The 223,199-nt window shown below is 61.6% G+C and carries 235 protein-coding genes and 4 tRNA genes (2 of these 239 running past the window's edge); 108 read left to right on the top strand and 131 right to left on the bottom strand.

The genetic code is table 11. The features are described 5' to 3' along the window. The 9 genes from cpaB to AC0L3E_RS01450 form a co-directional block, all read left to right on the top strand. Positions 1-140, top strand: partial view of a Flp pilus assembly protein CpaB gene (gene cpaB, locus AC0L3E_RS01490; protein WP_473604057.1) — the 3' end only. It extends 895 nt beyond the left edge of the window; the window shows 140 of its 1,035 coding nt (coding positions 896-1,035); its start codon lies beyond the left edge, outside the window; the stop codon is at positions 138-140. 51 nt (positions 141-191) lie between these two features. Beyond that, entirely contained in the window at positions 192-1,637 is a 1,446-nt protein-coding gene (locus AC0L3E_RS01485; RefSeq protein ID WP_473604055.1) for a type II and III secretion system protein family protein, read from the top strand. Next, positions 1,624-1,917: a hypothetical protein gene (locus tag AC0L3E_RS01480; RefSeq protein ID WP_473604054.1), complete on the top strand. Its 294-nt coding sequence runs from the start codon at positions 1,624-1,626 to the stop codon at positions 1,915-1,917. The genes AC0L3E_RS01485 and AC0L3E_RS01480 overlap by 14 nt, the downstream gene beginning before the upstream one ends. Positions 1,918-1,989: 72 nt before the next feature. Further along, complete coding sequence (locus AC0L3E_RS01475) at positions 1,990-3,510, top strand: TadE/TadG family type IV pilus assembly protein (RefSeq protein ID WP_473604053.1); 1,521 nt, start codon at positions 1,990-1,992, stop codon at positions 3,508-3,510. 7 nt (positions 3,511-3,517) lie between these two features. After that, positions 3,518-4,012, top strand: coding sequence for a TadE/TadG family type IV pilus assembly protein (locus AC0L3E_RS01470; protein ID WP_473604051.1), 495 nt, complete (start codon positions 3,518-3,520; stop codon positions 4,010-4,012). Positions 4,013-4,053: 41 nt separating this feature from the next. Next, on the top strand, positions 4,054-4,641 hold the full coding sequence (locus AC0L3E_RS01465) for a TadE family protein (RefSeq protein ID WP_473604050.1): 588 nt from the start codon (positions 4,054-4,056) through the stop codon (positions 4,639-4,641). Then, a complete protein-coding gene (locus AC0L3E_RS01460; RefSeq protein WP_473604049.1) occupies positions 4,638-5,801 on the top strand; it encodes a CpaE/TadZ family protein in 1,164 nt (387 codons plus the stop codon). The genes AC0L3E_RS01465 and AC0L3E_RS01460 overlap by 4 nt, the downstream gene beginning before the upstream one ends. After that, positions 5,785-6,375 carry a L,D-transpeptidase gene (locus AC0L3E_RS01455; protein ID WP_473604048.1) on the top strand — a complete coding sequence of 197 codons (591 nt, stop codon included), beginning with the start codon at positions 5,785-5,787 and terminating at the stop codon, positions 6,373-6,375. The genes AC0L3E_RS01460 and AC0L3E_RS01455 overlap by 17 nt, the downstream gene beginning before the upstream one ends. Beyond that, positions 6,372-6,959 carry a hypothetical protein gene (locus tag AC0L3E_RS01450; RefSeq protein ID WP_473604047.1) on the top strand — a complete coding sequence of 196 codons (588 nt, stop codon included), beginning with the start codon at positions 6,372-6,374 and terminating at the stop codon, positions 6,957-6,959. Before AC0L3E_RS01455 ends, AC0L3E_RS01450 begins: the two co-directional genes overlap by 4 nt. Before the next feature lie 11 nt (positions 6,960-6,970). Here AC0L3E_RS01450 and AC0L3E_RS01445 read toward each other — a convergent pair whose 3' ends face one another. The 6 genes from AC0L3E_RS01445 to AC0L3E_RS01420 form a co-directional block, all read right to left on the bottom strand. Continuing rightward, entirely contained in the window at positions 6,971-7,504 is a 534-nt protein-coding gene (locus AC0L3E_RS01445) for a hypothetical protein (protein ID WP_473604046.1), read from the bottom strand. 60 nt (positions 7,505-7,564) lie between these two features. Next, complete coding sequence (locus tag AC0L3E_RS01440) at positions 7,565-8,479, bottom strand: carbohydrate ABC transporter permease (protein WP_127811245.1); 915 nt, start codon at positions 8,477-8,479, stop codon at positions 7,565-7,567. A gap of 106 nt (positions 8,480-8,585) precedes the next feature. Further along, complete coding sequence (locus tag AC0L3E_RS01435; RefSeq protein WP_128307608.1) at positions 8,586-9,881, bottom strand: ABC transporter substrate-binding protein; 1,296 nt, start codon at positions 9,879-9,881, stop codon at positions 8,586-8,588. A gap of 95 nt (positions 9,882-9,976) precedes the next feature. Continuing rightward, positions 9,977-10,807, bottom strand: a complete 831-nt coding sequence (locus AC0L3E_RS01430) for a carbohydrate ABC transporter permease (protein ID WP_013530271.1) — start codon at positions 10,805-10,807, stop codon at positions 9,977-9,979. After that, positions 10,804-11,979, bottom strand: coding sequence for an ABC transporter ATP-binding protein (locus AC0L3E_RS01425; RefSeq protein WP_473604045.1), 1,176 nt, complete (start codon positions 11,977-11,979; stop codon positions 10,804-10,806). Before AC0L3E_RS01425 ends, AC0L3E_RS01430 begins: the two co-directional genes overlap by 4 nt. 174 nt (positions 11,980-12,153) lie before the next feature. Further along, on the bottom strand, positions 12,154-12,954 hold the full coding sequence (locus AC0L3E_RS01420) for an SDR family NAD(P)-dependent oxidoreductase (protein WP_128309507.1): 801 nt from the start codon (positions 12,952-12,954) through the stop codon (positions 12,154-12,156). Positions 12,955-13,119: 165 nt separating this feature from the next. Here AC0L3E_RS01420 and AC0L3E_RS01415 point away from each other — a divergent pair, with 165 nt between their 5' ends. From AC0L3E_RS01415 to AC0L3E_RS01390, 6 genes are all read left to right on the top strand, one after another. Further along, positions 13,120-13,980: a DeoR/GlpR family DNA-binding transcription regulator gene (locus AC0L3E_RS01415; RefSeq protein ID WP_473604043.1), complete on the top strand. Its 861-nt coding sequence runs from the start codon at positions 13,120-13,122 to the stop codon at positions 13,978-13,980. Positions 13,981-14,019: 39 nt separating this feature from the next. Continuing rightward, positions 14,020-14,820, top strand: a complete 801-nt coding sequence (locus AC0L3E_RS01410) for a BtpA/SgcQ family protein (protein WP_023809131.1) — start codon at positions 14,020-14,022, stop codon at positions 14,818-14,820. Positions 14,821-14,982: 162 nt separating this feature from the next. Beyond that, complete coding sequence (locus AC0L3E_RS01405; RefSeq protein WP_473604042.1) at positions 14,983-16,503, top strand: FGGY-family carbohydrate kinase; 1,521 nt, start codon at positions 14,983-14,985, stop codon at positions 16,501-16,503. Continuing rightward, positions 16,503-17,132, top strand: coding sequence for an HAD family hydrolase (locus AC0L3E_RS01400; RefSeq protein WP_473604041.1), 630 nt, complete (start codon positions 16,503-16,505; stop codon positions 17,130-17,132). The genes AC0L3E_RS01405 and AC0L3E_RS01400 overlap by 1 nt, the downstream gene beginning before the upstream one ends. Before the next feature lie 153 nt (positions 17,133-17,285). After that, complete coding sequence (locus AC0L3E_RS01395; RefSeq protein WP_127395308.1) at positions 17,286-18,272, top strand: tagatose kinase; 987 nt, start codon at positions 17,286-17,288, stop codon at positions 18,270-18,272. Then, positions 18,272-19,540 (top strand): D-tagatose-bisphosphate aldolase, class II, non-catalytic subunit, encoded by a 1,269-nt coding sequence (locus AC0L3E_RS01390; protein ID WP_128306777.1) that lies wholly within the window; start codon positions 18,272-18,274, stop codon positions 19,538-19,540. Before AC0L3E_RS01395 ends, AC0L3E_RS01390 begins: the two co-directional genes overlap by 1 nt. Before the next feature lie 57 nt (positions 19,541-19,597). Here AC0L3E_RS01390 and AC0L3E_RS01385 read toward each other — a convergent pair whose 3' ends face one another. The 3 genes from AC0L3E_RS01385 to AC0L3E_RS01375 all read right to left on the bottom strand — a co-directional run bounded on the left by AC0L3E_RS01385 (position 19,598) and on the right by AC0L3E_RS01375 (position 22,184). Beyond that, on the bottom strand, positions 19,598-20,944 hold the full coding sequence (locus tag AC0L3E_RS01385) for an NAD(P)/FAD-dependent oxidoreductase (RefSeq protein ID WP_473604360.1): 1,347 nt from the start codon (positions 20,942-20,944) through the stop codon (positions 19,598-19,600). Between the two features lie 334 nt (positions 20,945-21,278). Continuing rightward, positions 21,279-21,355 (bottom strand) — tRNA-His (locus AC0L3E_RS01380). A gap of 370 nt (positions 21,356-21,725) precedes the next feature. Then, entirely contained in the window at positions 21,726-22,184 is a 459-nt protein-coding gene (locus tag AC0L3E_RS01375) for a phasin (RefSeq protein ID WP_127327947.1), read from the bottom strand. 248 nt (positions 22,185-22,432) lie between these two features. Here AC0L3E_RS01375 and AC0L3E_RS01370 point away from each other — a divergent pair, with 248 nt between their 5' ends. Continuing rightward, positions 22,433-26,194 (top strand): PAS domain S-box protein, encoded by a 3,762-nt coding sequence (locus tag AC0L3E_RS01370; protein ID WP_473604359.1) that lies wholly within the window; start codon positions 22,433-22,435, stop codon positions 26,192-26,194. Positions 26,195-26,521: 327 nt separating this feature from the next. Here AC0L3E_RS01370 and AC0L3E_RS01365 read toward each other — a convergent pair whose 3' ends face one another. After that, on the bottom strand, positions 26,522-28,480 hold the full coding sequence (locus AC0L3E_RS01365) for an acetoacetate--CoA ligase (protein WP_473604040.1): 1,959 nt from the start codon (positions 28,478-28,480) through the stop codon (positions 26,522-26,524). Between the two features lie 254 nt (positions 28,481-28,734). On the opposite strand from AC0L3E_RS01365, the gene AC0L3E_RS01360 reads away from it, so the two are divergent. Then, a complete protein-coding gene (locus tag AC0L3E_RS01360) occupies positions 28,735-30,585 on the top strand; it encodes an AsmA family protein (protein ID WP_127327951.1) in 1,851 nt (616 codons plus the stop codon). 23 nt (positions 30,586-30,608) lie between these two features. On the opposite strand, the gene AC0L3E_RS01355 is transcribed toward AC0L3E_RS01360, so the two are convergent. The 6 genes from AC0L3E_RS01355 to AC0L3E_RS01330 form a co-directional block, all read right to left on the bottom strand. Then, entirely contained in the window at positions 30,609-31,427 is an 819-nt protein-coding gene (locus AC0L3E_RS01355; RefSeq protein ID WP_013530251.1) for an ABC transporter permease, read from the bottom strand. A gap of 4 nt (positions 31,428-31,431) precedes the next feature. Then, positions 31,432-32,406 carry an ABC transporter permease subunit gene (locus AC0L3E_RS01350; RefSeq protein ID WP_127272202.1) on the bottom strand — a complete coding sequence of 325 codons (975 nt, stop codon included), beginning with the start codon at positions 32,404-32,406 and terminating at the stop codon, positions 31,432-31,434. 8 nt (positions 32,407-32,414) lie between these two features. Further along, the gene (locus tag AC0L3E_RS01345) at positions 32,415-33,554 is read right to left on the bottom strand and encodes an ABC transporter ATP-binding protein (protein WP_127272201.1); all 1,140 of its coding nucleotides are present in this window, start codon (positions 33,552-33,554) and stop codon (positions 32,415-32,417) included. Positions 33,555-33,638: 84 nt separating this feature from the next. Then, positions 33,639-34,736, bottom strand: a complete 1,098-nt coding sequence (locus tag AC0L3E_RS01340) for a polyamine ABC transporter substrate-binding protein (protein WP_127268369.1) — start codon at positions 34,734-34,736, stop codon at positions 33,639-33,641. 340 nt (positions 34,737-35,076) lie between these two features. Next, entirely contained in the window at positions 35,077-36,012 is a 936-nt protein-coding gene (locus AC0L3E_RS01335; RefSeq protein ID WP_473604039.1) for a DMT family transporter, read from the bottom strand. Positions 36,013-36,162: 150 nt separating this feature from the next. Then, the gene (locus AC0L3E_RS01330; protein WP_473604038.1) at positions 36,163-37,605 is read right to left on the bottom strand and encodes a helix-turn-helix domain-containing protein; all 1,443 of its coding nucleotides are present in this window, start codon (positions 37,603-37,605) and stop codon (positions 36,163-36,165) included. Between the two features lie 228 nt (positions 37,606-37,833). On the opposite strand from AC0L3E_RS01330, the gene aceA reads away from it, so the two are divergent. The 3 genes from aceA (at position 37,834) to AC0L3E_RS01315 (ending at position 40,102) form a co-directional block, all read left to right on the top strand. After that, positions 37,834-39,123 (top strand): isocitrate lyase, encoded by a 1,290-nt coding sequence (gene aceA, locus AC0L3E_RS01325; protein WP_473604037.1) that lies wholly within the window; start codon positions 37,834-37,836, stop codon positions 39,121-39,123. A 53-nt stretch (positions 39,124-39,176) separates the two neighbouring features. After that, on the top strand, positions 39,177-39,419 hold the full coding sequence (locus tag AC0L3E_RS01320; protein WP_127268365.1) for an SMc00767 family acetate metabolism repressor: 243 nt from the start codon (positions 39,177-39,179) through the stop codon (positions 39,417-39,419). A gap of 278 nt (positions 39,420-39,697) precedes the next feature. Then, complete coding sequence (locus AC0L3E_RS01315; RefSeq protein WP_473604036.1) at positions 39,698-40,102, top strand: response regulator; 405 nt, start codon at positions 39,698-39,700, stop codon at positions 40,100-40,102. A gap of 69 nt (positions 40,103-40,171) precedes the next feature. On the opposite strand, the gene AC0L3E_RS01310 is transcribed toward AC0L3E_RS01315, so the two are convergent. Then, positions 40,172-40,885: an HAD family hydrolase gene (locus tag AC0L3E_RS01310; RefSeq protein ID WP_352584168.1), complete on the bottom strand. Its 714-nt coding sequence runs from the start codon at positions 40,883-40,885 to the stop codon at positions 40,172-40,174. A 164-nt stretch (positions 40,886-41,049) separates the two neighbouring features. Here AC0L3E_RS01310 and AC0L3E_RS01305 point away from each other — a divergent pair, with 164 nt between their 5' ends. The 3 genes from AC0L3E_RS01305 (at position 41,050) to AC0L3E_RS01295 (ending at position 44,980) form a co-directional block, all read left to right on the top strand. Then, positions 41,050-42,486 carry a glutamine synthetase family protein gene (locus tag AC0L3E_RS01305; RefSeq protein WP_027035719.1) on the top strand — a complete coding sequence of 479 codons (1,437 nt, stop codon included), beginning with the start codon at positions 41,050-41,052 and terminating at the stop codon, positions 42,484-42,486. A gap of 118 nt (positions 42,487-42,604) precedes the next feature. Continuing rightward, complete coding sequence (locus tag AC0L3E_RS01300; protein WP_473604035.1) at positions 42,605-43,891, top strand: NAD(P)/FAD-dependent oxidoreductase; 1,287 nt, start codon at positions 42,605-42,607, stop codon at positions 43,889-43,891. A 261-nt stretch (positions 43,892-44,152) separates the two neighbouring features. Then, positions 44,153-44,980 carry an SH3 domain-containing protein gene (locus tag AC0L3E_RS01295; RefSeq protein ID WP_473604034.1) on the top strand — a complete coding sequence of 276 codons (828 nt, stop codon included), beginning with the start codon at positions 44,153-44,155 and terminating at the stop codon, positions 44,978-44,980. A gap of 146 nt (positions 44,981-45,126) precedes the next feature. On the opposite strand, the gene AC0L3E_RS01290 is transcribed toward AC0L3E_RS01295, so the two are convergent. Next, complete coding sequence (locus tag AC0L3E_RS01290; protein WP_473604033.1) at positions 45,127-46,407, bottom strand: Mur ligase family protein; 1,281 nt, start codon at positions 46,405-46,407, stop codon at positions 45,127-45,129. Between the two features lie 140 nt (positions 46,408-46,547). Beyond that, on the bottom strand, positions 46,548-47,309 hold the full coding sequence (locus AC0L3E_RS01285) for an SDR family oxidoreductase (RefSeq protein ID WP_473604031.1): 762 nt from the start codon (positions 47,307-47,309) through the stop codon (positions 46,548-46,550). Positions 47,310-47,609: 300 nt separating this feature from the next. On the opposite strand from AC0L3E_RS01285, the gene zwf reads away from it, so the two are divergent. From zwf to edd, 3 genes are all read left to right on the top strand, one after another. Next, positions 47,610-49,079 (top strand): glucose-6-phosphate dehydrogenase, encoded by a 1,470-nt coding sequence (gene zwf / locus AC0L3E_RS01280; protein ID WP_473604030.1) that lies wholly within the window; start codon positions 47,610-47,612, stop codon positions 49,077-49,079. Further along, positions 49,061-49,777, top strand: coding sequence for a 6-phosphogluconolactonase (gene pgl / locus AC0L3E_RS01275; protein WP_473604029.1), 717 nt, complete (start codon positions 49,061-49,063; stop codon positions 49,775-49,777). The genes zwf and pgl overlap by 19 nt, the downstream gene beginning before the upstream one ends. 71 nt (positions 49,778-49,848) lie before the next feature. Further along, positions 49,849-51,672 carry a phosphogluconate dehydratase gene (edd, locus tag AC0L3E_RS01270; RefSeq protein ID WP_473604028.1) on the top strand — a complete coding sequence of 608 codons (1,824 nt, stop codon included), beginning with the start codon at positions 49,849-49,851 and terminating at the stop codon, positions 51,670-51,672. 68 nt (positions 51,673-51,740) lie between these two features. On the opposite strand, the gene AC0L3E_RS01265 is transcribed toward edd, so the two are convergent. The 4 genes from AC0L3E_RS01265 to AC0L3E_RS01250 form a co-directional block, all read right to left on the bottom strand. Further along, positions 51,741-53,399 carry a vWA domain-containing protein gene (locus AC0L3E_RS01265; RefSeq protein ID WP_292697007.1) on the bottom strand — a complete coding sequence of 553 codons (1,659 nt, stop codon included), beginning with the start codon at positions 53,397-53,399 and terminating at the stop codon, positions 51,741-51,743. A gap of 376 nt (positions 53,400-53,775) precedes the next feature. Further along, a complete protein-coding gene (locus AC0L3E_RS01260) occupies positions 53,776-54,774 on the bottom strand; it encodes a GlxA family transcriptional regulator (protein ID WP_164748958.1) in 999 nt (332 codons plus the stop codon). A 20-nt stretch (positions 54,775-54,794) separates the two neighbouring features. Further along, on the bottom strand, positions 54,795-55,694 hold the full coding sequence (gene folD, locus AC0L3E_RS01255; protein WP_127269251.1) for a bifunctional methylenetetrahydrofolate dehydrogenase/methenyltetrahydrofolate cyclohydrolase FolD: 900 nt from the start codon (positions 55,692-55,694) through the stop codon (positions 54,795-54,797). A gap of 180 nt (positions 55,695-55,874) precedes the next feature. Then, positions 55,875-58,415 (bottom strand): Wzz/FepE/Etk N-terminal domain-containing protein, encoded by a 2,541-nt coding sequence (locus AC0L3E_RS01250; protein WP_473604027.1) that lies wholly within the window; start codon positions 58,413-58,415, stop codon positions 55,875-55,877. Between the two features lie 199 nt (positions 58,416-58,614). Between AC0L3E_RS01250 and AC0L3E_RS01245 the strand changes: the two genes are divergently transcribed. After that, positions 58,615-59,910: a lipopolysaccharide biosynthesis protein gene (locus AC0L3E_RS01245; RefSeq protein ID WP_473604026.1), complete on the top strand. Its 1,296-nt coding sequence runs from the start codon at positions 58,615-58,617 to the stop codon at positions 59,908-59,910. Here AC0L3E_RS01245 and AC0L3E_RS01240 read toward each other — a convergent pair. From AC0L3E_RS01240 to AC0L3E_RS01230, 3 genes are read right to left on the bottom strand one after another with little or no spacing between them, the layout of a single operon-like run. Next, on the bottom strand, positions 59,907-60,830 hold the full coding sequence (locus tag AC0L3E_RS01240; protein ID WP_473604025.1) for a DUF6492 family protein: 924 nt from the start codon (positions 60,828-60,830) through the stop codon (positions 59,907-59,909). The genes AC0L3E_RS01245 and AC0L3E_RS01240 overlap by 4 nt on opposite strands. Beyond that, the gene (locus AC0L3E_RS01235) at positions 60,827-61,621 is read right to left on the bottom strand and encodes a WecB/TagA/CpsF family glycosyltransferase (protein WP_127807888.1); all 795 of its coding nucleotides are present in this window, start codon (positions 61,619-61,621) and stop codon (positions 60,827-60,829) included. Before AC0L3E_RS01235 ends, AC0L3E_RS01240 begins: the two co-directional genes overlap by 4 nt. Then, entirely contained in the window at positions 61,618-62,790 is a 1,173-nt protein-coding gene (locus tag AC0L3E_RS01230) for a glycosyltransferase family 4 protein (RefSeq protein WP_473604024.1), read from the bottom strand. Before AC0L3E_RS01230 ends, AC0L3E_RS01235 begins: the two co-directional genes overlap by 4 nt. A 172-nt stretch (positions 62,791-62,962) precedes the next feature. Here AC0L3E_RS01230 and AC0L3E_RS01225 point away from each other — a divergent pair, with 172 nt between their 5' ends. The 3 genes from AC0L3E_RS01225 to proC are packed head-to-tail and all read left to right on the top strand — an operon-like array spanning position 62,963 to position 66,140. Continuing rightward, positions 62,963-63,961 carry a glycosyltransferase family 2 protein gene (locus AC0L3E_RS01225; protein ID WP_473604023.1) on the top strand — a complete coding sequence of 333 codons (999 nt, stop codon included), beginning with the start codon at positions 62,963-62,965 and terminating at the stop codon, positions 63,959-63,961. Beyond that, positions 63,930-65,264 carry an O-antigen ligase family protein gene (locus AC0L3E_RS01220; protein ID WP_128308834.1) on the top strand — a complete coding sequence of 445 codons (1,335 nt, stop codon included), beginning with the start codon at positions 63,930-63,932 and terminating at the stop codon, positions 65,262-65,264. The genes AC0L3E_RS01225 and AC0L3E_RS01220 overlap by 32 nt, the downstream gene beginning before the upstream one ends. 60 nt (positions 65,265-65,324) lie before the next feature. Beyond that, positions 65,325-66,140, top strand: coding sequence for a pyrroline-5-carboxylate reductase (gene proC / locus AC0L3E_RS01215; RefSeq protein ID WP_473604022.1), 816 nt, complete (start codon positions 65,325-65,327; stop codon positions 66,138-66,140). Positions 66,141-66,512: 372 nt separating this feature from the next. On the opposite strand, the gene AC0L3E_RS01210 is transcribed toward proC, so the two are convergent. Beyond that, on the bottom strand, positions 66,513-66,767 hold the full coding sequence (locus AC0L3E_RS01210; RefSeq protein ID WP_127321718.1) for a type II toxin-antitoxin system VapB family antitoxin: 255 nt from the start codon (positions 66,765-66,767) through the stop codon (positions 66,513-66,515). 67 nt (positions 66,768-66,834) lie between these two features. Beyond that, the gene (locus tag AC0L3E_RS01205) at positions 66,835-68,148 is read right to left on the bottom strand and encodes an NAD(P)H-dependent oxidoreductase (RefSeq protein WP_473604021.1); all 1,314 of its coding nucleotides are present in this window, start codon (positions 68,146-68,148) and stop codon (positions 66,835-66,837) included. Between the two features lie 340 nt (positions 68,149-68,488). Between AC0L3E_RS01205 and AC0L3E_RS01200 the strand changes: the two genes are divergently transcribed. The 3 genes from AC0L3E_RS01200 to AC0L3E_RS01190 all read left to right on the top strand — a co-directional run bounded on the left by AC0L3E_RS01200 (position 68,489) and on the right by AC0L3E_RS01190 (position 70,736). Beyond that, a complete protein-coding gene (locus tag AC0L3E_RS01200) occupies positions 68,489-69,895 on the top strand; it encodes a PTS galactitol transporter subunit IIC (protein ID WP_027035737.1) in 1,407 nt (468 codons plus the stop codon). Positions 69,896-69,969: 74 nt separating this feature from the next. Further along, a complete protein-coding gene (locus AC0L3E_RS01195; RefSeq protein ID WP_256746015.1) occupies positions 69,970-70,431 on the top strand; it encodes a PTS sugar transporter subunit IIA in 462 nt (153 codons plus the stop codon). Between the two features lie 17 nt (positions 70,432-70,448). Then, entirely contained in the window at positions 70,449-70,736 is a 288-nt protein-coding gene (locus AC0L3E_RS01190; RefSeq protein WP_023809203.1) for a PTS sugar transporter subunit IIB, read from the top strand. Between the two features lie 33 nt (positions 70,737-70,769). Here the strand turns inward: AC0L3E_RS01190 and AC0L3E_RS01185 are convergent, their stop codons facing one another. Both AC0L3E_RS01185 and metH read right to left on the bottom strand, forming a co-directional pair. Continuing rightward, a complete protein-coding gene (locus AC0L3E_RS01185) occupies positions 70,770-72,164 on the bottom strand; it encodes a multicopper oxidase family protein (RefSeq protein ID WP_473604020.1) in 1,395 nt (464 codons plus the stop codon). Between the two features lie 103 nt (positions 72,165-72,267). Next, positions 72,268-76,077, bottom strand: coding sequence for a methionine synthase (metH, locus tag AC0L3E_RS01180; protein WP_473604019.1), 3,810 nt, complete (start codon positions 76,075-76,077; stop codon positions 72,268-72,270). Positions 76,078-76,371: 294 nt separating this feature from the next. On the opposite strand from metH, the gene AC0L3E_RS01175 reads away from it, so the two are divergent. Continuing rightward, positions 76,372-76,689 (top strand): HNH endonuclease, encoded by a 318-nt coding sequence (locus AC0L3E_RS01175; RefSeq protein WP_473604018.1) that lies wholly within the window; start codon positions 76,372-76,374, stop codon positions 76,687-76,689. A gap of 261 nt (positions 76,690-76,950) precedes the next feature. Further along, entirely contained in the window at positions 76,951-78,156 is a 1,206-nt protein-coding gene (locus AC0L3E_RS01170; protein WP_473604017.1) for a hypothetical protein, read from the top strand. A gap of 68 nt (positions 78,157-78,224) precedes the next feature. Here AC0L3E_RS01170 and AC0L3E_RS01165 read toward each other — a convergent pair whose 3' ends face one another. Continuing rightward, complete coding sequence (locus tag AC0L3E_RS01165) at positions 78,225-79,037, bottom strand: alpha/beta fold hydrolase (protein WP_473604016.1); 813 nt, start codon at positions 79,035-79,037, stop codon at positions 78,225-78,227. 192 nt (positions 79,038-79,229) lie between these two features. On the opposite strand from AC0L3E_RS01165, the gene AC0L3E_RS01160 reads away from it, so the two are divergent. Genes AC0L3E_RS01160 through AC0L3E_RS01140 form a run of 5 tightly spaced genes read left to right on the top strand, consistent with a single transcriptional unit; the run spans position 79,230 to position 83,853 of the window. Next, on the top strand, positions 79,230-80,483 hold the full coding sequence (locus tag AC0L3E_RS01160; protein ID WP_473604015.1) for an ABC transporter substrate-binding protein: 1,254 nt from the start codon (positions 79,230-79,232) through the stop codon (positions 80,481-80,483). A gap of 3 nt (positions 80,484-80,486) precedes the next feature. Next, the gene (locus AC0L3E_RS01155) at positions 80,487-81,224 is read left to right on the top strand and encodes an ABC transporter ATP-binding protein (RefSeq protein ID WP_292564214.1); all 738 of its coding nucleotides are present in this window, start codon (positions 80,487-80,489) and stop codon (positions 81,222-81,224) included. Continuing rightward, positions 81,221-81,934, top strand: coding sequence for an ABC transporter ATP-binding protein (locus tag AC0L3E_RS01150; protein WP_473604014.1), 714 nt, complete (start codon positions 81,221-81,223; stop codon positions 81,932-81,934). Before AC0L3E_RS01155 ends, AC0L3E_RS01150 begins: the two co-directional genes overlap by 4 nt. 12 nt (positions 81,935-81,946) lie before the next feature. Further along, positions 81,947-82,822, top strand: a complete 876-nt coding sequence (locus tag AC0L3E_RS01145) for a branched-chain amino acid ABC transporter permease (RefSeq protein WP_127321147.1) — start codon at positions 81,947-81,949, stop codon at positions 82,820-82,822. Further along, positions 82,819-83,853, top strand: a complete 1,035-nt coding sequence (locus AC0L3E_RS01140; protein ID WP_473604013.1) for a branched-chain amino acid ABC transporter permease — start codon at positions 82,819-82,821, stop codon at positions 83,851-83,853. Before AC0L3E_RS01145 ends, AC0L3E_RS01140 begins: the two co-directional genes overlap by 4 nt. A 24-nt stretch (positions 83,854-83,877) precedes the next feature. Here the strand turns inward: AC0L3E_RS01140 and AC0L3E_RS01135 are convergent, their stop codons facing one another. From AC0L3E_RS01135 to AC0L3E_RS01125, 3 genes are all read right to left on the bottom strand, one after another. Then, positions 83,878-85,194, bottom strand: coding sequence for a M20 family metallopeptidase (locus AC0L3E_RS01135; RefSeq protein WP_127321145.1), 1,317 nt, complete (start codon positions 85,192-85,194; stop codon positions 83,878-83,880). A 57-nt stretch (positions 85,195-85,251) separates the two neighbouring features. Then, positions 85,252-86,157 (bottom strand): MurR/RpiR family transcriptional regulator, encoded by a 906-nt coding sequence (locus AC0L3E_RS01130; RefSeq protein WP_473604358.1) that lies wholly within the window; start codon positions 86,155-86,157, stop codon positions 85,252-85,254. 170 nt (positions 86,158-86,327) lie between these two features. Further along, the gene (locus tag AC0L3E_RS01125; RefSeq protein ID WP_473604012.1) at positions 86,328-87,956 is read right to left on the bottom strand and encodes a peptidoglycan L,D-endopeptidase MepK; all 1,629 of its coding nucleotides are present in this window, start codon (positions 87,954-87,956) and stop codon (positions 86,328-86,330) included. Positions 87,957-88,681: 725 nt separating this feature from the next. Here AC0L3E_RS01125 and AC0L3E_RS01120 point away from each other — a divergent pair. The 5 genes from AC0L3E_RS01120 to AC0L3E_RS01100 all read left to right on the top strand — a co-directional run bounded on the left by AC0L3E_RS01120 (position 88,682) and on the right by AC0L3E_RS01100 (position 91,666). Further along, complete coding sequence (locus tag AC0L3E_RS01120; protein ID WP_473604011.1) at positions 88,682-89,713, top strand: C1 family peptidase; 1,032 nt, start codon at positions 88,682-88,684, stop codon at positions 89,711-89,713. 41 nt (positions 89,714-89,754) lie between these two features. Continuing rightward, positions 89,755-89,904 (top strand): hypothetical protein, encoded by a 150-nt coding sequence (locus tag AC0L3E_RS01115; RefSeq protein ID WP_473604010.1) that lies wholly within the window; start codon positions 89,755-89,757, stop codon positions 89,902-89,904. 99 nt (positions 89,905-90,003) lie between these two features. Beyond that, complete coding sequence (locus tag AC0L3E_RS01110) at positions 90,004-90,228, top strand: hypothetical protein (RefSeq protein ID WP_473604009.1); 225 nt, start codon at positions 90,004-90,006, stop codon at positions 90,226-90,228. A 476-nt stretch (positions 90,229-90,704) separates the two neighbouring features. Then, positions 90,705-91,148, top strand: a complete 444-nt coding sequence (locus AC0L3E_RS01105; protein ID WP_473604008.1) for a hypothetical protein — start codon at positions 90,705-90,707, stop codon at positions 91,146-91,148. Next, positions 91,145-91,666, top strand: coding sequence for a hypothetical protein (locus AC0L3E_RS01100; protein ID WP_473604007.1), 522 nt, complete (start codon positions 91,145-91,147; stop codon positions 91,664-91,666). Before AC0L3E_RS01105 ends, AC0L3E_RS01100 begins: the two co-directional genes overlap by 4 nt. 284 nt (positions 91,667-91,950) lie before the next feature. Here AC0L3E_RS01100 and htpG read toward each other — a convergent pair whose 3' ends face one another. Then, entirely contained in the window at positions 91,951-93,840 is a 1,890-nt protein-coding gene (gene htpG / locus AC0L3E_RS01095) for a molecular chaperone HtpG (RefSeq protein ID WP_473604006.1), read from the bottom strand. 556 nt (positions 93,841-94,396) lie between these two features. Between htpG and AC0L3E_RS01090 the strand changes: the two genes are divergently transcribed. Then, positions 94,397-94,561, top strand: a complete 165-nt coding sequence (locus AC0L3E_RS01090) for a hypothetical protein (RefSeq protein WP_473604005.1) — start codon at positions 94,397-94,399, stop codon at positions 94,559-94,561. Positions 94,562-94,634: 73 nt separating this feature from the next. On the opposite strand, the gene AC0L3E_RS01085 is transcribed toward AC0L3E_RS01090, so the two are convergent. From AC0L3E_RS01085 to AC0L3E_RS01070, 4 genes are all read right to left on the bottom strand, one after another. Next, complete coding sequence (locus AC0L3E_RS01085) at positions 94,635-95,384, bottom strand: excalibur calcium-binding domain-containing protein (RefSeq protein WP_473604004.1); 750 nt, start codon at positions 95,382-95,384, stop codon at positions 94,635-94,637. 216 nt (positions 95,385-95,600) lie between these two features. After that, a complete protein-coding gene (locus AC0L3E_RS01080; RefSeq protein WP_473604003.1) occupies positions 95,601-95,828 on the bottom strand; it encodes a KTSC domain-containing protein in 228 nt (75 codons plus the stop codon). Positions 95,829-95,855: 27 nt separating this feature from the next. Beyond that, entirely contained in the window at positions 95,856-96,032 is a 177-nt protein-coding gene (locus AC0L3E_RS01075; protein ID WP_473604002.1) for a hypothetical protein, read from the bottom strand. Between the two features lie 233 nt (positions 96,033-96,265). Further along, on the bottom strand, positions 96,266-96,454 hold the full coding sequence (locus AC0L3E_RS01070) for a DUF3606 domain-containing protein (protein ID WP_473604001.1): 189 nt from the start codon (positions 96,452-96,454) through the stop codon (positions 96,266-96,268). Positions 96,455-96,580: 126 nt separating this feature from the next. Between AC0L3E_RS01070 and AC0L3E_RS01065 the strand changes: the two genes are divergently transcribed. From AC0L3E_RS01065 to AC0L3E_RS01050, 4 genes are read left to right on the top strand one after another with little or no spacing between them, the layout of a single operon-like run. Next, positions 96,581-97,441 (top strand): ATP-dependent DNA ligase, encoded by an 861-nt coding sequence (locus AC0L3E_RS01065; protein WP_473604000.1) that lies wholly within the window; start codon positions 96,581-96,583, stop codon positions 97,439-97,441. 2 nt (positions 97,442-97,443) lie between these two features. Further along, complete coding sequence (locus AC0L3E_RS01060) at positions 97,444-97,653, top strand: hypothetical protein (RefSeq protein WP_473603999.1); 210 nt, start codon at positions 97,444-97,446, stop codon at positions 97,651-97,653. A gap of 14 nt (positions 97,654-97,667) precedes the next feature. Continuing rightward, the gene (locus tag AC0L3E_RS01055) at positions 97,668-97,904 is read left to right on the top strand and encodes a hypothetical protein (protein ID WP_473603998.1); all 237 of its coding nucleotides are present in this window, start codon (positions 97,668-97,670) and stop codon (positions 97,902-97,904) included. 23 nt (positions 97,905-97,927) lie between these two features. Then, positions 97,928-98,149, top strand: a complete 222-nt coding sequence (locus AC0L3E_RS01050) for a hypothetical protein (RefSeq protein WP_473603997.1) — start codon at positions 97,928-97,930, stop codon at positions 98,147-98,149. Positions 98,150-98,152: 3 nt separating this feature from the next. Here AC0L3E_RS01050 and AC0L3E_RS01045 read toward each other — a convergent pair whose 3' ends face one another. From AC0L3E_RS01045 to AC0L3E_RS01030, 4 genes are all read right to left on the bottom strand, one after another. Next, the gene (locus AC0L3E_RS01045; RefSeq protein ID WP_473603996.1) at positions 98,153-98,416 is read right to left on the bottom strand and encodes a hypothetical protein; all 264 of its coding nucleotides are present in this window, start codon (positions 98,414-98,416) and stop codon (positions 98,153-98,155) included. Positions 98,417-98,425: 9 nt separating this feature from the next. After that, positions 98,426-98,614, bottom strand: a complete 189-nt coding sequence (locus AC0L3E_RS01040; RefSeq protein ID WP_473603995.1) for a hypothetical protein — start codon at positions 98,612-98,614, stop codon at positions 98,426-98,428. After that, the gene (locus tag AC0L3E_RS01035) at positions 98,611-99,303 is read right to left on the bottom strand and encodes an SOS response-associated peptidase (protein WP_473603994.1); all 693 of its coding nucleotides are present in this window, start codon (positions 99,301-99,303) and stop codon (positions 98,611-98,613) included. The genes AC0L3E_RS01040 and AC0L3E_RS01035 overlap by 4 nt, the downstream gene beginning before the upstream one ends. A gap of 383 nt (positions 99,304-99,686) precedes the next feature. Next, a complete protein-coding gene (locus tag AC0L3E_RS01030; RefSeq protein WP_473603993.1) occupies positions 99,687-100,433 on the bottom strand; it encodes a hypothetical protein in 747 nt (248 codons plus the stop codon). 162 nt (positions 100,434-100,595) lie between these two features. Between AC0L3E_RS01030 and AC0L3E_RS01025 the strand changes: the two genes are divergently transcribed. The 4 genes from AC0L3E_RS01025 to AC0L3E_RS01010 all read left to right on the top strand — a co-directional run bounded on the left by AC0L3E_RS01025 (position 100,596) and on the right by AC0L3E_RS01010 (position 105,883). Next, positions 100,596-101,057: a hypothetical protein gene (locus AC0L3E_RS01025; protein ID WP_473603992.1), complete on the top strand. Its 462-nt coding sequence runs from the start codon at positions 100,596-100,598 to the stop codon at positions 101,055-101,057. A gap of 61 nt (positions 101,058-101,118) precedes the next feature. Then, complete coding sequence (locus AC0L3E_RS01020; protein ID WP_473603991.1) at positions 101,119-102,426, top strand: PAN domain-containing protein; 1,308 nt, start codon at positions 101,119-101,121, stop codon at positions 102,424-102,426. Between the two features lie 1,655 nt (positions 102,427-104,081). Next, the gene (locus tag AC0L3E_RS01015) at positions 104,082-104,480 is read left to right on the top strand and encodes a hypothetical protein (RefSeq protein ID WP_473603990.1); all 399 of its coding nucleotides are present in this window, start codon (positions 104,082-104,084) and stop codon (positions 104,478-104,480) included. Positions 104,481-104,665: 185 nt separating this feature from the next. Then, positions 104,666-105,883: a hypothetical protein gene (locus tag AC0L3E_RS01010; protein ID WP_473603989.1), complete on the top strand. Its 1,218-nt coding sequence runs from the start codon at positions 104,666-104,668 to the stop codon at positions 105,881-105,883. Positions 105,884-106,094: 211 nt separating this feature from the next. Here AC0L3E_RS01010 and AC0L3E_RS01005 read toward each other — a convergent pair whose 3' ends face one another. The 12 genes from AC0L3E_RS01005 to AC0L3E_RS00950 all read right to left on the bottom strand — a co-directional run bounded on the left by AC0L3E_RS01005 (position 106,095) and on the right by AC0L3E_RS00950 (position 120,460). After that, positions 106,095-108,785: a DEAD/DEAH box helicase gene (locus AC0L3E_RS01005; RefSeq protein ID WP_473603988.1), complete on the bottom strand. Its 2,691-nt coding sequence runs from the start codon at positions 108,783-108,785 to the stop codon at positions 106,095-106,097. 1 nt (position 108,786) lies between these two features. Beyond that, positions 108,787-110,460: a site-specific DNA-methyltransferase gene (locus AC0L3E_RS01000; protein WP_473603986.1), complete on the bottom strand. Its 1,674-nt coding sequence runs from the start codon at positions 110,458-110,460 to the stop codon at positions 108,787-108,789. 5 nt (positions 110,461-110,465) lie between these two features. Next, positions 110,466-111,614, bottom strand: coding sequence for a hypothetical protein (locus AC0L3E_RS00995; protein ID WP_473603985.1), 1,149 nt, complete (start codon positions 111,612-111,614; stop codon positions 110,466-110,468). 185 nt (positions 111,615-111,799) lie between these two features. Beyond that, entirely contained in the window at positions 111,800-114,529 is a 2,730-nt protein-coding gene (locus tag AC0L3E_RS00990) for an SNF2-related protein (protein ID WP_473603984.1), read from the bottom strand. A gap of 370 nt (positions 114,530-114,899) precedes the next feature. Continuing rightward, entirely contained in the window at positions 114,900-115,736 is an 837-nt protein-coding gene (locus AC0L3E_RS00985; protein ID WP_473603982.1) for an NYN domain-containing protein, read from the bottom strand. Continuing rightward, complete coding sequence (locus tag AC0L3E_RS00980) at positions 115,733-117,223, bottom strand: site-specific integrase (RefSeq protein WP_473603981.1); 1,491 nt, start codon at positions 117,221-117,223, stop codon at positions 115,733-115,735. The genes AC0L3E_RS00985 and AC0L3E_RS00980 overlap by 4 nt, the downstream gene beginning before the upstream one ends. Before the next feature lie 179 nt (positions 117,224-117,402). Next, a tRNA-Thr gene (locus tag AC0L3E_RS00975) sits at positions 117,403-117,477 on the bottom strand. A gap of 326 nt (positions 117,478-117,803) precedes the next feature. Next, positions 117,804-118,235, bottom strand: coding sequence for a hypothetical protein (locus AC0L3E_RS00970; protein WP_473603980.1), 432 nt, complete (start codon positions 118,233-118,235; stop codon positions 117,804-117,806). Between the two features lie 23 nt (positions 118,236-118,258). Beyond that, positions 118,259-118,471, bottom strand: coding sequence for a DUF768 domain-containing protein (locus AC0L3E_RS00965; RefSeq protein ID WP_473603979.1), 213 nt, complete (start codon positions 118,469-118,471; stop codon positions 118,259-118,261). A 15-nt stretch (positions 118,472-118,486) separates the two neighbouring features. Further along, entirely contained in the window at positions 118,487-119,233 is a 747-nt protein-coding gene (locus AC0L3E_RS00960; protein WP_473603978.1) for an SOS response-associated peptidase, read from the bottom strand. A gap of 96 nt (positions 119,234-119,329) precedes the next feature. After that, a complete protein-coding gene (locus AC0L3E_RS00955; protein ID WP_473603977.1) occupies positions 119,330-119,548 on the bottom strand; it encodes a hypothetical protein in 219 nt (72 codons plus the stop codon). Between the two features lie 24 nt (positions 119,549-119,572). Continuing rightward, complete coding sequence (locus tag AC0L3E_RS00950) at positions 119,573-120,460, bottom strand: ATP-dependent DNA ligase (protein ID WP_473603976.1); 888 nt, start codon at positions 120,458-120,460, stop codon at positions 119,573-119,575. Positions 120,461-120,545: 85 nt separating this feature from the next. On the opposite strand from AC0L3E_RS00950, the gene AC0L3E_RS00945 reads away from it, so the two are divergent. Next, the gene (locus AC0L3E_RS00945; RefSeq protein WP_473603974.1) at positions 120,546-120,755 is read left to right on the top strand and encodes a hypothetical protein; all 210 of its coding nucleotides are present in this window, start codon (positions 120,546-120,548) and stop codon (positions 120,753-120,755) included. Positions 120,756-121,147: 392 nt separating this feature from the next. On the opposite strand, the gene AC0L3E_RS00940 is transcribed toward AC0L3E_RS00945, so the two are convergent. The 3 genes from AC0L3E_RS00940 to AC0L3E_RS00930 all read right to left on the bottom strand — a co-directional run bounded on the left by AC0L3E_RS00940 (position 121,148) and on the right by AC0L3E_RS00930 (position 122,411). Further along, on the bottom strand, positions 121,148-121,345 hold the full coding sequence (locus tag AC0L3E_RS00940; RefSeq protein ID WP_473603973.1) for a hypothetical protein: 198 nt from the start codon (positions 121,343-121,345) through the stop codon (positions 121,148-121,150). 111 nt (positions 121,346-121,456) lie between these two features. Continuing rightward, the gene (locus AC0L3E_RS00935) at positions 121,457-121,645 is read right to left on the bottom strand and encodes a hypothetical protein (RefSeq protein WP_473603972.1); all 189 of its coding nucleotides are present in this window, start codon (positions 121,643-121,645) and stop codon (positions 121,457-121,459) included. Positions 121,646-122,186: 541 nt separating this feature from the next. After that, entirely contained in the window at positions 122,187-122,411 is a 225-nt protein-coding gene (locus AC0L3E_RS00930; protein WP_473603971.1) for a hypothetical protein, read from the bottom strand. A 261-nt stretch (positions 122,412-122,672) separates the two neighbouring features. On the opposite strand from AC0L3E_RS00930, the gene AC0L3E_RS00925 reads away from it, so the two are divergent. Continuing rightward, complete coding sequence (locus AC0L3E_RS00925; RefSeq protein WP_473603970.1) at positions 122,673-124,244, top strand: ATP-binding protein; 1,572 nt, start codon at positions 122,673-122,675, stop codon at positions 124,242-124,244. A 606-nt stretch (positions 124,245-124,850) separates the two neighbouring features. On the opposite strand, the gene AC0L3E_RS00920 is transcribed toward AC0L3E_RS00925, so the two are convergent. The 14 genes from AC0L3E_RS00920 to AC0L3E_RS00855 all read right to left on the bottom strand — a co-directional run bounded on the left by AC0L3E_RS00920 (position 124,851) and on the right by AC0L3E_RS00855 (position 135,391). Next, a complete protein-coding gene (locus AC0L3E_RS00920; RefSeq protein ID WP_473603969.1) occupies positions 124,851-125,207 on the bottom strand; it encodes a DUF1515 family protein in 357 nt (118 codons plus the stop codon). After that, positions 125,204-125,359 carry a hypothetical protein gene (locus AC0L3E_RS00915; protein WP_473603968.1) on the bottom strand — a complete coding sequence of 52 codons (156 nt, stop codon included), beginning with the start codon at positions 125,357-125,359 and terminating at the stop codon, positions 125,204-125,206. The genes AC0L3E_RS00920 and AC0L3E_RS00915 overlap by 4 nt, the downstream gene beginning before the upstream one ends. 37 nt (positions 125,360-125,396) lie before the next feature. After that, positions 125,397-125,873 carry a hypothetical protein gene (locus AC0L3E_RS00910; protein ID WP_473603967.1) on the bottom strand — a complete coding sequence of 159 codons (477 nt, stop codon included), beginning with the start codon at positions 125,871-125,873 and terminating at the stop codon, positions 125,397-125,399. Further along, the gene (locus tag AC0L3E_RS00905; RefSeq protein WP_473603966.1) at positions 125,870-126,211 is read right to left on the bottom strand and encodes a hypothetical protein; all 342 of its coding nucleotides are present in this window, start codon (positions 126,209-126,211) and stop codon (positions 125,870-125,872) included. Before AC0L3E_RS00905 ends, AC0L3E_RS00910 begins: the two co-directional genes overlap by 4 nt. 124 nt (positions 126,212-126,335) lie before the next feature. Then, positions 126,336-127,109 (bottom strand): lysozyme, encoded by a 774-nt coding sequence (locus AC0L3E_RS00900; RefSeq protein WP_473603965.1) that lies wholly within the window; start codon positions 127,107-127,109, stop codon positions 126,336-126,338. Positions 127,110-127,183: 74 nt separating this feature from the next. Continuing rightward, positions 127,184-127,603, bottom strand: a complete 420-nt coding sequence (locus tag AC0L3E_RS00895; protein WP_473603964.1) for a hypothetical protein — start codon at positions 127,601-127,603, stop codon at positions 127,184-127,186. Further along, positions 127,603-129,330, bottom strand: a complete 1,728-nt coding sequence (locus AC0L3E_RS00890) for a hypothetical protein (protein ID WP_473603963.1) — start codon at positions 129,328-129,330, stop codon at positions 127,603-127,605. The genes AC0L3E_RS00895 and AC0L3E_RS00890 overlap by 1 nt, the downstream gene beginning before the upstream one ends. 47 nt (positions 129,331-129,377) lie before the next feature. Next, a complete protein-coding gene (locus AC0L3E_RS00885) occupies positions 129,378-129,830 on the bottom strand; it encodes a hypothetical protein (RefSeq protein WP_473603962.1) in 453 nt (150 codons plus the stop codon). 9 nt (positions 129,831-129,839) lie between these two features. Further along, on the bottom strand, positions 129,840-131,315 hold the full coding sequence (locus AC0L3E_RS00880; RefSeq protein ID WP_473603961.1) for a hypothetical protein: 1,476 nt from the start codon (positions 131,313-131,315) through the stop codon (positions 129,840-129,842). 10 nt (positions 131,316-131,325) lie between these two features. Further along, a complete protein-coding gene (locus AC0L3E_RS00875) occupies positions 131,326-132,075 on the bottom strand; it encodes a DUF2612 domain-containing protein (protein ID WP_473603960.1) in 750 nt (249 codons plus the stop codon). A gap of 2 nt (positions 132,076-132,077) precedes the next feature. Next, the gene (locus tag AC0L3E_RS00870; protein WP_473603959.1) at positions 132,078-133,514 is read right to left on the bottom strand and encodes a baseplate J/gp47 family protein; all 1,437 of its coding nucleotides are present in this window, start codon (positions 133,512-133,514) and stop codon (positions 132,078-132,080) included. Positions 133,515-133,518: 4 nt separating this feature from the next. Next, positions 133,519-133,869: a contractile injection system sheath initiator gene (locus tag AC0L3E_RS00865; protein ID WP_473603958.1), complete on the bottom strand. Its 351-nt coding sequence runs from the start codon at positions 133,867-133,869 to the stop codon at positions 133,519-133,521. Next, complete coding sequence (locus AC0L3E_RS00860) at positions 133,869-134,531, bottom strand: hypothetical protein (RefSeq protein ID WP_473603957.1); 663 nt, start codon at positions 134,529-134,531, stop codon at positions 133,869-133,871. The genes AC0L3E_RS00865 and AC0L3E_RS00860 overlap by 1 nt, the downstream gene beginning before the upstream one ends. Next, entirely contained in the window at positions 134,528-135,391 is an 864-nt protein-coding gene (locus tag AC0L3E_RS00855; RefSeq protein ID WP_473603955.1) for a baseplate hub protein, read from the bottom strand. Before AC0L3E_RS00855 ends, AC0L3E_RS00860 begins: the two co-directional genes overlap by 4 nt. A gap of 34 nt (positions 135,392-135,425) precedes the next feature. Here AC0L3E_RS00855 and AC0L3E_RS00850 point away from each other — a divergent pair, with 34 nt between their 5' ends. After that, positions 135,426-135,668: a hypothetical protein gene (locus AC0L3E_RS00850; protein WP_473603954.1), complete on the top strand. Its 243-nt coding sequence runs from the start codon at positions 135,426-135,428 to the stop codon at positions 135,666-135,668. On the opposite strand, the gene AC0L3E_RS00845 is transcribed toward AC0L3E_RS00850, so the two are convergent. The 19 genes from AC0L3E_RS00845 to AC0L3E_RS00755 form a co-directional block, all read right to left on the bottom strand. Continuing rightward, positions 135,669-135,983: a phage baseplate plug family protein gene (locus AC0L3E_RS00845; protein ID WP_473603953.1), complete on the bottom strand. Its 315-nt coding sequence runs from the start codon at positions 135,981-135,983 to the stop codon at positions 135,669-135,671. Then, a complete protein-coding gene (locus AC0L3E_RS00840) occupies positions 135,983-136,558 on the bottom strand; it encodes a hypothetical protein (protein WP_473603952.1) in 576 nt (191 codons plus the stop codon). The genes AC0L3E_RS00845 and AC0L3E_RS00840 overlap by 1 nt, the downstream gene beginning before the upstream one ends. Next, positions 136,558-138,693: a phage tail tip lysozyme gene (locus AC0L3E_RS00835; RefSeq protein ID WP_473603951.1), complete on the bottom strand. Its 2,136-nt coding sequence runs from the start codon at positions 138,691-138,693 to the stop codon at positions 136,558-136,560. The genes AC0L3E_RS00840 and AC0L3E_RS00835 overlap by 1 nt, the downstream gene beginning before the upstream one ends. Positions 138,694-138,795: 102 nt before the next feature. Next, the gene (locus AC0L3E_RS00830; RefSeq protein WP_473603950.1) at positions 138,796-139,296 is read right to left on the bottom strand and encodes a hypothetical protein; all 501 of its coding nucleotides are present in this window, start codon (positions 139,294-139,296) and stop codon (positions 138,796-138,798) included. 8 nt (positions 139,297-139,304) lie between these two features. After that, a complete protein-coding gene (locus AC0L3E_RS00825) occupies positions 139,305-139,736 on the bottom strand; it encodes a phage tail fiber protein (RefSeq protein WP_224655066.1) in 432 nt (143 codons plus the stop codon). Positions 139,737-139,769: 33 nt separating this feature from the next. Next, positions 139,770-141,728 (bottom strand): DUF3383 domain-containing protein, encoded by a 1,959-nt coding sequence (locus AC0L3E_RS00820; RefSeq protein WP_473603949.1) that lies wholly within the window; start codon positions 141,726-141,728, stop codon positions 139,770-139,772. Positions 141,729-141,759: 31 nt separating this feature from the next. Continuing rightward, complete coding sequence (locus AC0L3E_RS00815) at positions 141,760-142,491, bottom strand: phage neck terminator protein (RefSeq protein WP_473603948.1); 732 nt, start codon at positions 142,489-142,491, stop codon at positions 141,760-141,762. Beyond that, a complete protein-coding gene (locus AC0L3E_RS00810; RefSeq protein ID WP_473603947.1) occupies positions 142,491-142,763 on the bottom strand; it encodes a hypothetical protein in 273 nt (90 codons plus the stop codon). The genes AC0L3E_RS00815 and AC0L3E_RS00810 overlap by 1 nt, the downstream gene beginning before the upstream one ends. After that, on the bottom strand, positions 142,763-143,158 hold the full coding sequence (locus tag AC0L3E_RS00805; RefSeq protein WP_473603946.1) for a hypothetical protein: 396 nt from the start codon (positions 143,156-143,158) through the stop codon (positions 142,763-142,765). Before AC0L3E_RS00805 ends, AC0L3E_RS00810 begins: the two co-directional genes overlap by 1 nt. A gap of 4 nt (positions 143,159-143,162) precedes the next feature. After that, positions 143,163-143,744 carry a hypothetical protein gene (locus tag AC0L3E_RS00800; protein ID WP_473603945.1) on the bottom strand — a complete coding sequence of 194 codons (582 nt, stop codon included), beginning with the start codon at positions 143,742-143,744 and terminating at the stop codon, positions 143,163-143,165. Between the two features lie 16 nt (positions 143,745-143,760). Then, on the bottom strand, positions 143,761-144,201 hold the full coding sequence (locus AC0L3E_RS00795) for a hypothetical protein (protein ID WP_473603944.1): 441 nt from the start codon (positions 144,199-144,201) through the stop codon (positions 143,761-143,763). A gap of 4 nt (positions 144,202-144,205) precedes the next feature. After that, positions 144,206-144,595, bottom strand: a complete 390-nt coding sequence (locus AC0L3E_RS00790) for a hypothetical protein (protein ID WP_473603943.1) — start codon at positions 144,593-144,595, stop codon at positions 144,206-144,208. Between the two features lie 10 nt (positions 144,596-144,605). Beyond that, positions 144,606-145,031 carry a DUF4054 domain-containing protein gene (locus AC0L3E_RS00785; RefSeq protein ID WP_473603942.1) on the bottom strand — a complete coding sequence of 142 codons (426 nt, stop codon included), beginning with the start codon at positions 145,029-145,031 and terminating at the stop codon, positions 144,606-144,608. A 26-nt stretch (positions 145,032-145,057) separates the two neighbouring features. Then, positions 145,058-145,495, bottom strand: a complete 438-nt coding sequence (locus AC0L3E_RS00780; protein WP_473603941.1) for a hypothetical protein — start codon at positions 145,493-145,495, stop codon at positions 145,058-145,060. A 28-nt stretch (positions 145,496-145,523) separates the two neighbouring features. Beyond that, positions 145,524-145,889: a hypothetical protein gene (locus tag AC0L3E_RS00775; RefSeq protein WP_473603940.1), complete on the bottom strand. Its 366-nt coding sequence runs from the start codon at positions 145,887-145,889 to the stop codon at positions 145,524-145,526. Positions 145,890-146,771: 882 nt separating this feature from the next. Further along, positions 146,772-146,848, bottom strand: a tRNA-Met gene (locus AC0L3E_RS00770). Between the two features lie 55 nt (positions 146,849-146,903). Continuing rightward, positions 146,904-147,998: a hypothetical protein gene (locus AC0L3E_RS00765; RefSeq protein WP_473603939.1), complete on the bottom strand. Its 1,095-nt coding sequence runs from the start codon at positions 147,996-147,998 to the stop codon at positions 146,904-146,906. A 71-nt stretch (positions 147,999-148,069) separates the two neighbouring features. Further along, on the bottom strand, positions 148,070-149,020 hold the full coding sequence (locus tag AC0L3E_RS00760; RefSeq protein WP_473603938.1) for a structural cement protein Gp24: 951 nt from the start codon (positions 149,018-149,020) through the stop codon (positions 148,070-148,072). A gap of 73 nt (positions 149,021-149,093) precedes the next feature. Next, positions 149,094-150,467, bottom strand: a complete 1,374-nt coding sequence (locus AC0L3E_RS00755; RefSeq protein WP_473603937.1) for a DUF2213 domain-containing protein — start codon at positions 150,465-150,467, stop codon at positions 149,094-149,096. 78 nt (positions 150,468-150,545) lie between these two features. Here AC0L3E_RS00755 and AC0L3E_RS00750 point away from each other — a divergent pair, with 78 nt between their 5' ends. Together AC0L3E_RS00750 and AC0L3E_RS00745 are read left to right on the top strand one after the other, a co-directional pair. Continuing rightward, positions 150,546-150,824, top strand: a complete 279-nt coding sequence (locus tag AC0L3E_RS00750; RefSeq protein WP_140663671.1) for a type II toxin-antitoxin system RelE/ParE family toxin — start codon at positions 150,546-150,548, stop codon at positions 150,822-150,824. Then, the gene (locus AC0L3E_RS00745; protein ID WP_473603936.1) at positions 150,824-151,135 is read left to right on the top strand and encodes a HigA family addiction module antitoxin; all 312 of its coding nucleotides are present in this window, start codon (positions 150,824-150,826) and stop codon (positions 151,133-151,135) included. Before AC0L3E_RS00750 ends, AC0L3E_RS00745 begins: the two co-directional genes overlap by 1 nt. Positions 151,136-151,724: 589 nt before the next feature. Here AC0L3E_RS00745 and AC0L3E_RS00740 read toward each other — a convergent pair. The 8 genes from AC0L3E_RS00740 to AC0L3E_RS00705 form a co-directional block, all read right to left on the bottom strand. After that, the gene (locus AC0L3E_RS00740) at positions 151,725-152,546 is read right to left on the bottom strand and encodes a phage head morphogenesis protein (RefSeq protein WP_473603935.1); all 822 of its coding nucleotides are present in this window, start codon (positions 152,544-152,546) and stop codon (positions 151,725-151,727) included. A gap of 258 nt (positions 152,547-152,804) precedes the next feature. Then, positions 152,805-154,385: a DUF1073 domain-containing protein gene (locus AC0L3E_RS00735; RefSeq protein ID WP_473603934.1), complete on the bottom strand. Its 1,581-nt coding sequence runs from the start codon at positions 154,383-154,385 to the stop codon at positions 152,805-152,807. Next, positions 154,382-155,875, bottom strand: coding sequence for a phage terminase large subunit (terL, locus tag AC0L3E_RS00730; protein ID WP_473603933.1), 1,494 nt, complete (start codon positions 155,873-155,875; stop codon positions 154,382-154,384). The genes AC0L3E_RS00735 and terL overlap by 4 nt, the downstream gene beginning before the upstream one ends. Before the next feature lie 3 nt (positions 155,876-155,878). Continuing rightward, positions 155,879-156,526 (bottom strand): helix-turn-helix domain-containing protein, encoded by a 648-nt coding sequence (locus AC0L3E_RS00725; protein ID WP_473603932.1) that lies wholly within the window; start codon positions 156,524-156,526, stop codon positions 155,879-155,881. After that, entirely contained in the window at positions 156,523-156,723 is a 201-nt protein-coding gene (locus tag AC0L3E_RS00720) for a hypothetical protein (protein WP_473603931.1), read from the bottom strand. The genes AC0L3E_RS00725 and AC0L3E_RS00720 overlap by 4 nt, the downstream gene beginning before the upstream one ends. A gap of 44 nt (positions 156,724-156,767) precedes the next feature. Further along, entirely contained in the window at positions 156,768-156,914 is a 147-nt protein-coding gene (locus tag AC0L3E_RS00715; protein WP_473603930.1) for a hypothetical protein, read from the bottom strand. Further along, positions 156,904-157,644: a ParB/RepB/Spo0J family partition protein gene (locus tag AC0L3E_RS00710; protein ID WP_473603929.1), complete on the bottom strand. Its 741-nt coding sequence runs from the start codon at positions 157,642-157,644 to the stop codon at positions 156,904-156,906. Before AC0L3E_RS00710 ends, AC0L3E_RS00715 begins: the two co-directional genes overlap by 11 nt. Next, positions 157,622-158,935, bottom strand: coding sequence for a putative antirestriction adenine methyltransferase (locus tag AC0L3E_RS00705; protein WP_473603928.1), 1,314 nt, complete (start codon positions 158,933-158,935; stop codon positions 157,622-157,624). The genes AC0L3E_RS00710 and AC0L3E_RS00705 overlap by 23 nt, the downstream gene beginning before the upstream one ends. Before the next feature lie 100 nt (positions 158,936-159,035). On the opposite strand from AC0L3E_RS00705, the gene AC0L3E_RS00700 reads away from it, so the two are divergent. From AC0L3E_RS00700 to AC0L3E_RS00675, 6 genes are all read left to right on the top strand, one after another. Further along, on the top strand, positions 159,036-159,284 hold the full coding sequence (locus AC0L3E_RS00700) for a hypothetical protein (RefSeq protein ID WP_473603927.1): 249 nt from the start codon (positions 159,036-159,038) through the stop codon (positions 159,282-159,284). A gap of 123 nt (positions 159,285-159,407) precedes the next feature. Further along, positions 159,408-159,635 carry a hypothetical protein gene (locus AC0L3E_RS00695; RefSeq protein ID WP_473603926.1) on the top strand — a complete coding sequence of 76 codons (228 nt, stop codon included), beginning with the start codon at positions 159,408-159,410 and terminating at the stop codon, positions 159,633-159,635. After that, complete coding sequence (locus AC0L3E_RS00690) at positions 159,635-159,895, top strand: hypothetical protein (RefSeq protein WP_473603925.1); 261 nt, start codon at positions 159,635-159,637, stop codon at positions 159,893-159,895. Before AC0L3E_RS00695 ends, AC0L3E_RS00690 begins: the two co-directional genes overlap by 1 nt. Continuing rightward, positions 159,892-160,146 (top strand): hypothetical protein, encoded by a 255-nt coding sequence (locus AC0L3E_RS00685; RefSeq protein WP_473603924.1) that lies wholly within the window; start codon positions 159,892-159,894, stop codon positions 160,144-160,146. Before AC0L3E_RS00690 ends, AC0L3E_RS00685 begins: the two co-directional genes overlap by 4 nt. Further along, the gene (locus AC0L3E_RS00680; protein ID WP_473603923.1) at positions 160,133-160,867 is read left to right on the top strand and encodes a DNA N-6-adenine-methyltransferase; all 735 of its coding nucleotides are present in this window, start codon (positions 160,133-160,135) and stop codon (positions 160,865-160,867) included. Before AC0L3E_RS00685 ends, AC0L3E_RS00680 begins: the two co-directional genes overlap by 14 nt. Then, complete coding sequence (locus AC0L3E_RS00675) at positions 160,867-161,718, top strand: hypothetical protein (protein ID WP_473603922.1); 852 nt, start codon at positions 160,867-160,869, stop codon at positions 161,716-161,718. Before AC0L3E_RS00680 ends, AC0L3E_RS00675 begins: the two co-directional genes overlap by 1 nt. A 594-nt stretch (positions 161,719-162,312) precedes the next feature. Here the strand turns inward: AC0L3E_RS00675 and AC0L3E_RS00670 are convergent. Together AC0L3E_RS00670 and AC0L3E_RS00665 are read right to left on the bottom strand one after the other, a co-directional pair. Continuing rightward, the gene (locus AC0L3E_RS00670; RefSeq protein ID WP_473603921.1) at positions 162,313-162,501 is read right to left on the bottom strand and encodes a hypothetical protein; all 189 of its coding nucleotides are present in this window, start codon (positions 162,499-162,501) and stop codon (positions 162,313-162,315) included. Between the two features lie 121 nt (positions 162,502-162,622). After that, a complete protein-coding gene (locus tag AC0L3E_RS00665; protein WP_473603920.1) occupies positions 162,623-162,832 on the bottom strand; it encodes a hypothetical protein in 210 nt (69 codons plus the stop codon). Between the two features lie 528 nt (positions 162,833-163,360). Here AC0L3E_RS00665 and AC0L3E_RS00660 point away from each other — a divergent pair. Both AC0L3E_RS00660 and AC0L3E_RS00655 read left to right on the top strand, forming a co-directional pair. Then, on the top strand, positions 163,361-163,582 hold the full coding sequence (locus AC0L3E_RS00660; protein ID WP_473603919.1) for a DUF768 domain-containing protein: 222 nt from the start codon (positions 163,361-163,363) through the stop codon (positions 163,580-163,582). After that, a complete protein-coding gene (locus tag AC0L3E_RS00655; RefSeq protein WP_473603918.1) occupies positions 163,579-163,803 on the top strand; it encodes a hypothetical protein in 225 nt (74 codons plus the stop codon). Before AC0L3E_RS00660 ends, AC0L3E_RS00655 begins: the two co-directional genes overlap by 4 nt. A 60-nt stretch (positions 163,804-163,863) precedes the next feature. Here AC0L3E_RS00655 and AC0L3E_RS00650 read toward each other — a convergent pair whose 3' ends face one another. Next, positions 163,864-164,220 carry a sunset domain-containing protein gene (locus AC0L3E_RS00650; protein ID WP_473603916.1) on the bottom strand — a complete coding sequence of 119 codons (357 nt, stop codon included), beginning with the start codon at positions 164,218-164,220 and terminating at the stop codon, positions 163,864-163,866. Positions 164,221-164,617: 397 nt separating this feature from the next. Between AC0L3E_RS00650 and AC0L3E_RS00645 the strand changes: the two genes are divergently transcribed. From AC0L3E_RS00645 to AC0L3E_RS00590, 12 genes are all read left to right on the top strand, one after another. After that, complete coding sequence (locus tag AC0L3E_RS00645; protein ID WP_473603915.1) at positions 164,618-164,758, top strand: hypothetical protein; 141 nt, start codon at positions 164,618-164,620, stop codon at positions 164,756-164,758. Then, positions 164,755-166,326: a DUF4942 domain-containing protein gene (locus tag AC0L3E_RS00640; RefSeq protein WP_473603914.1), complete on the top strand. Its 1,572-nt coding sequence runs from the start codon at positions 164,755-164,757 to the stop codon at positions 166,324-166,326. Before AC0L3E_RS00645 ends, AC0L3E_RS00640 begins: the two co-directional genes overlap by 4 nt. Before the next feature lie 207 nt (positions 166,327-166,533). Then, entirely contained in the window at positions 166,534-166,755 is a 222-nt protein-coding gene (locus AC0L3E_RS00635; protein ID WP_127381074.1) for a hypothetical protein, read from the top strand. Continuing rightward, positions 166,740-167,186, top strand: a complete 447-nt coding sequence (locus AC0L3E_RS00630) for a hypothetical protein (RefSeq protein ID WP_473603913.1) — start codon at positions 166,740-166,742, stop codon at positions 167,184-167,186. Before AC0L3E_RS00635 ends, AC0L3E_RS00630 begins: the two co-directional genes overlap by 16 nt. Before the next feature lie 106 nt (positions 167,187-167,292). Beyond that, the gene (locus tag AC0L3E_RS00625; protein WP_473603912.1) at positions 167,293-167,889 is read left to right on the top strand and encodes a DUF488 family protein, N3 subclade; all 597 of its coding nucleotides are present in this window, start codon (positions 167,293-167,295) and stop codon (positions 167,887-167,889) included. Between the two features lie 286 nt (positions 167,890-168,175). Then, complete coding sequence (locus AC0L3E_RS00620) at positions 168,176-168,388, top strand: hypothetical protein (protein WP_473603911.1); 213 nt, start codon at positions 168,176-168,178, stop codon at positions 168,386-168,388. A 27-nt stretch (positions 168,389-168,415) separates the two neighbouring features. Further along, a complete protein-coding gene (locus AC0L3E_RS00615) occupies positions 168,416-168,604 on the top strand; it encodes a hypothetical protein (RefSeq protein ID WP_127328696.1) in 189 nt (62 codons plus the stop codon). Beyond that, positions 168,601-168,924, top strand: a complete 324-nt coding sequence (locus AC0L3E_RS00610; protein WP_473603910.1) for a hypothetical protein — start codon at positions 168,601-168,603, stop codon at positions 168,922-168,924. Before AC0L3E_RS00615 ends, AC0L3E_RS00610 begins: the two co-directional genes overlap by 4 nt. Before the next feature lie 10 nt (positions 168,925-168,934). Further along, entirely contained in the window at positions 168,935-169,327 is a 393-nt protein-coding gene (locus AC0L3E_RS00605) for a hypothetical protein (RefSeq protein WP_473603909.1), read from the top strand. Then, a complete protein-coding gene (locus tag AC0L3E_RS00600) occupies positions 169,320-169,703 on the top strand; it encodes a hypothetical protein (RefSeq protein ID WP_473603908.1) in 384 nt (127 codons plus the stop codon). Before AC0L3E_RS00605 ends, AC0L3E_RS00600 begins: the two co-directional genes overlap by 8 nt. Further along, complete coding sequence (locus tag AC0L3E_RS00595) at positions 169,696-170,022, top strand: hypothetical protein (RefSeq protein WP_473603907.1); 327 nt, start codon at positions 169,696-169,698, stop codon at positions 170,020-170,022. The genes AC0L3E_RS00600 and AC0L3E_RS00595 overlap by 8 nt, the downstream gene beginning before the upstream one ends. Before the next feature lie 76 nt (positions 170,023-170,098). Further along, positions 170,099-170,953, top strand: a complete 855-nt coding sequence (locus AC0L3E_RS00590) for a ParB/RepB/Spo0J family partition protein (protein ID WP_473603906.1) — start codon at positions 170,099-170,101, stop codon at positions 170,951-170,953. 106 nt (positions 170,954-171,059) lie between these two features. Here the strand turns inward: AC0L3E_RS00590 and AC0L3E_RS00585 are convergent, their stop codons facing one another. The 12 genes from AC0L3E_RS00585 to AC0L3E_RS00530 all read right to left on the bottom strand — a co-directional run bounded on the left by AC0L3E_RS00585 (position 171,060) and on the right by AC0L3E_RS00530 (position 177,437). Further along, positions 171,060-171,338, bottom strand: coding sequence for a hypothetical protein (locus tag AC0L3E_RS00585; RefSeq protein WP_473603905.1), 279 nt, complete (start codon positions 171,336-171,338; stop codon positions 171,060-171,062). A gap of 2 nt (positions 171,339-171,340) precedes the next feature. Then, positions 171,341-171,616 (bottom strand): hypothetical protein, encoded by a 276-nt coding sequence (locus AC0L3E_RS00580; RefSeq protein WP_473603904.1) that lies wholly within the window; start codon positions 171,614-171,616, stop codon positions 171,341-171,343. After that, positions 171,613-172,323, bottom strand: a complete 711-nt coding sequence (locus AC0L3E_RS00575; protein ID WP_473603903.1) for a hypothetical protein — start codon at positions 172,321-172,323, stop codon at positions 171,613-171,615. The genes AC0L3E_RS00580 and AC0L3E_RS00575 overlap by 4 nt, the downstream gene beginning before the upstream one ends. Continuing rightward, positions 172,320-173,420 (bottom strand): SAM-dependent methyltransferase, encoded by a 1,101-nt coding sequence (locus AC0L3E_RS00570; protein ID WP_473603902.1) that lies wholly within the window; start codon positions 173,418-173,420, stop codon positions 172,320-172,322. The genes AC0L3E_RS00575 and AC0L3E_RS00570 overlap by 4 nt, the downstream gene beginning before the upstream one ends. Positions 173,421-173,423: 3 nt before the next feature. Continuing rightward, positions 173,424-173,783, bottom strand: coding sequence for a hypothetical protein (locus AC0L3E_RS00565; protein ID WP_473603901.1), 360 nt, complete (start codon positions 173,781-173,783; stop codon positions 173,424-173,426). A gap of 90 nt (positions 173,784-173,873) precedes the next feature. Then, a complete protein-coding gene (locus AC0L3E_RS00560) occupies positions 173,874-174,194 on the bottom strand; it encodes a hypothetical protein (protein WP_473603900.1) in 321 nt (106 codons plus the stop codon). Continuing rightward, on the bottom strand, positions 174,194-174,619 hold the full coding sequence (locus AC0L3E_RS00555) for a hypothetical protein (protein ID WP_473603899.1): 426 nt from the start codon (positions 174,617-174,619) through the stop codon (positions 174,194-174,196). Before AC0L3E_RS00555 ends, AC0L3E_RS00560 begins: the two co-directional genes overlap by 1 nt. Then, positions 174,609-175,301 carry a hypothetical protein gene (locus AC0L3E_RS00550; protein ID WP_473603898.1) on the bottom strand — a complete coding sequence of 231 codons (693 nt, stop codon included), beginning with the start codon at positions 175,299-175,301 and terminating at the stop codon, positions 174,609-174,611. Before AC0L3E_RS00550 ends, AC0L3E_RS00555 begins: the two co-directional genes overlap by 11 nt. Before the next feature lie 4 nt (positions 175,302-175,305). Beyond that, complete coding sequence (locus AC0L3E_RS00545; RefSeq protein WP_473603897.1) at positions 175,306-176,208, bottom strand: helix-turn-helix domain-containing protein; 903 nt, start codon at positions 176,206-176,208, stop codon at positions 175,306-175,308. A 138-nt stretch (positions 176,209-176,346) separates the two neighbouring features. Continuing rightward, positions 176,347-176,568 carry a hypothetical protein gene (locus AC0L3E_RS00540; protein WP_473603896.1) on the bottom strand — a complete coding sequence of 74 codons (222 nt, stop codon included), beginning with the start codon at positions 176,566-176,568 and terminating at the stop codon, positions 176,347-176,349. Between the two features lie 112 nt (positions 176,569-176,680). After that, a complete protein-coding gene (locus tag AC0L3E_RS00535) occupies positions 176,681-177,232 on the bottom strand; it encodes a hypothetical protein (protein ID WP_473603895.1) in 552 nt (183 codons plus the stop codon). Further along, entirely contained in the window at positions 177,201-177,437 is a 237-nt protein-coding gene (locus tag AC0L3E_RS00530; protein WP_473603894.1) for a helix-turn-helix domain-containing protein, read from the bottom strand. Before AC0L3E_RS00530 ends, AC0L3E_RS00535 begins: the two co-directional genes overlap by 32 nt. Before the next feature lie 93 nt (positions 177,438-177,530). Between AC0L3E_RS00530 and AC0L3E_RS00525 the strand changes: the two genes are divergently transcribed. The 6 genes from AC0L3E_RS00525 (at position 177,531) to AC0L3E_RS00500 (ending at position 181,627) form a co-directional block, all read left to right on the top strand. Continuing rightward, positions 177,531-178,127: a helix-turn-helix domain-containing protein gene (locus AC0L3E_RS00525; RefSeq protein WP_473603893.1), complete on the top strand. Its 597-nt coding sequence runs from the start codon at positions 177,531-177,533 to the stop codon at positions 178,125-178,127. 325 nt (positions 178,128-178,452) lie between these two features. Then, positions 178,453-179,577, top strand: a complete 1,125-nt coding sequence (locus tag AC0L3E_RS00520; protein WP_473603892.1) for a hypothetical protein — start codon at positions 178,453-178,455, stop codon at positions 179,575-179,577. Beyond that, entirely contained in the window at positions 179,574-179,885 is a 312-nt protein-coding gene (locus AC0L3E_RS00515) for a primosomal protein N' family DNA-binding protein (RefSeq protein ID WP_473603891.1), read from the top strand. Before AC0L3E_RS00520 ends, AC0L3E_RS00515 begins: the two co-directional genes overlap by 4 nt. 2 nt (positions 179,886-179,887) lie before the next feature. After that, on the top strand, positions 179,888-180,073 hold the full coding sequence (locus AC0L3E_RS00510) for a hypothetical protein (RefSeq protein ID WP_473603890.1): 186 nt from the start codon (positions 179,888-179,890) through the stop codon (positions 180,071-180,073). Continuing rightward, the gene (locus AC0L3E_RS00505) at positions 180,070-181,194 is read left to right on the top strand and encodes a hypothetical protein (protein WP_473603889.1); all 1,125 of its coding nucleotides are present in this window, start codon (positions 180,070-180,072) and stop codon (positions 181,192-181,194) included. The genes AC0L3E_RS00510 and AC0L3E_RS00505 overlap by 4 nt, the downstream gene beginning before the upstream one ends. Before the next feature lies 1 nt (position 181,195). Next, complete coding sequence (locus tag AC0L3E_RS00500; RefSeq protein ID WP_473603888.1) at positions 181,196-181,627, top strand: hypothetical protein; 432 nt, start codon at positions 181,196-181,198, stop codon at positions 181,625-181,627. Between the two features lie 178 nt (positions 181,628-181,805). On the opposite strand, the gene AC0L3E_RS00495 is transcribed toward AC0L3E_RS00500, so the two are convergent. The 3 genes from AC0L3E_RS00495 to AC0L3E_RS00485 form a co-directional block, all read right to left on the bottom strand. Further along, positions 181,806-185,765 (bottom strand): autotransporter outer membrane beta-barrel domain-containing protein, encoded by a 3,960-nt coding sequence (locus AC0L3E_RS00495; protein ID WP_473603887.1) that lies wholly within the window; start codon positions 185,763-185,765, stop codon positions 181,806-181,808. A gap of 238 nt (positions 185,766-186,003) precedes the next feature. Then, positions 186,004-187,002: a hypothetical protein gene (locus AC0L3E_RS00490; RefSeq protein WP_473603886.1), complete on the bottom strand. Its 999-nt coding sequence runs from the start codon at positions 187,000-187,002 to the stop codon at positions 186,004-186,006. A gap of 90 nt (positions 187,003-187,092) precedes the next feature. After that, positions 187,093-188,055 (bottom strand): helix-turn-helix domain-containing protein, encoded by a 963-nt coding sequence (locus tag AC0L3E_RS00485; RefSeq protein WP_473603885.1) that lies wholly within the window; start codon positions 188,053-188,055, stop codon positions 187,093-187,095. Between the two features lie 127 nt (positions 188,056-188,182). Here AC0L3E_RS00485 and AC0L3E_RS00480 point away from each other — a divergent pair, with 127 nt between their 5' ends. The 19 genes from AC0L3E_RS00480 (at position 188,183) to yacG (ending at position 199,242) form a co-directional block, all read left to right on the top strand. Next, the gene (locus AC0L3E_RS00480; protein WP_473603884.1) at positions 188,183-188,404 is read left to right on the top strand and encodes a hypothetical protein; all 222 of its coding nucleotides are present in this window, start codon (positions 188,183-188,185) and stop codon (positions 188,402-188,404) included. Then, positions 188,401-188,676, top strand: coding sequence for an ASCH domain-containing protein (locus AC0L3E_RS00475; RefSeq protein ID WP_473603882.1), 276 nt, complete (start codon positions 188,401-188,403; stop codon positions 188,674-188,676). Before AC0L3E_RS00480 ends, AC0L3E_RS00475 begins: the two co-directional genes overlap by 4 nt. Continuing rightward, positions 188,646-188,906: a hypothetical protein gene (locus tag AC0L3E_RS00470; protein ID WP_473603881.1), complete on the top strand. Its 261-nt coding sequence runs from the start codon at positions 188,646-188,648 to the stop codon at positions 188,904-188,906. Before AC0L3E_RS00475 ends, AC0L3E_RS00470 begins: the two co-directional genes overlap by 31 nt. 101 nt (positions 188,907-189,007) lie before the next feature. Continuing rightward, a complete protein-coding gene (locus tag AC0L3E_RS00465) occupies positions 189,008-189,343 on the top strand; it encodes a hypothetical protein (RefSeq protein ID WP_473603880.1) in 336 nt (111 codons plus the stop codon). Positions 189,344-189,376: 33 nt separating this feature from the next. Further along, entirely contained in the window at positions 189,377-190,195 is an 819-nt protein-coding gene (locus AC0L3E_RS00460; RefSeq protein WP_473603879.1) for a glycosyltransferase family 25 protein, read from the top strand. A gap of 79 nt (positions 190,196-190,274) precedes the next feature. Further along, positions 190,275-190,976 (top strand): hypothetical protein, encoded by a 702-nt coding sequence (locus tag AC0L3E_RS00455; RefSeq protein ID WP_473603878.1) that lies wholly within the window; start codon positions 190,275-190,277, stop codon positions 190,974-190,976. A 2-nt stretch (positions 190,977-190,978) separates the two neighbouring features. After that, positions 190,979-191,422: a Ros/MucR family transcriptional regulator gene (locus tag AC0L3E_RS00450; RefSeq protein ID WP_473603877.1), complete on the top strand. Its 444-nt coding sequence runs from the start codon at positions 190,979-190,981 to the stop codon at positions 191,420-191,422. A gap of 8 nt (positions 191,423-191,430) precedes the next feature. Next, positions 191,431-191,667 carry a hypothetical protein gene (locus AC0L3E_RS00445; protein ID WP_473603876.1) on the top strand — a complete coding sequence of 79 codons (237 nt, stop codon included), beginning with the start codon at positions 191,431-191,433 and terminating at the stop codon, positions 191,665-191,667. Then, complete coding sequence (locus AC0L3E_RS00440) at positions 191,657-191,953, top strand: hypothetical protein (RefSeq protein ID WP_473603875.1); 297 nt, start codon at positions 191,657-191,659, stop codon at positions 191,951-191,953. Before AC0L3E_RS00445 ends, AC0L3E_RS00440 begins: the two co-directional genes overlap by 11 nt. 196 nt (positions 191,954-192,149) lie before the next feature. Further along, on the top strand, positions 192,150-193,319 hold the full coding sequence (locus AC0L3E_RS00435; RefSeq protein ID WP_473603874.1) for a tyrosine-type recombinase/integrase: 1,170 nt from the start codon (positions 192,150-192,152) through the stop codon (positions 193,317-193,319). A gap of 248 nt (positions 193,320-193,567) precedes the next feature. Then, positions 193,568-193,762 carry a hypothetical protein gene (locus tag AC0L3E_RS00430; protein ID WP_127268678.1) on the top strand — a complete coding sequence of 65 codons (195 nt, stop codon included), beginning with the start codon at positions 193,568-193,570 and terminating at the stop codon, positions 193,760-193,762. A 146-nt stretch (positions 193,763-193,908) separates the two neighbouring features. Next, the gene (gene murA / locus AC0L3E_RS00425; RefSeq protein WP_473603873.1) at positions 193,909-195,201 is read left to right on the top strand and encodes a UDP-N-acetylglucosamine 1-carboxyvinyltransferase; all 1,293 of its coding nucleotides are present in this window, start codon (positions 193,909-193,911) and stop codon (positions 195,199-195,201) included. Positions 195,202-195,406: 205 nt separating this feature from the next. Further along, positions 195,407-195,841 carry a DUF2948 family protein gene (locus AC0L3E_RS00420; protein ID WP_127268680.1) on the top strand — a complete coding sequence of 145 codons (435 nt, stop codon included), beginning with the start codon at positions 195,407-195,409 and terminating at the stop codon, positions 195,839-195,841. 7 nt (positions 195,842-195,848) lie between these two features. Beyond that, entirely contained in the window at positions 195,849-197,141 is a 1,293-nt protein-coding gene (gene hisD, locus AC0L3E_RS00415; RefSeq protein WP_292564236.1) for a histidinol dehydrogenase, read from the top strand. Between the two features lie 6 nt (positions 197,142-197,147). Further along, positions 197,148-197,633, top strand: a complete 486-nt coding sequence (locus AC0L3E_RS00410; protein WP_127271901.1) for a UPF0262 family protein — start codon at positions 197,148-197,150, stop codon at positions 197,631-197,633. Next, on the top strand, positions 197,621-198,091 hold the full coding sequence (locus AC0L3E_RS00405; protein ID WP_081738604.1) for an arsenate-mycothiol transferase ArsC: 471 nt from the start codon (positions 197,621-197,623) through the stop codon (positions 198,089-198,091). Before AC0L3E_RS00410 ends, AC0L3E_RS00405 begins: the two co-directional genes overlap by 13 nt. Positions 198,092-198,178: 87 nt before the next feature. After that, on the top strand, positions 198,179-198,397 hold the full coding sequence (gene infA, locus AC0L3E_RS00400; RefSeq protein ID WP_006200926.1) for a translation initiation factor IF-1: 219 nt from the start codon (positions 198,179-198,181) through the stop codon (positions 198,395-198,397). A gap of 21 nt (positions 198,398-198,418) precedes the next feature. Then, on the top strand, positions 198,419-199,048 hold the full coding sequence (locus AC0L3E_RS00395; RefSeq protein WP_127319552.1) for a Maf-like protein: 630 nt from the start codon (positions 198,419-198,421) through the stop codon (positions 199,046-199,048). Continuing rightward, on the top strand, positions 199,045-199,242 hold the full coding sequence (yacG, locus tag AC0L3E_RS00390) for a DNA gyrase inhibitor YacG (RefSeq protein WP_127269085.1): 198 nt from the start codon (positions 199,045-199,047) through the stop codon (positions 199,240-199,242). The genes AC0L3E_RS00395 and yacG overlap by 4 nt, the downstream gene beginning before the upstream one ends. 15 nt (positions 199,243-199,257) lie before the next feature. Here yacG and melA (AC0L3E_RS00385) read toward each other — a convergent pair whose 3' ends face one another. From melA (AC0L3E_RS00385) to melA (AC0L3E_RS00360), 6 genes are all read right to left on the bottom strand, one after another. Further along, entirely contained in the window at positions 199,258-200,631 is a 1,374-nt protein-coding gene (melA, locus tag AC0L3E_RS00385; RefSeq protein WP_128309488.1) for an alpha-glucosidase/alpha-galactosidase, read from the bottom strand. 19 nt (positions 200,632-200,650) lie between these two features. Then, positions 200,651-202,318 carry an ABC transporter ATP-binding protein gene (locus tag AC0L3E_RS00380; protein WP_473603872.1) on the bottom strand — a complete coding sequence of 556 codons (1,668 nt, stop codon included), beginning with the start codon at positions 202,316-202,318 and terminating at the stop codon, positions 200,651-200,653. Between the two features lie 9 nt (positions 202,319-202,327). Continuing rightward, positions 202,328-203,467: an ABC transporter permease gene (locus AC0L3E_RS00375; protein WP_473603871.1), complete on the bottom strand. Its 1,140-nt coding sequence runs from the start codon at positions 203,465-203,467 to the stop codon at positions 202,328-202,330. A 1-nt stretch (position 203,468) separates the two neighbouring features. After that, positions 203,469-204,476 (bottom strand): ABC transporter permease, encoded by a 1,008-nt coding sequence (locus tag AC0L3E_RS00370; protein WP_473603870.1) that lies wholly within the window; start codon positions 204,474-204,476, stop codon positions 203,469-203,471. 111 nt (positions 204,477-204,587) lie between these two features. After that, positions 204,588-206,672 carry an ABC transporter substrate-binding protein gene (locus AC0L3E_RS00365; protein ID WP_473603869.1) on the bottom strand — a complete coding sequence of 695 codons (2,085 nt, stop codon included), beginning with the start codon at positions 206,670-206,672 and terminating at the stop codon, positions 204,588-204,590. A gap of 146 nt (positions 206,673-206,818) precedes the next feature. Next, positions 206,819-208,285 carry an alpha-galactosidase gene (melA, locus tag AC0L3E_RS00360; protein ID WP_473603868.1) on the bottom strand — a complete coding sequence of 489 codons (1,467 nt, stop codon included), beginning with the start codon at positions 208,283-208,285 and terminating at the stop codon, positions 206,819-206,821. Positions 208,286-208,532: 247 nt separating this feature from the next. Between melA (AC0L3E_RS00360) and AC0L3E_RS00355 the strand changes: the two genes are divergently transcribed. Then, the gene (locus tag AC0L3E_RS00355; RefSeq protein ID WP_473603867.1) at positions 208,533-209,408 is read left to right on the top strand and encodes a helix-turn-helix domain-containing protein; all 876 of its coding nucleotides are present in this window, start codon (positions 208,533-208,535) and stop codon (positions 209,406-209,408) included. A 27-nt stretch (positions 209,409-209,435) separates the two neighbouring features. Here AC0L3E_RS00355 and AC0L3E_RS00350 read toward each other — a convergent pair whose 3' ends face one another. The 5 genes from AC0L3E_RS00350 to AC0L3E_RS00330 all read right to left on the bottom strand — a co-directional run bounded on the left by AC0L3E_RS00350 (position 209,436) and on the right by AC0L3E_RS00330 (position 215,651). Beyond that, positions 209,436-211,463, bottom strand: a complete 2,028-nt coding sequence (locus AC0L3E_RS00350; RefSeq protein WP_473603866.1) for an aldo/keto reductase — start codon at positions 211,461-211,463, stop codon at positions 209,436-209,438. 35 nt (positions 211,464-211,498) lie between these two features. Beyond that, a complete protein-coding gene (locus AC0L3E_RS00345; protein ID WP_127807907.1) occupies positions 211,499-212,593 on the bottom strand; it encodes an ABC transporter ATP-binding protein in 1,095 nt (364 codons plus the stop codon). A gap of 8 nt (positions 212,594-212,601) precedes the next feature. Then, positions 212,602-213,438 carry a carbohydrate ABC transporter permease gene (locus AC0L3E_RS00340; RefSeq protein ID WP_127256867.1) on the bottom strand — a complete coding sequence of 279 codons (837 nt, stop codon included), beginning with the start codon at positions 213,436-213,438 and terminating at the stop codon, positions 212,602-212,604. Further along, the gene (locus AC0L3E_RS00335) at positions 213,435-214,295 is read right to left on the bottom strand and encodes a carbohydrate ABC transporter permease (protein ID WP_023809272.1); all 861 of its coding nucleotides are present in this window, start codon (positions 214,293-214,295) and stop codon (positions 213,435-213,437) included. Before AC0L3E_RS00335 ends, AC0L3E_RS00340 begins: the two co-directional genes overlap by 4 nt. Positions 214,296-214,379: 84 nt before the next feature. Further along, positions 214,380-215,651, bottom strand: coding sequence for an extracellular solute-binding protein (locus AC0L3E_RS00330; RefSeq protein WP_127330826.1), 1,272 nt, complete (start codon positions 215,649-215,651; stop codon positions 214,380-214,382). A gap of 85 nt (positions 215,652-215,736) precedes the next feature. Between AC0L3E_RS00330 and AC0L3E_RS00325 the strand changes: the two genes are divergently transcribed. From AC0L3E_RS00325 to AC0L3E_RS00315, 3 genes are all read left to right on the top strand, one after another. After that, positions 215,737-216,630 (top strand): helix-turn-helix domain-containing protein, encoded by an 894-nt coding sequence (locus AC0L3E_RS00325; protein WP_473603865.1) that lies wholly within the window; start codon positions 215,737-215,739, stop codon positions 216,628-216,630. Positions 216,631-216,949: 319 nt separating this feature from the next. Then, a tRNA-Phe gene (locus AC0L3E_RS00320) sits at positions 216,950-217,025 on the top strand. Positions 217,026-217,237: 212 nt separating this feature from the next. Continuing rightward, positions 217,238-218,443 (top strand): tyrosine-type recombinase/integrase, encoded by a 1,206-nt coding sequence (locus AC0L3E_RS00315; protein ID WP_473603864.1) that lies wholly within the window; start codon positions 217,238-217,240, stop codon positions 218,441-218,443. 359 nt (positions 218,444-218,802) lie between these two features. Here AC0L3E_RS00315 and AC0L3E_RS00310 read toward each other — a convergent pair whose 3' ends face one another. The 3 genes in view from AC0L3E_RS00310 to AC0L3E_RS00300 are tightly spaced (at most 15 nt apart) and all read right to left on the bottom strand, a layout consistent with a single transcriptional unit that may run on beyond the window. Next, positions 218,803-220,485: a UvrD-helicase domain-containing protein gene (locus AC0L3E_RS00310; RefSeq protein WP_473603863.1), complete on the bottom strand. Its 1,683-nt coding sequence runs from the start codon at positions 220,483-220,485 to the stop codon at positions 218,803-218,805. Continuing rightward, entirely contained in the window at positions 220,482-222,419 is a 1,938-nt protein-coding gene (locus AC0L3E_RS00305) for an ATP-dependent nuclease (RefSeq protein ID WP_473603862.1), read from the bottom strand. The genes AC0L3E_RS00310 and AC0L3E_RS00305 overlap by 4 nt, the downstream gene beginning before the upstream one ends. A 15-nt stretch (positions 222,420-222,434) precedes the next feature. Then, a protein-coding gene (locus AC0L3E_RS00300; protein ID WP_473603861.1) for a hypothetical protein crosses the window boundary here: on the bottom strand, positions 222,435-223,199 show its 3' end. The gene runs 930 nt beyond the window's last position; 765 of the gene's 1,695 nt are visible here — the last part of the coding sequence; its start codon lies beyond the right edge, outside the window — the gene reads right to left on this strand; its stop codon occupies positions 222,435-222,437.

The following is a 223,199-nucleotide window of genomic DNA, read 5'->3' as shown; positions in this document are numbered from 1 at the left end:
CTCCGGTCGTGGTGCCCGCACCGCAGCCGGTCGCCAAGGAAGAGGTCAAATACGTGCCCCCCGCGCCACCGGCGCGGGCAACGGTCGGCGTTTTTAGAGGTGTGAAGCTCGAGACATATGACGTGCCGCGACAGCAATAGCTAAGCGCGGCGAAACGGATGCTGCCATCAGCAGCGAGTGGGGAGACGGGGATGCGGGGTTCTTGGTTTGGGATAGCGACGGCCGCGTTGTCGTGTCTGGCGGCGCTGTTGCTGTCGAGCCTGGCGGCCGGTGCGGCCGACCGCTTCATCGACGTGTCGACCCCTGCCGTCCATCGTGTTTTCCTGCCGATGTCGCAATCGGTAACGATCCAGGTGAGTGCAAATCTGGGCGATATCGTCGTCGGCGACGAGAAGATCGCCGATGCCCAGCCGATGACGGACCGGACGCTCTATGTCATCGGCAAGGGCGCTGGCACCACCACGGTCAATCTGTTTTCCACCGACAAGCGCTCGCTAGGCGCCCTGCAGATCGAGGTCGGCGTCGATGTCAGCGACATGGCGCAGGCGATCCGCCAGGTGGCGCCGAAGTCGCGCATCGAAATCGGCTCGGTCAATGGCAGGGTGAGACTGGGCGGCCATGTCAAGGACGGCGCCACACTGGCGGCGATTATGGAAGTCGCGCAGCAATATGGCTCCGACGCTATCATCAATTCAGTCACTGTCGACGACAGTCAGCAGGTCAATCTGGAGGTGCGTGTGCTGGAAGCCAAGCGCAATGCCGGCCGCGATCTCGGCGTGTCGATCAGAAGCACCAACGGCAATGGCACAACCCGTACCGGTACCGGCGTTGCTGCCGTTGACGAGGACAATATCGTGCTCGGACCGGGCGGTCTGCTCAGTGGCCTGCTGTCGAACACCAATCCTTTCGCAGCGCTGATCACCCGCGTCATCGACAGCAACATCAAGGTCGACCTGATCATCGAAGCGCTGGAAGCCAAGGGCGTGGTGCGCACTCTGGCCGAGCCCAACCTGACCACACTTTCCGGCGAACCGGCCAGCTTCAATGCCGGCGGCGAGGTCCCGATCCGTAGTCTCAACAAGGATGGTGAGATCCAGATCGAGTACAAGCAATTCGGCGTCAATCTTCGGTTCACGCCAGTCGTGCTCGCCGACGACAAGATCCATATGAAACTGGCGCCGGAGGTCAGCGACCTGACCGGCTTTACCACCGCCGGCGACCCGATCTTCACCAACCGCAAATTGGATACCGTCGTCGAGTTGCGCGACGGCCAAAGCTTTGCTGTCGGCGGGCTTCTGTCCAGCAAAACCACCAAGCAGCAGGAGCAGGTGCCTTGGCTCGGCCAGGTGCCTGTCATCGGCACGCTGTTCAAGAATTCGAGCAGCCAGAAGGAAGAGACCGAACTGGTCGTCATCGTCACACCGCATATCGTGCGGCCGGTGAAGCCCGGCGAGCAGTTGGCGACACCATTCGACAAGACGCGGCCTGCCAACGATCCGGAATTCTTCGTGCTCGGCCAGCTTGAAGTGACCAAGGACATGGTCCGCAAATATGAACTGGGCGAAGGCGTCAGCGGCCCCTATGGCCACATGCTCGACTTCAAATCGAAGGACAAGATGCTCTATGTCAAGAAATAGCGCCTTGATCCTCATCCTGTGCGCCGGCGCACTGTCGGGCTGCGCCGCGGACTATCTGAACCACTACGATTCGGTGACCCTGGCTGCCGGCGACACGCAGAAATACAATTCGCTGCTGCAGACGGTCGACCCGCTCAATCCGAACTCAAGGAATACGAAGATCGAAGGCGACGGCGCCCGCGCCGCCGCCGTGGCCCAAGGCTACAAATATCCACCGCCACCGCCACCGCCGCCGGCCATCACGGTCAACGTGGGTGGGTCGGGCGTGACGACGCAGTGAACTGAACGGAAGGATGCGGAGGGCGCCGGGGCATGCGAGGGGCTCTGGCGCAGGAAAGCAGAGAGTAGGGTCATGTTGGGGACCATTCGAGCCTTCTGGAAAGATCAACGCGGCGTCGCGATGATCCTAGTGGCTATCATGCTGCCGGTTCTTATCGGCTTTGCTCTGCTGGCAATCGATATGAGCCGGGCCAACGGACTGCATAACGATCTGCAGAAGGGTGTCGATGCGCTTGCGCTTGCGACGGCTGCGGAACTCGATGGCAGAGCAGATTCGATCACGCGGGCCAACCTGGCAGCGACGACCCTGCTCACCAACAAGACCAAGTTTTCGACGGCGGGTGACCACACACTGGCACCGGCTGACATCACCATCAGGTATTTGACAGGAATCCCTGCCAGTGACAGCACGGGGTTGACGGCGACAGGCGTCGATGCCGATGGCGTGAACTGGGCTAGCACCGACCCCAAAGCCGTGTCGTTCTCCTTGGTAACCGTGAATCCATCCGTATTGGCGGCGGATGGCGCCGGTGCCTTCGAAGCGATCTTTCCGGCAAGCGTTGTCAGCGGCAACAATACCTTCGACATCAGACCGCAGGCTGTGGCCGGATTTGTCCAGTCGATCTGCGAAACGGTGCCAATCTTCATGTGTAATCCGTTCGAGACGAACGACCCGCTGACCAGCAAGACCATCCAGCAGGCGTTCGCGTCGGGGGACACCTACAGCCGCGAATTTCGCATTCTGAAAGTCGATAGCAACCCCGGCCCGGGCAACTTCGGCCTGATCGACAACAATCTGTCCTCGCTGCGGGACGCCATAGCGATGGGCACGTCAGGCACTTGTTACAACCGGTCCGCCCTCACCACCAAAACCGGCGTAACATTGGGACAGGTCAATGCGGGCCTGAACACGAGGTTCGATCTCTACAGCGGCTCGCTGAATAAAAACAACAAGGACTGGGCGTATCGGCCCGCCAGCAATGTTCGCAAGGGTCAGAAGACCGGCTGCAGTAAGTATGACCCTGTCACGGACAACTCGGCCCTTCCACTCCCGCCAGGTGACAGCTACGGCGTTGCTAAACCGGGAATGTCGCTTTCTATAGGCTCGCAGGGCTTTTGGACCAACTATTGGCTCATCAATCACGGCGGGGCATATCCCAACGTCCCCAGCTCCACCAACCCGACCGGCACGAAAACAGCGCCGGCTTCCAGATATGACGTCTATAAGTACGAGATCGCGAACGGGCTCGTCGGGGACAAATCCTTGGCGCCGACAAAGGAAAGCGGAACGCCGTCCTGCTACAAGGGCGACGCGCCGACGGCGGATCCTGACCGCCGACTACTCAATATGGCGATCGTCAACTGCATCGCGAACCAGGACAAAATCAACGGCCACGTCCAGCTCAGGCCAGACGGCTATGCGAGCGTATTCGTCAACACGCCGGTCCAGAAGCAGGACAACACCAAGGACGATGAGGACTCCACGGCGGCCGAGAAGCCTATCAGCCTTGAGATCGTCGACGTCGATGGAGGATTTGCTAACAATACCCTTGTAGACAAGGCATTTCGCAACGAAGCCCAGTTGTATCGGTAGAGTCGACATGACCAGCTTCGGCAAAATCATTGGGCGGTTCCAGGGCGACGAGAATGGCGCCGCTTTGGTGGAAGCTGCGATAACCATACCACTCGTCTTGCTGTTATCGGCCGGTGTGTTCGAGTTCTCCAACATCCTGAACACGCGCCTGCTTCTCGAAGCCGGCGTTGAGGATGCGGGTCGCTACATGGCACGATGCAGCAGTGACTGGGAGACCTGCAAGGGACGGGCTCAAAACCTTGCTGCCTATGGGACGATCACCAGCGGTACCGCCAGGGTGAGGGGATGGCTTCCAGCCACGGTTTTGATCACCAAGGCTTTGTCCACACCAGCGGTCGATGTGGCCACGGGCACACAGCTTTATCTTAGCAGCACGGCCAATGTCGATGTCGTGGACGTCAGCACGTCCTATTCTTATCCGGACGTTGGGTTCTGGTCGTATCTTGGTTTTGGAGCCCTAACCCTTAGCGTATCCCATCAGGAACGAGTCATTGGATGGTGACGGAGCGCACCAAGTTTTGGGCTAACCAGTCTGGAGCGGCAATGGTCGAAATGGCCATAGTGATGCCGCTGCTGCTGACGCTTCTGCTTGGCTTCGTCGATTTCGGCTATGCCTTTTACCAATGGAATGCAGGGAATAAAGCGGTGCAAGCCGGCGCAAGACTGGCGCAGATATCCACCCCTGTCGCCAGCGGGCTTCCACTTGAGACAATAACGCAGAGCGATGTCACCAAAATCGGTACCGCGGTGCCAGCGGGCACCTATAAATATATCTGCACGGCAAGCGCAACAGGTACCGCTTGCTGCAAGATCGGAACCAGCACTACTTGCGACCCCTCGATCGCGAGCCAGACCTCGTTCGATGCGATCTATGACGGCACTGCCAACCGTGCTGGAATGCATGACTTCCTGCCGATGCTGGCAAAATCCCAAGTTCAGATCGAATATGCCGCGTCCGGCTTGGGTTACTGGACCCGCCCTGGTGGACCTGTGCCGACCATCACTGTCAGCATCACCAACCATCCCTTCCAGTTCTTCTTCCTGGGCGGACTGCTCGGATTCGGAAACATCACCATGCCCTCCATGCTGAGCACGGTCACGGGCGAAGATTTGAAGAGCACCTTCCCATGAATGCCATCAACACCAAGGTTACGCCGACCAAGCGCAAGCAGGTGGCGCTGTTTTCGTCGGATCCGAGTTTCAAGCGCGATGTGGCGACGCGGCTCGATGCGCTGGCGATCTATGACGTCAGGGTTTCCGAGACGAGCGATTTCCTCAAGGGGCCGCCGGCCGACACACGGCCCGGCATCGTCATCCTCGATCTCGGCAATGGCGAATTGCTCGGCAGGCCCGGCATCGTCGAAGCGCGCGCGCTCTGGGCGAGCGTGCCGCTGATCGCGGTTTCCGACGAGCTGACCTCGGAGCAGACGCGCGTGCTGGTGCGCATGAACGCCTCGGACTGGCTGCACAAGCCGCTCGACGGCAAGGAGCTGCTCAATGCGGTAACCTTCCACGACACCGGCAACCAGGGAACGAAGAGCCGGATCATCACCTTCATCGGCGCCAGCGGCGGCGCCGGCGCCACGACGCTGGCGCTGTCGGCGGCCGAACATCTCGCCTCGAAATCGGCCGAGCGCGCGGCATCCACCTGTCTCGTCGACCTCGATTTCCAGAGCGCCAATTGCGGCGCCTATCTCAATTTGTTCAACCAGTTCGACCTCGCCGGCATCATCGGCCAGCCGGAGCGGCTCGATGTCGAGCTGATGGACGTCATCAAGCTGTCGCGCCCGTCCGGCCTCACCCTCTACGCATTCGAACGGCCGCAACTGCCCTTCGAGCCGCATGGCAGCGATTTCGTCTTCCGGCTGCTCGACCTCGTCGCCTACCGCTTCGACGACATCGTCATCGACCTGCCCAATCTGGAAACGCCCTGGCACAATTCCGTGCTGTCGACGAGCGACGAGATCTTCATCGTCTTCGAACTCAATGTCGCGTCGCTGCGGCAAGGCAAGCGGCTCTACAAGAAAATCCGCGAGCTGCGCGGCAATGCGGTCAGCATCACGCTGGTCGCCAACAAGCACAAGCGCAAATGGTTCGGGAACCATTTTTCGCGCAGCGAGCTCGAAAAGATCTTCAAGGCGCCGCACATCAAATCGGTCGCGCTTGACAACGCGCTTCTGACCGATGCGCTGAACAGGGCCATCCCGCCTTCCGAAGTGGATGGGCGGGCGCGCTTCAACAAGGATCTGAAGCGGATGTTCAAAGAGCGGCTCGATGACGCTGCCCGATAGATATCGGATCGCCCCGAAGCTCGCCGGCGCCTGCGCGCTCGGCGTGGCGCTGACGCTGTCCGTCCACGACTTGGCCCAGGCGCGATCGGCGCTTTCGGAGCGGCCGCCGCTGCCGGCGATGGGTCCCAGCCTGCGCAAGGCCGTTGCCTTCGCAACCGCCGAGCAGCCGGGCACGATCGTCATCCGCAAGGACGAGAAGGCGCTTTACCTGGTGACCCGCCAGGGCCAGGCGCTGCGCTACCAGATCAGCGTCGGGCGCGACGGGTTCGGCTGGACGGGCATCGTCAAGGTCGGGGCGAAGACCGAATGGCCGGAGTGGCGCCCGCCGCAGGAAATGCGCGCCCGCCAGCCGGAGCTGCCGAAAATGGTGCCCGCCGGCCCCTACAATCCGCTCGGCGCAAGGGCGCTCTACCTGTCGCGGGACGGGCGCGACACGCTCTACCGCATACACGGCACCAACGACCCGTCGGGTGTCGGCTTCGATGGGACGTCGGGCTGTTTTCGTCTCACCAACACGGATGTGATCGATCTTTTCGAACGCGTCGCGGTCGGCGCAAAGGTGGTGGTCCAATGACGATGATCAGCGAACCGGACATGCCGGCGATCGATATCGGAAACCAGGAACAGCGCGAACCGGTTGCCACCGAGAAATTCAGCAAGGCAAAGACGATCGGCGTCATCGTCGCCGGTGGCGCGCTTCTGATCACCGCGGTCAACATGGCGGCCGCGGTCTATCTCTATCGGGGCATGAGCGACCTGCGTTTCGTCGAGGCGCGGCTGGAGCAGCTCGGCGCGTTCGAGCAGCGGATCGCGGCCCGGCTCGACACGGTCAACAACGGTTTTCAGAGCCGGTTCGAGAAACTGGACAGCCAGTTGCAAGGCAGCTTCAACGAGATCGATGCCGGCATTGCCCGGCTGGGGCAGACTATGCCGGTCGCCGGCGGCGAGGGCATGCCAGGTGCGGAAGAACCGTCCGAATTCGCCACCAGCACGCTGGCGCAAGCACCCGAAGCGCTCGACGGCGAGAGCGAACCCGGCGTCATCGAAGCGCCCGCACCCAGGAGGAGAATCGCGTCGGCGTCGCCCCCTGCCCCAAGCTCCAACTACCAGCGCATCCAGCAGCCCGACGGCAAGGTCTATTACCGCCGGATCAACTAGACGCCATTGCTCTAGAGATCGCGCTGCAGCGCCAGGATGCGGATGGCCCGGACGGACCGCTCCCGCGCCTCAGTGAGGAAGGCGATGTGGCAGTAGGCACAGGCCACGATGCCAAAAAGCAGCACCAGGCTGTTCTTCAAGGTGAAATCGACGGCCAGCGAATACGGAAGACCCTTGGGCGACGTGAATTCGGCAATCGTGCTCGCCGTTTCCGAATGGCTGCCGACGGCGATCATCAGGCCAGCGAAAATCAAGGCAACATGGTTGGCGAGGAACGAGGATGCCGACCTTTTGGCGTGGCACGCCACCCAGCAGACGATCGCTGCCGCGGCAAGAATGACGGCGTCGATAACCATGGAGCCGCCCAGCCAGACATCGACCTGCTGCCAAAGCACCGTCGACAGTGGGCGCAGTTCAAGCCATAGCCACCATGCGGTGGGGCTGGCTGGATAGGTGCCCAGCAACAAGGTCGCCATGCGCTCCCCTGCCAGGACCGCCAGAATGAGAAACGGAAAGGCGAAAAGCAGAAGCGGCTTGCGTTTCATGTTCCCTCGACAATCTGCAAGCCAGGATAGGCCGTATAGATTGCTCAAGGCTTAACGGCCCTACTTCCGGCCCTCTCCCGATTGCGAGCGTTCGAGGACGGCAAAGAAGATCACGGTGAGCAGAAGGACGATCAGCAGCAGCACGAACGCGGCTGCCGCGCCTTCGTTGAGCGAAAGGCCGAGAAAGGCACGGCGATAGGCAAAGAAGCTCAGCACTTCGGTCGCGTTGCCCGGCCCGCCCTTGGTCAGGACATAGGGCAGATCGTAGGTCCGGAACTCGTTGATCAGCTGGATGATGATGGTGATCGCCGCGACCGGCCGCAGCATCGGCAGGGTGATGTAGAAGAATTGCTGCCAGCCGCGCGCGCCATCCACTTCAGCCGCCTCATAGGGATCTCGCGGCAAAGCGGCGAGCCCCGCGGCGAGGATCAGCACGACGAAGGACATTTGCTGCCAGATGTCGATCGCCGCCATCGTCCAGAGCGCCATGCCTGGCGTGCCTAGCCAGTCGAGGCGCGGCAGGCCGAACGTTTCCATCAGATGATTGGCGATGCCGAGATTGGGCTGGAGCAGCATGCGCCAGATCAGGGCGACGCTGATCGGCGACATCGCCATGGGAATGGTCAGAACCGCGAAATAGACCGGCTTCATCCGGACCGTCCGGTTGAGCATCAGGGCGATGCCGAGCCCGATCACGAATTCGCCGACAACCGTCACCGCCGAATAGCGCACGGTGAGCCAGAGCGCGTTCCAGAACAGATCATCGCCGATCATCGAGGCGAAATTCTTGAACCCGACAAGCGGCAGAAGCTGCGGCTTGATCAAGGTCATCGAGGAGATCGAGAGGATGCAGGCATAGGCCAGGGGAAAGCCCATCACGATCGCCAGCAGCAACAGGCCGGGCAAGGCAAAGGCCCAGCCGGTCCGCCACTCGCGGCCACGGGCAGCCAATCCTTTTTTGATCGCATTGTGCATCGTAGCCGAGCCTTGGTCGGTTGCTGATCTCGTCAAGATCCGGGGTCTGGACAAGATCCGGCGCGGCTGAGACCGCCGCGCCGGATCTCCTTGCCGAGCCGGACCGCTATTTGTCGAGGAGCCCCTGCAAGCCGTCGGAAGCCGCCTTCAGCGCCGCGTCCGATGTCGCCTGGCCGCCAGCCGCCAGCGAGAGCTGGGTACCGAGCAGATCCTCGTATTGCGCCGAATAGGTGAAGATCGGAAACGACTTGCCGGTCGCCACCACATCCTCGGCGGTCTTGTAGAAGGGATATTTCGCCAGCACCGCCGCATCGGCATAGACATCGCTGCGCACCGGCGCGTGGCCCTCGAGCGCGCGCTTCACCGAAACATCCTTGCTCTGCACCCACTGTATGAAGGTCCAGGCGGCTTCCTGCTCTTCCGGCGACGTGTTCTTGGGAATGCCCCAGCCCCAACCGCCGCTTTCGCCATGGCCACCCGGCATCACCGACAGGCCGACCTTGCCGGCGACCGTCGGACACTTCACGGCATCGTCCATCTGCGGCAGCATCCACCAATAGGTGACCATGCTGAAGGCCGAACCGCTGCACATCAGGCGCATGGTGTCATCGAGTGTCGCCGATATGGCACCCTGCTGGGCGCCATGCTGGATGTTGTCGACATACAGATCGAGCGCCTTCTTGGCCTCTGCCGTGTCGAGGCTCGCCTTGCCGTCGGCATTGAGATAGCTGCCGCCGGCGGAGAACAGGTAGTTGGAGAATTCCATGCTGTTGGGATCGCCGCGCTGGCCCTGCATCGCGGCTCCGGCGACGCCGGCATTGGCCTTCATGAATTTGGAAATCGCCACATAGTCTTCGAGCGTCGTCGGCAAAGCGAGTTCCTTGCCGGTTGCCGTCTTGTAGGCGGCCTTGAGCTTCTCGTCGCCGATCAGGTCCGTGCGGTAGAGGAGGCCCATCGAGTAGTTGTACATGGGCACCAGGAACAGCTGGTCCTTGGTCCGGCCGAGCAGGTCAAGCGTCGAGGGAATGAAGGGGCCTAGATCGTATTTGGATTTCTCGACGAAGGGTTTCAGATCGGCGAGCCAGCCGGCGGCCGGAAATTCGCCGGCCCACAGGAAGTCGACCTCGAGCACATTGTAGTAGCTCTGCGGCGCGGTCAGCTGGGACACCAGCTTGTCGTGCATGTCGGGATAGCCGATCTTCTCGAACTCGACCTTGATGCCGGTCTGCTTCTCGAATTCGGGCAACAGCGCTTCGATGATCTTGGTTTCCGGCACGTCCTCCATCAAGGCGTGCAAGGTGATGGGCTCAGCCGCCCTGGCCGGAAGCGATGCGCTGACAACCGCTGCCCCGCTCACGGCCGTCATCAGCATTTTGATCAAGGTCTGCTTGTTCCAAGTCATAACTCTCTACTCCTCTTTCCCTCTGGACGCGGCGGTGATCCCGCCACGATTTCATAACCGGCTAGCGAGCCATGTCGGCTCTCGGAGCGGCCGGCCTATTTCACGCTGCCGAACGTCAAGCCCTGGACGATGAAACGCTGGATGAAGCGGGAAGCCACGACCAGCGGCAGGATGGCAAGGACGACGCCGGCAGAGACCTTGGCGATCTGGACGCCGTTCGAGGTCTGCAACGCGGCGAGCGCAACCGGTATGGTCGCCGTCTTCGGCCCGCTCAAAACCAGGGCAAACAAAAACTCATTCCACGCCAGGATGAAGCCGAGGACGCCGGCGGCCGCGATACCGGGCATCGACACCGGCAGCACAATGCGCCAGAAGGCGCCCCAGGCGGTCGCGCCGTCGGTCATCGCCGCCCACTCCAGATCGACTGGAATGCCTTCGAAGAAGCCCATCAGGATCCAGGTCAGGAAAGGCAGGTTGAGCGCGGCATAGACGATGATCAGCCCGGTCAGCGAATTGCTGAGCTCCAGGCTTCGGAACAGCGTGAAGGTCGGCAGCACCAGCGCCACGGGCGGCAGCATTTGCGTCGCCAGAACGGCAAAACGCGCCCACCGACCGCCCGTACGGAAGCGGGCGAAGGCATAACCGGTGGTGGCGGCAAAAGGCAATGCGAGCAGAACCGAACCGAGCGCGACGATCAGGCTGTTGAGGTAGGACTGACCGAAGCGGCTCGACAGGAGCGCCGAATAATTGTCCGTCGTAAAGGCCGGCATCAGCTCGTTGCTGTAGGATAGCTGCTCGGGCACGAAGCTCGTCCGCAGCACCCAGAGCGGCGGCAGCAGCACGATGGCGCAAACGACAATCAGCCCGAAATGCAGGCCGAAGCGGCGACGAAAGGCCGGCCGCTCGTTTCTGTCCATGCTGGTCATCGAGTGGCCGCCATGAGGCTCGGCCGCGCGATCACCAGTTCGGTTTCGGGATCAAACAGGTGCATCGGCAGCGGGTCGATGTAGAGTTCGACGATCGAGCCGACGGGCGCCGTGAAATAACGGCTCAGGCGGGCGGCGATCTCCAACGGCTTGTCGCCTCCGGCGGGGTGGGCATCGTCCGTGCCGGTGGCCTGACCGGCAATCTGGCCGATCAGGACGTTCTCGGCGCCGAGAGCCTCGACGGCCACGACCCGTACGGCAATCTTCTGCCAGTCCGGCTTGTCTGGGCTTTCATGGAAATCCTCAGCCCGCACGCCCAGAATGACGCGGCGCCCGACACGCTCGCCATAAGCGTTGCGGTGGCGGGCGGGGACGGCAAGCACGGCACCACTATCGGTCAGGACGGAGAGCCCTTCGCCAGGTGCGGCCTGAAGCGTGGCCGGAATGAGGTTCATCGGCGGCGTCGCCAGGAAGCGCGCGACGAAGGTGTTGACCGGGTCGGCATAGACTTCAAGCGGCCGGCCGGCCTGGACCAGGCGACCATCGCGCATGATGCATATGCGATCGCCCATGGTCATGGCCTCGACCTGGTCGTGCGTGACATGGACGATGGTGCGACCGAGGCGTCGGTGCAGCTTGACGAGTTCGAGCCGCATCTCGGCACGCAGCTGCGCATCGAGGTTGGACAGCGGTTCGTCAAGCAGGAAGGCCTCCGGTTCGCGAACGATCGCCCGGCCGAGCGCGACACGCTGACGCTGGCCGCCCGAAAGCGCTGCCGGCTTGCGGCCGAGAAGATTCTGCAAACCGAGCAGGTTCGCGGCGTCGGCAATCTTGGCATCGATCACTGCGGCGTCGGTGCCGCGCATCTTCAGCCCGAAGGCCATGTTCTGCCGCACCGACATATGCGGATAGAGCGCGTAGCTCTGGAACACCACCGCGACGTTGCGGTCGCGCGGCGCGACATTGGCGACGCTCTTGCCACCGATGCGAAGATCGCCGGAGGAAATGCTCTCCAGGCCGGCAATCATCCGCAGCGTCGTCGACTTGCCGCATCCCGACGGGCCGAGAAAGATCACGAATTCACCATCGGGAATGGTGAGATCGACCTCATGCACCCCGTAATTGCCATTGCCGTAGAGCTTGGAAACGCGATCGAGCTCGATAGACGCCATAGACTTTCCTCATGAACCCGTCTGACCCGGCTGAACGCCGAAGGCCGAAGTCGAGCGAACGGTCATCTTAGAGAACAAAATGTAACATTGAAAGCCTACCTTCTGATCATATGTGTTCACTTTTTTGGTTGGCGCGTGCCAGCATCAGGATCCGGTTACAGCCGCCAAAAGCCGTCAGGTCATGTAGACGCCGCCGGTCACGTTGACGCCCTGGCCAGTCATGAAGCGGGCTTGATCCGAGCAGAGGAACACGACGACGTCGGCGACATCCTCCGGCAGTTCGAGCCGGCCGAGCGGCGTCTGCGCGATATAGTCGGCGACCACCCGTTCGGGCGTGACCTGCCGCAGATGCGCCTCCCATTCGACTTCGCGCGATTGCATGCCGGTCTTGACGAACCCCGGGCAGACGGCATTGACGCGGATTCCCTTGGGCGCGAGCTCGCGGGCAAAGGCCTGCGTCCAGCCGAGCACGGCGAACTTGGATGCCGAATAATGCGCCAGGAGCGGCGCACCGACCTTCGCGGCAAGCGAGGCGGTGTTGACGATGCAGCCCGTGCCTTGCTTGACAAAATGCCGTCCAGCGATCTGATTTGCGAGGAATACCCCGCGCGCATTGACCGAGAAGTTGAAGTCCCACTCCTCGTCGGTCAGATCGAGCGCGTGCTGCATGGTGGACACGCCGGCATTGGCAATCAGGATATCGCAGCCGCCTAGCGCTTCCAGCACAATGGCAAAGGCCGCCTCGACGGAATCGCGACGGCGAACATCGACCGTGACGGCGGCGGCACCGCCGCCAATCTCCTCGGCCGCCTTGCGCGCCGCGTCGGGATCCAGATCGCCGATCGCCACGGCGACACCCTGCCGCGTCAGGGCGGTCGCGATCGCGCGACCGATCCCCGCGCCGCCACCCGTCACAAAGGCACGCTTGCCCGCGAGTTCGGCAAGCACTGGAGGAATGACGGAGGCAGCCGGCATGATCGTAATCTCTCTGCTTGGTGGCGGAATGCGTTCTGTTGATATGGAGATGCATACCAATAAATTCGAACACTGCAAACATATTTTTGTTTGAAAATGTTTGATCATACGGTAGAGTTGAAGTAGCAGACCGCTTCGTCAGCGGCTTACCCACCGGATACATCGATGGCCGACGACACCGCCTCTCCTCTATCGTCCACGCATGGCGCACCGCGCGATGCCGACCGTCAGCGCCTTCTTGCGCACGATCGGCAGGCACGCATCCTGGCTTTGCTGCGCCGGACGGGGTCGCTCACCGTCGCTACGGCCGCGGCCGAACTTGCCGTTTCCGACATGACGATCCGCCGCGATCTCGTCGAACTGGAACGCGAGGGCAGGCTGGTGCGAATCCATGGCGGCGCGATCGAGGCGGACAACCCGCCGCTGGTCGCCATGGACAGTGAGGAGCCGAGTTTCGATTCGCGCTTGCGCCAGCGCCGTGACCCGAAGGCCGCGATTGCCGCCGCCGCGGCCGCCTTGGTTTCGGGATACCGCACGATCGCATTGGATGTCGGCACCACCACCTATCTGATGGCCGAGCACCTCAAGGACCTTCCGCACGCCAAGGTGTTCACCAACAGCCTCAGGATCGCGGCGGCGCTGAACGGCGGTGTGCCCGAAGTCTATGTTGCCGGCGGCCGCGTACGAGCCGACGAGATGTCGACCGGCGGACCCGCGGCCATCGCCCAGTTCGAGGCGCTGTGGTTCGACGTCGCCGTGATCGGCGTCTCCGGCATCACGGCGGACGGCCTCTTCGACTATTCCTTCGATGATACCGACATGAAGCGCGCCTATCTGAGACGCTCAGGCACCAAGATCGTGCTCTGCGATTCCGCCAAATTCCTGCGCATGTCGCTGGTGCGGATAGCGCCACTGTCGGACATCGACATCCTCATCACCGATGCCGAGCCGCCGGCCAAGATCGCCGCAGCGCTCGCCGCGGCCAAGGTCGACCTGCGCATCGCGCCGCCGCTGACGCGCGACTGAGGCGCAACATTTTCACTTTATCCCCAAGGAGACGACTCGATGGTATTTGAATTTTTCGGCGACAAGAAGAAGGCTGTCATCTCGATGGCACATATCGGTGCCCTGCCGGGAACGCCCCTCTATGATGCCGATGGCGGCCTCGACAAGCTGATCGATGGCGTGCTCTCCGACATCCGCAAGCTGCAGAGCGGCGGCGTCGATGCCATCATGTTCGGCAACGAGAACGACCGCCCCTATGTCTTCAAGGCGCCGCCCGAAGGCATTGCCGCCATGACCGCGATCGTCCAGGCGGTGAAACCCGAGCTGAAGGTGCCGTTTGGCGTCAATTATCTCTGGGACCCGACTGCCAGCGTCGCGATCGGGGCGGCCACCGGAGCCCGTTTCGTGCGCGAGATCTTCACCGGCCTGTTTGCTTCCGACATGGGCCTGTGGGAGCCCGATTGCGCCGCCGCCTCGCGCCTGCGGCACAATCTTGGCCGCGACGACATGAAGCTTCTCTTCAACATCAATGCAGAGTTCGCACACTCGCTCGACCAGCGTCCTATTGAATTGCGCGCCAAGAGCGCGGTGTTCTCGTCGATGGCCGACGCCATCCTCGTTTCCGGTCCGATCACTGGCCAGCCGGCCGACCAGTCCCACCTGCGCAGCGTCTGCGAGACGATCAAGGACGTGCCGGTCTTCGCCAACACCGGCGTGAACATCGACAATGTCCGCGATGTCCTTTCGCTGGCGAGCGGCGTCGTGATCGGGACCCATTTCAAGATCGATGGCAATACCTGGAACGCCGTCGACGGCGATCGGGTCAAGCGCTTCATGGACGTTGTCGCCACTTTGCGCTGAGGACGGCTTCCACGGCGATGCCGGCCATCGCGCCGGCTCGCGGTGATCATATCGATCGTTGCGGGCCGGCGTCCGGAATGATCGACTGGTATCGAGCAGCGGGACACGACGAGGCAGACAGGTTCGCCCGCCTGCCCTTCCCGGCATTTCAATGGATTCGACATGGCGTTCGTTCTCGGTCTCGATATCGGCACCACCTCGACGATGGGCATTCTGATCCGGCTTCCCGATCAGGTGCTGGGCCTCGCCTCGCGCCCCGTCACGCTGCATTCCGAGCATGCGGGCTGGGCCGAGGAAGATCCCGCGCAATGGTGGACCAATGTCCGCGACATCGTGCAGGAGTTGCTGAGGACCAGCGGCATCAAGGCCGAAGAGATCGTGGCGATCGGCACCACCGGCATGCTGCCGGCGGTCGTTCTTCTGGACGAGCAGGGCGAGGTGCTGCGACCGAGCATCCAGCAGAGCGACGGCCGCTGTGGCGCCGAAGTTGCCGAACTGCGGACCGAATGCGATGAGGCGGCTTTCATCGCCAAGGCCGGCAACGGCATCAACCAACAGCTGGTCACCGCAAAGCTGCGCTGGATAGAGCGTCACGAGCCGCAGGTGTTCAGCCGCATCGCCACCGTTTTCGGCTCCTATGACTATATCAACTGGCGCCTCACCGGTGAACGTGCGGTTGAGCAGAACTGGGCGCTGGAGGCCGGCTTCGTCGATGTTTCGACGCACCGGATCGACGACGACCTGGTGGCGCTCGCCCACATACCGCGCTCGGCCGTGCCACGAAAGATCGCCTCGCATGAGATCCTCGGTTCCGTCTCGGCGAAGACCGCGGATGAGACCGGCCTGATGGCGGGAACACCTGTCGTCGGGGGTGCGGCCGACATGATCGCTTCCGCGCTCGGCGCCGGAGTTGCCAAAGCAGGCGATGTCCTCCTGAAATTCGGCGGCTCGGTCGATATCCTGATCGCCACCGATCAGATCAAGCCAGATCCCCGCATGTATCTTGATTACCACCTGGTGCCGGGCCTGTTCATGCCCAATGGCTGTATGTCGACCGGCGGCTCGGGCCTCAACTGGTTCGTACGCAATTTCGCCGGCGGCGAGATGGCCACGGCACAGGCCGATGGTATTTCGGTACACCAGCGGCTCGATGCGCTGGCGGCAGAGCGTCCCGCCGGTGCCGACGGCCTCACCGTCCTGCCTTACTTCCTCGGCGAGAAGACGCCGATCCATGATCCAGCGGCTCGTGGCGTGATCGATGGGCTGACGCTGTCGCACGATATCGGCCATGTCTGGCGCGCTTTGCTCGAGGCCTATGCCTTCGCCATCGCGCATCATATCGAGGTGCTCAACGACATGGGCCACCGGACCGAGCGCTATCTCGCCTCCGACGGCGGCTCAAGCAGCAAGGTCTGGATGCAGATTGTCGCGGATGTCCTGCAAAAGCCGGTCCAACGCCTGACCGGGCACCCCGGCTCTTGTATCGGCGCTGCCTGGACGGCGGCGATCGGCGTCGGCCTGACCGACGACTGGTCGGGCGTTTCCGGTTTCGTCAGCTTCGCCGACCGGCTCGATCCCGACCCGCGCAAGGCTGACATCTACCGCGACGGCTATCGCCGCTATCGCGATCTTTATGCGCGCCTGTCGGCTCCTGGCGCGACCAGAGCGGGATCGTCATCGTGATGTATCGCGCCGTCGCCTGGGACATCGACGGAACGCTGATCGACAGCGAGCCGTTGCATCATCAATCCCTCCTCGCCGGCTGCCGCAACTGGAACGTCGATCTTGACGACCTGCCCGACCAAGCCTTTCGCGGCATCCATATGGGCGACGTCTGGACAATGCTGCGTCCGCGTCTCCCGGTCGGGCTCGACCAGGCGGAGTGGCTCGCCGCTATCAATGCCCACTACGTCGCGAACCGGGCGAACGCCGTCCCGATCCCCGAGGCGGTCGAGACGATCCGGGCCCTGGCTGACCGCGGCGTCCCGCAGGTCTGCGTCTCGAATTCCGGCCGGCAAGTCGTCAATGCCAATCTCGATGCGCTCGGCGTGCTCGACCATATGAGCCTCACAATCAGCCTCGACGACGTGTCGGCCGGCAAGCCCGACCCAACGCCCTATCGCGAGGCCTGCCGGCAGCTCGCCGTAGCTCCAGGGTCGGTGGTGGCCGTGGAAGACAGCCGCACCGGTACCAGGGCCGCACGGGCCGCCGGTCTGTTCGTGGTTGGCTATCTCCCCAGCGGCGTCCTGCTCGACGACGTCGATCTCAGTACCAACCGTCTGTCGTCGATCCTGGACCTGTTTCCCGGCTGAGGGTTTGCGCGTCGTTCCAAGTGTGCGCTTGACCATGCATGCAGGTTTGTAGCGTGATGGCAGCTGATCGATTCACATCGATCCGGTAGGAATCCTCTTGCGCCTCGGCGTCGTGAAACCGCGAACGACACCACACCCAGGATTGGACGCTTGATGAACGACCTCCCCCAAACACTTGCAGCGGACTCGCTCGGGCCAACCGTGACGATTGGAGAAATCCTGGTAGAGATCGTCGCGAGGCAGACGGGCACCGGCTTCCGGGAACCTATCGACCTCATTGGTCCCTTTCCGAGCGGCGCGCCCGCCATCTTCATCGATCAATGCGCACGTATGGGCGGAGCGGCCGCAATGGTGGGCGTGGTCGGCGACGACGATTTCGGCGTCGTCAACATGGAGCGCCTGAAGCGGGACGGCGTAGACACTTCAGCCATCGCTGTTTCCCCGGATTATCCGACGGGCAGCGCCTTTGTTCGCTACCGCACGGACGGAAGCCGCGATTTCGTCTACAACATCGCCAAATCCGCCGCCGCCCGACTGGAATGGAGCCCGCAGGTCGAGGCGCTGATCGCGCGTTGCGGGCATATCCATGTCATGGGAACGGTGTTCGCAAGTCCCGCAGCCTGGGCGATCACCGAACGCGCGATCCCGCTGATCAAGGCACGCGGCGGCACGATGTCGCTCGATCCGAACCTGCGCAAGGAATTGCTGGCGCACGGCCAGACCGAGGAGAAATTCGCCGGTCTGGTGGACGAAGCGGACCTGCTGCTGCCGTCGGGCAATGAATTGTTCCTGGCCGCCGGCACGGACGGGGAGGAACGCGCGATCGAGGCGCTGTTCAGACGAGGGGTCAAGGAGATCGCCGTGAAGCGCGGCGAACATGGCGCGTCAGCCCGTCAAAGCACCGGAGCCCGCGCCGATTGCCCCGGCCTCATCGTCGAGGAAACGGACCCCACCGGCGCCGGCGACTGTTTCGGGGGAGCCTATGTCGCATGCCGGCGGCTGGGGATGGCGCTGCAGACGGCGCTCGAATTCGCCAACGCGGCAGGGGCGCGCAACGTCACACGCCTCGGTCCCATGGAGGGAGCCGGCACGCCGGCCGAGCTGGAAGATTTCATGGCAAGAACGGCGAGAAGAAATTGATGCGTGTGGCGATCGAAGATTTGCCGGCCCTGCACAGGGACGGGAAGAAAATCGGGGTGACCTCGGTGTGCTCGGCGCACCCGCTGGTGCTGAAAGCCGCACTGCGCCACGGGCGGGAAACCGGCACCACCGTCCTGATCGAGGCGACGTGTAATCAGGTCAATCATCTGGGTGGTTATACGGGCATGACGCCGGCCGATTTCGCGGCGATGGTGGAAGCGCTCGCGGCAGCCGAGCAGTGCCCGCAAGAGCTGATCGTGCTTGGCGGGGATCATCTCGGCCCCAATCCCTGGAGAGACCGGCCCGCCGAGGAGGCGATGGCGCAGGCCGGGACGATGATCGATGCCTATGTCCGCGCCGGCTTCCGCAAGATCCACCTCGATGCCTCGATGGGCTGCGCGGGTGAACCGGCGGCGCTAGACGACCACACAGTGGCCGGGCGCGCGGCTAGGCTAGCAGGCGTCGCGGAGCAGGCGGCAGCGCAGAGCGGCGGGGCAAGCCCGGTTTACATCATCGGCACGGAAGTGCCGCCGCCCGGCGGCGCCGATCACACATTGGATGCGATCACCCCGACCAGTCCGGAGGCCGCTCGCCAGACACATGCCATTCATGCCCAGGCATTCCACACCGCCGGGCTTGAAAGCGCATTTTCCCGCGTCATCGGGCTTGTGGTGCAGCCGGGCGTGGAGTTCGGCAACCAGAATGTGATTTTCTACGATCGGGCAAAGGCCCGCGGCCTGGCGGCAACCCTCGACAGATTGCCGTCGCTCATTTTCGAAGCCCATTCGACGGACTATCAGGGTGAGAGGCCGCTGCGTGAACTCGTCGAGGACGGCTTCGCCGTCCTCAAGGTCGGACCCGAGCTGACCTTCAAGCTGCGCGAGGCGCTGTACGCGCTCGACCTGATCGCTTCCGACCTGGCGCCTGGCTATGGCGAGCGGCCGCTTTACCGCGCAATGGAAGAGCTGATGCAAGGCACCCCCAAGAATTGGGCAAGCCACTATCATGGAAGCGATGCCGACAAGCGGACGCTGCGCCACTACTCCTATTCCGATCGCATCCGATATTATTGGGCGATCCCGCAAGCCCGTGCCGCCTGCAACCGTCTTTTCGATACGTTGAAAGGCCGGAGGGTACCGGTGACGCTGTTTCTCCAGCACCTGCCTTCTGCAGTCACATGGGCTGGCCGCGCCTGCGACGGCGAGGAGATCGCGATCGGTCACGTCCGGCGGAGCATCGAGGCCTACGCCCGGGCATGCGGCACCTGAGATCCTCGTCCGGCACTTCAAGGCCAGAGCGGATGGCCTGGCGGGCGGCAGGAACGCTTACAGCGATGGCCCCAATCGGATCGGACTGCCGTCGCTGAAACGGGATTGACGGAACCTGTAGAGATTGTGCCCGGTCTCGTTGCCTTGGACGAGGTCGGACAGCACACGGCCAATGCCGGGTCCGATGCCGAAGCCGTGACCACTCATCCCGGTCGCTATGACGAGACCCGGGATCGCAGCGGCGCGATCGACGATGGGCACGACATCAGGCATCGCATCGATCATGCCCGCCCAGCTCGCCTTGATCGGCACAGTCGTGAACTGAGGGAAAAGCTCCCTGAACCCGCGGTCGATGGCGCGAAGCGCCGACGTCTCGGGAGCCGGATTGAGGACGCGCATCCGTTCGAAAGGGCTTTCTTCATCCGCGTTCCATCTGCGCGGCGTCGACCAGCCATCCGGGTATCCTCGCGGCGCGGCCGGCAGGTAGCGCGTGCCGAAGGGATTGGCCATCAGGGCGCTGAAATATTTGCCCGCATGGCGAAATGCGTCCGGCCCTATGTAGAGTTGGCTACTGCCTCCCGATGCGAGCGTATACCCGCCATCCTGCCTGCGCCGGAAAGCGATGCATTCATCCGCGGCGGCACCGGTGTGGATTTCCGGCATAGGTGCTGTCGCGGCGACGGTCGCCCTGACGCTGAGCTGCGGAATCGAGATGCCGTGGGCGCGCAGAAAGAGCGACGTCCACGCGCCGCTGGCGACGACGACGCTCGAGGTCGCGATGTGCCCTTTCTCGGTCCAGACGCCACTGATGCGTCCCGCGGAGATGTCGAGCATACGTGCCGCGCAATTCTCGATGATCGTCACACCTTCGCGGGCCGCCAGGCGAGCAAGCGCGGGCACCGCGACCCAAGGTTCCGCCCGCATGTCCGATGGGGTGATCATTGCCCCTTTGAACGGTCGCGACATGGCAGGGATCAGGCTTGCCAACTCACCTTGGTCGAGGAGACGCGTCTCGACGCCATGAGCCTGGGCAACCTCGAGAAACTTCGCGAAACCGGCCATCTCCTTGTCTGTCCGCGCAAGATAGGTAACGCCCGTCTGCTTCAGTCCTATGTCCTCGCCACATTCCTGCGCCAGTTGCCGCCAGAGGCGCTGCGCTTCGATGACGATCGGCAGTTCGTCGGCATCGCGGCCCTGCTGTCGGATCCAGCCCCAATTGCGCGAGGATTGCTCGGCGGCGATGCGGCCCTTTTCCAGCAGCGTCACCGAGACGTTCCGTCGCGCCAGGAACAGTGCCGTGCTCACGCCAATGACCCCGCCGCCGATGATCACGACGTCCGAAGTCTTCGGCAGGGGATGCTGGAACTGGATCGGGGTGGCTTCGGTGAAGGGGAAGATTGTCAAAGAGCACCGTCCTTCTTGGTATGCTGCGGCGACATCCGGTCCACGCTGGCAGCGAGATCTGGGCAGCGATATCTGGCCGCCGTGAAATGTCGATACCACGCGAGGAGATTGATCGTCAGCTAGTGCTTGCAGACAAGAACGGCGACAGATCGCGGGTCTGGAAGAGCCCTGGCCAATGAGTCCTGAAACCGCCGACAGGCCGGCCCAACTAGTCTGAACCTTGAGCGCGAAGGCCAGAATGCAATAGGTATCACAAAACCGCCAAAATGGCTTAAGGGCCAGAGCAATTCCGCAAAATCGTCCAACCAATCAATTACTTACAGGAAAAATCCGATGGTACCGTTGGCTGGGATCGAACCAGCGACCTCCGGATCCACAATCCGGCGCTCTAACCATCTGAGCTACAACGGCACGTTGCCTGAGCGGATCGAAACAGAAACTCATCCGCCCGCTCTGTCGTTCGGCGATGCGTCCTTACGGGCTTATGGATTCTAATTCAAGGCTTTTGGAAAGCAAAGGTCACTTCCCCACATCGACGCGGCATTTGCCTGGCAAGAAGGACCAGGCAAGGACCGGGCGCTGGACAAAGAAAAAGGCCGGCGGGAGGAGGTGCCGGCCTTTTCCTGTTACGAGCCAGCGGGAGGAGGTGCTGGCTGGTCACCCCGGGGAGCAGAGGGAGGAGGTTCCACTCACCGGGTATTCCTTGATGGCTGCTATCATACACCTGATCGTTTTTAAGAAAATGCGACCTTTTGTTGCATCTTCAGATCATGCGCAAATGTTAGGCAACCTTGATTTCCTTCATCGCCTTCTCGAAGGCGGTCTTGATCGGCTTGGAGACGTCCTCGGCCGCCTTGGAGGCAACGGCCTGGAAGTCCTTGGCCTGCTCGACGGTCGATTCGACGCGCTTGCGCAGGAAGGCGGTCTGCAGCTCGACGACTTCCGACAGCGACTTGGCGCCGATCAGGGCTTCGAGGTGGGAAAAGCCGGCCTCGGCATTGGCACGCAAAGCGGAGATGGTCTTGAGCGACAGGTCGTTGGAAACGGTCTTGGCGGTCTCGTAGGTCGACTCCAGAGCCTTCTGGGTCTCCTCGGCGCCGGTCTTCAGCTTGGCATAGGCCTCTTTCGACTGCTCAACGCCCTTTTCGGCGAAGGCGCGCATCTGGTCGGTGGCCTTGGAAGCGTCGAAGCTCGGGAATTCAACGTTTTCGATCGTCTCGGCGGTCTTGGTCCTGGACATTTTCCATCCTTTTCAGCGGCAGCGGCTTTGACAGAAAGCCGTCTCGTTCCTGTATGATGGCAATATAAAGGCAAATTTTGTGCATTGCAATATCTTTGTTGCAGTGCACCATAAATTTCTTTTGGGCCGTTAACCAAGAGCCCAGATTCCAGCCTTTGCACGTTCTGGCTTGTGGACCTTCGCGCCTCCGGCTTTTATTAACAAAGCGTTAACTGCAAAATCGCCGCTCCGTGAGGTCCGCCAAGCGCATGCCGTCCGAATATTCCTTCCTCGATGTCGCCGTGCTCGACGCGGTCCGCCAGCGCTTTGCGGCAGGCGACGCGATCGCGATCCTGTCGGCGGATCTGGAGCAGGTGATCTGGGCCAACGGGCCAGGAGCCGCGATGTTCGGTTATCCCGACATCGAGGCGATCATCGGCGCGTCGACGCAGTTGCCTGTGATCGCCAGGCGCCAGATCATGGCGACCAGCGGATTTCCCGAGATTGGCAGTGACCGCGCCATCATGGTGCGGCTGGCGACCGGCATGACCAGCCGCGCCGTCGGCTTCCTGGCCAGTGCGGTGACCATGCCGGACGCCGAAAAGGCGATCATGCTGGCAGTGCCAGCGGCTCAGACCGGGTCACGCAGTGCCAGCGAAATCGCCGCGCGCGCCATTAGCGGCCTCACAGAGGATGGTCATTTCATCGCCTTTGTCGATGCCGGGGGCAACGTCGAGGCGGCCTCGGAAGGATTTTCGGCACTGGGCATCCTGCCGGAGACGCTGGCGGCACTGGTCGCCGACGTCGCAGCCGAGAGCGACCGCATCGTCAAGCGCCTTGTCCCCGGCGGCACGGCCTCCTACCCGGCAGGGCTGGCAAGATTGACCGAGGAGCGGCATCTGCTGGTGGTGATCGACGAGGACCAGCTCGACGACACAGCCCCTGCGGGCGAACATCCTACGCAAACCATTGCCGAGACGGCACCTGCTGGCGACGCGGCTTCCCAGCCGGAACAGGGTCGCGAGGCACCGACCGACGAACCGAGCGCCTCGCAGCCGGCCGGCGACATCGCCGCATCGCAGCATGAGATCGCCGATGCGATCGGGCAGGCGCCGACGGCGGCCAACAGCGATCAGCCGGCAGCAGAGCGCATGCCCGCGCAGCACGACCATTGGTACTTCAACGCCGGCGAGGACGGAGGGGAACAGGCGCCGCGACCTGCCGCGTCCGGACCTGAAGCGCCTCAAGAGCCGGCCGCCTTGGAAGTCCAGTCCACGGCCACGCCGACGACCGTCTCGGCGATAGACCGCGCCGCAGCGCCGGTGCGCTTCGTCTGGCGCACCGATGCCGAAGGCAAGTTCAGCGCGCTGTCGCCGGAATTCGCCGACATCGTCGGCAAGCCGGCGGCCGACGTGATCGGCCGCCGCTTCAGGGATGTCGCCGCTACATTCGGCCTCGACCCCTCCGGCGAGATATCAGGGCTCCTCGAACGGCGCGATACCTGGTCCGGGCGCTCCGTGCTGTGGCCGGTCGTCGGCACCGATCTGAAGATACCGGTCGACCTGGCGGCGCTGCCTGTCTATGGCCGCAGCCGCGCCTTCGAGGGTTTCCGCGGCTTCGGCGTCGCCCGCGCCAGCGACGCGGTCGTCGATCCGGAGGCCATCGGCATGGCGCTGGTGCCCAATAGCCAGGCGCCGGCAACGCCGGAACCGCAAGTCATCCAACCCGCGCCCGAACAGCCGAACGCCGAAGAGCCCAAGACCGAGGACACGCAGGCATCGGATCCGTTCAAGGGCGAGGTGCCGGCGCTGACCATCGTGCCGAAACAGGAGCGGCGCTTTGCCGATAAGGTGATCCGGCTCGCCGAACATCGCCAGCCTGCCAACGACAAGGGCCTGTCGACCCTGGAACGCAGCGCGTTCCGCGAAATCGGCGAGCGGCTGAAGAAGGATAGCGCTCCGGTCGGGCCGCCAGAGACCGAGACTGTGGAGGCATCGGCAGCGGAGACCGAGGCTCCGGTCAATGCGTCCGACGACCCGATGCGCACCGACGGCATCCCTGCGTCAGGGCCAGAGAACGAACCGGTCGAGGCATCCGATGTCGATGCCGAAGACGAGCGGGATCTGGCACGGCTTGACGGTCACGCGGACGAAGCCCCTCGTGACGCCCGCTCGGGGGTGAATGTGACGGGCTCGTTGCTCGACTATGCCGGCCAAGATGACGAACGTGGCCCCGTGGCGGCGGAACCAGAGAACACAGCTGCCGTTTCGCCCGGCGAAGAGCCTGAAGCCACTGACGCGACACATGATGGCCTCGATGACGACAGCATGACGTCGGCGGATTTTCGCGATGCCGAAGACAATGAGGATTGGGCGCAGCCCGACGAGGAAGCCGCGTCGCCCGACGAGCAGACGGTTGGCGAGGAAACCGCAGGCGACTCTGCGGAAATACCCCTCGAGCGCCCTCGCCTGCAGGTTCCGCCGCTCAAGGCCGAAGGGTTCGTGCCGTCGGCGTTTTCCGCCGGAGATGAACACAAGGCTCCGGACACGTCGCTGCTCGGCAAGCTGCCCGTGCCGCTGCTCATCCATTCCGGGGACCGGTTGCACTATGCGAATGAGGAATTCCTCAGCCTGACGGGTTACGAGGCGCTTGACGATCTGGCGGATGCCGGCGGCCTCGGCGCGTTGTTTGCCGACCCCTATGCCGACGACGGCGTTTCCGACGGCACCGATCGCGCGCTGCGGCTGAAAACGCGTGACGGACAGGAATTCCCGATCGAGGCCATTTTGCGCTCGGTCCCCTGGCGCGACGGCAAGGCGCTGATGCTGGTCGTGCGACGCTCCGGCGAGGATGATGCGCCGGCGAGCCTGCATGTGGTTGGCGACGAGCAGACGCAGCCGGATATCTCCGAACTCAAGGCGCGCATCGCCGAGATGCGCACCATTATCGACACCGCCACCGACGGCGTCGTGTTGATCGGCCGTGACGGCACCATCCGATCGATTAGCCGGCCTGCGGAAGCGCTGTTCGGCTTCGACAGCGACGATGTGACCGGCAAGCCGTTCGCCTCGCTGTTTGCGATCGAAAGCCAGCGCGCGGCGCGCGACTATCTCAACGGACTGTCCGAGCCCGGCGTGGCGAGTGTCATGAACGACGGCCGCGAGGTGATCGGGCGCGAGTCGCAAGGCCGCTTCATTCCGCTGTTCATGACCATCGGTCGGCTGCCCAACGACAGCGGCTTCTGCGCCGTCGTTCGCGACATCACGCAGTGGAAGCGGGCCGAAGAGGACTTGACGCAGGCACGTGCGGTGGCCGAGCGCGCGTCCTCGCAGAAGACCGATTTCCTGGCCCGCATCAGCCACGAGATCCGCACCCCGCTCAATGCCATCATCGGTTTTTCGGAATTGATGGTCGACGAGAAGTTCGGACCTGTCGCCAACGACCGCTACCGCGACTATCTGCGCGATATCAACCGCTCGGGCAATCATGTGCTCGATCTGGTCAACGACCTGCTCGACATCTCCAAGATCGAGGCCGGCCAGCAGGAGATGGCCTATGAAGCGGTGTCGCTCAACGACACGCTGGCCGAGACGGTGGCGATGATGCAGCCGCAGGCCAACCGCGAACGGGTCATCATCCGCTCCAGCTTCGCTTCGCGGCTGCCGGAAGTGGTGGCCGACCTGCGCAGCGTGCGCCAGATCGCGCTCAACATCCTGTCGAATGCCATCCGTTACACCCAGGCCGGCGGCCAGGTGATCGTCTCGACCGCTTATGAGACGTCGGGCGACGTCGTCATGCGGGTGCGAGACACCGGCATCGGCATGAGCCATGCCGAGATCGAGCAGGCGCTGAAGCCGTTCAAGCAGATTAACGCGCTGAAGCGCGGACGCGGTGACGGTACCGGGCTTGGACTGCCGTTGACCAAAGCGATGGTGGAAGCCAACCGTGCCCGGTTCACCATCAATTCGACACCGGGCGAAGGCACTCTGGTCGAGGTCGCTTTTCCGTCGACCCGTGTGCTCGCGGAATAGATCAGCCCTCTCCGCGGTTCGGTCCCGATAAAAAGAAAAGGCGCCCAAAGGGCGCCTTAAGAGATGGGATTGCTGTCACAACGGGGGCTTGAGCGAATTCGGATCCTCGGGGCTGAGGAACGGGATTTCTCCCTCAAGTTACCTGCGACTATCGACGCCGGACCTTAACAACTCCTTACCGGAGTGCCGGAAAATTTACGAATGTGTACCACTCATGAAATCTAGGTAAATTCTAGCGAGATATTTCGTTAACCATGCCGGAAAGGCCTTTTTCATGCATGTCGTTGTCTCAAAACCGGACCACTTTTGAGCGACATGCAGTAGCAGCTACTCGGCCAGCTGCGGCAGGTTCTTGAACAGGTCGAGCGCTTCCGGGTTGGCGAGCGCTTCCTTGTTCTTGATGGCGCGGCCGTGCACCACGTCGCGCACCGCGAGTTCGGTGATCTTACCCGACTTGGTGCGGGGAATATCCGACACGGCAACGATCCTGGCCGGGACATGGCGGGGACTGGCGCCACTGCGGATCTTGGCGCGGATGCGTTTTTCCAGATTTTCGTCGAGCTGCGCGCCGGCGGCCAGGCGCACGAACAGTACGACGCGCACGTCGTTGTCGAAGTCCTGGCCGATGCACAGCGCTTCCAGAATCTCCGGCATCTGTTCGACCTGGTTGTAGATCTCCGCCGTGCCGATGCGCACGCCGCCCGGGTTGAGCGTGGCGTCGGAGCGGCCATGGATGATCAGGCCGCCATGCGCGGTCCATTCGGCGAAATCGCCGTGACACCAGACATTGTCGAAGCGCTCGAAATAGGCCGCCCGGTACTTCTTGCCCTCGGGGTCGTTCCAGAAGCCGATCGGCATCGCCGGAAAAGCCTTGGTGCAGACCAACTCGCCCTTCTCCTGCCGGACCGGCCTACCGTCATCGTCCCAGACATCGACCGCAAGGCCAAGGCCGGGTCCCTGGATCTCGCCGGTCCAGACAGGCTGCGTCGGCACGCCGAGCACGAAGCAGGAGACGATGTCGGTGCCGCCGGAGACCGAAGCCAGATGCACGTCCTTCTTGATGCCGTCATAAACGAAGCGGAAATCTTCCGGCGATAGCGGCGAGCCGGTGGAGGAGATTGCCCGCACAGTGGCCAGATCATGCGTGCGGATCGGCTTGAGGCCAGCCTTGCGCACGGAATCGATGAACTTGGCCGAGGTGCCGAGGAACGTCATCTTCTCGGCATCGGCGAAATCGAACAGCACACTGCCGTCGGGGTAGAAGGGCGAACCGTCATAGAGCAGCAACGTGGCCCCCGAAGCGAGCCCCGACACCAGCCAGTTCCACATCATCCAGCCGCAGGTGGTGAAGTAGAAGAAGCGGTCGCCATCGGTGAGACCGGCATGCAGCCGGTGTTCCTTGACATGCTGGATCAGCGTGCCGCCGGCCGAATGGGCGATGCATTTGGGAATGCCGGTCGTTCCCGACGAAAACAGGATGTAGAGCGGATGCGAAAACGGCAGCGGCTCGAAGGCAACGGGCTTGCCGACGAAGGGCGACAGCGCCTCTTCCAGCGCTACCGCCTTGTCGATGGTCCCGGCGACATCACTCGATGTGCCGAGATAATCGACGACCAGAATCTTGCGGACAGTGCCGAGCTTGGCCGCGACCGCGGCGATCTTGTCGGCGACTTCGATCGCCTTGCCATTGTACCAATAGCCATCCGGCGCGATGAAGACGACGGGCTCGATCTGGCCGAACCTGTCGAGCACGCCCTGCTCGCCGAAATCGGGAGAGCAGGACGACCAGACCGCGCCGATCGAGGCGGCGGCCAGCATGGCGGCGACGGTCTCCGGCATGTTGGGCATCATGGCGGCGATGCGGTCGCCCTTCTTCACCTTGAGCGACAGGAAAAGCTGCTGCAGCCGCGAGGTCAGCGCGTGCAACGCGTTCCAGGACAGCCGGCGCTCGACCTTGTCTTCGCCGCGAAACACGATTGCGTCGCCTGAGCCGGTCTTCTTCAGCAGATTCTCGGCGAAATTCAGTGTCGCATCGGGAAAGAAAGAAGCGCCGGGCATCTTGTCGCCGTCGACGAGCAGGTTATCGCCCTTGTCGCCGACGATGCCGCAGAAATCCCAGATCAGGCTCCAGAACCCCTCACGGTCCTCGACCGACCAGGCATGAAGCTGCGAATACGAGGAAAACGCTACGCCGGCTTTCACTCCGGCGGCCTTGGTGAAGGCGGTCAAGGGTGCTGCGTCAATCTGGTCTTGCGTCGGGGTCCAGAGCGGTTGTCCGGCAGCCATGATCGTTCCTCCACGGTCGCCATCGCTTATGCATATCGCAGCGCAGCAGAGCAAGATTTTGTTCGGCTGATGCGACCAGATGTGCGCAAATGCCATCGCCGGGCCATAAAGACTTGAAATGCCTCAGCCCTAAGTCGTAGTGACAACTTGAAGTCGTGGTGACGACTGGGGGTCGTGGTGACGACTGGGGTCGTGGTGACGACCGGGGTTACACCCGCCGGGCGATTTGTCGGAATGGAAGCATACGGGGCCATATGCCATCATCTATGATCCGGCGCGGAATATGGGCGATCGGCGCTGCCGTGATCGTCGTCGCGCTGGTCGTTGCCGCCCTGCCGCTGATTGCCTCCACCCGTATCGTGCGCGACCGCATCGCCTGGGAAATGAGCGCGTGGAGCGGCTTCCGGGTCGCCATCGACGGTTCGCCGCGCATCGAGGTCTGGCCGACATTCCGGGCAATCCTGACCGATGTGACGCTTTCACAATGGACCGACACCGAGGCGCCGCCTGTGGTCGAGGCAGAACGGGTCGAGGTCGACCTTTCCGCCATGGCGGCGCTGCGCGGCGACGTGGTGTTTTCGACGGCGCGGCTGGTGCGGCCGACGATCCGGGTCCAGCGCACGCCTGCCGGCCTTTTCCTGCCCGCTGTCCCCACCGGCGGGCGCATCACGCGTTCCATCGACACGGCGCGCGGCGTGGTCAATGCCGACCCCGCCAAGCCGGACCTCGACAAGCTGCCTACCGACACCTTCGGCACGGTCGAGTTTCGCGACGGCCGAATGGTAGCGTCCATCGGCGGCAAGGACGTCGAGATCCTGAGCAGTTTAAACGGTCAGGCGAATTGGGCGGCGATGAACAGCAATGCGACGCTGTCGGCAACAGGGATCTGGCGGGGCGAAAGCGTCGCGCTGGACGTCGCCTCGGCCAGACCACTTGTGCTGTTTGCCGGCGGCACGGCGCCGCTGACGCTGTCCTTCAAGGCGGCGCCCGCCACCTTCTCGTTCGACGGCACGGCCAGCATGTCTGAAAATACCTATTTCGACGGTCAGGCGAAGTTCTCGGCACCCTCGCTGCGGCGTGTCCTGGAATGGTCGCAGGCCGGCATCGCTCCGGGTGCGGCGATCGGCTCGGTCAGCATTTCGAGCAAGATCACCGCGACGGGCGGGCGCGTCAAGTTCGACAACACGGCAATTGCACTCGACAACAATCCGGGGATGGGTGCACTGGACCTCTCGCTTGGCGCACAACCTGTGATCTCCGGTACGCTCGCCTTCGACACGCTCGACCTCAGATCGTTTCTTTCGGCCTTCACCCCGCTGGTGCCGACCGGAGGGGCGGGACCCGGCGAAATCGACACAAGTTTCGCCGACAAGATCAATCTCGATCTGAGGCTGTCGGCAGCCCACGCCACGGCGGGACCTATCCAGCTCGCCGATGTCGCCGCCACCGCCCAGGTCAAGGATGGTCTGTCGGTATTCGACATCTCCGATGCCTCGGCCTTCGGCGGCAACATCCAGACCAGCCTTCGCTTCGATCGCAAGCCGGAGGGCTCGCAGGTCGAAATCCGCCTTCTGGCGTCCGACATCGACGGCGGTGCGTTCGGCACGGCGGCAGGGATGACGCGGCTGGTGCCGGTCGGCACGGGCACCGTCTCGGTGATCCTCAAGGGGCCGGGCAGAACCTGGGATTCCATCTTCGACAATGCCGACGGCTCGGTCTCGGCGACCTTCGGGCCGGGTGCGTTGAGCAAGCTCAACCTGCCGGCCTTCCTCAAACATACCGAACAGGGCGGCTTCTTCGCGCTCGACGACGTCTCCGACGGAACATTGCCGATCGACGGCGCCGAGATCAAGGCCACCATTTCGAAGGGCGTGGCGCGGATCGACAAGGCCGAGGCCAATTCAGCGAAGTACAAGATCTGGCTGTCCGGCATCGCGTCCTACGCCGGGCGCGGACTGGCCTTGTCCGGCGGCGTCATTCAGCCTGACCAGGCGGCAACGCAGGCCAACGGCCAGCAAGGTCCCAACCAGTCATCGTTCTTCGTCGGCGGAACCTGGAGCACGCCGTTCATTTCCCCGATCAGCCGCGGCGTTTCGGGGGAATAGGCCGCCACTGCGCCTCCTGTCTTTCACCCGCGCTGCGCCGCCTGCTCGTCGAGCTGGCGCTGCACCTCACGCCGCTTGTTGGCAAGCGAGGCGATGATGACGCCAATCGCCACGACAGCGATCAGGATGGTGCAGGCAGCGTTGATTTCCGGCGTCACGCCGAGGCGAACCTGGCTGTAGATCTTCATCGGCAGCGTCGTCGCGCCCGGCCCGGAGGTGAAGCTTGCGATGACCAGATCGTCGAGCGAAAGCGTGAAAGCCAGCATCCAGCCGGAGACGATCGCCGGCATGATGACCGGCAATGTGATCTGGAAGAAGGTCTTCACCGGCGTTGCGCCAAGATCCATCGCGGCTTCTTCCAGCGAGCGGTCGAAAGTCATGAGCCGCGACTGCACGACCACGGCGACGAAGCACATGGTCAGCGTGATGTGGGCGAGCGTCACGGTGAGGAAGCCGCGGTCGAGCCCGACGGCGACAAAGAGCAGCAGCAGCGACAGGCCGGTGATGACTTCCGGCATGACCAGCGGCGCAAAGACCATGCCGGAGAACAGCACCCTGCCCTTGAAGCGCGTGTAGCGGGTCAAGGTGAGTGCCGCCAGCGTGCCGAGAACGGTCGCTACCGTGGCCGAGATCAGGCCAACGCGCGCCGTCACCCAGGTCGCGTCCATGAGGCCCTGATTGTGGAACAGCGAGACGTACCATTTGGTCGAGAAACCGCCCCAGACCGTAACCAGTTTCGACTCGTTGAACGAGAAGACGATGAGCAGCACGATCGGCAGATAGAGAAAGGCAAAGCCAAGCACGATCGAAGTGATGTTGAAGCGGCTCCAGGTGGCGTTCATGAGGTCACCTGTCCATTTCCTGAGCGCGCGCCTGGGCCCGCTGGAAGAGCATGATCGGCACGATCAGCAGCAACAGCAGGATGACGGCAACGGCCGACGATACCGGCCAGTCGCGATTGGCGAAGAACTCGTTCCACAACGTCTTGCCGATCATCAGCGTCTGCGAGCCGCCGAGCAGATCGGGAATGACGAACTCGCCGACGGCCGGAATGAACACCAGCAGACAGCCGGCGATGACGCCGGGCAGCGACAGCGGGAAGGTGATCTTCCAGAACGCACTTGTCGGCGGACAGCCGAGATCCTTGGCTGCCTCGATCAGCGAATAGTCCATCTTCTCAAGCGCGGAATAGAGCGGCAACACCATGAACGGCAGGTAGGAATAGACGATGCCGATGAAGATCGCCGTATAGGTGTTGAGGATGATCAGCGGCTGGTGGATGACGCCGGTGGCGAGCAGCAGCTGATTGAGCAGCCCTTCGGGCTTGAGAATGCCGATCCAGGCGTAGACCCGGATCAGGAACGAGGTCCAGAACGGCAGGATCACCAGCATCAGCAAGGTCGGGCGGATCGTCGCCGGCGCGCGCGCCATGCCATAGGCGATGGGGTAGCCGACGAGCAATGTCAGGACCGTCGAGACCGCGGCGATGATGACGCTGGTTACATAGGCGTTGAAGTAGAGGGCGTCCTGCGTCAGCCAGGCGTAATTGTCGAGGCTGAGTTGCTTCAGCTGAGCCAGGAACCCGGAAATGCCGCCGCTGAAATCGAGCGCCGGCGTATAGGGCGGAATGGCGATTGCCGTCTGCGACAGCGAGATCTTGAAGACGATGACGAACGGAATGAGGAAGAAAAACAGCAGCCAGACATACGGGATGATGATGACCAGTCGGCCAACGAAGGCAGCACCCAGCCTGGCAAGGATGGATTTGCCGGCATTGGATGCCGGAGAGGCTGATGAGGTGGTGACGGCGGCGCTCGACATGGTCGCCCCTACCGCGTCAGCACGACGCCGGCATCGGGCCGGAAGGAAACCCAGGCGCGGTCGTTCCAGCTCAACGGATCCTCGGTGATGCGGGCCGCGTTCATGGTGCTCGCGCGCACCACCTGGCCGTCGTCCAGCCTGACATGGTAGACGGTCATGTCGCCGAGATAGGCGATGTCGTAGACCTCGCCCTCGATGGCGTTGACCGCCTCGGCCGGCTTCTTCGACGACACCTTGATCTTTTCGGGCCTGATGGCGAAGGTGACGGCCGTCCCGGCGCCGGCGGTGCCGGCATTGTCGGTGCGGATGGTGAGTCCGTTGCCGGCATCGATGCTGGCGCTGCCGGCCTCGCCACGCGCGATCTTGCCCTCGAACATGTTCACATTGCCGACGAAGCCGGCGACGAAGCGCGATCCCGGCGCCTCGTAGACTTCGGCCGGCGTTGCCACCTGCATCACCTCGCCCTTGTCGATGATGGCGATGCGATCGGCCATGGTCATCGCCTCTTCCTGGTCGTGGGTGACCACGACGAAGGTCAGGCCGAGGTTCTGCTGCAAATCCATCAGTTCGAACTGCGTCTCTTCGCGCAGCTTCTTGTCCAACGCGCCGAGCGGCTCGTCGAGCAGCAGCACCTTCGGCCGCTTGGCGACCGAGCGGGCGAGCGCGACGCGCTGGCGCTGGCCGCCGGACAGTTGGTGCGGCTTGCGCTTGGCGAACTGCTCGAGTTTGACCAGCTTCAGCATCTCGGCAACGCGCGATGCGATTTCGGGCTTCGGCATGCCGTCCTGCTTAAGGCCGAAGGCGATGTTGTTCTCGACCGTCATATGCGGGAACAGCGCATAGGACTGGAACATCATGTTGACAGGCCGCCGGTAGGGCGGGATGCCGCGCAGATCCTGGCCGTCAAGCAGAATGCGGCCGGCTGTCGGCTCCTCGAAGCCGGCGAGCATCCTGAGCAGCGTCGACTTTCCGCAACCGGAGGCGCCCAGCAGCGCGAAGAACTCGCGCTCGAAGATGGTCAGAGACAGATTGTTGACGGCGGTGAAGTCACCGAACTTCTTGGTGACGTTGTCGAACTGGATGTACGGCTTGGCATTCGGGTCGTTCCACGGTGCAAAATCCCTGCGGATACTGCCAAGCGATTTCATATCCCACTCCGTCCTGATTTTCTTGCTTCTTGCCCCAGGTAGAAACGGTCCCGGCAGGTGGCTGCCGGGACCGTGTCGGATTGCTTACTGGCCAGTGACGATCTTGGTCCAGGTGCGCGTGATGACGCGCTGGGTCTTGGGATCGTATGGCGAGACGGTGTAGAGCTTCTTTATGGTCTCGGCATCGGGATAAACCGAAGGATCCTCCAACAATGCCTTGTCGACGAATTGCTGCGAAGCCTTGTTGCCGTTTGCGTAGAGCACGTAGTTCGACGACTTGGCGATAACTTCCGGCTTCATCATGTAGTTGATGAACTCGAGCGCCTCCGCCACATGCGGCGCGTCGGCGGGGATTGCCATCTGGTCGAACCACATCTGCGCGCCCTCCTTCGGCACGGAATAGCCGATTTCGACGCCCTGCTTGGCCTCGACCGCGCGGTTGCGGGCCTGGAACACGTCACCCGACCAGCCGACCGCCAGGCAGATATCACCGTTGGCGAGCGCGTTGATGTATTCGGAGGAATGGAACTTCCTGATGTAAGGCCGCACCTTGAGCAAGGTCTCCTCGGCCTTGGCGATATCATCGGGTGACGTGCTGTTCGGGTCGAGGTTGAGATATTTCAACGCCGCCGGGATGATATCTGCCGGCGAGTCCAGCACGTAGACGCCGCAGTCCTTCAATTTGGCCAGGCTATCGGGATTGAAGAAGACGTCCCAGCTGTCGATCTTGTCAGTGCCAAGCGCCGCCTGCACCTTCTTGATGTTGTAGCCGATGCCAACCGTGCCCCACATGTAGTTGACCGAGTATTCGTTGCCGGGGTCATATTTGGCGGTTCGCTCGGTAACCGTGTCCCACATGTTGGAAATGTTGGGCAGTTTCGACTTGTCGAGCTTCTGGAACACGCCGGCCTGGATCTGGCGCGCAAGGAAATTGCCGCTGGGCACGACGACGTCATAGCCGCTGCCACCGGCAAGCAGCTTGGTCTCAAGGATTTCGTTGGAATCGAAGGTGTCATAGACGACCTTGATGCCGGTTTCCTTGGTGAAATCGTCGATGATCGAACTGTCGATATAGTCCGACCAGTTGAAGACGTTGACGACACGATCCGCGGCGTGACCGCCGACGGTGAACAATGTCAGGAATGCCGAGGTTGCCGAAAGCCAGAGCGCTTTGCGGATCATGCTATTCTCCTTTGATGAGTGTTCCTTCACCGGCTCGTCGCGATATCAGCGCGACCGGCATTTTCTTCAGACTATTGAGCTTTCCAGGGGGCGACAAGCGCGAACTGCCGAGACCATGCAGGCGGTTCGACGAGATGGCTGGTTGCCCCTGAGGCGGCCTGGGAGGCGTGCCAATACCGTCATAGGCTTTCGCCGTGGCGCGGGCAGAGATACGACGATATGGTCCGGTCCCGATCGGACCGGCTGGGAGACTTGGCAAGATACGCCTGTCTTGTTGTTGCCGTATCCCCAGCCTGCCCGTGCTGCAGCGACGTTGTCAATGGCAAAGCTGCAGGCCGCCTCAATTAGGCGACGGCACCCCGGTGACCCCTGCGCGTTCGGGCCGTGCCTGGCGCTTGAATTCGAGCCCGATATGGACGAGCAGCGCCGTGACCACCACCGCGCCACCGATGATGGTGCGCCCCGACGGCACCTCGGAATGGATGAGCCAGACCCATATCGGGCCGAGGATTGGCTCGAACGTGCCGAGCAGAGCCGCGATGGCCGCCGGGATCAACCGTGCGCCGGTGGCGAAGAAGGCGAGACCGAGGCCGAGATTGACCACACCGAAGGCAAACAGAAAGCCCATGTCGCTGACTGACACGGTGAAGGTCGATGCCTGCGAGACGGCAAAGCCGGCCGCGAGCATGGTGCCGAGGCACGTCGCCGGCGTCATGCGCACGCCGGAAAACCGCCGGGTGATGACGGTGGCGACCGAGAACATGACCGCGATCAACAGCGCCAGCCCATCGCCTATGGGCGAGACGGCGCCATCCAGCGATTCCGACACCATGATGGCGACGCCGGTGATGACGGCGGCGATTGCCACCCAGGTGGCGACACCGACCCTTTCGCGAAACAACGCCCAGGCAAACAGCGCCGCCAGCAACGGCACGCCTGCCTGCATCAAAAGGATGTTGGCGACGGTGGTGTAGGCCAGCGCCACGACGAAGGCGGTCGATGCGGTGGCAAAGCAGATCCCGACGGCAAGGCCGGGCAGACCCATGTCGTGGAACAGCTTCAACGTGCCACGCCAGCCGTCACGCCAGACCATGAAGCAGACCAGGAAGGCGGCTGCCCAGAGGGATCGCCAGAAAATGACCGTCCAGCTGTCACCGACAGTGATGAAGCGGGCGATGGTGCCGCCGAAGCTCCACATCAGCGCCGACAGGAAGACCAAAAGCATGCCGACGCGCTCCTCGCGCGGCGAGACGGCTGGCGATGCGGTATCGATCATGAGCGCGACTGTCGGGCTTTTGTGGACGGGACGATGCGCAAGGGACGACAAAAAGATGCTCTGTTCGCGTAACGCAAAGGCGCAGGCCGGAACTGAGCCAGCGGCCGGCGACAATTATGGCACCTTGCCCCCATTTCAGAGGACACGGCGTTACTGGAAATCGAAGGCACTCAGGCCCGTCACCATCTCATCAAGGCCGAGCGGGCGCGTCACCGGCGGCTCGGCGCGCGCCAGGCAGCCGACGCGTTCGCAAAGCCGGCAGGCAGGCCCGACCGGCGTCGCCGCAATACTGCCGGCCTTTGCGGTGATTGCCGCACTGGGCAATGCCGCGCCATAGACGATCTCGTCCCGAAAGCCGATGTCGCAACCGAGCAGCAGCGCGGTGCGGCGCGGACGTTCCGAGAATGCGCCTTGCGGCCCTTCCAGCGTGCGGGCGATGCACAGGAACTCGGCGCCGTCGGGCATTTCCACTGCCTCGACGAAGACCTGGCCGGGTTGGGTGAAGGCAACATGCACGGGCAGCTTGGGACAGCCGCCGCCAAAGCGGCTTTGTGGAAAGCCCTGGCTGCCGGCCTTGCGGAAGCGGTTGCCTGCATTGTCGACCTCCAGCATGAAGAACGGCACCCCCGAGGCACCCTGCCGCTGCAGCATGGTCAGCCGGTTGGCCGCCTGTTCGAAGGAGACGCCGAAGCGCGAACGCAGGACATCGATGTCATAGCGGGCGCGCACGGCAGCCGCGTGAAAGGCCTGATAGGGCATCATCAGCGCATGCGCCGCATAACGGCCAAGTTCGAAGCGGGCCAGGCGGCGCGCCTCGTCGGTGCTCAGCTTGAGCGCCTGGATCTCGCCGGCGACCGCGACCGTCATGCGGATCAGGCAGGCCTCCATCGCGACTTCGCGCAACTGGTCGAACGGCGACAGGCGTTCGGACAGGAACAGGCGCTGCGAATGACGATCATAACGGCGGCGCCAGTTCGGCATGGTGGCGACCGGCAGCACCTTGACCACGATGCCATATTCGCGCTTCAGCCAGGCCTTCAGCGCGCCGAACAGATCGTCGCCGGGATCGAGCACCGAGGTGAACGCCGCGGCCTCCCCCTCGAGGGCAGCGAAATGGTTCGGCCGGCGCTCGAAAATCTCGTGCACCTCGTCGATCGGCAGGCGGGCGCCGGAAAGCGCCGTCGCCCGACCTTCGCGCGCCAAAAGCTCGTTTAGGTCGGACAGGCGCTCGGCCTGCTCGCGATAGGCGCGGAACAGTTTTATCACCGCCGCGGACGCGTTGGGCGCGGCCTCGGCAAGCTCGATCAGTTCCTGATCTCCCGGCAACTCGCCGACCAGCAGGGGATCGGTGAACACTTCCTTCAAGGCAGCGACGGATCCCCTCGCCTCGCCCTGCAACTCGTGTGGATCGACCTTGTAGACGGAGGCCAGTCTGAGGATCAGCTGCACCGTCAGCGGCCGCTGGTTGCGCTCGATCAGATTGAGATAGGACGGTGAAATGCCGAGGCCCTCGGCCATCGCCGTCTGGGTCAGGCCCTTGGCATTGCGGATGCGGCGGATGCGCGGCCCGGCGAAGATCTTCTGGTCAGCCACGGACTGTCCTTTACAGCAATTTACACGAACTTTCTGGGCTCTGGCCTTTTACAATAATGACAAATTTACAACGCACCTCTGTCAAACGCAACACAGGTTTTCTCTTATATTCCGTCGGCTCCCCGGATTTTTGTGGCTGATTTCGCGCAGAAATGTAAATCCAGTCATACCCAACGACCCCAAATTCTCGACGCCTTGAGACAGTTCAGCAATTCCTCGGAGTGACCAATGACTGATTTTTACAACCTCGTCCCATCGGCCCCGGAAGGTCGTTTCGACGGTATCGAACGGCCCTACTCCGCGGCGGATGTGAAGCGTCTGCGCGGTTCGGTGCAGATCCGTCAGAGCCTCGCCGAAATGGGTGCCAACCGGCTGTGGAAGCTCATCCATGAGGAGGACTTCGTCAACGCGCTCGGTGCCATGTCCGGCAATCAGGCGATGCAGCAGGTGCGCGCCGGGCTGAAAGCGATCTACCTGTCGGGCTGGCAGGTTGCCGCCGACGCCAACACGGCTGGCGCGATGTATCCGGACCAGTCGCTCTATCCGGCCAATGCAGCGCCCGAACTGGTCAAGCGCATCAACCGGACGCTGCAGCGCGCCGACCAGATCGAAACGTCCGAAGGCAACGGGCTTTCGGTCGAGACATGGTTCGCGCCGATCGTCGCCGACGCGGAAGCCGGTTTCGGCGGACCGCTCAACGCCTTCGAAATCATGAAGGCCTTCATCGAGGCGGGCGCCGCTGGCGTCCATTATGAGGACCAGTTGGCGTCGGAAAAGAAATGCGGCCATCTCGGCGGCAAGGTGCTGATCCCGACCGCGGCGCACATCCGCAACCTCAACGCCGCGCGCCTGGCGGCGGACGTGATGGGCACGCCGACCATGGTCGTCGCGCGCACCGATGCGGAAGCCGCCAAGCTGCTCACCTCCGACATCGACGAACGCGACCAGCCTTTCGTCGACTACGACGCCGGCCGCACGGTGGAAGGCTTCTACCATGTCAGGAACGGCATCGAGCCCTGCATCGCCCGCGCCATCGCCTATGCGCCTTACGCGGATCTGATCTGGTGCGAGACCTCGAAGCCGGACCTGACGCAGGCCAGGAAATTCGCCGAGGGCGTGCGCAAGCATCATCCCGACAAGCTGCTCGCCTACAATTGCTCGCCCTCGTTCAACTGGAAGAAGAACCTCGACGACGCGACGATCGCCAGGTTCCAGGAGGAGCTCGGCGCCATGGGCTACAAGTTCCAGTTCATCACGCTCGCCGGCTTCCACCAGCTCAACTACGGCATGTTCGAACTGGCGCGCGGCTACAAGGCGCGGCAGATGGCGGCCTATTCCGAGTTGCAGGAAGCGGAGTTCGCGGCCGAGGCCAATGGCTACACCGCAACCAAACATCAGCGCGAAGTCGGCACCGGCTATTTCGACGCCGTGTCGATGGCGATCACCGGCGGCCAGTCATCGACCACCGCCATGCATGAATCGACCGAGCACGCGCAGTTCAAACCGGCCGCGGAATAGCGAGCAGCAAAGTACAGAGGAAACGCCCAACAGGGCTTGGAAGGAGAAGACCAATGGCATCGATAAGCCGTGTCAAGGAACGCGCCGAGGAACAGTCGACGACGATGAACGTCGACCAGCAGGCGACGATCCGCATGCTGGCCAACGACCTGCACCGCCTCAACCAGTCGGTGATGAAGGCGGTCGAGGCGGGCGTCTCGGTGGAGCTCGTGCGCTCGGCACGACATCATGGCGGCGACGGCAACTGGGGCGATCTGCTGATCCCGGTGATCGTCACGCAGCAGCGCCACGGCTGACCGGAATCCATGCAACCGACCCTTCACCTGCGCAGCCCCTGCGCAGGTGAATTTTCTTTTTATGAAACGCACTTGTGGACAGTTGAGTACAGTAGCGTTGCTTGAAATTCACTGCTCCGGCGATGATTTCAGGCACTTTTATTTCAACTTGACACAGGCTACGATCTCACGCCAATTGCGCTCCGGATTCAACTCTGCATTGAAATAGGGGCGAGCTTCTTGGCCGACTTGTGTGCCCGGTGAATGGCGAAGGCGAGACTCCAAGACATCCGAATCCGGTGACCCGCGGTTCAACCACCGAGGCGGTCCGCGATCCGTCGCAGGTGCTTGTCGTCGGCAAATCGCCAATCAATCGCGTGGTGATTTCAAAGATCGTCGAGCGATCCGGGCTCAAGCCGATTTCCGAATCTCCCGACACGGCGGCAAGGATCTTGCGGTCGCTCATTCCCGGCGCGGTTGTCCTTGACGGCGGCGCCGATAACAAGGACTGCGACAATCTGATGTCCAGCATCGACGCGTTGCGCCGCGCCTCGGGCAAATCGCTGCCACCGGTAATCCTGCTGTCAACCAAGAACGGCACGACGGAAAGTCTGGGCCTGTCTGGTATCATCGACGTGGTGGTCGCCAAGCCGATCACGCCCGAACGGTTGCAACCGGTGATCGATCGCCTGATCGGCCGCTAAGGCAATTGCGGGAAAAGTACGCAGGCGGTTTTCCGTCCGGAATTGAGCAAACCAGGTAAGGCCCGGCGATCACGGATCGATGATGCTTTCGATCAGTCCGGGCAGTTGTCCGAGATCGGATATCTGGCGGAACCTCGATTCGGTTACCGGCGCCTCGACATGCTCCAGCACCCATGTCAGTTCATGCGGCACATGGACACCCCAGCCGCCGGCCTCTATGGCCGGCACCACATCCGACTTCAGCGAGTTGCCGACCATCATGCTTTTCGCCGGACCATCACCGTGGCGGTTGAAGAGCCTGCTATAGGTGGCTGCATTCTTGTCACTGACGATCTCGACCGCGTCGAACAGATCGCCAAGGCCTGAGCCAGCCAGCTTGCGCTCCTGATCGAAGAGGTCGCCCTTGGTGATCAGCACGAGGCGGAATGCGCCGGCAAGCTTTTCGACCGTCTCGCGGGCGTGCGGCAAGGCCTCGATCGGATGGCTCAGCATCTCGCGGCCGGCATCGAGAATCTCCGCTATGACCGAAGCCGGCACGCGGCCTTGCGTGACCTCGATCGCCGTCTCGATCATCGACAGGGTAAATCCCTTGATGCCGAAGCCATAGACGGCGAGGTTGCGCCTTTCGGCCTCCAGCAATCGTGCTGAGATATGCTCGGCTTCGCCATGGTCGACGAGCATGGCGGCAAAGCGCTTTTCCGTCAGCCGGAAGAACTGCTCGTTCTGCCACAGCGTGTCGTCGGCATCGAATCCGATCGTTGTCAGTTTGCCGTTGGGCCGCATTCAATTTCTCGATTAAGATTTGGGGGCCTCGATTGACATGGGACGGCCGAAACTAAGCCGATTGGCGTGATTTTCAACCGCGCCGGCCAATGCCCGACGCGGCTCCCCTTCCCTTCCATAGGAGGGCACGGCTATACTCCACAATCCGCAACCCAATCTGGTGAATGATGCCGCCTGCAAAAAAGGAAGTCCGTCCGTCGAGCCGCGGAGGACGCGCCCGCACGCCTGCCTTCGTGAAAAACCAACGAGGCGTCAAGAACTGGAAGGAAGTCAGCGCCTGGCTGGAGTGGCGCGGCATCGAGGACATCGAGTGCATCACGCCCGATCAGGCAGGCGTTGCGCGTGGCAAGATGATGCCATCGAAGAAATTCACCTCCAACACCTCGCTGGCGCTGCCGTCGGCAGTCTTCATGACGACGATTTCCGGCGGCTACCCCGAGGATGGCAACGGCTTCCATTACCCGGAAGATGACGGCGACCTCAAACTCATGCCCGACCTGTCGACGCTGACGGTGGTGCCTTGGGAAGAAGACCCGACGGCCGCGGTCATCTGCGACCTCGTCCACCAGGACGGACGCTCGGTCGAGTTCACGCCGCGCAATGTGTTGAAACGTGTGGTGGCCGCCTATGACAAGCTCGGCCTGAAGCCAGTGGTGGCGCCCGAGATCGAGTTCTACCTCGTGCGCAAGAATCCCGATCCGGACTATCCGCTGACCCCGCCGGTCGGCCGGTCGGGACGCGCGATCGGTGGCGGCGCCGGCTATTCGATCGCCGGCGTCAACGAATTCGACGAACTGATCGATGACATCTACCATTTCTCTGAAAGCCAGGGCCTGGAGATCGACACGCTGATCCACGAGGAAGGCGCTGGCCAGCTGGAGATCAATCTGCGCCACGGCGACCCGATCGAACTGGCCGACCAGGTGTTCATGTTCAAGCGCACCATTCGCGAGGCGGCGCTGAAGCACGAGATCTACGCCACCTTCATGGCCAAGCCCATCCAGGGACAACCCGGCTCCGCCATGCACATCCATCAGTCGATCATCGACAAGAAGACCGGACAGAACATCTTTTCGGCCGCCGACGGATCGGAAACCGACGACTTTTTCCACTTCATCGGCGGCATGCAGAAGCATGTGCCGAACGCGCTGGTGATGTTCGCCCCCTATGTCAATTCCTACCGCCGGCTGACACAGGCGGCGTCGGCGCCGGTCAACAACAAATGGGGCTATGACAACCGCACCACGGCGTTTCGCGTGCCACGTTCGGATCCGGCGGCACGGCGCGTCGAAAACCGCATCCCGTCCTCCGATGCCAACCCCTATCTGGCGCTGGCGGCATCGCTTGCCTGCGGGCTGATCGGCATCACCAACAAGATCAAGGCCGAGCCTCCCGTGCTGACCACAGCCAACGCCGACGAAATCGACCTGCCGCGTGGCCTGCTCGAAGCCGTCGACCTGTTCGAGGGCGACGAGGAACTCTGCGCGCATCTGGGCAAGTCGTTCGCCGCGACCTATGCGGCGATCAAGCGGGCGGAATTCGAGACCTTCATGGAAGTGATCAGCCCGTGGGAGCGGGAGTATTTGTTGCTGAATGTGTAGGGGAATGGCGAATAGCGAATAGCGAATAGCGAATAGCGAATAGAAGCGATATCGGCCGCCTTCCTACTCGCTATTCGCTTTCTCATCCCCTTACAAATCTCCGAGTCTTCGCCACATCATGCCCTACCAATCCCCGATCTCCCCCGGCCGTTCCTGGTATGAGGACACGGCCGGCCCGCGGCCGGACTACCCGGTGCTGGACGGCGACCGGACATGCGATGTCGTCATCATCGGCGGCGGCTTTACCGGTCTGTCGGCGGCGGCGCATCTGGCCAAGGCAGGCACCAATGTCGTGCTGATCGACGCGTATCGCTTCGGCGATGGCGCCTCGGGACGCAATGGCGGGCAGCTCGGCACCGGCCAGCGCGCCTGGGCCGAGGACCTGGAAGCCGAGTATGGCTTGTCCCGCGCCAAGGCGCTGTTTGATCTTGCCGAAGAGGCCAAGGCGCATCTCCTCGAATTCACTGCCGCCAACCAGATCGATATCGACTATATGCCGGGCCAGCTCTCGGTGGCGCACAAGCAGCGCTATGTCGACGACTACAAGGCGCATGCCGAGATCATGGCGAGCCGTTTTTCCTACCCGCATATCGCGTTCATGGATGCCAGGGAGACGGCGGAGCGGCTGGGCTCGACCGCCTATTTCGGCGGCACGCGCGATACCGGCACCGGCCACATCCATCCGATGAAGCTGGTGATCGGCACGGCGCGGGTGGCAGCGCTTGCAGGCGCCCAGCTGTTCGAGGGGACTCAATCGACCGGCATCATTTCCAGTGGCGGCAAGGTCAAGGTTTCGACACCGAGAGGCACGGTGACGGCGCAGAAATGCTTGATCGCGGTCAATGCCTATGGCGGCACGCTTGAGCCGGTGAGTGCCGCGCACATCATGCCGATCGGTTCGTTCATAGGCGCCACGGTACCTCTGGGGGCAGACTCCGATGTGCTGCCGGGCGGCGAAGCGGTCGACGATTCCCGCTTCGTCGTACGCTATTTCCGCAAATCCAGGGATGGGCGGCTGCTGTTTGGCGGACGTGAAGTTTATGGCGTCAACGACCCGAAGGACATCCACATTCATATCCGCCGCCAGATCGCGGAACTCTATCCAGCGCTCGGGGATGTCGAGATCACGCATGGCTGGGGCGGCTATGTCGGCATTACGGTGCCGAGAAAGCCTTTCGTGCGCGAAGTGATGCCCAATGTCATGTCGGCCGGCGGCTATTCCGGCCACGGCGTCATGCTGTCGAATTACTTTGGTAAACTCTATGCCGAAACCGTTGCCGGCAACCGCGACCGGCTGAAGCTGATCGAGGATCTGAAAATCCCGCCTTTCCCCGGCGGCCGGCGTTTCCGCACGCCGCTGCTGTTCCTGGCGCTCAACTGGTTTGCGCTGCGCGACAGGATCTAGCCGACCGCCTGATGTAATATTGTAATATTTATTGTAACATTTGTTGCCCGTGCGACGCATTGCGCAATTTCCCGCAAAGGCGCAGAATCCCCTATAATGGCGTACTGATGCCACAATCGCAGGCGAAAGCTGCCGGTTCTGGGCGATTGTTCGGGGATTGTTGCGGGCCTGCCCGCGTTGTTTTTGGGACCGATGCGGATCAGACGCCGGACTTCCGGCACCGATCGAAAGAACGTCGGCCCGCTTATGGAGGTGGCAAGAGTGAGAGAGCCCTTCAGTTTCGGTACGCCGGAACGTCGGCGCTTTGCCATGCAGTTCGGATACGACATGCGGCCGTCCTTCTGGCAGGAAGTCCGTTCGAACTCGCATCTGGTGATCGCCGTGATCGGCACAGCCGCGCTGCTTGGCGTCGCCGCCGTGGCGCTGTGGCTGGCATTGCCGGCCAGCGACAGGCAGGCGGCAGCGAGCCCCGAACAGACCATTCCAACGGTTCCGGTGAAGACGACGAAAATAACCCCGGTTGGGGCCGCGGTCGCCGCGACAGCCGTGCCGCAGGCGCGCAAGTCCGACGCAATTGCAACAACCGTGGCGGCCGCGCAAGCCAACATCCCCGCACTCGCCGCCAATGACCCGCGCTGGACCGGTTCCCAGCCGAAGGCCGATTCGACTGCTCCCAGCCAACTGGCGGACAAGGCACCAGACAAGCAGGCGGCGGCATTCGCGCAGCCGGCAGCCGATACCGATGCCGCCGCCGAACTTGCCAAGGTAGCCGCGCCCAGCGCAGCCGCGGGCAACCACCCCGACGGCGCACAAACTGCCGCCATCCCCGCGGTGCAGCCGCAAGAGCCAGCGGCAGAGGGCGATGACAGCCAAGCCAAGGCGAAGCCAAGGAAAGCCGCAGCCGCCGGAACAGGGCGCATCCTGAGGGCCGTGACCATGCGAAGCGGCCCGAAGAAAAATGCCGCCGCCATCGGTACGGTGCCAGCCAAAACCTCGGTGCAGGTGATGAGCTGCAAGCAATGGTGCCAGATCACCTACAACGGTAAGACCGGCTGGATCTACAAGAGTTACATCAAGACCGGCGCGTGAGACAACGACAGCTGTCTGCGCTGACCGAGACGAAGCCGCCAGTTGCCTAAAGCGTGTCGCGCAGAGCGGACTCAGGCGACCCGCTTTAGGTCTTTATGCATGTCGTTCTCCCAAAACCGAGCTCACTTTTGGGCGACATGCATTGGTCACCGGCCGAGCAACCACCCGAAACGATGTCTTCTGCGGGCAAGTTTGCGCTTCGCGAGAAAATCCCGGTGTTCCTCGAAGGGCACTCCATAGAGGCCGCAAGCCAGGCAGTCGTCCCGCTTGCCGCAGTCCGCGATCCAGCATTTGATGTCATGCGTCCAGGAGAGTGCGACACGTTCCAGATGAAGATTGGAAGAGCTCTTCACCAGGATCAACTCGCCAGGCACCGCTGTCCGCCGGATGTAGTCCGAGACCTCTTTCGGTGTGCGCAGCTCAACGAATCGGCCGGTGTCGCGGTCGGTCTGGCTGGCCTTCGAGCGATGCGCATGCTCGCCGACATAGATCACCTGGTTCGCGATCTCGCGCGCGCTTTTGTAGGCGCGGGCATATTTTGCGGTCGAATCGGCAAAGTCCGACAACTGACCAAGAACGATCCGCTTTTCGCCAACGGTTGATTTTGCAATCATGTCCAAGGCAAGTGGCAGCGAATGCCACGGCGCCTTGACAGAGTCTAGAATGAAGTGCGGGCCGCCCTCGGGGCTGATCACCTGGCATCGGTTCACGAGAGGCTGAAATGTCTCAATCCTGTCCTTGACGGTCTGCGCAGGAACTCCAAGTTCGAGAGCCGCGGCCGCTGCCGCGACCACAGGCAGCGAGAAATGCTCCCCTGGAAATGCCGTCTGGAGGTCCAGCACACCGCCGCGCCAATGCAACTTCAAGCCAAGCGTGCGCGGATATGCTGCACTGATGTCGGTGATACGGTAATCGGCCGCGTCCGACTCGCCAAATGTGACAAAGCGTTGCGCGGATGCCATGGCGAGCACATGGGGATCATCGGCGTTGAGCACGGCGAGGCCGCTTGGTTCCAGGGCCTCGACCAGTGCGCGCTTTTCACGAGCGACATTCTCCAAGGTTTTGAAGCTGGAGACGTGCTCGAGCCGGACCATTGTGACGACAGCGACGTGCGGCCGCAGCAACTCGGCCATCGGCTTGATTGAATTGATCGCCGACGCCGACACCTCAACGACGGCATAGTCCACGCCACTGATGCGACGCGAAAGCATCCTCGACAGCATCTGCAGCGAATGGAAAAGGAGCTGGACATGGACGGAGCCGTGGCCGGCCAATATATGCCCAAGCAGCGCCGTTGTGGTCGACTTGCCGGAGCTGCCGGTTACGCCGATGAAGATCGACTTGCTTTTGGAGCGGGCATATCTTGCCTTGTAGATCCTGACCCGCTGCCACAGGTTCTCGCGAATTTTCCGTAGTCTGGCATTCATCGCAAAGCTGGTCCCAAGCCCTGATGACTTTGGGGAAGCCCGATGGTCAAGTCAACCGGACCAAGCACGAAGAACTATCCAAAGCGCGTCACGCTTGACGGATTCAGGCGATGTGCTTCAGGCCCTGTTCTGTTCATACGTCAAATGCAGCGGCCGCCATCGACCTCCAGCGCCACGCCGGTGATGAAGGCGGCTTCGTCCGAGGCCAGCCAGAGTGCGGCGTTGGCGATGTCGAGCGGCGTCGAAAGCCGGCCGAGCGGGATCGATGCGCGGAATTTTTCCCTGATCTCGGGCGTGTCGGCGCCCATGAATTTCTCCAGCATGCCGGTCTCGCCGGCAACCGGGCAGAGACAGTTGACGCGGATGTTCTTCGGCGCCAGTTCCACCGCCATCGATTTTGTGGCGGTGATCGCCCAGCCTTTCGACGCATTGTACCAGGTGAGGCCGGGGCGCGGCCGCAGACCCGCGGTGGAGGCCGTGTTCAGGATGACGCCGCCGCCCTGCCGCTCCATGATCGGCACCACGGCAAGTGCCGCGTGATAGATCGCCTTCATGTTGACTGATGTTATCAGGTCGAAGGTCTCCTCGTCGACATTGAGCATGTCGCCGTTGCGATGGGTGTAGCCGGCATTGTTGACCATGATGTCGATGCGGCCGAAGGCGCTTTTCGCGGCATAGATCATCTCGTCGAATTCGGAGCGCAGCGAGACATCGGTCTGGGTCCAGATCGCCGCTTCGCCGATCTCGCCGGCGACGCGCTCCGCACCCCTGGCGTTGAGATCGGCGACAACGACCCTGGCGCCCTCCTGCGCAAAGCGCCTGGCGATGCCCTCGCCAAAGCCGGACGCAGCACCGGTGATGACGGCAACCTTGTTTTCCAGACGCACGCTTTTCCCGCTCATGATTGGCGCCTATCGACCGGTATGCCAACGGCGCACATCCGCGCGAGACCACCGCTTCTGACCGGATTGGTCGAAAGATGTGAGGCCATCGCCGATTTCTCCTTTGGCTTTCGCGTCGATCCCGCTCTATGCTGCAACTGCGAAGGCTTCCGGAGCCGCGCCTGCCGACAAGCCTCCGGGTCACCGGACTGTCAAGGGGCAGGCGCATACACCCAGATGTGACACCATGGCACTGGAAAATTTAAATCGATTAGATTATATCAGCCGCGTCACAGCGACCGGCGTCAAAGCGGACAGACCATGACCAGCCAGATCATCCCCGTCGAGCCTTTCGACTTCATCATTTTCGGCGGCACCGGCGATCTGTCGGAGCGCAAGCTTCTGCCGTCGCTCTATTATCGCCAGCGCGACCATCAGTTTTCGGAGCCGACACGCATCATCGGCACATCGCGCTCGAAAATGAGCGACGAAGAATTCCAGGCCTTCGCCAAACAGGCGATCTCCGAGCACGTCAAACCGGCCGACATCGACGCCAAGGAACTGAAGACTTTCCTGGCGCGGCTGTCCTACGTCTCCGCCGATGCGACGAGCGGCGCCGGCTTCGACAAGCTCAAGAAGGCGATCGGCGACAGCGACCGCATCCGCGCCTTCTACCTGGCGGTGGCGCCGGCGCTGTTCGGCGACATCTCGCACAAGCTGAAAGAGCACAATCTGATCACGCCGAACTCGCGCATCGTGCTGGAAAAGCCGATCGGCCGCGATCTCGATTCGGCACGCAAGCTCAACGATCTGGTCGGCGACGACTTCCACGAAAGCCAGATCTTCCGCATCGACCATTATCTCGGCAAGGAGACGGTGCAGAACCTGATGGCGCTGCGCTTCGCCAACGCGCTCTACGAGCCGTTGTGGAACTCCGCCCACATCGACCATGTGCAAATCACCGTGGCCGAGACCGTGGGTCTGGAGGACCGCGTCACCTATTACGACAAGGCCGGCGCGCTGCGCGACATGGTGCAGAACCATATGCTGCAGCTGCTGTGCCTCGTCGCCATGGAAGCGCCATCGTCGATGGATGCCGACGCCGTGCGCGACGAAAAGCTGAAGGTGCTGCGGGCACTGAAGCGCGTCAACGGCAACGAGGCGCCGAAACACACCGTGCGCGGGCAGTATCGCGCCGGGGCTTCGGCCGGCGGAGCGGTGAAAGGCTATGTCGAGGAACTCGGCAAGGACAGCAACACCGAAACCTTCGTCGCCATCAAGGCCGAGATCGGCACCTGGCGCTGGGCGGGCGTTCCGTTCTATCTCCGCACCGGCAAGCGGCTGGCGACGCGGGTTTCGGAAATCGTCATCGAATTCAAGCCGATCCCGCATTCGATCTTCGGCGACAGCGCCGGACCGATCTTTGCCAACCAACTGGTCATCCGGCTGCAGCCGGACGAAGGCGTCAAGCAGTTCATCATGATCAAGGATCCGGGTCCGGGCGGCATGCGGCTGCGCCAGATCTCGCTCGACATGAGTTTCGCGCAGTCCTTCGACGGCCGCGCGCCGGACGCCTACGAACGGCTGATCATGGACGTCATCCGTGGCAACCAGACCCTGTTCATGCGCCGTGACGAAGTCGAGGCGGCGTGGAAATGGATCGACCCGATCCAGAATGCCTGGGAAAGTGCCAGGCAGGAGGCGCAGGGCTACACGGCGGGCACCTGGGGTCCATCGGCCTCGATAGCGCTGATCGAACGTGACGGGCGGACATGGCACGAGAGCAATTGAACAGCGCCGCCTATAGCTGGAACGGCTTCGCCGGGCGCCAGGAACTGGCGGCCGCCCTTGCCGGTCATGCTGCAGGCAGACTGACCAAGGCAATCGCCGAGCGCGGCACGGGGTTGCTCGCCGTCTCCGGCGGCACCACGCCGGCAAAATTCTTCGCCGCCCTTTCAGCGATACCCATCGCCTGGGACAGGGTGATCGTGACGCTGGTCGACGAGCGTTTCGTGCCGGCCTCCTCGCCACGCTCCAATGCCGGGCTGGTGGCCGCCAATCTGTTGCAGAACGCGGCCAAGGCGGCTCGTTTCGTGCCGCTCTATCACGAAGCCATCAGCATCGAGGATGCGGCCTCGTCCGACGATGCAGCGCTCCGGTCCTTGCCCTGGCCGCTCGATGTCGTCGTGCTCGGCATGGGGCCGGACGGCCACACCGCCTCGTTCTTTCCCGATGCCGACGATCTGGCAACGCTGCTCGACCCGTCTTCCGACAGGATCGTGCTGCCCGTTCATGCGGCAAGTGCGGGCGAGCCGCGGCTGACCCTGTCGCTGGCGCGCATCGTCGAAGCCGGCTTCATTGCGCTGCACATAGAGGGTGAGGACAAGCGTATCGCCTTCGACGGCGCGGTTGCGCCCGGACCGCGAAAGCCAATCCGCGCCGTGCTCGACGCAGCGCATAAGCCCGTAGAGGTTTTCTGGGCCCCCTGATTTGAACTTGCTGAGGGTCCCGGCGGACAGCCGGATCGTGTTCCGGGACCTCGCCTGAAAGGACCGACACCATGACCGCCAGACGCGACATCGAAGCCATCACCGAGCGCATCCGCCAGCGCTCAAAGCCAGGCCGCGAGCGTTATCTCGGCCGCATCGCCGAGGCGTCGAACCGCACCGCCAACCGGGCCGTTTTGTCGTGCGGCAACCTCGCCCATGGCTTTGCGGTGTGCAGCCCCTCGGAAAAGCTCGCGCTGGGCGCCGACAAGGTGCCGAACCTCGGCATCATCACCTCCTACAACGACATGCTGTCGGCGCATCAGCCGTTCGAGACCTTCCCCGCGCTGATCAAGGACGCGGCCCGCGAAGCCGGCGGCATAGCCCAGGTGGCAGGCGGCGTGCCGGCGATGTGCGACGGCGTCACCCAGGGCCAGCCCGGCATGGAACTGTCGCTGTTTTCGCGCGATGTCATCGCCATGGCCGCCGCGATCGGCCTGTCGCACAACATGTTCGACGCCGCGGTCTATCTCGGCGTCTGCGACAAGATCGTGCCGGGGCTGGTCATCGCAGCGCTCACCTTCGGCCATCTGCCGGCGGTGTTCATTCCGGCCGGACCGATGACATCAGGCCTGCCCAATGACGAAAAGGCCAAGATCCGCCAGCTCTACGCGGAGGGCAAGGCAGGACGTGCCGAACTGCTGGAGGCCGAGTCCAAATCCTATCATGGACCGGGCACTTGCACCTTCTACGGCACGGCGAATTCCAACCAGATGCTCATGGAGATCATGGGCCTGCACACGCCGGGCGCTTCCTTCGTCAACCCCGGCACGCCGCTGCGCGAGGCGTTGACCCGCGAGGCGACGAAGCGGGCGCTGGCGATCACCGCGCTCGGCAACGCCTATACGCCTGTCGGCCGGATGATCGACGAGCGCTCGATCGTCAACGGCGTCGTCGGCCTGCACGCCACCGGCGGCTCGACCAACCACACCATCCACCTGATCGCCATGGCGGCGGCGGCCGGCATAGCCATCACCTGGCAGGACATTTCCGACCTTTCGGAAGCGGTGCCGCTGCTGGCGCGGGTCTATCCAAACGGCCTCGCCGACGTGAACCATTTCCACGCCGCCGGCGGGCTTGGCTTCCTGATCCGCGAGTTGCTTGACGAAGGCATCCTGCACGAGGATGTGCAAACGGTCTGGGGCGAAGGCCTGCGGCCCTATGCGGTCGAAGCAAAGCTCGGTGCCGACGGAGGCGTGGCGCGCGAGGCTTCGCCGAAGGCAAGCGGCGACGAAAAGGTGCTGGCGCCGTTCAACAAGGCATTCCAGGCGACCGGCGGTCTGAAGGTGCTGTCAGGCAATCTCGGCCACGCCGTCATCAAGACTTCCGCGGTGAAGCCGGAGCGGCGTATCATCGAGGCGCCGGCCAGGGTCTTCGACAGCCAGCAAGGGCTGAACGATGCGTTCAAGGCAGGCACGCTGACCGGTGATTTCATCGCCGTCATCCGCTTCCAGGGGCCGAAGGCCAATGGCATGCCGGAACTGCACAAGCTGACCACCGTGCTCGGCATCCTGCAGGATCGCGGCCAGCGCGTCGCGCTGGTCACCGACGGGCGCATGTCGGGCGCCTCCGGCAAGGTGCCGGCGGCGATCCATGTGACGCCGGAAGCGGTCGAGGAGGGTCCTATCGCCAGGATCCACGAAGGCGACATCATCCGGCTCGACGCCGAAGCCGGCACACTCGAAGTCCTGGTGCCGGCCGGGGAGTTCGCCTTGCGCCGGACGGCGGATGCCGATCTTATCGGCAACGAGTTCGGCTTCGGCCGCGAACTGTTTGCCGGCTTCCGGCAATTGGTCGGCCGCGCCGACCATGGCGCCAGCGCCTTCGGCACCGCTTGACGGCAGTTCTGCGTCGTTCATGAAAAAGGGCGGCACATGGCCGCCCTCTTGCGGTTGTGCATACGATTCTATTGCACGGTTAGCTCGGCTCGCTCGCCGGCCTTGACCGTCACGTTGCCTTCTTTCGAACTGTTGTCGGATTTCTCCGAAACCACGGCGTAGTCGCCCGCCGGGATCGCTGCCTGATACTTCTGGTCGAATGCATAGCCAAGCGACTTGCGGTTGCCGTTGATGTCCTTCTTGGCCTCGAAAATCTCGATCTTCGAGGCTCCGGGCGCGGTGATCGCCAGCACGCCGGCATTCATTGCGACCTTCAGATCCTGAAATTCGCCCACCTTGACGGTGAACGGCTGCTCGACGACGGCGAGATCAACCGTCGCAATCAACACATAGTCATCGGGCGGCAGATCGAATTTGCTGTCGGGTCCGTAGGCGTAGGTCACCTCGTCCCTGGTTCCATCGATCTTCTTTTTTGCCTTGAGCACCTTGAAGCCGATGCCTGAACCGTCCGCCTTGTCGCCGCCCGCAGCATAGTAAGCATTGGCAACGACATGGCCAACACCGGCAACCATGTCCTTTTCCACGGTCTTGCCGGCAGCCAGCGGAATCGTCTCGGTAGCCACGCCCTGCCCGATCGTGACAGTCACCTTCTGGTCGCCGGCCGGCAACACGGCTTTCGTCGTCCCATAGAAGGTGGCGGGCATGTCAGCACCAGGATAGTCGATGACGACAGCCGCGCCATCGACGACATCCGCCCCCGCGCTCGGTCGCGGGTGGATGATGAGCGTGCCGGCATTCAAGTTGAAAAGCGGCTTGTAGACCTGGCCGGCCTCGATCTTGACCTTCTGCTCGGTCTTGGCCTGGCCGTCACTGGCCACGACGATATAGTCGCCCGGTTCCAGATTGGCCTTGTAGGCGCCGTATTCGGTGCTGACGTAGTCGCCGCGCGTACCGTCGGGTTTGGCCTTGTAGATTTCCCAGGCGTTGCCGTCAGTGACGGGATCGCCGCCCTCGGCAAGCACCGCTGTCGGCAGGAAATTGAATTCCGGTTTGGCCGGCTCCGGCGCGGGCGCTGGCGCAGGTGCCGGAGCCGGTTCAGGAGCAGGCGCCGCCACTGTCTCGGCAAGCGCCTCCTGCAACGCCTTCTCGTCGGAGGCCTGGATGTACTTGCCGCCGGTGTTGTCGGCGAGGCAGGCGATCTGCCGGCCCTCATCGGCGGTCAGGCCGAAACCGACGACATCGGCGGTGAAGTCGACGCCGGATGCCTCGAGCTCCTTGCCAAGCGCGCAAGGGTCGCCGCCGCATGTTTCGAGCCCGTCGGTGATGAGCACGACGGTCGCCTTGTCCTCGGTGTATTTCAGCGCCTCGGCCGCCTGTTTGACTGCCGCCGTCAGCGGCGTCTTGCCGAGGAATTTCAGGCTGTCGGCAGCGGCCGAAATGGCGCTGCCCGAACCTGCCTGCGGCGGCACGATCAGCTGGATGTCGTCGCAGCTGCCCTTTTCACGGTGGCCATAGGCCATAAAGCCGATGTCGTCGTCGGTGGGGACCGATTGAAGCACGGTTCGAAGCGACTCTCGGGCGATTTCGAGCTTGGGCTTGCCGTCGATCTGCGCCCACATCGAGCCGGACGCATCGAGAATGATGATGACCTTGTTTGCGGCGAAGCCGAACGTCGTCATCGACAAAAGGAGGATCGCCGCAGCGACGCCCCGTGCAAGTCCCGCCATCGAAATCTCCTAAATCCGCCCCTGATCCGGGCGGCAAGCTATTTGACGCGGCGCCGGGACACAAGTCCGGGCAGCCAGGTGCGTCGGGCTCCGAACTCAGCCTGACAAAGTCCTGACGACAGCCAGTTCGGCGACTTCGGCAGTTCCGGCAGCTTTCCATGATAGGAATTTTTTCTTGACTCGGTGACCTCAGCTATGGTACATTTTTGCCTATGGTGCTGATTTGCGCCGGTGACCCGCCGCTCAGGCGGGTTTTTCGTTTGATGCACCCGTCAGCCAACGGGGCGCGAAGGCTCCGAAAGAACCCGTTACCCGAATTCGCTACCCTGGCCCGATGCGCCGGGCCGAATGCCGAACTTTTCAGCGGAAGCGGAATTCAGTAAGTCGTGCGGCGCTCTTCCGAGGGCGGCCTGCCGAATTGCAGCCGGTAGCTTTGGGCGAAGTAGGAATGCGAGGTGAAGCCGGTCGCTATCGCCACATCGAGGATCGGCATGTTGGTCTGGCGCAGCAGTTCGCGCGCCCGCTCCAGCCGCAGCCGCATGTAATAACGGCCAGGCGTGACGCTGAGGTGGCGCAGGAACAGGCGCTCGACCTGGCGCACCGAAAGGCCGGCGGATTTGGCCAGCTGCACTGCCGACAGCGGCTCGTCGAGATGGTCGGCCATCAGTTCGACGATGCGTCTGAGCTTCTCCGACTTGCCGGTCAGGTCGCGTTCCGGTCCGACGCGCTGGCGGTCGCCGGCCGAGCGGATGCGTTCGTGCTGGAACTGGTTGGCGACGCCATTGGCGAGGTTCGAGCCGAAATCGCCGCGCACGATCTCCAGCATCAGGTCGATCGAAGTGGTGCCGCCGGCGCAGGTGTAGCGCTTGCGATCGATCTCGAAGACGTTGCCGGTGCAGTTGATGTCGGGGAAGCGTTCGACGAAGCCGGCGCGGTTTTCCCAATGGATGGTGCAGCGATAGCCTTCGAGCTGGCCGGCCTCGGCCAGCAGGTAGGAGCCGACCGACAGGGCACCCAGCGCATTGCCGCGCCGGCCCCAGCTGCGCAGTGCCGCCAGCACCTTGCTCTTGCCGGGAAATTCCGTCGTCAGCCCGACCGAGACGAAAAGGATATCGACCGGCGGCAGGTCGGCAACGGCGTAGTCGATCTTGAGCGGCAGGCCATTGGAAGCCATCACCGGATCGCCATCGGCCGACACCGTCGTCCAGCCGTAGAAGTCGCGGCCAAGCAACCGGTTCGCCGAGCGGAACGTATCGATCGCGGCAGCCAGCGAGAACATGGAGAACTTGTCTACCAGCAGGAATGCGAACTGCCGCCCGCCTTGAACGGGGTCCGTGATGACCGGCCGTTCTGAGGGAACACTGGGGTTCGGCAAAGCTGCGGCTTTCTGGCGGGTCAGAAGGACGGCCGTTTCAATCCGGCCGCTAGGTAGGCCGAGGCTAACGTATTGGCCATCAGCATGGCAATGGTCATCGGCCCGACACCGCCGGGAACCGGCGTGATGGCGCCGGCGGCCTTAGCCGCTTCGGCATAGGCGACATCGCCGACGAGGCGGGACTTGCCCTCGCCTTTTTCCGGCGCCGGAATGCGGTTGATGCCGACATCGATGACGGTGGCGCCGGGCTTCACCCAATCACCCCTGATCATCTCCGGCCTGCCGACGGCCGCGACGAGGATATCGGCGGTGCGGGCCAAGGCGGGCAGATCCCTGGTGCGGCTGTGGGCGATGGTGACGGTGCAGTTGGCGGCAAGCAGCAGGTTGGCCATCGGCTTGCCGACGATGTTGGAGCGGCCGACGACGACGGCGTTGAGGCCGGACAGATCCTTGCCGCGCACCCGCTCGATCAGAAGCATAGAGCCGGCCGGCGTGCAAGGCACGAAGGCTGTCTCGAGTTCACCGGTGCCGAGCTTGCCGACATTGATGAAATGGAAGCCGTCGACATCCTTTTCCGGCGCGATGGTCTGGATGATCTTGCCGGCGTCGATATGGGCCGGCAGCGGAAGCTGCACGAGGATGCCGTTGATGGCCGGATCGGCGTTGAGATCGCCGATGATCTTCAGCAACGCCGGTTCCGAGGTTTCGGCCGGCAGCGTGTGCTGGACGGAATGAAAGCCGCATTCCTTGGCGGTGCGCGACTTGGACGCGACATAGACCTGGCTGGCCGGGTCCTCGCCGACGATAACCACGGCAAGACCCGGCTTGGCCTGGCCCTTGGCGACAAGCTCAGCCGTCAGGGTCTTGACCGACCCCACAACGTCGCCGGCAACGCTCTTGCCATCAATCACTTCGGCCATGGACTACCCTCAACACCAGAATGCCCAAGCGCGTCGCTTGCGGAAGCGACGCGCTTTTCGATCTTTCACAGCGTGGCATTTTCACGAAAATTCCAGCATGCAATCCCGCCAAAGCGCCGTCCCATGCCGTTTACGCGAAACCGGCATGTTTTTGTACGGCACAGCGCAGATTTTTGTGGCTCAGAAGTAGCGACGCCGCACGCGGCTCTCGGTCAGTTCGCGAACCGCTTCGCGGAATTCGCGCAGGCTGGCGCGGATTTCCTCGATTGGCGCTTGCTGCTCGGCATCCTCCGCGGCCCGCGACGGCTCCGCCGATCGCTGATGAGGCTGAGGCGCCTGCTGCTGCGGGAGGGACGGCTGTGGATAGGACTCGGAAGCAGGCTGAGCCGGATCGGGCTGCAGCCCGGCATTGGCGGCCGGCATCGATTGCGGATAGGGATAGGCCGGCGGCTGTGCGTAGCCCAATGGCTGCGCGTAGGGATAGAGCTGCGGCCCGGAATATGGCCGCTGCTGCACCATGGGAGGCGGCAGTGGCGGCTGCGCCGTCTGCTGCGGATGGCCGCCGGGCTGGAAAGGCCGCGACGGGTATGCTGCCGCGGCCGCCTGCCGAGGCTCGAAGGCCGGCGCCGACTGGGGGTAAGCGGAGTATTGCGGATCCTGCATCGGCTTCGCGTTTTCGGCAGAGGCCCATTCAACGGTATCGAACGGCTCCTCCCGGGACGGCCTGCGTGAGACGGACTTGTGCAGCCTCGACAGCAAGGCACCGATCCGGCCGGAACCTTCGGCCGGCGAGACCTCGGCTTGCTGGACAGGCGATGGCGCGCCAGGCGGTGGTGATGCAGGCGGGGGTGTCGATGGCTGCGGCGCTGGTGGTTGTGGCGGCGCCGGCGGCGGCGCTGACCGATATGCCTTGTCTTCGTAAGGCGTCCGGTGTTCGTCCGTGCCATGGTCGCGCCGCGAGCGCGAATTGGCAGTGTCACGCAGGCTCTCATAGGCGCCACGCATGGCTCCGAGGCCAATGCCGGAGGCGAAACCCAGCAACAGGCCGGCGAGCGCGACCACGACCCGCGACGGCCCGTTCGGCTCGAGCGGCGCGAAGGCCTTCGAGATCACATTGATGTTGGCTGTGTTGATGTCCTTCTGCTCGCCGGTCTCCTTGGCGCGCAGCAGATACTGTTCGTAGACGGAACGCTTGGCGGTCGCCTCGCGCTCCAGTTCGCGCATCGACACCAGGTCGCTGTTGACGTCGCCGCTGCGGACCTTCAGCTGCGCCAGGCGAGAGGCAAGATCCTGTTCGAGCTGGACCGCGCGCTTGAGGTCGACCTGCAGCGACGAGCCGATGCGGCGCAGCTCCGAGGCGATGCGGTCGCGTGCGCCGGCAATCTGGGCATTGAGCGCCTGGAGTTCGGGATGACGCGGGCCGAACCGAATGGCGGCGCGGTCAGCCTCCTGCTTGAGCGATGCATATTGCGAACGCAGATCGCTCATCGAGTTGGAGTTGATCTCCTCCGGCAAGGTACCGGTGAGAACCGAATTGACGTCGACCGAACGCGCCGAAGCGGCCCGGGCATTCAGCTCCAGCGTGCGGGCGCGGGCAACCGACAGCTGCTCGTTGAGTTTCAGCATTTCGTCATCGCTGATGAGGTGGCCCTGCGCGTCGACAAGGTCGTGCGTGGCCCTGAAATCCTCGACCTTGCGCTCGGCCGCCTCGACCCCTTTGCGCAACTCGTCAAGCCTGGCCGTCAGTTCGTCGGTGGCGCGGCCTGCCGTGTCCGACTGTATCTGGCCGAAGGTCTGCAGGAAGACATCCGTCATCGTGTTGGCGATGAGGGCCGATTTCTCGCCATTCTGCGTGGTGGCGCTGACGGTGATGACGAAGGTCTTGCCGCCGCGCTCGACCGAAAGGCTCTCGGCCAGATTGCCGACAGCAAGCGCGCGGCGGCGGCTGTCGTCGACACCCCCCGGCCCGTCATTGCGCGACAGGACGGAGCGGATGAGCGACATGACGCTGAGGCCGCCGCCGCCTTGCCCATTGAATTCCGGGTCGTTGACCAGATTGAGCTTGTCGACGACCTTGTTGAGAACGGTGCCTGAGGTCAGCACCCGAACCTGGTTCTCGACGATGGCCAGCGTGGCGTCGGAAGCGACGACCGACTGGGTGAGATCGCGGTCGGTGAGCTTCAGGTCGCGCGGGTCGACGATCAGTTCGGTGGTGGCCTCATATTTCTTCGGCGTCGACAGCGCTATGGTGACGCCGAGCGCAGCGCCCAGTAGTGTCGTCGTCACGATCAGCAGCTTCGACTTGCCGACACCGCGCACGACCTGCATCGGATCGATCAGCGGCTTCCACTGCTGACTGTCCGTGCCGTCGTTTCGGGATACCGACGCGTCGCCTGCAGCGTAAGGTTCCGACGCACGATCGGCGCGACGGGCACCGGCGGTTTCGGCGGCACCAGGCTGTGTCCGTGGCGTGGTTTGCGCGCGGTAAGCTTGCTCACGATCCCCGTCGGTCGCGACCGGATCCGACAGTTTCGGGTTGCGCGCCTCGCGCTGCGAACGGGCGAGGCGATGACGGGTGGCGGCATCCTCGCGCCATGACGGGTCTGCGCGGTCGCCGATCGAGACCAGGGACGCGTCGGGTTCGTCGCCGCGCACAGCCTGGCCAAGCGCCAGCAATGAGCGCTCGCGCTTCCAGTCCTCGCGGTTTTCCCTGTCGACCATCGTCTGGAACTTTACCTTTGGCGACCTGCAAACGGCGCTTGGCCATTCGTTAAGCCACGCTAAACAGGCATGGAAAACAAAAGGTTAATTTTCCCGCACCGAAGCGTCGGTTTCTCGCTTCGGTTGTATCTATTTTCGACACAGGCTTAAGCCTCCAGAACGGCACGTTAAGTTTTCCCGCCTAGGCTCTCCTTGAGAAATGACGCAGGCCAGTGACATACCGCAAAGGCGGCCCCTCGCCCGGATCGGCAGCTTTTTGGCCGAACGACGGGGGCTGCTTCGCGACTATTTCTCGGCGATCAGCGGCGCCGGCGGGCGACTGGTGTTTTCGCTGGCCTATTTCATCGCGCTGGCCAACACGCTGTCCATTTCCGAATTCGGCATGTTCGCCACCGCTTCGGCGGCCGGTGTCATGCTGTCGCGCATCCTCGCCTTCGGGTTCATCTCGGCGCTCTACCGCACCGCCACCATCCGCCCCAATCTGATCGGCACCTTTTCCGCCGGCTTCCTGCTGCTCGGCGTGCTGTCGCTGCCGCTGCTGGCCGCGGCCTCGTTCGGCGTCTACCTGCTTTTCTTCGCCGACACCGTGCCGCTGTCGGTGTTTGCGGCAATCGTCTTTGCCGAAGCGCTGCTGTGGCGGCCGGTCGAGGTGGCGCTGATCGTCAACAATGGCCTGGGCAAATTCGGCCGCGCCGCGCTGCTGGCTATCCTGGCGACCGCGTTGCGGGCGCTTGGCGCGGTGCTGTTCATGTTCTCTGCGCATCACAGCGTCTGGATATGGTCGTGGTTCTATATCGGCGCCAATGCCGCCTCGCTGCTGATTGCCTTCGGCTTCTTCTACCCCCGCCAGCGGTTGCGGCTGCGCATCGAGCTCTATCTCAGGCGATTGGCCGATTCTGTCTACGTGGCCGGCGCCGAAGTGCTGTTCTACCTGCAGATGGAGTTCGACAAGCTGCTGGTGCTGGCGATCGGCGGCCCGCATCTGGCTGGCATCTACGCCATCATCATGCGCCTGGTAGACCTGACGGCGATTCCGATCCGCACCTTCTCGATGATGCTGGTGCAGCGCATGATGCGTGCGCCGGAACTGCTGTCACGGCTTGCGGTCAAGAGCGGCATCGAAGGCGGCGTTTTCGCGGTGTCGACGCTGGCGCTCTTGACGCTTGGCATCGTGCTGCATTTCTTCCCCAATGCACTCGGCAAGAATGTCGCCGAGGCCGCCCCGCTGGTGGTGCTGGCGATCTGCGTGCCGGGACTGCGCAATCTTGTCGAATACCAAGCCGAGCTTTTGTTCGCACGCGGCCAGACGCTGGTGCGGGCGCTCAATCTCGGACTGCTCGCCGCACTGAAGGCGCTGCTTTTGACCTATGTGCTGACGACCATCCTCGACACGCCGAACCTGGTGCTGTCGCTCAATGTCGTCTTCCTGCTTTTGTATCTCGCCTCGACGCTGCTCACCTATTCGGCGATGCGCAAGCCGGCCAAGCCCATCTAATCCAGCCCGATCAAACGGCGGATGCGGCCGATATCGGTGCCGATGAAGGATTGCATGCCGATCGCCACCTGCTCCGGCGCCATGGCGGCAACGAAGCGGCGGAACTCGTCGTCCGACAGCGCCTCGCCGGTCCAGTGCACCCGGCAGAACTCCTCCGAACCGTGGAAGTGGCCGGCACCCTGTAGCAAATCGTCGACATAGCGGCCGTAGATCATGCATTCGGAGAATTTGCGCGCCGAGCCGACGACCTCGACCCAGTCGCGGCCATGGACCTTCTCGATCTCGCCGCACATGGCCAGCACGGTGTCGCGCCGCCAGGCGATCAGCGTCGAGATATAGTCATGGATCGACGTCCGGGACGGGTCGATGCCGAGTGCCGAGCCCGCATTGCGCGACCAGATGCGATGCTCCTCATGACCTTCGTCCGCCAGCACGCCGTCGCGGCGGAACAGCCGCACCTTGCCGTCGCGCCAGAAGGCGCCGCAGTCGAAAGGTTTCAGGAAGGCAACATCGGAATCGCAGAAGATCAGCACATCTTGAGATGCATGCGCCGAGATGGCGATGCGACGCAATTGCTGCACGTGCCAGCCACGCAGCGGCTGGGTCTTCAGGCTGAGCCAGACGCGCCGGCCAAACAGGCTGAGCGGATCGTCAAATGCGTGCAGCCAGCGCGGCAGCAATTCACGCTCGTCGACGACCGTGCGGCGGCCGGTTTCCAATTGGCGAAACAGCCTGACGTCGCGATGTTCGACCAGGATGTAATGGTGCGCCGCGCCCGAAACGTGGCGATCAAGTGTCTCGCACAGCAGGCGGCAGCGCTCGAAGTCGGGCGCGTAGCTTGCCGTCACGATGGCCGCCGTCGGTGTCTGCCGCAGCGGGCCTGGCTCGACAGCGGTGCCTGGCACGAACCTGCTGTTCACTTGACATCCTCCGCGGCTTCGGGCGCAAGCGAGAATTTCTGCCTGACGACGCGCAGCAGGAACAGTGGGTTGCCGACCACATAACGGCGCCACAGGCGGCTCGGTTCGACAGCCAACCGGAACAGCCATTCGAGCCGCAGCCGGCGCATCCACAAGGGCGCGCGGGGCACCGCGCCGCTCAGGAAATCAAGCAACGCGCCGACGGCGATCGGCAGCGTGCAGTGGCGCGCGTCGATGTGGCGTTCGATCCACAATTCCTGGCGCGGCACGCCCATGGCGACGAGCAGCACGTCGGGCCGAAGCGCGGCGATCCGGTCGACGATTTCCTGCTCCTGCGAAGCAGGGAAATAGCCGTCATGGATCACCACGAATTTGTGCTGCACCGCCAAGGCGGCCAGCTTGACCGAAGCCGCTTCGGCATTGACACGCGTCGCGCCGAGCAGCCCAACGGTCAGCGGCGTCGTCGAGGCCTGCAGGAAGGCCGGGACGAAATCGGTGCCGTTGAGATTGTCGGGAAACGGCGCCCCGTAGAGGAGCCTCGCCGCCAGATCGATACCGATGCCGTCGGGCAGGATGAGGAAATCATCGAGTGCCCCGGCGAACACCGGGTCGGTATAGGCGATGTTGGCGTTGTGGGCGTTGAGGAAACTGACCTTGGTGAAGCGCCGCTCGGCAATCAACCGGTTCAGCAGGGCGATGGCATCGTTCCAGCGGACCGCAACCACCGGGATGCCAAGGATCGTCATCAGCTTGTCGAGCCCGAACGCAGCGCCGGCGGAATGCATGTTCACGCAAACGCCTCCTGCCTGACGGGTGCGAGCTTTTCGAGGCCGAGCCGGATGGCAGCGTCGAGCGCCTTGACCTGCGAGCCCCGGAACGCGCTGCCGTCAACGTCGCGGATGTCTGCCGCCGCAGCCTCGAGAGCCCTGGCGAAGACGACAGGATCGTCGGTGACGACGCAGTTGGCCGGACGGTGGTCGATGCCGCGCAGCGAACGGCTGGTGGCGACCGAAGGCAGGCCGAGTTCGAACGTTTCGATGGTCTTCAACTGGACGCCGCTGCCCGCGGTGCTGATCAGCGGAATGACGGCAGCACCGCGCACGAAAGCCTGCGCGTCGGGCACGCGGCCGACAAGTTCGACACCCGGATGCTTCGAGGCGACGCCCGAAGGCATGTGGCCTGCGATGCGGATGCGGAAATCGGGCCGCAGATGCGGCACGACGTTGCTCAGGAACCAGTCGAGGCCGATGCGGTTCGGCTGCCAGGTCCAGGTGCCGATCAGGGCGGCGTCGCAGTCGATGCGGCGAGGGCCTTTCAGGGTTGGCGCCTGGGCACCGGTCACCAGCGGCAGCACCGCCGAGCGGTTGTCGGAGGCGACACCGAGTGCGGCGCGGTCTTCCTCGGCCAGGGTGAAGACGAAGCGCGCCCGGCGGCAGAGACGCTCTTCGACGGCCTTGAGCAACCTCGCCTCGCGGCGGAACAGCAGGCGCTGGAAGAGGCTGTCGGCGGCAGCGGCATTCTCCCGCGCCGAAAGATGCTCGACATTATGGGCAACGAAGATCGAAGGCCGCTCGGTGAACAGCTTTTCGAAGGCGCCGGCGAACTGCACGGAATTCAGCACGTAGCCGTCAACCGGTCCAGCTTGCTCGATGGCAGCGAGAACATCGCTGTCGGACACGACGCGCAGCTTGACCGATGCGAAGGTGAGGCCCGAAAGCAGCGCCTTGCCGACCCAGGCCAGCTTCTGCCGCGCGGAGGCATTGTCCGTGCGCACGTCGATGGCACCCAGCACCACGGTGTTTTCGGGGTCGGCCGCGGGTTTCCCCGGCCAGGTGAAACCAATGACGGTTACGCGCACGCCAGCGCGCCGCAGGGCGGCGATGATCGCAGCGTTTGCGATCTCGTAGCCCGAGGCGAGAGCACCGTCGGGCACGATCGATGTGGCGAACAGTAGATGCATCTCACCTATCCAGTGGTGTAGCCGGTAGCAAAGCGCGGTGAACCCTTGATTAAGCGAGCACATTCGACGGCCGAAAGCCTCTGCTTGCAGGCGTTCTCCGTGCAAGGTGATTAACGAAACCTTATCAACCGTGGTGCTACCAGAGCCCAACTCACCATGTGGCTGGACACGGATGATCCCTTTGCCATCGGACGGTTCGGTATCGGTCGCGGGACGCACGCCGCGGCTTGACGTCGAGGCCGTCGAAGCCGTCGTCACCTTGCCGACCTTCAAGCGTCCCGAGCAGGTACTGGAAACGCTGGCGTCGCTGCGCGCGCAGCAAACCGGCAGGCGCTTTGCCGTGATCGTCATGGAGAACGAAGCCGGGGCGCGGGCCGGCGCCAAGGCAGCGCTGCCGCTGTTCGAGCGGGGCGAAATGTCGGGCCTGGTCATCATCGCGCATGAGCGCGGCAATTGCAGCGCCTACAATGCCGGCTGGCAGACGGCCATCCTGCAATTCCCGAACTTCAGGCATCTGCTGGTCATCGACGATGACGAGATCGCCGATCCGCAGTGGCTGGAACGGATGTGCCGGGCTGCCGAAACGCTCAGTGCCGATATTGTCGGCGGCCCGCAGGTGCCCGTGTTTGCCGACCCCGCCCATGCGCGATGGGCCGAGCATCCGGTGTTCGCGCCGCCTTATCGGGCAACCGGGCGGGTGCCGGCGCTCTATTCGTCCGGCAATCTTCTGGTCGGGCGCAACGTGCTGATCGCCATGGGTCCACCCTTTCTCGATCTCAGATTCAACTTCATGGGCGGCGGCGATTCCGACTTTCTCAGCCGGTCGGCGCAAAAGGGCTTTGTGCTGGGCTGGTGCGCCGAGGCCAAGGTGCATGAAACCGTCCCGGCCCGGCGTATCGAAGCCGACTGGATCCGGGCTCGCAGCCTGCGCAACGGTGTCATCTCGACACTGGTCGAAAAGAAGAAGCGCGCCGGCACGCCAATGGCCGGCGCCAAAGTGTTGCTGAAGAGCCTGGCACTGCTTGCCGCCTCGCCGTTTCGCGGCCTGATCCGGCTGGCGCGGACCGGATCGCCTGATATCGCCATCTACCCCATCCATGTGGCGCTGGGCCGCGTGCTGGCCGAATTCGGATATGCCAATGAGCAATACCGCCAGCCTGAGAAAAACTGAGCGCGCGCCGCTCAGCGCCGCGTTCACGCGCGAAGGCGTGGCGACCGCCATTGCCGCGCTGCTGTTCACCGTCATCATGGTGTCCTTCCGGCCGTTCCAGCCGGGCGGCGCAGAACTCGCCGGTCAAGGCGGCGACATCGTCAACCAGCTTGGCTTCGGTTCGCTCGGCGCCATGTCGATCTTCTCGCTGATGGCCTTTGCCGATCCGCGTGTGGTGCGCTCGCTGCTCAGCCCGTCCTGGATGCTGATGCTGGGCTTCTTTTTCCTCTCGGTGATCCTGTCGACCGATCCGCCTTCGGCCATGCGCGCCGCCTCCTTCACCCTGATCGGCATCCTGACGATGGCGACGATCCTGGTGCTGCCTCGCGACGCCGAAGCCTTCTCGAAGGTGATCATCTTCACCGCCGTCGTGGTCATGGGCCTTTCCTATCTCGGCCTCATCGTTTTTCCGCACGAGGCGATGCACACAGCCGACTCGCAGGAGCCTGAGCATGCCGGCCTGTGGCGCGGCGTGTTCACCCACAAGAACATCGCCGGGCCGATCATGGCCTGCCTCAGCTTCGCAGGCCTCTATCTCTACCGGCGCGGACAGCGCTATTGGGGCGCCGGGATCTTCTTCGCAGCGATGATCTTCATGCTGCACACCGGCTCCAAGACGACCGCCGGCCTGGTGCCGTTCTCGATCCTGATCGTGATGTTCCCGAGCCTGATCGGCATGCGGCTCGGCACGCCAATCCTGTTTGCGCTGGCGATCGTCGCGACAGCGGTCGGCACGCTGGGCATCGTATTCCTGCCGCCGATAAAACATCTCGCGGCGATCTATTTCCCGGACATGACCTATACGGGCCGCACGACGCTGTGGGAGTTCGCCGGCAGCATGCTCGCGAAGAAGCCATGGACCGGTTACGGCTATGAGAGCTTCTGGGGCACGCCCTTGCTGCTCAACCAGGACCAGCCCTTCGACCGGCCGTGGGACATCAGGACCATCGTGCACGGCCATGACGGCTATCTCGACATCGCCGTTTTGATGGGCATTCCGGCACTCTGCGTGGCGGTCTACACTTTCCTCATCGCGCCGCTGCGCGACTACATGCGCATTCCGTTGCGCAGGGAAAACATTTTTCTCGGTGACTTCTTCATGATGGTGGTGCTGTTCACGGCGCTGAACGCTTTTCTCGAAAGCTTCTTCTTCCATCGCGGCGACCCGGTCTGGCTGTTCTTCGTGCTCGGCGTATTTGGCCTCAGGCAAGTCTCGCTGCGGCCGATGGCAGTGCGCGATCCCGATCGCGGCTCGCGATCCTGACAGGGCTTCCCCAGGGAAGCGCTAGCGTCTATGTGAAAGCCTTCCTTCGGAGGGCTTTTGATGACGATCAGGCTTGTTCTCGCCGGCTGCGGCAATATGGGTTACGCCATGCTCTCAGGCTGGCTGAAATCCGGTAAGCTTGCGCCATCGGCGGTTTTCGTGGTCGAGCCCAATGCCGATCTGCGCAATCGCGCGGCCACGCTGGGCTGCGCGACATCAGCCGATGCCGGCAGCATCCCGGCCGATGCCGTGCCCGATCTCGTCGTCATCGCGGTGAAGCCGCAGGTGATCCGCGATGTCACCTCCGCCTACAAGCGTTTCGGCGATGGCCGCACCACCTTCGTCAGCATCGCCGCCGGCACGCCGGCCAGCACCTTCGAGGAAATCCTCGGCAACCGCGCGCCGATCGTGCGCTGCATGCCCAACACGCCGGCAGCAATCGGCAAGGGCATGATGGTGGTGTTCTCCAACAGGCTGGTTTCCGAAGACACCAAGCGTTTCGTCGCCGACCTTTTGTCGGCGAGCGGCGAAGTGACCACGATCGACGACGAGGGCCTGATGGATGCGGTGACCGCCGTCTCCGGATCTGGGCCGGCCTACATCTTCCATTTCATCGAAGCGCTGACCGTGGCCGCCGAGAAGGCCGGGCTGCCAACGGCGACCGCCAAGCTGCTCGCCATGCAGACAGTCTATGGCGCCGCCTCGCTCGCCGCCGAAAGCGGCGAGGAACCGGGCGTGCTGCGCCAGCAGGTCACCAGCCCCAACGGCACGACGGCCGCGGCGCTAGACGTGCTGATGGGCGAGGACCGGCTGACGCGCCTTCTCACAGAGGCGGTGGAGGCTGCGCGGCTGCGGTCGGTCGAACTGGGGAAGTAAGCAGCCAGCTCCTCCCCTGCCGAAGTTTTGATGGGTCGGACGTGCTTGCGTTGATGGCTTGGCGGAAATGCACATCGCTTCGTCATCCTGGGGCGAAGCAAGGAGCGCAGCGACGCGGCGCAGACCCCAGGATCCATGCCGCGACTTCAAAGCGCTGCTGCGGTGCAGAATTCTGCTCCGCTGCATTCCTCGACCAAGATCACGGCATGGATCCTCGGGTCTCCGCGACGTCGCTTCGCTCCTGCTCCGCCCGTGGATGACGAAGTTGGGAAGGCTCCGGTCAATCCCGAATGTCTACGATGATCCATCGAAACGAACGACGAAATCCGAGCTGCCAGCAGGCCTTCCAACGTGACAACCCCTGTGCACCTGTCAGGCGTCATTCTGGCCGCCACCCCACATGGCATCGATCTCATTCTTGCTCACGACCCGGCCAGCCTTGCCCGCTTTGGACCTCAAATCATCGGCGATTGCAGCCAGCCGTTCCGCCAGAGGCATACGGGCGTTTTCCCGCTTCAGTTCACTTTCAAGCGCTTCGATAACCGCTCTGGTCATGGAAACCTTGCGCTTGGCGGCAAGCTGGCGAGCCAGTTCGCGGGCAAGCGGATTCCTGATTCGAAGGTTCATGTGACCGACCTTGGCGACATTTGCCCCACAATCTATCATTTGTCGTAGCAGCGCCAGCGTGGTCCTTTCAGGCCCCGTAGAGCATCTCGTCCTGAAGCTGGCGCAAGGCGAACAGCCTTGTCGTCTGGTCGGGCGCCGCATTGTCTGACGTCAGCAACTCACCCTTCCTGACCGGTTTCAGCACCTTGCCGCCCTCGAGCAGGCCGACCGGCACGGCGCGCTGGGCACGGGCTTCGCCGACGGTCATCGTCCAGGAGCGGTAACAGGTCTCGCCGATCGCATCGAAGGTCTCGCCGGCGGCAAGGTCGCGCTTGGCGACGGCGCAGACTTCGGCAACGGGCCGCGGCAGCGGCACCATGTCGGGTTTGCCGAAAAGCATGATGCGGGCGGCGGTCAGCGGCACCTCCAGTGAGGTCAGATGATAGGGCCTAAACAGGCTGTAGTAGGGGCCGTGGCCGATATGCAGATCGTCCATGCGCTCGATGATGCGCGGATGCGTCGCCTCGACGATGACGAACACGCCAGGCGCGACGCCCTTGCCGACCGTGTAGTCGACGACGCCTTTCTTCAACAGCAGACCGCCGTCCTCGCGCGGGATCAGCACCTTGGCGAGGTCGTCGCGATCGGCCTTGGGGCCGTGCATGCCGGGCACATCGGGCACCAGCCCGGTGGCGTTGGCGATGGCGCACATCTCGACCATGGTCTTGGAACCGTCGACGAACTCGACGAGCATGCGCGGGTTCATGTTGCGGCGGATGGCTTCGGCGCGATAGTCGTCCGGTACGGCATCGTGGTTGAGCGGGTTGTTCTTGCCCTTGCCGGCCGAGACGATGGTCAGCCCGAGCGCCGACGCGAATTCGATCAGTTCCATGCAGCTCGACGGCTCATCGCCGGCACCCACCGAATAGACGACGCCAAGCCGGTCGGCCTGCTGTTTCAGATAGCAGCCGATGGTGACGTCGGCCTCGACATTCATCATCACAAGATGCTTGCCGTGCTCCATCGCCATGAGGTCGAAGTCGGCGGCGACACCCGGCTTGCCGGTGGCGTCGATGATGACGTCGATCAACGGATTGGTGACCAGCATCTCGTTCGAAGTGATGGCGATCTTGCCGCTCTCGATGGCTCCGGTGACTTTCGACGCGGTGTCGGCTTCGACGGCCATGGCTTCGTCGCCATAGGCGATACGGATGGCATCGCGCGCGGTGTGCGGGCGGCGCGTCGAGACGGCGCAGATCGAAATGCCTGGCATCAGCATGCCTTGGGTGACCAGATCGGTGCCCATTTCGCCCGAGCCGATGACGCCAATGCGCACCGGGCGGCCCTCGGCGGCACGCCTGGCGAGATCGCGGGCAAGGCCGGTCAGGGCGACGTTGGTCATGCAGGAATGTCCACAGCTTCGTGATTTGGGGTCGGATAGCAGGGAACGGGTTCTATTTGCCAACGAAACCCGGTCGCGACCGGAAATTTCCCACGAAATCGTCTCGGAATGGGCGTCCGCCGAGGCTCGATTGGCCGAAGCGCAACCAATTGACAATGCAGCGGACAACCCCAATAAAACATTCGTTTGTCAACAAAGGCAAATGTTCACCGACGCGACAGTCGGAAAGCATTCGCCTCTGGGGCAAATTGGGGAGTGTCTTTGCGCCAGAGCGTCAAAGGCTGGATGGAGCATCATTGCGAGGCGTCGAGCGAAGGCTCGCGGCTCCAGGGGAGGAAAAATGGATACTGTTCTCGCGGGCCTAAAAGGGGCCATCGATACGCTTGGCCCGACGATCCTGCTGCCAATTGTCATTTTCATCATCGCCGTGGTTCTGGGCGCCAAGGTCAGCAAGGCTTTTCGCGCCGCCGTCACCATCGGCGTCGCCTTCATCGGCATCAATCTGGTGCTTGGCCTCATGTTCACGTCGATTGGCGACGTCGCCAAGGCCATCGTCACCAACACCGGTATTCATCGCGACATCATCGATGTCGGCTGGCCCTCCGCGGCCGCGATCGCCTTCGGCTCGTCGGTCGGCCTTTGGGTCATTCCGGTCGGCATCCTCGTCAACATCGTGCTGTTGCTGACACGCATGACGCGCACGCTCAATGTCGATGTCTGGAATTTCTGGCACTTCGCCTTTGTCGGCTCGCTGGTGGTCGCCGCAACCGACAATCTGGCCTATGGCATCGCGGTCGCAGCACTTGTCGCAGCACTCTCGCTGCTGTTCGCCGACTGGTCGGCGCGCGCGGTACAGCAGTTCTACGGCGTGCCCGGCATTTCCGTGCCGCATCTCGCCTCGGCGCAGATCCTGCCGATCGCCATTGTGCTCAACTGGATCATGGACCGCATTCCCGGGATCAACCGCATCAACATCAACACGGACACCATCGAGCGCAGGTTCGGCGTGTTCGGCGAACCTGTCGTGATGGGCCTCATCATCGGCCTCGTGCTTGGTGCGATCGCGTTCTACAATGCGGGTGATCTCAGCGTGGTGCTGGCCAAGGTCCTGGGCACCGGCATGACGTTGGCCGCGGTGATGCTGCTGCTGCCGCGCATGGTCAAGATCCTGATGGAGGGGCTGATCCCCGTCTCCGATGCCGCACAGGCGTTCGTGCGCAAACGCACCGGTGACCGAGAGCTTCTCGTTGGTCTCGATTCGGCGATCCTGATCGGCCATCCGGCCGCGATCTCGTCGTCGCTGATCCTGGTGCCGATCGCGATCATTCTGTCCATCATCCTGCCGGGCAACCGCGTCATCCTGTTCGCCGACCTCGCGGTCATCCCCTTCATCGTCGCCATGACCGCGCCGCTGGTCAAAGGCAACGTGTTCCGCATGGTGGTGATCGGCACGGTGACGCTGGCCATCGGCTTCTACGTCGCCAACGCGCTGGCGCCGCTGTTCACCAGCGCAGCAGTCTCGTCGGGCTTCAAGCTGCCGGCGGATGCGCTGCAGATCACCTCGGTGGTCGACGGCTTCCTGTGGGTGCCTTACGTGGTCATCGAGGCTATCCAAGGGATGGGGCTTGTCGGCATCATCGTGATCGCGGTGGTCATCGCGGCATTGTTTGTCCTCTACCGCCGCAATCCGCTCGGCTGGGAGCGGGCCGCGGGCGCCGAGGACGAGCCGGCCGAAGAGACGGCCTGAACCTGATAGCGTCCACCCTTTAAACCGATCGTGCGCCCTTCCCGGGGCGCACGATTTCATAGACGGAGCAAAGAATGTCCGACGGACTCATGCAGCTTCTGGACCCTGACGCGATCGTGCTCGGATCCGATGCCTCGACCAATGAGGAGATCATCCGCATCCTGGCGGGCCGGCTGGAGAGACTTGGCTATGTCAAAAACAGCTATGCCGACGCGGTCGTGCGCCGCGAATTGACCATCCCGACCGGACTGCCGCTGGAACGCTCCGATAATGTCGCGGTGCCGCACACCGATCCGGAGCATGTGCTGAAGCCTGGCATCGCGATGGGCACATTGAAGCAACCAGTGACCTTCGCCAACATGGAGGATCCCGACGAGATGCTGCCGGTCGGCTTCGTCTTCCTGCTTGCCATCAACGACAAGGACAAGCAGATTGAGGCGCTGCAGGCCGTCATGGCCACCATCCAGAACCCGCAAGCCTTGGATGATTTGAGGTCGGCCAGAACCCTCGAAGACGTGCGAGCCGTACTCGGCTGAAACAAGGAGAAGCAGAGATGTCGAGACAGAAAACCATTCTCTTTGCCTGCGGCACGGGCATCGCCACCTCGACCGCGGTCAATGTCGCCGTCACCGAGGAAATGAAGAAACGCGGCCTCACCTTCAATGCCCAGCAGGCGAAGGCCACCGAAGTGCCCGGACTGGCCGACAATGTCGACTTCATCGTCGCAACCACCCCGATCTCCGCTTCGGTCACCAAGCCGGTGATCAAGGGCCTCGCCTTCCTCACCGGCATCGGCAAGGACAAGGTGCTCGACGAGATCGAGGCGCAGTTGCGCAAATGACGGCACAGACGCTACGCGCGGGCTGACGCGGCTTCACACCACCCTGACATAGCTCGTCATTCCCGATTTCTGGTGCTCGATGATGTGGCAGTGCAGCAGCCAATCGCCGGGATTGTCGGCGACGAAGCCGAGCTGAACCTTCTCGTTGGGCTGGATGAGATAGGTGTCGGAAATCACAGGCTGAACCTGGCGCGTCGAGGATGACAGCACTTTGAAGCTCATACCGTGCAGATGCATCGGATGGGATTGCGGCGTCAGGTTCTCCATGTCGATGACGTAGCTTTGGCCAAGCTTCAATTCGGCCAGCGGCGCGGTCGGATCCTTGGTGTCGCCAGGCCACGGCACTTTGTTGAGAGCCCAGAAACTATAGCCAAGCGAACCGCAGATGCCATCGCTCGGGACGTTTTCCGCCGTGGCGCTTAGTGCCAGGGAAATATGCCTGGCACTGGCGAGATCCACTTCCGCCACCGGATTGAGCTCCAGCGGAGCAACATCGCGAATGTCCCGTTTGAGGGATTTTCCTGTCGCGCGCAGGGTTGCCAGGATTTTTGGCTTGGTGCCCCTGACGTCCCTCAAGCTGACCATCGCGCCTTCCTCGTCGGGCATGCGTATGGCCAGTTCCATGCGCTGGCCGGGTCCAAGCAGCAAGGCGTCGGGCGAAAAACGCTCAGGCACCGGATTGCCGTCGAGCGCCATGACACTCGCCTCCGCACCGTCGACGCGAAGAGCGTAGATGCGCGTCACGTCGGTGATGGCGACGCGCAGCCGCGCAAGTCCGCCGGCCGGCGCATCATATTGCGGCTGATCGAGCCAATTGGCGGTGCGTACCGTGCCGTAAGTGCCGGTTCTCGCGGCATCGCGCGGCCGGAACTGGTCGATGAACTGGCCGTCGTCACCGAGGCGCCAGTCGCGCAAATTGAGGACGATTTCGGCATCGAATTTCGGATCGTTGGGATTCTCGACCACGATCACGCCGGTCAGGCCATGGCCCATCTGCTCCAGCGTGTTGCAATGCGGGTGGTACCAGAAGGTGCCGGCATCGGGCGGCGTGAAGGCGTAGTCGAAATGATCGCCGGTGTAGACGTAGGGCTGGACCAGAAACGGCACGCCGTCCATCTTGTTTGGAACGCGAATGCCGTGCCAGTGGATCGTCGTCGGATCGTCGATCGCGTTGACCAGGCGGGCAGCGAAGGGCTCGCCCTTTTTCATTCTGAGCACGGGCGGCATCCCGGCGTTGCCATAGGTCAGCACATCCCTGGTTTGGCTGACATCCATCAGCTTCGCCTGGATCTTTGCCGTCTGCAAAACCACCGGCTCAGGCGTCGCGGCGGCCCAGCCACCAAGCCGGCCCATCGCCGAAAGCCCGATCCCGCCCGCGCCGGCAACCGCAGCCGTCTTCAAAAGCCTGCGGCGTGTGAGTAAGGTCATTCGGCGCTCCAACTGTAAAGACGGCTGCCCGCGCAGGTGTAACCGCCGCACCACGGATCACAAGCCGGCAACCAGCGCAAATTCTGTTGAACGCATGGCGCCGCTATTCAGCCGCCTCGGCATAATGTGCCGGCACGTAGTTGAGGATGGGGCCGAGCCAGCGCTCGACCTCTGCCAACGGCATCGCCTTCCGGCGTGCATAATCCTCGACCTGGTCGCGTTCGACCTTGGCGACGCCGAAATAATAGCTTTCGGGATGCGCCAGATAGATGCCTGATACCGAGGAACCCGGCCACATCGCATAGCTTTCGGTCAGGCTCACGCCGGCATTGCCTTCGCCGTCGAGCAGCCGGAACAAAGTCGCCTTCTCGGTGTGATCGGGCTGCGCCGGATAGCCGGGCGCCGGACGGATGCCGCGATAGGGTTCGCCGATCAGCTCGTCCGGTGCCAGCGCTTCATCTGAAGCATAGCCCCAGAACTCCTTGCGCACCTTCTCATGCATCCGCTCGGCAAAGGCTTCGGCGAAGCGGTCTGCCAGCGCCTTGACCATGATCGACGAATAATCATCATTCGCCCGCTCGAACCGTTCGGCGATAGCCACCTCCTCGATGCCGGCGGTAACGATAAAGCCGCCGATGTAATCCGGCTTGCCGCACTCCGCTGGCGCGACGAAATCCGCCAGCGCGACATTGGCCCTGCCATCGCGCTTGGTCAGCTGTTGGCGCAAGGTGAAGAAGGCCGCCAGTTCCTGCGACCGCTTTTCGTTCGTGAACAGCCTGATGTCGTCGCCGACGGCATTGGCCGGCCAGAAACCGATGACGCCGCGAGGCGCGAACCATTTCTCGGCGATGATCCTCTTCAGCATCGCCTGCGCATCCTCGAACAGCTGGCGGGCGGCGGCGCCTTGCGCCTCGTCTTCGAGAATTTTGGGATAACGGCCCTTCAGCTCCCAAGTCTGGAAGAACGGCGTCCAATCGATGTAGCGCGCGAGTTCGGTGAGATCCCAGTTCTCGAATACCTTGACGCCGGTAAAGGACGGCTTCGGCGGCTCGTAGGCAGACCAGTCGATCCGGTGCGCATTGGCCCTCGCCTTGGCCAGCGGCAGCCGTTGCTTGTCGGCTTCGGAGCGGGCATGCGCATCGGCGACCTTCTTGTATTCGGTGCGCACCGTGTCGACATAGCCGCCCTTGGTCTCGTTCGACAGCAAGGACGACACGACGCCGACCGCCCGGCTGGCGTCGGTGACGTAGACCGTCTGGCCCTTGGAGTAGCGCGGGTGGATCTTCACCGCCGTGTGCACGCGGCTGGTCGTTGCGCCGCCGATCAGCAGCGGAATGTCGAAGCCTTCGCGCTCCATCTCGGCGGCCATATGCACCATTTCATCGAGGGATGGCGTGATCAGGCCGGACAGGCCGATGATGTCGACATTTTGGTCGCGCGCCGTCTGCAGGATTTTCGCTGCCGGCACCATGACGCCGAGATCGACGATCTCGTAGTTGTTGCAGGCGAGCACGACGCCGACGATGTTCTTGCCGATGTCATGGACATCGCCCTTGACCGTCGCCATCAGGATCTTGCCCGCTGTCTGGCGTTCGCCATTGTCGATGCCGTTGGCGGCGTTGGCCAGCTTCTCGGCCTCCATATGCGGCAGCAGTCCGGCGACGGCCTGCTTCATCACCCGCGCCGATTTCACCACTTGCGGCAGGAACATCTTGCCCGCGCCGAACAGGTCGCCGACGACGTTCATGCCGGCCATCAGCGGGCCTTCGATGACATGCAGCGGCCGCTCGGCGGCAAGCCGCGCTTCCTCGGTGTCGGCGTCGATGAATTCGGTGATGCCGTTGACCAGTGCATGGCTGATCCGCTGTTCGACAGTCCATTCGCGCCAGGCGAGATCGCGCTCCTGCGCTTCCTTCCCGGCCGTGCCTTTGAAGCGTTCGGCGATCTCCAGCATGCGTTCGGTGGCGGTGCCGCCGGCCCTGGGCGCGCGGTTGAGCACGACATCCTCGCAGGCCTCGCGCAGATCAGGCTCGATCGTATCGTAGACGGCAAGCTGACCGGCATTGACGATGCCCATGTCCATGCCGCGCTGGATGGCATGGTAGAGGAACACGGCATGCATGGCCTCGCGCACCGGCTCGTTGCCGCGGAACGAGAAGGACAGGTTCGACACGCCGCCGGAGATATGAGCATGCGGCAGCGTCGCGGTGATCTCGCCGGCCGCCTCGATGAAGTCGACACCGTAATTGTCGTGCTCCTCGATGCCGGTGGCAATGGCGAAGACATTGGGATCGAAGACGATGTCCTCGGGCGGGAAGCCGGCCTGCTCGGTCAGGAGCTTGTAGGCGCGGGTGCAGATCTCGACCTTGCGCGCCTTGGTGTCGGCTTGGCCGTCCTCGTCGAAGGCCATGACGACCACCGCCGCGCCATAGGCGCGGACCAGCCTGGCATGATGCAGGAAGGCCTCTTCGCCCTCCTTCATCGAGATGGAGTTGACCAGCGGCTTGCCCTGCACGCATTTCAAGCCGGCTTCGATGATCTCCCATTTCGAACTGTCGACCATGACAGGAACGCGGGCGATGTCCGGCTCGGCTGCGATCAGGTTGAGATATTCGACCATGGCCTTCTTCGAATCGATCAGACCCTCGTCCATGTTGATGTCGATGATCTGCGCGCCGTTGGCGACCTGGTCGCGGGCGACGTCGAGCGCGGCGACATAGTCTCCCGCCGTGATCAGTTTTCGGAACTTGGCCGACCCCGTGACATTGGTTCGCTCGCCGACATTGACGAAGGGGATCTCCTCGGTGAGCGTGAACGGCTCCAGCCCGGACAGGCGCATCTTCGGCGTGATGTCAGGAATGGCGCGCGGCGGATACTTCCGCACCGCCTCTGCGATGGCGCGGATGTGCTCCGGCGTCGAACCGCAGCAGCCACCGACAACGTTGACTAGTCCCTCGCGGGCAAAATCCTCGATCTGCGCGGCCATGAATTCCGGGCTCTCGTCATACCTACCGAATTCGTTGGGCAGGCCGGCATTCGGATAGGCGCAGGTGAAGGTGTTGGCGACGCCTGATATTTCGGCCAGATGCGCCCGCATCGCATTGGCGCCGAGCGCGCAATTGAGGCCGATGGTGAACGGGCTGGCGTGGCGCACCGAATGCCAGAAGGCCGTCGGCGTCTGGCCCGACAGCGTGCGGCCGGAGAGGTCCGTGATGGTGCCCGAAATCATCACCGGCAGGCGCACGCCCTTCTCGATGAAGATCTCTTCCGCTGCGAAGATCGCCGCCTTGGCGTTCAGCGTGTCGAAGATGGTCTCGATCAGGATGATGTCGGCGCTGCCATCGATCAACCCGCGCAGCTGCTCGCCATAGGCGAGGCGCAGATCGTCGAAGGTCACGGCGCGATAGCCGGGGTTGTTGACGTCGGGCGACATCGAAGCGGTGCGGTTGGTCGGCCCGAGCGCGCCGGCGACAAAACGGCGCTTGCCATCTTCCTGCTCGGCCCTCACCGCCGCGCGCCTGACCAGCCGCGCGCCATCGCGGTTCAGCGCGTAGACGGCATCTTCCATGCCGTAGTCGGCCTGTGCGATCGAGGTCGAGGAGAAAGTGTTGGTTTCGAGGATGTCGGCGCCCGCGATGGCGTATTGATAGTGGATCTCCTCGATCGCCCCGGGCTGCGTCAGGATCAGAAGATCGTTGTTGCCTTGCTGGTGGCAGGCGCAGCCGGCGAAGGCCTCGCCGCGAAACTGGTCCTCGTCAAAGCCGAGGCCCTGGATCTGTGTGCCCATGGCGCCATCGAGGATGAGAATGCGTTCGCGCGCCGCCGCCGTCAGCGCAGCAAGCACTTCCGAACCGTCGGGTTTTGCCGCGACGGGGCCGAACAATGCGTCCAGCGAGGCAGAATTCTGCGACATTTCTTATCCCTTTGGCGACAAGTCTGTTCATGTCACATAAGGATATGTTTATGTCAATATACGATAGATGCGCGTGATTGTCACGCGTCGTTGCAAGCGCCTGGCTCCAGAGCGGCAATCGTTCCGTCAGAGGTGTCGGTGGCCTGACCTGTTCATGATGAGGCATCTCCCTATATCTAGTAATGTTCTACCAATGTTCGACAGTTTCAACAATATATAGCTCGCATCTGGACTCCTCGCTCCACTTAGGATAGTCCCTTCTGCAAGGTTGAGTCATCGAAAGGGTGCGCACCCATGGCTGATTTGTTTGAAGAACTGACAACGCTGTTGATTTGGAGAAAAGCCATAACTGTCCTTGGCCTTGATCCGGTCGAATGGCGGCAAGACGAGTTCGGCAACTTGATCCGCTTCTCTGAATATGGCGATCGTACCTCCCCACATGGCTGGGAGAAGGATCCCATCAAGGCTGTGGCCTTGGGTGGCACCGACGATCTCGACAACGTAAGACCGCTCCATTTTCGAACCAACGCGAGTCTCGGCGGATTGCTGGGACTGGGTCTCGGCGGTGCGACCTCCCATAGTTCTTCCGGCCCCCGGTCTCGGTGCATTTAGGACCTTAAGACCTTAAATTGCACTGGAACTTCCTACCGAAAGCAGCAATCAGCTAGCGCCCGACCCCCTATGAGTGAAACCGAAGAGCCAATTTGCCCGTGCGGGTCCCGACGGCACTACAACGCGTGCCATGGTCACTATCTTGAATATATCGATCTATTGTCGCCGAGGCGACGGTCGCTTGAAAGAATCGTCAACAACAAGGATATTCAATCGGCAATTCTGAACGGACGGCGCAGGGAATATGGCTACGGAAAATGCATGGAAACTTGGACGAGGGACGGACTTCGCCATGTGCGAGTCGGGACTGAGGTATTCTCTTCTGAGAAATGGCGTAACTTCGCAGATTTTCTGCTGTTTTTCCTTCAACACTGCTTCGGTCGAGAATGGGGTGACAGGCAGAAAGCCCTACCAACTCAGGAAACACATCCGGTCTATAGGCAATTTATGGAACTTCGATCGGCCCAGGCCGGCGCCATCAACACGGATGGTATGTTTTCTACGCCAGCCACAGGGAGTTTAAACGCGTTCACCACGCTTGCTAACGATCTCTACCTTTGCGCCCATAACCAGACCATCCCAAAGGTCCTCCTTGAAAGGCTAAAATCTGCAGTCGAGTACGAGGGAGCACTTTACGAAATTCACGTAGCGGGACTCCTGTCCCGAGCTGGTTTCCGTTTGGATTTCGAAGACGAAAGCGATAAGCGTCGTACCCATTGCGAGTTTACGGCCACCAATATTGGAACTGGAGCAAAATTCTCAGTTGAAGCCAAGGCGGTTACCTCCCTCTCGGCGAGGTCCGGGGCATCTGCTTCTCCGCCGAACTTCAGAGGAAAGCTCTTCGACGCCTTATCTAAACAGGCCGACCATACACGAATGGTTTTCTTGGAGATCAATAGGCAGATATTACCCACGGATAAAGGGCCTGAGTGGGCGCCTTATTTCAGTAGTCAAATTCAGCAGGCCGAACGCGATATGTTCTTAAAGGATGGCACGCGCCCTGATCCCACGTATCTATTTGTCACCAATCGGCCATTTTTGACTCAACCAAACCCACCAACAAAAGGCTATGAGAGCGGAGCAATGGGTTTTCGTATGGCAGACTTTCCACCCGAGAGGATGGGGCACCTATACTACATGCAGCGCGCTCGCATGAAGCACATAGAGGCCTATCAATTGTTCTGCGCAATGCATCAAACGGTACCCGTTCAACAGTACTTCGATGACGACCCGATGGCTGCTTTATTTCGAGGCTTTGACGTCGACGGTCCCGATGAAATGATCCATCCTTTTGATGCGTTCGATTTTATGTTTTCTGTCTATCGCAAGTCCGATCCGAAAAAATTGCAGGAATGGCTCGCGGACGCCCATCCCGCCGAAAAACTACGACAGATGAACCAGATGCAACTTGCGGAACTCTACTGTGCTTGCGTCGGACAGTCGATTGCGGCCAACCGCGTGCGCTGACATAGGCTTGGTGAGAACTGCACGGGCGACCGAAGATCGTGCTTGGACGAGGAGCTTGATGTCTATCCCTAGTCGAAGCTTGCCAGGAAGCGGGCGAAGATCGGATCAAAACGATCCGGCGCATCCCAGAACGGCGCGTGGCCGGATTTGTCGAGCAGATGGGCCTTGCCTTCCCATAGATTGGAGAATTTCACAGCGGAGACGAAATCGGTGTTGACGAATGGCTCGTCGATGCCGTTCAGAACGGCGATCGGCGGCGTCTTGCCGGCCACGATCTCGCGCTGGTTCCGCCCGGTGCCGGCCGCGAACTTTTCGAACATCAGGCGCCGCGCCCTTCCATCGGTGCGCGCCACCGTGTCGATGAGAAACGGCTCGAACGGCTCGCCGCAGGTGCTGCGCGCATAGGCCTCGACATCCGCGTCAGTGAAAGTTTCCTGCCCAGCAAGGTGCATATGCGGGCTCGGCTTGAAGCCGTTGCCGACCTGCTCGGGCGAGACGGGCGGCGTGCCGGTGATCATCAGGCCAAGCAGGCCGGGAAAGCGGTCGATCATCTCAAGCCCGATATGGCCGCCGAGCGACCAGCCGAAGACGATGGCCTTGTCGACGCCGAGCAGCCCGAGCACTTCGGTCATGGCATCGGCATAGCCTTCCATGCTGTAGGAACGCTCCGGATCGATCGCATCGGCGGACGCTCCATGGCCGGGCAAGTCGGGAGCGATGAGGTGGTAGCGCTCGCCCAACGGGCTGTCCAACTGGTTGCGGAAAACGGCGCTGGAAGATGAATTGCCGTGGATCAGCATGACAGCGGCGCCTTCGCCACTGGTCTGGCGAACCGCGATCTTGCCGTGGCTGGTTTCAAGGGTCTTCTGCGAGATCGCCATTGTCAGCTCCGTCGGGGGAATTGCCCTGTTTTAATACGGTTGCGCAGCAAAGCGCCACGGCTTCCATACCTTTGCGGGAACCATCTTCCCGGCCAGGTTGCGTTGAAAAATCCTTTTCAAATAAGAACAATTATGCGTAGATTGTCAATTATCCAACTCCCGATGAACGGGAGGAAAACAGGGAACAGCACGATGAAGCCCAAATCCGCCGCAAGTCGAATCCGCCATATGCTGATGAGCACGACGCTGATCGGCATGTTTGCCGTATCAGCCGTCCCCGCCTTTGCCGACGTCGTCAAGATCGGCCTGCTTGCGCCGCTGACCGGCCCTGCCGCGGCGGACGGCCAGGAATTCCAGCGCGGCGTGCAGATGGCCATCGACGAGGCGAACGCAGCCGGCGGCGTTGCCGGGGATACGTTCGAACTGGTGGTCGGCGACGTCAAGGATCAGTCCGCCGGCAACGTCACCAGCGCGGTCGAGCGCCTGCTTGGCGATCCGGGCGTGCACTTCATGCTGACCGGCTACGCCAGCCTGACCAATTTCGAGATCGACAACATGGCCGAAGCGGAAATGCCCTACATGCTGGCGGCCACCTCGCAGCAGACCAGGGACATCATCGCGCCGAGCCCCGATAAATACATGTGCTGCTGGTCGCTGACGCCTTCCTTCGACGCCTACAACACCGACGTCACCCTGTTCGTCGAGAAGCTCGCGGCCGACGGCAAGATCACCTTGCCGACCAAGAAGGTCGCCATCATCTCGTCCGACAATGCCTATTCGAAGACCATCTCCGAAGGCATGAAGAAGACCTTCAAGGAGAAGGGCTGGACCATCACCGTCGACGAGATCGTGCCGTTCGGCGAAGTGACCGACTGGCGTTCGATCCTCGCCAAGGTGCGCGAGAACGTTCCCGATGTCGTCATCAACACCGACTATCTGCCGGGCAATTCGGCGTCGTTCCTGAACCAGTTCCTCGAGCAGCCGACCAAGAGCCTCGTCTTCCTGCAATACGCACCGAGCGTTCCGGAATTCGTCGAGCTGACCGGCAAGAAGTCGGATGGTGTCATCTACAACCTGCTCGGCGGCGCGCTGACGACGCCGAAGAACCCGCGCGCCGACGAGGTGGCGGCCAAGTTCAAGGCAAAATACGGCGTCGAGAGCGGCACCTACGGCGTCGGCCTCTACGAAATGACCAATGTCTATTTCGATGCGGTCAAGAAGGTCGGCGGCGCATCCGACCATGCGGCGATCATGAAGGCGCTGTCGGAGACCGACAAGCAGGTCGCGGAAGGGCGGCTGAAATTCGATCCCGCCACCCACCTTGCCACGCAGGGCGACGACTATATTCCGATCACCTTCTTCCAGATCTGGGATGGCCAGCGCACGCTGATCTCGCCGGAGAAATACGCCACCGGCGCCTTCAAGCTCCAGCCCTGGATGAAGTAGGGAATGGCCCTGCTTGAACTGGACGACGTGTCGAAGGCCTTCGGTTCGCTGAAGGCCGTCGACGGCGTGTCGTTCAAGGTCGAGGCCGGCGAGATCTTCGGCATCGCCGGCCCGAACGGCAGCGGCAAGAGCACGCTGTTCAACATCATCACCGGCATACCGTTCGGCCCCGACCGGGGCCAGATCCGCTTTGACGGCATTGCCATAAACGGCAAATCGGGACACGCCATCGCGCGCCTCGGCCTCGCCCGCACGTTTCAGCGCGAGACCAGCTTCGACGGGCTGACCGTGTTCGAGAACGCGCTGATCGGCGCCAGTTACGGCAAGCAGGAAAAGACAGCGGCCACGGCCCGCAATGCCGCCGCCGAGGCGCTCGAGTTCGTCGGCCTGGGATCTCGGTCGTTCGGCCGGCTTGCCGGCGAATTGTCCGTGTTCGAGCGCAAATGCCTGATGCTTGCCACCGCGATCGCCATGCAGCCGCGCATGCTCTTGCTCGACGAGCCGGCATCGAGCCTGACCAAGCCCGAGATCGAGACGTCGATCGGCCTGATCCGCCGCACCGCCGAACGCGGCATCACCATCCTTCTGATCGAGCACGTGCTGACCTTCCTGATGAGCCTTTCGCAACATCTGCTGGTGCTCAACAATGGCCGCGTCCTGGCCGCTGGCGACCCGGCCGGCGTGATCGCCGACCCGCGCGTCATCGAAGCCTATCTCGGCACGAGGAGATCGGCTGCGTGAACCCCATTCTCAGCGTCGAAGGCGTCACCGCCGGCTATGGCCGCGTCACCGTGCTGCACGATATCTCGCTGGAGGCCGGCCGTTTCGGCAATGTCGGCCTGTTCGGCCCCAACGGCCATGGCAAGACGACGCTGCTGCGCGCAGTCTCCGGGCTGCTGCAGCCGAAGAGCGGCCGCATCCTGTTCGACGGGCAAGACATTGCCGGCCGCAGCGCACGCGCCATCGTCGGCGCCGGCCTGATCCATGTGCCGCAAGGCAACCGGCTGTTTCCCGATCTCTCGATCGCCGACTGCATGGCGCTCGGCGCCTATTCGCCGCGGGCCCGGCCGCATGAGGCGGAGAACCGCGAGAAGGTGATCGAGCTGTTTCCGAAACTGGCGGAACGCTGGCGCCAGCGCGTGCGCACATTGTCGGGCGGCGAGCGCCAGATGGTGTCGATCGGCACCGCGCTGATGAGCCATCCGCGCCTGCTGATCCTGGACGAGCCGACGCTGGGGCTGGCGCCCAAAATCAAGGACGAACTCTGCGCCTCCGTCATGGACATTTCGCGCGGCGGCGTGCCGCTGATCGTCGTCGAACAGGATATCGAATTCCTGCTGGAGCTGACGCAGCAACTCTACCTCGTCAACCATGGCGCGGTGGCGACCGAGATCAAGCCGGGCGAAAGCCTCGACCACGGCGAGATCATGTCGATGTATTTTGGCCATTAGGAAAATCCGAAGATGAGCGCATTGGCGGAAATCCTGTTCGGCGGCCTGTTCCAGGGCTCGCTCTACGCCATGATGGCGGTCGGGCTGGCTCTGGTCTGGACGACGATCGGCGTGTTCAATTTCAGCCATGGCGTGTTCATGATGCTGGGCGCCTACATCGCCTGGCAGCTGGTCGAACTCGGCCTGCCGGCGGCGGTCGCCTTTCCGATCGCCGTCGTCGTCATGGCCGGCGTCGGCTGGATCCTGCAGGCGAGCGTCGTGCGGCCGCTGATCGGCCGACCCAACATCGTGCTGGTCGTCGTCATCACCACGCTGGCGGCCGGGTCGCTGATCGAGAACGGCGCGCTGACCATCTGGGGACCGCGCTCGAAACAGATCCCGGCGCTGATCGCCGGCAACGCCACCATCGGGGGCGTCGGCGTCTCCCTGCACCAGATCGCCATCATCGTCATCACGCCGCTGATCCTGGCCGCACTTTGGATGTTCCTCAACCGCACGCGGCTGGGACTGGCGCTGCGCGCCGTGGCGCAGAACGAAGATGCCAGCCATCTTGTCGGGCTGAACGTCACCGCGCTCTATGGACTGGCCTTCGCCATCGCCGCTTCGCTGGCCGGGCTCGCCGGCATCTTCATGGGCGGCTACCGCTTCATGTCGCCGGTGATGGGCAGCGACCCGCTGCTCAAGGCGCTGATCGTCGTCGTTTTCGGCGGCATATCGAGCATATCGGGTCCGATCTTCGCCGCCTATCTGATCGGCTTCTTCGAGGCAGCCTGCAGCTATTATTTCGGCTTGTACTGGACGCCGGCACTGCTGTTCGGCGTGCTCATCCTGACCCTGATGGTGCGCCCCGAGGGCATCTTTGCCAGCCGCTCCCGAGGCCTAGCATGACCGACACGACATCGCTGATCGCGCCTGGGCACGCCGAGGTGGCAACCCCGATCGCTCCAGGCCGCACGCCGTGGAAGCAAGAGGCCATCGGCTTCGTGCTCGGCTTCGCGCTGCTGGCGCTGCTGCCGCTGATCTTCGGTGACACCTATGCCCGCCACATCCTGATCATGGCCTTCATCTACGCCATCGTCGCCTCGAACTGGGATCTTAGCCTCGGCTATGGCGGCGTTTTCAATTTCGGCCATCTGGCGCTGTTCGGCATCGGCGTCTATGCCTACAGCCTGCTGACCAAACTGGCCGAATTCGACCCGTGGATCGCGCTGTTTGCCAGCGGTGTCATCGCAACCCTGGCGGCGATCCTGGTGACCATCCCGATCCTGCGGCTGAAGGGCATCTACATCATCCTGGTCACTTTCGGCTTCGCGCAGCTGGTCATGCAGGTGATCATCAGCCAGTCCGCCATCACCGGCGGCACGCAAGGGCTGGTGCGCATTCCCGGACTTTATATCTTCGACCACAACATGGTCCGCGACGGCAAGTTCGCCTATTTCTACATCGCGCTGGCACTGCTGGTGGCAAGTACGCTGTTCCTGCGCGTGTTTGTGCGCTCACGCGCCGGGGCAAGTATCGTCGCCTTGCGCGACAATGAGGAATACGCCGTCAGCCGCGGCGTCTCGATCGTGCGCCAGCGCATGCTGACGCTTGCCGCGAGCGCCTTCTTCACCGGCATCGCCGGCGCCTTTTACGCCGCCTACCAGCGCAATGCCTCGATCGATGTCTTCGGCATGAGTCTCGCGACCATCATCCTGTCGATGGTGCTGCTTGGCGGCACCAGCACCATCTACGGCGCCATCATCGCCTCCTTCGTGCTGACGATCTTCGCCGAATGGATGGCCGATTTCGGCGCGTGGCGGCCGATGATCACGGCGGTGCTGATCATCGGCGTGATGCTGGCCTACCCGAGCGGCCTGGTCGGCATGATCAAGGCTTCATGGGGCGCCGTCGCCGGACGCCTGAAACGCCCGGGCTGACCGTTTCGGAATAGCGGCTGCGCCTCAGCGGATGCCGCACCAGTCAATGACCGAAGCGGCGATCACCTTGGCGGTCTCGACCACCGATTCGACCTCGACATATTCGTCGGAACCGTGAAACCCGTCGCCTGAGGGGCCGAAGATGACACCGTCGACGCCGGCGCCGGCATAGTGCGCGGCATCGCACACGGCGACGAAGCCGCGCGCCTGCGGCGCCTTGCCGACCATGGCCTTGCGCTTCATCAGCGATGTCACCAGCGGATGATCGACCGGCGTGTTCATCGGCGGAAAATACAGCCCGCCGAGCTCCCATTGGATCGCAGGCGGGTTGTCGCGCAGCCACGCATCGGTCTGGGCGAAATGGTGGACGAACGTCTCGAAATCGCGGCGGTAGTCGGCCGAGTTCTCATCGGGCAGGAATTTCATGTCGAGATCGAGCACCGCGACGTCGGGAATGATGGCCGGGTTGGTCATGACGGTCGGCAGGCCGTGCTGGCCAAGGCCGGTTCCGCCATGCATGACGCCGATGTTGATGGTGTTCATGCCGAGCGGCAGCAATGGATGCGATTTTGCCCGCGTCCGGTCCAGCTCATACTGGCGCACGGCGGCGATGAAACGGGCGGCGATCTCGATGGCGTTGACGCCCGGCTCCAGCCGCTCCTTGTCGTGGCGCTGCGGATAGATCTCGTTGTAGCGCAGCGCCGAATGGGCGTTGCGCCCGCGGATCGTCACCCGCGCCCATTCAAGCCCGCCTTCGACCGGCAGGACATCGCCCCATGTCGGTTCGGCGACCAGCACCGCCTTGGCGAGCTTGCCCTTCTTCACCGCATCCATGGCGCCGAAGCCGCCGGCTTCCTCGTCGACGACCGAGTGGATGGCGAGCCGGCCCTGCAACGTGATGCCCGCCTTGCGGATCGCGCGCGCGGCGGCGATGCAAGCGGCGACGCCGCCCTTCATGTCGACGGCGCCGCGGCCATAGAGGCGGCCATTGGTGATCTCGCCGCCGAACGGATCGACCGACCAGTCCTTCATCGCCCCGACCGGCACCACGTCGATATGGCCGCACAGGATCAGGCTGCGGTCCTCGTCTCCCGCCCATTCGCCGACCAGATTGGGCCGCCCGGGCAACGCATCCCATTGCTCGGTCCTGAACCCGTCCTGCTTGAGGATCGGTTCGAGCAGCGCCTGGACATCCGCCTCGCGGTTGATCGCCGGGTTGGGCTCGAATTTGGGGTTGACCGAAGGGATGCGGACCATGTCGCGGGTCAGGCCGATCAACCAGTCGCGATCGGTCTCGATCTCAGCCTGCACGGCGTCGATGATGGTCTGGTTGTCGGGCATTGTCGCTTCCTTCTCTGCGTCGCGGCGCTTTGCATCGCTGCACTGGGCGCAACGACACTATTTCCTTGTGGGTTTGGATTTGGCGGCGTCGTCGGCCGATGACGACAGGGCGGTATCGAGCGTGACCGCATTGGCGCTGCGGATCTTCTCGATGTCCTCGATGCGCTTGCGCACCCCAGCGCCATGGCCTTCCAGCGCGTGGGCAAACACGGTTTCCATCTGGGCAACGGCCGTTGCCAGCGTGTCGAACGGCGAGTTGGCGTCGATCGCCGCGACCATGGTCAGGTCGGCGATGTCAGATATCGGCGACAGCCAGACATCGGTGAACAGCAGGATGGAGACACCACGTTCCTTGGCCTGCTGGGCAAAGCTCACCACGTCCGACTGGTAGCGCCGGTAGTCGAACACGACGAGGAGGTCGCGTTTGCCAAGGTCGATCAACAGGTCGAAATCGGCGGGGCTCAACGAACCAATGTCGCGCACGCCGGAGCGGAACTGCAGGAGGTAGCCGGCCAGCATGGAGGCGATATGCCGGCTGAACCGGCCGCCCAGCAGCACGACCTGCCCCTTGCTCTCCAGCAGCAGGTTGACGGCGCGCGTGTAGGCCTGCACCGGCACTGCCGTGCGCGTGCGCTCCAGGCTGTCGGAAACCGAATGGAAATAGGCGAGTGCGGTGCCTTCGCTGGAGCCGCCCGGACGCTTGGCCTCCATCATCAAAAGCGGCGAATGCAGCCTGGATTCAACTTCGGTGAGCAGGCGTGCCTGGAAATCGGCAAAGCCGACATAGCCAAGCTTGCTCATCAGCCGCGTCACGCTCGGGTCGCTGACGCCGGCGCGCCGTGCCAGCCGGGTCGCGGTGCCCAGCCCCGACATCGGATAATCAGCGAGCAGGACCTGGACGATCTTCTCTTCCGCGGAGGTGAACGCCACGGTCGTATTGGCCAGTTCTTCGCGGATCGACATTGTCATCGCCCATCGCCGACGGAAAGACGATTATCTTACAATTTCACACATGTTTGTCAAATTTGGAACTTCTCTTACAGAGCCATCGAGAGTTCGGCATGACTTGCTATCCCATGGCAGCCAAGCCAGTCGTGCAACACATCCACGTCGGCTCGAACGAGGGCTGGCGTCTATTTGAAGCTGGCGATGGGCAGGAACTTGACCGCGGAACCGGTGAAGCGCCGGTGATCGGAGGTCTGTCCTCGCGGCTGGAATCCATCGAGATAGATGTGCTCCGGCGCTGTGCGGATGAGATTGGCGGCAATGACGGGCGCCGCCGCAGTGCTAGCTCCGCCGGCGATGCCACGACCTGTCTCAATCGGCCGGGACAACGCTGCCGGCACGATGACCGCGGTGGCTTCGGGATCGAGATTTGGCTGGACACGGTCGGCCTTCGGGCTGGTCCTGACGCGATCTTCGGGCTTCGATTGGGCAACCGAGACCCGCTGGCCGGCCAACCCATTGTGGCCGTCATCGGCGTGGTTCAAGGCCAGCAAGGCAGCGACCGCATCGCCGGATTTGTCTGCTTCAAGCTGGCGCGTCGGGCTTTCCGGTCGCCATGTCGGCAACGGGATGTTGAACGCCACCATGTCCGGCGCGCCGCCCGCGGGACCGGCCGACTTGCCCGAGGGAATTTCAGCATCGGTTGCTGTTGGATTGGCCAGTTCGGCCCGCGCGGTGGAAGCGTCGGCTGCTGCAAGCGGCGCGAGTTGCGGGGTCGGAATGCTGGTCGTGGACCCGCTGCGCGGGGCGAAGGCTGGCAGCGGCACCGAGCCCGGCGCCATGGCCATGACGATCGCTTCAGGCGTCTTCCCTTCCGGTCCAATCGGCGATTCTTCGGCCCTATCGACGGAAGCCATCTGGATGTCGGCGCGCTGGGCATCCTGCGGCGGCACGATTGCGATGCCGGCGGGCCTGGGTTCAACGGACTTGGCCGGCTTGCGTGGCGCCGGCACCGCTTCGGCGACATCATCGGTCTCGTCCGCGCCGCGCCCACCCAGAAGCGTCGCCAGCAGGCCGCGCGCCGGCCTGCGTTGGCCGCCGTCGGCACTTGCCAGGTCGATGTTGGGCGTGCCGGCGCCCTTGCGCGATTTGTAGGCGGCAAACGCCTGCCCATAACCGGGCAGCGGTTTGCCGTCGCTCGGCACATGCAGCGTATTGCCGTTCGGGAATACCCTTGCGAGTTCCTGGCGGCTGATGCCCGGCCAATGCCGCACATTGCCGACATCCATATGTATGAAAGGCGAGCCCGAGGTCGGGTAATAGCCTACGCCGCCGCCCTGCATCTTGAGGCCGATGTCGCGCAGCTTCTTCAGCGGCACATCCGGCAGGAAGAAGTCCATCGCGCGGCCAACCATGTGTTGGCTTTCCCGAGCCACGCCCTTCGAGCGGCTGCGCAGCATGGCGTTCGTCGCTGGCGACCGATAGGCGCTGACCACGTGGATATAGGCTCTCGAGCCGCTGGCGCGATAGGCCTGCCAGACAAGATCGAGCAGGCGCGGATCCATCTTCGTCGGTTCGTTGCGACGCCAGTCGCGCAGCATGAGATTGATCTTCTTCAATCCCGCCGGATCATAGCGCCCATTGCGCTTGAAGACGATTTCAGCCTTCTCGCCCGTATGGAGATGTTGAATCTTCAAAGCACGCGTCTCCGCGAACGCGCCGGTAACGCACAGACATAAGAACGCTGCCATGATGGCTGGCAGTGTCCAAAGACGGGAAGCACCGGGGGCGTTTTGCACGTTTTCGCTCACGTTCATGCCTTGCACGCTCTTTTGTTTCGGGCGATTTCAGGTTCCCGCCCAGATGAAGAGCCTTCAGCCCTCTTCCTGACAAGCATGGACTTGACCGACGCAGACAGGCGTCCATGCCACAATACGTCATGTCGATGAACAGCATCTTGGTTAATGAATCGTGTCTTGCCGGGAATGCGTTTCGGCTGGAGTTGCCTGTGGCAGCCATTTTCTGGAGCAATGCACCGCTGATGAGGTCCGCCAGCACGATGGCCGCGCCGTTCCCATGTAGCCGCCTCGCCCTTGCAAATGCAGAGGACGAATGTGCGGCAACAAGGATGTTGGAAACTGGTGCTGCGAGAGAGGATTGAACTCTGATATACATTAATAAAATCAATAAGTTATAAGATCTTTTGTAACATTGTGACGACCGCCAAAATGACCGCGAAAGACGGGTCCGTATTGAGGTCAGCACCCACTGAAACGTTTACATCAGTCCATGCGCCCATTAGTCGCGCAGCCGGCAACCGGCGCAGCGCCAGCATGGCACTGACTCCAAATAGCGGGCCGGGCGCTAGAATCAGGAAGCTCCAGCGCCAGCCGAAAGCCTCCGCCGCCGACGAGGTCAGGTGGATCGAGACAAAGGTGAGGCCGAGCTTGATTCGTCAGCGGTAGAGAAGCCACAGCAGAAAGCATCGTTTGATTCGTGACTTATGGGCTGATACGCTTCATTCCCAAGGTGGGATCGATGCATGCTTCGACGCGGATCTTATGTTGCAATCTTTTTTCTTTTTTTCTCTAACGTTGCGATTGCCAAATATGGCGGAGGGTTCATATCTTATCCGCCCAATCTAAAAGTGGTTCCCGGAAGTGAGATCGTAATATCTCAAATTCCTCCCGCCCGATTTCAAGGTAACCTTGGTATTTGTTATGGTTTTGCAGCTGCGGCGATGTATGACATTGCCTATTGCAAGGATCAAAATTTGGATTGCAGCACTGTTGCTAACACTGAGCGCGCTTCCGTTTTGGCAATGGCGGAGTTGAGTTCAGCTCAAAAGGACGACACTTCAAAGGCAGTTTATGGCGGCGCAGCCTACGAATCTCTTTATAATGCCTTGTATCAACGAAACTCAATTCCCGCTGAGCAGTGCAACCCGTTTTCAAATTACTATTCAATTTCGGAAGATGAATGGTTGCAGTTAGGAGCTTATTATGAAGATCTTCATCACAAGTTTAAGATAATTACCGACTACAGAGAACAGTGGAAAATGCTAGGGCCCATAGCGGCGATCTTAAAAGATCGATTTCATGTCGATTTGAGCAAAAATGGTTTGCTCGACGTTATTGACAAGAAATCTCTATCAGCTTTCATTGGGGCGGCTCTCCTTGGAGGATGCCGAGAGCCGCATGGTTCGATTTATGTAGACGGTATGCTTTGGGACATTAAATTCCCAGACGATAATGCCCACAGTTATAAGCCACTGCTTACATTCATAAAGTCCGCTCTTCAAAACAATGACGCGGTTTTAGCCGACGGCTATTGCGCCATGGAGGATCTTCCCAGCCGCGACTCTGAATGCGCACACATGCAGCATTCTTTGGTAATCGTTGGCTTCCGACGCGTTTGTAGCTTCAAAAACAGATGCCATGACACACTTAAATTGCTCAATAGTTGGGGCCAGGAATGGCAAGATGAAACAAACGGTGGGTGGGTCGACGCAGAGGAGTTCTTAAAGCGGACATTCTACAGGCCAGAAGTGTTTTCATGGCTGAAAGAGAGATGAGCTAACTGATCGCTCGACGAGGGATCAACAGGAGGTCGCCAATGACCATTTCCATTCCTGCGCAAAAAGCGCTCGCCACCTGGCGCAAGGAAGACATCAAGGACGCCGATCGGCTGAAGGCCACCGAGGAAGCACGCCTCGCCCTGGTGGAAGAGGAGCGCAAGAACGGCAATCGTTCACGATTGCCTTGACGCCCTACTGGGAGCGCCAATTTGATGGCAAATGGACCCTGATGGTCGAATCGCGGGCACTGACCATCGGCGAGATCAGGGCAGCACTTAGGGACGGGCATGAGCAACACTGATCCAAACGACCAAAAGGCCAAGGAGCGGCTATCCAAAATTCTGCTGGCGGTTCTCGCCGTCATGTTGGCGCTGCTCTATCTCCAATACCGCAAGACCTACGTGCCCAAGAGCGACTACGCCGCCTGTCTCGAGGCAGCCGCCAACGGGTTAGGCAAGCGTGAATGGTGCGCCTTGAAAGTCACTCCGACCTACAGGAACGACACGAAATGAACGCCGAGCACAACGCGGAACGCAAGCGCCTATCCAAAGCGCAGCGCAAAGCTCTCAAGTCGCTGACCCGCGAGGATTGGAAGCGCCTTGAGGCTCCATCACTGCGCGGAACGATATCATCTCCGCTGGGAAGAGCCGACGGCGTGCGAGCCTATGGTAGCGACAGACCCGCTAACAAAGGCGTCTCCCACAAGCAGCCGAGGAAGAAATGACCCTATACCGAGTGTCCACCTTTCATTGAGCTGGAAGCCGATGACGGCAAGCAGGCGCCGATGCGCCTCCTGAGGCTACGTCGTAGTGTGTCCGGCCGAAACCTGGGATCGAATTTGACAGATGTAAATCGCCGAGAAAGACAGCCCTCACATCTATCGGACCACCCTAACGTGATCGTCCATTTCGAGCCGAGAACGCGCGAACAGCTTCCCCGTCGTTGAGTTGTAGGCTACCACCTCCGCACACGACCAGGGGGGAGATAGGTGGCAAAGAAAGAGGATCCGACAAAACCGCAGCAGGAAAGCCCTGAGTTCGCCGAAATCGAGGCGACACTGGCAAAGATGGCAGCTGACTTAGAAGCGGATGCCGGCGGAACTGCGAGCACTGAGGGCACTTCCAATACCGGCGAAATTCAGGAGCTCGCGGATGAGGAAGCGGCAATTGAGAAGGAGGCGGTGAGGCTTAAGAAGAAGCGAGAGCAGGAACGCGAGCTGGCGAAATTCACCGCCAACGCATTTGATCGCATGTCCACATCCGCAGTGACATTGGGCCTAATAGGTCCAGGAGTCGGTTTCCTCTACCACACCTCTCTGTTGGCAACTTTGAAAGATGGGGAACTCGTCGTAGCCACCTTAAGTTGCCTAGGAGCTGCCTTCGTCCTACATTGTGTGGGACGAGCTATCCTCAACGAGGAGTTCCAACGATGAGCACGCCCTTCTGGATCTTTCTGATTGCGCTGTGCGCGATCTGCCTGTGGGCGCTCGTCAGCCGCAATCTGTTCTCGCGCCGCATCGCCGCGCATACCAAGGCGGAAGAGGCTCTCGACGCCCGAATGATAGCGTTTAAGGAGCGTGTCAGCACTCGCAACGCCCGCGTCCTAGCTGAGAAGCCCAAGGAGAGGTCCACCGACGACAAGAGCAGGGTCGCGTCGGATGACTTCCTCAAGGACCTCTACGTGTCCGACGCCCTCGGACGCGTCATGTTGGCCGAGCCTCCGAGCCGATACCGCTATGCTTCTCCAGGGCGCTTTGCTGGCGGAGGTGCCGGTAGCGCTCGAGCCGTTCTGTTAGATAATGGAACCTGCCTCTGGCTGGATGACAGGTCCCTAGTCGAGCGCTTGACGGAGAAGATTGCCTTCGGCCAAGTCGGCTATGAGAATGTTCCTCGCCCGGCGGATTATACAAAGCCACCGAAGCCCATTTTCCCAAAACGCTCCACCCGCTAACCTCGCAGCCACATGGCTAGCTAGCTGTGTGGCTGTTTCATGCGAACCTCGTTAAACTAAGTGCTGGGCGGTGCAGTGATGTCAACGACCAGCTCTGCGCCACCTTTAGTCATTAACTCCACAAGCCTCTTCCGCAGCTTCATCTGAGCCAACGTATACTGGTTGGGCAACTTCAGGTTTTTGAGCTTAAGGAAGGTTGATATGGTTGGAGCCATTGGACTGAAAGCGGTAACCCCAGTCGTGTCGATCGCCGCAACGATCTGGAAGGGTCGGCTGAGCGACTTTCACTTGGTCAGGCCCCGCGCGATTAGGCGCCCCAGACGCTGCGAAAACGCACTGGCGTCGGCTGGTTTATCGCCATCGAGGACGCGGGCCTCGTCGTAGAGAAGATGGGCAGCATCGTCCTTAAAGGCCTGGTCGTCTTCGCCGAGGCGGGCGAGCGCCAGCACGCGCTCATGCCGTGGGTTGATTTCCAGGATGGGCTTGGCTGCCTTGTCGAGGCGGCCCGCGGCGTTCATCAGCCGCTCGAACTGGCGGTCCGGACCGTGCTCCGGCGCGACAAGGCAGACCGCGCTTTCGGTCAGGCGATCGGAGGCCTTGACGTCCGAGACGGCGTCGCCGAGAGCCGACTTCACGAAAGCCAGGAAGGCATCGACCTCAGCCGTTGCCGCCGTGTCCAATTTTTTCGTGTCATCGAGCAGCGGAATGTCCGATAGCTCCGCCACGCCCTGCGTCACCGACTTGAAGGTCTTGCCCTCGAAGTCCGGCGCCATCGCCACCCAAAAGCTGTCGACAGGATCGGTGAGCAGCAGCACCTCGATGCCGCGCGCCTTGAACCCTTCGAGCTGAGGCGAGGCTTCGAGCCGGGCGCGGTCGTCGCCCGCCATAAAGAAGATCGCTTTCTGACCTTCCTTCATCGAGGCGATATAATCGGCGAGGCTGCGCCAGCCTTCGCCCGACCCGGTCGAGCGGAACCGGGCGAGTTTCAGCAATTGCTCGCGCCGCTCATAGTCCTCGTAGAGTCCTTCCTTAAGGACAACGCCGAAATTCTCCCAGATCTTGGAATAGGCCCCAGCTTCGTTTTCCGACAGTTTGCCAAGATCGCCAATCACGCGATTTGTGAGGCCCTTGCGAACCGAGGCTAGCAGCGGGCTTTCCTGGATCATCTCGCGCGAAACGTTGAGCGGCAGGTCGGCGGAATCGACCAGACCGCGGACGAAGCGCAGGTAGCGTGGCAGAAGGTCAGCGTCATCGGTGATGAAGACGCGGCGCACATAGAGCTTCAGACGGCCTTTGCGGTCCTGGTCGAACAGGTCGAAGGGACGCGAACCGGGCACGAAGGCTAGCACGCTGTATTCCTGCCTTCCTTCGGCGCGGAAATGAATGGTTGCGGCCGGCTCGTCATACTGGCCCGCAACACTGCGGTAGAAGTCGGTGTATTCCTCCGGCTTGATCTCGCTCTTCGGCCTAACCCAGAGTGCCGTGCCGTCGGCAATGTCGCGGGCGTCGGCGCCGGGTTTCTCGATGAGCGTTATCGGCACCGGCACATGCCCCGACTGCGATTTGGCCAACTGCTCAAGCCGGTAGGATCCGGTGTAGGAGATGGCTTCGTCCATGAGGTGTAGCACGACGCGAGTGCCGCGCGTGGGGGCTGCTTCAAGCGGTGCCGGCGCGATCTCATACGAGCCTTTCCCATCGGACGACCAGCGCCAAGCCTCGTCACTTCCCGCCGGGCGGCTGATGACATCGACGCGTTCGGCCACCATGAAGGCGGAATAAAAGCCGACGCCGAACTGGCCGATGAACTGCGTGTCGTCGGCCGTGCCGCCTACTCCAACGCGTTCGACGAAGGCGCGCGTGCCCGAGCGCGCGATCGTGCCCAATGCTTCGGCCATATCGTCACGGCTCATGCCTATCCCGTTGTCTTCGACGGTGATCTGCTTGTTGTCGGTATCGGCGGAAACGGTGATCCGCAACTTCGGGTCGTCGGCTAGCAATTCGGGCCGACTGACCGCTTCAAAACGCAGCTTTTCGCAAGCGTCAGCGGCGTTGGAAATTAGTTCGCGCAGGAAGACGTCCTTATCGGAATAGACAGAGTGCACCATCATGTGGAGTAGCCTCGAAACATCCGCCTCGAACGCTCTGGTTTCTTTTGCCTTCGTGTCTGCCGTCATCTCACGTTTCCTGTTGTTTGCAGCTTGGTCTCCGCACGAGGTCGTGTCGGATGATCAATCCAGAAGGTGTTGCTTGTCCTCGAAGCACCGCCAGCCAAACCCGCTGGCGCCGAGGAAACCATGTCGGAAATGAGTATATCCTGGCGGCGGACGAAGGCATGCGCGGACAGACATCAATGTTGCCTCAACCCGTGACCTAGTTTTCCCATTATTCGGTTTCAAGTGGACTTTCCGCTTGATTTCCATGCGATCCGAAAAATTCAATCGTTTCCTTTTTGCCCCCGAAACATACGATCCGGTGCTCAAGGTCGCTCGAAGCGAAGCCCAGAACGGACGCTTGCAAGGTCCATCGGATGGCGAAACAACTTCAAGTGTATCAAACCTCGCATCGTCTTCTTTGACATTGTCATCGCAGCACCATCTATGAAAGCTGCCGCAGAGGCCTGGGGTGCCGATCCCGAAATCTTTAAACGCGATTCCGGCAGAAAGACCCCGAAGTGGTGGAAGCAACAATGGACGCGGCCAGGCATTGTGTTGCGGCGGCCCGTCGGATCGCGTGGGAAATTCACTTGAGAAGGCGGTGCTTCCGAAAGCACTCGAAGGGGTCCAGCCGGCTCAGCAGGATAGTGCGCAGCACGCCGACACCAGCAAGGCGTTGGACCACACCATCACCAGCGGCCGCCCGCACGGCTACGCAGGCAAGCTCGCTGGCCGCATATGATCCGGCACCAGCTCTGACGCGATCACCGGTAGCCGCCACTTCCAGCATTAGGAAATCCCGTCAAACCACCCCATCAACATAGGCTCTCGCACGGGATGCCGTCGCTGTCCCGATCGAGCTTGCCGCCCCACGAGCAGTTGGCCAGATACCAGTTTGCTTCCGCGCATGAACTGATTTGCGAGCATGTCCGTCGTGGCTGGCATGAATAGCTCTGCGCTAGCTGCGTTTTGGTGATGCCCAGCGGTTGGCTAACCGCAGGTGGCTTGCTGTCTGGCTGCCCTGCACGCCAATCCCAAGGCGTTTGAAACTTGCCGACCCAGAGCCCGACCTTGGCCGCCTCGGCCTTCACCTGCTGCCCCGCATAGGCCCCGTGACTGTAGCGGGGCCAATCTAGCGCCTGGCCATGCTCTACCATCCAAGAGGCGACGCCAGTGCCGTCGGCTCGCCGGCAATCTCCGACGAAGCGGCTGTAGCGATCCCAAGCCACGAAAGCGCAATTGATCGGCCTCGATGCCGCCAGAAATCTTTCCAGCACTTCGGCAGAGCGGCGCCCGCAGGGATATTCTAATCCTTCGGTGTCCTCGCAATTTTGCTTGCTCTCGGGCGCATCGATCCCATTGAAGCGGATGCGTTGTCCATGAATTTCGATCGTGTCGCCGTCGATGACCGACGCAACGCCGGCGATCAGCCCTGCGCCAGGGCTGATCTGGGTCGACAGATTTATCTCCGGTGCACGGCTGCTGTGCTGCATGACGTATTGCGTCACGAAGGCACCCATTGCAGCCACCGTCACGAAGATCAGACGGAGCGGAGTTCCAGCCAATTGGCGTGCACCTCGCGGCTTGGCGGGGTTCGCTTGCCCGATTGGCCAGTCCGATTGTCGTATCGATATTTGGTCAAGCCCCTCTCCCCGACGAAAGGATGCTACTGTTTTGATTCGGAGTCCAGCTGGGCTGGCTTCGCAGGGTCGAGATTGCCCTGCGTAGACCCTCCCGATGTCGACACGGCAGTCGGGGCATTCCCCCTTGGGCCGCTTATGTCAATCGGCCGATGAGCTTCCTGCCTTCCCTTGCGCGAGCCGGAATGCGTAATTGTTTCGGATGTGATTGTTGAAATAGCGGCCCTTAGCAAACGCCGATTGAAACGCTTCGAAGGCCTCAAGCGGGACGTCCAAGAACTCGTAGTGCTTCCCGCTGGCCACAAACCAGACCGAGAGAACGCTGGTGTTGGGGTCATAGTCGAACTTGCTTATCGAGGTCGACGGCATATTGGTTAACCGGTAAGCACGCAGCTCCTAGTGATCCAGTTCCAGCGGCTCATGATCGCGCTGTTCGTGCCATATCACCTGGCGCAGATCGCTCTTGTCGCCCTGCTGCCCGCAGATCGGGCAGGCGTGGAAGCGATCGATCTCGTCCTGCGGAGTGTGGGGCTTGCCAGGCTTGGGTGGCCCAAGGTCCGAGATCCTGGTCATCGCTATTTCGCAAAGTCGTCTGCGGGCGCGCCCTGGGCAAGACTGAATTCGTGCGTGCTTCGCGCATCCTCGTCGACGACACGGAACCAATGCTTCTCAATCGCCCTGGGCGACACTCGTTGACCAGTGACCTTCTCAACTGCTGACAGCGGATCATCGGCGCTTGTGGCATTAGAGGAAACGCACTCCTCTCCATGCCACTCTTCCACGTGATACTTTGGCATATTGGCTGCCTACCGCTTCCCCATGGCCTTGGCTGCGCGCTCCAGCGTCGCTCGATCGTTCCCGTGCTTAGCGATGAGATCCTTTACCTGTTGAGGTGTGATCCCGACCCTTTGCGCGAAATACTCGACCTCATAGTCCTCGTCGGCTGAAACACGGTCCCGATCGCGAAAATCCCGCTTGCTCTTGTCGTCGGCCATATCGATTCCTCCTGCGATAATCCCGCAACGCCCGGTTGACCTGTTTGTTGCACCAAAACCCCAATTTCCGGATTCGGAACTATTTTAGCTCAAGCTTATTGAATCGCCGGTGGTGGGTGTGTGTGCATGCGTTTGGATTTTGTTGAGCCTTTGATGCCGACCCTTGTGGAGAAGCCTCCAGAAGGCGACGCCTGGATTCATGAGGTGAAGTTTGACGGCTACCGTTCCCAGATGATCATCGACGAGGACGGAACGCGGATCTACACCCGGCGGGGACTGGACTGGACAGCCAAATATCGCGACTTGGTCGCGGCAAGCGCAGATCTCGGCGCCGAGAGCGCAATCATAGATGGCGAGATCATTGTGTTGAACGATGCCGGCCTTTCGGACTTTGCTGAGTTGCGTAAGGCGATCACACGCCGGCAGCACGACCTCTATTTCGTCGCCTTCGACCTGCTGCACCTCAATGGCCATGATCTGCGTGACATGGCGCTGGAGGAACGGCGCGAGATCCTTGAGAGCATGATCCCGGCCAACATTCGTATCCAATTCAGTCAGGCGCTGCCCGGTGACGCCAAGGCTATCTATCACCTGATAGACGAAGCTGGCCTTGAGGGTATGGTGTCGAAGCGCCGCGACAGCAAATATCGCGGCGGCAGGTCGACCAACTGGCTGAAGATCAAGAGCTACATGGTGGAGGAATACGAGTTGCTGGGCGTTGAGCGGGAGCCGGGCAAGCCAGCCTTCGCCCTGATGGCCGATCGGAATACCGGGCAGTATGTCGGCTCAGCCTTCATCAACTCCAGTCGCCCCATTCGCGAGCGGCTATGGAAACGCGTCCAGGAGCATGCTGGACCGGCGCCAGAAGGAATGAAGAGGCCGGCCACGCAATGGGTCAAGCCGGGTCTGATCGGCCGTGTGAAACACTTGCGCGGCGAAGAAGATTTACGGCATGCTTCACTTCAGGATTTCCGTGAGGAGGAGTAGCCATGCCGATCCGGCGACAGGCGCGGGAAGCTGGAATTCTGAAGCCCGCTGAACTTGATCTTCTGGGCCGCATATTCGACCAACTCAAGTTTGACGGTCACACCGATGAGGCTCGCGAAGCGATCGCATCGCGGGTGCTTGCGAATTACATGGCCGGCATGACAGATGAAGCCGAACTGATTTCCCTGTCGAGACAGCCTCTCGGGCGCTAGCAGGTAGCAAAACAATGGCAGTAGCAAAAAAAGACCAGGAGCGCGCCAACTACGCCTGGATGTATGGCGCGCAGGCATTGAAGGATGGCAAGGAGCGTGCGGTGCCTCCTTACTGGCAGGAGCACGCGGACGCCTGGATTCAGGGCTTTGATGGCGTGCCGTTGGCCGGGATGGGCAAGGCAAAGCCTGTCAGCGACGAGATCGAAGCCGAGATCGACGAAGCCGCTGTCGACTCTCCCGCTGGAACCTAAATGCAACAGTGGATTCTACGTTGATGAGCACACGCGGCATCAACTTTCTCGACCGATGGATGGCAGAGCACCTGCCGGATGCCGTCACCGATGATCCCGGCGCTGTAACCGATCTGGCCGACCAGGCAATGCGGGCGGCCGAGAAGGAAGGCATCTCAGCCGACGAGATCAGCGAAGAAGTAGGCAGCGTCTTTGAGGTCATCCTCGAGGCTATGCAGACCCGCGAAGGCGGGACAACAGGTTAGGTCTCATTCCATGTCCGGAACGTCGCCACTGACGAACAGCGTCGTTGGCGGCCCATAGTCGCCGAGCGCCGGGTCTGCATCACGGCTCCAGGCTATGACACCAACATGGTCCGATGATAGAGCCCTGGCCGTGCGGACCGCGCGTTCTTCACTCTGTTGGTCGGTCGGACCGTAGGCGGTAAAAAGCTCGCCGTCGTCGCCTCGATCAAACGCAACGACCACAATCAGCTTCGGCTTGGTCTGGGTGGGCAGCATATTGTTCGACATTCAAATCTCCTAGAGGAACCGCTCGCCGTCGCCGCGGTGTTCCAGGCAGAACCAGTGCGAGGGCTGACGCGCCTTGGCAAAGCCGAACCCAGCATCCTTGCTGCAGCCGCCGTGCTCGCACGCATGATTGTCGACGCGTCGTCTATCGCGCGGTGCCGATATCATGCCTTCGGCAAGTCGTGATGGTTCGTCGCTCATAAGGGGTTGATCGGCCCGACCAAGCCGGGATGGTCGTTGGGCGATTTGTTGACGGCGCTGGTATTCACTTCACGACCAACGCGATTGAATTGAAGATCGCCGTCGATGTCGTGACGGAGAATGTCCTTGAGGTTGTCCTTGGGTGTAGCTGGATCCAACCACGCGTCGTAGTAAGCTGGATCAAGGATGAGCGGTTGCCGATCATGCAACTGCTTCATAGGGTCGCCAGCGGGCTGGGTGATGATGGTGCAGCTCGTGATCTCGAGATTGGAATTGTAGGCCCACAGTCCGGCAAATGAGAACGGCGCGTGGCCGGGCTGGTAGATGTGCCACGGGTCTTTCTTGCCGTCCGCCGGCGAGATGGTCCATTCGTAAAAGCCATCGGCCGGGATCAGGCAGCGCTTCGATTTGAAGGCATCGCGAAAGGCCGGAGCTGTGTCGATGCCCTCAATTCTCGCATTGAACATGGCCGCCTTCGGCATCTCCTTTGCCCAGAAAGGAACCAGCCACCAGCGCCCTTCTCGGAGCTTGTGATTGCCATGCTCACCTGCGGTGACGAACGGAACGTCCTGCGTAGGCGCAATGTTGTAGCGCGGCTCATCGTTGCGGCCGGTCTCTGCCGGCGCCGTCAGTCTGTAAAGCCGGTGAATTTCCGACCACGACAGATACTTGGTGTAGCGTCCGCACATGGTTAACCCTTAGTTCCTCAGGAGGTCAGGCACGTTGAGCGGGCCAAGGTCGAGAATTCTCCTATACTCGCCGCTAGGGCGCCAGACGCCGTGTATCTTGCCTCTTTCGCGATCCCGCTTCGCATCGAAGGCTTCACCTCGAAAATGATCGAGGAACGCCCTTGCCTCGGCTGGATCTGCGAAGCAGTGCAACCGGTATTCCTCATATTTGCCACATGGCCAAACCGCTTGCACACGCCTGACCTGGAAAGTCATTCCGCGTTCCTGACAGAAGTCGTGAATGGCCGTCCGGTTCCGACCGGTGCAGAGATCGTCCGGCAGCGCAACCTGGTGTGGCCATCTTCCGTCGATTGTCGATGGCGCCGGAATGCTTCGGCTCCGCCTTACCATGCTGGCTCGAAAAAACTGTCAGCCTGAAGGCGCATCGCTGCCAGTGTCAAAGCAATCGCGGCATTGGCCGGTGGCTTCTCCATATAGAGCCTGCCATCGAAGGTGCGCCATGCGGCCGCGCTCCTGGCATCTTCGTCGTCTTCGTCCCGCTCCGGCTCAATGATCCGAGCATCGCAAGGGTTTTGGTCGACCTCGATCATCCAGCCCTGAAGAGATTTTTGGGTGATTTCGGCTACCTCAGCCAGATTGCCGGTAAGATAGGGCAGCTCCAATTCGGCCGCCTTTTCTGGCGTGCCCGGTTCATTGATCCAGCCCATTACATAGCAAATGTCGATATCGAGCTGGCGATCAGGACCGGTCGCCGTTTCCAGTCGCTCGACGAGCGTCGGATACAGCCGCTTTCTCTCAGGCCAGGTCGCCAGATTTGCCGTTTTCACTTTCGGCTCAGCCCCGATACCCAAGATCCTGTCTCGAACCACCTTGTCGTCGGGCCGTCCAGCACAGCAGGCCTCACACGCGGCGCGATCGGCCTCGAACCAGACTTTGGCGGCTAACTGCTCCTCCTCGCTCGGCTGAGCTTTCTCCGGAGATCCCTTCATTTCCCAGAGTTCTACGGCGAGCACCCCGTTCATGGCTTCCTCGTGGGAAATTCCAGAGCTTTCAAAAACCGCCTCGGCAGCGGCTAATCCGCGAGAGATTTCTTCAGACGTTGCGGTCTCAACGATCAAGCGAAGTGGCATTTCTGCCTCCTTTTTCCATCGAGCCGATAGTGAACAAAATAAGAACATTAGAGTCAAGGGGGGCTTGACCGAAGAGGAATATGTTCCTTACTCGTGAAGGATCGAGAGACTTCGGAGGACGATCCAGCTCGGCGCCACCACGCGCCAGCGGCGGGCGGCGCTATGGGCAAAACAGAAGAAGACAATTTTCGGATCGAGGTCTGGGACAGCGAAGAGAAGACGCACCTGGAGACGATATGCCGATCGCCGGATGCGATCGTCAGTCAAGCGGCATGGCAAGCCGCGATACGCCGCCGGCCCGGGATGCTGCTGATCCACTACAACAGTCGACATGTGATGGAGAAGATTCTGACGCCAGGCGAGGTGAAAATCCCGCCCCAGACGATCATCAATGGGAGCGTGCACGCCGGCCTCGACGTCGCGCTCGGCGACCTCCGCGAATGGCACACCCTGAGGGCCTGGTGCAAGAACTGCTCTCACTATGCTGAAGTGAAGCCCGCCGGTCTTATCCGGCGATACGGCAAAGGGGCGCTTTTCAGTTCGGTCGAGAGGGCACTTCTCTGCACCAGTTGCAACCGTGGTGGACCGGTCAGGCTTGAGATTCACAAGTTGCCTAGGAACTGAAGCCCATGATGAACGAGTGATCTTCAGTTCGCCATTGCTAGTTGCATCCGCGGGTGTTTTGATGCGGGAAATCGCCACTGGGGGGCGAAGGGTGCTGAGTTCGCTTTCATATTGCGTCAGCCGGTTGCTGCCGGTCATTTTGTCGTTGGCGGTTCAGCTATGTTCCGCCCACGCTGCAGTGAAGTCGTTCGGACCGTTTTCGGTCGATGACGCTCATTCGGACATTATTTCTCTCAATGGTGAGATTAATGCAGGAGCGGCGCTCAACTTTCGCCGAGCCGCTGAGGCTGCACCAAACGCCAAAATGGTCGTTCTGAATAGCCCTGGCGGTGTGGTCCAGATTGCTCTTTTGATCGCAGATGATGTGCACGAGCGGAAACTCGCGACCTACATACCAAACAAGGCAGGTTGCTATTCCGCATGCTCATTTATCTTCCTTGCGGGTGTCGAGCGCCAAGTCGACGGTGAACTGGGCGTCCATCAGATCTCGTCTGACTCCACTGATCTGGTCAGCGCTCAGCTTTCGATCTCGGACATCATCGACGTTCTCAATCGCTTCAACACGCCGGTCGAAGTGCTGACGGTGATGTTCAAGACACCTCCGAAGGACATGCATATCTTCACTGCCGACGAAGTCGCGCGCTATGGGCTTAATCGCAAGCAGGGCGACCACGCAACCGCAGCTTCGACAGAGGTAATCCCATCAGCAGGTTCGGCGGAACCGCCCTCCGCTGCGGCCGCGCCCGGAGCAGCCCCGGCCCCTAATCCGGATACGGTCGACGGCCCGCCATTGTCCAAACTCTCCTCGATCGAGGAATACACCCGCCGCCCAACACGAATGGTGGTCTTTACCGGCTTAGACCTTTACGGCGATGACATCAGCTCCCAGCGAACAGACGGTGCTGCGACTTGCGCCCGGGCATGTCTTTCCATGGGTGGAGAGTGCAAGGCATTCACCTTCAATCTGGATCCGCGCGCCGTGAGAGGCCCAAACTGCTTCCTGAAGGCGAGCGAAGGCAAGGCGGACGGTAACTCTGCCGCAATCTCTGGCAAGTTTCTGAGCAGAATTGATCCCGATCCCAATACGTTCTCGATGGGGGTGATCGACCCGAAGACGGCGTTGTTCGAAAATGTCGATTTGCCTGGTGGAGATCTGTCCCGGAAACCCTATGGGAGGAACGTGACCGCGTCGCAGTGCAGGCTGGCCTGTGTCGCCAACGATCGTTGCATCGGATTCACCTACATGAAGCGCAAGAGCCAATGCTGGCTCAAAGGTGCCATCGGCGCTCCGCGATTTGGCGAGGGCATGATCAGCGGTCTCAAGAAGATGACGACCTTTGCGCCTGCGTCGATCATCACCCTCGACTGACTGACTCAGTTAGATCTATGGCTTGATTATCTGTCTGAGTAACTTCCGTCACGGACCGCGGGGATGGGTAGTTGAGAGCCGCTTGGCGTTGTGATGCAAAGGTGGTGGGTGGGCTAGTCCGGCCAGGGCGTCGCCTTTGACGTTAGCTGTCGATTGGGGTCGCAGCGGCAAATCGCCTCAAACAAATGTAAATAATGTAAGTCAGTATTTACTTATGAAAAAAGCTTTCAATCTTCGATTTGCGAACAGTTAGAGCTATGCGCGTTCGGCTATAAGCCTCTGTCGTCCATCCACTTCGTCGTAGCCTCGACAACGATCGACTTTATCGTCATTCGAGTCTTTACTGACGCCATTTTCAATCGAAAGTGATAATCATCTTCGACCTTAAGACTCATGTCTTTTAACGGCTTCGATTCGCTTTTTCTTGGTTCGCCATGCTCGTCATACACCATCGCCAAACTCCTATTTCAACGATCTTATAAGTGGACAATCATCGCAAACTTCGCAATTGACGCACCCTGAAAAAGCTAACACCCACTCGTCACGCCGCCTCACTTTCAGACGCGAACTTTGAAGAAGGTGGCCCGCGGTGAAATTAGGCTGTGCAAGCAGGACGAAGGTGCCATTTCTGGGGTCCAACCCCAAGCCGCCGTATCGTTGCTCAACTTTCAGAGATTCATCGCTTCGTTAAGCCCGACCACCCTTCTCCACATCCCGTGCGCCTTAGTCCTGAGAATGATGAGGCATGATCAGTCACCTTCCCAGCGTGTGCCTGCAAGCGCCGGGATAGGTATTAGTCCTTGACCTTCTTGCCTTAAGTGCCCACGCAGCTCCAGCGTTTTAGAGCAAAGTCATCTGTCAGAAATAGGTATCCGGGACAATGAGAGACGTCCTGCTCCCTGCCTCTTCGTGGGACGAACAGACCGACGAAATCCGCGGCGCTCGTCCTTCCGACCAATGCTGCTAAATCCGCAGTTTGGGTTTACCTCGCGCAAAAAAAGCGATTTCCGGATGGATGAGGGTAACTCCAGGGAAACATGGGGTAATTCCAGTCTTATTCGCGATAAGAGAATATACAGATCGAGTTTCCCTCGGTGACAACTTGCAAAGCTCTTTTCGTCACCGAGGTGACAGCTTTGATGGTTTGGGTTGACGTTAGCGGCAACTGAACGATTGACTGCCAGCGTCCCACGAAGGGTGGTGGATCCGGAGAAAAAATGTTGGTGGCAGCAGAGTGCATCCCCATCTTGGAACGCAAAAATCCCTAGGACTTCGATGGTATCCCTGGAAAGTTTTCCTTGGGGACGAACCTTGATTGGTTCCTAGGAGAACCGACGGCACCGCAGTCGTTCTCCTCCCCGGCAATTAGATGTTCGGGAGCGTTTCCCGAGCCGCTTGCAATGGTTCTCTACGCCGGAAGCGGCCGATCCGTGACACGTGCTGAGGCATCATTTGTCAGTCAATTGGCATGCATCTGGGATCGCGCGTATCTCGAGCAAGTCAATCAGCTCGGCATCTATCACCAAGTCTGTTCGCCCAACCACATTATTCCCTGCCGCGAATGATCCCTTTATCCTGAAAGCGCTCCCCATTCTTGAGCAGCTATAGATTAGTCAGAAGCGAGCAGAGCTTCTGATTGAAAAGAGGAAAGCACAATGTTTGGGAAAGCAGAACCTGGAGCTAGGAGCAACCTGGCTCTCTTCATCGAGAAGCAAGCAAACGCTTCAAACCGGGATTATCGCGACATCGCGACTATGGTGGGATACTCCTCCGCGAATATCATCCACGCGTTCGTCGCCGATCAGGCGAAACTGCCCCTCGACCGGGTTCCAGCATTGGCGCGGGCATTGGGGTGCGACGTCTCCGAGCTTTTGGAACTCTGTCTCGAACGCCACTTCGCCCCGGAAACGTTTGCCCTCATGCGATCGCTTTTCATCAAGGACATTGCGGAGAACGAGCGTGCGTGGCTGCACGCGCTGAAAGAAGCGGCACCGGAGAAGGATCCAAGTCTTACAGCAGAACGAGCAGCGAGACTGAAGGCCATTTTCGCATAGGATAGTGGTCCGTGCCTGCCGTGTCAGACATCCATGCCCAACTAGTCGCCTAGTGAAACGACACCCGAATGCTTCGCGCTAGAAAATTGGGACGCAGCTTGGCGAAATCGACCTAAATCCCGCAAACTGTTTCGCCTTTCGCTATATTCAAATTCAGGGAAAGTTGATGCTAAGGAGCGACCACGATGAACCATATAATCCAGATGGAACCCGCTCAAGGCGGGGGGCCAACCCTGCTTCGCTATCGCGAGGAGTCGCTGCCTGCACGGCAGCGCCGCTTTGTGGATCGTCTCGCACTTTACCCGGAAATCGATGTGAATTCGTTCACCTGCCGGGCGGTGATCGATTGGCTGGACGTCTGTATTGAAACGGCTACGGAGACCCAGGCGCGCTGGATCAACGCCTGGGTGCAGAAGAAAATCGAAAGCAGCTGTCACGTTGAAATGCACGGTGGGGGACGGACCTTCACCATTCGTTTTCAGGAGCCAGACTTCGTAGCCGTTAAGGCAGCTCTTGCCGATCTGTCCAGGCGCCGTGGCTTGGCCTCTGCGCCTGTGATCGGAGCGATGGAAGTGAGCGTCGATTTTACGCCAAGAGGCACCTCTGCCGATGATACACGTCGACAGCTCCTTGGTGCGCTGTGGCGTCATTTCCTCCCCGGTCGAGACATATTCGCGTGTGGGCGTGACTGGCCACGATTCACATGGGGCAAAGGGAAGGAATGCACGAATGGAATCTTTCCGAAAGCGAAGACGGGATCCGCCGGACGATTGTTCCTCTTCAACGGCCTCGACCGTCAGCCATACGCCGATGCGACCCTATATTTTGGTGCGAAGGAAGCGTCATCGACGTGGCGCATAATGGACAAGAAATACGATCGCCAGAATCAGGCTACCGGAACGAGGGTGGAGCTTTCCGACGAGGATAAACGCGTCCGGATCGAAGTGACGCTTCAGTCCGACGAGCTCATAGCGCTTGGCATTCGAACGCTGGCCGATGTGGGCGCATTCAGATTCACGTCGCTGCAGCCCAACAATTTCAGTTTCGCGCTACCAACGTTCGAAGACGCGGCTTGTGTCGGAAACCCCGCCAGGCGAAGCCTAGTAAAGGCGAGGGAGAAGGAACGGGTCGTCAAGTTTCTCAACACCGGGGTTGTCGGCTTGGTTGCCATGGACCGAGCATGGGAGGCGGTGAGAGACCGGAATCGGCAGGATATGCGACAGATCTTCCGGGAGCGTGGATGGCACTTGGGGCGAACCCGAACAGGCAAAGGGCGCACAACGACGATCCTTGCTTTCGCCGAACTAAACAGACGGATTGAGATGGCCCTGCGAAAGCTCACTGAGCGGACAAATGGACAGTTCCGGCGGTATGCAGAGCATCAGGACTGGGACACTCTCTAGCGCCTCAGGTATCAGTTCTCACACAAGTTATTAGACGGCTCCGGCCTATTCGCCTCGAACGGCGACAAAAATAAGTAAATGCTGACTGAACATTTTACGCCGATTGGTGGGAAAAAGTTGCCACGCTTTCCTTCACCCATTGATGTAGGTGTGAACCTGCAGTCACAAATGCTAGCAAAAGATAGCTCCACAAGAAGCTCGCCAGCTGACTTCACCTCGCCTGCTCAGAAAGGCTATGCCGCGACATGAGACCAACAAAGGTAGCACTCTCGGTCATCGAGCTTTCCGGCACGATTGCATAGCGCCACGGCTTTGAGCTGGTCTCCTTAGCTATGTGATTAGCATGCCTCACCCACTCACAGGCAGCGCGCGATTTTTCCTGGACTGTTTGATCGTTCATCTCGCCGTCGGCCTTAATCTCGACGATCAACTTGTGTGTCGGCAGCTCGACGACGAAGTCTGGCTCGTAGGCCTTGCCTGATCGATACTCGATCTGGAACTGGCCAGGGCCAGGTTTCACCCAGCGCAGCACGTTCTTCTCGAAATCACTGTCGATCAGCGCAGCGAAGCGACGCTCGGTATCAGACTGAAATTTGTGGAAGTTGTATGGGCTCTTACGAGTGCCCTTGAAGACGTAGCTTCGGGTATCTGATAACGGCTTTGCGGCGAACTTTATGTCGAGCATCTTCGCGATGCTGGTTATGCTGATGCTCAACGGTTTCAGCGACCGAAACGACCTGACAAGCTTTGCCTGATAATCCGCCGGAGTCTCGCGGTAGTGGTCCTTCATCTGCGCAAAGATGAACTCGGCCATCGCCTTTCCGTGCGCGAGCGCTACGTTCTCTACGTCGTCCTCGGTCAAGAGGTATGTTCGCAGGTGGGACACTGCCTGACCGGCGAGCCTATAGAGAAGATCGGATTGCGAGTCATAGTCGACCTGGTCGTAGTCGATCAGATGCTTGACGATATAGTTTTCGAGCAGGCCTTCTTTCGGCCCGGAGATCGAACGGGCTAGTTCGCGCTGGTTCTGGTCCCGTAGGTTGCGGATTAGGATCCGATCAGATAGCGGCTGATAGCGGATCGTCTGCAGGCCCGTCAGATCGAAGGTGTCGAACCAGAAATTTACCTCCCGGCTGGGTATGACGACGATCTCAGGAATATCGATCGTATTCTCGGCAACGCTGGCGGTAACGATGCCGACGATCTCCTCGACTCTAGGCTGTGCGACTATGCCATCCAACGAGCCCTGGGCGGGCTGCAGGGCGCGTCTGATATCTGCAGCGAGCTCCATTCGCACTTCGGGCCTCAACAGCTCCTGAACGCCTCCCCTTAGCTGCCGCTCATACTTGCGGGTAATGAAGTCAAGCGCGGACTCAACGACCTTGCGATCGTCGACGTGATCGAAGGTCACGGCGCCTTCCTGCATCCCTGCGAACACGGAATCATTGCCAAGCAGACTAGCCTCGAACGAGACAGGGATGTCGATCACTCGTTCGGTTTCTGCAGGAACGTCCCCACCCTGACCGATCGTCAATGTCTTGATATGCACAAGTGAGTCCGCTTCCCTTGCGCGCTTGATCACCTCGTCGAAACGGTCGTGCGCAATTACCGTGAGCGTGTCGACCGATTCGACGCCGGTGCGCTCGCCATAGGGCAGCCTGAGTCCGCGGCCGAGCGTCTGCTCGGTGAGTATGTCGGAAGCTGAGGCGCGAAGTGGGATGATCGTGTAGAGATTGTTGACGTCCCACCCTTCCTTCAGTTTGTTCACATGGATGACGATCTCAGTGAGATTGTCGGTTTCTAGACCAACCAGCCGCTGGATTGCCTCGTCGCTTTCGTCGCCCCGCAGATTTGAATGAACCTCTGCGACTCGACCCTTGTAGGCGCCCTTGAAGAACTCATCGCTTTCGATTCGGGTGCGCAGCGCGCTCGCGTGGGTCGTGTCCTGGGCGACGACTAGCACGAAGGGATGCACCCGGTGCCGGCCTGATTGACGGGCGTAGAGGTCGAGCTCAACCTTCACATGCTCATGATAATGAATGCCGTCTTCGAGCATGATGAGCTCGAGCTGGTGGTCATCGAAATCAGCCCGGTTGAAATCCGCCCGGGTCGCCACCGCAGGTTCTTTCACCATCCCGTCGGCCATGGCGTTGCCGAGCCCATACTCGAAAACTACATTGCGAAACGCGGTCGATTTGGCCCCCACGGATTTCGGCGTCGCCGTCAGTTCGAGGCCGAGTGCCGGCTTCAATTCGTTTACTGCCCGCATGCCAGCGCTTGCACGATAACGGTGGGCTTCATCCATTAGCAGCACAAGATCGGGGAGGGCTGCCAGGTAGTCGAAATAGGACTCGCCTATGGTCTCGCGCATTGTGCGGATGCGCCCTTTGTCTTTGTTGATTTTGTCGACGTTAAAGATGTTAACGATGGCCTCACTGCCGAAGAGGTCGGAGCCGCGCACGCCCCGCCCCTCTTCCCAAGTGTCGCCGGTGACGATGACCGGTGGCGTTTGCGCGAACTGGGCAATGCCGCGAAAAACATATTTCGGCGACGCCTGTTTCGAGAAATCGGCGACCAGCTTGTCGTAGATTGTCGTGCTGGGGGCCAGGACAAAGAAATTCTTCGAGCGGCCAGCGAGGTAGAGCCACGCGATAAAGGCGCCCATCAAACGAGTCTTGCCCACGCCAGTGGCGATGGCGAAGCAGAGCGAGGGAAAATCGCGCTCAAAATCCTGCACGGAGGGATAGGCGGACTGGACTGCATCCAGCGCAGCGACTGGATCTCCGCCCTTCGCCAGACCAATGCGGCCGACAATGTCAGCCAAGATATCGAGCGACTGCTCCTGTGGGGCACGCAGTGAAAGACGCTGTGCGATCTGACGGCGGATGCGATCCTCGCTCATCTTAGACCTCGCCTTCGTCGGCGCTGAGGTTGAAAAGCGGCAAATCTAAATCCTTCTTGCGCTTTCCACTTGAGATCTGCGGCTCTTCAGCTTCATCGGGCGCCAGCGGGAGGCTCTGGACGTTCAGCGAATAGTCGTCGCGGCCCCATTCGCATTTCGACAGGATCGCAGTCGGGATCTTCACAAGGGTTAGATTTTCGAACGAGTCCGGGTTCGCGTTGAAAGCCTTGCAGCAAATCAGGAGCGAGCGGTCCGGCCCGACGTCTTCCGAAATTTTGCGGCACGCGTCATGGGTGAGGTTCTGCGTCGTGACGTAGATGAAGTCGGTCTCTGTTGAAAAGCCGTGGTTCCAATATTCATCTGCATTCTGGGAAGGAGCGTAGGTGAAATTCATGTGCTTGCACAACGCCTCAGCGAGCATCGCCGCGTTGTAGTCCTTCGCAATGACCCAGTTGCCGTATTTGTCGTGGACAAGCAGCGACGGAGCGAGGCGGTAGTAACGAAACCCACCGCCACCCCTCCAGCCGACCGTTTCGGTGATGCCGCCTGCGTCGTCGTCGTCGATCACTTTCTTCAGGCGCGGAATTATATGCGTCTCAGCGTGATCCCCAAGCTCGACCATGATCCAGCGCCTGCCCATCTTATGGGCGACCGCACCGGTGGTTCCGGAACCGGCAAATGAGTCGAGGACCAAATCCCCAGGTTGGGTGGCAATATCCAGAATACGCTGAATAAGGCGCTCCGGCTTGGGCGTCTCAAATGACACATCCCCAGGGAACAAATTTCGAGACTCGTTCTTCGACGTTCTATTACTTCCTACCGCTTCTTTCTTCCAGAGCGTTCTCGGAACAAGGTCCCCGACCTCATTTACATACTTCTTTATGCTTGGCCGAGCGTTGCCTGTCGGTCCCCACCAAATTCTACCATCTTGGTCTAGCTGCCGAAGTTTTTCCTCGGATATCCTCCAAAATCGGCCAGCTGGTGGCGCGAAAGTCCGCCCTGTTGGTCCTACGATGGAGTAGAGACCTTTCGAGTAGGGCTTGTTTGCGTATGGGTCACCGGGCAGCCAATCTCCTCGCGGATCGTCGTCGGGATTCGAGTAGATGGAGTTTGCCTCGTCTGTGCGCGCAAGTCTTCGCGGTGTCCAAGAAGCGTTTTTCGAAAATATCAAAATATGATCGTGATCGGTGGAGAACAACCGCGCCGAATTTCGAGGCGAGTCTGCCTTTTCCCACACCACGTTTGCGACGAAGTTCGACCTTCCAAAAACCTCGTCGCACAAGACCTTAAGGTAGTGCGCTTCGTTATCGTCGATGGTAATCCATAGTGAGCCGTCGTCGGAGAGCAAAGTCCGCATCATCTCCAAGCGGTCGCGCATGAGACTGAGCCAGAGAGAATGCTCCAGTCCGTCATCATAGTGAGTGAAAGCACTGCCGGTGTTGTAGGGCGGGTCGATAAAAACACATTTGACCTTGCCAGCAAAATCCGCTTCCAGCGCCTTCAACGCGAGTAGATTGTCACCATGAATCAGCATGTTGTCGAAAATGTCGGCGTCCGACCTGCGCGCTGTCGCGTGATACGACAGCGACGGGTCTTCGATCAGGATGCGCGGCTCAAGCTTCGGTCGCTCGTCCTTGCCGATCCAGGTCAGTTCAAGCTTGGTTCTCTTTGACATTGGACTCAGTCTGTTTGAGATTCGCGGTGGCGGAGGCGTCGATCTTCCTCGTCCTCCGCACGCCACCGCGCAAGCACTTCCTCCCTTTCGTCTGAGGAAAGGCGACTTGCCGAGAGCTGCGATCCGACTTGCCCGTCTGATGTAGCTTGGACAGGTGATTGGTCTGTAGCCACCTTGACCTCCATTGCCGTTTTCAGTTCGTCGGCAAGCCGAGCCCTTCTTGTCTCTGCTTGGCGTCGGCTTCGTTCGCGATGCCTTAAGGCTATTGCCCGCTTCCGTTCCATCTCCGCAAGGAATTCATCCGATTTGCGGTTTTCGAAATGTGTGCTGATGAGCGGCGCATTACCAGCAACGTCATCGTCGCGCGCTAGTTTGGCGCCAACGTCGGCGATGCGCTGCCCCGGCGCGGATACTTTCGGAGTAGCTTTGGCACTTCTGACGATCGCGGCGAATTTCTCGCCCCGTCGTTCTTTGAACGGAATACGATCAACCTGTTTGCTACCAATCGTGTCACTGGCATTCTGTGATCGCCAACGCAGCCGCCTATGGGCGCAAACATCTCCATCAACATGAGCTTCGCGAAGATGGTCGGTCGGTGAAAGAAAATAGGGCATGGACCGCGGCACCGATTCACGTGCATCCCGACCATGCCGAACGTTCCAGTGCATTGTATAGAGATGCTCTATTTCTCCGTTGTAACAGAGAGCATCCATTACCTCCGTTTCAAAGGTGTCCCGAGCCTCTCGGATTTTGACAATCCTAGTTTGCATCCACTGCAGAGCATCCAGCTGCTTTCGTTCTAGCAGGTCGATTTGAGCGCTCACCCGTGCTCTTTGCTCTCCATCGCGATGCTCGATCCGCAGCCAACGCCGAAGGTCGGCCACGTAGTCGTCAACCTCATTGAGGCTGTCGCGACCACGGTCTTCCAGCCTTCGAACAGCGCGCTCAGTATCAACCTCACACTGTTCAAGCATGGAAAGATGCTCGAGATCGCATGCCCCTAAGAAATTCCAATAGAGGGCTTCAGACGCCCATTCGAGTTCAACGGGAGGCGAGTCTTCGGGATCTCTTGAAAGTGAGCACCCCAACTCAAAGAACTTAGTGGTCAACCATGGTGAGATCGTCTCGCCATTGTCGTCGACACAGGCGACCAAGGGGGCAGTCCAAGAGCTGAATGACGTCTCCATAGTAGCCCGCGACACCATCAGCCACCCCGAACGATACCGAAGAGACCGCACCTCCCAGGCGGGACCTGAAAAAGTGTCAAGATACAAATCACAAGCAATCGGCAGGTTGGCGAACTCACAATAGCTTGAGCTCGACGCCCTTCTCATGTGAGCTACTCAACCGTCCAGCGGACAGTGAAAAGCAGGCTCTTCGTTGGCTGTCGATTCAGACTTTCCGCTACCTCGTCAAGAATGTCGGACACTTGCTTGCGCACCTCGCGGCGCCGCTCGTGTTTAGAGAGCTTCAGATCGTCCATCTGGCCCTCCAGCTTCTTTATTGTGCGTCCAAGATCGAGCTTCTGCTCCATTGACGCGTCTGGCGAACGCCGCTCTTTACGCAGCGCTTTGATCTCGGCGTCGACCGCACCGATCTGCGCATCGAGCTCGATTTCGATGTCCTTGGCGTAGTTGTCCAGCCGAGTTTCCTCTTCCTCGAGCCAACGGAAGTTCTGTTTTTTCACCCGATCCGAGAAGGCGGAAAACTGTTCGTCTTCGATGCCCTGAAGGCCCGAAACTTCGATTGGGTCTTGCTGTTCCCGTGCTCTCGACGGAACCATGAGCATGCGGTCAGCTGTTTCTGGAGGGATCGCAACTCCGTCATCCGTCATACAAGAAAGCAGGAGTTCCTCTCTTGCTGTGTTGTGCGTTTGAATTTGCGCCTTCGAGACTCGCAGCAGACCTGATTTGCCTGCCAGATTCCTGACATCGGCGAGCTGTCCGGGAAACCCATACTCTGACAGGTTGAACACGAGTGATGTCGGGGTTGATGGCTCCCCCCGAGCCTTCGCCTTTTCCACAATCTCCGTTGCAAGATTTCCATCTGAGAGTCGAAAGAATTGCCAATCATGGTCATCGGCATCGGGCCATTTAGTCGTCCAAGTTTTGCCTTCGTAGTCAAACCTGAAGATCGCGTCATGGTGGAACCTGGCGCCCGGCAACTCGGCATGGGCCACAATGATTAGGCGCCGCGTGAAATCGTTAACGGCGCTGTCAAGCTCACCCTTACGATCCTTCAGTCGGGCAACAACATCTTGATCGAGATGCTCCAGCACTTTGGCTCTGGCCGATTGCATGTCGGAATCGATACGGTCCTGAAGGGTGGCGGTGAGCGCATCGAACTGTTGGACAATCTCGGCTTCACTTCGGCTTGACTGGACGATTCCCAGGACGCGCTGCTCGAAATCGACGCCGCGCTCGATCGTGCCAAGAACTTCGTCGCTCGATCCGAACACGCCACTGAAAAGCTTGAATTTTTGATCCAGCAGTTCGTAGATCCTTTGCTCGGCCTGGTTCTTGCGGTTCAGCATGTTGACCACAGTGACGTCGATCTTCTGGCCGTAGCGGTGGCAGCGACCAATGCGCTGCTCGACGCGCTGCGGATTCCATGGAAGGTCGAAATTGATCACAAGCGAACAGAATTGAAGGTTGATACCCTCGGCACCACTCTCGGTGGCGATAAGGATTGTCTTGTCCTTGCCGCGGAAGGCATCGACAATGGCGGCTTTCATGTCTGCAGTCCGAGACCCGGAAACCCGGTCCGTGCCGGCATGTTCTTCGCGCCAAACTTGGTAGAGAGATTTGCTGACCGGGTCGTTATTCGACCCATTGAGAAGAACGATCTGGCCGTCGTAACCGTTGGCCGACAGCAGCTCGCTCAGGTATTTTTGTGTGCGAACGCTTTCCGTGAAGACAACAGCTTTGCGCTGGCCTCCCTTTCCCGAGATCGCATCGAGAATATCGGGAAGCTGCGTGAGGAGCTTTTCACCTTTCGCGTTCTGGCCGATCGACTCAGCTAGTGCGAGGAACGACTTCAGCTCTTCCAACTCAACTGCCAACAGAGCTGCGTCAATGACCTTTTCTTCACCATCCTCGTTGTCCTCGAGCTCCTCAGCGATCTCCGTGATCGTCTCGATGTCGTCAGTAACGGTTTCGTCGACGCGTTGGCGTTTCTCCAGACGTTCGATCAGTGCCTTGAGATAGCCGGTGACTGCAAAGGTGGAAGATCCAAGGATTTTACGGACCTGAAGCACCACGAGTTGGTTGGCGCGGTCGCCATATGAGATGGTGTCCTTGCGCTGAAGGAAGGTCGACACCTTTTCGTAGAGTTGCACCTCCAGGCTGGGTGGCTCGAAATCGAAAATGACGGCGTTGCGCTTGGTGAAGTTGATGTGGCCGGCCTCTTGAACCTGCCGGCGCAACGTGCGGTAACAAACCGGTATCAGCCGCTCGCGCAGGGCCTCGAGAGAGGCCGGCGTGGCGCGAGCGCCCGTGTAGAGAGTCTTGAAGGCCTCCTCGCCGCCGAAATGATTCTCATCAATCATAGACACGATGCCGAACAGCTCCATAAGAGAGTTTTGGAGCGGAGTTGCGGTCAAAAGGACCTTGAATGGCTCCTTCAAAGCGTCTTTCAAGACTTTCGACCGGAGGGCACCCGGTTTATAGACATTGCGCAATCGATGCGCTTCGTCGAAAACCACCAAATCCCACTTTGTAACGGCGAGCTCGTCTGCGCATCGGGCTGCGAACTCGTAGCTGGAGATGATGATCCCAGGAGAATCGCGAAACGGTTTGGCGTGCCCCTCTTTTTTCAGAACCTTGTAAGTAGCAGATTCCAAAATGGTGGCCGGCAACGAAAACTTCTCGCGCAGCTCTTGCTCCCACTGCTTGCGCAGTGAGGCCGGGACAATCAAAAGGATGCGGCGTTTATGCTCAGCCCATTTCTGGCCCATGACGAGACCAGCTTCTATCGTTTTGCCGAGGCCTACCTCATCGGCAAGAAGGACTCCTTTTGAGAGGGGTGATTTCAAGGCGAACAGTGAGGCTTCGACCTGGTGCGGATTCATCTCGACCCGCGCCGCGGTTAGCGACCGGGTAAACGCATCCTGGTCGAAACCGTCAAGCGTAATGCGATGGCTGTGGTAATGACCTTGAACACTCGTATACAGAGCAAAACTCCCCCAAGTCGACTTCCGCCGAAGCTAGTCAAAATCGAATCCAACCCAGCGTGAACCCTACTAAGGGGGAAAAGATATCGCAACAGACTCTTGATCGGCTTGAAGCCCAATTGACAAATGCTAAGTGTGTTTTTTTGTAGGCTCAACAGACGTCAAATTGATAAGCGCCCTCGAATACTGCAACGTTCACCTTTGTCCCATGTGGGATAGTTGTCGGTGTTGCAATGCAAAGGTGCGATACGATCGCTGTCCTGGAACGTCACGGTGACCCCGCTTCCGATTTTGGCAGACCAGCGGTCTGGGCAGCTGTCTTTCGAGCGGATTTAGCGACACGGAGTTTGACGCGTGCGGCCGCACCACGCGATGTGTCGACTACGAATGAGCGCTTAAGCGCGATAAGAAGATCCCGTAGCCGGATATGGCCGTATGTTCGGGTATCGAAATCAGTTGTCCCGCGCTCAAGCTCGGATTCGAGAACATGAATCTGAACCCAATCACCGGGCTGTTCGATCAAGCTTGCCATTGCGCGTTTTATGATGGACTGGGCCTCACCGACGGCTCGCATTGGCTTCAAGTGTGAATTTGCGCCGTCAAGAAGTGGTTCAAATCTGAGGTTCTCAAGGTAGAAAAAACGACTGCACGCCTGCTTGAGCCGTTCTGGGGCTTTTTCGCTGCCGAAAATGTAGCATTCGAGATTCTGTTCTCGGATGCGTATTGCGAGGTTGGCGAAATCGCTGTCGCTCGAAACAATACCAAACCCGTCGTAGGCCCCGCTATGCAGCAAATCCATTGCGTCGATGACCAGGGCGATGTCTGCAGCATTCTTGCCCATACCTGAAAAGCCTAGATGGCGCGGCACGATTGCGTGGCGGACGAACGTTTCCGCCCATGCCTCCCCCCGCGGTCCTGTGAAATCGCCGTAGGCTCGCCTCACCACTAACCGGCCGTATTTGCTGATCTCCGCGACAACTCGGCCGACCATCCTTGCTGGAGCGTTGTCGGCATCGACGAGGAGGACAATACGTCTAGACGGACGATCAGGGATCGTCTCGGCGTCGTTTAGGGCGGGTTCGGATCCTGTGTTAGGCTCAATCATGATTGATCTAATGAATAGCTGGGAAACTTGTCTATCGCGGCTTTCCTGGCGACAATGGTCACATCTCCGTAGTTGTCGCCGGCTGTCTTGCCTGCGTGTCCCTGGATGGCATCAAGGATACGATCAGAAACTCCTTGTTCCCGCCCAACGGTCTTGAACCGATGCCGCCAGCCATGGTTCGGGCTTACGCCATCAGGGACAACATTCAGGGATTGAAGCCATTGACTGACTCGGCCCGCAACGGTGCGCGCAGCAGAAATCCCTTCCTTTTCCCCAGAGTGGAACAGTGGGCCTTCCGGTGCCGCCTCCACAAAGCTCCAGAAACCCATGTCAATCAACTGAGCGTGTAAAGGCACGTCCCTGTAGCCTCCGGCCTTCACCGTGCCGGCAGCAGGGGTGATGCGCATGACTGGCATTTCGCCTTCCAAGCGGAAGTCTTGCTTTCGAAGCTGAGTAATCTCGGCAATTCGCGCGCCTGTGAATGCACACAGGATGGGTGACCATCGCTTGGCGGCTGTCGTTTGAGGCGCTTCCGTGGTGCGGGGATTGTCAGTCCGGGCAGGAGCGTAGTCGCGGGCTTTCCGCAGGATCGCGACCGCTTCCGGCAGCGTAAAACCCTGCTCGCGATCAAGCGACTTTTTCGGCACTTCCTGCCTAACCTTCTCGGCTACGTTCGCTTCCAAGCGATCGTTGGCAACCGCCCACGACAAGACTGTGCGCACAGATGCCAAGTAAACATCTCCTACCGTCTTGGGGCTCAACGTCTTGAGCCTTGCGTCGCGCCAATCGAGCATATTTTGTTTTGTGAGGCGCCTGGCGTCGTTGTGTCGAATGAACTTGGCGAGGTCAGCAAAGACAGGCGTCCAGCGCCGTTCAGCTTCTCGACCCTTCCCGACTGCTTTGCGACTAGCGATGTAGTCAACCAACAGGCTCTTCAATGAAACGGGCGTTCGCTCATCGAGAATAGGTTCGGCCTCTACCAACAGCGGGTGCACAGGCTTACCGGTGAAGTTTCCTTCGTTGCGCTCGTCCTCTCGCACCATAGCCTCGTAGGCAGAGACGCAAAGACCTTGCGCTATGCTCCGCCATTCTGACGTGCCCATGGCGGCGTCGTGATGACCACGCAATCGAAAGTCTTCAACGCGCCATCCGACGAGCTCCTCTAACTCGTCATCGGAGAGTCGGCCTGCAAAACCGTCACGAAATCTTCTCCCCACGTCGTAGTCCACTCCCGTGGATGCGTAGTTTGGGTTTAGCGAGCGAAATTCGACGTCGGCCTCGACTTTTAGAAAGTAGTCCCGGCTCGCCATTTGCGAAACAGTAAGCGGATATCTGCCGGGCTCGACACGCTGGCCAGTCGCACTCGCGGCCGCCCGCTCCGCCAGTCCTATACGATGCTGAAGCTCCGCAACGGAACCGGGGAGCTTGGACAGGGCGAACCGACGATCTGCGCCCAGAGGCGCGCGCAATTCACTCTTGCCTTCCATGAATGGACGCAATCCGCGGGGAATTACGAGCCGAGCGTAGTAGCGACCCTGTCGGAGAAGTAAGTATCGGGTGTTTCCCGCCACGAAGTTGTGACCCCATTTTGTTACCAGTTTTGTAACAGAATAATGGGCGCAAACCCTTGTGTGTCAAGGGGTTTAACAATTTCAAGGGGATAGGATGGTGCTGCGAGAGAGGATTGAACTCTCGACCTCTCCCTTACCAAGGGAGTGCTCTACCACTGAGCTACCGCAGCAACGGGCGTCTGAATAACCGCTGTCACCTTGAATTGCAAGGCGTTGAGGCCCTTTTCGACACCCCGCGCCAATTTGGTACGTTGGTGCCAGTGTGGCACCAGACGGGCACTACACACCATCCAGCCAACACCATTCGAGCGAGAGCTACACCATTTTTGTAACCAGTTTGGTGCCAGATTGACGACGGATTGAATAGAGCCCCGTACAGAGGTTTCTCGCACCCCCGCCCTTCACTCACTACCACCGGTGGGCTCCGCGCGCGTCCTTGGCCCCGCCACGGCTCGAATTTACGCGGTTGCGAGGTTTCCCCTACCCCCGATTCTCGCTAGAAGCCTTTTGCCTGGGCGTAAGGCGACGGTTTCGGGGGCGAGTTGGCCAGATAGTCCGTGAACTCACGCTCAAGCGCGGCGACCGCTTTTTCCTTGGTAGGCTCACGTCCGCGCTGGCCGCCATGCTTGCGCCAGCGGTCGTCGTGCGTGGATATCGACCAGGCCCAGGTGCCGGCGCTCGGACCGTGTTGCTCACCCATGACGCGGCCGACGCTGTCTGATCCCAGAAAGGTGGGAGCGAAATCATGCGGTCGCGCTTCTCCACTGATGACGGTCCGGTCCCAATCAAGCCAGAGCCGTGCGCCACGATCCCGAACAAACCGGACTGCCTCGACTATGGTCTCGAAAGACCAGATCGGCTCGCCGTCCTCCAGGACCTCATAGCCATCAGCCGCGGCGTCGCGGATCTTCAATCTATCAGCCGGCATGCGATCACCCCTAATACGGCCCGTCAGTCTACCAAGCCTGCATCCTGGTATCGACGCGCATCATCGATCGCCTCGGAGGCGCTGCCTGTGTCTTCCTCGATTTCCGATCTGCTAAAGCCTAGCGTTTTGGCATCGGCAAAGAGCATTTCAGTCAGCTCTGCAACCGAAGTGTCGTCGGTCTCGTGGATGTTGTTTGCAATCCATTTGAAGAGGAAATTCGTTCCGCGTGAACTCATGAGGCCAGCCCTCGGTCAGACGTCGAAGAGGTCGTTGGGGCCGTGCCCCTTTTCGTTAATGATGTCCGGTTTCCCAATTTCGTCGATGATGTCAGGCGTGTTGTTTCGCGGGCTTCCTACACGACTACCGATAGGCCACATCTTCATGAGTTCCGACGGAAAGGGCTTCATCAAGTCTCGAGGATCTGGGTCCGGACCAAGCCAGCGCATGTAATCACTAGGTGCCAGGATCACCGGCATCCTGTCATGGATGGTTGCCATCAAGTCGTTCGGCTCGCAGGTGGCGATAGCGAAGGTACGGATCAGTTCACCGGTCCCCTGGTCGGCATATTCTTCCCATATGCCGGCCATGGCGAAGGGCTCGTCATCCTTCATCGCAATTGCATAGGGCTGCTTCTTCTTGCCCGAGGCGTCCAGCTTCTGCCACTCGAAATAGCCGTCGACCGGCACCAGGCATCGCCGTGCGGCATAGGCGTTGCGGAACATGCCATTGGTCGCGATCGTCTCGCAGCGTGCGTTGACGGGCGGCGGGCGGCCGCCCCCATCGCGAGCCCAGCCGGGAACCAGCCCCCATTTGGCAGAGACGAAGCCAGCCATGGAGGTTGAGAGCTCTTCGCGGATGATGATCGGATAGCTCAGGCTCGGCGCACCGTTCCAGATCGGGAAGCCATTACCCATGCGTTCGACGTCCCCGGGATGGGCGAACTCGAATCGCCCCACCATGTCAGGGATTGTCGACTTTACGAAAACGCGTCCGCACATAAGCTCGCTCGCACCTATCACGTTGAGGAAGATCAAAATGGGAACGGAATGCGAACGAGTCAAGCATTGTTGATATTAGCGCAGGCGTTGTTCGCGTCAGGGCGTTCCGCCTTCGCGATGGTCGATGGCCTCGGCAATGACCTCGAAGACGCTGGGTACTTCCTCGCTGATCTCGGTCGTGGCGATGCCGGCCTTGTCGGCCGCTTTCATGGCTTTGTCCGCAAGGTCGCTGATGACGATCGGATCATCGGTCGCGGTTTCGGGCAGCTGCTCTGCCATCCATTTGTCGAGAAAATTGATGCCGCGTGTGCTCATGAGGCAAGAATCCCCTCGAAACACTTAGGTTCCGTCGTCCCGCAAATCCTGCACCGAAGCATGGCGCAGCTTAGCCTCGCCGCGCAGATATCGCACTCTGGCTGTCATGCCAGGACCGACCCATTCGACGCCGTCGTCTGCCACCGCAGTCGGCAAGCCGGCCGGCTGCTCGGCGCGCTTGCGCTCGAGGCGCCTGAATAACCGTTCCTTGATGGAACGGTTTATCGCGATGACAGCCGTACCGACGTATTTGCCGTCCCGCGCCATGATGCCCTGTGTTTGCTTCCCGGGCTCGCGTTTGATGCCCAGCAGGTCGAAGTCGCCGAGCTCCCAGCACTTGGTCTTGACCCAGATGTCGGACGGCCCGCTGCGGTAGGGGCTGCCCTGGCGCTTTGAGACGATGCCCTCAAGGCCCATTCTCTCAGCCGCTTCGTAGAACTCGGCGCCACCGCCCAGGACGTGCTGGCTGTATTGGATGATGCCCTTGGCCGGCTTCACCAAATCCCACAAAATCTCTTTGCGCTCGATCGCTGGCCGCTGGCGCAGATCCTCACCGTCCAGATACAGGATGTCGAAAGCGACGAAAGCCAGCAGCTCGGCGTTCCAGACCATGCGGGAGTGCATGGCGTGGAAGTTCGGCCGCCCATCCGGTTCCGGCGCGATCACCTCACCGTCGATGATAAATGATTCCGCCTTCAGCTGCTCGGCCGCGGTGACGATCGGCCAATAGCGCTTCGACCAACCATGGGCGTTCTTGGTGAAGGCACGCACCCCGGCCCAGTCACGTATAAGCTGGGTGCGGAAGCCATCGTATTTGATCTCGTGGAACCAGTCGTCGCTGACCGGCGGCTCAAGAACCAGCACGGGCTCAAGCGGTTTGATGAACTTCAGCCGATCTTCGGCGTTACCCATACTCGACACCCCGCAACGCGAATTCAAGTCGGCAGGCAGACTAAGGTTCCGGGTATTTTAGACGAATTGTATGATGGAGTCGTTCATGCCGAAGCTGTCGGACATTCCCCACCCTACGGGCCGCCTCTTCCAGGTAGACGGCAAGATGGTGACCGAGGAGCCGGTGACGGAGATCTGTCCGGTCTGCGGCCAGGCCATCGACATGCACGATCTCGGGCAGCTCCTGTGGCACGCTGAGCCCGAACATGAGCCGATCAACTTCGACCAACAGGACTCAGGGGCGGATGCCCCTTGAAATAGATAAACTTGGAGGCGATCATATATCTGACAAACCCGGTTAGGAGATAACCAGATCGCCGTGCTACATGGGGGATGACATTTCCCACCGACGCCTTCAAGGAGATCGAACTAGCGCGGGCGCTTCGCGCAGCCCTTGCTCACCAGCGGGCGCTAATGGGTGCTTTGCTTGACGAACTTGCCCGCGTTCGAATGGAAATCAGAGACGCCTCAGCCATGCGCTATCATGTGCGGGCGGACTTTCTCAACAGCCTCGCCTCACGCACTAGGGACGCCCAATTGTTCCCTAGGAACACTATCAGTTCGCGGGCTTGATCTTCGGTAATCCCGGCCTCTTTGACCAAGCGTTCAACGAACGCCGCCTCTGGACCGATTACCGGCGTCTTTGGCTCATTCATGATGGATTCCACATGACGTTGGCCAAAAACCATGGAAGCCGCCGAACGTTCCGCTCCACAGGTTCACGGTCTGAAAGCGTACCGTGCCGGGCGCTACCCAGCCGTAGAGGAAATGGCCGGTGCGGGTGATGCTTGGGTTGGAAGCGTTGGGCCGCGCACCGGCCATCGCGGGATAGCTCTTAAGGATCATCCCCCGCGCTGCCTAGGCTATAGGCATATTAGCGATTGCTCAATTGAGACTGAAGTCCCTATACCCAACCGTAGGGGAATGGCTTGGGCTGTCTTCGGAATGGCCGGCAACCTAGTGGTGAGCGTATTTGAGGAAGACCACGGCGACCACGCAAACAGCGATGAACCCGAACAGGCTGAGGCGTTTTAGCCGGTCTTCTTGCCCTGACTGTTGCCATACCGCCTTGTAGTCCCGGCCCGGGTCAAGGAATGCGTCCTTGACCCGCTCTACCAGGTTGGGCTTACGAGTAGGTTCGTTCACGGCACTACTCCCTGTGCGGCGTCACCTTGCCCCGCTACCCAGCCGTAGGGGAATGGCTAGACCGTATGGTCCTGTGACAGGCTGGTACCTCTGAGGGTAACTAAGCGGCGATGGGGGGCTAGGTTTTGTTGAGAGACGCTAGCGCAAGTCGAATAACGGAGACCACCAAGCTTACGGCAAGGATGAGAGCTACGAGAATTGCTACCTGCCAATACCAAGCATAGGGGGCACGTATGGCGACAAAGATAGCTACACCACCTAGCGCCGTCTCGATCAACCATTTCATCTATTCTTCCTTCCGTTCCCCGAGAATGCGGCCTTTGCCGGTTGGAGTCTAGACGGCGCTACCCAGCCGTAGGGGAATTAGCCCTGTGGAAACCGGGTACCGCGACTTTGGAGGGTCAAGCAGGCCAAGATTGCAGCCAAGGCCGAAGCTGCTGCTACGAAGGCGGCAGCCAAGGCGGCGGCGAAGGCCGCGCCTGTTGTATAGAGATGAGCGACGTTGAAGCCGCGGGCGCCGGGCATAAAGGCTTAGGGAGGTTCAATCATCCTGTGCCGGGGTCAACTCAAGCTCGGCAGGTGGGATGCCTTTTTGCAGCTGGCTAAGCCGCAGTTCATCGACCCAATAGGCCTCACCGTCGATTAACACCCGGGCCTCGTAGGACCCACCTGAGAAGCGCTGCGCCGTGATGTAGACCTTATGACGATCGAGCGCTTTGCGAACTGCGGCTCGCTTTGAATTCTGCCTGGTGACGGAATTGGCCATTAATTGCTACACGAAACTCTACACTGCGGCATGGCCCGCGCCCGGACGCGGCCCTCCCAAGGCACCAAGATTAGCAGCCGTGAAGGGCAGAACGCGGCGGCCGCGATTCAATTAGCTAAAGCTGTAATGGTTCCAGAACCGGAAATTTTGCCGCTGCCCGACTCGTTAGTTTCTCTCGTCCACTGAAAAAGCCGATCCGAGGCTACCGCCGGGGTACGCTTCATGTAGGGTGTCGAGCTACACTCGACATACGAGATATAGATGAGACAGCCACTCCAGCTCGACCTACCCTTTGATGCTCTGTTCCTTCCCGGCGAAAACCCCGCGTTGTGGTCGCCTAGGGAAATTTGGGTAAAGCTCAATCAGCGGATGATGGAGGCGTTCGCCGAGGACCGTCGTATCGATTACAAAAACGGCACCACGGTCGGTGTCGATGACCTGGCGACATTTATCAGCATGTTTTCAAATGTTCCAGAAGGCGGAGTGATCGTCTTTGGCGCCAATAGCAAGGGCATTGCACATGGCTGCAGCAAGCTAACGACTTCTCAAATTAACGGAATCGAACAATGCCACCTGCAACGGTGCCCACAGGCGAAGCCTGAGTTCAAGCGCATACCCGTGATTGTGGCCGGAAAAACCGACTACTGCATCGCTATTTACGTGCCGTACATGTCCAAATTAATCGAAACCAACAAAAGCGAAGCCTTCACTCGGTATGGCGACAGCAAGCATAGAATGTCGGACGAAGAGAAGCGAGATTTCCGCTCGACACGGCAGGAGCTTTCCTTTGAAATGGATCTCGCATCCTACGCTTTCCCTGACGAATTTGACCTTAGAATTATTCAGGACTTCTGCGACTCATTCCGCACAAAAGAGGGGCATCCGGGCTGGAGCAATAGCGAAGTCCTGATTGATCGCCACCTTTTGCGATATGATGCTGATCTTTTGAAACCGACAAATGCGTTGGTTCTTTTGGCGGCAAAGGATCCACGGAAAACTATTCCGGGTTGCCGGGTAAGGGTCCAGCGCTTTGCCACCCGGCAAGAGGGTACAGGGTCGACTTATAGCCCGGTCAGGGATAGGTTCGTCGAAGGAAATGTCGTGAGGATAATTGAAGGCGTTTCAGAAGCAGTCGCCGAGGTTAACTACAATGTGACGTGGCTTAATTCCGAGGGCAAATTTGTCACGACGACTGAATACCCTCGGTGGGCCTGGTTCGAGGCGCTGGTCAATGCTTGCGTTCACCGCTCTTACAGTTTCAGCGGGTCCGAAATCACAATCAAATTTTTTCCAGACAGACTAGAAATCGAAAGTCCCGGTGGTTTTGTTCCTCCCGTGAATGAGACAACGATCTATCACACCCGTGCGGCTAGAAATCATCACTTCATGGACGCGATGCGAGTGCTCGGATACGTTCAAATGGCGCGCGAGGGGACACGGCGCATTCGAGAGAGCATGAAAGAGTGGGGGCTCCCGGATCCAATATTTAAGCAAGAAGCTGTCCATGGGGTGCTTGTCAAAGTCACGCTCATGAACGACCACGAGACTCGAAAGCGCGCGACCGACGCAGACGTAGCCAGCCACTTTGGGGTTGCGGTCTGGAGATTGTTGCAAGAGCACGAGATTAAGATTGCTGCGTACGCATTTCGGAACGGCCAAATACAGGTGTCCGAGGCGCAGCGACTGACTGGGCGGACATGGGCCACCAGTAAAAAAGACCTTGAACGGCTCGTCCGCTCTGGCCTACTCGTTTTCGTCCCCGGCGAGTATACCCGCGACCCGAAGGCTCACTATATCCTTAAGCCGAAGTCGGCAGATGAAGTCACGTCATAGTTGAACGCAAGGGCTGCTGTCGGGGTGACGGCGGCTCACGTATATCAGCTGGAAGCAAAAAAGGTCCCCACCGGCCGAAGCCGATGGGGAGACTGGAAATGATGGGTAGATGAGCCCGCTAGGCGGCAGGGGGTGTCGCGGCGGGCGCTGGCGTGGAAGCGGTGAGCTGGGCGGCGGCCGTCTGGAGCGCCGTGGTGTTGTTGGTCAGCGCAGCGGTAGCGGCATCCACGGTCCTTAACTGCCCTGCAATAGCTACGTGCTAGCGGTGCTTGATGCACCCCGATCTGAAAGCACATTTATCGCCTGTGGTTTTGCTAAGCTACGCAATTGCGATCGGGTCGCTGCTACTGCGTCTTGTGTACGCCAAAAGTGTTTTTGTGGGGCTATTCCTCCTGAGCTTATTGCTCGCGACATGGGGCACATGGATATGCTTCCAAGGCTGGCAACGAGCAACTTCAGTCGGCCAAAAACGCGGGGTCGTGATGCTGCTCTTCGTCTTTCTGGGGCTTGGCGCATGGGGTGGATACCTTTCGCTGAGCGCCATCCTCAGATGAGACCGCCGCGCGTCCGAGGCACGTCTCTCGGGCCTTCACGATGAGGTGAATCTCAGGCGGTGCGCAGCACCTTCAAGATCGCGTCCCACCAGTAGACGATGAAGCCGACGGCGGCCCCGCCGAGCGCGGTGCCGGCTATACCTGCTACGAATAGCGCTCCGACGCCTCGCTGCTTCCATTCCTTCACCTCGTCGGTAATTTCCTTGCTGTCGGCGACGTCAGCCTTCATCGTCTCGACGCTCGTTTTGATATCGCCGAAATCATGCACCAGGTCGTCGACCCGCTTGTGGATAGAGGCTCGATGTTCATCAGCTCGCCTAGTGCTGTCGGTGAAGTCGCGGCGCAGCGCTGCCACCTCAGCGCGGAGGCTGCCGATTGCCTCCGAAATCTCATCCAGCTTTGAAGTCATTTCACCAGGGCCTTGATGGTGAGAGCCTTGGCGTGGTCGAGGCGCTTGCAGTCGCCGAGCGCTGCCCGATCCTTCGCCCAAAGCAGGATTGCCTGGTCGTATGGGATGAAGGTGTGGGGAACGTCGACGACGCCATGGCATTCCTGTGTCACGCTTGGGTCGACGTGGATCGCCGGCTTCGGCGCCAGGCTATCGACCGATAGCGTCGAGCCGTGCTGACACCCCTGGAGAGATGCCATCAGGCTTACAGCCAGAAGGATTTTTCGGATCGGGCGGTGCATTGTCTTCGTCCTTCTGGGCGCGCACCAGCTCGGCAATGCGGCCGGCGTCGCTATGCTGTTTGTCGATGTAGGCTTGTGCCGCAGCGTCGATGTCCTGCTGCTTCGTCTTGGTGTCGGCCGCCTGAGCGATGGCGGCGAGCTTGATCTTCTCCTCCCAGAGCGCGGCGTCGGCTTTCTCGCCGGCGAGATACTGTCGCTCGACGCGGCCGTCGGCGACGCTGGCCAACTCCGGACCGAGATAGGGAATGTCGCGCAGCGGGCCGAGCGGCACGCCCTCGTAGAAGAAGATGACCCCGCCGGCGACGACGACGGGTAGGCCGAAGCGCGACAGCGCAAAGGCCAGGAACGGGCCGACATAGGGGATGGCGTACAGGGCGCCGATCATTGGTCAGCAAGCCCCGCGAGCACCGTCTCCCACGCGTCAGCCGTCAGCCGCAAGGTCGCTGCCTTGCCCTCGAACGTTTGAGTGCACGGCGCTGGAGAATCGACCATCGGCCCTTTGTCGGGTGCCATGTTGCAGTAATTGTTGCAGGTATGGTCGCCGGGCGTGCACCGGCCCGGCTTGCCCTTGTCGGCAGCGAAGCCGCAGATATAGGCACCGTCGCGCGTCTCAGGGTTGCTCCTGACGTAGAGGACGACGGAGCCGTCATCGTCCCTGCTGACGTTCACGAACCCGGGATAGATAGGCTCCAGGGTGGTGTAGGCCGTGATGAGCTTTGGCATTTCAGATCCTTCAAAGATGGTTGCGGTCACACCGCCAGCAGCATCCAGACGACGCCGCCGATAATGCCGCCGCCGACCACGACGCCGGCGGCTACGGCCGAGGCTTCGAACAGCCAGGCGCGCATCAGTGGGCTCCAATCATGCAAAGGCCCTTCTCACGCACGCGCCGCTCGAACAGCGCGCGCAGCACCCTATGACCGGCCCTGTCGAACCAGGTCAGCGCATTGCAGCCGCCGACGATATCGCCGCCATTGAGGCGGCGCGTGGCGGTGCTCTTGCCGATCCCGGCCGGGCCAACGTTGAAGGCGGCCGACGTGTAGGCAGCGTCACGCGTCGGCGGGAGCCGGTCGTTGATCGTTACCGGCGTGAAATACCGATGCAGTCCGGACCGGTGCTCGGCCACCTCGACCTTGAGAAGGTCGGTGCACTGCGCGTCGGTCATCACCATGTTGGCCTGCACGCCGCGCGTCGAGCCGAAGCAGATCGTCCAGATGCCCACCGCGTCGCGATAGGCACGGTTGCGCTTGCCCTCTTCCTTGGCGATGAACGGCACGGCGATCGCAAGCGTCTGCGCCTCGGTCGCCGGGCCATCAGTTTCGGTCGCGGCCGATGCGCTGGAAGGCCAAGCGAGCAGAAGCGCCAGCGCAAAGACGATGAGAGCCACCGCGGCGATGCGGACCCATTCCTTCCAGGGGGAAAGCCCTTGCTGGAAAATGCGGCCGATGATGCCGGCCAGCAGAAGGCCGACGGCGAGCCACCATGCGATGTTCGGATCATAGTCTTCGCCGGTCCAGCCATACCAAAGCTCCGGCAGGATGAGCACGGCGAGGCCGAAGACCTGCATCCAGAAGCTCAGAGACAACAGCACCACGCGGCGCACGTCGGGGACGAGACGCATAACAGTTCCTTTCCGCCCTTGAGGGCAGGTTTTTCAGGGGATTTCGGACCCACGCAGGGTGGGTAGGCTCACGGTCAAAGCAGCGCGGCGGCCGTGAAGAATGCGTCGACCTGAGCGGATGTGTAGCCAAGCGCTGTGAACCCGGCTGCCATCATCGGCTCACTGCGCAGGAAGCTTCCGCTGTATTCGAAGGAATCTTGGACCTCGACGGGCTGTGCAGCGATCCAACCATTCACTTGGTCGCGCAGCCCAGCGATGCCAAGCTGCACATGGAACTGCCTGGCCGACACGCTGTCCGGGACGACTGGCACAACTACGGGCGCGACATACGGAGCAACATTCCCTGCCGCGACCGCTGCCGCATAGAGCGCCGGCCCGTAGTCGGTGGCGTCGCTCGGCGATGCTGTAAACGGTATCCAGCCGAAGTCCGGCGTCTCGATCTCCATGTCGATCGTGCCGGAAACATTGTATGCGGGGTTACGGAATTGGAGCATCACGATATCCTCAAAAAGAGCGACGTGCGGCGGCGGAGAGTGCCCGCGACATAATTGACCTGGCCCATGGCTCGCCAAGAGCCGGCCAGAACGGCGCCGCCCTTTATGAGGGGGGAGGAGCCGGCGCCATACGGGGTGTCGTCACCAGGATCGGTGATGGCGCCGCTGTTATCGAGGACACCCGCAGGCTGGATCGTCGACCCGGCGTACACGGTGCCTGCCACGACGCCGGTGTTGAGAGTGTACCCAAACGCATAAGTTCCGACCGCCCCATAAGCCAAGGCCGCGTTGCCCGAGCCGAAGTTCGGAGCCGCAGCGGCTACCGCCGCCGTAACGAAAGCCGTGGTGGCGACGGACGTGTCGTTGTCGCCGGCAGCCTGGGTCGGAGCCGTGGGTGTGCCGGTCAGCGCCGGGCTCGCCAGCGTCTTGTTGGAAAGCGTCTGAGCCGTGGTCTTGTCGACGGTGATCGCGGGGTCGATCGAGAACTGCGTGCCCACGAGGGCAAGGCCATTGCCGGCTGTGTACGAACCGAGGCCCGCAGTCTGGGCAAAGGTGATGGGATCGGTGCCGATGACCGGGTGCTCGGTGGCGTTTTGCACAAAGGTCGAAGTGCCGAACGTTGCTCCACCCGTCACGAAGGTCTGGTCGCCAAGGTCGATATCGGCGGTGAGATTGTAATAGGTCGCACGCGTCAGGACAAAGGGCGCGCCGGCGCTGCCGGTCGCCGTAACCGCGTAGATACCATTCTGGAAAGTCGACGCCTGGTTCTTGACCAGGATGATATCGTTGACGTTCGCGGCCGCGCCATCCACCGTCAAAGCGCCGTTCGCAGACGCCGTAAGCGTGGCACCGACGCCGGATGCGCCGTTCGCATAGGTGACAGTCGCAAGCGCGGCGGTCGTGGCTAGTCTGCAAGCCGGCAGCGTCGTGGTGGCGTAGATCGCAGCTTGGACATAGGCAGTCGTCGCCAGCTTTGTCGAGTTGTCGCCAGGCGTCTGCGTGACAGCGGTCGAGGCGGCAGCCAGAGTAACGGTCGGGTTTGTCGCAAAGACGAGCGGTCCGCTTCCGGTCTCGTCGACCATGGTGGCTGCGAGTTGCGCACTCGTGCCTCCCGCCAGGAAAGCCGCCATGTTGACGGCCAAGCCCGAGATGTCGCCGATCGCCGGCTGCGCGAAAGTCGGATTGCCGCTCGTGTCGACGCCCGTGCCAAAATTATGGGTCGGCGCATGAGCCGAAAACACGCCGCCCAGGGCAATGGCTTGAGGCCTGGGAAGATCAGCTCCCACCATCAACCGGAACGTCGGGGCTCCGGTCCCGGCTCCGGGGGTGGCGAGCAGAAGATTGGCGTTTTGCGATCCAAGCGAGATGCCGCTGTCAGCCAGGCCGGTTCCGGTCGTGGTCGAGAAAACGGCTATGTCGCCCACGACCGAGGTGGGAGGCCCACCCACATCGCCGACACCGAACGGGCCGACCGTCGCGCCGCCGATCTGATAGAATAGGCCGTCGATCGTCGCCCAATACATGCCGTCGGTGGGATTTTCAGGAGCGACGCCGGGCAGAATCGAAAAGCCGGCGCTGTTCGAGTTCGAGGGGGCCGTGACCAGCGGGCCAAGCATAATGTCGCCGGCCCGGTTTACCGGGGTGTAGCCGAGCACGTTCTGCTTGCTGCCGAACAACTGGTTCCACTGGCCGGGCGTCAGCACCACGCCATAGCTAAACGTCACCATGAGAACCTATCCGATTTTTGTGTTGGCAGATGCAAGGGCCCGAAGGCTCACGAGAGAGCGACGAGTTCGGCAAAGCCGGGAGGCGCCGAAGGCCACTGGAACTTGGTGTGGTCGGTGACCGTCATCGCCGCCTGCGCGGCGGCATCGAGCACCGCCTGTTCCCAATGTTGCGCGGTGTCGAGGATGGCGAGATCAGCCGTTTGGCTGGCCGACAAGGAACCTTGCCGCTCGAGTCGGTCGAGCAGCGTGTAATACGATGCCAGCGAGGCGCGCTTTCGATCGTATCGCGCCTCGATTTCGGCGTGGGCCAAGGCCATCCATTGTGCCGGCGTCATCACTGCCAGAGCCGACGGCGCAAAGGCTGCGCCGTCGAATGTGTCGCCGATGTTCGCCGTAGCGGAGACAATGGCAGATTCGTCGTCGGCGACCCAATCGGGTTCCTGGATTGTAACGTCAACGACGGTGCGACGGTCGTCGCTCAGATGTGCAACTCGGATCATTTTGATACCTCAATCGAATTCAAAGACGACGATGACACCGTTGCCGCCAGCCCCGCCGGCACCGCCGCCGTCGCCGCCGCCGCCGCCGCCGCCGAGGGAGCCGGGACCGCCGGGTATTTGGATGCCGGTCGAAGGAGTTGCGCCGCCGTAGCCGCCGCCGCCCCAGAACGAGCCACCGCCGGCACCGCCATCGTGGCCCGAGCCAGGCGAGCCGCCGCCGCCCGGGATCAAGAGGGTTCCAGCGGTTGCCGTTCCCACCGACTGACCGCCTGCTCCGTTTGAGTTCGTGCCGCTGGAAGAACCGCCGGCGCCGCCGGTCGCAACGGCCAGAGCGCCGAAAGAAGTTGTACCTCCGGAACCACCGATGAGATCAGAACCAGATGATGGATTGGGGACACCGCCAGCGGCGATGGTAACGACCTGCGTGGACACCAGCCCGAAATAGAGCGCCGTTCCTCCCGCGCTTCCGCCACCGCCAGTGAAGCCACCCGCAGTGGCATTGCCGCCACCTGCGCCGCCGCCGCCCGTGGCAAAGACGAGCATGTTCTTTGCACCGGCCGTTGGTGTGTAGGTTCCGGTCGCCTGGAAGATACGCACCCCGGTCAGCGACGCCGGCATCGCGGCGGCCAACTGTGCAATCGTAACCTCGCGGGGCAAACCATCCGAGACGACCTGCAGAGCGAGGCTGTCGGCCAGGGAGAGCACGCCGGTCGGTGCCGGCAGGCTGGTGATGCTGAGCGAGAGCACCTGCTGATCGGTCGCGGAAAGACCGGCATTGGGGGCCACCGTGACGGCCGGGTTGAGCAGCCTAAACGCCGGTGTCGCGGCGTTGTATTCGAGGATGCCGGTACCGCTTGCCGGCCACTGCTTGGCCGTCAGCGCGGTCCCGTCCATGTTGAGGATGGGATGGCTGCCGAGCGTCTCGATGTTGCCCGTCATGGCGCCGTTGTTGTCAGCCGCCATCTTCTGGATGAAGAAAATCTGGCCATCGGCGTAGGCGCTCGGCGCGGGCAGGACATTGGCGGTGACAACGTTCGCTGAGCCAGTGTCGGCCCCGACCATGATGGAGGAAGCCTGGACTCCAATATTGATCCAGTGCGCGCCGCCGGTATCCGGGTCCGATGTGTTGTCGTCGACCGTGCTCAGCCAGACGACGCCGGCCGTCGCGCCGACCAGCAGCGCACCGTAGGGATAGCCGCCGATCGCGGTCGAGAAGGCCGCGTCATAAGGGACAAGACCGCCCGCGTTCTGCCACTGCGACCATTGCGTGATTTGCCGGAGGATACCGTTCATGTCCTGGCCGAACGGAGGAATGCCGCCCGATCCGACAGGGAGGAAGTTGAGCGGGGGGAAGCCGTCCGTCAGGGAAGCCGCGCCACCCGTGATGCCAATCTGGGAGCCGAGCGGGATGGCGCGAATGTAGCTCGGGCTTGCCGACGATCCCCAAGCAACGGCGAACTTCGACGGCAGGGCAGAAATTTTCATGAGGGGATCCTTAGATGATGACGACGCTGGCTTTGACGCCGGTCGGCTTCGGCAAAACGCCGGAATTCTGCACGATCGCGAGTTCGACCGGGGTGAGCTGGAAAGCGAAGGTGTAAGTCATCGTCATCGTCTCGATGTTCGAGCCCGCGTAGAACGATGCCTGGTTGAAGCCGACGGACGTCAGCGATTCCGCAAAGCCGAACCACGTCCCCGGATCGTTGCCTTCCGTGACGTAGGCGTTGCCCCGGTTGGGAAAGAGACCGAGAAGGATCTGATTGATCGCAGGGATCGATCCGTTGGTGATGTTGGCGGCCGCCTTGGCGAAGATCAGCAGGCGGTACGCCTCATCCGAGAGCGCGAAATTCGCTGTCAGCGGTGCGCCGGTATAGAACGCACCCTGCCCGAAGGGGTCAGCGCCCGGGCTCGCACCCTCGAAGCCAAACCAGTCGCCGGCCGTGACCTGGAGCACGCGATTGACGCCGACAATGCGCCCCCAAACGTCGAGCCCGTAGCCCTGCGCTGTATCGACATTCCAGATGTAGTCGAAGAACGCATCGAAGTTGGCGGTCTGGTCGAGATAGGTGAAGAGGTTCCCGATCAGCGCCGTCAGCGCAGGCGAATTCGCATACTGGCTGATGACCGTTTGCCAGACGTCGAACGGCGGGTAATCACCGACCGGGCTTATGCCGATCGCAAATTGACCAAAGCCGTTTGGTATCCCGGCCGGTGGCCTGGGATAGGGAGGTCCAGTGTCTGCCATGATCAGCTCAGGGTTACGATGATGTCGTTGGCCGAGATGGTCGGCACCTGGTTGATGTCGACGCTGACATCGAAGCGATTAGGCTCGGCCGCCTTCATGCTCTCGCTCGTCACGCTCATGCTGTTGGAGACCGTGTACGTGCCCGTGCCACCGGTTCCAGAGCCCAGCGCCGTAATCGTGGTGCCCACGCTCAGCGCGCCGGTCGCGTCGGAAATGACCTGGCCGACGGCCAGCGTTCCAGACGCCACGGCGGACACTGTCAGCGTCGTCCCGGCGACCGCGCCCGTGAAGACGGCGGCCGCATCATTGATCGAGCCGATCTCGATCGAGATGATCTGCACCCAGGAACCAAGGGCGGCCACCGGAGCGTAGAACCGGCTGGCGAAAAGCTGGGTGCCGATCTTGGCGCGCGGCCCTCCATCGCCGCCAGCGAAGGCGCCAATGATGGCATTCTGGATTTGGGTCTGAGCGTCCGCCGGGACCAGGTGCGAATTCACGATGTTGACCGCAAACAGGATGGCCAGCGGAGCGGGGATTTCGAAGCTCACCCGGTAGGCAGGGTATGGCGGGACATAGCCGGGGCTCTGGTCATAGACCGTGACCGACGTGTTGCCATTGTAGGCGCAGCCTGGCGCTTTGCGCGTCCAGATCGCCCGCGCGATATCGTCGGCATCGCCGCCGACCACGGCGACATAGAGTGAGTTGGCGTAGAGGTCGACGCCGCCAATGGTCTGGACCGAGTTGGTGTCGTTCTCGGTCACATAGGCGTCGATGACGTTGGTGACTTCGAGCACCGCGCCCAGGACAGAAGGCAGCGACCCTTGAGAATTCAACGCGACCGAGGCAGCGCGGCGCGCCTCGAAAGCCGCCCGGCCCTCGACGTTGTTGCCCAGCACGCCGTCATCCGGGTTGTTGATGGAATCCCATCCGGGGATCGCCCGGTAAATCTGGTTGAGGCTGTCGGCCGGGCAAGGGATCGGACCGACCACCATGCACTCGAACGGCAGGACAACGGTGCCGTCAGAGCCGATGACGCCGTCTTCCGTGCACAGATACTGGTTGCCGTCCTCGGCCAGAGCCAGCGCGCCGCTCGGGATGGCGACGCCCGGCAAGCCGTTGCAGAGCGCTTGCACGACGGTCGGCTGAGCAGGGTTGCGCTCGATGAAATAGATGCGCGCGATTCCATCCTGCATGCGGCCGGTGGCGAAGGCCGGGTCGACCTGGTTGGTGAATGCGAGAAAGGTCGCGTTCACCTCGTCGATCACCGCCGTCTCGCTCGAGGCCAGCTGCCCCTGCGGTGTGTCGAGCGCCGGGTTGAGCCCGCCGCCGAAGGCTTCGTTGATGTCTTCCGTGACGCCGGCGAGCACCGCCGCGGCTGACGGGATCAGGAAGCCCGTGTTCGTCCACTGCGGCGGCGGAACGTTGGTGGTTTCGACCATGTGATTAGAAGCCCGCTGCGCTGATGTTGCCGGCCGCGTCCTTCACCTGCACTTGGCCGGTAACGGTACGATCGGTCCAGGATTGGATGAAGGTCTGCGCCGAGACGACGCCGGGAACCGTGAGAGCGGCGCGATTGAAGTACGCCTTCATGAGCGAAAGCGCCGGCGCCTGCCCCAGGATCTGCTCGAAATAGGGGATGCCCTGTGTGGTGTCGTAGTAAAGCTCGCCTTGGAAGAGCCGGATCGCGCTCGCGGCGTCCTGCGCCAGCGAGTAGGACGCGTCCGCCACGGCGATGTTGCCAGAGGGATCGACAGTGAGGTCCCACGTGTCCGTGGTCAAAAGGAGCGTTTTCATCAGGTTCCGGGCTCCGGTGGCCCCGACGTCCCGCCGCCAGGCTCGACGCCGGTGTGGAGGTGATTGAGCAGGCTGATGTTCGCGCCGCCGGCCCCTGCGATGACGTCTCCCGTCACGCGCAGCACGGCCGTCGTGACGGTGATCGCGCCCGCCGCGAATTCGATGATCTGGCCGTTCTTGTCGAAGAACTTCATCCCGCCTTCGGTGAACTGGACAGCCTGGTCCTGGTTGGCGGGGTTGACGATCGCACCCATGTAGATGCCGTCGGACATGTTGCCCCGCCGGAAGCTGCCCGGGTTCGACTGCGCTCCCGCGTTGGCTTTCAGCGCCGAGATATCCCGGTCGGGAATGGCCATGTGGCCGATGTCGCCGACCTTGGGGTCGTTGATGATACCGTTGGTGCCGCCTTGGCTTCGCATCGTGGCGATGCCGTAGATGATGCCGTGGGGCGTCTGGTTGCCCTGCCCGTCGGTCTGATTGACCAGTGGCATGACGTCGATGGTGGGCGGTGCGCCGACGCCGCCGCCGTACACTGCCACGACCTTGACCGGTATGCCCGTGCGATGCTGGGCCAGCTCCTGGCGGATCAGGAAGCGCAGCCGTCCGATTTCGCTGGTGTCGTCCGATGTGGTCTGCTGACCATAATAGCCCTGCTCGCTCATGCCGGCGCCGAGGCATCGGTGGCGATGCATTCGAGCGTCATGAACCACTTCCCGTGCGGCATCATCGATTCCAACTGATACTCGAGGCGGTTGACCTTCCAGGTGCCGTTGGCGGGCGTCAGGTCGCTCTGGATTTGGACCTTGCCCTGATACTTCACGGCCGGGTTGTAGAGCGCCTTCACCAGGACGAAGGCTTGCTGGAAGAAGGGGTAGCCGACCATGCCGGTCTTGGCCGAGATCAGGATGGCGTCGCCATCCCGCGACTTGCCGGGAGGCGTGATCGCCATCGTGCCTCGGTCGAAGCCGACGTCGAAGCCGCCGTCGCGCGCAATCGCCAGCGCCTGCGTCCAAGCGGTGCCGGGATAGTAGGGGTTGGCGAACTTGACCTTGACGCCGGCGTCCTCGAACGCGAAGCCCATCTGCCCCGCCAGGCTTTTCATCATCTGCGAAGCGTCGCCCGAGCCCTTGATCGTCAAGGGCGGGATCGGCTTGGCGGCATGGAACACGCCGGGGAGCGAGCTGATCCGGAAGCACACGTCAGGCATTGCCTGCGCGTCGACATAGGCATAAACGATCGCCCCGGTCCAAACGACGTTCTGGCCGGTCTCATCGTCCCCGGCGAGCACCGAAATGCCGTTCTTGTACATCTGGAGATACTGTGAACCGACTGTGGATAGCTGGTTCATGACGGAGAGCGGCAGGCCCCAGATGGAAATTTCGGCTTGCCCCGAGCCCTGCCCCGCGTTGACGATGTTGCAGGCAACGCGCAGGCCGAACACTTCGGCGGTGTTGCCCCCGCCCTCAAACTGGCCGTTGGCCAGCTCGAACTCGACGGAAATTCGCTTTTGGCTGAACGCCATCCCGACCACCGCCTGTCAAAAAAAGGTTACGCACATGTCGAAAGTCCTTGCCGTCGCGACGGCCGTCCTCCTCGCCTTCACCGCCGCGCCAGCGCTCGCGAAGCCGAACAAGGCCGCGCTCGAAAAGTCCTATCTCGAACTGAATGAGCAGTGCCGTGGCGGCTCCGGCGATGATCCCGACACCATCAAGGCGTGCGATCAGCGCGAGGCGGTGTCGGCGCAGCTGCGCGAACTCCACGTCTGCTTTGCCGGCGACCGGTTCAAACGCTGCAGTTGATCAGCCGACGCCCGGCGGAAGCTCGCTCGCCGACACGTAGGCGAGGCTGTAGCGCGTGCCGAGCCCGGTATAATACGGGTCCGTGTCGCCCTGGTTGTCGATGAAGAGCAGATCGCCGGAGAAGCCCAGATACAGCGACCGGACGATCCGGTTGAGGTTCTGGCAGATCACGCCGCCGATCACGAGCACGTTATCGACGTAGAGGTCGATGAACAGGCCCGGCTGCTTTTGGTAGAGGCTGATCTGCGAGACCTGGCCGTCCAGCGTCACGCCTACCGCTTGGTTCGGCACCGCCTGCAATGGGATGATGACCATCAGAAGCCTCCAATCGGAAGTCCGGAGCCCGGCTGGAATTGCGCCAGCTGGGCCGTGCTCGCCGGCGTCGTCTGGACGGTACCGCCGTTGACCTGAGAAGCGCCGCTCGGATCCTGGGTGTTCGACATCGCGGCGCCGACGGCCTCACGCACTTCGATCAGCCAGATATCGACCGACAGAAGCCCCATGCCCTCATTCGAGCGCCGGGTGTAGTCGTAGTGCGTGAAGTTGCACGAGAGATAGACCGCCTCCGGTGTCACCACGTCATAGAGGTTGGTGTCGCCGGCGACGGCGGCGATCGACGCCAGCATGGCGGCGCGGTTTGCCGCCGATCCGCCGGCCGTGAAGCGCAGCCGCGCGTCATAGGGGATTTGCACCTTGTCGTAGCTGGCAAAGGCCCCCTGCTCGACGGGGAAGTCAGAGATCGACCATTGCTGGCGATACTGCACCTCCACGACGTTGTCGGCGATGATCACCGGCACGCCGCCGAAATAAATGCCCCACGGCTGCTGGCCGAACGCGCTCGACAGCAGGCCGACGGCATCCTGCGTCAGAAGATCAAGAATGCCGGCCATCACGCCAATCCACTGTTTGCCTGAGCGGCGAAGAGACGCCGGTTGAGCGCGTCGTTGATATCGGAGGCAACGCCATTGGCGTCGGTCGCCTGGGAGTGAACCTCGACCTTGCCGATATGGTTTTCAACCGAGCTGGTCGACGTCGTGGCGGAATGCGTGCTCGAGATGTTCGAGAGCGCCGCGGCCTTGGCGCCGGTGTTGATCCCGCGCATGCCGCGATACGTCTTGCCGGTGAAGTTGTCCGAACCACTCCAGGAGCTGTAGCCCTCGGCGCGCTCGTACATCGATGCGCCGGTTGCTCCCTGCGCGTCGGTCTTGGCGTTGCGCAGCGCACGGCCGGCCGCACTCTCCGGACCGTTCAGCTCGGAAAGCGAGAACTGCAACTGTGTGTCGAAGTCGTTCCAGTTCTTGCCGCGTGCCTTGGCAAAGGCCATCAGGCGCGCCTTGCGAGGGCCGAGCCATTGCGCCATGCCCGTGGCGCCGATGCTGTTGACCGTGCCAGGACCGCCGCCTGCCTCGACATTCATCCAGCGCGACACCAGACCGCGCGCGCCGGAATCCGACAGGCCGCCGGCCGTGAGCGTCTGGTAAGCCTGCGATTGCCGCTCGGGCGTCCACCAGCCCTTTGTGCCACGCGAGGCACTTTGAGGGCCGCCGACCGCATCGCCACCCGCGCCGCCAGCGGCTGGGGTGCCGAAGGCGTTGCGCGCGCCAGCGCTCAACATGCCGCCGATGCCGCTCACCAGGTTGCTCCAGAAGCCGCCACCGTCGGTTTTCTGGTCGGAGATCGTGACGGGGAGCGGGTTGCCCCTCGAAACGGGCTTGCCGTCGACCGTCGTTTCGGCACCGTGCCCGTTATGGAAGCGCGATTGCGGGCCGCTGCGATCCCAATGTTTCATCTGGGTGATCGTGTCGATATCGCGATCGGTATAATAAACGCCCTTCCCTTTCCCCTGCGGGGTATCGCCAGAGAGCGTAAGCATGGCCAGGAAGGGCGACAGCTTGCCCATGGGCCCCATCAAGCCGGCGCCGGCAGCACCTTCACCAGCGGCCGCCGCCGCGCCACCGCCGGCACCGCCGCCGAGCAGCATTCCGCCCAGCATGCGCATGTTGGCGAGAACACTTAGGAACCGGGCTCCGGCCCACAAGCCGAAGAGGATCTCGGTGGTCTTGATGATCCCGCCGAGCCCGTCGACGACTTCCTTCGCCCCGTTGGCGAAATTCTGCATGCCGGTGCCGACGGCGTTCCAGTCGATCTTTTCGAGGAAGTCGATGAATTTCTTCACCGCATCGACAATGCCGGTCTGAATCCAGTCCCGGTTCTTCTCGATCCATGCCGACATCTTGTTGGCCGCGTCGACCAGGACCGGGCCGAGCTTGTCATAGATGGCGTTGGCGAGCGCGATGATGTTCTGGAGTAGCTCCTGCCAGCTGGCCTGGAGCTTCTGCGCGGATTCGATGGCCGCGTTGCTCGGCGACAGGCTCTTCTGGAGCTTGTCGAGATAGACGTCTATGCCGGCGCCCATCTTGTACATGAGCTGTTCGGTGGCCGGGTCGATGCCCAGCGCCTGCGCAACATTATGAGCCGCGCCGGCGTCGATCTGGTGCAGCCGCTGCAAAGCCGCCGCGACATCGGACAGGTAGCGATCGAGCCCATGGTTGGGGTCGATCCTCATGCCGGTCCAAGCTTGCAGCTGGGAGAATTCGCGCGGCAGCGCCTCGCCGTTCTTGTTGAGGTTGTAGAGCTGCTTGTTGACGCGCTCCAGCGTCGTTGCTGTCTGATCGGCCGAGCCGCCGAAGCGGTCGGCCGCGTTCTCCCAGGCCGCCAGCCGCTGGGGCGATTCCCCAAGGCTCGAGGCGAAACGGCCAAGCGAGGCGTCGGCGTTCGTGATCTTGCGCACGAAATCGCTCAGCGCCTGCGAGCCGGTCACGACGGCGAAGAGTTCGAGCACGCGCCGCGTGATCAGGTTGACCGTCTCGGCAGCCTTTTTCGAGCTGTCTTCGACCTGCTTGCCGCCCTTCTGGAAGCCAGCAACGGTTTTGAGCCAGGTCTCCGACGTCTTCTTCTGCTGGTCGTTGAAGTTCTTGGGATCGAGGCCGAGCGTGACGATCAGGCTGTCAATGACCGTTGGCATTCTCGTCTCTCTTCCTGAGCAACATCATGTTGTGGGCGTCGACCATCGCCACCTCGAGAAGGTCGTGGACGTCCTCGATCGACAGCCATTCGTCGAGTTCTCTTAGGGTCGTTTTCCCCTTTGAGAGAACTTGACCGATTGCCCTGGAGACGTTTCCGTATTCGAGGAGCTGGACTCCGGCGACTGCGTCGAGATCAATTTCGACTTCGTGCCGGCTGTAAAAAAACCGACGTGAAGGTTGATTACCTCCTGTCGCAGCTGGATCAGCGTCGCGATCTCCTCGACATCACCTTCGATAAGCCCGCGCTGGATGAGGGCGTTGCGGGTATCGGGCTTGATGGTCACGCATTCCATCATCTCGTCGAGCAGGGGCTCGGCATCCTCGAAGGCCATCTTGGTGATCGCCCGGATGCCGACGATGGCAATGCCCTGCATGCCCATGGCGGCGAAGTCGTCGGGTAGCTCGACGCCGGAACGCGCCACGGCGAGAAGGGCGCGCATTGCCCACTTCTCCGCACGCGTTGCCGCCATCTCCTTGATGTGGAACGTCTTGCCCTCATCACGACCTTCGTCGGTGATGGTGATGTCGATCTCTTTACGCATGACTTACCTCAGTTCGGGACGCTTTGAACGCTCTGCCAGCGGATCGCGAAACGGCGCGGCTGCAGGATCTTGGCCGCCCCCGGCATCGGGGGCATGCTCACCAGGAAGCCCTTGGTGGAGATGTACGAGCGGCCGAGCGACGGCAGCGTCGTCGAGCCGTTGGCCGTGTAGACGTCCTTGGCCTGGATTTGCGTGGCCGCCCAGGTTTCGAAGAAGGCGATCGAAGGGGAATCGGCCTGCAACACGAAGGTCTGGTTGGTCGGGTTGTAGACAAACCCGCCCGACAGGATGCCATCGACGCCCATGGCGGTCTCGACCTGGTCGACACTGTCCATGTCGTAGATGTTGTCGGCGGCGAAGCCCTGCAACTGCACCGGGGTTGGGAAGAGGTTCGGCACGGCAAGCGTAATGACCGCGTTCGCGGCGGTTAGGGTCGACATGATCTGGCTCCTGACGGGGGGATTGGTTGCCGCTTACTGGACGAGGGTCGAGGTAAGCTCGATCTTCTGGACGGACTCGCCATCCATGTACCAGAAGTTGATAGGCGGGCTCTGGCGGGCCTGGCGCACCTGTGGGGTGGCGTCCTTCACCTGGAGGTACCAGCCTTGCAGCTGGAGGGTGTCGCTCGCCCGGAGGCCAGCCGCCGAGTTGATCTGCGCGATCTGGAGCGCCGACAGCGTGACGCCGGCGCGGATGGCACCGAAATTCAGCGCCTGGTTGATCGGGTCGAGGCATGCCGCCTTGATCAGCTCATAGCCGGCCGCATTGTACGGCACCGAGTTGATGTTCTGGAGCAGCTCCATGAGGGCAAGCTGGAGCTGGTTGTTCAGCCAAATCTGGTTGATGTAGCTGTCCAGCCATTCGAACTCGCCCGACACCGTGCCGTTCTGGAACTCCAGGAACTGCTGCGCTGCCGTCGCGTAGGCGCCGTAGAAATTGTAGCCGTTGGCGAAGAGGTTGTTGGCAACCGCGGCTGACGTTACGCCGGCCACGAGGCCATCCTGCCCCCGGAAAGCGAAGGTGATGCGCCCATTGGTCTGCTGGAAGTCGATCGAGGCGGCCGAGCCGCACACGAAGGCCGCGATCTGCGCCGGCGTGGTCGGGCCGCCGTCGGGCTGGTAGATCGCGCAGGTACCGTCGAGGTTTTCGCTCATGACGATGTTGCCGAAGGTCGAGGAAGCGTTCGCGCCTTCGGTCGGCACGATGTTGGTGTCCCAAGCGATATAGGCATAGCGCTTGTTGGTGTTGTTGACCCACTCGGCAAAGGCCAGCTTCTGCGCCGTGTTGGAGCCCGCATCCGGGTCAAACATCGTCATGAAGGTCGCCCAATTCTGGGTGATCTGGGTGATGCCGTCCATGAAGGCCGCCGGCGTCGTTCCCTCCGCGCCCTGCGACAGCGTTGCGCCGGTCGCCTGCGTCAGGAAGAGCTTGTCGGCAACCGAGCCGGTCGCGAAAGCGGCCGACGATGCAGCGCCGGTGATGCCGGAGGTGATGACGAAGCCGCCAGAGACCGAGTCGTAGGCGACGTCCAGAGGCGTAGCCGAGGCCGTGACGGTAGCGCTCGCCGCCGTCTGCGTGGTGTCGACGATATAGGTGCCTGCCAGGCCCTCGCCGGTGCCAAGCTGCGTGATCAGGGTGCCAGCGGTCACATTGGTGCCGCCAAGCGTCTGGCCGACCGACAGCGTGCCGTTTTCGACCGCCGTGACCGTGAGGGTGCCATAGGTCGTGGCGACCGCCGTGCTGGCCACAACCTGCTCGGTCGAGACCGCATATTCACCGATGCCGCCGGGCGTGCCCGAGAGCTGGTTGGTGATCTGCGTGCCGGCCGCGACGCCGGTACCGGACAGCACCGCGCCCCTTACCAGCGAGCCCGAGGCGACCGCCGTCACATACATGACGTTGCCGTCGATCGAGGCCGTCGCCGATGCCGTGCCGGCCGCGATGGAACCAGTCACCGACGCGACTTGCGGCAGGCTGGTGTTCAAGGCCGTGGTCATCAGAGCCGCCGCCGCCGAGAAGCTGGTTGCGGGCGACAGGTCGAGCGCGCCAGCGGTGTGCACATAGCCATCGACGTTGACGATGAGCGTGCCGCTCAGCGCCTGGAGCTGGGCAAGCGACAGCTGCGAAGCCTTACCGCCGCGCAGATAGGCCGCGACCGCTGCCGAGGCATACTGCGCGAACAGGATGGTTGCCGGCTTCTGGGTCGAGTTGTTGTAGCCGTTGAAATAGATCGCCGCGATCTCGGCCTCTTCCGAGGACGCGCCGAAGTAATTCGACACCGAGATACCGTCGTTGGGGAAGGACAGCACCACGCCAATAGGAACGCGGGTGTTTTGGGTCAGCACGAGGCCGTTCATCACGAGCGCGTTGCCGCCCGCATTGAGAACGTTCGGGATCACGTTCACAAGCTGCGAGGCCGGGATGGTCGTCATGGACCAGGTCCTTTCTGTTTCGATTGAGGGGTCAGGCCGGCCAAGTTGCTTCGACGGGGAAAACGTCGATCACGGCTTGGTCGGCAAACTGTTGCGGCAGGCCGAGTGCTTGGTTGGCCTGGATATGCACTTCGAGCACGTAGCGGGTTTCATACTGCTGCTCGCCGTTGAAGAACGGGACTTGCTTCGGATCGTCGGCATAGAGTGGCGCGCCATCCAAGCCGGTATCGGCGAAGTAGCGTGTTGCCCGCTCATCGCGGATCAGGGTCGCGATCGTCTGCGCCATATCGGAAGCGCTGCCATCCGACGCGCTGTGCACGTCGAGCTGGATCACGATGTCGGTCGGCTGCGTGATGGACTCCGCACCGCTCGATAGGGTCTGCGCCGTCACGGTCTGCGCAGGCGATACGGTATAGGTACCGTTTCCGCCGGGCGTGCCGCCGATCTGCGCACTGATCAGCGTGCCATCGGCCACCGGGGCTGCGAAGACAGTCGCCCCCACCAGGAGTATGCCGAACGATACATGTGTAACGGTCATAACCGTATCGTCGATTGACGCCTCGAACGCGCAGTCCTGGTACGTGTCGAAGTTGGTCGAGAGCCGGCCGCGGCGGATGACGTTCATGGTGACGAAATCGCCGGCCGGCTCTGGGACGCGGTTGTCCTGAGCCGTCACCACCTCGACGCCGGCGGGCAGGTATTTCAGGAGAAAGCCGCGCAGGACCGTCTGGATGGCCGATTGGTTGGGGACCGGGCCGCTCATCAGGCGCCGGTGCCGATCCCGCGCACCGTGCCGTCGACCGCGCCGAGCGGCATGCACCAGAGCACGTCGCCGGTGCCGAGCGGGAAGGTCGCGAAAATCTCCGACAGCAGCACGAATTCCGTCGAGCCCACCGCCGGCTCAGCGGCCGCGATGGCGGCCTGCACATTGCAGACGCTGGTCTTCTGCAGCTGGACGTTCGCATAGGCCGCGCCGGCGGCAACCTGCGTCCAGACGCCCGTCGGGCATGGCACTGTGAAGGTCGCGTTCGCCATTATGAGGCTCCATCCACTTGTAGGGTCAAGGCGCACTTGCACCAGTCGGGCCACGACTCGAGCACGTGAGCCACGAGCCAGGTGTTGCCTTCCGGGAAGGTGCCGGCAGGGAAGACGAATAGGTCGCCGCCGGTTTGCAGCTCGCGCACCACGCCGAGCGCCGAACCGTTGAGGTAGACGGCGCGCCGCACGCCCTGAATGTTGAGGCCGTCGAGCAGCTGCAGGTCGCTATAGCTCAGCGCCTGCGCCTGCAAAGGGACGCCAGGAACATCGTCAAAGCTCGGCGTGCGCGTGCCGTCGGCCGCCGTGGCATAGCCGGTGGACCGTTTCAGCGTGGCGGTCACGAACGGGTTGACCGTTGCGATCGCCGCCGAAACGATCCCGTGGAGGTTCATCTGATCAACCGACGCGGTAGACCGAGAAGGTGTCCACGCCCGTGCTGCGGAAGCGCAGGATCCCGCTCGACGGGATGGTCGGGCCGCTGTGCGCCGGGAAGTCCATCGAACCCACCAGCGTCATGCCGGTGTTGGTGGTGATGGTCGCATCCTCGGCATCGACGATGGAGGTGTTGATCACCGAGACATCGAAGCTGTCGTTGACCTGGAAGTCAGCAGGCAGCGCGTTCTGGAGTGCGGTACCGGTCGGCAGCTGTTGCGCGGAGGCCGCGCCGGCGCCCTGGGCAATGGTGATGATGCCGGCCAGCAGGTCGGCGGGTGCCAGCGTGCCGGAGACAGTGTGCGCGGCCGGTGCGCCCTGCGTGGTGCCGACCTGTGCGGTGGCCGTCCAGATGGCCGCGCCGACGGTCGCATCGACGCAAAGCCATGCGGTGTCGGTGGCGGTATTCACCCAAGCCGAGCCGACCTGATAGCCATCATTGGCATCGTCATTGATGCCAGGATCGGTCACGGCTTCGAAGTTGTTGTTGAATGCCAGATCGGCTTTGATATCGCCGATGTTGCTCGAAAAAAGGACGGCTCGCATCGTCTTGGTCTCCGGTTCAGGATTTTACCGCGTAGTCGACCGAAGCCAGCATGTGGCCTGTGTCCACTAGCTGCTTGTCGTTGCCCTTGCGGGCGATGGTGGCGGGTTGCAGTGCCGGGCCGTCATACGAGGCAATCGCCGCCTGCAACTGGCCCTTGAGGGCCGCGCCAGCTTGGCCCAGCGTCTTGTCGGCGTCGTAGTCGTTGGCGACCAGGAGGTTGCCCACGGCGTCAGGCCATTCGGGGCTCTTGTCTTCGATCATGCCCCTGAAAAACGGCCGGGGCGGCGTGTCGCTGGTGCCGAATTCATTCAGCGCCGCGACCAGCGGGACGGACGTGCCGTCGGGATAAGTCGAGCCCTCCAGGAAGCCGACATCGACAGATGCGGCCTTCTGGAGGTTCTTCGAGATTTCGGCCAGCTTTGCGGCGAGCTTGTCGCCGCCGGAGAGCTGCACCATGGCCTTACTGCTTGGCCGGGTCGGTCTGATCGGCCGCCGCATCGGCGGTCTTTCCCTTGCCGGCCTTCGACTTGGTGTCGGCAGCGGGATCGGCAGCGCCGGCAGCGGCATCTGCGACCGGCTCGGCCGGGGTCTCGGCCGGCGGCTGGGTGGTGCCAGCAGCGTCAGCGACCGGAGGCGTGGCAGGAAGCGTTGCCGGAGGCGTCTCGGGACCGGCGGTGCCGGTGGTGCCGGCGTCGACGAGAGCAGCGGTTTCCGCCGGCAGCGGCTCCTCGGCCACGAAGACGGGCTCCGGCGAGACGAGGCGAAGGCTGCGCTCGAGGCCCTTGATGCGATCCTCGGCCGACTGTTTGAAGGCGCGAAACTCGCGCTGCAACTGTTGGAGCAGGTCCATGACGGTTCCTTTACTGATTGAGCCACGGGTTGAAGACGCGGACCGGCCGGGGCATGTAGCGCATGGTCCGGTAGGAGGCTGTGCCCTGCCAGAAGGCCGCGCCGAATGGGGTCTGCATGAACCATGCGTTGCTCGGCGTCATGGGGAACTCGGCCTGCACCGATACGCTGCCCTCGGCAGCATTCGACACACGTCCCACGATCCCGGCCGGCGCCTGTCCGTTGGCGCCGTACATGAGCTGGCAGATGTGCGCGACCATGAGGTTGAGCAGCGTCGTCTGCGTCTCGGCCTTGGTGACGGGTCCGCCGCCATCATTGCGGCAATAGAGCACCGCCACCGGCAACGCGCCCTGCTCAACCTGTGGCTGGGTGAGCGTTGCGAACTGCGGGAAGATCGCCACGAAGTTCGCGTAGCTGAAATCGACGATGACGCCCATGACGGACCTCCCTGGGCGTTGTGGTGTTAGGCCGCGACATCATCCTTCTTGTAGGCCTGGATGCCGCGCGGCAGGTTGTTGGGATCGATCGGCTCGAAGCCCGATTTCTGCTTGTCGTGCTCCCTGATGAAGCCCTCGACCATGTCGGTCTCGGCATGCGCCCAGATGAGGTTGTTCTTGACCGCGTCGAGATCCTTGTTCTGGTCCAACCACTTCTTGAAGAAGTCGGCGTCGACGTTGTGGGTCAGCGCGAACGCGCCCTGTACCGCGGCCGGCGCCTGCTCGGTGCGGCGATCGTAGCGGCGGCTGTAGCCTTTCAGAACGACCGGCTCGCCAATGACCTGGGCGCGCTTCACCTTGCGAAAGCCGCCGCCGGCAGTTGGCTCGTTCATGTCCTCCATCGTGTGGAGACGCATGATCAGACCATGGGGCAGCTTGCAAGCGACGGTTACAGTGGAAGACATTGTTGTACTCCGGTTGAAAGAAACAGCGTCAGGACAGCGCTTCGTCGACCACGCGATAGGGGCAACGCAGCAGTGCTGCGATCTCGGTGCGCCGGCGGCCGATGCTTGCCAGGCGCTTGATCTCGTCGATCCTGTTGACGTCCGCGCCGATCTGCTCGGGCTCTGCGATCTCGTCGACCAGAGCGTCAGCAATCACCATGCGCGGCTTCTGGTTGAGGTTCGGGCCGGGCTTGCGGCAGTTGGCCAGATTGCGCCGGCGCACGTTTAGGCGCGCGGCGAGTTGGCTGGGGTAGCTCTCCGAGACGCCGAACCGTTTGGCGATCTCACCGGTTCGATCGCCGGCGAGATAGGCGGCGATGATCCCCTGCCGTCTCTCTTCGCTAACACTGTGCATTGCGGCTCCTCGAGGCGTCCGGGCCGCGCCAGAGGCGTTCAGAGGTGCCCCCACCAATCAACACCAATGACGCGGCCCGAAGGCTGGAGCGGATGCCAGGTGTCAATCCTGGCTCAGCGCCTGTGGAACAGGCACCTCTCACGGAGCATCCGCAAACTGTGGTGGGAGACCCGCTCAGCGCACCCGGCAAAAAGCGCGCCGAGCAGGTCCCCTGGCTCCCCTTGCGGGAACCGGTGCAAGGCTGCGTTTCCGCGCCTCGCTGTCCTGGGAGGACATCTTGAATTTCGAGGGCGAGCGTGGTGCCGGTCCGTCCGTTTACCCGCTCGCCCCATACGGGCCTGCGTTCCCGCTTGTCGGCGCAATCACACAAGCATTTGCGCTCGTGGAGTTTGAACGTTTCACGGTCGTCGCGACCGCCTTTATGTTCAAGGAGCCCCCGGCTAACGTTTCGGTGTCCCGGACCTCTACCCGTGACCGCGTGAAGCGCCGTCACCGACCTTTTCAACCCCTTCTCGCTGGGTTGACCATCTACCAGGTCGGCGTTCAGCCGCCGCGCTGTCGTCTTCCGCCCGCTATCGTAGCAGACCTCGAACCTGGCATTTTCTTTGCCCTTTCGGGCGAATTGGATGGTGGGTGCCGGGTTTACTCCCCACCGAGCGATTTCTCGGCCCGACTCTGCCTGTCCGTTCCGCGCACGTCTCCGGACCCAGGGTCAACTGCTCTTGCCGTCTAGATCGGCCGTCAATGCAGGTGCGCACCCTCAAAACTGTTGCCCGGTCTCTCAACCGGGCTGGGCCAGATGCTTGCCTTTAGCGCCATCCTCGCCTTGCAGGTCTCGCTTTCAGCGCCAACGCTTCGACGAGACCGTTCAGGGTCCGGATTTGGTTGCGGGGGTCCGATTTGAACGGACGACCTTCAGGTTATGAGCCTGACGAGCTACCGGGCTGCTCTACCCCACGGAAGTGATTTGGTGCCGAAATGGTTACAATCCGGCACCAACTGTTGTCAAGCGTCTTAGATGCCGAGCATCTGGGAGATGCCCATCGGCTGGCGGATGATCGCGCCCCATGTGCCGCTGGTCATCTTCTTCTTCCACGAGGACATCGCGCGGATGATCGGGTGCGTGCGAAGCTTTTCGTTGAAGGAGCAATAGCCGGTCTTCTGGCCGTCGATCGCGTCGGCGATCAGCTGCACCAGGTTGCCGCCCGCGATGCCCACCGGGTTGATTGCAGTCTGCGCGCCATACTGCACCGCCGTCTCAACGCGCAGGTTCGGGAAGTTCTTTTTCAGAAGATCCTCGACGTTGACGTTGAAGGAGTTGGTGGCGGTCATGGCCAGCTGCGATTCCGGCGACAGAGCCAGCGTCATCTTGGTCTTCTGGTCGATGAGACCGGCGGACTGAGTGACGAGCTGGAGCCAGAGCGACTGGATATCGGCGTAGATTTCGTTCGCCGTGGCGACGATCTGGCCGTTGTTGATCCACTTCACGCCGCCATACGCCTTCGGTGCCGGGGTGATCGGCGCCGAGAGGTTCGGGTCGTTGAGAAGGCCATAGTTCTGGAGGCCCTGCACACCCTTGAAATAGGTGGTGTTCAGGAAGCGGGCGAGCACGGTGGTGCCGGCGCCGTCGACCTCGCCAACCCAATTGACGCGGCCGAGGCCGGCGCGCTCGATCTCCAGCTCGCCATACTCGGCGATCGTCTGGAACAGGTAGGACTGGCGCTGCGGCCAGTTCATGTTCGCGCCAGAGCGACCGTTGTCGTTGTAGTCGCCATAGCTCGACACTTCGCCCGTCTGCTCCACGGTCGGGAACATGGCGGTCTGGTCGATCCATGTGCCCTTGCGGGTTTCGCCGAAGATCTCGGCGGCCTGCGTCGGGGCGAAGAGGATGCGGTAGACCTCGGGGTCGACCAGCGTTGTCAGGAAGGCCGGAATGCCGGCGTTAGGCGACGTCGCCAGAGAGGGCTGCGCATCCATCGCGAAATGGTTGGTGCGGTACGCCTCGACCATATAGGCGCGGGCCTCGGGCAGGTAGATGCCGGCCGCCTCGAACATGGGGCGGTGCTGTGCCCACGTTGCGGCGGCCGTGTTGAAGTCGTGGAATTGCATGGTGGTTCTCCTCACAGACCGCCGGCTTCACGGGCCGGCGCGCATGGTTCGAGGTTGACGGGAGGGTTGGTTTAGCCCTGGGGCCAGGAGCTGATTTTCATCAGCTCGCCCGGCTGGGCGAAGGAACGCACGGTCCACTTGGTTTCGACGTTGGTGGCCGCGGTGATGGCCGTGGCGTTGACGACGGTGTTGACGTCGACGGCATAGGTGCCGGCGCCGCCGGCAGGACCGGTAAGCTGCTGGCGGATGGTGGTGACGGCGCTGATGCCGGTCCCGGTCAGGGTGTCACCGACGCCGAACACACCAGCGATGGTGCCGCCGGCGGTGAACACGCCATAGGTGCCGGCGATGACAGTGCCGGGGTCAACGTCCTGGTCGGGGATGTTGACCGCATAGGTGCCCACGCCGCCGGGCGTGCCGGTCAGCTGCGAGACAATCTTGGTGCCGCTGGAGACATCGGTGCCGGAGATGGTCGTGCCGGGATAGATCGTGCCCGAGTTGACCGCCGTGACCGCCAGCACATTGCCGACGATGGAGCCGACGAAGCCGCTGGTGGCGGCAGCGATCGAGCCCGCCGTGGTGGTCGCGCCGTTCGGCGAGCCGGTCGGTGCGGCAGTGGCCTTGCCATCGGCGTAGTTGGCATAAACCTTCTGGCCATCCATCGCCGGGGTAGCGCCGTTGTTCTTCACCCAGAAGTCGCCGCTATCGAAGACGGTGACCGGGAAGCCGGCCGGAACCAGCATGGTCGATTCCTGCAGATACTGCTCGATCAGGCCCTGCTGCTCGCGGTGGATGAAGCCGGCGACCGGGCCGGTGCCGAACGTGTTGACCACGGCCGGTGCGTTGTTGCTGTCGACCTGGACATAGCTCTTCCAGGCAAAGCGGCCGATGATGACGCCGAGCGCACCAGCGACCAGAGCACCAGCCGCTGCCATGACGGTGGTGCGGGGATTGGTGGAAGCGAAGTCGCCCTCAACAGCCGGGGCGGGATTGTAGGCGGCCTGCGTCTGAAAGCCAGACATGGGCGATTCTCCTCATGAAAAGAGCCGGCTCACTGGCCGGCTCGAAGGGGTTTCAGGATTTAAGTCGCTCGCCTTAGAGCGTCTTGACGATGTGGGTCTTGGTGGCCGGGAACATCTCTTGGAAAGAGCTGACGCCGGCAGCGTCCATGGCGACGGCAGCGGGTTTCTGCGCCTGGTGGGAGCCCGGCACCGGCTGAGCGCGGAGGATCGCCGGCAGCGCCGACGGGTGAACGCCGGCGATATCGACGCCAAGCGAGGAGAGCGCCGTGCGATAGACGGCTTCGGCGCTGTCATGGGCCATGGCCAGCTTGCCGATGTAGGGGCGAACCGCCTCTTCGGCGATGCGGATATCGGCCGCCGTCTTGATCATTTCGGCACGGACCTCGCCCTTGGCCTTCGACACGGCGGCGGCAATGGCCGAGTCCATGGCCTTCTTGCCAACCTTGTCGTCGTCGTCTTCCTCGGCGTCCTCGGCCTTTTTCTTGGCCTCTTCCTCGGCGTCATCCTCGGCCTTTTTCTTCTTTTCCTCTTCGTCGGCGTCGTCCTCGGCCTTCTTTTTCTTGGCCTCGTCGTCGTCCTCTTCGTCCATGGCTTCCTGACCCTCGACGCCGTCGAGCGCGACCAGGAGCGCATCGAGGCCGTCAAGCTTGGCGTCGGCCGCCAGCTTGCCCTTGGCAGCCTTGGCCACCGCTTCGACGATTGCCGGCCGCTGGGCCTTGAAGTTCTTGGCAGTCACGCCAGCCAGAGCCGGGCGCAGGTCGATCTTCTGATCGGCGGCCAGCTTGGGCAGGACGTGGGCAAGGATCGCGCCGTGGGCGACAGACGCCATGCGCGACAGCATTGCTGTTTTCTTCATCGTGATGATCTCCGTTTTGCTGTCGCCGACGACTACATCAGGCCCGGCGCGGCCTTCCTCGACCAACGCGACGTGATTGCCGGAAATGTCCCGCATCACGCCGTCGTAGGATTCTCCAGCCAGCGTGCCGGGCGTCATGTCGGCCCGGTAGCGATAGCTGCTCGATAGTTCTTTCTGCCGATCGGATTCGATCAGCGCGATTGCTGCCCCATCCCAGATGCTGAGCGGCGCCATGAGGTACGGCGCATGGAACTCGACGGCATCGCCAAGCGCTCCGACCACGGCTTCGCGCGGATGGTCCTTGGCGCTGATCGGAATGTGTTTGAGCAGCAGCGGCTTGCCGACGAATGTCGGAGCGGCCTTAGCCAGCTCCTCGGCATCGCGGTAGAGGTGATAGAGGCGTTCGGGGTCGAGCCCCAGCGCCTCGAAATCAGGGATTTCCCGCCCGTAGTAGGGGCACACATTGGCCTTCGAGATCGGCGTCATCTCGACGCGCAGGTGGCCGTCCTGGTCGAACGTGCGCACGCTGGCGCGGTCCATGGCCAAGGTGTCGCTGGCCGCGAGATGCTCGATCTCTTGCTCATTCGGCATCGGTCTGATTTCCTATTTTGTAAGGCCACGCCTCACAATCTTGTTGACCTAAAATGTGTAAGGCGCTACCTTACAAACATGCTCAAGTCTTTCCGAAACAAAGCCCTGCAACGCTTCTTCGAGACCGGCAGTCCGCGCGGTCTGAGCGTGCAAGACGACAAGCGGGTCGCCCGCATTCTTCGGGCCTTGGAAGCAGCCTCAAAACCGGAAGACATGGACCTTCCCGGCTATCGCTTCCACGGCCTATCGGGCGATCAAAAGGGGCGCTATTCTGTTCGAGTGAACGGAAACTGGCGCATCACCTTCGGTTTTGACGGCGAAGACGTTATCGAGGTCGAACTAGAGGATTATCACTGATGAACACTGCACCCATCAAGCGCGGCCTGCCCGCGATGCATCCCGGAGAGCTTCTGCGCGAAGATCTCTTGCCGGCGCTCGACAAGTCCAAGACCGAGATCGCCAAGCTGCTCGGTATTTCCCGGCGCACGCTCTACGACATCCTGGACGAGAAGCAGCCTGTCACCGTCGGCATGGCGCTGCGCATCGGCAAGCTGATGGGCAACGGTCCGGTGTTCTGGCTCAACCTCCAGCGCATCTACGACCTGGAGCAGGCAGAGAAGGCGATGAGCGCCGAGATCGAAGCGATCCCTACGCTGCACGCCGCTTAGGAAGGGCCGATGTTTCGTTGTACCGTCTCAGCTCTCGTTCTCATGCTGGCGGTGGCGCCATGCCATGCAGTGGCGGGCACCACCTTTGTCTACCGCTATGGCCTCAAGTCCAATTGCAACGTGGAAGTCAGGCCAGGCGGTGTGACGTGTCGTCACGATGTAGCGTGATAGTGACGCTTGGTCGTATTTTGGCATAAATATGAATGAAAAAAGGCTATGGAAAATAATTATCACCCATTTTCGGTTTTTATCGCGCCAGTATCGGCGAGTATCGTATATTTCATTATTAAGAGGGATATTCACTATGCTTTTCGCTATTTTTTAATTCTTGAGGTGGCGGCAGCATTATTCTATTTAATTTATACCTTACAATAAGGCGTTCACGAATTCGAGGAACTGCATCGTACTGGGCGATTTCCATGAAAGGAAAGGTCGAAGGTGATGGGCGGTAGCATCGCAGGTAATGTCGGGACGGGCATAAGCAGGGGGATGCCATTTACGGGCACGGTGCCTTGCGGCAGCAACTGGTGTTCGACGGCGCCGCAGCGTTTGTCGCAGAGGAGTACGACCGGCAAAAGTGACCAGCCGGTCATGAGAAGCCTTTAAGCACCGGCTTGCCGACGCATCGGCAGCCGGGCTCCTCGCCAGGCCGGATGAAGCGTTTGACCGCCGGGTCGTACCAGCCAGTCGAAATCTTGTAGCGGACCTTCTCGCGGCCAGCCTGGACGTGCGTGGGACGAGGTTCCTTCCCGCCGCCGCTGTGGTGCCATTCGGCTTCGTCGATGCCGAGCGCCAGCTCGCGCGCCGTGGTGAAGGCCGACGTCGCCTTGTTGTTCTGGTCGAGCGCGATGAAGGCCGCTTTCCGCCTCGAGATGCCAGAGAAGCGCTCCAGCTCCTTGACGAGGCCGCCAAGGTCGCGGCCGGTCTGCACCGACCGCATGACCGCGCCTTCCACCTGGTCGAAATACTGCGACGGGATCGACTTGATCAGCGAGACGTTGGCGTTGACCGTCGCGTCGACAACATCGCGCATCTCTGCCGTCATCCTGAATTCGACCGAGATGCCGCCATCGCGCAGGATCTTGCGGAGCGCCGCACTCGAACGTTTCTCGACCGACAACGCGAAATAGTCGCCCAGCTGGTCCGATGCGATATCGAAGCGCTTAGTCCACTGCGCGGCAAGCTTGCGGATCGATCGGCGCAGCGCATCCGCCGGCGTCTCATCCTGCGCCAAGCGGGGCGTATTGGCCCGGTAGGAGGCTGTGAGCCAGTAGACCACGCTCTTGCTCATGGCGTCGATCAGGCGCGTCAGGCGGCTCCTATAGGCCGCCTCGATCCCGACGTTGGGTCGGACGGGAGGCAGAACCTTTTCGTTCTGCTTCGCCTTCCGGCGACGTTCGAGGCTGGACATCACGATCCCTCAGCGTCTCGGCGATCTCGCGATCATCGGGCGTCTGTGCTTTGAGAAGTTCCCAGAGGTTGAGCGTGATCAAGCGGCGCCAGCGTTGTCCGTGTCGGGAGCCGCACTATCTGCCGGCTCCTCGGGCTTGGCAACACCGGCATCCAGGACAAACCGTTCCAGGTTGAGAACGGTCGACGATGGTCTCTGGATAGAAGCCCTCGCGCCCCACCATCTCCAGCAGACGAAGCCGGATTTCCCGCCTCTCGTTCATGCCGCCTCCTCTTGCTGGCCAGAGCCGCCCTTGACGACAAGGCCGTCCTCTTCCTCTTCCTCCAGGTCGGGCAAGTCCTCGACGTCGATCGACGAGAAGTCCGAGTCCGGATCGGCGGCAACGCGCTGGCGCGATTCCTCCGGCGAGATCACGCCGCCATCGATCAGGATGACGTCGCGCTCGGCCTTGGTCTTTTCGACCTCGGCCGCTTCCTTCTCGTTGGTCTCTTCGAGCTTTTCGAATTCGAAGCCGATGCCGGCGTCGGTCTCGCCCCAGAGCGAGATCATCACCAAGCCCAGGAGGAAGTGCAGCGGCTTGCGAAACAGCTTCTCCTGGAACGAGTGCACGTAGTCGTAGAAGACCTGAATTTCGCCCTCGGACGAAGCGTTCAGGCCCGCCGGCTGTGTACCGAGCAGCTTGACCAGCGGGATATGGCTGACCGATGCCATGTGCTCCTGCGATTGCGCCTGGAGCACGTCGAGGCCAGAGAGCGAGGCGGAGACGTTCTTGAAGTCTTCCGTGTCCTTGTCGATCATCATCAGGCCGCGATTGGACCTGACCAAATTGAAAAGTTCGGCGCGCTTGAAGAGCTGGTCGCCATCCGCCTGCAGGGTCTCTTGCAGGTTGCTCGCCAGCACAAACACCGTGAAGGCGCTTATGATGTCGTTGACCGACTGGCGCGTCTCCAGCCAGTTGTCGACATAGGGCTTCACCATCTGCGACAGCGACAGCCCGCCGAAGGAATACGTCGGCTTCAACAGGTCGGGGACTTCGCGGCCGATGAGGGTGATCAGCCGCGTGGTGTGGACCATCTTGGCCTGCACATACCAGGTGTCGGGCCGGTACCAGTTGTCCTTGAGGGGATCGTTCGAGTTGTAGTTGGTGGGGTAGCACCAGACTGCCTCGACCGTGCGCAGCGCCTGGATGGGCTTCTTCGAGAACTTCGCAATCGAGAGCTTGTCCCAGCCATCGCCGATCGACTTTTGCATCTCGGCAGGATCGTCGGTGTCGCCGGTGTCGATGTAGATGTGACCGCGGCCGAAGAAGCCATCCTGCTCGGCAGCGCGGCAGAACATGTCGCGCACGTTGAGGCGCTTGAACTCGTTCTCCAGCTCCGTGATCCTGTCGGCCTTGTCCTCCCCGTCGTTCGAGGTGAAGCGGATCCACTTGCGCGTCATCTCGCTTGCGATGGTCCCGGAGATCACCCGGTATTCCGGGCGCTGCGCCAGCTCCGACAGGTAGGCATAGCCGAGGAAGGTGATCCCCTCGGAATAGTAGCCGCTCAGCGCGAAGCCATTGGCCCAGGATTGAACCGCGCCGACGGCGCTGTCCATCGCCAGGCCGGTGTTGCCCGCCGGCAGAACGCTTGCCGGGTGCTGCGGCATGGAGAAGACCGACGTTTCGTGCGGTGCTGCCCCCTTCTTTTGGGCGCGCAGAGCCGACAGCATCGCTTCCGAGATGCGCGGGGCTCCACGCGTGCCTGGAGGCATCGCGGCAAGCGGTGCGGCCTTGGCAGGCTGAGCAACTGGCTTGCGCTTCAAGAGGCGGCGCGCGGCCCTGAAAAACCGCCTGATCATCGGTTGCCCGGCTGGGCAGCGCGTCGAAGGACGTCGTCGCTGATCACCATGGCCCCCTTGATGTTGAGCAGCCTCGTAAAGGCGCCGGAAGATGCGTCGACCTGGTCCATGAGCTTGCCGGCCGGGAAGATGCAGAGTTCGTCGAGATAGAGTTCGTTCCATTCGCCTTCGACGATGGAGACGTTCCCGTATTCGCACTGAGCCGAGAACGGCTCGGCGCGCGTGATCTTGTCGCCGGTTTCACCCTCGGCATGGACGCGGTAGCCGGCGAGGTCGGACACATAGTCCTGCACCTGCGACTTGCCGGCCTGCCCCGGATCCTGCGGCAGGCTGATGTTGACCGCCTTGCCGTCGATCGCGGCTTGCGCCTTGATGGTCTTGCGGACCGATTTGCCCTCCTCGCGAAGGGTGACGACATGGCCGACATAGTAGTGGCCGTCGGGATCGCGGCCGAGCTTGACGCCGGCGGTGCGTGCGCCAGTGCCGCCTCGCGTGCCGGCCAAGTCCCAATGGCGGACCCAGACCGTGCCCTTGGGGGCTTGCCTGACGAACTTGCCATCGAACCAGGAGCGCTTGAACATGCCGCCTTCGCGGGGCGCCGGGCGTTGCTGGAACTGCCCCGCCGAGGCGTAGCTGCCCATGATCTTCTTGTCGCGCTCGACCACGTGAGGCGGGAAGCGCTCGGGAAACAGCAATTCGCCGTCGACCTTGCGAGGATCCTGGAAGCCGATCGAGGTGTAGCATTTGCGCTCCGGCTCGAACTCCATCGGCAGCATGAGGTGCTCATAGCCGTAGTCGTTCGCCAGGATCACGCCCGACGGGTCGTCTTCGTGCAGGCGCTGCATGATGACGATGATCGCCGACGAATCGGGATTGTTGAGACGGGTCGGCAGCGCCTCGTGGAACGTGTCGTTCGCCGTCTGGCGCTCGACAGGCGACTTCGCCTGCGCAACCGAAAGCGGATCGTCGAGGAGCACGCGATCACCGCGAGAGCCCGTCATCGAGTTGAAGGCCATGGCTTCGCGGAAGCCGGTCTTGTCGTTCTCAAATTTGGTCTTGGTGTTCTGGTCCCCGATCATCGAGAACTGATCGCCCCAGCGATCGCGATACCATTTGGACGTGACCAAACGTCGTGTTTTGACGTTGTCGCGGATCGCCAGCGAGTCCTTGTAGGACGTCCCCATGAACCGCAAATGCGGCATGGCGCGCGGTCCCCACTCCCACGCCGGGAAGAAGACGCCGCACGCCATCGATTTCATGGTGCCAGGCGGCACGTTGACCAGGAGGCGCAGGATTTCGCCGCTGCTTACGGCCTCCAGGTGATCGCCGATGGCATCGATGTGCCATCCATGCTTGTACGGCTGGCCCGGCTCCAGGACATGCCATCCGCGCTTGATCATCTCGACCACGGAGCGGCCACAGGCCCGCCGGTCTAGCTCAATGCGGATTTCGTCCGGTGTCGGCGGGATGACGCCTGATATGCGCGCCATGTGTCACTTTCCGCCGGCTGTGCTCTCCCGCTTTTCTGCGGCGCGCAGCAGGATTTCCAATTCCTCGTCCGACATGTTGGCGAGATCGGGCTTCTGCCGCGTCTCAACCGGGCCGCCGTTCTTGCCAGTAGTCTCGATGCGCCGCACAAAGCCGCGATCCTTGCCTTTCAGCTCCAGGTACCAGCGCACGGTCTGCATATCGCCGGAGCGAAGCGCGATCACCACCTGGCCCTCGGCGACGTCGAGCAGCTCGTCCGCAATTTCGGAATCGGCCTCCTGGATTTCAGGGTGCTCGTTCAGGAAGGCGTAGAGCGTGGTGCGCCCGACGTTCAGCCGCTCGGCCGCGACGGTCTTGATGCCACCGCACTGGCGCAGCATCGCAATGACGCGCGGCACGTCGCGGGCAGTGAGCTTCGGCGATGCGCCGCCCTTGCTGGGCTCTTCCGCCTTCGCCTGTGGTGCCGGCTCAGGCTTGGGAGCGGGCTGGGCAGCAGGCTTCGGCTCGACAGGGGGCTTTGCCTTGCTGGCCGGTTTCTTCTTGCCCCGCGCCGGCTTTTTTTTCGGGCTGTCTTCCGCCTTCGATTTGGCCGGTACAGCCTTGGGCTTTGCGGTCGGCTTTGATGCCTTCACGCTCGACTTCGTCTTGATCACCGGACCACTCGCGCGTGTGAGTGTTCGGAATGTTCGGGATGGCCCTTTTTTTCGCTCCCCAAATCCCACCCCATGTAGACCGGGCCGAGAGGGGAAGAGATGACTGCGAAGCCATCCTGCAAAGCCTTGGCTGGCTTGGCGTTGGTCAACCAGCGCAAATGCGCAAACTGACCGAGAATGCTTGCTGTTGCGACCATGCTAACCACCGACACTGCGTTACACACACACGAATGCATTCCGATCACACGAACAGGACGCGTGCGAGACACACGAGGAAGCCGAACGCGAACAGTGCGCCGACGATGATGGCGGGCGTGGCGGAAGCGGGCGCGGCCGGCGTTGCGCCGGGCTCGGAGAAGCCGTGCAGGTTGGGAAGTTCATGCCGCATCGGGTTTGTCCTCCGCTTCCGCTTCGAGTTGATCCAGCCGCTCGCCGGCAAGGCGCGCCATGGCTGCGAGGGCAATGCCCGAGTTGACGATGTTGAGCCCCTGCTTGGTGCGCACGATGGTGTCGAAGAAGTCATCGAACCTCGACTGCGGGGCGGCATGAATGCGGAAGCGCTTCGCCCGCTTGGCGATGGCGTCCATTTCGACCTCGAACTGCACGCGGTCCTCGGGGAGGAAGGCGAACAGCAGCTCGTCGTATTTGATGTTCGCGCCGCCGAGTGCAGCAGCACCTGGTCCCTTGTCGCCCGAGAGCACGCTGTCATCGAGACCGGAGAACTTCTTCGCATCGATGTCGAGTGAGGCGTAGAGCTGAGCCAGCAGCGACTGGTCGTCTTCGCCGTTGATCGAGTTGTGGCTGAGCTGGATCGCCACCTTGCGCTTTTCGCTCAGATGCGAGGTGATCACGAGCGCGTCGACCAGCGGCAAGCCGGCCTCAATCGCGGCGGCGGTGCGGTGATGTCCCGACAGGATCTCGAGAGAGCCGTCCTTGTCCTGGCACACCAGGACCGTTGTGGTCAGTCGGCCGTCGATTTTGACGTTCTCGACAAGGCGCTTGAACATGGCCGGCGCCATGTAGTGCGCGTTCTGCTCGCGCCGGCGCAGCGCCTTCGGATCAACCTGCCGCGCCTCGACGTCGAGGGACTTCCAGTCAACGGTTGAAGTGCTTGCCATACCACCACTCGAACGCTTGTTGCGGCGTCTCATCGATGCGGGCGCCGACGTAATGCAGTCTGAATTTGCCTTCCGGCCCGTCGATCTCTTCGCGCTTGGTCTGCTCGAAGATGCCGCGATATTTCATCGAGACCGGATGCTCCGAAAACGCTGACGTCTGCACCTTGTTGAAGCGGTCGACGAAGCGCTTGCCCATGTCGCGCAGGATCTCGCCGTTGCAGGCGAGCCTGGTGACAAGCTTCGACAGCCTGCCCTCACGCGAGATGGAGAAATCCGACAGCAGGTAGATCGACTGGCGTGCGAATTTGTCGAGGTTGTAGATCAGGCCGCCGACCAGCATGTCATCGACGCGCACCAGGTAGTTGACCATGCCCGGCGTGTGGGTGATGCCCTTTTTCAGGTAGACGTCCTTGAGGAACGTCATCTGGGCCGCATCTGCCCGGGCGATCGTCACCACCGAATCCGCCTTGATCTTCTCGACGTCGATCGGCTTGTAGCGGAAGGGAGCCGACCGCGGCACGAGCTGCAGGAACGACGACTTGCCCGTCGACACGTAGCAGTAGTGCGGGTGGCCGCGGCCGGAGACGAACTCCAGCTCCGGTTTCAGATCGTCGTAAATCTGGTCCGAGAGGATGCAGTAAGGCACGCCCGCCTGCCGCACGCGCTCAATGAGAGCGCGCAGCGCCTTGGGGTCGAACAGCTCATAACGGGGAGCGTCCCATTTGATGTTCTCGGCCAGAAACTCGAACATCTTTTCGTAGCCGCCCTTGTAGAACGGCGGGTAGGAGAAGATGGCGGCCTTCCGCTCGATCGCCTCGTCCAGATGCTCGATCCAGTCGCGGGGCGAATAGCTCTTGATCGGTATCATCCCCGGCAGCTTGCGGACCTTTTCCAAGGTGCGCTCGACATAGCCGGCGAAGTTCGCGACCAGGTGGTTGCGGTGGCTGGTCTTGTAGACGTTGGCCTTGCCACCAGCGAAGCGGCCGAGATTGAAGGCGACGGCCAGCGCTGCGAGGCGCTGATCAGGTTCCCTGAAATCGAACTCGTTCACGAAGTCGAGCGCGCCGTGGAATTCGTAGTCGATCGGCTTGCCCAGCACATAGCCGGCAATCGCCGAGGAGTAGAGGCTGACGTCGTTGGAGTGCATCTCGACGCCGGGGAAAGTGGCCAGCGTGATCTGCTCGAACCGGAACGTCCCGGAACAGCAGTTGTAGACGCGGCCCCACTTGTCGACCTCAGACACGCGAAGGATTTGCGCGATGCATTCCTTCGGCACAACACCCTGAAACATACGTCCGAAACCCCGATTTTTTTCTTGCAATAGGGGTGTAACCGCATAAGTTCATATTGTAACCAATTTGGTTACACCACTTCTGCGAAGGACACCCGCCATGAGCTTGGTCGCAATCACCGAAGGGCTTCACAAGAAATCCGGGTTCACCGGACCTCGCCTCCAGGCCGTCACGTTCGCGACGGCTCTTGCCATGGCCGACTATGCCGGCTCCGAGCATCAGGATTACTTCCGTCGCCGCTTCCGCCAGACCTTGGAAACGCTGGACAGTGAAGGCGTCAGCGACGTCGTCGGCTTCATCGCCGGCCAGCTCGGCATCAAGCCGGGACCGATGGAAAACGCCATCTGATTTGGGGGAGCAGCCCGACGCACACAGAAGAATCAGGCTGCATGTTTTTTGCCTCGCCCCCCCGGCTTCTGTCAAGAGACTTTCTGCAACCATTTTGACACCACCCCTACCACGGAGAGACCAGTGACCACCGCAAACGCCATCATCGCCAGAAAGCGACTGGACTATTTCAGAAACATGCTTCGAGCCGCGGGCTGGACAGAGGACGACGGCCATTGGCTGGCGCCGCTGCATTTGCGCGAGCAGCTGGGCAGGGTCGTGGGCAGAGGGCACGTCGCGCTTTGGATCGCGGTTGCCGCACAGATTCAGCTCGACACCGCGATCGCCATGCTCGGCGGGGAGGCACGGTAATGGCCAGTTACCTATCCCCCGGAGGCGTCCCGATCACCGGAACCCTGGAGCGCCTTACGGGGCGTGCGCACCTCCTCGATATCGATCCGGAGACCGGCGAGCCCGAACACTCGGGCGGCACCGAAATCTTCTGGAACGATCAGGAGACGGCCAAGCGCGACGGCAAAATCGTCTTCCTCGACGAGGACGGTGCCGAGTGGACTTTCGACCAGCTCGTTCGTGAAGACGCGGATGAGGAAGGCGAGGAGGCCGCGTCATGACCCGCTACCTAATCACATGGGAGATCGACTACGAAGGCGAAGGCGATGCCGAAGCCGCTGCCCGCTGGGCGTGGGATATCCTGCGCAAGCCGCACTCCACCGCCAACGTCTTCACGATGATCGACGAAGCCGGGAACGAGACCAAGCTCGACCTGGCCGAGATCGACGAAGAGCGGCTTGAGACGTCCATCACCAGCGTTGGCGACGTGCTGCGCAGACTGACCGGGGAGGCCGTCGATGCCCATCGGTAGTCATCATTCCGCTGCCGCCGGCACCGACGTCTGGCTGACACCTCCCGCGATCCTGGCCGCGCTCGGCGGTGCCGAAAGCTTCGACCTCGATCCCTGCGCTCCGCTCGATCGGCCGTGGGACATGGCGCGCCAGCACTACACCATGGCCGACAACGGTCTGGCCCGGTCCTGGCACGGGCGCGTGTGGCTCAACCCGCCATACTCGAACAACGTGATCGGCCGCTGGATGGGCCGAATGGCCGAACACGGCCGGGGAATCGCGCTGATCTTCGCCCGCACCGAAACCCAGGTGTTTCACGAGAGCGTCTGGCGCGCCGCCGATGCGCTGCTGTTCATGGAAGGGCGGCTGCATTTCCACGACGCCGGCGGGACACGAGCCAAGGCGAACGCCGGCGCGCCGTCGGTGTTTTGTGCCTATGGCGCAGATGACGCTGACCGCCTTGCCGCCAGCGGCATTCCCGGCGCGTTCGTGCCGCTGCGGCTGCGCTCGCTCTTTTTCGGCTTTGCCGCCGTCGGCTCGTGGGTCGACGAGGTATTGAAGGTGATGCAGCGCGCCGGCGACGCCGTGCGGCTCGACGATCTCTACCGCGAGATGGCGACCAGCCCGAAAGCCGGCCGCAATCCGAACTGGAAGGCGAAGGTCCGCCAGACCCTCCAGCGCGGCCCGTTTGAGCCGCTCGGCGATGGCGTCTGGCAGGTGGCCGAAGGCAGGCTGCTCTGATGGCAAAGGCACAGAAACAGCCCAAGAAACAGCCATGGCAGATCGAGGCCGAGAAGATGCGCCGCGAGCAGGACGAGATCGTCGCCATGCTGCGCAACGGTCCCGATGACTATCTGGTGTCGATCGCCCGGGAAGCGCTCTGCGGCTACCACGCGGCGATGATGGCTTGCAACAAGCAGGCCCGTCAGCCCTACGCGCTGGTGATCGATGCCTGCGTCGAGACGCTCTACCGCATCACCGAATATGGCGGACAGGAGAACCGGGCCGATGGCAGCGGGCACTCCTGGCCCGCGAAGGGCCGCTCCCGCTTCGACTGTTGGAACACGGCATCGGCGTGGCTCGGCCGGCAGCTCGCCGCGCCCGATGGTGAAATCCCGATGCACGGCCAGCCCGGTCGGTTCATGCTCATGATCCACGGCTGCAGGACCGACGTCGAGTATCCCGGATTGCTTGCCGGGCCGGGGCTCCACGGCAAGGTGATCGACCTCGACAAGCCCTTTTTCAGCGAGACCGGCTTCCGGTCCTTCACGACTGGTGGGCTCTCACACCAACGTTGGTTTGTCGAGGAGCCGCTGGACGTGCGGGAGATGCTGACGATCCTCATGGAGGAATCGCTGCTCAGCGAAAACGGCAAGCGGAAGGCGAAGCCGAAGTTGCACGACGCCCCATTCGGTTGGAGCCACTGGACCGGGAAGGTCCGCCATCCCCCATCAGACGAAAACCTTCGCGAGGAGCGGCGCAAGGATCGCGCCTACCAGCCCGGCGGCTTCATCCATTCATTGCCTGGCCTCGCGCCGATCGGAATCGCCAGCCGGGTTGAGAAGACCGGCCAACTCGCTTTCGCATTTTGAGGAACACGATGAACCCGCTCACCGATGGCGATCGAGCGATTTTTATCGAAAGCAATGACGATGTCGGTTCACTGACAGTGGAACAAAAGCGCGCTGTCGAAATTCGGTCGTCGCACTGTTCCCTTTCAGTGCTTTCCCCCATGAGAACTCCCCGCTGGCCTCACGGCTGGCGGGCTTTTTCATTTTTGGCGTGGTAGGATCAGCCCCATGCGAGTTTTGTCCATCGCTTTTGCGGTCCTGCTTTTTATGGCTGTCGGCTTTTGGCTAACCGCCGGTTTTCTTATCAACAAGTCCCATTCGCCTGTGATCGTCCCCACACAGGGGAGCAATAAGAGCGGAATTTACTGAAGCGGCGGTGGCGTTCGCGCCTCCTCGTCTTTCGCCACCGACCCCGTCGTCTGCTTGGCGTATCTGTCGAACAATGCCAATTTCTTCGGATAGGTGAGGTAAGTCATCTGGTGGCAGCCGGAGCAACGATGTTGAGCGGCAGACTTAAACCAGCGCCCAGGCTTTACGAAGCCCAGTCCGCATACCGAGCATCGGAATTCCATCTCAACTGAATGCAGGCTCTGAGAGAGGGGCATCTTGTCCTTCCTACAGCCGCTTGAACTCGGCAAGTCCCAGCCGTATCCGCTGGCCTTCCGCATAGGAAAGGGCGAACGATTCCGAATCGAATGAGCGGGTAAGTTCTTCGTCATCGGCCACTATGCGGACGAACCATTCTCCGCAGGCCTCGGCGACCTCAACGCGAGTGGACACCCTGTTCGTATTCGCGGCTTCCATCGCAGCCTCCCTAGAAAGCAATGGTAAACGAAATCATTAAATCCGCTTGGATGGGGTACGCAAGACTGTGTACAGAACGTACAGTCGTCGCTTGCTTACGGACAAGCCCGACCCCAAAGAGCTACCCAGTCAAGGCGTCTGGTTCGGCGAGAAATGATGCAGCGATCAGGTCGTCGCCAGCAATCTGGCCGCGACCGTCTTCCATTATGGCCGCAACCTTTTGGAAGGTTTTTATTTCGGCCTCAGTTATGCGTGCTGCCCGCATTTTTGCCTGGAGATCAGCCAGGCGCGCCACGAGCGCTTGCGACGTCTCGGCTTCAAGGTTTATCATCTTCATTGTCCGGTTGAGTTAGCGATTGACGTGCACGTTCTGTGCGGCGGCACTCAAACACAGCTCTGCGCCAAACGTTCCCATTGTGGGCTTCGGTCTCAACAGCGATGGGACCAAAGTCCTCCCTCAGCGACGCAATGGTCCTACATCCGGATTAATCGGAACGCTCGGCTAAATTGACGGTTCTTTCAGTCGTGAAATCAGCACAGCTACGTCCCTTCCTGTGTTGAAAGGACCCGCGGGCCACTTGGGTGGTTGGCGGGTCCTCTATTTCAAGTCTGTGCCAGCGTCAGGAGCTTAATTGCTGCCGCCCATGAATGATAATCAGCCGCCCAACAGGCTGGTACACGAGCCGCCGCCGGATTGGCAGAGTGCAGGGGTGCTTCTTGCAGCCGCTGCTCTGGTCTCGTCCTTATGCGCCCTGCTGCTGGCATCTTGGATATCAGGTTGAGCTCTCGCGGGCAGAGCCAATCATCAAGAATTATCAGAATTAGCGGAACCTAATATCGCGCCGACTATTGTGCCGAGATGAGCGCGCGCGGGATCAACTTTCTCCATCGATGGATGACGAACAACGTTCCGGAGACGACCAAGGCCGACGTTATCGCCGTTGATGAACTCACGCATAAGCTTATAGCCGACGCCAGGTCCTTGGGGATCAAACGGGAAGAAATAGACGAGGAGGTCGACAGCCTCTATCGCACTATCCTCGATGCCATCGTCCACTATGATCCTGGCTTGGCCGAATGACCGCTCGCGCCCGCAACTTCCTCAACGATTGGATCGCGAGCCATCTGCCGATTACCACAACCGGCGACCCAATCGCCGCCAGCGACCTTGCGGACCAGATGATGGACGCCGCCCGAGATGCTGGAATCAAGCCTACCGAGATTTATGAAGAGGTCTGGAGCGTATCTGAAGTAATGTTCGAGGCGATACGAAAACGCCCGAGGCGCCTCGCGACTCTGTAGCAGGTCATTCTCCAGGCAGCCGAACGCAATGGGCACGGATTTCCGGCATGCGGTTACACCCTAGACCTTAGACTTCCGCCAGCCGGCCCACCAAGCTTGCCATTGGGAGCAAAACCACCGCTCTCCCTTGGCTGGGCTGACGACCGTCTCGTTGTAGTATCGCTGGCCCGGCAGGTGATAAATGCGCTCGCCTGTCTCGACGCTGATATTGCCCTTGATGGTGCATCCATCCGGCGCGCGCGCTGTGGAATCGCCCTGTCGATGCACGGTAGGAAGGCGATGTTGTTCACTCTGCGGAAGGAAGTAGCCGGCGGTTGCAACGCCACATAGCAACGCCGGGATTAGCGCCCGCTGCTCTAGCAACGAACGTCTACGCCGCCTTCTCGGCTTAGACGCCTTCTGCCCCTGTAGGCTCATAACCCTCTCCCCAACGGGAGAATGCGACTGTTAGGGGCTAGAGTCCAGAAGCAGCCTGGTTCACCGGCCATGCCGATCCAAGGTCTTTTGTGATGTAACCTACTTGTAACCAGATTGGTTACAAGTTAAGCTATTGTGGTTACAAGGTAATTCCCGCCACAGAGACCAAAATGCCCTCCTACTGCAACGAATGCCTCGATCCGTGTCGCTGGCACGATTCCGAGCTTTGCGCCGGATGCCGCGAGCGCCGCGCCGAAGCCATAGCGGCCGAAGAAGCCGACTTCGCTTTCGATCTCATGGAACCAGCGAGGGAGGAGCAACGAGAAGACCATCCCGTTTGATACGGCGGGGGTCTTCCCGCCGTTTGTCCCTACCCCCTACCACAGAGACCGAGACCATGACCAAGCCAACCGAATACGAGTTCACCCTGCCCGATGGCAGCAAGCGCTACGAGATCGTGATCGATCGCAAAGACGTCTTCGTCTTCCAGAAGATGCACCGCGCCGTCAGCGCCAAGCCGGTCGAGGCGAAGCAATGAACGCGCTGATCCCCCGCAACACCGTCGAGCAGATCGTGGCCTATCGCGATGCAGCGGTGGCCGCCTATCACGGCGCGTTCGCTTCGATCGAGCAGGCCGATCGAGAGTTGAAGAAAGCCGCGTCGCTCTGGAAAGCGGCCGCCGGCGATCATGCCTCCTCTCGGTATGGAGACCGCGACAACCGTGAGGTGAAGGCATTTTTCGAAGCCGTCGACCTGCCCGACGCTGAGCAATGGAAGCGCACGGCAATCCGCCTGATCGACATTTCGTGCTGGAACTATCTGGTCAAGATGACTGACCTCGAAGTCCTCATGGACAAGCAGGCCAAGGACGAGCTGCGCGACACCTTGAAGTGGGTACCGGAGCGCTGCGACCATCGACACGGCGACGGCAAGGAGCTGGTCAATCTCGACGAGATCATGGGGATTCCGCCGGTCACGGTCGACAACGTTTATGCCACCATCGACAAGTGGGCCGGCGAATCCGAGATGATCTTCCGGCGCGGCATCGCCACAGCATTCTCGAAGCTCGACCGGCGTTTCCGCTCCCACGACGGTTTCAAGGTTGGGAGCCGAATGATCCTGACCTATGCCTTCGACCGCGACCATGGGCGCGTGTCCTATGGTGGCACGTGGGAGACCGTGCGTGACATCGAACGCACCTTCTCGGTCCTGGACGGCAAGAAGCCGTCATACAACAGCATCGAGAACGTTGTCCGCGCCGAGCGCAAAGGATTTAACCCCCAGCAATCGGAGCATCACGGCGAATATTTCAAGATCCTCGCCTACAAGAACGGCAACGCCCATCTCTGGTTTACCCGCGACGACCTTGTCGTGAAGGTCAACAAGATGCTCGCCGAATACTACGGCGAGGTGATCGGCGACGGGCAGACCCAAGAGCCCGATGACCTGTTCCGCAACCGTAAGACCACGCCGGCGCGGAACTTCGGATTCTTCCCGACACCGGACGGCGCGGCCGAGGAAGTGCTTAAGGGCGTGCCCCTGTTGCAGCCGATCGAGAAGCCGCGGCTGACCGTCCTCGAGCCCAGCGCCGGCACGGGCAATCTGGCGCGGCGCTGCGTCTCCAGCATCAAGGACTTTTCCGACCACTACGGCTATGGCCAAGCCGACCGGATGGACCGGTGGCGCAAGGAATACCGCTTCGACAACCAGGTCGATTGCGTAGAGATGCAGGGGCCGTTGGCCGCCGCGCTCCAGGCCCAAGGCATCTATCGCAAGGTGTACGCCACCGACTTCCTGTCGCTGCGCCCATCAGTCACCGGCCTTTACGATCGGATTGTGATGAACCCGCCCTTCGACATGGAGCGCGATATCGATCACGTCGTCCATGCCCTCGACTTCCTGAAAGACGACGGTTGCCTTGCCGCCATCATGTCAGCCGGAACCGAGTTCCGCGAGACCCGCAAGGCCATCGCCTTCCGCGCGCTGATCGAGAAGCTGAACGGCAGCTTTCACGATCTGCCTCACGGCTCTTTCGCCGAGGTGGGGACCTACGTGAACACAGTCACCGTGAAGGTCTGGAAGAACGGCCGCCGAAATCACTTTTAGGTTGACCTAATTGTAACCATTTTGGTTACACTATAGATCATATTTGGCACCACGGAGACTTGCCCCATGATTCCCCTACGAACCCCACCCGAAAGCGAGGAGGACCGGCGGCGCCGGCTTCCTTCCGTCACGCAGGCCCTCGATATGTGGTCCTCGTGGCATTGCGACTGGTCGCCTCTCGGAGCCACCGGCATTTACAGCCTAGACATGCAGCTCGGCGACGCGTTTCGCCATCTGCTCTACCGGCCCGTGCTGCGCGACAGGCTGGCATGGATTGAACGCCAGCTGCGCCGGCCGCGTCGCCGCGATCGGGACGATCGCTACCAGGCCGAGCTGATGAAATGGTGGCTCGACCTTTTCGAAGCCGAGAAGGCGCCCGTCATCGAGCAGCGTTCGAGCGCCAGGAGGTTGCAATGCGCTTTATCCTGATCGACGCCGGAATTCGCAAGGTCTTCGACATGATGACCCCGCACCGCATAGACCAGAATTTCATCGCTCGAACCCTGCGCCGCGATACCGTGGAGCGCGTCGAACTGGCCGATGATCTCGATCTGTGGGTGTCATCCGAGCCGGTCAGACAACGGTTCCGGTTCTTCCACGACGGGCCGGAATATGTCGGGAGCGGCATGCTCACTGGTCGCACATGGCTCGGGGACTTCAAGAGCCTTCCGCGCTGGTTGACCTATGAGGCAATCGACGGGTGGGTGGCTTGGCCGCGCTGCTACGACGTCCCCCAGGCACGCCGGAAAATACAACGGCCGACCGGGTTGCCCCTGATCGGCCTGCCTCTCGACCCCTACCACAGAGTCTTGCCCGAAAGCGCGAGAGATAACCTCTACCTAATGCAGATGTACGGGTAGAGCAACGCACCAAATCGGCAACAAACTGGTCTATTTTTGGTTGCTGCAGAGGTTCCATAAGTTTACAATTGGTCCTGTCCAAACCCCTACCATGGAAGGCGATTAGATGCGCATTTTTACCTCAAGCTGGTTCCACCCACTGCCCAGCACCATTCAGAAGATCGGCGTTTCGAGAGGAACGCCGCGAGGCTACCCCGCCGGCTACCGCAAGATGCCGGAGCTGGCTCCAGGCCCCTGGTTCAAAACCGCCAGCGAACGCGATTATAAGCAGCTCTATTTCGAGAGCCTCGCCAGGCTTGATCCCGGCCGGATCGTCGCCAAGATGGAGGATCTCTCGGCCGGCAAGGATTGCGCGCTGCTCTGCTACGAGGCCCCGACGGACAACCAGTATTGCCATCGCGCCTACATCTCCGTGTGGCTGAAAGAACGGCTCGGACTCGAGGTCTTCGAATATGGCTTGGAGGCCCAGGGTTACTCCTGGCAGCATCCCAAGCTGCCGGCGCAATACCGCCAGCGCGAGAAGCCCCAGCCTCTCCAGGTGGCCGCCTACCTCGGCGCCATGGCACCCGACGCCCAGGGCCGCACATGGACAGTGATCGGCGTCAATCCAGAGCATGTCGACCAGGCGCTGGTGCAGTCGGGAGACGACAAGCGATCGATCTCCGTCGAAGTCCTGCAGAGCCGGTTCCAGCCGGTCAGCTAAAATCTGCGAAGTGTTTGAATTTATTGGCTTTTTTCAGTTGGTGCCACTTGTAACCGTTTTGGTTACACGCTAAGTTATTGAAGTAACTTAGAAATCTGGACCAATGTCGCAAAGCCGCTTCCTTTCACCACTGCAGTCTTTGTCAGAACAACCCGACGAATGCGGGCTGGCAACTGGTGACTTCTCGCTCATTCATCCGGCGGCCGAAAGCCGCTCGGGAGCGCGGGCCGGGCTTAGCACAGCCGCATGCGCGACGTCGGTTCATCCCCTACCACGGAGACCGGAAATGATGACCTCGACCACCACCAGGATCGACTACATCGGCGAGCTTTCAGAAGCCCTCGCCGACAACCCGAACAACATCGCGATCAAGATGCATCTTCGCTCGGTCAGCGCCATGGACGACAGGGCTTTCGCGGCGCATCGGGCATCCATGATCGCCGCCGCACCGCAGCGCACGGAGGCGGCTCGTAGCTTGGTCCTCCAGCTCGTCCGCTGATCAATCCCTACCTCGGAGACCAGAACAATGTTCATCGTTACCGTCAATCACAACGGCGAGAAGTGGCCGTTGCGCGGCACCGTCTGGGCTTACAGCATGGACCGGGCCGAGCAGTTCCCGAGCGAGCAGGCGGCGCAGACCGCGCTCGACAAGGCCAAGAAATTCATGAAGCCGGCCATTTTCAAGAAGGCCCGTATCGAGCCGGTGGCGGCATGACCGCGGCCCGGTTCCACAACGCGCTGCGCATCCTGCTCAGCCTGGACGGATACGACCTGATCAACGCCGGCGTCGCCGACCAGAATTGGGGAACGGCCGAGGCCTCCGAGCGCGACCAGATGGGCGCGTTCCTGGAGGATCCTGCCCGGGAAGCTCTCCGCATGCCGGATGCGAATTTCGACCGGCTCATGGAGCTGGTCGAGAGCCGCCAGCCGCTGGCGCCGGCCGCCACCAATCGTCCCGGCGATCAGGCCGCCGTCTATGCCGAAGAGACCGGCATCGACTACGCGACCGCGCTTGTTCACTGCAACATGGATTGAGAGAGCTATCATGAAAATCTGGACCGTCATCAGCAACCGCGAGGAGGCGATCACCGCGTCGGTGTTCCTCGAGGCGGAAGCCGCTCGCGCCGAGCGCCGCGAATTGATCGAGCAGGATTGGGGCAAATGGTGTCCCAATGACCAGATGCCCGACGACACCCAGGACGCATTCAACGAACTCTGCAACCGAATCGGCTATGTCGACAGCTACGAGATCGAAGAGCACGAAGTCGATATTTCCCTCATCGCCAACCTGCTGGCGGCCGTGAAAATCAGCGAGCGCGTCATGGTCGCCGCGTATGGCGAGCCGTCGGACTCGGCCACCGAAAACGTCCTGGCCGCGTCGACAATTCGCAAGGCGCGAGCCGTCATCGCCGAAGCGGAGGGCCAGGCCAATGGCTAAGGGTGAGTACAGTGCGAACGATTTTCGCGCCGAGCTGGTCAAGCTCATGCCTGGCTATTCGTGGACGGTGAAACGGTCCTCCAGCGTCGACTACCTGCAAGCGACGGGGGCGCAGAGCAGCGGCTCGAACAGGCTGTCGACCCTTTCTGTCGTGCGCACCAATCGCGAGGGAAAGGTGGAGTACGTCTCCAGATCAGCCGGCTACGGGACGCGCGCGAGGTGGCTGCACACCAATGCCGATGGGACGCTTGCAAGGTCGCTGCGCGGGCTCCAGGACCATTACGAATACACTGCCAGCACATACTACGGCCACGCGAAGGCGCTGGCGAATGCACGGCAGGCGGCCGACGTCTCGGAGGGCCAGGCCAATGGCTGACCTTCGCACGTCCGACGAGCTGGTGCAGGCAATCAAGTTGCTGGCGCCGGGCTATTACACCGAACGCGATGGGGGCAACTGGTATTGCGTCACCTCATACCACGACAGAGTCGCCGAAGAGTTCGCCCGGCGCGACGACGCCCGTCGGTGCATCCTCTGGCTTGCCGGCGAGCCGATGCCAGACGGGTGGTGCATCACAAGGGTTAGCAATCTCGCTTGCGATCTCGACTGTGGCCAAGGGTACCGAGCGACGATCTGGACACGATCGGTTGCGACGGCCTTCCCGCTTCGCGCTGCCGCTCTGGAAATTTCTTTGTAACCCCACTTGTAACCGTTCTGGTTACAAGCTAAGCTATTGATGTTGCTATGAAATTTCCTACCACGGAGACCGGACCATGAAAAAGCGCATCCCCCTCGACCAGGTTATCCCGAACCCCGACCAGCCGCGCAAGCACTTCGACCCGATCAAGCTTCGCGAGCTGGGGGAATCGATCCGGGAGCGCGGCCTTATCCAAGCCATCACGGTTCGCCCGGTCGACGGCAAATTCATGATCGTGGGTGGTGAGCGCCGCTGGCGGGCTCACCAGCTGATCGATGCGGCCGACATTCTCTGCGAGGTCGTCAAGATCGACGACAACGAAATGGCGCTGCAGGCGATCGTGGAAAACCTCGCCCGTGCTGACATCAAAGCGATGGAAGAGGCCCGCGCGTTTCAGGCGATGCTTGACCGCGGCTGGACGATCGAGAAGCTGGCGAAGGATATCGGCGTGCAGACGGCGCGCATCACCGCCCGCACGGCGCTGCTCAATCTGGACGAGACCATCCAGTCGCTGGTCGACAGCAACCAGTTCCCGCTCGGCCACGCAAACTATCTGGTCGACCTTCCTAAGCACGATCAGATGCAGATCGTGAAGCTGTTCACGAGTGGGAAGCTGAAAGACTGGTCGGGCGTCCGAGCTGCCGCGCAATCAGTCCGCGACCGCATCGAGCAGGGCGGCATGTTCGACGACGACAACACGCCCGAGCCGTCGAAGGACGATATCGCCGCCATGAGCAGGATGGAGAAGACGGTCGAGCGGATCATCACCGCGATCTCCGGCGGCTTCAAAGATGGCGAGTGCATCGCCCTGAAATCGGTCGACCCGACCAAGGCCGACAAATGGGCCGACACGCTGGCGGCAGCGTCGCGCACCATCCGCACTATGGAGGCTCAGTTGCGGCAGGCGCATGCCCGCTCGGTGCTGATGTAGGAATCCGCATCGCCGGCTCCGGCCGGCGGCTGTGGTAGGGAGGGGCAGCGGATTGGTCTCCGCTGCCCCATTTTTTTGTCGAGTGTAGAGGCACCACCAGCGCGCGTCAGTCGCCGGCCTTCCCGTCACTCATGCGACGGGCGTATCGCTCGTCCTTGCCCGCCTCTGGCGGCGCAGCGTCCGCTTTCGCGAGTTCCTTATCTCTCAGCTTGGCGCAACGCTCGCAGCACTGCGAGTTGATCTCCGGCGACAGCCATCCCGCCGGCGCGTCCTGGGCACCGCAAATCGAGCGAGCGAGACCGACTTCGATGCGGCGAAAATAGTGAGGAGTCCCGGCGACGCCCCGCTTTGCCCAGCCCTCGGTGAAACCCTTTTTGTCAGTCATGGCTATCGATGCTCCACCGGAATCATCCGGCCTTTTCGGAAGATGCGTTCGGCCGCGTCGCGGGCGCTGGTGATGATCGCGCCATCGCGCCGCATATGGCCATTGAAGTAGCGCAAAAGGTTTTCAGTGACCGCCTTCCACGCCTCCACCTCGGTCGGGAAGACTCGAGGCGCGCCACAGGGGCCAAGCACCGGCTCCGCTCGGCCGTCCTCGGCAAAGCGCAGCATGGCGTGATGACCGCCGACGACCGGCGTGGTGAAGCCCGCGAAATGGTTCAAAGCATGCTCTCCTGGCGGACAGAGTTGGGGTGTGGGGGAACGATCTTTCGATCGACGAAGATGGGCTCGTCTGCCTCGGCGAACGTGCGGGCGCGGAGCTGCTTGCAGACGGCGCGCTCGATCTCTCGGCCGCTCATGAGCTGGGAGAGGTCTTTCGCCAGCTTCGACCCAGATGTTTTCGAGGTGCACGCGATACGGTGCTCGCCGGCAACGGCGCGGATCTCGTCGCTCCAGAGCAGGTGGATCATGCGGTGATACCAGGGCACCTGCGCGGAGAAGGGTGCGCGCCAGCCGCGCCCGCTGTTCATCACTGGCTCGGGATAGGTCCAGAGGTCGTAGAGGCGACGGCTGACACCCGAAAGAGTCGCGTCGAGCTTGCTCGGAATCGTCGTGCGATAGCCATGCTTCGGGTGCGGCTCCGACATGCCGGGGCTCGTCGTCCATTTCGAGTGCGCGGCGATGATCAGGCCGTGGCAGCAAGGACCGAAGAACTTCACCTGGTCAGGCAGCCGCGAGAGGGTGTCGCGCTCGGATTTGATCTCGCAAATCCAGATCCTGTCAGGCTGCACCGCGACGACGTCGGCGCGAGCTGCGCCGCCCTCCACGTTCATCTCGTGAATGATCCTGGCATCGGGCCACAGCTCGCGGAATCGCGCGACGACCTTCTGGCGGATTTCGATCTCAGCGAGGGAGCGGGTGTGTTTCATGCTCCGGCCCCCGGCTGATAGTCCTTCCAGTCGACGCGATTAATGATGGTCGGCCCGTCATATTCGCCGACGAGGCTTTGTTCCCAGACGAACCATGCGAGGTTCATGCGGCTGCTGGCCTCGTTCCCGTCCCAGCCGTCGCGATGCATCATCGGCAAGCGCCTGGTGAAGACGTGCACGCGGGCCGGCTTGCACTGGTCCATGGCGTAGTTGCGATCGGGATCGTCGAAGCCGCAGAGGAAATTCAGGTTGAGGAGCAGCGCCATCTTTGCCGGCCGATGCACGCGCAGCGCATGGGCGACGAAGGCGTTGAGCACGGCCCCGTAGGGCGGATTGGAGACGATATCGTCGCCACCCTCTCCCGCTTCGCTGGTGATGAAGTCCTGCACGTCCTGGAAGACGCCGTGGCGATCATAAGTGCCATAGTCGATGAGGTCGGAAAGCACGACGTCATAGCCGGCCGCTTCGAGCAGGCGCGAGATCGCGCCGCGACCGCACGCGGGTTCCTTGATCCTTCCGCCGAAGGTCTCCAGCGCCAGGAGCGTGTGTGTTGCTTCCGGGCAGGTCTCGTAGAGATTGTTGCCGCGCTCGGCGGCGCTGGCGCTGTCGGTGCCGATCGCCACGCGCAGGTTTGCCCGGCTCGGCTCGAGTCCAGCAGCGACGCGGCCGGCGATGGCGCGCTCGACGATGCCAGGATCTCGGCGCTCCGCGTCAGCCAGCCTGCGCGCCTCGTGGATTTCCCTTCGCGTCAGCCCTGCCTCGGCCGCTGTAAAACCGTTCCCAGATGGAACGGTTTTGTTCGGACGGCCGCCTTTCGACGCCTCACCCGATTCCTGAGCGGCCGACCATTCGGTGGCGATGGTGATCTTGGCGCGCGCCTCGATGATCAGCGCGTCAGCCTGGAGCCGCCGCGCCTTGGTGATCAGGTGTTCGCCGGCGTGGAAGCGCGTGGCATAGCTGCCTGCCGCCTTCGCCTGGTCATAGGCGCCAGAGGCCAGCATGCGCGCCGATGCGACGTCGCCGTCGTCGAACAGCATCCGGGCTCGCTCGATGACCAGAGCGAGACCGGAGGCGTCGAAGGGGACAACGGCGTTCATGGCTTATGCCATTTCCGCCAGCTTGGCCCGGGCAGGATCGAGCACCTCGAGTGTCGTCCTGATCTGGTGAAGATCAGCGTCCGTCTCCTGGTGGCAATTGTCGCGGACCAGCTTGCCCTGGGCCACGATCCGCTCGAATTCGACCGTCGCGGCGGCCTTGATCGCCTCCAGCTCGGCTTCCTTGGTGCGCATCTGATCGACGAGGCGTTTCAGCGAAATGCCGGTGTTGGCGATCATGTTGCGAACAGTCGGCTTCACCTCGGTGCTGTCGCGGGCCAATTCCTCGTCGACCGCCTGCGAGAATTCTTGCTCGATTTCGGCGAGGTCGCTGCCGAGAGCTTGTACGGTGGGCATGTTGTCCATTTCACTGGATCCTCAGGTGAATGCCGCGACACGACACGCGCGGAATTGCGCGGCCGCGAAGACGGCGGATGAAACGGGAAAGGCGAGCGGTCATTGCGCTTGGTCGCCGTATTGCTCGGCAACGACGGCGCCGACGATCTCGTCGAGCCAATCGTCACGCCACCACGCGGTTTTGCGGTATGTCGGAAGGTTGCCAGGCGCAGCCGCCATCCCCTTGCCGTAGCCGCAGCATCTGGCGATCCCGATCTTGCGAGCGTTGGGAAACGCTTCGGTCAGAGCTGCGAAAGCCAGATGCCGCCCGCGCGCCTCGCGCTGAGCGACTTGGCCCAGAGCCGTAAGGACTGGATTGGTCTCAGCCAACCGGCAGGCCGTGACGATGGCAAGCGCGATCTGATCAGCGGTCGGGAACATCAGATGACCCCCGCCGCAAACCGGTCAGCTTCACGATCGGCCTGCACCTTGAGACGTGCGAGCAGCTCGGCATGGGACCAGACGGTCGAGCGCAGCGCGGCAGCCTCGGCCAGGAGCACGGCGGTGAGCGTTTCGAGGCTGGAGCGATACCAGTGCTGCCCGAGATGGACGTTCGCCAGGAACCGCTCGGCCGCCAGCACAAGGGTGCGCGCCACCGGCAGACCCGGCGTCCAGACGACTTTCGCGAAGTGAAGCCTCTCCCATCGGCCGGGTTGCAGCTGGGGGAGAAGAGCTTCGATGTTCTCGGCCGGGGCGAGACGGAACACACCAGGATCGGCATCGAAGCCGACGGCGCAGACCGCGGCATAACCGAAGTTCTTGCGGCGCTCCACCAGGTTGCGAGGCATGGCGATATCAACCGGCATTTTCTTGTGCCTCGCGCCGGCGACGGTTTTCCTCGCGCTTGCGTTCCTTCCGGCGCCGCTCGATTTCGCGGACCGTCAGACGACGGAAACCACGGGTGGTGCGGACCAGCCCGAATTCCTGCTCGATGCCGGCGAGGATCTGACCCAGCACCCGGCTCTTGATGTCGTGCAGCGACTGCCTCGACATGATGTCGACGCGGTGCTTGTCCCAGACGCGGGTGCAGAACTCCGGGCCGTTGCCGCCGGCGTGAGCGAGGAAGGTGCGCTTGTAGCGCAGCGCGTCCTGCCCCTGCCGCCCGGCCCGCACGAAGCGCAGGAGGTCCATGATGTCGACCATCCGGTCGGCGGCCGACTGGTGAACCACGATCCGAACCTCGGAATTGTCGTATTGGGGCATGCCGTCTGCGAGGCGCGACCGCTCCCGGATAAAGGCTTCGCCCTCGGTCTCCCGCGACGAAGGCATGGCCGACCCGACCCGCGACACCATGCGACGCTCGACGTTCTGCATCTGGCGTTGCGTGTCGACGGCGTCGGCGAAGAGCAGCCAGAGCAGGTCGCGAGGCGAAGGCAGGCCGCGCTTGTCACTGGCGAAGAAGACGCCCTCGGCGTGCCGCATGTGCTCGATGAAGCGGTCGATCCGCTTCTCCTTTTCCGCCGGCGTGTCGAGAAAGAGACGTGTCATTCAATCAATCCCGAGCCGTCGAAGCAGGTGCCGTTTCAGTTACATATGTTGCCATTTTGGTTACACTCTGGGCAAGCGAAAGATCGCTCGGCCACCGTGTTTTCCTCACCAGACGACGACACTTAACCGTGCTTTCCACGCCTCTGTCGCCATACTGGCGACGGATGGAGCCCAGCCATTCGCCCCACTCGGGCCGCTCAGGCGTGATGACGAAATCTCCGTCCTTGTCGATCGGCGGCCCGCCATGGAATTCCAGGAACAGCTGCTTTTTCAGAAACGGGATCATGTGGGGCTTTTCCTTCCGAAGGATCATGGCCGTTCGATAGGTCTCAGCCGTCGCAATCGCCATCGCCCAGCCGTCAGCTCCGATGGTGGCGAATATCTTGGCAGCCGCTTCCCGGCTATCTGGCCGCAACTTCTCCGGCCATGAATCCCACAAAATATCGAAATCCCTCCCCCCTCGCGCGTCAGCGCGCCCTGGTGGTTCTCTTACTGGTTCTCTTACAAGGTTAGTGTCCGGATTCCGGACTCGGCTATTGGCATTTTCCGGACACGGCTTTGCCTGTTTTCCGGACACGGCTCCGTGTCCGGATTCCGGACTCGGCACCACCACATCTTGTGCCGCGACGAAGTCGGCCTCGAACGAGAACCGGTAGCGCGTGTTCTCCTGTTGCTTGGTGCGGGGGTTGATATTCTGCTCGCGCCGGATCAGGCCGATGCGCTCCAGGATCTTGAGATGTTCGTTGAGCGCCGAGCGCGACATCTCGCAGTCGTAGGCAAGCTTGTCCTGGGAGGGGAAGCAACCAAGGTCGGGGTTGTGGCGGTCGCAGAGGTGCCACAGGACGACCCTGGTCGCTGGCTTCAATCCGCGCTGAGCGATCGCCCAATTTGTTGCGGCGTGGCTCATGCGCTGGCACCAGCGCAGGCATATCCGCAGCGACGCCACGGATAGCCCGACCCGGTTTCTTTTTCTACGTACATGTCGCTCTCTCAACGTGAGGAGCGGCAATTCCTACAAGCTACAAATGGTATTGCCGTTCAAGTTCTAGGTAAGCGCCGCCCCGATCGCTGTGATCGCGGCTGCAAGTATTTCCTTTGTCCTAGCCGCGCCGACTGTCTCTTCGAGATATGCCGCCGCCGCGACCAGATGGACTGTCGCCGCTCGCTCGGCTGCAGATGATCCAATGCTCCTGGCTATTACACAGAAGCCGGCCATCACGGCTTTTACTTCCCCGTTTATGGCCGGCCCGCCGTCCGTCTGCTTCATTTATTTCAATTCCTCCATAAATGTTTCGCCCTGAAACATTTCGCGTGGCACCAATGGTGCCAAGCCGACGAAGAATAAAATCAAGTCTTCGAGCGCAAGGGGCGTGGCATAGTCAACGCCGCTCTCTGGCATCAAACATCTTCGCGAGCGGATCGTTGGCCGGCGCCAGAGAAGAGCCGGCCTTCTGGCAAAGGCGGTTGTATCGGGCCAGAAGATCGAAGATGGCTTTGCCGTTCCAGTTGGACGCATTGCCGTACCAGGCCTCACGCACGCGCCAATGGCCGCGCGGATAGCCCAGGTTGTCACAAGCCGCGTTGATCTGCGCCTTGATGCCCATGCCCGGTTTGATTGGACCCGCGGCCTTGAAGACCACGTCTTGTAGTTCAACTGCGATGTCTTGCATCGATTCCTCACGAACAACAGGAGAAGGAACGACGAACAGTCGGGAATCTCGGATGCCCTGTCGGACACCTCCAACGATTTGCGCGCCATAGTGGCACCCTGGGTAGGGAAGCTGCTGATGAACGACGACGATGATCACTGGACGCCCTTTGGCCTCGCGGCCTGGAGCGTTGTTGAGAATGCCGACCGGCTTCGGACGGATAGAGGGAACTTGTTGATTGTAACTCGGGCTAGGCCGAAGCCTGTCGCTTCGCAACGACATCAGCAGCCTCCTTGCCCAACCAGTGGCTTCCCGTCACCGCGCCGTCAGTCATAACGACGATGCGGTCCAGGTATGGTTGCTTTGGCATCCTGCCGTTCTCATAGCGGTCGACCGAAAGTCGCGAACAACCGACTTTCCGGCCGACTGCCGCAGCGCTTAAACCGCGCTCGACGCGCCACTTCTTTAAAGGATGATCAGCTTCCATGTTCTCGATTTCGCACCAATTTGGTTACACGTCAAGGATTGTAACCAGATTGGCACAGTTTCGCGTCCAAAAAATTTGCGGTACCGACTTCATATGAGCAATGGCATCCGGCATTTCCGCGAGAAGAAGGGCATCAGCAAGGCTGAGCTTTCGCGTCGCGTTGGCATCACTCGCCAGCACCTCGGCCGCATAGAAGAGGACGAGCGCAAACTGTCGGCAAAATGGGCTGAGAAAATAGCTCCATTTCTCGACTGCACGCCGCAAGAGCTTTTGTTTCCGGAGCTTGCCCAGATTGATCTGGCCAAGTTCAACAGCGTGTTCGAGATCCTCAAAGGCGATGGGGCAAGGCCGGAATCGCCCGCGCTGGCGATCGACACCGACTTCCTGGAGCGGATGGTGCCAGACGTGTCGGCACACAACCTCCGGTTCATGATGGTCGACGCCTACCAGGCAAACGGGCTTGTAACCAAAGGTGATGCGCTTGTCATCGATACGGATGACAACCAGCCGAATCGACCGGGCCTTTATGCGCTCGATATTGCCGGTGTGGTGCAGTGGCGGTACCTCTCCCCGATGACTTCTGGTACCGTGCAGGTTCATAGCGACAACAGCGCTGCGAACAATGAAACCGTCAATCCGGCGGATTTGAAGGTCGTCGGCCGCGCCCGTCTCAGGATTTCCACTTTGTGATGTGATTTTTTTTGCCTGTGTTGTAACCAATTTGGCTACAGCACTTGCAAAAGGCACCAAATTGGTTACGATTCCTTCACGCAGAAGGATCGCTAGACCGATGGCCCAGTTCCCCCTGGTTGTATTTCTCCATCATGGCTCGCGGTCTAGTGTCGAGTATCTGCGTGTTCCCGGCCGGGTTGGTGCCCTCACCCCCCAATACCAAGCCAAGCACCAGCTCGGCCGGGTCTCCCTAATCTGACAGCAGACCGCACCCACGACCGCTTTGTCGTGCCCGAAGTGGTGCCAAAATGGTTTCACGTGTAACGCAAAAGGATACAGACGGATGACGGCGGACCAATATGCATGGTGGCGTCAGGCTTTGAAACTGGCTGGCGGATATCGCGAGCTGACACACGATCAGCTGCTCCTGCTCGCCCCCTCGGCCGATAGCCCGGAGTCAGGATTTTTCAGGAACCGTCCGTACAAGGATGCGCCCCTGGTTCCCGTTGCCATCTGGCGCGACGCGTCGGGCAAAGTCATCTGCCTGCAAGCCGACAAGGAAGCGGAGGCCGACAAGGTCTGGAACTATGCTTGTCGCAACCCGATCACCGAAGCCCTCTATCATTCGGTGCTGGCTGGCGGGGCGTGGCCAGATGAGCCGCCGGCGGTTTCGAAGGAACACAACCTCCCGGCCAAGACCGGCGACCTCCACAAGGATTTGACCGTCGAGCTGTCGGCCGAGAAGGAAACGGTCGAGGGCTTCCTGAAAAAGCCGATCACCACCCAGGAGCAGGCCGATCAGGCGGGCGTCTGGGCAAAGCGGCTCGCCGGCATCGCCACCAAGGCGGATGAACAGTTCAACGTCGAGAAGCGTCCTTGGCTCGATGGCGGCAACGCCGTCGACGACAAATGGCGCGACGTGCGCACCGATGCAAAGGAACTCGCCAAGAAGCTGAAAAAGCACGGCGAGGCATGGCTGAAAGAGCTGGATCGGCTGGAGCAGGAACGCCAGCGCAAGGCCCGTGAGGATGCCGACCGCATCCGGCGCGAGGCCGAAGCGGCAGCGAAGCGCGTGGCCGATGCCGCCCGTGCCGCCGAGGAAGACGCGGCTCGGCGCGATGCCATTGCTACACCGGCCGGCCTTGCGGCTTCATTCGAGCAGGAGAGCAAGCAGGAAGCCGACTTGATCGAAGCCGAGGCCGAGGCCAAGCGGCTCCTCCAGCAGGTAGCAGACGCCGATCGCGAGGCTCAGCCCCGTTCGGTCTTCTCCGGCAGGACCGGCGCCAAGGTGTCGCTCCACACCTTCTGGGTCGCGAACATCACCGATTACGGCGCCTTGGTTGTGGCCTTGAAGGACGAACCAGAGGTGCGGGAGGCGGTCGAGAAGATCGCCGGCCGCATGGCTCGCAACAAAGACGCCATCCTGCCAGCCGGCATGGAGCGCATTCCCGACAAGAGGGCAGCATGACCGACCAGAAAATCATCGCCGTGAAATTCGGCGAGAGCGACAAAACTTACGACTATTTCGCCGGTGCCTTCGATATCGCCATCGGCCAGCGCGTGATGGTCCCCATGCGCGGCCGCGAAGTCAGCGTCATGGTGGCCGAGTTCAAAGACCATTCCGATCTGGCGAAGGTGGCTGTCATCCGCCCTGACGTGCGCACCGACGAGCAGCGCGCCGCCAAGCATCCGAACGGTCAGCACCAGTGGTCGGCCGACGGCACGCTGCTCGACGAGAACGGCAACCGGTCGATCTTCGACGACGTGGACAAGTAGCCATGAGCTGGGTGCGCCTCGCAATCATCGCCCTCTGGCTGCCGGTAATCCTCGTGGCCTTCTTCGGGACGCTACAGCGCGGAATCCGGTCCGCCCTCTGGTTCGCATGGAACGACATGCGGATCGAACACGACGCAATGCGCCACACCTGGCGCGTCAACCACTGGAACCCCGAGGATTGGAAATGAACGAACGGGCACAGATACCGGCTCTTATGGTCGGCGGTGCGATCAGCGCCATCATCCCACAGTCGATCGAGGAGACGTGGCGCCTCTCGACCATGATCGTTGAGGCCGGTTTGGCACCTCAGGCCCTCGTCGGCCGAGAGCCCAACGAAGATGCCGGCGACGATGCCTGGAAGCGTTGGGGCAAAAAGGGGACCAGCGCGGTCGCGATCGTCATCATGTCGGGCGCGGAACTCGGCCTTCCTCCCATGGTGGCGCTTCGATCCTTCACCGTCATTGGCGGCAAACCAGCGCTATACGGCGACGGCCTGATCAACGTCGTTCGCAAGTCGGGCAGAGTGAAATCGTTGGAGCTGGGATATCTTCGAGAGGCGTCGAAGGAAGCGCTCCTCAATCTCGGCCTGCACAAAGACGTCGTCGCGCAGATGAACACGGTTGACGAGCGGACGATCGGTTGGTGCAAGGCGGTGCGCTCCGACACAGGCGAAATGAAGGTCGAGGCCTTTTCGGTTGCTGACGCCAAGAAGGCCGGTCTTTGGGACGAGCGCCTGACGCGGCGCGGCAAGGTGTGGAAGGACGGTAGGCAGGAATGGGGCGATGTCCCCAATGACGCAGTGTGGTCTCGCCACCCCAAGCGAATGAAGCAGTGGCGAGCCGCCGGCTTCTGCCTTCGTGAGCTTTTCGGCGATGTCCTGGGCGGCATCCGCGACGAGTTCGAAGCTCGCGAGATCGCCGGCGAATCGATCGAGCACGACGACGAACCTGCACCCAAGGCGAGGCTCATGCCGCCATCGCCACCCAAGCCGCCGAGCCCAGATGCGCCCACCGGCATCGACACCATTCCCGACAACGGATTCGACAAAGACATCGAGGGGATGCACGACGGCGCCGAGGTGGCGGAACCCGAGCCATTCGACTACGGCCAAGGCAAGTCATTCAATTACGGCAAGTTCTTCGAGGACTTGCAGATCGGGCTCATCAGCACCCAGAGCGAAGCCGAGGTCGAGGATATCTGGACCGAGTTCGATGTGGAAGCTCGCTTCCAGAACGACGCCGACAGCCGCAGTTTGGCAGACCAGATCAAGGCTCGTCGGTTGACTGCCATCTCCTCGCACGGTGGCTGACGTGGCCGGCCGCATCGCCATGCTGCCCGACCACGGCGCCCAAGTTCTAGGACCTCCGGTGAAGTGGCGGCCGCGGCAGCTTACGACCAAGGAAAAGCTGGAGATCGTCGTGCGCCAGTTGGGCAAGGAACCCGGTGGCGCGCGGCTCAATCCTCTCGACGGCGTTCAGTTCGATCACGATCCTGCCCTCCAACGGCGACGGTGGGACGAGCAGGCCAAAGACACGATCCCGCCATCGTGCGCGCTGGCGTTCATCATCGCCCTCAACAAGCCGACCCACGGCATCAAGACAGCCAAGGTCGACGTGCCCGAGATCGCCAAGCTCAAGCGCCTCGAGGGGCGCACCGGCCAAAATAGAAAACCGAAGAGGAAGATCCCCGGTCAGAAGCTGCAGTCGAGGCCATTCCCCAAGCTCAATCGAGGGTTCCGGTGATGCGCTCCTTTCCGGCGATGCTGGCATGAAGGTGATCGACTTTGCACGGCGCTGTGCCGGCATCTCCCGGGTGGCCCTGAAATGGTCCCATGACAGCCTGTCGACGGCTCCGGTGGACGGCGGCACGCCTTGTGTGCCATCACAACGAACTCGACTGCCAGCGTCTCCCGTCGGTCCCTCAGAACTTCACTCCCAACGTTCCCTTGATGCTCTGGTCGGTAAGGTGTGATCCGAACTGGCCGCTATAAGCGATGGCGAGGGTGGCGCCGGGCGACAGGCTGACGTCGAGACCGGCTTCGACCACAGCGGCCTCTTCCGCGATCGGCGCGCCAGCTATGGTGAACGGCAGGCCGCCGGCAAAGGCCATCGTCGAGAGCGGCGTGGTGTCGCCATAGGCATGGCGCCAGCCCAGCATGCCCCGTGCCGAGACAGTCGTTCCATTGCCGATGGCGATCTCGGTGGAGCCGCGCAGACCGAGCGTGCTGAAGGTGACGCCGGTCGTGTCGGCCTGGCTGGTCAGCGCCGCCGCGCCGCCCGTCTCGCTGAAGCCATCGGTGGCTAGGTTGACATAGGCTAGGTCGGCGAAAGGCTCGAAGGCGAGCTTGCCGGCGTCGGTCTTGCCAACGTCGACGCGGTAACCGAACTCTCCGAAAACCTGTGCGGTACGGGCGCTGTACTTCGCTTTAAGTGAGTCCGCAAAGCCAGGGAACGCAACCGAGCGATCAGTGCTGATATCCTGCCATGTGTAGACCGCGCCCGAGCGGAAGGCGAGATTGCCCCACTGCGTGCCGCCATAGAGGCCGAGATGGTAATTGTCGCTCGAGCCGGAGGAACTGCGATCGACAACCTGGAAGGTCGAATGGCTGTAGCCGCCGAGCACGCCAAGCCGGAACGTGTCGGTGATAAGCCCGTCTCCACCGGCGAGCAGACCGCCAATGTCGCGCTTGATAGAGGCGGCGTTCCCGTCGCCATCATGCGATCCCCAAGCGCCGAAACCTCCACCCCACATCGCGAAGCTGTCGGTGTCGGGGAGCGCTTGCGTGGTCTCGCCATCGGCATAAGCCAGCACCGGAGTGCCGACCGCGCCGACGGCATCGAAGGCGTCGCGCAGCCGGTCGAGCGCCGCATCGCGGGCAAAGCGGCTGTCGTCTATCAAGATGCCCTTGGCCGATGCATGCACCTCGCCCGAAAGCTGGTCGAAGGCAGCTTGCGCCTGCGCCTCGGTCGGACTGTCGAGGATGGCGTCGTAGACGGGGCCGCTGCCGATGCTGTCCACGCCTGCGCCGGTGGCTTCTTGGTTCGGCGTCGACCCGGCGGAGGCAAAAGATTTTGTCTTCTCTACGTCGAGATAGACATGGGTAGGATCCTCATGCTCGACCAGGCCAACGAAGGCTGAGATGTCGCCGTTGGTGACCGAATAGGCTCCGCTGACACCGCCGTTGGCTTGCACGACTGTGTACTGGGTGCCGACAACATAGGGCACAACATCCGTTTTGGTAACTTCGAGAACAGCTCCGCTGTCCACGGTGGCGGTTCCGACCGCGTGAAGCAAATCCGACTGGCCGCTTGAATTAAGTTCGACTTGATAGGTCGAACCCGACGCCTGGTTGACATTGCCATCGACGGTGAGCGTGCCGATCGAATTGCCCGGGCCGATGATGCCGCCGGACTTGGCGACGATACCGCCGACCGTGCCGTTGCCACCTAGAATGCCGCCGCCAGAAACAGTCACGATGGAGTTCGACAACGAGCCGTTGACGGCAAGTCGCCCGCCGGTGACGTTGGTCGGTCCTGTGAAGCTGTCTGAATCGGCGGTCAGGGTAGTTTTGCCACTGAGCTGGTTGATCGTCCCGAGGCCGATGATTGTCGATGCGAAGGTGTAGTTCGCGGAGGTATGGTTGAAATTGAGGCTGCCCATGCCGGCACCGAAGACCACCACCGGTGCCGACAGCGTGCCGGGCGCGTCCGCTTGATACCCAACCCCGCCGCCGATGTTCAATACGCCGGTGGAACCTGCATTTACCGCAATCCTCAAGCCCGAAGCCGCGGTGACCAGACCACCGTCCGAAATGTTCAGGGTGCCGGAGCCATAATCGCCGACCGTGACCACACCGGTCGCGAAGATCGATGAGCCAGGACCGGAAACACTCACAGTGCCCGTCGCTGTCGCCGTCTCGCCGATAGCCAGGAGCGGAGCGATGACGGCGCCGCCATTATTTATGAACAGCGTGCCGCTACCATACGCGCCTACCGCGATGAGGGCGGCGGTGATTTTCGAACCCGTGCCATCGACCGTAACGGTGCCGGAAGCGTCAGCCGCGACGCCTATGTCTAACGCACCTGATGCGTTGATTGCCCCGCCCTTGCTCACGGCGATCGTGCCAGTGCCGCCGGTGGGATCAGTACCATCGCCGCCGACAAAGATGTTGCCCGTCGCATTGAATGCAGAACCCGCGTCCTCGACGGCGAGTTCACCGGTCGAGCCGTGGTCCTGGGCGACAAAGGTGAGGGCTTCCGCCGTAACCACGCCGCCATTCTTTATTTTTAACTCACCATTGCCGCCTTCACCTACAAACAGATTGTCCTTAATCTTGAGCGCCGAGTCCGCGTCGGTAACGGTCGCGGTTCCGGTGGAATCTGCGAAAACGCCGAGTTCCGCGGTGCCAACAACGTACACCTGGCCGGCATTCGAAACGGTGAGCGTGCCCGACGAATCGTTGTCCTCGCCAACAAGGAGGTCATTTTGGACCGCCCAAGCGGCCGAACCATCGACAGTGGCGGTGCCTGTCGAGCCGGATTGGGCACCGATGGTGGCTTCGCCCGATTGAAAGAGGCCGTGGACCAACAGGGAGCCTGTGCCGGCATCGCCGACGACGATGCCTTGGGTGACGTAGGCCTGGGAAGCCGCATCGGCAATGTTCAAGGTTCCGCTGGAGTTCGCATTGGCACCGAGGTCGAGGCTTTGAGCGTGCAAGGTGCCCCCATCCTGGAGGTTCATCGTGCCGGTGCCAGATAAACCGATGAGAACTGGGCCGGCAGGGGCACCGAGCGTCGCATCATCAACGATGACGGTCCCGTCCGAGCCGACGCTGCCGCCTACCGTGACGCCGGCTGCGTCGACTTCGCCCATTCCGCCGATCTTCAAATTGCCGGTTCCACCCAGATTGCCGACGGTCAGCAAGCCCCCAACCGTTAGCACCGAGCCCGCGCCGTTCACTCCGACAAAGCCAGTAAATCCGGCATTCGCACCGATCGTGGTGGCGCCCCCCACCGAGACCTGTCCGCCATTTTCAACGTCCAGCTCACCAGCACCGCCATGCCCAACGAAGAGGTTGCCGCTGGTGGTCCACGTCGAACCATCGTCCTCCACCGTTACCGCACCGTTGGCAGTCGGTTGGTAGCCAATATCAGCGTCGGTGTCCGTCACCATGCCGCCGTTAGAGACGGTCAGCGCACCTGTGCCGGCGTAGCCGACAAACAGGCCGGCATTGTTATTCCAAACAGAAACCGAACCGGCGCCATTCACAGTAACCGTACCACCGACATCTGGATTCACGCCGATATAGCCGGCCCTGTCCGTCAGGGTGGCGCCATTCTGGATCGATAGCGAGCCTGTATTGCCGCTCCCAACCTCTACGTCGTGGGAAAAGGTTGCCTGCGTCCCTGGGTCTTGGAATGTCACGTCACCCGTCCCGAGAGCGCCGATAACCAGAGACCCACTGCTGGTGACCGTTCCGGCGTCATAAACACCGAGGTTGCCATAGGACCCGGCGTTCACGCCGAGCGCGATGTTTCCGGTCGTCGTTAGAGAGCCGTTGCTGTTCACGGTAACCAAACCCGACGAGTCGAGGCCGATGGCCACGGCGGCCGCGCTGGCGCTGCTGCCCGTAATGTCGCTGGGCAATCCGGTGCCGGCCGCGCCGCCCCTGTCCACAACGACACCGACCGCAGCCGTTGGAACAATCCCGGTCGACCAGTTCGATGCGTCGAACCAGTCGGGCGACATCGTCCCGATCCAGGTTTCATCCGCCATGGCCACGCTCGTCATTGCCAGCACGACCATCGCCGTGGAGCCAAGCAAGACCGAGGCGAGAAGGCGCGATCTGCGAAAGTTTGTTGTGTCGCGAACAATGATCATAGGATACTTTCGGTGCTGAGGGAATGCGGCCGTGTTGCTCGATCGGTTCATCGCAGGGCCGAGAGGCCGCACGATGCGCGGAAGGCGCCGATGGTCTGATTGGTCGTCATCATGCCCCGCAGAACGAACCGTCCGCGTTTTTCGATCGCGGAATAGGAGGGCAATTTCGCGCAAAAGAGGGTCTGCGTCTTCTCGGCCCGCGCAGCCTCAACTCTCAAATCGTGCAGAGATCAGGGTTTTAGCTTACAGGCTCAAAGTGGCTGCGCGCAGTTCCGTCGGGGTCATGCCGGTGATCGCCCGAAACGTCCGGTAGAAAGTCGGCAGCGATTCGAAGCCGCAGGCAAACGCAATGTCGGTGACGCTGCGCAGAGTATCGTATCTTAGGGCACGTACCGCGTGCCCCACGCGTTCGCTGGCAAGGTGGCGCGAAAAACTCGTCCCGGTCGGTTCGAACAGTGTGTGCAACTGGGCGTGTCGACATGCCGAGTGCCGCCGCGACGCTGCCCGGCGACAGGGCCGGGTCCGCACCGTAGCGCGCAAGGTAGTCCCGCGCCGCCTGCAGCCGTGCGGCACGCACCGCTTCGCGCTGGGGCTCCTCGGCCTTGCGGTCCCGCCTCAGCGCGAGGATAGCCAGATTGGTCAGCGTCCCAAGCGCCGAGCCGCGCTCAAGCGCATCGAGGCGCGGCAGTTCGCGCATGAAGGACTGGAAGAAGCCATGCAGCAACGTGTCGGCGCCCGTCGAGCCCGCGATAAGACGCGGCTCCAGACGCTCGGGATTGTCGAGGACGCCGCGGAACGAAGCGCTGGGGAGGCGCAAGACTTCGACGCTGCATTCGCCGGGTTGAGCCGGGATGGCGAAGCGTTCACGGTCCAGGCCGCCGATGCTGGTCTGGCCAGGAACGGAGACAAACCCTTCCCTATCGGAGAAGTGAAAACCAACGGGATGGCTGATGGCCCGGAACAGGAAAATCCCGTCTCCGGGCGTGTTGCGAATGTCGTGCTGCGTGCGGCTGGTGCGCAGTGCCCTGAATTTCACCCGTAACTGCATCACGCCGGTGTCGGCGATCGGGACGCGGGTGAACGCGCCCGCGAACGCCTTGCGATCCTCGGGCGGCGCCTCCGGCGTGTCGCCGATCAGGTTGGCGCTGAGCACTTCGCGCCAATAGGCAAAACGGTCGGCCTCATCGACAGCATCGGTCGACCAACTCATAGTCCCGTCATCAGGCGATTGCGTCATAGGCTGCTGCTCACCAGCCTCGATCTATAACGCGATCATGCCGATGACATACAAGGCTGAAACGCTGCATACACGCAGTTGTGTGCAGGCTCATTCCTCCTGGTCCGATTTGCGTTGCTCGAAGGCTTGCGCCCGCAGATCGCGGGGCGTGGCGCCGAAGGCGTCACCGAAGGCGCGATAGAAGGTCGGCAGGCTGGAGAAGCCCCAGGCAAACGCGATGTCGGTGACCGGACGGCCGGCGGAAAGCGGATTCAGCAGGGAAGCCCGGCACTCTTCGAGCCGCCGCCGGCGTACATACTGGCCGAAGCTTTCACCGCTCGGCTCGAAGTAGAGATGAAGCTGGCGCAGCGAAATTTTCAGCGCCGCGGCCGTCTTCTCCGGATTGAGATCATGCGCCGAAAGGTTCTGCTCGACATAGCTCCGTGCCTGCTGCAGCTTCGCCGCCCGCAGCGCCTCGCCATGCTCCCTCGAGACGCTGCCGCAGGCAACGGCGATCAGCCGCGCCAGGTGATCCGACGCCAGCATGCTGACAGCTTCCGAAAAATCGTCCTGCATCGACAACGCGTCGAGATAGGCGACGATCAGATGAGACACGCCGAGCGAACCGGGAAGATGAATTGCCAGCGGGCGCGGCAAGGGCGGTAAATGCCGATCCATGATGGCACGCGGAATCATCCATGCATCATGGAGATATCTGTGCTTTGCCAAGGCTCGGAACGGCGTGTCGGCATCGGCTACCATAAGGTCACCCGGCAAGGTGTTAAACTCACGATCCCCGAATTGAACATGAGAACCACTCCCGATTTCGCGGTAGATCCAATACTGGCCCCATTCGAGCTTGCGGATATGGGCGCGCAGACGACGTACGGGTGAACTGTCGAAGTCAAACGTAAGCTTGGTAAGCGCTGCCGAGATGGAGGCGGTGACGCTCGCACGATAGTCGGCCACGCCTTGCGGCGGGTCACTACCCAGACCGAGATCGGCCAGGATGGACGACCAAGCCTCGTATCGATCCGCGGCGCGAAAGGACGCCGTGGTTATAATTCTTCGCAAAGGCAACCCCGAAATACCGCCAGTTCATTGCTGAACCCAAAGGCTGTTGATTAGCCGCTGGTCGGGGGGCGTCCTCTCATGCCGCGCATGAACCAATGTCACCGCGCGCAAACCCGATCACCTTTTCGTGCACCAATGCGCCCGCTGCGACGGCGCTTCCCACCGCATTAATAAGGCGCTCGCCGATGCGGCGCTGATGATCCTCGCCACCGACGCGCCCGGCGCCGACCAGGTGCGCAAGGTGCTGCAGACAATCTTCGCTCAGCGGCCGGGTGTCCCGATCGCCGTCGAGACCAAGCCCAAGAAGGGCAAGATCCAACCGAAACTGATCACCAGGAGCGAGCCATGAACGACTTGCCGAAGCTCGCGCTCTCGGTCCGCCAGCCGTGGGCCTTCGCGGTGGCGCACCAGTGGAAGCCGGTCGAAAACCGGTCCTGGAAAGCAGCCAACCCCGGCCTGAAATTCCGCGGCGATTTCGCAATCCACGCCTCGACCGGCATGACGCGCGACGAATACGAGGACTGCGCCGATCTCTGCGGTCCCTCGGCTTTCAATGTCCGCCGCCGGCCGAGCTGGAGCGCGGCGGGATCGTGGGCGTCGGCACCATCGTCGACATCGTGACCGAGTTCGATAGCCCGTGGTTCTTCGGCCCGAAGGGGCTGATCAGCGCCAACGCGCGCCCGGTCGAGTTCATCTCTGTGGCCGGCCAACTCGGGTTTTTCAACTGGAAGCGGCTCGTGCCCTTCGCGAAGAACGGCAAGCCAGTCGAGCCGGCGAAATGGATGCTCGGCCAGGCGCCCAAGGTTGCCGGCTCAACGCTGCCTTCCGACCCGCAAGGATCGCTCCTGTGAGCCATCACCCAGAAGTGAAGCAAACCATGCCAAACGTGCACAGACAACAAGACTGTGCGCGGATAATCCGACCTGACAAGCACCTTCCGGACTCAACGAGCATGTCCCAGGAACCCATCAGCGTCGACCAGTTTTGGGATAAGAACAGATTGATTCCGCCGCAGATGGAAGACTTTCTTCCAAAAAACAGGATGCTTGCCGATCTAGTTGCAACCTTGCTCCAGTTGGCCTTAGCTGTTCTTGTGCCAATTCTAATATTTCATGTTATTTTTCACAGCGATATCGCACTTGTTGTTATCGGTCTCGCCTCTTGCTCATACATTTCCGCGAGCTTCCATACCAGAAGGAGGCGAGCATTTATCCACTTCTACCAAGCCAGGAGACAATCGGAAAAAACTTTCCACGCCAACGCTTCAAAATTGTCCGATGAAGTCTGATCTTTCAGCAAAGCTGTCGATCAGCATAAAATCATGAAATCCTACATCATCAACCTGGACCGCAGCCCCGGCAGGATGCAGCGGATGGCTGACCGCCTCAACTCAATCGGAGCGGACTTCGAACGCGTTCCGGCGGTGGACGGACGTCTCCTCAGCGATGCCGAGTTATCGGACGTCTACAGGCCCGTCGTTGGCGCCGCCGCGATGACCCCAGAAGAGGTCGGCTGCTTCCTGAGCCACCGCAAGTGCTGGGAGCGGATCGTGTCGGGCGCGGACGCCTACGGCTGCGTTTTCGAGGACGACCTGTTGATCTCGAGGCAGGCAGGTCTGTTCCTGGGGCAGGACACCTGCTGGATTCCAGCGGGCGCGGACATCGTGAAGATTGAAACGGTCGGCGGAAGAGTGTGGCTTGACCGCGCCGTATCTCCGCTGCCGGGTGCCTTCAAACTGGTGCTTCTGCGGAGCTTTGCTTTTGGCTCCGGCGGATACATTCTTTCGAAAGTGGCGGCCGAGCGCCTATTAGCGCTCACGAGAGTATTCTCGGATGCGGTCGACCATGTGAAGTTCAACCCCGCCTGTGGAATAGCCGGCAGTCTGAAATCCTATCAGGTGATCCCAGCCCTTTGTGTTCAGACAAATGTCTTCTACGCCGAAGGGTCCGACCTGGTCGAATTGCCTACGCTCACCCTGCACAGTGATCCTCGTTTCCCAGGGAACTTAGTGAACAGGCCATGGCTGGTGCGAAAGACCCTGCAGGCGTTTCGTCGGCTGGTACACAAGCTGCGCCGACACTGGCAAGCCGAGATCATGTTTGCCGACCACCCAGGGGCCTTCCCCCGCACAACAAGCTGAAATTCTCTGCCTCGACGCCCGCCGGCGTCAAATAGACGGCTTTTCTACTTGACTTCATTGTAACCAAAATGGTTACATCATGCAACGATTTGGCCACACCAGAGAACCAGAAATGAACGAGTTGCCCGCAATCGTCGTGGCCGGCTTAGGTAGATGCGGAACATCGTTGATGATGCAGATGCTGCACGCCGGCGGCATCCCCTGCGTGGGCGAGTGGCCGGATTTCGAGACGAACGACAGCATGTTTGGCCGGTTCGATCCCAAGGCGTTCTCGGCACTTCGCGGCAAGGCGATCAAGCTCGTCACGCCGGCGGACCTGCCCATTGGCCCGATGCCTCGCCATGTCGTCATCTGGCTCGATCGAGACCCGCAAGAGCAGGCCAGATCACAGTTGAAGATGCTCGACGGTATCCGAATGCCGGTGGCCAACAATCGGAAATCCATGCGCGTCTTCGTCGCCGGCCTGCGCCGCGATCGACCCTTGAACATGGCGGCGGTAGGCCTCGGCCGGCTTCCCAATCTGAGGCTGAGTTTCGAGCGCCTGATCACGCGGCCTGCCCATACCGTCGACGCGCTCGAGGCGTTCCTGCTTTTGCACGGATACGCCACCGTCGATCGCCGAGCGATGCAGCAGCAAATCCGTCCGCGCTCGGCCGCCTGCTATCCCGGCATGATGGAGGTCGAGCTTCTCCATTCGCCCAGCTTCGAGCGGCAACGTTCGCAACCAGGTCGCATCGGGGTTTCTAAGCCCCACGACGCCAACCCCTACCACGGAGAGTGAACATGGAAGACAAGAGCCTACGCCTCATCGAACTGACTGCCGGCATCGTCTCGGCCTATATCGCCAACAATCCGGTGCCGGTCGCCCAGCTGCCCGACCTGATCGCCAGCGTGAGCGGCGCGGTCAACAAGCTCGACAGCCCGGAGATCGTCAACGCGACCCCCCGCCAGGAGCCGGCCGTCAACCCGAAGAAGTCGATCTTTCCCGACCACATCATCTGCCTGGAGGACGGCAAGCGCTTCAAAACCTTGAAGCGGCACCTCCGCAGCTACGGCCTGACCCCTGACGAGTATCGCGCCAAGTGGAACCTGCCTGGCGACTATCCGATGGTCGCGCCGAATTACTCGGCCAAGCGCTCGGCGCTGGCGAAATCGACCGGCCTAGGTCGGCATCCGAAGGTCTTGCCGATCCGCGCCAAGGCCGGCGCCCGTCGCGCTTTCCAGTAGGCACGACAATGAACGTCCGCACCGTCGTCGAACGGCTCGCTAAGGGCGATCACCTCCACCTCGGCTTCTCCAGTGGCCAGAGGCGTTGGTGGTTCGAAGGGCCTTTTCTGGCCATCCCCGAGCATGTTGTTCACGCGGCGGTGCGTGATGGGGCTGTCGCCGTGGTCGAGGCCGGCGACAGCCTTTTCGGCTTCAAGGGAAATTCTCAGACCTGGTTGGTCGCGGAGCCCTCCGATGCTCGGTAATCCCTGGGCTAGCTACGACGCATGGAAGACGACACCGCCTGACTGGAGCATGCCCTATTGGCTGGAGCCCGACGGCGAGGAGCTGGCGCGCATGCACCGCAATTATGATCTCACGCCGTTCTTCGACGGCGACGAGAGCCGATACGAGTGGCTCTGCGAAGAACGCGACGAGCTTGCGCGCATCGATGCCCACGAACGGGCACCCGAGGATGAAGATTTCGAAGAGATTGAGACCAAGCTCATGATGGTGACGGCGGTCGATCGGCTCTGCTTCGAGCCATCATGAACGACGAGCCTCCCGAGGTGCTGACCGTCGCCCAGACGCCAGAGTACTGGTCGTCGCTTTTTCACGACAAAGGGTTGCGTATGTCCGCGAGGTCGTTGCGCGAGAAAGCGATCGCGGCCGGGCTCTGCTACCAGGTCAACAAGCAGATACTGATCTCGCCTCGGCAGATCGACGAGTTGTTTTTGTGGAGTAAGTCATGCCGATCACCCTCTACAAGCGTGGCCGGTTCTACTGGCTCACCGGCACAGTCCCAACCCGTGAAGGCGAGCGGCGCGTTCATGAGAGTTCGGGCAAAACTGACCAAAGGGAAGCGGACAAAGTCCGCCTGAACCTCGAAAACCGTGCGCAACAGGAAATCGATCTCGACCCGAAAGATCGCTACACCTTCGCCGAGGCGGTCGAGCTATACCTCAACGCCGGCAAGGACGACCGCTTCATTCTGCCGCTCCTCGAGCATTTCAAAGACACCAGGATCTCGGAGATGACCGGGTCGGACGTGAGGGCCGCCGCGAAGCTCCTTTATCCGACAGCAGTCTACACCACTTGGAATCGCCAGGCGGTGATCCCAGCCAGGGCAGTCATCAATTTCGCGGCTGATGAGGGTAAGTGCCGCGAGATGATGATCAAGGGCTATTCGAAGAACGATCGAGACGCGCGGCGATCGAGCGCGCCACCAAAGCGGGCTGTCGACCGCTCCTACATCGACACGTTCCGGGATCACAGCGACGATCCCCGGCTCAGCGCCTTAATGCTGTTCCTGTTCCAGACCGGCGCGCGAGTTTCCGAGGCGATCGATCTGGAAGACGATTCTCCGGACATCGACCTGATCAACCGCAAGGTGATCTTCCGCGAGACGAAGAACGGCGAGGATGGCGAGGCCGACCTCACCATCGAAATGGTCTACGAGATCCAGCAGCTCCGCGAGTGGAAGCACGAAAGATTGGCCGCGTGGGAGGTGCGCATCCCATGGAAACACAAGCGATCAGGTGAGCGCCATAGCGGACGGGGTGCAAAGAAGCCCAATAGCAGGCTGTTCGGCTACATGGGTCGCGGCTCGGTCTACAGGGACATAAAGCGCATCTGCAAGCTGGCGGGGCTGCCCTATCTCGGGACGCACCAGCCAGGCCGCCACAGCTTCGCCACCGAGATGATCGTCAGGCACGGCGTCGACGTGGCAACTACTGCCGCGAAAGGCCGCTGGAAGACGAAGAAGCTGCTCATGGAAAACTACACCCACGCCGAGAAGGGCAACGGCGTTATCGACAAAGTGTTCGGGAAGAAGAAGCCGCGCAAACCGGCCAACGGTGACGACGGAACCAAACTGGCACCGAGACCTTGCACCAGGCGAAATCGGGTGGGCACCTAAGCTGATGATATGGCTTGGGAAAACAGGCTGGTGCCGTCTTGGTTACTCCCTTACCAAGGGAGTGCTCTACCACTGAGCTACCGCAGCCGCTGATGGCGGGGCTTCTGCCATATCGAACCGGCAAGCGCAAGGCCAAGCGCAACGCTTCTGTGAAAGCCTTTGCCGGATAGCTTTTAATGACATGGCAGTGCCACAATGTTGGCTATCCCTGAACAGCAAGCTGGTGGGTCGCCGGCGGCGACGGGGCGATGGACGACAAGGCAATTCCAGTGAAAAAGGATGGTCCACCGAAAAACAGCGCAACAATCCGCAAGGATCGGCTGGCCGAGCAATTGCGCGCCAATCTGCAGAAGCGCAAGGCGCAGTCACGCTCGCGGCGGACCGGCGATGCCGACGAGCGGCCGGACGGGCTCGCTGCATCGAAGGAAATACAAAAAGATTAACTCAAATCGGCCACTCTTGGCCCGGGGTGGGCGAAATCCCATTTCTTGAACCAGCGTAATTCTTGAACCAGATTGGCCAATGGTCTAGACGGGCCGCTACTCAAACGATTGAACCGGCCCTTTTTGGCCGAGAGGGACGTTCTTCCATGGATCGCATCAGAATTGTCGGGGGCAACAAGCTCTCCGGAAGCATTCCGATCTCGGGCGCGAAAAACGCGGCGCTGCCTTTGATGATCGCCTCGCTTTTGACCGACGACACGCTGACGCTGGAAAACGTGCCGCATCTGGCCGATGTCGAGCAACTGATCCGCATCCTGGGCAACCACGGCGTCGATTATTCGGTCAATGGCCGCCGCGAGAAGCAGAATGAGGGCTATTCGCGCACCATCAATTTCTCCGCCCGCAACATCGTCGACACTACGGCGCCTTACGAGCTGGTGTCGAAGATGCGCGCCTCGTTCTGGGTGATCGGCCCGCTTCTGGCCCGCATGGGCGAGGCCAAAGTGTCGCTGCCGGGCGGTTGCGCCATCGGCACGCGGCCGGTCGATCTGTTCCTAGAGGGCCTGCAGGCGCTGGGTGCCGATATCGACGTCGATACCGGCTATGTCATCGCCAAGACAAGGAATGGCCGGCTAGTCGGCAACCGCTATACCTTCCCGAAGGTCTCGGTCGGCGCCACCCATGTGCTGATGATGGCCGCGGCGCTCGCCAAGGGCGAGACGGTGCTGGATAATGCCGCCTGCGAGCCCGAGATCGTCAACCTCGCCGAGTGCCTCAATGCCATGGGCGCGAAGATTGCCGGCGCCGGCACGCCGACAATCACCATCGACGGCGTCGAATCATTGTCGGGCGCGCGCGTGCGCGTCATCCCCGACCGCATCGAGACCGGCACCTATGCCATGGCCGTCGCCATGACCGGCGGCGACGTCGTGCTCGAAGGTGCGCGTGCGGATCTGCTGCAGACGGCACTGGACGTGATCGCGCAGACGGGTGCGGAGATCACGCCGACCAATTCCGGCATTCGTGTGAGGCGCAACGGCGCCGGCATTTCGCCGGTCGACGTGACGACAGCGCCGTTTCCGGCCTTCCCGACCGATTTGCAGGCGCAGTTCATGGGCCTGATGACGATGGCCAAGGGCAAGTCGCGGATCACCGAGACGATCTTCGAGAACCGCTTCATGCATGTGCAGGAACTGGCGCGGCTCGGCGCTCATATCACGCTTTCGGGCCAGACGGCGATCGTCGACGGCGTGCCGAAACTGAAGGGCGCGCCGGTCATGGCAACCGATCTTCGAGCCTCGGTGTCACTGGTCATCGCCGGCCTGGCGGCGGAAGGCGAGACCACGGTCAACCGTGTCTACCACCTCGACCGCGGCTTCGAGCGGCTGGAAGAAAAGCTGTCCAACTGCGGCGCGGTGATCGAGCGGATTTCGGCGTAGCCCGCGACCTCGGCTCCTCTCCAGCAACGCAGGAGATTGGCGAGATCCTTCGCGGCAGCGTCCTTCTCCCCGTCACTATACGGGGAGAAGTGCCCGGCAGGGCGATGAGGGGCAGCGCAGACCTGCAGCTGTTGGTGCGGTTGCACCGATCGCCAAGACCGCCTAACAGAAGGCTGAACAATCAACCTTCAGGTGCGAAATCCGCATGACCGGCCTTAAGCTTATCGCGCTAGACGACCAGGACCTGAGCATCGTTTCGGCCCACGTCCAGGACGCCGTGCTGAAAGTCAGCGACCTCGAATTCCTGCCTGCGGCCAAGCGTTTCCTGCTGACCATGAACCGTTTCGTCTGGGAAGCAAAATCCGGCCTGTTTCGCCAGCACAATGAGCGACGGCAGGCCGTGCTGCATTTCGACCGCGTGCTCGGCGCCAAGACCAGCGGTATCGACCGCGACAAGCCTGCGGAAGTCCTGTCTCTGCTGGCGATCAGCTTCATCGAGATCAGCAAGCCGGCCGGCATCGTCGAGCTGATCTTCTCGGGTGGCGGTGCGATCATGCTCGACGTCGAATGCATCGAGGCCCGCCTTGCCGACATCGGCGGGGCGTGGGAAGCCACCTCGCGCCCCATCCACAAGGCCTGAGCGTCCGATGGCCATCACGCTTCGTCAGTCCGACGCCGATTTCGAGCAGCGTTTCGCCGCCTTCCTGTTGACCAAGCGGGAAGTGTCCGCCGACGTCGATGCAGCGGTGGGCGCCATCATCGCGCGCGTGCGCGCCGAGGGCGACGCGGCGCTGATCGACTATTCACGGAAATTCGATCGCGCCGATCTGGCTGGACTGGGCATCGCCGTTTCGAAGGACGACATCGCCCAGGCCTACAAGGCCGCCGACCCAAAGACGATCGAGGCGCTGGAATTCGCGCGCGACCGCATCCGCTCGCATCATGAGCGGCAGCGACCAAAGGATGACCGCTATACGGATGCCGCCGGCGTCGAGCTCGGCTGGCGCTGGACGGCGGTCGAGGCGGTTGGGCTCTATGTGCCGGGCGGCACGGCGAGCTATCCAAGCTCGGTGCTGATGAACGCCGTGCCGGCCAAGGTGGCCGGCGTCGAGCGCATCGTCATGGTCGTACCGGCGCCGGGCGGCATCATCAATCCGCTGGTGCTGGTGGCGGCCGACATATCAGGCGTGTCGGAAATCTACCGTGTCGGCGGCGCGCAGGCGATCGCCGCCCTTGCCTACGGCACCGAAACGATCAGGCCGGTCGCCAAGATCGTCGGCCCGGGCAATGCCTATGTCGCGGCGGCCAAGCGCCAGGTGTTCGGCGCCGTCGGCATCGACATGATCGCCGGGCCGTCGGAAGTGCTCGTCGTGGCCGACGGCAGCAACGATCCGGACTGGATCGCGGCCGACCTGCTGGCCCAGGCCGAGCACGATGCATCGGCGCAATCGATCCTGGTCACCGACGATTCAGCCTTCGGCATCGCTGTCGAACAAGCCGTCGAGCGCCAGTTGCAGAGCCTGCCACGCGCCGAGACGGCGGCGGCGAGCTGGCGTGATTTTGGTGCGGTGATCCAGGTGTCGACCATCGACGCCGCGCTGCCGCTGGTCGACCGCATCGCCGCCGAACATGTCGAACTGGCCATCGACGACGCCGAGGGCTTCCTGTCGCGGATGCGCAACGCGGGTGCGGTCTTTCTCGGCCGCCACACGCCGGAAGCCATCGGCGACTATGTCGGCGGCTCCAACCATGTGCTGCCGACGGCGCGCTCGGCGCGCTTCTCGTCCGGTCTGTCGGTGCTCGATTTCGTCAAGCGCACGTCGATCCTCAAGCTTGGACCGGAACAGTTGCGGATCTTGGCGCCGGCGGCGATTGCGCTGGCCAAGGCGGAAGGCCTTGACGCGCATGGACGCTCCGTCGCCATACGGTTGAACATGTAGGCGGCGATGTCTGGCCCCGATCAAACCCGCGCCAGGCTGATCGATGTCGAACTCGATGAATCGATCGGCCGGTCGACACCCGATGTCGAGCATGAACGCGCGGTGGCGATCTTCGACCTGATCGAGGAGAACAGTTTTCAGCCCGTCAGTGACAGCGGCGACGGCCCTTACCGGCTGAAACTGTCGCTGGCCGAGCAGCGCCTGGTGTTTGCCGTGGCGCGCGAGGATGGCACCGCCGTCGTCACCCATATCCTGTCGCTGACGCCGCTCAGGCGCATCGTCAAGGACTATTATATGATCTGCGAAAGCTACTACGACGCCATCCGTTCCTCGACGCCGAGCCACATCGAAGCGATCGACATGGGCCGCCGCGGCCTGCACAATGAAGGTTCGCAGACGCTGATGGACCGGCTGTCCGGCAAGATCGACATCGACTTCGATACGGCGCGCCGGCTGTTCACGCTGGTCTGCGTACTGCACTGGCGGGGCTAGCCCTGGCACCCGGCGCCCTGCCCCGTTCGATCCTGTTCCTGTGCGGCATGAATGCCGTGCGCTCGCCAATGGCAGAGCAACTGGCGCGCCGCATGCTGCCGGCCACCGTCTTTGTCGCTTCGGCAGGCGTTCGCGCCGGCGAGCGCGATCCATTCGTCGATGCGGTGCTTGCCGAAGACGGTCTCACGCTGGGCGAGCGTCACCCAAGGACGATGGACGATCTCGAGGACGACTATTTCGACCTCATCGTCACGCTGGCGCCGGAAGCGCACCACGCCGCACTTGAACTCACCCGCTCGCTCGCTGTCGAGGTCGAATACTGGCCGACGCCGGACCCGACCGACGCCAGCGGTACCCGCGAACAGATCATGGCTAGTTATCGCGACGTGCGCGAGCGGCTGAAGGTGCGCATAGGCCGACGTTTTCTGCTTCCAGGAGCAAAAAACGCGACGGATTAAGCGTGTTCACAAGCGGACGATTATCATATAGGTTCCGCCGAAATTCCGGCCAGGGTGCTGGAACTACCATCCAAGCAAAGGTATCGAATGCCGAAGGAAGAAGTCCTCGAGTTTCCGGGTGTCGTGACGGAATTGTTGCCGAACGCGATGTTCCGGGTAAAGCTCGAAAACGAACACGAAATCATCGCCCATACGGCCGGCCGCATGCGCAAGAACCGCATCCGCGTGCTGACCGGCGACAAGGTTCTGGTCGAGATGACGCCATACGACCTGACCAAGGGCCGCATCACCTATCGTTTCAAGTAAGCAAAGCCCGACTGGTCCGCGATGAGCATTTTGCAGAAGCTGGTGCTTGCCTCGGGTTCGCCGCGCCGGATCGAGCTCTTGCAGCAGGCCGGCATCGAGCCGGACCGCGTGCTGCCGGCCGATGTCGACGAAACGCCGTTGCGTGCCGAGCATCCGCGCTCGCTGGCCAAGCGGCTGTCGAGGGAAAAGGCCGAGAAGGCGTTCGCCTCGCTGCAGACCGAAGCCGACTACGCGCCAGGTTTCGTGCTGGCCGCCGACACGGTGGTTGCCGTCGGACGGCGCATCCTGCCCAAGGCGGAAACCCTCGACGACGCTGCCAACTGCCTCGGGCTGTTGTCGGGCCGTTCGCACCGGGTCTATTCCGGCATCTGCCTGATCACCCCGGGTGGCAAGCTGCGCCAACGGCTGGTCGAGACGCGGGTGCGTTTCAAGCGGCTGCCGCGCGAAGAGATTGACGCCTATGTCGCCTCGGGCGAATGGCGCGGCAAAGCGGGTGGTTACGCCGTCCAGGGCCTCGCCGGCGCCTTCGTCGTCAAGCTGGTCGGCTCCTACACCAATATCGTTGGCCTGCCGCTCTATGAGACCGTCGCGCTGTTGAGCGGCGAGGGCTTCAAGGTGCATGGCGGCTGGCTGGCGGGACCCCGGCTGTGAATTCCGATCCCAAAGTCACGCCCTTGCGCCCGAAGCGCCCCTGCCCCGAATGCGGCAAGCCCTCGGCGCGCGACACCTTCCCGTTCTGCTCGACGCGCTGCAAGGACATCGACCTCAATCGCTGGCTGAAGGGCGCTTACGTCATCAAGGCTCGCGACGACGAGGAAGAAACGGACCCCGACGATTCGAAATGAGCCGGGCGCCGCCGATCAGGCGGCGGCCTCGCTCTTGCGTTTCGTCCGCGCCCAGGCAGGCAGCCAGTCACCGTGGGCGGCCAGGAGATCATCGACCAGGGACCAGATCTGGTCGAGATCGAGTTCGGCTGATGTGTGCGGGTCCATCATCGCCGCATGATAGATGTGCTCGCGGTTCTCGGTCATCAGCGCCCGCACCGTCAGTTCCTGCACGTTGATGTTGGTGCGCATCAGCGCGGTCAATTGCGGCGGCAGCTCGCCAATATAGGTCGGCTGGATGCCTGAGGCATCTACCAGGCACGGCACTTCGGCGGCGCAATCGCGGGGCAGCGAGGTGATACAGCCATTGTTGCGGACATTGCCGTAGATCACTGACGGCTCGCCGGTCCAGACCGAATTCATGATCGACGAGGCATATTCCTTGGACTGCTCGACTTCGATGCGATCGGCCGAGCGATAGGCCTCAGCCTGTCCCTTCCAGCGCTCGATCTGTTCGATGCAGCGCTTGGGATACTCATCCAGCGGGATGCCGTACTTCTCGATCAGGTCGGGGCGCCCTTCCTTGATGAAATAGGGCGTGTATTCGGCGAAATGTTCCGAGCTCTCGGTGACGAAATAGCCGAGCCGGGTCAGCATCTCGTAGCGCACCTTGTTGGGGCAGCGCGGGTTCCAGCCGGGCTTGGGCGCGCGGCCTTCGCGATAGGCGCGCACGAGATCTGGGTAGAGGTTGCGGTAGGAACCGTCCGGCTGGCGATGCTCGAACTTCAGGTAGAACGCCATGTGGTTGATGCCGGCCGAGCGATAGCGGATTTCTTCGTAGGGAATGTCGAGGTCTTCAGCCAGTTCCATCGCCGTGCCCTGCACCGAATGGCAGAGGCCGACCTGCCTGATGTCGGGATATTTCTCCGATATCGCCCAGGTGTTGATCGCCATCGGGTTGACATATTGCAGCATGATCGCCTGCGGGCAGACGGCGAGCATATCTTCACACACCTTCCACAGATGCGGCACGGTCCGGAGGCCCCGCATGATGCCGCCGACGCCCAGCGTGTCGGCGATCGTCTGGCGCAGGCCGTATTTCTTCGGCACCTCGAAGTCGGTGACCGTGCAGGGCTCATAGCCGCCGATCTGGAAGGCGACGACGACGAAATCGGCGTCGGCCAGCGCCTTGCGCTGGTCCGAATGGGTCTCGGTCTTCGCCTTGACGCCGAGCGTCGCGATCAGCTTGTTGACGACGATGGCGCTCTCTTCCAGCCGCTGCGGATTGATGTCCATCAGCGCGATCGTCGCGCCCGAAAGCGACGGGCGCTGCAGCACGTCGCCGACAATGTTCTTCATGAACACCGTCGAGCCGGCGCCGATGAACGTGATCTTGGGATTTCTTGTCATGCTAACCTCCGGCACATTTTCAGGCCACGTCGAAAGCGGCCCTGACGAGCCGTTCGGTGTAGGCGGTCTTGGGATTGGACAGGACGTCGTCGACGGGGCCCTGCTCGACGATCTTGCCGTTCTGCATGACGATGACGCGGTGGCACAGTGCGCGCACCACCTTGAGGTCGTGCGAGATGAAGAGGTAGCTGAGGCCGCGCTCGTCCTGCAGCTTGCGCAGGAGGTCGATGATCTGCGCCTGGACGGAGAGGTCGAGCGCCGATGTCGGCTCGTCGAGCAGGATGAATTCGGGTTCGAGCGCGATGGCGCGGGCGATGGCGATGCGCTGCCGCTGGCCGCCGGAGAATTCATGCGGAAACCGCGACAGTATATCGCCCGGCATGCCGGCGCTGACCAGCGCGTCGCGCACCCGTTCGACCCGCTCGCGCCGCGTCGCCCCTATGCTGTTGACGATCAGCCCTTCCTCGATGATCTGGCCGATCGTCATGCGCGGGTTGAGCGAGGAGAACGGATCCTGGAAGACGATCTGCATGCGCGAGCGCAGCGGCCGCATCTCGGCACGCGACAGGCCATGGATCGGCTTGCCGTCGAAACGGATCTCGCCGCGCTTGGCGTCGATCAACCGGAGCAGGGCCTGGCCGAAGGTGGTCTTGCCGGAGCCGGACTCGCCGACCAGCCCCAGCGTCTCATGGCGGCAGAGGCAGAGGCTGAGATCGTCGACGGCGACCAGTTCTCGCCAGTCCGGCTTCAGGAAGGTGCCGTGGCGCAGCATGAATGAGACGTGCACGCCGCTCGCCTCGAGGATGGTGCCGCAGCCCTCCGGCAGCGGCTTCGGCTGCCCATGCGGCTCTGAAGCCAGCAGCCGTCTCGTATAGGGGTGCTGTGGGTTGGCGAACAGCCGTTCGGTGACGTTGTGCTCGCACATTTCGCCATGCTGCATGACATAGACGTAGTCGGAGAACTGGCGCACCACGGTCAGGTCGTGGGTGATCAGGATCACCGCCATGCGCAGCTCTTTCTGCAGGCTGCGGATCAGGTTCAGGATCTGCGCCTGGACGGTGACATCGAGCGCTGTGGTCGGCTCATCGGCGATCAGCACATCGGGATTGTTGGCCAGCGCCATGGCGATCATCACCCGCTGACGTTGCCCGCCCGATAGCTGGTGCGGGTATTGCTTGAGCCGCGCGGCGGGATCGGGAATCTGCACATGCTGCAGAAGTTCCAGTGCGCGCGCCCAGGCCTGTTTGCGGCTGACCTTACGATGCACCCGGATCGCCTCGACGATCTGGCTGCCGACCGTATAGATCGGGTTGAGCGAGCTCATCGGCTCCTGGAAGATCATCGAGATGCGGTTGCCGCGCAGCTTGCGCCGGGCGCTCTCGGGAAATTTCAGGATGTTTTGCCCGTCATAACAGACGCTCGAGCCGGGCGACACCGTGGCGCGCCGCGACAGCAGGCCCATGACGGTGCGCGCCGTGACCGACTTGCCCGAACCGGATTCGCCGACGATGGCGATCGTCTCGCCGCGATAGAGCTGAAACGAGATGTCCTTGACCGCGTCGACGACGCCATGCTCGACCTTGAAGGCCACGGCGACGTTGCGGGCATCGATGATCGGCTGGCCCTGGCGTCCGTCATGGTCGTGACGGACGGTTGGTGCGAAGGATTCGGCGAGCGCGACGGTCATCTCAGCACCTCAATAAGGGTCGACGGCGTCACGCAGGCCGTCGCCCAGCGCGTTGAAGGCAAAGACGGTGACGAGCACGAAACCGACCGGCGACAGGATCCAGGGATAGGTGCCGATGACGGAATAGGTCGCGGTGTCCTGCAGCATCAGACCCCACGAGATCAGCGGCGGCTTGACGGCGAAGCCGAGGAAACCGAGGAAGGATTCGAGCAGCACCACGGTCGGGATCGCCAGCGTCACGGCGACGATCACGTGGCTCATCACATTGGGGAAGATGTGCTGCATGATGATGCGCCGGTCGGTGGCGCCGACCGCCATGGCGGCGCGCACATACTCGATCCGCGCCAGCGCCAGCGTCTTGCCGCGCACCTCGCGCGACATCTGCGCCCAGCCCAAGGCCGACATGACGATGATGACGAAAGCCAGGAAGACGTTGGTGGGAGCGGTGACCGGGATCAGCGTCGTCAGCGCCAGATAGAGCGGCAGCTGCGGGAAGGCGAGCACCAGTTCGACGAAGCGCTGCATCCAGACATCGAACCTGCCGCCAAAATAGCCGGAGACCATGCCGACGGTGGTGCCGATGACGGTGATGATGAAGACGACCGTCAGCGCGATCATCAGCGAGACGCGCGAGCCATGGATGGCGCGCGACAGCACGTCACGGCCGAACTTGTCGGTGCCCAGGAAATGCACCGGATGGCCGTTCAGCGAGCCGAACAGATGCCGGTCCGCCGGCAGCAGCCCGAACAGCTTGTAGGGCGCGCCATGCACGAAGAAACCAAGCAGCCTTGGATGGTCGTAGTCGGGACCGACGACGGGCTGAAAAGTGACCGGATCGAGGTCCGCCGAATCGGCCAGCGCATAGACCCTCGGCCGTGCGGTGAAACCGCCGTCTCTGTCATGGAAGCTTGGCACCTGCGGCGGAGCGAAGCCGACATCCGTGACCTTCGGGTCCATTGGCGCGATGAACTCGGCGAACACGGCCATCAACAGCAGCAGCACGACGAGCCAGAGCCCGGCCATGCCGGTCCAGGAGCGCTTCAGCCGGCGCCAGACAAGCGCGATGTAGCTTTCGTTGCCATGCGCCGGTTTGGCGACGATGGGCCCTTCGGCCGGCAGCGGTGGAGGGGATGGATCGCGCGCCAGCATCTCAGCGCTCCCCGAACTGGCGCACGCGCGGATCGAGCAGGACGAGCAGCATGTCGGCGATGATGTTGCCGACGATCAGCGTCGCCGACAGCACCATCATGAAGGTGGCGGTGACATAGACGTCGCCGACAGCCATGGAGCCGACGATCGCCGGGCCGACCGTCGGCAGCGCGAAGATGATCGCGGTCTCGATCTCGCCGGTCAGCATATAGGGCAGTACCACACCCTGATACATGATGAGCGGATGCAGCGCGTTGGGCACGGCGTGGCGCATGACGACGGCGGCACCCGTCAGCCCCTTGGCCCTGGCCGTCTCGACATATTGCGCGTTCAGCGTATCGAGCAGATTGCCGCGCATGACGCGCATATTGTAGGCGAGGCCGCCGAAAGTCGCGATCGCCACCACCGGCCAGACATGCTTGACCAGGTCGACGAATTTGGCCCACGACCACGGCGCGCCACCATATTGCGCCGAGAAGAATGAGCCGATCTCCGACACGTTGAACTGGAACACCAGGAGATAGACGATGATCAGCGCCATCAGGAAGCGCGGCACCGTCATGCCGAGGAAAGAGATGGCCGACAGTGTCGAGTCGATCCAGGTGTATTGCCTTGTCGCCGCCCATATGCCGAATGTGATGCCCAGCACCGAGGCCAGCAGATGGCAAACCAGCGCCAGGAGAAGGGTGCGCGGCAGGCGCTCTCCGACCACGTCGGCGACCGGTTTGTTGTAGTACAGGCTGTAGCCGAAATCGCCGCGGGTGACGATGCCACCGATCCAGTTGAGATACTGGAGAGGCAGCGGCTTATCGAGACCATGCTCGATGCGATAGGCCTTTGCCTGCGCGTCGGCCTCGGCGAAGGAGGCTCCACCCTGGTTGATCGCCTGCGAGCGGATGTAGTCGGCATAATCGCCCGGCGGCGCTTGGATGATGGCAAAGGTGGCCAGGCTCAAAATGGCGAGGACCGGGATTGCCGACGCTATGCGCGTGAGCAGGAATCGCAGCATGGACGGTTCGTTTCCTTGTCTCGCCGATCGCGCCCTTGGTTGCGTCCGGAGGTTGGTTTGTCCGGCCCCGCCAGCGGCGCGGCCGGAGGTCTCTCAGTCAGGGAGGTAAACCTAATTCATCGGCCCCTTCTCTCCGGGTTTGCCGGGCAACTCCTCGGGGAACAATTCGTATTTCGCCTGCTTGTCGGCCGCGACAAAGACCCTTTCGCGGATGATCGAATCTTCGGCCCAGTTGAACATGAAGATCGGCGTGCCCTGCGGAATGTTCGAGAAGCGCTTGTTGACGATCAGCGCGCCGGGATATTCCGTCAGGCCGACATTGTAGACGTGCTCCGTCGAGATCTTCTGGAATTGTTTCATCAGGCTGGCACGCTGGTCGTTGTCCTGGGTGGAGACGAACTTGTTGACGATATCGACGAGGTCCTTTTCGAACGGCATCACATCGACCTCGCCGTTCTCCGGCGCCCGATGGTCCCAGCTGGTGCGCGGACCGACCGGGGCAAGCTGCACTGTGTTCTGCACCACCGACGTCAGTTCCTGTTCGTTGCGCCGGACCAGCCAATCGAAGCGGCCCGAATATTGGGAAGCGTCGCGCTGGGTGCCGTTGAGGCCATTGAGCACGACCCGAAGCCCGAGCTTTTCCATCTGGGCGACGACGCCTTCGGCAAGGCTCTTGTCGGTCGTGTAGTCGTTGTTGACCAGCATCACGATCTCGACATTCTTGCCGCCGGCGGTACCGGAAGGGAAATTCACGAAGCCGTCGCCATCCGTATCCTTGAGGCCGGCCTTGGCGAGTTCCGCCTTGGCGCCCTCGAGGTCGAAGGGGTAGTAGACCGTCGACGCGCGGTCGTAGAAGCTGGTTCCTGACGACAGGCCGCCGGGATAGATGGCGGTGAACGGCCCCTTGACCAGCGAGTCACCGAGCGCCTTGCGGTCGAGCGCCATGGTGACGGCCTTGCGGAAATCCTCGTTGCGGTTCAGCTCGCGAATCGCCTGGCCGCGTTCGTCCGGATTGCCCCAGCCATTGGCGGAAAAATTAAAGCGCAGATTGTAGCCGATGAGCCGCGGGCCGAAAGCAAGACGGGCCGGTGCGTTCGCCTCTGCCGCACGCTTCAGCGAGGCGACGAAGTTTTCCGGCTGCTCCAGATTGGAGAAGTCGGCCGCGCCGGCCACCGCCTGGACGTCGCGATCGGCCCAGGTCGACAGCTTGTAATGCAGTTCGTTGAGGTAAGGCAGTTGATTGCCCTTTTCGTCGACCTTCCAATAATAGGGGTTGCGGCGCATGACGATGATGTCGTCCGGCCGGTATTCGACCGGGACCCAGCCACCCATCACCGGCATGTTCATGAATTCCGGCGGGAAGGCATTCTTGAACTGATCGTAGGTGTTCTTCGAGTATTTCGGATGCTGCGGCTTCAGGATGTGCGCGGGGCCAGGACAGAAAGTGCCGTAGGCCATGGCATACAGATACTGCTTCGGGAAGGCATCCTTGAAGGTCCATTCGACGGTGTAGTCGTCGATCTTCTTCAGCGTCGTGCCGACGCCGAAGGTTTCCGGCGTGGCGCCGTTCAGCGGCGAGACGTTGGGATCGACCACCTCGTCGTCCCAGTAGAACATGACGTCGTCTGCATTGAACGGCACGCCGTCCGACCACTTCGCTCCTTCGATGAGGTGCATGGTCAGCTTGTGGCCATCGCTCGACCAATCCCAGCTCCTGGCCAGGTTCGGCAGCGGCTCGGTGTCCTTGGCCTCGACCTGGAACAGCGGGGCGGTGCGCGTCAGGCATTCGGAGAGGCCGATGTCGATGCCGCCCCAGCCTTGCGTCTGACCGGCGCCGTAGTTCCAGCCTTCCGGCCGCCCGCCGATGACGTGGCGCATCGTATCGCCATAGACGCCGATGCCGTCCTGCATGTTGCCCTTCTTGAAGACCAGCGGCTCCTTCGGCAGCCTGTCTTTCACCGGCGGCAGCTTGCCGGTCTTGACGTATTTCTCGGTGACCCAGTCGGGCTCGTGATATTCGGGGAGCGCCTTGAACTCCAGGATCGAGTCTCGCGCGACATAGTTGATCTTGCCTTCGGCGGGAAACGGTGTCGGCGCCGGCGGAACCGTCGGTTCGGAAGCGTAAGCACCGAGTGCCGAGACCGAGACGCTCAGCGTCAGTCCGGCAGCAAGGCCGATATTGCGGAAATTCCTCACGGTCTCTCTCCCTCTTGTTTGTCCGGAGCGTTTGCACCCGCTCCGCCTCTCCTCGAATTCAAACGGCTTCGTGGCAGTGGATCCGCCTCCCATGGATCCACCATCACCGCATGAATTTCCAGCCGGCCCGTCTCAGCCGGCTCGTCTCAGCCGGCTTGCTTCAGCGCGGCTTTTTCGGCGCGCAATTCCTCGATCGAGCGAACGCTGCGCCGTGCGGCGCCCGCCCACTCGCGGGTCTTCACCTGGGATGTCGACAGCCGCTCCCTGGCCGCCGGGACCGCATGGGCATATTGCGGCAGCCAGGCCGCCTGAGCGACGACCATTTCGTCGACCATCTGCCAGACTTCCTCCGGCGTCGAAACCGCGCCGACCAGCGGGTCATGCAGCACGGCGAGCTTCAGAAGATCGATGTCGCCTGATATCGCGGCATGCACCGACATGCGCTGGACGTTGATCGAAGCGATGCAGGTGGCGGCGCAGGCCTCCGGCAACGTGATGCCGGCGGCCATGTTGATGCCAAAACGGTCGACGAAGCCGGGCGACTCGATGATGGCATCCTGCGGCAGGTTGGTGATCACGCCATTGTTCTTGACGTTGAAGTGGCCGCGATAGACCCGGTTGGTCTCCAGCGCCTCCAATATGTGGCTGGCATGCTCGTTGGAGCGCTTCGCCCGGTCGATCGGCTTTGACGCCGCTTCGAGGAACTGCGGATATTCCGTCTCGAACCAGTTGCGGGTTTCGGTGGAGTAGCGCAGATACCCGCCTGTCTCGCCGTGAATCCAGTCGGACATATCGATCCAGCGCATGATCTCGTCGGGACGTTTGCGGTACCAGGGCAGATATTCGGAAAGATGGCCGTTGCTCTCGGTCGAATAGACGCCGAAGCGCTTCAGAACGTCGATGCGCAGCTTCTCCTGCCTGGAATAGACCGGATGCACCTCGAAAGCGGCCACCAGTTCGTCCTTGCCAATGGGGCGGCCGTTCAGGCGCAGGTCGATGAACCAGGTCTGATGGTTGATGCCGGAACAGACATAATCGAGCTCCTGCGTGGACTTGGCGCCCAGCACCTCGGCGATCTGTTCGGCGCCGTGCTGGACGCCGTGGCAGAGCCCGACAGTGTCGACCTTGCCGTATTCGATCGCCGCCCAGGTGTTCATCGCCATCGGGTTGGCGTAGTTCAGGAATTTGACGTTCGTCTCGGCGACCTCGCGCATGTCCTTGCAGAAATCCAGGATCACCGGGATGTTTCGCTGGCCATAGAGAATGCCGCCGGCGCAGATCGTATCGCCGACGCATTGGTCGATGCCGTATTTTAGGGGAATGCGGATATCGTCGGCATAGGCTTCGAGACCGCCGACCCGCACGCAACTGATGACGTAGCGTGCGCCTCCGAGCGCCTTGCGGCGGTCGGTCGTCGCCGTCACCCTGGTCGGCAACCTATTTGCCTCGACGATCCTGTCGAGGATCGCCTTGATCATCTGAAGGTTGTGCTCGCTTACATCGGTGAGCGCAAATTCGATGTCCTTGAATTCGGGCACGCAGAGGATGTCGGTGAACAATTTCTTGGTGAAGCCGACGCTGCCGGCACCGATGATAGCGATTTTGAAACTCACCAGCCGCACCTCATTCCATTTCGAATTGCAGGCAAGGAATGACAATGGGAAGCTGTTGCCACATGCCGTGGCATGTGTGCAGGACAAGCCGGAAACCGGCTCGCCAACCTCCCTGTCCGCTCCTCGACTGCGGATCTCTCTCGCTTTTCGACGGCGATTATGCGCTTATTCGCGAGCGCGACCAGAGAAGGATTATGCTTTCAAGGGTAATTTTGTGCTGCAGGATTTGATAAACAACGGACAGTCCATGCGCACGATCTCGCTGCCGCGCGGCCGCCAGCGCCTGCACGCCATGCCGACGAGCACGGGCTATGAAGTGCGCGAGGACGAGATCTACGACTGGGATGGGCGCAGGCGCGGCCAGACGCCGTTCACCGTCCTCCAACACACGATCAGGGGAACCGGCCGGCTGCGCTACGAGAACCGCAATTACCGCCTGCAGAAGAACGACACATTGCTGGTGCTGGTGCCGCACAACCACCGCTACTGGCTGGCCGGGGATGAGCGCTGGGAATATTTCTGGATTTCGATGAACGGCGAGGAGGCGCTGCGCATCCACAAGTCGATCCTCAGCGTCTCGGGTCCGGTATTTCGGCTGCAGCCGGCGACGATCGATCATCTTGCCGATTGCAGCTTGCGCCTGATCAAAGGGGCCGCTTCGCCGGGTGCTGCTTCGGCGGTCGCCTATGAGGCTGCGATGGCGCTCTATGACGATGTCTTCGGCTCCCATGCCTTTGCCGAAAAACAGAGCGCCATGCAGCCGGTCATCGATCACATCAACGCCAATCTCGACGGGCCGCTGCCGGTGGCGGACCTGGTCCAGATCAGCGGCCTCAGCCGGGCCCATTTCTCACGCTGTTTTGCTGAAAGCGAAGGCTTGCCGCCTGCCGAGTTCGTGCTGCAGCAGCGTCTGCAACGCGCGGCGAAGCTGCTGACCAAGGCGGATTTTCTGCCGGTTAAGGAGGTCGCCATTCTGTGCGGCTTCGAGGACGCGAACTATTTTTCAAAAGTCTTCCGCCGCTGCTACGGCATCACGCCGAGCCAATTCCGCACCACCGGCATGTATGCCAATTTGCGGACACCGGCCAGGCGTGGCGTCAGGGCGCCTGATGACGAGACCTGACGCCGCGACGGTTAAAAAGGCAGCCAGCTAGGCAGCGCGCCGACTGCCGCCATCCAGCCATTCGAGATCGGCTTGCGACAGCGCGATGTCGAGAGCGCGCAGGCTGTCGTCCAGCTCATCCAGCGTGCGTGGCCCGATCAGCGGGATGGATGGGAAGGGCTGAGCGAGCACATAGGCCAGCGCAATATGAATCGGGCTCTTGCCCAGTCTCGCGGCAAGTTCGACCGCCCGGTCGCGGCGGCCGAAATTCCGCTCGGAGTACCAGACCCGCACCAGTTCCTCATTGTCTTGCTTGTCCCGACCTGCGCGATCGGTGAAGAAGCCGCGCCCCTGGCTCGACCAGGCGAAGTTCGGCATCTGCCGCGCGGTCAGCCAGGCCTTCCACGCATCCGTAGAGGACGTAATGCAGCCGGCCCAGATCGGCTCCAGCATTTCGGCCAGCGAGAAATTGTTGGACAGCGCGCCGGGCTTTTGCTTGCCGGTGCGTTCGGCATAGGCGATCGCCTCATCCATGCGTTCCATCGTCCAGTTCGAACCGCCGAACGGGCCACGGATGCGGCCGGCCTTGACCTCACGATCCATCGCATCGACGAATTCGCCGACCGGCACATCCGGATTGTCGCGGTGCATGAAATAGACATCGACATGATCCGTCTGCAGCCGGTCGAGCGACTGGTCAAGCTGCTTGCCGATTACATCGGGATAGCAGAGCGGCGAATGCGCGCCCTTGGCGATGACCACCGATTGCGCGCGCACGCCGCGGTTTTTCAACCAATCGCCAAGCAGCTTCTCGGTATAGCCGCCGCCATAGACATAGCCGGTATCGAAGAGATTTCCGCCGGCCTCGAAAAAGGCATCGAGCAGGATCGAGCCTGAGGAAAAGGTACGGAAATCCTCGAAGCCGAGCGCCACCACCGATGCCGGCTTCGACAGGCCGGGAATGGTGCGCTTGGCGATCGCCGTGCCGCCGGACCGCAAAGGCCGGCCGGAGATGGTGTTGGTACGCTGCTGGGCCTTCTCGATCCCGTATTCGAGGCCGGCGGCCGCCCGCCATTTGTCCAGTACACGCAAGGTGCCGAGGCTTTCCGCCCATGCCATGCCAGGCCAGGCGAATTCTTGGCCGCCGGCACGGATGGCCTCACCGGCGGCGTCGACCTCGAAGGAATAGACATGGCGCTTCTCTTCGACGCTAATGGTCTCGCGCGCGCCGGTGGATGCGATGATGTCGATCCGGCCGAGGCCGACGTCGCGGTTACCGCCGGCGAACCAGAAGTCCGGCACTTCGATACGGCCCTTTGTGCCCAGGATGCGCAGCACATTGTCCTGGTTGAGCGAAATGCTGCAGGAGACTTCGGCGACAATGCCGCCTGGGAAATGCAGCAGCGCGGACGCCCATTCGTCGACGCCGGACTGGCCCAGATGGGCGGTGCCGACCACCTTGTCCGGCTCGCTGAAGGGCTGTCCCACTGCCGCGCCGGCAATCAGCCGCACCATCGAGACGGGATAGCCGCCGACGTCGAGAATGCCGCCGCCGGCGAGATCGTTGGCATAGAGCCGGTGCTGCGGCATGAAGCCCGGCATGGCGAAGCCGAAGCTCGATTTGATCATCCTGATGTCGCCGATGACGCCGGACCTGATCAGGTCCACCAGCTTCTTGGTCTGCGGGTGCAGCCGGTACATGAAGGCTTCGCCGAGGAATGTGCCGGCCTTGCGTGCGGCATGCATCATGGCGTCGGCTTCGAAGGCGGTCAGCGCAAGCGGCTTTTCGCACAGCACATGCTTTCCGGCCTCGGCCGCCTTGATCGCCCATTGCGCATGACCGGGATGCGGTATCGAAATGTAGATGGCATCGATGTCGGGATCGGCGAGCAGCGCGTCGTAGCCGTCGAGAATGCGGGCGCCGGGAAAACTCTCGGCGAGGCCGGGCTTGGCGGGATTTCGCGCGCCGATGGCGACCAGCTTTCCGGTGCGCGAAGCGGCCACGCCACCGGCAAAGGACTGGGCGATGCTGCCCGGGCCGAGGATGCCCCAGCGAATGGGCGTGGTTGCGGTCATTGTCATTCTCCTTGAAGGCTGGAAAGGGCCGGCGGTCAGCGCAGCCGCAGTCCTTTTTCGTCGAACAGGTAGGATTTGCGGATGGAAACGGTGATCTCTGATGTGTCGGGAACCTTCGTCGCGTCGCGCTGGATCACCACGTCGTCACCGTTGGCCGTTCTGGCGTAGAGGAAACTTGTGCCGCCCAGGTGCTCGACCACGTCGATGGCAACCACGAGGTCGGCGTCGCCCTCTCCGGCATTGCCGAAATGTTCGGGCCGCACGCCGACAATGACCTTGCTGCCGATTTTTGGGCTGCCCATTTCAGGTGCAGCGCCGGTCAGCGGTTGCGTGATGCAGGTCTTCTCCTGACCCGCCAGCTCGACCACGACACCACGCGCATCGTGCCCGACGACCCGGCCTTTGATGAAGTTCATTTTCGGCGAGCCGACAAAGCCCGCGACGAACTGATTGTCGGGGTTGTCGTAGAGATCGAGCGGCCGGCCGATTTGCTCGATATGGCCGGCGCGCATCACGACGATCCTGTCGGCGAGCGTCATCGCTTCGGTCTGGTCGTGCGTGACATAGATCATTGTCGTGCCGAGCTCCTTGTGCAGCCGGGAGATCTCGACGCGCATCTGGACGCGCAATTCGGCGTCGAGGTTGGAGAGCGGCTCGTCGAACAGGAACACCTGCGGTTCGCGCACGATGGCGCGGCCGATGGCGACGCGCTGGCGCTGTCCGCCGGAGAGTTTTTTCGGGCGCCTGTCCATCAATTCGCTGATGCGCAGGATCTCGGCCGCCCGCTTCACCCGCCGTTCGGTGTCGGCCTTTGGATTGCCGGTCATGCGCAAGCCGAAAGAGAGGTTCTGTTCGACGCTCATATGCGGATAGAGCGCGTAGGACTGGAACACCATAGCGATGCCGCGGTCGGCCGGCTCGACATCGTTGACCACCTTGCCGCCGATGGCGATCTCGCCGCCGCTGATGTCCTCGAGCCCGGCGATCATTCTGAGCAGCGTCGATTTTCCGCAGCCGGAGGGCCCGACGAAGACGACGAACTCGCCGTCCTTGATGTCGATGCTGGCGCCATGGACGACCTCGAAGACACCGAAGCGCTTGACGACATTGTTGAGCGTGACCGTTGCCATGCTGCCCCTTACTTGACCGCGCCGGCGGCGATGCCGGCGATGAAATGGCGCTGCAGCAGCACGAAGACGACGAGCATCGGCACCGTCAGCATCACCGCGCCCGCCATGATGCCGCCCCATGACACCTTGGTGAGGCCGATCAGCGTGCCGAGCGCCACCGGCGCCGTCATCGAACCCGGCTGGCTGTTGATCAAAAGCGGCCACAGATAATTGTTCCAGGAGGCGAGGAACAGGATGATGGCGAGTGCGGCCAGCATCGGCCGCGCCAAAGGCAGCGCGACGAAGAGGAAGATGCGCCATTCCTTGACGCCTTCGACGCGCGCAGCATCGAAGAGGTCGTCCGGCATCATCGAAAAACTCTGCCGCATGAACAGCACGCCGAGCGAATTGAACAGCGGCGGCACGATCAGCGCCACCCAGGTGTTGGCGAGCTTGAAGTCGCGCGCCACCATGATGAATTGCGGGATCAGCACGACCGCATAGGGAAGCGTGATGGTGCCGAGGATGATGGCGACAACCACGCCCTTGCCGAAGAACTGGTAGCGGGCCAGCGCCCAGCCGGCCATCGACGTCAGCAGCACCGACAGGATGGTGTAGGTCACCGCCACCGAGACCGAAATGCCGATGGCGCCGACGAAGTTCGTGTCACGCTGCAGATTGTTGAAATTGTCGATGAAATTGCCGTGCGGCAAAAGCTCGATGCCGGGGCTGAAGATGCCGTTGTCCGGCATGGTCGAGAACACCACCATCATCCACAGCGGAAACAGCCAGATCAGCGCCAGCGGCGTCAGGAACAGATGCAGGGCGATGCTGCGTCCCAGTCTGGCGGAGGAGCGCGAACTCATTTCGGTTCCCTCGTCAGCCACAGCTGCGCCAGCGTGATGGCGATCGCCAGCCCGGCCATGGTGTAGGCGACGGCCGACGCATAGCCGAAATTGAGCGACCGAAAACCCTGGCGGTAAAGCAGCAGGCCGAGCGTCTCCGTGCCGCCGCCCGGCCCGCCGCGCTCGGTGATCAGGAAGGGCTCGGTGAACAGCTGCATGGTGCCGATGATCGACAGCACGAGGCAAAATACGATGACCGGCTTCAAGAGCGGCAGGGTGATGTAGAAGAACTGCTTGAGCTTGCTGACGCGGTCTAGCGTCGCCGCCTCGTAGACATCCTCGGGAATGGACTGCATGCCGGCGAGCAGGATGATGGCGTTGTAGCCGGCCCAGCGCCAGGTCACCGCGATCATGATCAGCGCCATCGCCGGCGTGACGTTGGAAAACCAGTCGATCTTGGGCAGGCCGATGCTGTTCAACAGCTTGTTGATGATGCCGAAATCGAGGTTGAACATCAGCCGGAACACAGCCGAATAGGCGACCTCGCCGACCACCACCGGGGCGAAGAAGGCAAAGCGGTAGAGGCCGCGCGCCTTCAAGAGCGGCGAGTTCAACAGCACCGCCATGACAAGCGCCAGCGAGATCATCACCGGCACCTGGATGACAAGGATGAGCAGCGTGTTCTTCAGGGCGTTGAAGAAGGCCGGATCGCCGATCAACCGGCCCCAGTTGAAGCCGGGCGCGAACCGCCACGGCACGGTACGCGTCGCCTGGAAGGAGATCATGAAGGAGCTGATGATCGGCCACACCCAGAAGATCGCGAAGATCAGCAGATAGGGCGTGAGGAAGCGATAGGCCGTGGCGTTGCGATTGCGCATCTTCCTCCTCCTTCTACCGATTGTTGTTTCACGCCATCGCCTGGGTCTTCCCTTCTCCCCTTGTGGGAGAAGGAGAAGCGGTGGTCACGACTTGACGGGCAGTCCGGTCGCCGCCGCGATCTGGCTTGCGGCATCGTCGAGTGCCGTCTTGGCGTCGGGATAGCCGCCGGCCAGATACTTGGTCTGCACGGCGCGGACGATGATTTCGGCGTCGCTCTGGAACTGCGTGCCGCGGCTCGGAACAACCTTCGGCAAGGTGCCGAGAATGTCCTTCCACACCGCCTGGCCGCCCCAATAGGGCAGACCTTCCGAGACGTAGGGGTCATTGAGCGCCGAGATCAGGGACGGCACCAGGCCGAACTCCTTCAGCATCGTGATCTGGCCTTCATTGGTTCCGAGCGTGTATTTCAGATAGGCGTAGGCGGCCTCCTTGTTCTTCGACACCGAGGTGATAGCCAGCGAGGAACCGCCGAGATTGGCGGCGCGCGGCCCGTCGGCGGTAAGGCTCGGCATCAGATAGACGCCCCATTTGCCGTTTTCACCGGCAGATTCGGTGCGAATGGTGCCCTCATACCAGCCGCCATAGATCTGGGTGGCGACGGTGCCGGCGGTGTTGTTGGTGATCTTGGTGCCCCAGTCGGCCGACGAGATGATGCCGGCGTCCTTCATCTCCTTGACCTTGGTCATGGCATCGACGCATTTGGGCTGGTTGACCGTGATCGATTGTCCGTCCTCGGAGAAATAGGCGCAGCCCTGTTCGTTGGAGATCATGCGGAAGAATTCCGAGTCACCGTTGAAATCGGCATTGGTCATCGAGACGCCAGGATTGGCGGACTGGATCTTCTTGCCCGCGGCGATGAAATCGTCCCAGGTCTTGATCGAAGCCGGATCGACGCCGGCCTTTTCGTAGAAATCGCGGCGATAGAACGCGGCAACCGGGCCGGAATCCCACGGCATCGCGTAGGCCTTGTCGCCCACTTCCAGCTCGGTGCGCTTGAAATCGGGGAACTTTTTCTGGTCGTCGGCTGTGTAGCCGAGCGTATGCAGGTCGACGAAGCAGTCGGGGAACTGGCTCCAGTAATTCTCGGCCTCACCGTTCTCGACGGTGACGATGTCGGGCAGGCCGACGCCGCCGGCGGCGCAGCCGGCGATCGACTTGTCATAGGTCGGCTGGTTGCCGAGATCCTGGACGGTGACCTTGACGTCGGGAAATTGCTTGTTGAAGCCGGCAATGGTCGCCTTCAGCGATGAAGCCGCGACATTCCAGCTCCAGATGGTGATTTCGCCGGATTGCGCGAAGGCCGGGGCTGAGCCCAGGGCAAGCGCGAGCGCGGCGCAGGTCATTGTGATGCGCATTGAAATCCTCCCATTTCATTTGCTCTCTCACTGTGAGCGTGGCTAGACTATGCAGTGGGCAAGGCCTGTCGCCGTCAAAAGGAATATGAAATTGGCGGAAAGTAAGATGCCTGAACGGCCGTTCTACCAGCCTGGGGCCAGCAGCGTGGAAGGCCTTCCGCTGCTCCTGCAGATGTTTCACACCAATCCGTTGGTGATGCTCAAGCCGCACTGGCACGCCCAGGTCGAGGTTAATTTCATCGTGCGCGGCAGCGTGCATTACCGCATGAACGACCACGAGATTTCGCTTTCGGCCGGCGAGATGTGCCTGTTCTGGGGTGGCCTGCCGCACCAGATGGACGATTTGTCCGACGACGCCATCTATGCCGGGGCGCATCTGCCGCTGGTGCATTTCTTCCGGCTGCACCTGCCCACGGATATAAGGCACCGGCTGATGACCGGCGCGACACTGGTGACATCAGCCACCGACCAGTCCGACAACCATAATTTCGAGCGCTGGAACCGCTACGCCCGGTCCGGCGACCAGGCCAAGGCCGAACATGCCGTCAACGAATTGCTGCTGCGGCTGGAGCGGGTGCGGTTCGAGCCCTACCGGCTGGTATCCGCAACTCCGAACGACCAGGAAACAGGCAGCCCCTTCGACCAGCAATCGTCGCGCAATGTCGGTCGCATGTGCGATTTCATCGCCGAAAACTTCCTCTACGACATCGATTGCGTGAACATCGCGGCGGCCGCCGACATCCATCCCAAATATGCCATGAGCCTGTTCAAGAAATCCACCGGCATGACGCTCAACGAGTATGTGAACCTGTTGCGGCTGAGCTATGCGCAGGCGCTTTTGATGCATCAGGACGCCAATGTGCTGCGCGTCGCCATGGATTCGGGTTTCGGCTCGCTCAGCGCCTTCAACAAGTCGTTCCGCAAGCTCGCCGGCATGTCGCCCTCCGATTTTCGTAGAGGCGTGACCGGCGCCAGATAGGTAGCGGCGACCAATGCGGGTCTGAGCCGCGAAGCATTGTGCGCCTCGATCGCCGGCTAAAGGCAGTGCCACGGCATGTCAGCCGGCAACAGCGGCACGGACAGGGATGGCGAAGGCCGCATCGTGCCATGCCGTGCCCGATTCCGGCCCGCAAGCGGCATGGAAACCGGGGCACCGCACGGCGTCGCTTTTCCTGCCTGAAATCGCCCACTAGGCGCTGGACAGGCCGAATTCCCGTGCTATAACCCACGCGCTTTCAAGGGGCGCCCCACGGCGCCTCAATGAATTCCGGTCTGCGAGTTTTCGTTTGCCGGAACAGGCCCAGATAGCTCAGTTGGTAGAGCAGCGGACTGAAAATCCGCGTGTCGGTGGTTCGAATCCGCCTCTGGGCACCATCCCCTCTTCTCTCGACATTCCCTTTCGCCGAATCTTCTACGCTTCTATTTCGGCAAACAGCTGAAATCATTGGAGATTTTGTCGCGCAAGGCGCGATTGGTCGGGTTTTGTGGAATTGCGGCGTAATTGGTCCAACGAGGCGGAGGGCTGGTATTTTCGCTGGTATCGGCGATCCTGATGGTATCGAAACAGCCAAATGGAGGCCCCGAAAATGGCCCTTTCCGACGTGAAATGCAGAAATGCCCGACCCGCTTCAAAGCTCGTGAAATTGTCTGACGGTGGGGGGCTTCAGCTTTGGGTGCAGCCTACCGGATCTCGCCTCTGGCGGGTCGCCTACCGCTTTGACGGCAAGCAAAAACTGCTAGCGCTGGGCAGCTATCCCCTTATCTCTCTCGCCGAGGCGCGGGAGGCGCGCGATACCGCCAAACGTCTCCTCCTACGTGGCATCGACCCCGCACAGGAGCGTAAGTCGCAAAAAGCTTCAGCAGAAGACACCTTTCGCTCAATCGCGGAGGACTATGTCGACAAGCTGAAGAAGGAGGGACGTGCCGACCGGACCATCACCAAAGTCAAATGGTTGCTCGACTTTGCCTATCCAACGTTTGGGGACAAAAGCGTTCGGGAGATCGATCCGGCCACAATTCTTGCCGCTCTCCGCAGCGTGGAGGTTCGCGGTCGATACGAGTCGGCCAGGCGACTGCGCTCCACCATCGGCAGCGTGTTTCGATATGCAATCGCAACCGCACGCGCCGATGTAGATCCGACGATCGCCCTGAGGGGAGCGCTCGTCGGTCCGACGGTCACGCCGCGTGCCGCGGTTACCGATCCAAAGCCCTTGGGAGGCTTGCTGAGGGCGATCAATGCATTTGACGGACAGCCTACAACGCGAGCCGCCCTGAAGCTGATGGCCTTGCTGTTCCCCCGCCCCGGCGAGTTGCGCGCGGCCGGATGGGACGAGTTCGATTTCGAAAGCTCGGTGTGGAGTATCCCTGAAGGACGCATGAAGATGCGACGGCCGCACCGCGTACCTCTTTCCAGGCAGGCCGTCAGCGTCTTGACCTCACTTAGAGAAATCTCTGGTGGTGGATCGCTGTTGTTTCCTAGTGTTCGATCGGGTTCGCGTCCGATTTCCGACAACACGCTTAACGCCGCGCTGCGTCGTTTGGGTTACGGCAAGGAAGATGCTACCGCGCATGGCTTTCGAGCAACGGCATCAACTTTGCTAAACGAATGTGGAAAATGGCATCCGGACGCCATTGAGCGGCAGCTGGCCCATGTTGAAAACAATGACGTTCGTCGCGCCTACGCTCGGGCAGAGCACTGGGACGAGCGCGTCAGGATGATGCAATGGTGGGCCGATTATCTCGATGACCTAGAGAGCAAAAATGCGCGAGGTGAAAATTTTTTCCGGGGTTGAAGACCGCCAAAACTGGATGGCCCGTGGTGTGGCGAACCCAATGACCAATACGAAGACTCATTTGAACCCGTGGCACCGATCCTGTCGAAATCAAGGCTCCAGGCTCTGCGACTTGGCCTGAAAGCCCTTTTCACAACCTACCCAGCAGGTCCTATGCGGAAATCTGCGACAAGTGCTGGGCACAGGCACAAATCCCCAGATGCGATCGTCTGCGGCCGCGGGTTGCTGCGTGAGAGACTTTCGTACGGCTGACGGCACCCGAAACTCTTCAGTGGTTATCGACGCATGTTCGTGGTCCTGAAAGCGGACGTTGCTCCCGATCCCGCGGAAATTCTTGTCTGTGTCATCTGCGATAGCATTCAGAAGAGAGTGAGTGGAGGCTCTTCGGGTTCGGGCTCTGTATAGGCCAGGAACTCGGCATGCGGAAATCGGTTGACGGACCAGTTCCCTGCGCCCGGCGGACGCGCACGTGTGCTGCAGGTGGTAAGGAACAGTCGCTCCTTCGCCCTCGAACAGGCGACGAAGAATGCCCGGCGCTCCATCTCGGCATTACCCCAGAAGGTCTGCTCTTCGACCCCGAGCACTATGACCGTTCCGAATTCGAGACCCTTGCTTTTGTGGATCGTCATCACCCTTACGGCCCGGTCGGTCGAAAAGGCCTCGAGTGCCTTGACGATGTTCGGCTCGGCGGCCAACTGCTCATGCAGGAGGTCCACACATGTGCCGATAACCTCCTCAAGCCTTCCGGCCCGGGCATACTCGGGAGAAAGCGCCACAACTGTTTCCCTCCCTAGAGCAGAAACGAGGGCCTCCGCGAGCGCGGCCAGCGCATCCCGTGCGGCCAGGTCAAGCTGCCCCAATCTAATCCGTTTTCTCGTTTCGTCGACGAAGGCGTTCCATTTGCCGCGCGCTCGGTATTCGTCATCTTCGTCGAGGTCCTGACCGTAAACGACCAAATCCAGCAATCGCTTGAAGGCCTCGGGATGCGGGCCTCCGACCGTGACGAGAAGCAGGTCTGTCAGTAACACGCATGCTGGCTCGGCTCCCGTGCTCTGGGACTGATCTTCAACACGGAAGGCGATGTGCGCGTCCCGCAGCGCCTGACGCAGCTTACGACCGTAGAGATCCTCGCGCCTTGATATCAGTATCGCGATCTCTGACGGATCCCCGCCCGCGTCAATCCAGGCCTGAATGCGCGCAGCGAGCGTCGTCGCTTCCTCTGCATCATCCTGGAAGCCGAGGACCTCGATCTCCCCCTCTTCGCCCACGATATCGGAGTCGTCGACGGCTGCGTCCGCATCCATCACCTTTACCATCGCGTTCTGCATTCGGCGCAATACGGGCGCGGACCTAAAGTTCTGGTAGAGGTGGAGAGTCGTGGCGTGGAAATCTTCGGCGTAGGCCTCGAAGATGCCGTCCATGGCGCCGGCGAAACCCATAATGGATTGCTTGACATCCCCTACGGCTACGAGTTGCGCGCCGGTCTCAAGGAAACAGGCCTTGATGAGGCCGTACTGGAGATCGGTGCAGTCCTGGAACTCGTCCAAGAATACCTGGCTGTATGTTTTCCTCAGCGCGTTCCGCGCGATCACGCTGCCCTCGACGATCGTCTTCGCAAGAGGGATCATGTCGCTGAACGTAATCGACTGGCCCTGGATGCGAGCCGGCCCGACGGAGAAGTCCGCAGCCAGCACGTCCTGCCCGGTGAGCGCGAGGCGGAACTGCTGGATTATGCGGAGTGCGAAGCCATGGAATGTGAAGCTGTCGAAGCGTTCCGCAAGCTGGTGGCCGCACCGACGCCTCACGCGCGCCTTGAGGTTCGTGCTGGCATCGACCTTGAAGGAGATCGCAAGGATTCGCTTTGGGTATCTGCAGCTTCGCGTGCGCAGGAGAAAGTCGGCGCGTTGCGCGAGCATCTCCGTCTTGCCGGCTCCCGGTCCGGCAGTGAGCGCTAGGTTGGCTTGGGTCTCTGTTGCTGCCGCTAGGGCATTGGGCTCCAGAACGAACCCGTCCGAAGGCTTCCAATGTTCCGCACGGATCATTCAGGAAGATTTCCCAGCATCGTCCTCACGCGTTCGAGAAGTCGTTCGAGGACGTCCGGCATGTCGTCGCGGAGTTGCTCGTCGGTGAGGCTCGCCATCGCCTCGATATGAGATGAAGGTTTGCTTCCGAGCTGGAACTTGGAGTGATAGGCATCGAAGTATGAAAGCTCCGCGGCGACATAGTCGTGGGTGTTTCCGTGCGACTTTCCGAGAACCTGCGTGGTCGTGGCCGCATCCGGCACTTCGCGGTCTGCGTCGGCGATGTCGTATTGGTCGCTGAACGCAGTCATCATCATGAAGTCGAGATCGAGCGGAGCCGAGAAGAACACGTCGTGTCCCTCGAGCCGCGCGAGCCATCCCTTATCGTCGGAGACGACGGAGTCGTTGCTGTTCCACGCGGGTATCGAGGCTAAGGAAACTCCGTCGATCTCACTCTCCGGCGCCAGTCCGTAGTCGGAAAGCTTGTTGGCGGCGTTCCGTATCCTTCCCCATCCGCCCTGATAGCGACCGGCATCGAGATCCAGTAAGGTCACGAACGGGATCCCTAGGCCGCTCAGCAGTCGCCAGAAATGGTTCACGTGCCGGCCGCCCAACGGGACCACAGAGATCGACACATCGTCGGCAAGGATTTCTTTCGCTGCCAGAAGGCGGGGCAGTACGATTTCTTCGCTGTCGCCTTCTCCAAGCACGACGAGCCTGGAAAAGTACAATTCGGGGAACGCCTGGACCGCCTCGCGGACGAACTTCCTTTCCTCCGTTCCGGTAGCTGGCAGCCTGATGGTCCTAACCATGGTCGTGCGGTCGGAGGCCAACCTCAGGTATCGGACGTATCCGGGAGGAATCCGGCGCATCATGGCTGGTGAGTGCGTTGCGAATACCGCCTGTCCTGCGACGCCCTTCCCGAACTCTTTTAGCACCTTCACGACGCGCCCAAGATAGTGAGGGGAGAGGCTATTCTCGGGCTCCTCGATCGCGATTAAAGTGAAGACTGCGGGCCGAAGCTTGTCAACATCGAAGGCGCCGTCGAGGTCTCCGGCCATGGTCTTGATTCCGATCTCGTGCATTCCCAGTACGATCGAGAGGTAGAGTAGCGATTGCTGTCCGTCGCTCAGCCGCGAAAAGTCGACCAAGTTCTCACCGTGGCCGGGTGTGAAGTCGATGCTGAGATGCCGGAGCAGTCGTTCGATATCACTGCGGGCGAAGGAGATCGATGGATCCTTGAAGAAATTGCCCTTGTGCAGAGCGCTCCAACGATCGGAAAGCGCCTGCGTCATGCCATCGATTGCGGCGTTCGCTGAAAGCGTATTGCTAATCTGCTGGGTGAGGTCGCCTATCTGCTCCTTTTGCGCCGACCAGTCCGCAGCCCGCAAGGCGCGTCCTATAAGGGCGTTGGCCGAATACGAGATGTGGTCGGCAGGATCACGGCGGGCAGGAAGGTAGTGTACCTGGATCGCATTCCGCTCCTGCTTCGAGACCCTGCCTTCGGTTGCGGGTTCCCCATGTTCGTCGACAGCGATCACGTATGTGAAGCGCTCTTCGATGTCCTCGTCGCTATCCATCTCGGCAAGCAGCCGGTAGCGTACTTGGGCAGGCCCGGTTTCGCCCATCAGCTGCATGTGGGTGAACTGCGTGGGTACGGCGGGATCATCGTCTCCGTTCGCTTCAAGGTCCGGGAACTCGAAATCCGCTTCGAGCCAAAGGACTCGTGATGCTGGCGCGTTGGCGGAATCCTCGTCGTATGGGACATGGAAGTCGGACTTCCGGATCCGGCGCTCCGCGGGGTCCAAGCTGAACATACTTGCCAGGGCCTGAAGTACAGTGGTTTTACCCGCGCCGTTCGGCCCGAGCAGGAAAGTGGTGTCGTTGAAGGTGATTTCCTTCGCTTCGGGGCCGAATGAGCGGAAGTTGTAGATGCGGAACCGAACAAGCTTCACCGTGTCCTCCCGCGCCTAGGTCATCTGGTCAAGAAATGGTCGGAAGCTGGCCGCTACGGAGCCATATCTGTCAGCGGTGAGCACGGCACCCTTCTCGTGAAAGGTTATGACCTTGCCGTCAACGATCTCCTGATCGTGGAGCGAAACGGTCCCAAGGATCGTCTGTCCGTCCTGGGGGCGGCTTTCCACGATCAGCGAGATCATCGCCGCGACGTTTCCGGCATCCTGGTCCTGCTGGTTGGGGCTGTCGATAACCATCGGCGCCGTGAGAGCCGTCGAGAACTTGAAAATGGTTCGCATCAGGGCGAGATGGTACGACAGGACCGCGCGCGGTAGGTCGCTGCCTGTGTCGTTGATTTTCCGGTCGATCTTCGTCACCGAGTCGTGGTCAATGTTCTGTACCGCCAAGGCATTGAGGAAGTTCAGCATCTCAGCCGCGTAAAAGGCCTCGATCTCCTTCTTGCGCTTCCGGGAACCCTTCTCGAATTCCTTGAGCTTGTCATCGGCCGCCGCGATGTGGCCTGCGATGCCGGCCATCTGTTCCGAAAGTTCGAACACCTGGGCGTCCAGCATAGCCCGGGCGCTCCTCCGGCTTTCGGCCTTTATCACGTCCTCAAGGGTGAGGTCGCCCCGCTTGTGCGCGAGGATTCGCGAAATCTCCTCCATGGTGTGGTCGGCCTCCAGCATGGAGTTCTCGATCACTTTCGCCTTGGATGCGATAATCCTCATGCGCTCGAGACAGTCGCTGACGAAATCGGAACAGGCCTCGCTGTCGTCGAC

The organism is Mesorhizobium sp. WSM4822 (assembly GCF_055811155.1).
This window is presented reverse-complemented; position numbering and strand designations above follow the sequence as displayed.

Coding starts and splice junctions, on each gene's coding strand:
- zwf (WP_473604030.1), top strand. CDS start 47,610: ATGACCAGCCAGATCATCCCCGTCGAGCCTTTCGACTTCATCATTTTC.
- AC0L3E_RS00960 (WP_473603978.1), bottom strand. CDS start 119,233: ATGTGCGGACGCGTTTTCGTAAAGTCGACAATCCCTGACATGGTGGGG.
- AC0L3E_RS00520 (WP_473603892.1), top strand. CDS start 178,453: ATGACGGCGGACCAATATGCATGGTGGCGTCAGGCTTTGAAACTGGCT.
- AC0L3E_RS00530 (WP_473603894.1), bottom strand. CDS start 177,437: ATGGAAGCTGATCATCCTTTAAAGAAGTGGCGCGTCGAGCGCGGTTTA.
- AC0L3E_RS01480 (WP_473604054.1), top strand. CDS start 1,624: ATGTCAAGAAATAGCGCCTTGATCCTCATCCTGTGCGCCGGCGCACTG.
- AC0L3E_RS00650 (WP_473603916.1), bottom strand. CDS start 164,220: ATGAGCCTACAGGGGCAGAAGGCGTCTAAGCCGAGAAGGCGGCGTAGA.
- AC0L3E_RS01250 (WP_473604027.1), bottom strand. CDS start 58,415: ATGGTCGACAGGGAAAACCGCGAGGACTGGAAGCGCGAGCGCTCATTG.
- AC0L3E_RS01120 (WP_473604011.1), top strand. CDS start 88,682: ATGCTTCGACGCGGATCTTATGTTGCAATCTTTTTTCTTTTTTTCTCT.
- AC0L3E_RS01365 (WP_473604040.1), bottom strand. CDS start 28,480: ATGGCTGCCGGACAACCGCTCTGGACCCCGACGCAAGACCAGATTGAC.
- AC0L3E_RS00925 (WP_473603970.1), top strand. CDS start 122,673: ATGAGACAGCCACTCCAGCTCGACCTACCCTTTGATGCTCTGTTCCTT.
- AC0L3E_RS00310 (WP_473603863.1), bottom strand. CDS start 220,485: ATGATCCGTGCGGAACATTGGAAGCCTTCGGACGGGTTCGTTCTGGAG.
- AC0L3E_RS01100 (WP_473604007.1), top strand. CDS start 91,145: ATGAGCACGCCCTTCTGGATCTTTCTGATTGCGCTGTGCGCGATCTGC.
- AC0L3E_RS00945 (WP_473603974.1), top strand. CDS start 120,546: ATGCCGAAGCTGTCGGACATTCCCCACCCTACGGGCCGCCTCTTCCAG.
- AC0L3E_RS00855 (WP_473603955.1), bottom strand. CDS start 135,391: ATGGCGTTCAGCCAAAAGCGAATTTCCGTCGAGTTCGAGCTGGCCAAC.
- AC0L3E_RS00985 (WP_473603982.1), bottom strand. CDS start 115,736: ATGATTGAGCCTAACACAGGATCCGAACCCGCCCTAAACGACGCCGAG.
- AC0L3E_RS01485 (WP_473604055.1), top strand. CDS start 192: ATGCGGGGTTCTTGGTTTGGGATAGCGACGGCCGCGTTGTCGTGTCTG.
- AC0L3E_RS00535 (WP_473603895.1), bottom strand. CDS start 177,232: ATGTCGTTGCGAAGCGACAGGCTTCGGCCTAGCCCGAGTTACAATCAA.
- AC0L3E_RS00575 (WP_473603903.1), bottom strand. CDS start 172,323: ATGAAACACACCCGCTCCCTCGCTGAGATCGAAATCCGCCAGAAGGTC.
- AC0L3E_RS01060 (WP_473603999.1), top strand. CDS start 97,444: ATGCCGATCCGGCGACAGGCGCGGGAAGCTGGAATTCTGAAGCCCGCT.
- AC0L3E_RS01345 (WP_127272201.1), bottom strand. CDS start 33,554: ATGAAATCGCTTGGCAGTATCCGCAGGGATTTTGCACCGTGGAACGAC.
- AC0L3E_RS00815 (WP_473603948.1), bottom strand. CDS start 142,491: ATGAGCGGCCCGGTCCCCAACCAATCGGCCATCCAGACGGTCCTGCGC.
- AC0L3E_RS00710 (WP_473603929.1), bottom strand. CDS start 157,644: ATGGCAAGCACTTCAACCGTTGACTGGAAGTCCCTCGACGTCGAGGCG.
- AC0L3E_RS00380 (WP_473603872.1), bottom strand. CDS start 202,318: ATGACCGTCGCGCTCGCCGAATCCTTCGCACCAACCGTCCGTCACGAC.
- AC0L3E_RS01405 (WP_473604042.1), top strand. CDS start 14,983: ATGGCGTTCGTTCTCGGTCTCGATATCGGCACCACCTCGACGATGGGC.
- AC0L3E_RS00750 (WP_140663671.1), top strand. CDS start 150,546: ATGCTCAAGTCTTTCCGAAACAAAGCCCTGCAACGCTTCTTCGAGACC.
- AC0L3E_RS00655 (WP_473603918.1), top strand. CDS start 163,579: ATGACCGCTCGCGCCCGCAACTTCCTCAACGATTGGATCGCGAGCCAT.
- AC0L3E_RS01075 (WP_473604002.1), bottom strand. CDS start 96,032: ATGACCAGGATCTCGGACCTTGGGCCACCCAAGCCTGGCAAGCCCCAC.
- AC0L3E_RS00555 (WP_473603899.1), bottom strand. CDS start 174,619: ATGCCGGTTGATATCGCCATGCCTCGCAACCTGGTGGAGCGCCGCAAG.
- AC0L3E_RS00785 (WP_473603942.1), bottom strand. CDS start 145,031: ATGGGCGTCATCGTCGATTTCAGCTACGCGAACTTCGTGGCGATCTTC.
- AC0L3E_RS01010 (WP_473603989.1), top strand. CDS start 104,666: ATGAACCATATAATCCAGATGGAACCCGCTCAAGGCGGGGGGCCAACC.
- AC0L3E_RS01030 (WP_473603993.1), bottom strand. CDS start 100,433: ATGCCACTTCGCTTGATCGTTGAGACCGCAACGTCTGAAGAAATCTCT.
- AC0L3E_RS01450 (WP_473604047.1), top strand. CDS start 6,372: ATGACGATGATCAGCGAACCGGACATGCCGGCGATCGATATCGGAAAC.
- AC0L3E_RS01375 (WP_127327947.1), bottom strand. CDS start 22,184: ATGTCCAGGACCAAGACCGCCGAGACGATCGAAAACGTTGAATTCCCG.
- AC0L3E_RS01430 (WP_013530271.1), bottom strand. CDS start 10,807: ATGACCAGCATGGACAGAAACGAGCGGCCGGCCTTTCGTCGCCGCTTC.
- AC0L3E_RS01110 (WP_473604009.1), top strand. CDS start 90,004: ATGAGCAACACTGATCCAAACGACCAAAAGGCCAAGGAGCGGCTATCC.
- AC0L3E_RS00540 (WP_473603896.1), bottom strand. CDS start 176,568: ATGAAGCAGACGGACGGCGGGCCGGCCATAAACGGGGAAGTAAAAGCC.
- AC0L3E_RS00340 (WP_127256867.1), bottom strand. CDS start 213,438: ATGAGTTCGCGCTCCTCCGCCAGACTGGGACGCAGCATCGCCCTGCAT.
- AC0L3E_RS01265 (WP_292697007.1), bottom strand. CDS start 53,399: ATGGCGGGACTTGCACGGGGCGTCGCTGCGGCGATCCTCCTTTTGTCG.
- AC0L3E_RS01360 (WP_127327951.1), top strand. CDS start 28,735: ATGCCATCATCTATGATCCGGCGCGGAATATGGGCGATCGGCGCTGCC.
- AC0L3E_RS01145 (WP_127321147.1), top strand. CDS start 81,947: ATGAGCGCATTGGCGGAAATCCTGTTCGGCGGCCTGTTCCAGGGCTCG.
- AC0L3E_RS01140 (WP_473604013.1), top strand. CDS start 82,819: ATGACCGACACGACATCGCTGATCGCGCCTGGGCACGCCGAGGTGGCA.
- AC0L3E_RS01310 (WP_352584168.1), bottom strand. CDS start 40,885: ATGCGGCCCAACGGCAAACTGACAACGATCGGATTCGATGCCGACGAC.
- AC0L3E_RS00755 (WP_473603937.1), bottom strand. CDS start 150,467: ATGCCGAATGAGCAAGAGATCGAGCATCTCGCGGCCAGCGACACCTTG.
- AC0L3E_RS01050 (WP_473603997.1), top strand. CDS start 97,928: ATGAGCACACGCGGCATCAACTTTCTCGACCGATGGATGGCAGAGCAC.
- AC0L3E_RS00680 (WP_473603923.1), top strand. CDS start 160,133: ATGCCCATCGGTAGTCATCATTCCGCTGCCGCCGGCACCGACGTCTGG.
- proC (WP_473604022.1), top strand. CDS start 65,325: ATGACGATCAGGCTTGTTCTCGCCGGCTGCGGCAATATGGGTTACGCC.
- AC0L3E_RS00445 (WP_473603876.1), top strand. CDS start 191,431: ATGAACGTCCGCACCGTCGTCGAACGGCTCGCTAAGGGCGATCACCTC.
- AC0L3E_RS00475 (WP_473603882.1), top strand. CDS start 188,401: ATGAACGACTTGCCGAAGCTCGCGCTCTCGGTCCGCCAGCCGTGGGCC.
- AC0L3E_RS01390 (WP_128306777.1), top strand. CDS start 18,272: ATGCGTGTGGCGATCGAAGATTTGCCGGCCCTGCACAGGGACGGGAAG.
- AC0L3E_RS01195 (WP_256746015.1), top strand. CDS start 69,970: ATGTCCGACGGACTCATGCAGCTTCTGGACCCTGACGCGATCGTGCTC.
- AC0L3E_RS00350 (WP_473603866.1), bottom strand. CDS start 211,463: ATGACCGCAACCACGCCCATTCGCTGGGGCATCCTCGGCCCGGGCAGC.
- AC0L3E_RS01470 (WP_473604051.1), top strand. CDS start 3,518: ATGACCAGCTTCGGCAAAATCATTGGGCGGTTCCAGGGCGACGAGAAT.
- AC0L3E_RS01410 (WP_023809131.1), top strand. CDS start 14,020: ATGGTATTTGAATTTTTCGGCGACAAGAAGAAGGCTGTCATCTCGATG.
- AC0L3E_RS00440 (WP_473603875.1), top strand. CDS start 191,657: ATGCTCGGTAATCCCTGGGCTAGCTACGACGCATGGAAGACGACACCG.
- AC0L3E_RS01465 (WP_473604050.1), top strand. CDS start 4,054: ATGGTCGAAATGGCCATAGTGATGCCGCTGCTGCTGACGCTTCTGCTT.
- AC0L3E_RS00560 (WP_473603900.1), bottom strand. CDS start 174,194: ATGTTCCCGACCGCTGATCAGATCGCGCTTGCCATCGTCACGGCCTGC.
- AC0L3E_RS00860 (WP_473603957.1), bottom strand. CDS start 134,531: ATGAGCGAGCAGGGCTATTATGGTCAGCAGACCACATCGGACGACACC.
- folD (WP_127269251.1), bottom strand. CDS start 55,694: ATGGCCGAAGTGATTGATGGCAAGAGCGTTGCCGGCGACGTTGTGGGG.
- AC0L3E_RS01400 (WP_473604041.1), top strand. CDS start 16,503: ATGTATCGCGCCGTCGCCTGGGACATCGACGGAACGCTGATCGACAGC.
- AC0L3E_RS01205 (WP_473604021.1), bottom strand. CDS start 68,148: ATGACCAACGTCGCCCTGACCGGCCTTGCCCGCGATCTCGCCAGGCGT.
- AC0L3E_RS01475 (WP_473604053.1), top strand. CDS start 1,990: ATGTTGGGGACCATTCGAGCCTTCTGGAAAGATCAACGCGGCGTCGCG.
- AC0L3E_RS00735 (WP_473603934.1), bottom strand. CDS start 154,385: ATGATCAGGCGGTTTTTCAGGGCCGCGCGCCGCCTCTTGAAGCGCAAG.
- AC0L3E_RS00635 (WP_127381074.1), top strand. CDS start 166,534: ATGCAGCTCGGCGACGCGTTTCGCCATCTGCTCTACCGGCCCGTGCTG.
- AC0L3E_RS00720 (WP_473603931.1), bottom strand. CDS start 156,723: ATGGTCGCAACAGCAAGCATTCTCGGTCAGTTTGCGCATTTGCGCTGG.
- AC0L3E_RS01170 (WP_473604017.1), top strand. CDS start 76,951: ATGGAAACTTGGACGAGGGACGGACTTCGCCATGTGCGAGTCGGGACT.
- AC0L3E_RS00420 (WP_127268680.1), top strand. CDS start 195,407: ATGACCGGCCTTAAGCTTATCGCGCTAGACGACCAGGACCTGAGCATC.
- AC0L3E_RS00740 (WP_473603935.1), bottom strand. CDS start 152,546: ATGTCCAGCCTCGAACGTCGCCGGAAGGCGAAGCAGAACGAAAAGGTT.
- AC0L3E_RS00835 (WP_473603951.1), bottom strand. CDS start 138,693: ATGCCAACGGTCATTGACAGCCTGATCGTCACGCTCGGCCTCGATCCC.
- AC0L3E_RS00955 (WP_473603977.1), bottom strand. CDS start 119,548: ATGAGCACACGCGGCATCAATTTTCTCGACAAATGGATGGCAGAGCAG.
- AC0L3E_RS00775 (WP_473603940.1), bottom strand. CDS start 145,889: ATGCACAGTGTTAGCGAAGAGAGACGGCAGGGGATCATCGCCGCCTAT.
- AC0L3E_RS01445 (WP_473604046.1), bottom strand. CDS start 7,504: ATGAAACGCAAGCCGCTTCTGCTTTTCGCCTTTCCGTTTCTCATTCTG.
- AC0L3E_RS00700 (WP_473603927.1), top strand. CDS start 159,036: ATGAGCTTGGTCGCAATCACCGAAGGGCTTCACAAGAAATCCGGGTTC.
- AC0L3E_RS00345 (WP_127807907.1), bottom strand. CDS start 212,593: ATGGCAACGGTCACGCTCAACAATGTCGTCAAGCGCTTCGGTGTCTTC.
- htpG (WP_473604006.1), bottom strand. CDS start 93,840: ATGACGGCAGACACGAAGGCAAAAGAAACCAGAGCGTTCGAGGCGGAT.
- AC0L3E_RS00550 (WP_473603898.1), bottom strand. CDS start 175,301: ATGACACGTCTCTTTCTCGACACGCCGGCGGAAAAGGAGAAGCGGATC.
- AC0L3E_RS01225 (WP_473604023.1), top strand. CDS start 62,963: ATGATCCCTTTGCCATCGGACGGTTCGGTATCGGTCGCGGGACGCACG.
- AC0L3E_RS00640 (WP_473603914.1), top strand. CDS start 164,755: ATGAACGCGCTGATCCCCCGCAACACCGTCGAGCAGATCGTGGCCTAT.
- AC0L3E_RS00620 (WP_473603911.1), top strand. CDS start 168,176: ATGATGACCTCGACCACCACCAGGATCGACTACATCGGCGAGCTTTCA.
- infA (WP_006200926.1), top strand. CDS start 198,179: ATGCCGAAGGAAGAAGTCCTCGAGTTTCCGGGTGTCGTGACGGAATTG.
- AC0L3E_RS00505 (WP_473603889.1), top strand. CDS start 180,070: ATGAACGAACGGGCACAGATACCGGCTCTTATGGTCGGCGGTGCGATC.
- AC0L3E_RS01000 (WP_473603986.1), bottom strand. CDS start 110,460: ATGTCAAAGAGAACCAAGCTTGAACTGACCTGGATCGGCAAGGACGAG.
- AC0L3E_RS01320 (WP_127268365.1), top strand. CDS start 39,177: ATGGCATCGATAAGCCGTGTCAAGGAACGCGCCGAGGAACAGTCGACG.
- AC0L3E_RS00745 (WP_473603936.1), top strand. CDS start 150,824: ATGAACACTGCACCCATCAAGCGCGGCCTGCCCGCGATGCATCCCGGA.
- AC0L3E_RS00465 (WP_473603880.1), top strand. CDS start 189,008: ATGTCCCAGGAACCCATCAGCGTCGACCAGTTTTGGGATAAGAACAGA.
- AC0L3E_RS01370 (WP_473604359.1), top strand. CDS start 22,433: ATGCCGTCCGAATATTCCTTCCTCGATGTCGCCGTGCTCGACGCGGTC.
- AC0L3E_RS00630 (WP_473603913.1), top strand. CDS start 166,740: ATGCGCTTTATCCTGATCGACGCCGGAATTCGCAAGGTCTTCGACATG.
- AC0L3E_RS00330 (WP_127330826.1), bottom strand. CDS start 215,651: ATGCGCATCACAATGACCTGCGCCGCGCTCGCGCTTGCCCTGGGCTCA.
- AC0L3E_RS01160 (WP_473604015.1), top strand. CDS start 79,230: ATGAAGCCCAAATCCGCCGCAAGTCGAATCCGCCATATGCTGATGAGC.
- AC0L3E_RS00875 (WP_473603960.1), bottom strand. CDS start 132,075: ATGGCAGACACTGGACCTCCCTATCCCAGGCCACCGGCCGGGATACCA.
- AC0L3E_RS01305 (WP_027035719.1), top strand. CDS start 41,050: ATGATGCCGCCTGCAAAAAAGGAAGTCCGTCCGTCGAGCCGCGGAGGA.
- AC0L3E_RS00665 (WP_473603920.1), bottom strand. CDS start 162,832: ATGATAAACCTTGAAGCCGAGACGTCGCAAGCGCTCGTGGCGCGCCTG.
- AC0L3E_RS00880 (WP_473603961.1), bottom strand. CDS start 131,315: ATGAAAATTTCTGCCCTGCCGTCGAAGTTCGCCGTTGCTTGGGGATCG.
- AC0L3E_RS00455 (WP_473603878.1), top strand. CDS start 190,275: ATGCAACGATTTGGCCACACCAGAGAACCAGAAATGAACGAGTTGCCC.
- AC0L3E_RS00410 (WP_127271901.1), top strand. CDS start 197,148: ATGTCTGGCCCCGATCAAACCCGCGCCAGGCTGATCGATGTCGAACTC.
- AC0L3E_RS01210 (WP_127321718.1), bottom strand. CDS start 66,767: ATGAACCTTCGAATCAGGAATCCGCTTGCCCGCGAACTGGCTCGCCAG.
- AC0L3E_RS00450 (WP_473603877.1), top strand. CDS start 190,979: ATGGAAGACAAGAGCCTACGCCTCATCGAACTGACTGCCGGCATCGTC.
- AC0L3E_RS00870 (WP_473603959.1), bottom strand. CDS start 133,514: ATGGTCGAAACCACCAACGTTCCGCCGCCGCAGTGGACGAACACGGGC.
- AC0L3E_RS01460 (WP_473604049.1), top strand. CDS start 4,638: ATGAATGCCATCAACACCAAGGTTACGCCGACCAAGCGCAAGCAGGTG.
- AC0L3E_RS00590 (WP_473603906.1), top strand. CDS start 170,099: ATGAAAAAGCGCATCCCCCTCGACCAGGTTATCCCGAACCCCGACCAG.
- AC0L3E_RS01455 (WP_473604048.1), top strand. CDS start 5,785: ATGACGCTGCCCGATAGATATCGGATCGCCCCGAAGCTCGCCGGCGCC.
- AC0L3E_RS01155 (WP_292564214.1), top strand. CDS start 80,487: ATGGCCCTGCTTGAACTGGACGACGTGTCGAAGGCCTTCGGTTCGCTG.
- AC0L3E_RS00370 (WP_473603870.1), bottom strand. CDS start 204,476: ATGCTGCGATTCCTGCTCACGCGCATAGCGTCGGCAATCCCGGTCCTC.
- AC0L3E_RS01035 (WP_473603994.1), bottom strand. CDS start 99,303: ATGTGCGGACGCTACACCAAGTATCTGTCGTGGTCGGAAATTCACCGG.
- AC0L3E_RS00825 (WP_224655066.1), bottom strand. CDS start 139,736: ATGTCGACCCTAACCGCCGCGAACGCGGTCATTACGCTTGCCGTGCCG.
- AC0L3E_RS00515 (WP_473603891.1), top strand. CDS start 179,574: ATGACCGACCAGAAAATCATCGCCGTGAAATTCGGCGAGAGCGACAAA.
- AC0L3E_RS00355 (WP_473603867.1), top strand. CDS start 208,533: ATGCGCACGATCTCGCTGCCGCGCGGCCGCCAGCGCCTGCACGCCATG.
- AC0L3E_RS01045 (WP_473603996.1), bottom strand. CDS start 98,416: ATGTCGAACAATATGCTGCCCACCCAGACCAAGCCGAAGCTGATTGTG.
- AC0L3E_RS01395 (WP_127395308.1), top strand. CDS start 17,286: ATGAACGACCTCCCCCAAACACTTGCAGCGGACTCGCTCGGGCCAACC.
- AC0L3E_RS00675 (WP_473603922.1), top strand. CDS start 160,867: ATGGCAAAGGCACAGAAACAGCCCAAGAAACAGCCATGGCAGATCGAG.
- AC0L3E_RS00430 (WP_127268678.1), top strand. CDS start 193,568: ATGGACGACAAGGCAATTCCAGTGAAAAAGGATGGTCCACCGAAAAAC.
- AC0L3E_RS01200 (WP_027035737.1), top strand. CDS start 68,489: ATGGATACTGTTCTCGCGGGCCTAAAAGGGGCCATCGATACGCTTGGC.
- AC0L3E_RS01220 (WP_128308834.1), top strand. CDS start 63,930: ATGAGCAATACCGCCAGCCTGAGAAAAACTGAGCGCGCGCCGCTCAGC.
- AC0L3E_RS00940 (WP_473603973.1), bottom strand. CDS start 121,345: ATGATCCTTAAGAGCTATCCCGCGATGGCCGGTGCGCGGCCCAACGCT.
- AC0L3E_RS00845 (WP_473603953.1), bottom strand. CDS start 135,983: ATGGTCATCATCCCATTGCAGGCGGTGCCGAACCAAGCGGTAGGCGTG.
- AC0L3E_RS01115 (WP_473604010.1), top strand. CDS start 89,755: ATGACCATTTCCATTCCTGCGCAAAAAGCGCTCGCCACCTGGCGCAAG.
- AC0L3E_RS00610 (WP_473603910.1), top strand. CDS start 168,601: ATGACCGCGGCCCGGTTCCACAACGCGCTGCGCATCCTGCTCAGCCTG.
- AC0L3E_RS01135 (WP_127321145.1), bottom strand. CDS start 85,194: ATGCCCGACAACCAGACCATCATCGACGCCGTGCAGGCTGAGATCGAG.
- AC0L3E_RS00830 (WP_473603950.1), bottom strand. CDS start 139,296: ATGCGTAAAGAGATCGACATCACCATCACCGACGAAGGTCGTGATGAG.
- melA (WP_128309488.1), bottom strand. CDS start 200,631: ATGACAAGAAATCCCAAGATCACGTTCATCGGCGCCGGCTCGACGGTG.
- AC0L3E_RS00910 (WP_473603967.1), bottom strand. CDS start 125,873: ATGATCGGCGCCCTGTACGCCATCCCCTATGTCGGCCCGTTCCTGGCC.
- AC0L3E_RS01005 (WP_473603988.1), bottom strand. CDS start 108,785: ATGAGCGAGGATCGCATCCGCCGTCAGATCGCACAGCGTCTTTCACTG.
- AC0L3E_RS00800 (WP_473603945.1), bottom strand. CDS start 143,744: ATGCGAGCCGTCCTTTTTTCGAGCAACATCGGCGATATCAAAGCCGAT.
- AC0L3E_RS01245 (WP_473604026.1), top strand. CDS start 58,615: ATGACGCAGGCCAGTGACATACCGCAAAGGCGGCCCCTCGCCCGGATC.
- murA (WP_473603873.1), top strand. CDS start 193,909: ATGGATCGCATCAGAATTGTCGGGGGCAACAAGCTCTCCGGAAGCATT.
- AC0L3E_RS00890 (WP_473603963.1), bottom strand. CDS start 129,330: ATGGTGACGTTTAGCTATGGCGTGGTGCTGACGCCCGGCCAGTGGAAC.
- AC0L3E_RS00335 (WP_023809272.1), bottom strand. CDS start 214,295: ATGCGCAATCGCAACGCCACGGCCTATCGCTTCCTCACGCCCTATCTG.
- AC0L3E_RS00930 (WP_473603971.1), bottom strand. CDS start 122,411: ATGGCCAATTCCGTCACCAGGCAGAATTCAAAGCGAGCCGCAGTTCGC.
- AC0L3E_RS00585 (WP_473603905.1), bottom strand. CDS start 171,338: ATGACTGACAAAAAGGGTTTCACCGAGGGCTGGGCAAAGCGGGGCGTC.
- AC0L3E_RS00375 (WP_473603871.1), bottom strand. CDS start 203,467: ATGCTGGCGCGCGATCCATCCCCTCCACCGCTGCCGGCCGAAGGGCCC.
- AC0L3E_RS00850 (WP_473603954.1), top strand. CDS start 135,426: ATGTCGAAAGTCCTTGCCGTCGCGACGGCCGTCCTCCTCGCCTTCACC.
- AC0L3E_RS01185 (WP_473604020.1), bottom strand. CDS start 72,164: ATGACCTTACTCACACGCCGCAGGCTTTTGAAGACGGCTGCGGTTGCC.
- AC0L3E_RS00795 (WP_473603944.1), bottom strand. CDS start 144,201: ATGGTGCAGCTCTCCGGCGGCGACAAGCTCGCCGCAAAGCTGGCCGAA.
- AC0L3E_RS01025 (WP_473603992.1), top strand. CDS start 100,596: ATGGGCAAAACAGAAGAAGACAATTTTCGGATCGAGGTCTGGGACAGC.
- AC0L3E_RS01420 (WP_128309507.1), bottom strand. CDS start 12,954: ATGCCGGCTGCCTCCGTCATTCCTCCAGTGCTTGCCGAACTCGCGGGC.
- AC0L3E_RS00790 (WP_473603943.1), bottom strand. CDS start 144,595: ATGGACCTGCTCCAACAGTTGCAGCGCGAGTTTCGCGCCTTCAAACAG.
- AC0L3E_RS00865 (WP_473603958.1), bottom strand. CDS start 133,869: ATGAAAACGCTCCTTTTGACCACGGACACGTGGGACCTCACTGTCGAT.
- AC0L3E_RS00980 (WP_473603981.1), bottom strand. CDS start 117,223: ATGGAAGGCAAGAGTGAATTGCGCGCGCCTCTGGGCGCAGATCGTCGG.
- AC0L3E_RS01020 (WP_473603991.1), top strand. CDS start 101,119: ATGCGGGAAATCGCCACTGGGGGGCGAAGGGTGCTGAGTTCGCTTTCA.
- AC0L3E_RS00605 (WP_473603909.1), top strand. CDS start 168,935: ATGAAAATCTGGACCGTCATCAGCAACCGCGAGGAGGCGATCACCGCG.
- metH (WP_473604019.1), bottom strand. CDS start 76,077: ATGTCGCAGAATTCTGCCTCGCTGGACGCATTGTTCGGCCCCGTCGCG.
- AC0L3E_RS01065 (WP_473604000.1), top strand. CDS start 96,581: ATGCGTTTGGATTTTGTTGAGCCTTTGATGCCGACCCTTGTGGAGAAG.
- AC0L3E_RS01335 (WP_473604039.1), bottom strand. CDS start 36,012: ATGATCGATACCGCATCGCCAGCCGTCTCGCCGCGCGAGGAGCGCGTC.
- AC0L3E_RS01415 (WP_473604043.1), top strand. CDS start 13,120: ATGGCCGACGACACCGCCTCTCCTCTATCGTCCACGCATGGCGCACCG.
- AC0L3E_RS00435 (WP_473603874.1), top strand. CDS start 192,150: ATGCCGATCACCCTCTACAAGCGTGGCCGGTTCTACTGGCTCACCGGC.
- AC0L3E_RS00840 (WP_473603952.1), bottom strand. CDS start 136,558: ATGGCCGGCATTCTTGATCTTCTGACGCAGGATGCCGTCGGCCTGCTG.
- AC0L3E_RS01015 (WP_473603990.1), top strand. CDS start 104,082: ATGTTTGGGAAAGCAGAACCTGGAGCTAGGAGCAACCTGGCTCTCTTC.
- terL (WP_473603933.1), bottom strand. CDS start 155,875: ATGGCGCGCATATCAGGCGTCATCCCGCCGACACCGGACGAAATCCGC.
- AC0L3E_RS00895 (WP_473603964.1), bottom strand. CDS start 127,603: ATGCTCCAATTCCGTAACCCCGCATACAATGTTTCCGGCACGATCGAC.
- edd (WP_473604028.1), top strand. CDS start 49,849: ATGACCGCCAGACGCGACATCGAAGCCATCACCGAGCGCATCCGCCAG.
- AC0L3E_RS00805 (WP_473603946.1), bottom strand. CDS start 143,158: ATGAACCTCCACGGGATCGTTTCGGCGGCGATCGCAACGGTCAACCCG.
- AC0L3E_RS01080 (WP_473604003.1), bottom strand. CDS start 95,828: ATGCCGTCGACCTCGATAAGCAAGTTCGACTATGACCCCAACACCAGC.
- AC0L3E_RS00970 (WP_473603980.1), bottom strand. CDS start 118,235: ATGCCGGCTGATAGATTGAAGATCCGCGACGCCGCGGCTGATGGCTAT.
- AC0L3E_RS00905 (WP_473603966.1), bottom strand. CDS start 126,211: ATGCCAAAGCTCATCACGGCCTACACCACCCTGGAGCCTATCTATCCC.
- AC0L3E_RS01230 (WP_473604024.1), bottom strand. CDS start 62,790: ATGCATCTACTGTTCGCCACATCGATCGTGCCCGACGGTGCTCTCGCC.
- AC0L3E_RS00705 (WP_473603928.1), bottom strand. CDS start 158,935: ATGTTTCAGGGTGTTGTGCCGAAGGAATGCATCGCGCAAATCCTTCGC.
- AC0L3E_RS00990 (WP_473603984.1), bottom strand. CDS start 114,529: ATGAATCCGCACCAGGTCGAAGCCTCACTGTTCGCCTTGAAATCACCC.
- AC0L3E_RS00715 (WP_473603930.1), bottom strand. CDS start 156,914: ATGCGGCATGAACTTCCCAACCTGCACGGCTTCTCCGAGCCCGGCGCA.
- AC0L3E_RS00765 (WP_473603939.1), bottom strand. CDS start 147,998: ATGCAATTCCACGACTTCAACACGGCCGCCGCAACGTGGGCACAGCAC.
- AC0L3E_RS00900 (WP_473603965.1), bottom strand. CDS start 127,109: ATGCGTCTCGTCCCCGACGTGCGCCGCGTGGTGCTGTTGTCTCTGAGC.
- AC0L3E_RS01340 (WP_127268369.1), bottom strand. CDS start 34,736: ATGATCCGCAAAGCGCTCTGGCTTTCGGCAACCTCGGCATTCCTGACA.
- AC0L3E_RS01055 (WP_473603998.1), top strand. CDS start 97,668: ATGGCAGTAGCAAAAAAAGACCAGGAGCGCGCCAACTACGCCTGGATG.
- AC0L3E_RS00965 (WP_473603979.1), bottom strand. CDS start 118,471: ATGAGTTCACGCGGAACGAATTTCCTCTTCAAATGGATTGCAAACAAC.
- AC0L3E_RS01190 (WP_023809203.1), top strand. CDS start 70,449: ATGTCGAGACAGAAAACCATTCTCTTTGCCTGCGGCACGGGCATCGCC.
- AC0L3E_RS00920 (WP_473603969.1), bottom strand. CDS start 125,207: ATGACTTCAAAGCTGGATGAGATTTCGGAGGCAATCGGCAGCCTCCGC.
- AC0L3E_RS00600 (WP_473603908.1), top strand. CDS start 169,320: ATGGCTAAGGGTGAGTACAGTGCGAACGATTTTCGCGCCGAGCTGGTC.
- pgl (WP_473604029.1), top strand. CDS start 49,061: ATGGCACGAGAGCAATTGAACAGCGCCGCCTATAGCTGGAACGGCTTC.
- AC0L3E_RS01125 (WP_473604012.1), bottom strand. CDS start 87,956: ATGAACGTGAGCGAAAACGTGCAAAACGCCCCCGGTGCTTCCCGTCTT.
- AC0L3E_RS00625 (WP_473603912.1), top strand. CDS start 167,293: ATGCGCATTTTTACCTCAAGCTGGTTCCACCCACTGCCCAGCACCATT.
- AC0L3E_RS01425 (WP_473604045.1), bottom strand. CDS start 11,979: ATGGCGTCTATCGAGCTCGATCGCGTTTCCAAGCTCTACGGCAATGGC.
- AC0L3E_RS01130 (WP_473604358.1), bottom strand. CDS start 86,157: ATGTCGATCCGCGAAGAACTGGCCAATACGACCGTGGCGTTCACCTCC.
- AC0L3E_RS01355 (WP_013530251.1), bottom strand. CDS start 31,427: ATGAACGCCACCTGGAGCCGCTTCAACATCACTTCGATCGTGCTTGGC.
- AC0L3E_RS00490 (WP_473603886.1), bottom strand. CDS start 187,002: ATGACGCAATCGCCTGATGACGGGACTATGAGTTGGTCGACCGATGCT.
- AC0L3E_RS00460 (WP_473603879.1), top strand. CDS start 189,377: ATGAAATCCTACATCATCAACCTGGACCGCAGCCCCGGCAGGATGCAG.
- AC0L3E_RS00495 (WP_473603887.1), bottom strand. CDS start 185,765: ATGATCATTGTTCGCGACACAACAAACTTTCGCAGATCGCGCCTTCTC.
- AC0L3E_RS00820 (WP_473603949.1), bottom strand. CDS start 141,728: ATGACGACCATCCCGGCCTCGCAGCTTGTGAACGTGATCCCGAACGTT.
- AC0L3E_RS00810 (WP_473603947.1), bottom strand. CDS start 142,763: ATGGCGAACGCGACCTTCACAGTGCCATGCCCGACGGGCGTCTGGACG.
- hisD (WP_292564236.1), top strand. CDS start 195,849: ATGGCCATCACGCTTCGTCAGTCCGACGCCGATTTCGAGCAGCGTTTC.
- AC0L3E_RS00525 (WP_473603893.1), top strand. CDS start 177,531: ATGAGCAATGGCATCCGGCATTTCCGCGAGAAGAAGGGCATCAGCAAG.
- AC0L3E_RS00670 (WP_473603921.1), bottom strand. CDS start 162,501: ATGGAAGCCGCGAATACGAACAGGGTGTCCACTCGCGTTGAGGTCGCC.
- AC0L3E_RS00780 (WP_473603941.1), bottom strand. CDS start 145,495: ATGTCTTCCACTGTAACCGTCGCTTGCAAGCTGCCCCATGGTCTGATC.
- AC0L3E_RS00685 (WP_473603924.1), top strand. CDS start 159,892: ATGACCCGCTACCTAATCACATGGGAGATCGACTACGAAGGCGAAGGC.
- AC0L3E_RS00545 (WP_473603897.1), bottom strand. CDS start 176,208: ATGAGCCACGCCGCAACAAATTGGGCGATCGCTCAGCGCGGATTGAAG.
- AC0L3E_RS01435 (WP_128307608.1), bottom strand. CDS start 9,881: ATGACTTGGAACAAGCAGACCTTGATCAAAATGCTGATGACGGCCGTG.
- AC0L3E_RS01290 (WP_473604033.1), bottom strand. CDS start 46,407: ATGAATGCCAGACTACGGAAAATTCGCGAGAACCTGTGGCAGCGGGTC.
- aceA (WP_473604037.1), top strand. CDS start 37,834: ATGACTGATTTTTACAACCTCGTCCCATCGGCCCCGGAAGGTCGTTTC.
- AC0L3E_RS00565 (WP_473603901.1), bottom strand. CDS start 173,783: ATGGACAACATGCCCACCGTACAAGCTCTCGGCAGCGACCTCGCCGAA.
- AC0L3E_RS01040 (WP_473603995.1), bottom strand. CDS start 98,614: ATGAGCGACGAACCATCACGACTTGCCGAAGGCATGATATCGGCACCG.
- AC0L3E_RS00885 (WP_473603962.1), bottom strand. CDS start 129,830: ATGATCCGAGTTGCACATCTGAGCGACGACCGTCGCACCGTCGTTGAC.
- AC0L3E_RS00325 (WP_473603865.1), top strand. CDS start 215,737: ATGAAATTGGCGGAAAGTAAGATGCCTGAACGGCCGTTCTACCAGCCT.
- AC0L3E_RS00660 (WP_473603919.1), top strand. CDS start 163,361: ATGAGCGCGCGCGGGATCAACTTTCTCCATCGATGGATGACGAACAAC.
- AC0L3E_RS00595 (WP_473603907.1), top strand. CDS start 169,696: ATGGCTGACCTTCGCACGTCCGACGAGCTGGTGCAGGCAATCAAGTTG.
- AC0L3E_RS01440 (WP_127811245.1), bottom strand. CDS start 8,479: ATGCACAATGCGATCAAAAAAGGATTGGCTGCCCGTGGCCGCGAGTGG.
- AC0L3E_RS00510 (WP_473603890.1), top strand. CDS start 179,888: ATGAGCTGGGTGCGCCTCGCAATCATCGCCCTCTGGCTGCCGGTAATC.
- AC0L3E_RS00645 (WP_473603915.1), top strand. CDS start 164,618: ATGACCAAGCCAACCGAATACGAGTTCACCCTGCCCGATGGCAGCAAG.
- AC0L3E_RS00690 (WP_473603925.1), top strand. CDS start 159,635: ATGGCCAGTTACCTATCCCCCGGAGGCGTCCCGATCACCGGAACCCTG.
- AC0L3E_RS00615 (WP_127328696.1), top strand. CDS start 168,416: ATGTTCATCGTTACCGTCAATCACAACGGCGAGAAGTGGCCGTTGCGC.
- AC0L3E_RS00760 (WP_473603938.1), bottom strand. CDS start 149,020: ATGTCTGGCTTTCAGACGCAGGCCGCCTACAATCCCGCCCCGGCTGTT.
- AC0L3E_RS00570 (WP_473603902.1), bottom strand. CDS start 173,420: ATGAACGCCGTTGTCCCCTTCGACGCCTCCGGTCTCGCTCTGGTCATC.
- AC0L3E_RS01175 (WP_473604018.1), top strand. CDS start 76,372: ATGGCTGATTTGTTTGAAGAACTGACAACGCTGTTGATTTGGAGAAAA.
- AC0L3E_RS01070 (WP_473604001.1), bottom strand. CDS start 96,454: ATGGCCGACGACAAGAGCAAGCGGGATTTTCGCGATCGGGACCGTGTT.
- AC0L3E_RS00950 (WP_473603976.1), bottom strand. CDS start 120,460: ATGGGTAACGCCGAAGATCGGCTGAAGTTCATCAAACCGCTTGAGCCC.
- AC0L3E_RS01285 (WP_473604031.1), bottom strand. CDS start 47,309: ATGAGCGGGAAAAGCGTGCGTCTGGAAAACAAGGTTGCCGTCATCACC.
- AC0L3E_RS01165 (WP_473604016.1), bottom strand. CDS start 79,037: ATGGCGATCTCGCAGAAGACCCTTGAAACCAGCCACGGCAAGATCGCG.
- AC0L3E_RS00315 (WP_473603864.1), top strand. CDS start 217,238: ATGGCCCTTTCCGACGTGAAATGCAGAAATGCCCGACCCGCTTCAAAG.
- AC0L3E_RS01350 (WP_127272202.1), bottom strand. CDS start 32,406: ATGTCGAGCGCCGCCGTCACCACCTCATCAGCCTCTCCGGCATCCAAT.
- AC0L3E_RS01300 (WP_473604035.1), top strand. CDS start 42,605: ATGCCCTACCAATCCCCGATCTCCCCCGGCCGTTCCTGGTATGAGGAC.
- AC0L3E_RS00395 (WP_127319552.1), top strand. CDS start 198,419: ATGAGCATTTTGCAGAAGCTGGTGCTTGCCTCGGGTTCGCCGCGCCGG.